195 protein-coding genes and 4 pseudogenes (1 of these 199 running past the window's edge) are annotated in these 230,686 nt (G+C 64.7%); 81 read left to right on the top strand and 118 right to left on the bottom strand.

The features are described from left to right. From hflK to ACPTTF_RS35200, 19 genes are all read right to left on the bottom strand, one after another. Nucleotides 1-248, bottom strand: the 5' portion of a protein-coding gene (gene hflK / locus ACPTTF_RS35290) for a protease modulator HflK (RefSeq protein WP_423372204.1). 796 nt of this gene lie to the left of the window's left edge; 248 of the gene's 1,044 nt are visible here — the first part of the coding sequence; the start codon lies at nt 246-248; its stop codon lies beyond the left edge, outside the window. Next, on the bottom strand, nt 245-1,288 hold the full coding sequence (gene hflC / locus ACPTTF_RS35285) for a protease modulator HflC (protein ID WP_423372203.1): 1,044 nt from the start codon (nt 1,286-1,288) through the stop codon (nt 245-247). Before hflC ends, hflK begins: the two co-directional genes overlap by 4 nt. 93 nt (nt 1,289-1,381) lie before the next feature. Continuing rightward, complete coding sequence (locus tag ACPTTF_RS35280) at nt 1,382-3,277, bottom strand: SPFH domain-containing protein (RefSeq protein ID WP_423372202.1); 1,896 nt, start codon at nt 3,275-3,277, stop codon at nt 1,382-1,384. Nucleotides 3,278-3,480: 203 nt separating this feature from the next. Beyond that, nucleotides 3,481-3,978, bottom strand: a complete 498-nt coding sequence (locus ACPTTF_RS35275; protein ID WP_423372201.1) for a hypothetical protein — start codon at nt 3,976-3,978, stop codon at nt 3,481-3,483. Between the two features lie 416 nt (nt 3,979-4,394). Next, nucleotides 4,395-5,357 (bottom strand): type II secretion system F family protein, encoded by a 963-nt coding sequence (locus ACPTTF_RS35270; protein ID WP_166958194.1) that lies wholly within the window; start codon nt 5,355-5,357, stop codon nt 4,395-4,397. Between the two features lie 36 nt (nt 5,358-5,393). Then, on the bottom strand, nt 5,394-6,371 hold the full coding sequence (locus tag ACPTTF_RS35265; protein ID WP_423372200.1) for a type II secretion system F family protein: 978 nt from the start codon (nt 6,369-6,371) through the stop codon (nt 5,394-5,396). A gap of 33 nt (nt 6,372-6,404) precedes the next feature. After that, entirely contained in the window at nt 6,405-7,772 is a 1,368-nt protein-coding gene (locus ACPTTF_RS35260; RefSeq protein ID WP_166958198.1) for a CpaF family protein, read from the bottom strand. Between the two features lie 19 nt (nt 7,773-7,791). After that, nucleotides 7,792-9,000 (bottom strand): AAA family ATPase, encoded by a 1,209-nt coding sequence (locus ACPTTF_RS35255; RefSeq protein WP_423372199.1) that lies wholly within the window; start codon nt 8,998-9,000, stop codon nt 7,792-7,794. 22 nt (nt 9,001-9,022) lie between these two features. Next, a complete protein-coding gene (locus ACPTTF_RS35250; protein WP_166958202.1) occupies nt 9,023-9,466 on the bottom strand; it encodes a TadE/TadG family type IV pilus assembly protein in 444 nt (147 codons plus the stop codon). Then, entirely contained in the window at nt 9,463-9,996 is a 534-nt protein-coding gene (locus ACPTTF_RS35245) for a TadE/TadG family type IV pilus assembly protein (RefSeq protein WP_166958204.1), read from the bottom strand. Before ACPTTF_RS35245 ends, ACPTTF_RS35250 begins: the two co-directional genes overlap by 4 nt. 23 nt (nt 9,997-10,019) lie before the next feature. Then, nucleotides 10,020-11,291 carry a pilus assembly protein TadG-related protein gene (locus ACPTTF_RS35240; RefSeq protein WP_166958206.1) on the bottom strand — a complete coding sequence of 424 codons (1,272 nt, stop codon included), beginning with the start codon at nt 11,289-11,291 and terminating at the stop codon, nt 10,020-10,022. A 25-nt stretch (nt 11,292-11,316) separates the two neighbouring features. After that, nucleotides 11,317-11,613, bottom strand: coding sequence for a hypothetical protein (locus ACPTTF_RS35235; protein WP_166958208.1), 297 nt, complete (start codon nt 11,611-11,613; stop codon nt 11,317-11,319). Nucleotides 11,614-11,633: 20 nt separating this feature from the next. Beyond that, nucleotides 11,634-13,559, bottom strand: coding sequence for a type II and III secretion system protein family protein (locus ACPTTF_RS35230; RefSeq protein ID WP_423372198.1), 1,926 nt, complete (start codon nt 13,557-13,559; stop codon nt 11,634-11,636). Nucleotides 13,560-13,658: 99 nt separating this feature from the next. After that, nucleotides 13,659-14,498, bottom strand: coding sequence for a Flp pilus assembly protein CpaB (cpaB, locus tag ACPTTF_RS35225; RefSeq protein ID WP_166958212.1), 840 nt, complete (start codon nt 14,496-14,498; stop codon nt 13,659-13,661). 35 nt (nt 14,499-14,533) lie between these two features. Next, nucleotides 14,534-15,934: an ATP-binding protein gene (locus ACPTTF_RS35220; RefSeq protein WP_423372197.1), complete on the bottom strand. Its 1,401-nt coding sequence runs from the start codon at nt 15,932-15,934 to the stop codon at nt 14,534-14,536. Between the two features lie 32 nt (nt 15,935-15,966). Beyond that, nucleotides 15,967-16,506 (bottom strand): A24 family peptidase, encoded by a 540-nt coding sequence (locus ACPTTF_RS35215; RefSeq protein ID WP_423372196.1) that lies wholly within the window; start codon nt 16,504-16,506, stop codon nt 15,967-15,969. 28 nt (nt 16,507-16,534) lie between these two features. Beyond that, nucleotides 16,535-16,741 carry a Flp family type IVb pilin gene (locus tag ACPTTF_RS35210; protein WP_423372195.1) on the bottom strand — a complete coding sequence of 69 codons (207 nt, stop codon included), beginning with the start codon at nt 16,739-16,741 and terminating at the stop codon, nt 16,535-16,537. Between the two features lie 91 nt (nt 16,742-16,832). Further along, nucleotides 16,833-17,015 carry a Flp family type IVb pilin gene (locus ACPTTF_RS35205; RefSeq protein WP_089444318.1) on the bottom strand — a complete coding sequence of 61 codons (183 nt, stop codon included), beginning with the start codon at nt 17,013-17,015 and terminating at the stop codon, nt 16,833-16,835. Nucleotides 17,016-17,155: 140 nt separating this feature from the next. Next, a complete protein-coding gene (locus ACPTTF_RS35200) occupies nt 17,156-17,347 on the bottom strand; it encodes a Flp family type IVb pilin (protein ID WP_166958220.1) in 192 nt (63 codons plus the stop codon). A 662-nt stretch (nt 17,348-18,009) separates the two neighbouring features. Between ACPTTF_RS35200 and ACPTTF_RS35195 the strand changes: the two genes are divergently transcribed. The 7 genes from ACPTTF_RS35195 (at nt 18,010) to ACPTTF_RS35165 (ending at nt 24,261) form a co-directional block, all read left to right on the top strand. Then, nucleotides 18,010-18,297 (top strand): hypothetical protein, encoded by a 288-nt coding sequence (locus tag ACPTTF_RS35195; RefSeq protein ID WP_423372194.1) that lies wholly within the window; start codon nt 18,010-18,012, stop codon nt 18,295-18,297. A gap of 103 nt (nt 18,298-18,400) precedes the next feature. Continuing rightward, nucleotides 18,401-19,642 carry a glycosyltransferase family 87 protein gene (locus ACPTTF_RS35190; protein ID WP_423372192.1) on the top strand — a complete coding sequence of 414 codons (1,242 nt, stop codon included), beginning with the start codon at nt 18,401-18,403 and terminating at the stop codon, nt 19,640-19,642. Then, nucleotides 19,639-21,018, top strand: coding sequence for a glycosyltransferase family 87 protein (locus tag ACPTTF_RS35185; protein ID WP_423372190.1), 1,380 nt, complete (start codon nt 19,639-19,641; stop codon nt 21,016-21,018). Before ACPTTF_RS35190 ends, ACPTTF_RS35185 begins: the two co-directional genes overlap by 4 nt. 24 nt (nt 21,019-21,042) lie before the next feature. Continuing rightward, nucleotides 21,043-22,086: a glycosyltransferase family 2 protein gene (locus ACPTTF_RS35180; protein WP_166958226.1), complete on the top strand. Its 1,044-nt coding sequence runs from the start codon at nt 21,043-21,045 to the stop codon at nt 22,084-22,086. Nucleotides 22,087-22,101: 15 nt separating this feature from the next. Then, nucleotides 22,102-22,485, top strand: coding sequence for a GtrA family protein (locus ACPTTF_RS35175; protein WP_423372616.1), 384 nt, complete (start codon nt 22,102-22,104; stop codon nt 22,483-22,485). A gap of 316 nt (nt 22,486-22,801) precedes the next feature. Then, complete coding sequence (locus ACPTTF_RS35170) at nt 22,802-23,305, top strand: inclusion body family protein (protein WP_027792733.1); 504 nt, start codon at nt 22,802-22,804, stop codon at nt 23,303-23,305. Nucleotides 23,306-23,370: 65 nt separating this feature from the next. Beyond that, nucleotides 23,371-24,261: an AidA/PixA family protein gene (locus ACPTTF_RS35165; protein ID WP_423372189.1), complete on the top strand. Its 891-nt coding sequence runs from the start codon at nt 23,371-23,373 to the stop codon at nt 24,259-24,261. Nucleotides 24,262-24,439: 178 nt separating this feature from the next. Here the strand turns inward: ACPTTF_RS35165 and ACPTTF_RS35160 are convergent, their stop codons facing one another. Then, nucleotides 24,440-25,315: a LysR family transcriptional regulator gene (locus ACPTTF_RS35160; protein WP_423372188.1), complete on the bottom strand. Its 876-nt coding sequence runs from the start codon at nt 25,313-25,315 to the stop codon at nt 24,440-24,442. Nucleotides 25,316-25,483: 168 nt separating this feature from the next. Here ACPTTF_RS35160 and ACPTTF_RS35155 point away from each other — a divergent pair, with 168 nt between their 5' ends. Then, the gene (locus ACPTTF_RS35155) at nt 25,484-26,428 is read left to right on the top strand and encodes a hypothetical protein (protein ID WP_423372187.1); all 945 of its coding nucleotides are present in this window, start codon (nt 25,484-25,486) and stop codon (nt 26,426-26,428) included. A gap of 49 nt (nt 26,429-26,477) precedes the next feature. Next, complete coding sequence (locus tag ACPTTF_RS35150) at nt 26,478-28,181, top strand: hypothetical protein (RefSeq protein ID WP_423372186.1); 1,704 nt, start codon at nt 26,478-26,480, stop codon at nt 28,179-28,181. Nucleotides 28,182-28,389: 208 nt separating this feature from the next. Here the strand turns inward: ACPTTF_RS35150 and ACPTTF_RS35145 are convergent, their stop codons facing one another. Beyond that, nucleotides 28,390-28,914: a GNAT family N-acetyltransferase gene (locus tag ACPTTF_RS35145; RefSeq protein ID WP_423372185.1), complete on the bottom strand. Its 525-nt coding sequence runs from the start codon at nt 28,912-28,914 to the stop codon at nt 28,390-28,392. 544 nt (nt 28,915-29,458) lie between these two features. Here ACPTTF_RS35145 and ACPTTF_RS35140 point away from each other — a divergent pair. Next, nucleotides 29,459-30,661 carry an AAA family ATPase gene (locus ACPTTF_RS35140; protein ID WP_423372184.1) on the top strand — a complete coding sequence of 401 codons (1,203 nt, stop codon included), beginning with the start codon at nt 29,459-29,461 and terminating at the stop codon, nt 30,659-30,661. Nucleotides 30,662-30,665: 4 nt separating this feature from the next. Continuing rightward, nucleotides 30,666-32,369 carry a cobaltochelatase CobT-related protein gene (locus ACPTTF_RS35135; protein WP_423372183.1) on the top strand — a complete coding sequence of 568 codons (1,704 nt, stop codon included), beginning with the start codon at nt 30,666-30,668 and terminating at the stop codon, nt 32,367-32,369. On the opposite strand, the gene ACPTTF_RS35130 is transcribed toward ACPTTF_RS35135, so the two are convergent. The 4 genes from ACPTTF_RS35130 to ACPTTF_RS35115 form a co-directional block, all read right to left on the bottom strand. After that, nucleotides 32,332-34,140: a histidine kinase gene (locus ACPTTF_RS35130; RefSeq protein ID WP_423372182.1), complete on the bottom strand. Its 1,809-nt coding sequence runs from the start codon at nt 34,138-34,140 to the stop codon at nt 32,332-32,334. The two genes, ACPTTF_RS35135 and ACPTTF_RS35130, sit on opposite strands and share 38 nt — an antisense overlap. An 80-nt stretch (nt 34,141-34,220) precedes the next feature. Next, nucleotides 34,221-35,633, bottom strand: a complete 1,413-nt coding sequence (locus tag ACPTTF_RS35125) for an HD domain-containing phosphohydrolase (RefSeq protein WP_423372181.1) — start codon at nt 35,631-35,633, stop codon at nt 34,221-34,223. A gap of 137 nt (nt 35,634-35,770) precedes the next feature. Beyond that, nucleotides 35,771-36,220: a GNAT family N-acetyltransferase gene (locus ACPTTF_RS35120; protein WP_166958250.1), complete on the bottom strand. Its 450-nt coding sequence runs from the start codon at nt 36,218-36,220 to the stop codon at nt 35,771-35,773. Nucleotides 36,221-36,317: 97 nt separating this feature from the next. Next, nucleotides 36,318-36,809 (bottom strand): tetratricopeptide repeat protein, encoded by a 492-nt coding sequence (locus ACPTTF_RS35115; RefSeq protein ID WP_423372180.1) that lies wholly within the window; start codon nt 36,807-36,809, stop codon nt 36,318-36,320. Nucleotides 36,810-37,395: 586 nt separating this feature from the next. Between ACPTTF_RS35115 and ACPTTF_RS35110 the strand changes: the two genes are divergently transcribed. Then, on the top strand, nt 37,396-38,595 hold the full coding sequence (locus ACPTTF_RS35110) for a hypothetical protein (RefSeq protein ID WP_423372179.1): 1,200 nt from the start codon (nt 37,396-37,398) through the stop codon (nt 38,593-38,595). A gap of 11 nt (nt 38,596-38,606) precedes the next feature. Then, nucleotides 38,607-39,230: an ABC transporter ATP-binding protein gene (locus ACPTTF_RS35105; RefSeq protein ID WP_423372178.1), complete on the top strand. Its 624-nt coding sequence runs from the start codon at nt 38,607-38,609 to the stop codon at nt 39,228-39,230. A gap of 449 nt (nt 39,231-39,679) precedes the next feature. On the opposite strand, the gene pntB is transcribed toward ACPTTF_RS35105, so the two are convergent. The 5 genes from pntB to ACPTTF_RS35080 form a co-directional block, all read right to left on the bottom strand. Further along, nucleotides 39,680-41,092 carry a Re/Si-specific NAD(P)(+) transhydrogenase subunit beta gene (gene pntB / locus ACPTTF_RS35100; RefSeq protein ID WP_166958256.1) on the bottom strand — a complete coding sequence of 471 codons (1,413 nt, stop codon included), beginning with the start codon at nt 41,090-41,092 and terminating at the stop codon, nt 39,680-39,682. Nucleotides 41,093-41,105: 13 nt separating this feature from the next. Next, nucleotides 41,106-42,698, bottom strand: a complete 1,593-nt coding sequence (locus ACPTTF_RS35095) for a Re/Si-specific NAD(P)(+) transhydrogenase subunit alpha (RefSeq protein WP_166958258.1) — start codon at nt 42,696-42,698, stop codon at nt 41,106-41,108. Nucleotides 42,699-43,270: 572 nt separating this feature from the next. Beyond that, on the bottom strand, nt 43,271-43,765 hold the full coding sequence (locus ACPTTF_RS35090) for a chloramphenicol phosphotransferase CPT family protein (protein ID WP_423372177.1): 495 nt from the start codon (nt 43,763-43,765) through the stop codon (nt 43,271-43,273). A 61-nt stretch (nt 43,766-43,826) separates the two neighbouring features. After that, on the bottom strand, nt 43,827-44,630 hold the full coding sequence (locus ACPTTF_RS35085) for a lipid II flippase Amj family protein (RefSeq protein ID WP_423372176.1): 804 nt from the start codon (nt 44,628-44,630) through the stop codon (nt 43,827-43,829). Between the two features lie 124 nt (nt 44,631-44,754). Continuing rightward, entirely contained in the window at nt 44,755-45,666 is a 912-nt protein-coding gene (locus ACPTTF_RS35080) for a LysR substrate-binding domain-containing protein (protein ID WP_423372175.1), read from the bottom strand. Between the two features lie 166 nt (nt 45,667-45,832). On the opposite strand from ACPTTF_RS35080, the gene ACPTTF_RS35075 reads away from it, so the two are divergent. From ACPTTF_RS35075 to ACPTTF_RS35065, 3 genes are read left to right on the top strand one after another with little or no spacing between them, the layout of a single operon-like run. Continuing rightward, the gene (locus tag ACPTTF_RS35075) at nt 45,833-46,375 is read left to right on the top strand and encodes a sugar ABC transporter (protein ID WP_423372174.1); all 543 of its coding nucleotides are present in this window, start codon (nt 45,833-45,835) and stop codon (nt 46,373-46,375) included. A gap of 7 nt (nt 46,376-46,382) precedes the next feature. After that, nucleotides 46,383-46,709 (top strand): hypothetical protein, encoded by a 327-nt coding sequence (locus ACPTTF_RS35070; RefSeq protein WP_423372173.1) that lies wholly within the window; start codon nt 46,383-46,385, stop codon nt 46,707-46,709. A gap of 18 nt (nt 46,710-46,727) precedes the next feature. Then, nucleotides 46,728-47,573 carry an MBL fold metallo-hydrolase gene (locus ACPTTF_RS35065; protein ID WP_423372172.1) on the top strand — a complete coding sequence of 282 codons (846 nt, stop codon included), beginning with the start codon at nt 46,728-46,730 and terminating at the stop codon, nt 47,571-47,573. Between the two features lie 99 nt (nt 47,574-47,672). Here ACPTTF_RS35065 and ACPTTF_RS35060 read toward each other — a convergent pair whose 3' ends face one another. Continuing rightward, nucleotides 47,673-48,182 (bottom strand): DUF2867 domain-containing protein, encoded by a 510-nt coding sequence (locus ACPTTF_RS35060; protein WP_423372171.1) that lies wholly within the window; start codon nt 48,180-48,182, stop codon nt 47,673-47,675. A gap of 194 nt (nt 48,183-48,376) precedes the next feature. Between ACPTTF_RS35060 and ACPTTF_RS35055 the strand changes: the two genes are divergently transcribed. Both ACPTTF_RS35055 and ACPTTF_RS35050 read left to right on the top strand, forming a co-directional pair. Next, entirely contained in the window at nt 48,377-48,664 is a 288-nt protein-coding gene (locus tag ACPTTF_RS35055) for a winged helix-turn-helix transcriptional regulator (protein ID WP_423372615.1), read from the top strand. 382 nt (nt 48,665-49,046) lie between these two features. Next, a complete protein-coding gene (locus ACPTTF_RS35050) occupies nt 49,047-49,280 on the top strand; it encodes a hypothetical protein (RefSeq protein WP_423372149.1) in 234 nt (77 codons plus the stop codon). Nucleotides 49,281-49,394: 114 nt separating this feature from the next. Here ACPTTF_RS35050 and ACPTTF_RS35045 read toward each other — a convergent pair whose 3' ends face one another. The 3 genes from ACPTTF_RS35045 to ACPTTF_RS35035 form a co-directional block, all read right to left on the bottom strand. Further along, entirely contained in the window at nt 49,395-51,248 is a 1,854-nt protein-coding gene (locus tag ACPTTF_RS35045) for a hypothetical protein (protein ID WP_423372170.1), read from the bottom strand. A 191-nt stretch (nt 51,249-51,439) separates the two neighbouring features. Beyond that, on the bottom strand, nt 51,440-51,730 hold the full coding sequence (locus ACPTTF_RS35040) for a hypothetical protein (protein WP_423372169.1): 291 nt from the start codon (nt 51,728-51,730) through the stop codon (nt 51,440-51,442). A 145-nt stretch (nt 51,731-51,875) separates the two neighbouring features. Further along, nucleotides 51,876-52,331 carry a hypothetical protein gene (locus ACPTTF_RS35035; RefSeq protein ID WP_423372168.1) on the bottom strand — a complete coding sequence of 152 codons (456 nt, stop codon included), beginning with the start codon at nt 52,329-52,331 and terminating at the stop codon, nt 51,876-51,878. Nucleotides 52,332-53,331: 1,000 nt separating this feature from the next. Between ACPTTF_RS35035 and ACPTTF_RS35030 the strand changes: the two genes are divergently transcribed. From ACPTTF_RS35030 to ACPTTF_RS35020, 3 genes are all read left to right on the top strand, one after another. Then, nucleotides 53,332-54,078 (top strand): SDR family oxidoreductase, encoded by a 747-nt coding sequence (locus ACPTTF_RS35030; protein ID WP_166958808.1) that lies wholly within the window; start codon nt 53,332-53,334, stop codon nt 54,076-54,078. Between the two features lie 149 nt (nt 54,079-54,227). Next, complete coding sequence (locus tag ACPTTF_RS35025; RefSeq protein WP_423372167.1) at nt 54,228-55,082, top strand: DJ-1/PfpI family protein; 855 nt, start codon at nt 54,228-54,230, stop codon at nt 55,080-55,082. A 124-nt stretch (nt 55,083-55,206) separates the two neighbouring features. Beyond that, a complete protein-coding gene (locus tag ACPTTF_RS35020) occupies nt 55,207-55,692 on the top strand; it encodes a YybH family protein (RefSeq protein WP_423372166.1) in 486 nt (161 codons plus the stop codon). A 92-nt stretch (nt 55,693-55,784) separates the two neighbouring features. Here ACPTTF_RS35020 and ACPTTF_RS35015 read toward each other — a convergent pair whose 3' ends face one another. The 4 genes from ACPTTF_RS35015 to ACPTTF_RS35000 form a co-directional block, all read right to left on the bottom strand. Then, entirely contained in the window at nt 55,785-56,732 is a 948-nt protein-coding gene (locus ACPTTF_RS35015; RefSeq protein ID WP_423372165.1) for a GlxA family transcriptional regulator, read from the bottom strand. 362 nt (nt 56,733-57,094) lie between these two features. Then, complete coding sequence (locus ACPTTF_RS35010) at nt 57,095-57,616, bottom strand: SRPBCC family protein (protein WP_423372164.1); 522 nt, start codon at nt 57,614-57,616, stop codon at nt 57,095-57,097. After that, entirely contained in the window at nt 57,609-58,022 is a 414-nt protein-coding gene (locus tag ACPTTF_RS35005) for an ArsR/SmtB family transcription factor (RefSeq protein WP_423372163.1), read from the bottom strand. Before ACPTTF_RS35005 ends, ACPTTF_RS35010 begins: the two co-directional genes overlap by 8 nt. Nucleotides 58,023-58,314: 292 nt before the next feature. Continuing rightward, nucleotides 58,315-58,629: a hypothetical protein gene (locus ACPTTF_RS35000; protein ID WP_423372162.1), complete on the bottom strand. Its 315-nt coding sequence runs from the start codon at nt 58,627-58,629 to the stop codon at nt 58,315-58,317. A 202-nt stretch (nt 58,630-58,831) separates the two neighbouring features. On the opposite strand from ACPTTF_RS35000, the gene ACPTTF_RS34995 reads away from it, so the two are divergent. Then, nucleotides 58,832-59,047 carry a hypothetical protein gene (locus ACPTTF_RS34995; RefSeq protein WP_166958294.1) on the top strand — a complete coding sequence of 72 codons (216 nt, stop codon included), beginning with the start codon at nt 58,832-58,834 and terminating at the stop codon, nt 59,045-59,047. Between the two features lie 413 nt (nt 59,048-59,460). Beyond that, nucleotides 59,461-60,486, top strand: a complete 1,026-nt coding sequence (gene pstS, locus ACPTTF_RS34990) for a phosphate ABC transporter substrate-binding protein PstS (protein ID WP_166958296.1) — start codon at nt 59,461-59,463, stop codon at nt 60,484-60,486. 88 nt (nt 60,487-60,574) lie between these two features. Here the strand turns inward: pstS and ACPTTF_RS34985 are convergent, their stop codons facing one another. Continuing rightward, nucleotides 60,575-61,174: a DJ-1/PfpI family protein gene (locus tag ACPTTF_RS34985; protein WP_423372161.1), complete on the bottom strand. Its 600-nt coding sequence runs from the start codon at nt 61,172-61,174 to the stop codon at nt 60,575-60,577. A gap of 339 nt (nt 61,175-61,513) precedes the next feature. Between ACPTTF_RS34985 and ACPTTF_RS34980 the strand changes: the two genes are divergently transcribed. Both ACPTTF_RS34980 and ACPTTF_RS34975 read left to right on the top strand, forming a co-directional pair. Further along, the gene (locus tag ACPTTF_RS34980) at nt 61,514-62,782 is read left to right on the top strand and encodes an alginate lyase family protein (RefSeq protein ID WP_423372160.1); all 1,269 of its coding nucleotides are present in this window, start codon (nt 61,514-61,516) and stop codon (nt 62,780-62,782) included. A 144-nt stretch (nt 62,783-62,926) separates the two neighbouring features. Next, complete coding sequence (locus tag ACPTTF_RS34975) at nt 62,927-63,412, top strand: transposase (protein ID WP_423372159.1); 486 nt, start codon at nt 62,927-62,929, stop codon at nt 63,410-63,412. 752 nt (nt 63,413-64,164) lie between these two features. Here ACPTTF_RS34975 and ACPTTF_RS34970 read toward each other — a convergent pair. Continuing rightward, the gene (locus ACPTTF_RS34970) at nt 64,165-65,628 is read right to left on the bottom strand and encodes a DEAD/DEAH box helicase (RefSeq protein WP_423372158.1); all 1,464 of its coding nucleotides are present in this window, start codon (nt 65,626-65,628) and stop codon (nt 64,165-64,167) included. Between the two features lie 388 nt (nt 65,629-66,016). Here ACPTTF_RS34970 and ACPTTF_RS34965 point away from each other — a divergent pair, with 388 nt between their 5' ends. Continuing rightward, the gene (locus tag ACPTTF_RS34965) at nt 66,017-66,751 is read left to right on the top strand and encodes an ABC transporter substrate-binding protein (protein ID WP_166958305.1); all 735 of its coding nucleotides are present in this window, start codon (nt 66,017-66,019) and stop codon (nt 66,749-66,751) included. A gap of 220 nt (nt 66,752-66,971) precedes the next feature. Continuing rightward, the gene (locus ACPTTF_RS34960) at nt 66,972-67,805 is read left to right on the top strand and encodes an AraC family transcriptional regulator (protein ID WP_423372157.1); all 834 of its coding nucleotides are present in this window, start codon (nt 66,972-66,974) and stop codon (nt 67,803-67,805) included. 332 nt (nt 67,806-68,137) lie between these two features. On the opposite strand, the gene ACPTTF_RS34955 is transcribed toward ACPTTF_RS34960, so the two are convergent. The 8 genes from ACPTTF_RS34955 to ACPTTF_RS34920 all read right to left on the bottom strand — a co-directional run bounded on the left by ACPTTF_RS34955 (nt 68,138) and on the right by ACPTTF_RS34920 (nt 83,942). Then, the gene (locus ACPTTF_RS34955; protein ID WP_423372156.1) at nt 68,138-70,852 is read right to left on the bottom strand and encodes a TonB-dependent receptor domain-containing protein; all 2,715 of its coding nucleotides are present in this window, start codon (nt 70,850-70,852) and stop codon (nt 68,138-68,140) included. Nucleotides 70,853-71,215: 363 nt separating this feature from the next. Further along, the gene (locus ACPTTF_RS34950; RefSeq protein WP_423372155.1) at nt 71,216-72,574 is read right to left on the bottom strand and encodes an MFS transporter; all 1,359 of its coding nucleotides are present in this window, start codon (nt 72,572-72,574) and stop codon (nt 71,216-71,218) included. Further along, nucleotides 72,567-73,277, bottom strand: coding sequence for a hypothetical protein (locus ACPTTF_RS34945; RefSeq protein WP_166958312.1), 711 nt, complete (start codon nt 73,275-73,277; stop codon nt 72,567-72,569). The genes ACPTTF_RS34950 and ACPTTF_RS34945 overlap by 8 nt, the downstream gene beginning before the upstream one ends. A 2-nt stretch (nt 73,278-73,279) precedes the next feature. Beyond that, entirely contained in the window at nt 73,280-74,053 is a 774-nt protein-coding gene (locus ACPTTF_RS34940) for a 2OG-Fe(II) oxygenase (RefSeq protein ID WP_423372154.1), read from the bottom strand. Between the two features lie 67 nt (nt 74,054-74,120). Next, nucleotides 74,121-76,505, bottom strand: coding sequence for a TonB-dependent receptor plug domain-containing protein (locus tag ACPTTF_RS34935; protein WP_423372153.1), 2,385 nt, complete (start codon nt 76,503-76,505; stop codon nt 74,121-74,123). 567 nt (nt 76,506-77,072) lie between these two features. After that, nucleotides 77,073-77,387 carry a hypothetical protein gene (locus tag ACPTTF_RS34930; protein WP_423372151.1) on the bottom strand — a complete coding sequence of 105 codons (315 nt, stop codon included), beginning with the start codon at nt 77,385-77,387 and terminating at the stop codon, nt 77,073-77,075. A gap of 15 nt (nt 77,388-77,402) precedes the next feature. Continuing rightward, a complete protein-coding gene (uvrA, locus tag ACPTTF_RS34925) occupies nt 77,403-83,297 on the bottom strand; it encodes an excinuclease ABC subunit UvrA (RefSeq protein ID WP_423372150.1) in 5,895 nt (1,964 codons plus the stop codon). A gap of 411 nt (nt 83,298-83,708) precedes the next feature. Then, the gene (locus tag ACPTTF_RS34920) at nt 83,709-83,942 is read right to left on the bottom strand and encodes a hypothetical protein (RefSeq protein ID WP_423372149.1); all 234 of its coding nucleotides are present in this window, start codon (nt 83,940-83,942) and stop codon (nt 83,709-83,711) included. Between the two features lie 378 nt (nt 83,943-84,320). On the opposite strand from ACPTTF_RS34920, the gene ACPTTF_RS34915 reads away from it, so the two are divergent. Further along, nucleotides 84,321-84,749: a hypothetical protein gene (locus ACPTTF_RS34915; RefSeq protein WP_423372148.1), complete on the top strand. Its 429-nt coding sequence runs from the start codon at nt 84,321-84,323 to the stop codon at nt 84,747-84,749. A gap of 242 nt (nt 84,750-84,991) precedes the next feature. Continuing rightward, the gene (locus tag ACPTTF_RS34910; RefSeq protein WP_423372147.1) at nt 84,992-85,375 is read left to right on the top strand and encodes an ATP-dependent protease; all 384 of its coding nucleotides are present in this window, start codon (nt 84,992-84,994) and stop codon (nt 85,373-85,375) included. Between the two features lie 113 nt (nt 85,376-85,488). Here ACPTTF_RS34910 and ACPTTF_RS34905 read toward each other — a convergent pair whose 3' ends face one another. The 9 genes from ACPTTF_RS34905 to ACPTTF_RS34865 all read right to left on the bottom strand — a co-directional run bounded on the left by ACPTTF_RS34905 (nt 85,489) and on the right by ACPTTF_RS34865 (nt 92,333). Then, nucleotides 85,489-85,809, bottom strand: a complete 321-nt coding sequence (locus ACPTTF_RS34905) for a high-potential iron-sulfur protein (protein WP_423372146.1) — start codon at nt 85,807-85,809, stop codon at nt 85,489-85,491. A gap of 139 nt (nt 85,810-85,948) precedes the next feature. Further along, a complete protein-coding gene (locus ACPTTF_RS34900) occupies nt 85,949-86,290 on the bottom strand; it encodes a cytochrome C oxidase subunit IV family protein (protein WP_027792794.1) in 342 nt (113 codons plus the stop codon). 8 nt (nt 86,291-86,298) lie between these two features. Continuing rightward, a complete protein-coding gene (locus ACPTTF_RS34895) occupies nt 86,299-87,033 on the bottom strand; it encodes a heme-copper oxidase subunit III family protein (protein ID WP_423372145.1) in 735 nt (244 codons plus the stop codon). Next, nucleotides 87,030-87,641, bottom strand: coding sequence for a cytochrome c oxidase subunit 3 (locus ACPTTF_RS34890; protein WP_423372144.1), 612 nt, complete (start codon nt 87,639-87,641; stop codon nt 87,030-87,032). The genes ACPTTF_RS34895 and ACPTTF_RS34890 overlap by 4 nt, the downstream gene beginning before the upstream one ends. Further along, nucleotides 87,638-89,392, bottom strand: a complete 1,755-nt coding sequence (gene ctaD / locus ACPTTF_RS34885; RefSeq protein WP_423372143.1) for a cytochrome c oxidase subunit I — start codon at nt 89,390-89,392, stop codon at nt 87,638-87,640. The genes ACPTTF_RS34890 and ctaD overlap by 4 nt, the downstream gene beginning before the upstream one ends. Before the next feature lie 13 nt (nt 89,393-89,405). Continuing rightward, entirely contained in the window at nt 89,406-90,557 is a 1,152-nt protein-coding gene (locus tag ACPTTF_RS34880) for a c-type cytochrome (protein WP_423372142.1), read from the bottom strand. Nucleotides 90,558-90,661: 104 nt separating this feature from the next. Beyond that, on the bottom strand, nt 90,662-91,177 hold the full coding sequence (locus tag ACPTTF_RS34875; protein ID WP_423372141.1) for a hypothetical protein: 516 nt from the start codon (nt 91,175-91,177) through the stop codon (nt 90,662-90,664). A gap of 210 nt (nt 91,178-91,387) precedes the next feature. Next, on the bottom strand, nt 91,388-91,897 hold the full coding sequence (locus ACPTTF_RS34870) for a hypothetical protein (RefSeq protein ID WP_043184322.1): 510 nt from the start codon (nt 91,895-91,897) through the stop codon (nt 91,388-91,390). Between the two features lie 220 nt (nt 91,898-92,117). After that, nucleotides 92,118-92,333 (bottom strand): DUF3820 family protein, encoded by a 216-nt coding sequence (locus ACPTTF_RS34865; protein ID WP_027792801.1) that lies wholly within the window; start codon nt 92,331-92,333, stop codon nt 92,118-92,120. 345 nt (nt 92,334-92,678) lie between these two features. On the opposite strand from ACPTTF_RS34865, the gene ACPTTF_RS34860 reads away from it, so the two are divergent. Next, on the top strand, nt 92,679-92,867 hold the full coding sequence (locus ACPTTF_RS34860) for a hypothetical protein (protein ID WP_423372140.1): 189 nt from the start codon (nt 92,679-92,681) through the stop codon (nt 92,865-92,867). A 233-nt stretch (nt 92,868-93,100) separates the two neighbouring features. Here ACPTTF_RS34860 and ACPTTF_RS34855 read toward each other — a convergent pair whose 3' ends face one another. Further along, the gene (locus ACPTTF_RS34855; RefSeq protein ID WP_423372139.1) at nt 93,101-93,496 is read right to left on the bottom strand and encodes an outer membrane protein assembly factor BamE; all 396 of its coding nucleotides are present in this window, start codon (nt 93,494-93,496) and stop codon (nt 93,101-93,103) included. Nucleotides 93,497-93,540: 44 nt separating this feature from the next. Next, the gene (locus tag ACPTTF_RS34850; RefSeq protein WP_423372138.1) at nt 93,541-98,652 is read right to left on the bottom strand and encodes a YadA-like family protein; all 5,112 of its coding nucleotides are present in this window, start codon (nt 98,650-98,652) and stop codon (nt 93,541-93,543) included. Between the two features lie 1,441 nt (nt 98,653-100,093). Here ACPTTF_RS34850 and ACPTTF_RS34845 point away from each other — a divergent pair. The 3 genes from ACPTTF_RS34845 to ACPTTF_RS34835 all read left to right on the top strand — a co-directional run bounded on the left by ACPTTF_RS34845 (nt 100,094) and on the right by ACPTTF_RS34835 (nt 105,155). After that, nucleotides 100,094-100,927 carry a response regulator transcription factor gene (locus ACPTTF_RS34845; RefSeq protein ID WP_166958814.1) on the top strand — a complete coding sequence of 278 codons (834 nt, stop codon included), beginning with the start codon at nt 100,094-100,096 and terminating at the stop codon, nt 100,925-100,927. Then, nucleotides 100,920-103,268, top strand: a complete 2,349-nt coding sequence (locus ACPTTF_RS34840; protein WP_423372137.1) for a sensor histidine kinase — start codon at nt 100,920-100,922, stop codon at nt 103,266-103,268. Before ACPTTF_RS34845 ends, ACPTTF_RS34840 begins: the two co-directional genes overlap by 8 nt. A 366-nt stretch (nt 103,269-103,634) precedes the next feature. After that, nucleotides 103,635-105,155 (top strand): diguanylate cyclase, encoded by a 1,521-nt coding sequence (locus ACPTTF_RS34835; RefSeq protein WP_423372614.1) that lies wholly within the window; start codon nt 103,635-103,637, stop codon nt 105,153-105,155. Nucleotides 105,156-105,242: 87 nt separating this feature from the next. Here the strand turns inward: ACPTTF_RS34835 and ACPTTF_RS34830 are convergent, their stop codons facing one another. The 6 genes from ACPTTF_RS34830 to xylA all read right to left on the bottom strand — a co-directional run bounded on the left by ACPTTF_RS34830 (nt 105,243) and on the right by xylA (nt 112,420). Continuing rightward, entirely contained in the window at nt 105,243-105,572 is a 330-nt protein-coding gene (locus tag ACPTTF_RS34830) for a hypothetical protein (protein ID WP_423372136.1), read from the bottom strand. 34 nt (nt 105,573-105,606) lie between these two features. Further along, nucleotides 105,607-106,842, bottom strand: a complete 1,236-nt coding sequence (locus ACPTTF_RS34825) for a sugar ABC transporter permease (RefSeq protein WP_423372135.1) — start codon at nt 106,840-106,842, stop codon at nt 105,607-105,609. Continuing rightward, the gene (xylG, locus tag ACPTTF_RS34820) at nt 106,839-108,398 is read right to left on the bottom strand and encodes a D-xylose ABC transporter ATP-binding protein (protein ID WP_423372134.1); all 1,560 of its coding nucleotides are present in this window, start codon (nt 108,396-108,398) and stop codon (nt 106,839-106,841) included. The genes ACPTTF_RS34825 and xylG overlap by 4 nt, the downstream gene beginning before the upstream one ends. Before the next feature lie 61 nt (nt 108,399-108,459). After that, nucleotides 108,460-109,488, bottom strand: a complete 1,029-nt coding sequence (gene xylF / locus ACPTTF_RS34815; RefSeq protein ID WP_166958348.1) for a D-xylose ABC transporter substrate-binding protein — start codon at nt 109,486-109,488, stop codon at nt 108,460-108,462. Between the two features lie 126 nt (nt 109,489-109,614). After that, nucleotides 109,615-111,093, bottom strand: coding sequence for a xylulokinase (gene xylB / locus ACPTTF_RS34810; RefSeq protein WP_423372133.1), 1,479 nt, complete (start codon nt 111,091-111,093; stop codon nt 109,615-109,617). 4 nt (nt 111,094-111,097) lie between these two features. Continuing rightward, nucleotides 111,098-112,420 (bottom strand): xylose isomerase, encoded by a 1,323-nt coding sequence (gene xylA / locus ACPTTF_RS34805; protein ID WP_423372132.1) that lies wholly within the window; start codon nt 112,418-112,420, stop codon nt 111,098-111,100. A gap of 274 nt (nt 112,421-112,694) precedes the next feature. Here xylA and ACPTTF_RS34800 point away from each other — a divergent pair, with 274 nt between their 5' ends. Next, nucleotides 112,695-113,888 (top strand): XylR family transcriptional regulator, encoded by a 1,194-nt coding sequence (locus tag ACPTTF_RS34800; RefSeq protein ID WP_423372131.1) that lies wholly within the window; start codon nt 112,695-112,697, stop codon nt 113,886-113,888. A gap of 27 nt (nt 113,889-113,915) precedes the next feature. Next, nucleotides 113,916-115,004 carry an aldose epimerase family protein gene (locus ACPTTF_RS34795; RefSeq protein WP_423372130.1) on the top strand — a complete coding sequence of 363 codons (1,089 nt, stop codon included), beginning with the start codon at nt 113,916-113,918 and terminating at the stop codon, nt 115,002-115,004. A gap of 107 nt (nt 115,005-115,111) precedes the next feature. Here ACPTTF_RS34795 and yjfF read toward each other — a convergent pair whose 3' ends face one another. The 8 genes from yjfF to ACPTTF_RS34755 all read right to left on the bottom strand — a co-directional run bounded on the left by yjfF (nt 115,112) and on the right by ACPTTF_RS34755 (nt 122,623). Then, entirely contained in the window at nt 115,112-116,200 is a 1,089-nt protein-coding gene (yjfF, locus tag ACPTTF_RS34790; protein ID WP_423372129.1) for a galactofuranose ABC transporter, permease protein YjfF, read from the bottom strand. Continuing rightward, nucleotides 116,197-117,237 (bottom strand): ABC transporter permease, encoded by a 1,041-nt coding sequence (locus ACPTTF_RS34785; protein ID WP_423372128.1) that lies wholly within the window; start codon nt 117,235-117,237, stop codon nt 116,197-116,199. The genes yjfF and ACPTTF_RS34785 overlap by 4 nt, the downstream gene beginning before the upstream one ends. Beyond that, nucleotides 117,234-118,748: a sugar ABC transporter ATP-binding protein gene (locus tag ACPTTF_RS34780; protein WP_423372127.1), complete on the bottom strand. Its 1,515-nt coding sequence runs from the start codon at nt 118,746-118,748 to the stop codon at nt 117,234-117,236. Before ACPTTF_RS34780 ends, ACPTTF_RS34785 begins: the two co-directional genes overlap by 4 nt. 61 nt (nt 118,749-118,809) lie before the next feature. Beyond that, nucleotides 118,810-119,772: an ABC transporter substrate-binding protein gene (locus ACPTTF_RS34775; RefSeq protein ID WP_423372126.1), complete on the bottom strand. Its 963-nt coding sequence runs from the start codon at nt 119,770-119,772 to the stop codon at nt 118,810-118,812. 332 nt (nt 119,773-120,104) lie between these two features. Next, a complete protein-coding gene (locus ACPTTF_RS34770) occupies nt 120,105-120,479 on the bottom strand; it encodes a hypothetical protein (protein WP_423372125.1) in 375 nt (124 codons plus the stop codon). A gap of 44 nt (nt 120,480-120,523) precedes the next feature. Continuing rightward, a complete protein-coding gene (locus ACPTTF_RS34765) occupies nt 120,524-121,375 on the bottom strand; it encodes a pirin family protein (protein WP_423372124.1) in 852 nt (283 codons plus the stop codon). Nucleotides 121,376-121,411: 36 nt separating this feature from the next. After that, nucleotides 121,412-122,017, bottom strand: a complete 606-nt coding sequence (locus tag ACPTTF_RS34760) for an FMN-dependent NADH-azoreductase (protein ID WP_423372123.1) — start codon at nt 122,015-122,017, stop codon at nt 121,412-121,414. A gap of 27 nt (nt 122,018-122,044) precedes the next feature. Beyond that, on the bottom strand, nt 122,045-122,623 hold the full coding sequence (locus ACPTTF_RS34755; RefSeq protein WP_423372122.1) for a YceI family protein: 579 nt from the start codon (nt 122,621-122,623) through the stop codon (nt 122,045-122,047). Nucleotides 122,624-122,741: 118 nt separating this feature from the next. Here ACPTTF_RS34755 and ACPTTF_RS34750 point away from each other — a divergent pair, with 118 nt between their 5' ends. Both ACPTTF_RS34750 and ACPTTF_RS34745 read left to right on the top strand, forming a co-directional pair. After that, nucleotides 122,742-123,665, top strand: a complete 924-nt coding sequence (locus ACPTTF_RS34750; RefSeq protein WP_423372121.1) for a LysR family transcriptional regulator — start codon at nt 122,742-122,744, stop codon at nt 123,663-123,665. A gap of 131 nt (nt 123,666-123,796) precedes the next feature. Continuing rightward, nucleotides 123,797-125,185, top strand: coding sequence for an MFS transporter (locus tag ACPTTF_RS34745; protein ID WP_423372120.1), 1,389 nt, complete (start codon nt 123,797-123,799; stop codon nt 125,183-125,185). Nucleotides 125,186-127,499: 2,314 nt separating this feature from the next. On the opposite strand, the gene ACPTTF_RS34740 is transcribed toward ACPTTF_RS34745, so the two are convergent. Together ACPTTF_RS34740 and ACPTTF_RS34735 are read right to left on the bottom strand one after the other, a co-directional pair. Further along, a complete protein-coding gene (locus ACPTTF_RS34740) occupies nt 127,500-127,727 on the bottom strand; it encodes a hypothetical protein (RefSeq protein WP_423372119.1) in 228 nt (75 codons plus the stop codon). 14 nt (nt 127,728-127,741) lie between these two features. Continuing rightward, on the bottom strand, nt 127,742-128,020 hold the full coding sequence (locus ACPTTF_RS34735; RefSeq protein ID WP_423372118.1) for a DUF4148 domain-containing protein: 279 nt from the start codon (nt 128,018-128,020) through the stop codon (nt 127,742-127,744). A 269-nt stretch (nt 128,021-128,289) separates the two neighbouring features. Here ACPTTF_RS34735 and ACPTTF_RS34730 point away from each other — a divergent pair, with 269 nt between their 5' ends. The 3 genes from ACPTTF_RS34730 to ACPTTF_RS34720 are packed head-to-tail and all read left to right on the top strand — an operon-like array spanning nt 128,290 to nt 134,575. Continuing rightward, nucleotides 128,290-131,517, top strand: a complete 3,228-nt coding sequence (locus tag ACPTTF_RS34730) for an efflux RND transporter permease subunit (protein WP_423372117.1) — start codon at nt 128,290-128,292, stop codon at nt 131,515-131,517. Between the two features lie 58 nt (nt 131,518-131,575). Beyond that, entirely contained in the window at nt 131,576-132,994 is a 1,419-nt protein-coding gene (locus tag ACPTTF_RS34725) for an efflux RND transporter periplasmic adaptor subunit (RefSeq protein WP_423372116.1), read from the top strand. Nucleotides 132,995-133,024: 30 nt separating this feature from the next. Continuing rightward, nucleotides 133,025-134,575 carry an efflux transporter outer membrane subunit gene (locus ACPTTF_RS34720; protein ID WP_423372115.1) on the top strand — a complete coding sequence of 517 codons (1,551 nt, stop codon included), beginning with the start codon at nt 133,025-133,027 and terminating at the stop codon, nt 134,573-134,575. On the opposite strand, the gene ACPTTF_RS34715 is transcribed toward ACPTTF_RS34720, so the two are convergent. Then, on the bottom strand, nt 134,556-136,046 hold the full coding sequence (locus tag ACPTTF_RS34715; protein WP_423372114.1) for a heavy metal sensor histidine kinase: 1,491 nt from the start codon (nt 136,044-136,046) through the stop codon (nt 134,556-134,558). The genes ACPTTF_RS34720 and ACPTTF_RS34715 overlap by 20 nt on opposite strands. After that, a complete protein-coding gene (locus tag ACPTTF_RS34710; RefSeq protein WP_021160488.1) occupies nt 136,043-136,720 on the bottom strand; it encodes a heavy metal response regulator transcription factor in 678 nt (225 codons plus the stop codon). The genes ACPTTF_RS34715 and ACPTTF_RS34710 overlap by 4 nt, the downstream gene beginning before the upstream one ends. A gap of 199 nt (nt 136,721-136,919) precedes the next feature. Here ACPTTF_RS34710 and ACPTTF_RS34705 point away from each other — a divergent pair, with 199 nt between their 5' ends. Then, nucleotides 136,920-137,177 carry a DUF4148 domain-containing protein gene (locus ACPTTF_RS34705; RefSeq protein WP_166958416.1) on the top strand — a complete coding sequence of 86 codons (258 nt, stop codon included), beginning with the start codon at nt 136,920-136,922 and terminating at the stop codon, nt 137,175-137,177. Between the two features lie 410 nt (nt 137,178-137,587). Here the strand turns inward: ACPTTF_RS34705 and ACPTTF_RS34700 are convergent, their stop codons facing one another. Genes ACPTTF_RS34700 through ACPTTF_RS34685 form a run of 4 tightly spaced genes read right to left on the bottom strand, consistent with a single transcriptional unit; the run spans nt 137,588 to nt 143,185 of the window. After that, nucleotides 137,588-138,700 carry a Rieske 2Fe-2S domain-containing protein gene (locus ACPTTF_RS34700; protein ID WP_423372113.1) on the bottom strand — a complete coding sequence of 371 codons (1,113 nt, stop codon included), beginning with the start codon at nt 138,698-138,700 and terminating at the stop codon, nt 137,588-137,590. Nucleotides 138,701-138,724: 24 nt separating this feature from the next. After that, the gene (locus ACPTTF_RS34695; RefSeq protein ID WP_423391202.1) at nt 138,725-140,425 is read right to left on the bottom strand and encodes an NAD(P)/FAD-dependent oxidoreductase; all 1,701 of its coding nucleotides are present in this window, start codon (nt 140,423-140,425) and stop codon (nt 138,725-138,727) included. A 58-nt stretch (nt 140,426-140,483) separates the two neighbouring features. Further along, on the bottom strand, nt 140,484-141,569 hold the full coding sequence (locus ACPTTF_RS34690) for a monodechloroaminopyrrolnitrin synthase PrnB family protein (RefSeq protein ID WP_423372111.1): 1,086 nt from the start codon (nt 141,567-141,569) through the stop codon (nt 140,484-140,486). After that, nucleotides 141,569-143,185, bottom strand: coding sequence for a tryptophan halogenase family protein (locus tag ACPTTF_RS34685; RefSeq protein WP_423372110.1), 1,617 nt, complete (start codon nt 143,183-143,185; stop codon nt 141,569-141,571). The genes ACPTTF_RS34690 and ACPTTF_RS34685 overlap by 1 nt, the downstream gene beginning before the upstream one ends. 554 nt (nt 143,186-143,739) lie before the next feature. On the opposite strand from ACPTTF_RS34685, the gene ACPTTF_RS34680 reads away from it, so the two are divergent. The 10 genes and pseudogenes from ACPTTF_RS34680 (at nt 143,740) to ACPTTF_RS34635 (ending at nt 158,430) form a co-directional block, all read left to right on the top strand. After that, on the top strand, nt 143,740-144,372 hold the full coding sequence (locus ACPTTF_RS34680; RefSeq protein WP_423372109.1) for a transposase: 633 nt from the start codon (nt 143,740-143,742) through the stop codon (nt 144,370-144,372). Nucleotides 144,373-144,499: 127 nt separating this feature from the next. Further along, complete coding sequence (locus ACPTTF_RS34675) at nt 144,500-145,099, top strand: LysE family translocator (protein ID WP_423372108.1); 600 nt, start codon at nt 144,500-144,502, stop codon at nt 145,097-145,099. A 33-nt stretch (nt 145,100-145,132) separates the two neighbouring features. After that, nucleotides 145,133-145,321 (top strand): annotated as a pseudogene (locus tag ACPTTF_RS34670) (DUF4148 domain-containing protein); the annotation flags it as partial. A 299-nt stretch (nt 145,322-145,620) separates the two neighbouring features. Further along, nucleotides 145,621-145,938, top strand: coding sequence for a hypothetical protein (locus tag ACPTTF_RS34665; RefSeq protein WP_166958430.1), 318 nt, complete (start codon nt 145,621-145,623; stop codon nt 145,936-145,938). A 244-nt stretch (nt 145,939-146,182) separates the two neighbouring features. Further along, complete coding sequence (locus tag ACPTTF_RS34660; RefSeq protein ID WP_423372107.1) at nt 146,183-147,427, top strand: efflux RND transporter periplasmic adaptor subunit; 1,245 nt, start codon at nt 146,183-146,185, stop codon at nt 147,425-147,427. Nucleotides 147,428-147,448: 21 nt separating this feature from the next. After that, nucleotides 147,449-150,577: an efflux RND transporter permease subunit gene (locus tag ACPTTF_RS34655; protein ID WP_423372106.1), complete on the top strand. Its 3,129-nt coding sequence runs from the start codon at nt 147,449-147,451 to the stop codon at nt 150,575-150,577. Further along, complete coding sequence (locus tag ACPTTF_RS34650) at nt 150,574-153,906, top strand: efflux RND transporter permease subunit (RefSeq protein ID WP_423372105.1); 3,333 nt, start codon at nt 150,574-150,576, stop codon at nt 153,904-153,906. The genes ACPTTF_RS34655 and ACPTTF_RS34650 overlap by 4 nt, the downstream gene beginning before the upstream one ends. A gap of 3 nt (nt 153,907-153,909) precedes the next feature. After that, nucleotides 153,910-155,367: an efflux transporter outer membrane subunit gene (locus ACPTTF_RS34645; RefSeq protein ID WP_423372104.1), complete on the top strand. Its 1,458-nt coding sequence runs from the start codon at nt 153,910-153,912 to the stop codon at nt 155,365-155,367. Between the two features lie 368 nt (nt 155,368-155,735). Next, nucleotides 155,736-156,596, top strand: a complete 861-nt coding sequence (locus tag ACPTTF_RS34640) for an HNH endonuclease (protein ID WP_423372103.1) — start codon at nt 155,736-155,738, stop codon at nt 156,594-156,596. 478 nt (nt 156,597-157,074) lie between these two features. Beyond that, entirely contained in the window at nt 157,075-158,430 is a 1,356-nt protein-coding gene (locus ACPTTF_RS34635; RefSeq protein ID WP_423372102.1) for a hypothetical protein, read from the top strand. 470 nt (nt 158,431-158,900) lie between these two features. Here ACPTTF_RS34635 and ACPTTF_RS34630 read toward each other — a convergent pair whose 3' ends face one another. Continuing rightward, nucleotides 158,901-159,821 (bottom strand): proline dehydrogenase family protein, encoded by a 921-nt coding sequence (locus tag ACPTTF_RS34630; RefSeq protein ID WP_423372101.1) that lies wholly within the window; start codon nt 159,819-159,821, stop codon nt 158,901-158,903. Between the two features lie 352 nt (nt 159,822-160,173). Here ACPTTF_RS34630 and ACPTTF_RS34625 point away from each other — a divergent pair. Together ACPTTF_RS34625 and ACPTTF_RS34620 are read left to right on the top strand one after the other, a co-directional pair. Beyond that, nucleotides 160,174-160,535, top strand: a pseudogene (locus ACPTTF_RS34625) (transposase); the annotation flags it as partial. Nucleotides 160,536-160,645: 110 nt separating this feature from the next. Next, the gene (locus ACPTTF_RS34620) at nt 160,646-161,515 is read left to right on the top strand and encodes a S66 peptidase family protein (protein ID WP_423372100.1); all 870 of its coding nucleotides are present in this window, start codon (nt 160,646-160,648) and stop codon (nt 161,513-161,515) included. A 213-nt stretch (nt 161,516-161,728) separates the two neighbouring features. On the opposite strand, the pseudogene ACPTTF_RS34615 reads toward ACPTTF_RS34620, so the two are convergent. The 3 genes and pseudogenes from ACPTTF_RS34615 to ACPTTF_RS34605 form a co-directional block, all read right to left on the bottom strand. Further along, nucleotides 161,729-161,929 (bottom strand): annotated as a pseudogene (locus ACPTTF_RS34615) (transposase); the annotation flags it as partial. Nucleotides 161,930-161,947: 18 nt separating this feature from the next. Next, nucleotides 161,948-163,018 (bottom strand): D-cysteine desulfhydrase family protein, encoded by a 1,071-nt coding sequence (locus tag ACPTTF_RS34610; RefSeq protein WP_423372099.1) that lies wholly within the window; start codon nt 163,016-163,018, stop codon nt 161,948-161,950. Continuing rightward, on the bottom strand, nt 163,015-164,043 hold the full coding sequence (locus ACPTTF_RS34605; RefSeq protein ID WP_423372098.1) for a D-alanine--D-alanine ligase family protein: 1,029 nt from the start codon (nt 164,041-164,043) through the stop codon (nt 163,015-163,017). The genes ACPTTF_RS34610 and ACPTTF_RS34605 overlap by 4 nt, the downstream gene beginning before the upstream one ends. 255 nt (nt 164,044-164,298) lie before the next feature. Between ACPTTF_RS34605 and ACPTTF_RS34600 the strand changes: the two genes are divergently transcribed. Together ACPTTF_RS34600 and ACPTTF_RS34595 are read left to right on the top strand one after the other, a co-directional pair. Next, complete coding sequence (locus ACPTTF_RS34600) at nt 164,299-165,201, top strand: LysR family transcriptional regulator (RefSeq protein WP_423372097.1); 903 nt, start codon at nt 164,299-164,301, stop codon at nt 165,199-165,201. A gap of 398 nt (nt 165,202-165,599) precedes the next feature. Beyond that, entirely contained in the window at nt 165,600-166,688 is a 1,089-nt protein-coding gene (locus tag ACPTTF_RS34595) for a porin (protein ID WP_423372613.1), read from the top strand. 129 nt (nt 166,689-166,817) lie between these two features. On the opposite strand, the gene ACPTTF_RS34590 is transcribed toward ACPTTF_RS34595, so the two are convergent. Beyond that, nucleotides 166,818-167,192 carry a hypothetical protein gene (locus tag ACPTTF_RS34590; protein ID WP_423372096.1) on the bottom strand — a complete coding sequence of 125 codons (375 nt, stop codon included), beginning with the start codon at nt 167,190-167,192 and terminating at the stop codon, nt 166,818-166,820. A 497-nt stretch (nt 167,193-167,689) separates the two neighbouring features. Between ACPTTF_RS34590 and ACPTTF_RS34585 the strand changes: the two genes are divergently transcribed. The 5 genes from ACPTTF_RS34585 to ACPTTF_RS34565 all read left to right on the top strand — a co-directional run bounded on the left by ACPTTF_RS34585 (nt 167,690) and on the right by ACPTTF_RS34565 (nt 175,358). Next, nucleotides 167,690-168,598: a LysR family transcriptional regulator gene (locus ACPTTF_RS34585; RefSeq protein WP_166958454.1), complete on the top strand. Its 909-nt coding sequence runs from the start codon at nt 167,690-167,692 to the stop codon at nt 168,596-168,598. A 22-nt stretch (nt 168,599-168,620) separates the two neighbouring features. After that, complete coding sequence (locus ACPTTF_RS34580) at nt 168,621-169,295, top strand: response regulator transcription factor (protein ID WP_166958456.1); 675 nt, start codon at nt 168,621-168,623, stop codon at nt 169,293-169,295. Between the two features lie 154 nt (nt 169,296-169,449). Next, nucleotides 169,450-172,704, top strand: a complete 3,255-nt coding sequence (locus tag ACPTTF_RS34575) for an efflux RND transporter permease subunit (protein WP_166958458.1) — start codon at nt 169,450-169,452, stop codon at nt 172,702-172,704. Next, on the top strand, nt 172,694-173,899 hold the full coding sequence (locus ACPTTF_RS34570) for an efflux RND transporter periplasmic adaptor subunit (protein ID WP_423372095.1): 1,206 nt from the start codon (nt 172,694-172,696) through the stop codon (nt 173,897-173,899). The genes ACPTTF_RS34575 and ACPTTF_RS34570 overlap by 11 nt, the downstream gene beginning before the upstream one ends. Beyond that, on the top strand, nt 173,892-175,358 hold the full coding sequence (locus ACPTTF_RS34565; RefSeq protein ID WP_423372094.1) for an efflux transporter outer membrane subunit: 1,467 nt from the start codon (nt 173,892-173,894) through the stop codon (nt 175,356-175,358). Before ACPTTF_RS34570 ends, ACPTTF_RS34565 begins: the two co-directional genes overlap by 8 nt. A gap of 84 nt (nt 175,359-175,442) precedes the next feature. Here the strand turns inward: ACPTTF_RS34565 and ACPTTF_RS34560 are convergent, their stop codons facing one another. Then, nucleotides 175,443-176,618 (bottom strand): porin, encoded by a 1,176-nt coding sequence (locus ACPTTF_RS34560; RefSeq protein ID WP_423372093.1) that lies wholly within the window; start codon nt 176,616-176,618, stop codon nt 175,443-175,445. A gap of 10 nt (nt 176,619-176,628) precedes the next feature. Next, complete coding sequence (locus ACPTTF_RS34555) at nt 176,629-176,931, bottom strand: hypothetical protein (protein WP_166958466.1); 303 nt, start codon at nt 176,929-176,931, stop codon at nt 176,629-176,631. A 13-nt stretch (nt 176,932-176,944) separates the two neighbouring features. On the opposite strand from ACPTTF_RS34555, the gene ACPTTF_RS34550 reads away from it, so the two are divergent. Beyond that, on the top strand, nt 176,945-177,217 hold the full coding sequence (locus ACPTTF_RS34550; protein ID WP_166958468.1) for a DUF4148 domain-containing protein: 273 nt from the start codon (nt 176,945-176,947) through the stop codon (nt 177,215-177,217). Nucleotides 177,218-177,328: 111 nt separating this feature from the next. Next, the gene (locus tag ACPTTF_RS34545; RefSeq protein ID WP_162923038.1) at nt 177,329-177,484 is read left to right on the top strand and encodes a hypothetical protein; all 156 of its coding nucleotides are present in this window, start codon (nt 177,329-177,331) and stop codon (nt 177,482-177,484) included. A 68-nt stretch (nt 177,485-177,552) separates the two neighbouring features. Here ACPTTF_RS34545 and ACPTTF_RS34540 read toward each other — a convergent pair whose 3' ends face one another. The 4 genes from ACPTTF_RS34540 to ACPTTF_RS34525 form a co-directional block, all read right to left on the bottom strand. Beyond that, nucleotides 177,553-178,236 (bottom strand): response regulator transcription factor, encoded by a 684-nt coding sequence (locus ACPTTF_RS34540; protein ID WP_166958471.1) that lies wholly within the window; start codon nt 178,234-178,236, stop codon nt 177,553-177,555. Between the two features lie 58 nt (nt 178,237-178,294). Beyond that, complete coding sequence (locus ACPTTF_RS34535; RefSeq protein WP_166958822.1) at nt 178,295-179,683, bottom strand: sensor histidine kinase; 1,389 nt, start codon at nt 179,681-179,683, stop codon at nt 178,295-178,297. 22 nt (nt 179,684-179,705) lie between these two features. Beyond that, nucleotides 179,706-180,383 carry a response regulator transcription factor gene (locus ACPTTF_RS34530; RefSeq protein WP_347814773.1) on the bottom strand — a complete coding sequence of 226 codons (678 nt, stop codon included), beginning with the start codon at nt 180,381-180,383 and terminating at the stop codon, nt 179,706-179,708. 320 nt (nt 180,384-180,703) lie between these two features. Continuing rightward, complete coding sequence (locus ACPTTF_RS34525) at nt 180,704-180,913, bottom strand: hypothetical protein (RefSeq protein WP_423372092.1); 210 nt, start codon at nt 180,911-180,913, stop codon at nt 180,704-180,706. A 277-nt stretch (nt 180,914-181,190) separates the two neighbouring features. Between ACPTTF_RS34525 and ACPTTF_RS34520 the strand changes: the two genes are divergently transcribed. Then, nucleotides 181,191-181,496 (top strand): DUF4148 domain-containing protein, encoded by a 306-nt coding sequence (locus ACPTTF_RS34520; RefSeq protein ID WP_166958477.1) that lies wholly within the window; start codon nt 181,191-181,193, stop codon nt 181,494-181,496. Between the two features lie 97 nt (nt 181,497-181,593). Here ACPTTF_RS34520 and ACPTTF_RS34515 read toward each other — a convergent pair whose 3' ends face one another. Beyond that, complete coding sequence (locus ACPTTF_RS34515) at nt 181,594-182,853, bottom strand: hypothetical protein (RefSeq protein ID WP_423372091.1); 1,260 nt, start codon at nt 182,851-182,853, stop codon at nt 181,594-181,596. A 481-nt stretch (nt 182,854-183,334) separates the two neighbouring features. Between ACPTTF_RS34515 and ACPTTF_RS34510 the strand changes: the two genes are divergently transcribed. The 5 genes from ACPTTF_RS34510 (at nt 183,335) to ACPTTF_RS34490 (ending at nt 190,429) form a co-directional block, all read left to right on the top strand. Further along, on the top strand, nt 183,335-184,501 hold the full coding sequence (locus tag ACPTTF_RS34510) for a porin (RefSeq protein ID WP_423372090.1): 1,167 nt from the start codon (nt 183,335-183,337) through the stop codon (nt 184,499-184,501). 385 nt (nt 184,502-184,886) lie between these two features. Continuing rightward, a complete protein-coding gene (locus ACPTTF_RS34505) occupies nt 184,887-185,276 on the top strand; it encodes a hypothetical protein (protein ID WP_423372089.1) in 390 nt (129 codons plus the stop codon). 140 nt (nt 185,277-185,416) lie between these two features. Then, a complete protein-coding gene (locus tag ACPTTF_RS34500; protein ID WP_423372088.1) occupies nt 185,417-185,719 on the top strand; it encodes a hypothetical protein in 303 nt (100 codons plus the stop codon). Between the two features lie 80 nt (nt 185,720-185,799). Next, on the top strand, nt 185,800-188,067 hold the full coding sequence (bamA, locus tag ACPTTF_RS34495) for an outer membrane protein assembly factor BamA (RefSeq protein WP_423372612.1): 2,268 nt from the start codon (nt 185,800-185,802) through the stop codon (nt 188,065-188,067). After that, entirely contained in the window at nt 188,051-190,429 is a 2,379-nt protein-coding gene (locus ACPTTF_RS34490; RefSeq protein WP_423372087.1) for an LPS-assembly protein LptD, read from the top strand. The genes bamA and ACPTTF_RS34490 overlap by 17 nt, the downstream gene beginning before the upstream one ends. On the opposite strand, the gene ACPTTF_RS34485 is transcribed toward ACPTTF_RS34490, so the two are convergent. Genes ACPTTF_RS34485 through ACPTTF_RS34475 form a run of 3 tightly spaced genes read right to left on the bottom strand, consistent with a single transcriptional unit; the run spans nt 190,413 to nt 191,734 of the window. After that, complete coding sequence (locus tag ACPTTF_RS34485; protein ID WP_423391201.1) at nt 190,413-190,598, bottom strand: hypothetical protein; 186 nt, start codon at nt 190,596-190,598, stop codon at nt 190,413-190,415. The genes ACPTTF_RS34490 and ACPTTF_RS34485 overlap by 17 nt on opposite strands. A gap of 46 nt (nt 190,599-190,644) precedes the next feature. Next, nucleotides 190,645-191,010, bottom strand: a complete 366-nt coding sequence (locus ACPTTF_RS34480) for a nuclear transport factor 2 family protein (protein WP_423372085.1) — start codon at nt 191,008-191,010, stop codon at nt 190,645-190,647. Between the two features lie 34 nt (nt 191,011-191,044). Then, entirely contained in the window at nt 191,045-191,734 is a 690-nt protein-coding gene (locus tag ACPTTF_RS34475; RefSeq protein ID WP_423372084.1) for a glutathione S-transferase family protein, read from the bottom strand. A gap of 90 nt (nt 191,735-191,824) precedes the next feature. Here ACPTTF_RS34475 and ACPTTF_RS34470 point away from each other — a divergent pair, with 90 nt between their 5' ends. Next, nucleotides 191,825-192,745, top strand: coding sequence for a LysR substrate-binding domain-containing protein (locus ACPTTF_RS34470; protein WP_423372611.1), 921 nt, complete (start codon nt 191,825-191,827; stop codon nt 192,743-192,745). 354 nt (nt 192,746-193,099) lie between these two features. Next, nucleotides 193,100-194,569: a glycine betaine/L-proline transporter ProP gene (proP, locus tag ACPTTF_RS34465; RefSeq protein WP_423372083.1), complete on the top strand. Its 1,470-nt coding sequence runs from the start codon at nt 193,100-193,102 to the stop codon at nt 194,567-194,569. A gap of 111 nt (nt 194,570-194,680) precedes the next feature. Here the strand turns inward: proP and ACPTTF_RS34460 are convergent, their stop codons facing one another. The 4 genes from ACPTTF_RS34460 to ACPTTF_RS34445 form a co-directional block, all read right to left on the bottom strand. Beyond that, nucleotides 194,681-196,033, bottom strand: coding sequence for a TRAP transporter large permease (locus tag ACPTTF_RS34460; RefSeq protein WP_039347791.1), 1,353 nt, complete (start codon nt 196,031-196,033; stop codon nt 194,681-194,683). Nucleotides 196,034-196,037: 4 nt separating this feature from the next. Further along, the gene (locus tag ACPTTF_RS34455) at nt 196,038-196,610 is read right to left on the bottom strand and encodes a TRAP transporter small permease (RefSeq protein WP_423372082.1); all 573 of its coding nucleotides are present in this window, start codon (nt 196,608-196,610) and stop codon (nt 196,038-196,040) included. After that, entirely contained in the window at nt 196,607-197,593 is a 987-nt protein-coding gene (locus tag ACPTTF_RS34450) for a TRAP transporter substrate-binding protein (protein WP_166958496.1), read from the bottom strand. The genes ACPTTF_RS34455 and ACPTTF_RS34450 overlap by 4 nt, the downstream gene beginning before the upstream one ends. Before the next feature lie 543 nt (nt 197,594-198,136). Further along, nucleotides 198,137-199,228, bottom strand: coding sequence for a helix-turn-helix transcriptional regulator (locus ACPTTF_RS34445; protein ID WP_423372081.1), 1,092 nt, complete (start codon nt 199,226-199,228; stop codon nt 198,137-198,139). 427 nt (nt 199,229-199,655) lie between these two features. Between ACPTTF_RS34445 and ACPTTF_RS34440 the strand changes: the two genes are divergently transcribed. Continuing rightward, nucleotides 199,656-200,768: a histidinol-phosphate transaminase gene (locus ACPTTF_RS34440; RefSeq protein WP_423372080.1), complete on the top strand. Its 1,113-nt coding sequence runs from the start codon at nt 199,656-199,658 to the stop codon at nt 200,766-200,768. A 63-nt stretch (nt 200,769-200,831) separates the two neighbouring features. On the opposite strand, the gene ACPTTF_RS34435 is transcribed toward ACPTTF_RS34440, so the two are convergent. The 3 genes from ACPTTF_RS34435 to ACPTTF_RS34425 form a co-directional block, all read right to left on the bottom strand. Then, complete coding sequence (locus ACPTTF_RS34435) at nt 200,832-201,083, bottom strand: hypothetical protein (RefSeq protein ID WP_166958500.1); 252 nt, start codon at nt 201,081-201,083, stop codon at nt 200,832-200,834. Between the two features lie 903 nt (nt 201,084-201,986). Further along, nucleotides 201,987-203,246: an IS256 family transposase gene (locus ACPTTF_RS34430; RefSeq protein WP_423367867.1), complete on the bottom strand. Its 1,260-nt coding sequence runs from the start codon at nt 203,244-203,246 to the stop codon at nt 201,987-201,989. A gap of 30 nt (nt 203,247-203,276) precedes the next feature. Continuing rightward, entirely contained in the window at nt 203,277-203,714 is a 438-nt protein-coding gene (locus tag ACPTTF_RS34425; protein ID WP_423372079.1) for a RidA family protein, read from the bottom strand. A 281-nt stretch (nt 203,715-203,995) separates the two neighbouring features. Between ACPTTF_RS34425 and ACPTTF_RS34420 the strand changes: the two genes are divergently transcribed. Beyond that, nucleotides 203,996-204,295, top strand: a complete 300-nt coding sequence (locus ACPTTF_RS34420; protein ID WP_166958504.1) for an H-NS family nucleoid-associated regulatory protein — start codon at nt 203,996-203,998, stop codon at nt 204,293-204,295. A 168-nt stretch (nt 204,296-204,463) separates the two neighbouring features. Here ACPTTF_RS34420 and ACPTTF_RS34415 read toward each other — a convergent pair whose 3' ends face one another. From ACPTTF_RS34415 to ACPTTF_RS34405, 3 genes and pseudogenes are all read right to left on the bottom strand, one after another. After that, a complete protein-coding gene (locus tag ACPTTF_RS34415; RefSeq protein WP_166958506.1) occupies nt 204,464-204,796 on the bottom strand; it encodes a cupin domain-containing protein in 333 nt (110 codons plus the stop codon). A 318-nt stretch (nt 204,797-205,114) separates the two neighbouring features. After that, nucleotides 205,115-205,726 (bottom strand): GNAT family N-acetyltransferase, encoded by a 612-nt coding sequence (locus ACPTTF_RS34410; protein WP_423372078.1) that lies wholly within the window; start codon nt 205,724-205,726, stop codon nt 205,115-205,117. A gap of 77 nt (nt 205,727-205,803) precedes the next feature. Further along, nucleotides 205,804-205,992, bottom strand: a pseudogene (locus ACPTTF_RS34405) (integrase core domain-containing protein); the annotation flags it as partial. An 87-nt stretch (nt 205,993-206,079) separates the two neighbouring features. Between ACPTTF_RS34405 and ACPTTF_RS34400 the strand changes: the two are divergent. Both ACPTTF_RS34400 and ACPTTF_RS34395 read left to right on the top strand, forming a co-directional pair. After that, nucleotides 206,080-206,676: a hypothetical protein gene (locus ACPTTF_RS34400; RefSeq protein ID WP_423372077.1), complete on the top strand. Its 597-nt coding sequence runs from the start codon at nt 206,080-206,082 to the stop codon at nt 206,674-206,676. 210 nt (nt 206,677-206,886) lie between these two features. Further along, nucleotides 206,887-207,468 carry a DUF4304 domain-containing protein gene (locus ACPTTF_RS34395; protein ID WP_423372076.1) on the top strand — a complete coding sequence of 194 codons (582 nt, stop codon included), beginning with the start codon at nt 206,887-206,889 and terminating at the stop codon, nt 207,466-207,468. A gap of 125 nt (nt 207,469-207,593) precedes the next feature. On the opposite strand, the gene ACPTTF_RS34390 is transcribed toward ACPTTF_RS34395, so the two are convergent. Then, entirely contained in the window at nt 207,594-209,885 is a 2,292-nt protein-coding gene (locus ACPTTF_RS34390) for an AAA family ATPase (protein ID WP_423372075.1), read from the bottom strand. Nucleotides 209,886-210,329: 444 nt separating this feature from the next. On the opposite strand from ACPTTF_RS34390, the gene ACPTTF_RS34385 reads away from it, so the two are divergent. Continuing rightward, nucleotides 210,330-210,956, top strand: a complete 627-nt coding sequence (locus ACPTTF_RS34385) for a tyrosine-type recombinase/integrase (RefSeq protein WP_423372610.1) — start codon at nt 210,330-210,332, stop codon at nt 210,954-210,956. 214 nt (nt 210,957-211,170) lie between these two features. On the opposite strand, the gene ACPTTF_RS34380 is transcribed toward ACPTTF_RS34385, so the two are convergent. Then, nucleotides 211,171-212,145, bottom strand: coding sequence for a hypothetical protein (locus ACPTTF_RS34380; RefSeq protein WP_423372074.1), 975 nt, complete (start codon nt 212,143-212,145; stop codon nt 211,171-211,173). Nucleotides 212,146-212,470: 325 nt separating this feature from the next. After that, the gene (locus ACPTTF_RS34375; protein WP_423372073.1) at nt 212,471-213,604 is read right to left on the bottom strand and encodes a pentapeptide repeat-containing protein; all 1,134 of its coding nucleotides are present in this window, start codon (nt 213,602-213,604) and stop codon (nt 212,471-212,473) included. A gap of 508 nt (nt 213,605-214,112) precedes the next feature. Between ACPTTF_RS34375 and ACPTTF_RS34370 the strand changes: the two genes are divergently transcribed. After that, nucleotides 214,113-215,165 carry a hypothetical protein gene (locus ACPTTF_RS34370; RefSeq protein ID WP_423372072.1) on the top strand — a complete coding sequence of 351 codons (1,053 nt, stop codon included), beginning with the start codon at nt 214,113-214,115 and terminating at the stop codon, nt 215,163-215,165. A gap of 528 nt (nt 215,166-215,693) precedes the next feature. On the opposite strand, the gene ACPTTF_RS34365 is transcribed toward ACPTTF_RS34370, so the two are convergent. The 3 genes from ACPTTF_RS34365 to ACPTTF_RS34355 form a co-directional block, all read right to left on the bottom strand. Further along, nucleotides 215,694-218,207 carry an EAL domain-containing protein gene (locus ACPTTF_RS34365; RefSeq protein WP_423372071.1) on the bottom strand — a complete coding sequence of 838 codons (2,514 nt, stop codon included), beginning with the start codon at nt 218,205-218,207 and terminating at the stop codon, nt 215,694-215,696. A gap of 655 nt (nt 218,208-218,862) precedes the next feature. Continuing rightward, the gene (locus ACPTTF_RS34360; RefSeq protein ID WP_166958516.1) at nt 218,863-220,029 is read right to left on the bottom strand and encodes a porin; all 1,167 of its coding nucleotides are present in this window, start codon (nt 220,027-220,029) and stop codon (nt 218,863-218,865) included. A gap of 457 nt (nt 220,030-220,486) precedes the next feature. Then, nucleotides 220,487-220,816, bottom strand: a complete 330-nt coding sequence (locus tag ACPTTF_RS34355; RefSeq protein WP_423372070.1) for a hypothetical protein — start codon at nt 220,814-220,816, stop codon at nt 220,487-220,489. 354 nt (nt 220,817-221,170) lie between these two features. On the opposite strand from ACPTTF_RS34355, the gene ACPTTF_RS34350 reads away from it, so the two are divergent. From ACPTTF_RS34350 to ACPTTF_RS34340, 3 genes are all read left to right on the top strand, one after another. Beyond that, nucleotides 221,171-221,680, top strand: a complete 510-nt coding sequence (locus ACPTTF_RS34350; RefSeq protein ID WP_423372069.1) for a GNAT family N-acetyltransferase — start codon at nt 221,171-221,173, stop codon at nt 221,678-221,680. An 856-nt stretch (nt 221,681-222,536) separates the two neighbouring features. Then, entirely contained in the window at nt 222,537-223,604 is a 1,068-nt protein-coding gene (locus ACPTTF_RS34345) for a hypothetical protein (RefSeq protein ID WP_423372609.1), read from the top strand. Nucleotides 223,605-223,912: 308 nt separating this feature from the next. Beyond that, complete coding sequence (locus ACPTTF_RS34340) at nt 223,913-224,386, top strand: cupin domain-containing protein (RefSeq protein ID WP_423372068.1); 474 nt, start codon at nt 223,913-223,915, stop codon at nt 224,384-224,386. 188 nt (nt 224,387-224,574) lie between these two features. Here ACPTTF_RS34340 and ACPTTF_RS34335 read toward each other — a convergent pair whose 3' ends face one another. After that, entirely contained in the window at nt 224,575-224,997 is a 423-nt protein-coding gene (locus ACPTTF_RS34335; protein WP_423372067.1) for a hypothetical protein, read from the bottom strand. Nucleotides 224,998-225,127: 130 nt separating this feature from the next. After that, nucleotides 225,128-225,469, bottom strand: coding sequence for a winged helix-turn-helix transcriptional regulator (locus ACPTTF_RS34330; protein ID WP_166958527.1), 342 nt, complete (start codon nt 225,467-225,469; stop codon nt 225,128-225,130). 143 nt (nt 225,470-225,612) lie between these two features. On the opposite strand from ACPTTF_RS34330, the gene ACPTTF_RS34325 reads away from it, so the two are divergent. Next, a complete protein-coding gene (locus tag ACPTTF_RS34325; RefSeq protein WP_423372066.1) occupies nt 225,613-226,614 on the top strand; it encodes an NADPH:quinone reductase in 1,002 nt (333 codons plus the stop codon). 169 nt (nt 226,615-226,783) lie between these two features. Here the strand turns inward: ACPTTF_RS34325 and ACPTTF_RS34320 are convergent, their stop codons facing one another. The 3 genes from ACPTTF_RS34320 to ACPTTF_RS34310 all read right to left on the bottom strand — a co-directional run bounded on the left by ACPTTF_RS34320 (nt 226,784) and on the right by ACPTTF_RS34310 (nt 228,889). Further along, nucleotides 226,784-227,074 (bottom strand): DUF1330 domain-containing protein, encoded by a 291-nt coding sequence (locus ACPTTF_RS34320; RefSeq protein ID WP_166958531.1) that lies wholly within the window; start codon nt 227,072-227,074, stop codon nt 226,784-226,786. Nucleotides 227,075-227,170: 96 nt separating this feature from the next. Then, nucleotides 227,171-228,226 carry an aldo/keto reductase gene (locus ACPTTF_RS34315; protein ID WP_423372065.1) on the bottom strand — a complete coding sequence of 352 codons (1,056 nt, stop codon included), beginning with the start codon at nt 228,224-228,226 and terminating at the stop codon, nt 227,171-227,173. 72 nt (nt 228,227-228,298) lie between these two features. After that, entirely contained in the window at nt 228,299-228,889 is a 591-nt protein-coding gene (locus ACPTTF_RS34310) for a flavodoxin family protein (protein ID WP_423372064.1), read from the bottom strand. 118 nt (nt 228,890-229,007) lie between these two features. Between ACPTTF_RS34310 and ACPTTF_RS34305 the strand changes: the two genes are divergently transcribed. After that, nucleotides 229,008-229,913 carry a LysR family transcriptional regulator gene (locus ACPTTF_RS34305; RefSeq protein WP_166958537.1) on the top strand — a complete coding sequence of 302 codons (906 nt, stop codon included), beginning with the start codon at nt 229,008-229,010 and terminating at the stop codon, nt 229,911-229,913. A gap of 110 nt (nt 229,914-230,023) precedes the next feature. Here the strand turns inward: ACPTTF_RS34305 and ACPTTF_RS34300 are convergent, their stop codons facing one another. After that, nucleotides 230,024-230,305 (bottom strand): energy transducer TonB, encoded by a 282-nt coding sequence (locus tag ACPTTF_RS34300; RefSeq protein WP_423391200.1) that lies wholly within the window; start codon nt 230,303-230,305, stop codon nt 230,024-230,026. Nucleotides 230,306-230,686: the final 381 nt, after the last annotated feature.

Genomic DNA, 230,686 nt, shown 5'->3' with positions numbered 1-230,686 from the left:
CGCGCGGCGCCCGGCACGAGCAGGACCGACTCGAACGGCTGCGGCCAGGCGATCACGAGCCCCGCGTCCTGGGTGCGCACGAGCGCGCCGAAGCGCATCACGACCGCGCGGCTGTCCGCCGGAATCCGCCGGATGTTCGAGCCGGCCCACGCGCATGCGGCGAGCACCGCGAGCGCGGCGACGAACCAGAACGACAGGCGCACGGCCTGCGCGCCCGGCCCGAGCGGCGGTGCGGACGAATCGCTCATCGCGCGGCCTTGTGCGCCTTGGGCGCCGGCGCGGCCTGCCCCGGCGCGTCGGCCGGGCCCTGCACGAGCACGCGGAACGGCGCGGCGTCGGTGCGCAGGATCAGGTTCGTATTGGTGCCGACCACCGCGTTCAGCGTGTCGAGCGAACGCAGCATCGTGTACAGGTGCGGGTTGCCTGCGTAGCTCTTGCCGTAGATGTCGGCCGCGTCCTTGCGCGATTGCGCTTCGATGCCGGCCGCCTTCACGTTCGCATCGGCCAGCGCGATGCGGGCGTCGCGCTCGGCGTCCGAGCGGATCTGCGCGGCCTCGCGATTGCCGTCCGCGGTACGCTGCGCCGCGACGGTCTCGCGTTCGGCGCTCATCCGGTCGACCGTCGCGGCAAGCGTGACGGCCGGCAGCGTGAGCCGTTCGAGCCCGACCTGGGCGACGCGCACGCCGTACGCCGCATAGAGCTGCGCGTCGATCTGCCGGCGCAGCGCCTCCTCGAATTCGTCGATCTTCACCTGCGCCGGATCGGTGTTCACGAGCGACGCGAGATCGTACCCGGCGGACGTCGTCTGCAGTGCGGACCCGACGAGCGAGCGGATCTGCCGCGCCGCTTCGTCCGGCTCGTTGCCGACCGCCCGCATGAAACGCCCGATGTCGCGCGCATCGGCCGGCACGCGCCACGCGACGTACGCTTCGACGATGATGCGCAGCCCGTCGCGGGTACCGACGTCCTGCAGGCCGCTCGACGTGGTGTGCAGGCGCAGGTCGACGGGCGTTACCGCATCGATCGGCGCAGGCAGGCGCCACGCAAGCCCGGGTTCGAGCAGCACGCGCACGGGCCGCCCGAAGCGCGTGATCACCGAGGCCTCGCCGGCCCGCACCTGCACGAAGCTCGCGACCGCGAGCGCGACGAGCACGCACAGCAGCGCGACGGCGATGCGCAGGCGGAACGCGCCGGGCGGCTGCGGCGCGCCGTGATGCGCGTGATGAGGGTGGTCGTGGCCATGGCCGTGGTGCGCATGGTCATGCGTGTGCGAATGAAACAGACTCACGATATCGCCCCGGGTGCGGCGGCGTCCGCGTGCGGTGCGGCGGCACGGCCTGCCGCCGTGGTGCGCCGCCCGCGTGGAAATCGCCGCGACATGTCAATGGATGCCGGCCAGGTCGCCGGCAGGTGTATTGCGAAGATCGACGGTCGCCCGCGTGCCGTCTGCAAGCCGGTCGTCGATGATCGTCATGCGTGCGTTGCGCAAGCCGCGCTGCAGCCGGTCGAGGTAATACTCGAACGGGAACGCGGGGCCGCCGAGCCGGTACGCGACCAGGTCGGCGTCGAAATCGATCTGCTGCACGCGCGCCGACGACACCGTATCGCCGGCTTGTGCTTCGGCGTGCGCGACCCGTTCGAGCGCCTGCTGCTGCGCGTTGCCGAGCAGTCCGGCCGCGAAGCCGCGCGCCTGCGCGACGCTGCCCTGCGCGCGGATCTGCGCGGCCTGGACGTCGTGGAAGGCAGCAGCCGCACCGGTCGGCGGATGCACGCTCTCGATCACAACCGCGATCACGTCGACGCCGCTTTGCAGCTGGTCGAGCTGCTGCTGGATCGCGCGCTTCAACTGATCGGCCATCGCGGCCTGATTCGTTTCGAGCAGCGATTCGAGCGTATGCGACGCGAGGTAGTGCACGAGTTCGCGATTCGCGCTCGTGCGTACCGTGCTTTCCGGGTCGATCGTGCGATAGAGCGCGGCGCGTGCGTCGGCATCGGTCGGGCCGAGACGGTAGTCGACCCGCACGTCGGCGTTGACGATCTGGAAGTTCTGGCGGTCGCCGTTCGCGCCGGCAATCACCTGGGTGGTTTCCCACGGATGCGGCACATCCCACAGACGGTCGAGGCGTTCGGGTGTCGGGCCATCGGCGGGCACGGCCGGCGTATCGGCGCTGCCGTCGTTCGCGCTGCCCGCGATCGCGACCTGGTGCACCGCGCCGTTGTCGACGATGCGCGCACGCCCGAACGGCCAGGGCAGGCCGACGTGCAGGCCCGGCTGCCAGACCGCGACCGGCGCGCCGAACCGTTCATAGACCGCGCGCTGCTCCGGGTTCAGCACGACGACGGCGGTGAGCAGCCACGCGCAGGCAAAGGTAGCGGCAAGCGCGGCAGGCAGCAGCCGCACGAAGCTGCGCCAGCCCCAGCTCTGCCGCAGGTCGATGCCGTAACGATGGCGCAGTTCGGCACCGAGCGACGCGAACGGCGACGGGCGACGGCTCAGCAGCCCGGCGATCGCGCTGGTCGGCACGACTGCGCCGCGCGGCAGCGCAAACCACGACAGCACGCCGCGCAGGGCGAGCTCGGCGGCAACGGCCGCGTTGAGCAGCGCGACCGCATGCACGAGCCAGTCCGCCGTGCGATGCCGGAACGCGAACCATGCGGCGGCCAGCGCACCCGCGAGCGCGGTGACGAGCGCGACGCGCAGCACCCGCATGAGCGACGCTGAAACGGCCGAACCGCTTGCGGCCGCGGCATGATGGCGTTCGGCGACGAGGGTAAGAAACGCGAGGACGATGCATGCCGCGCCGGCCGCGAGCGTGGGTTCGGGCGCAGCCAGCGCGCGAACCAGCATGACGGGCGACGGCGGCTGCCACGCGAGCGCGGCCAGCACGACGGAGAGCGCACCGCCGGCGGTAACGGCCCACGGCCGCCAGTCGATCGCGGCGGCGATCGCCGGCCACGGGTTGTCGTCGTGCTCCGGTTCCTGCTTGCGGCTGAACGCATTGCGCAGCCAGTCGCCGATCAGTGTGGCGGCCGATCCTTCCGGGGGATGGCGGCGCACGCGTCCGGCGAGCAGCACACCGATCGCGACGACGAGCACGTTGCACCATGCGCTGGCAAGCGGTGCGCACCAGCGCAGGTCGGCGGGCAGGATGTCGACGGCGCCCAGCGTGCCGAGCGCGGCGACCAGCAACGCGGCGGCCCCTGCGACCGGCGCGAGTGCGTCGCGGCCGGCCGCGCTGCCCGGATTGTCGTCGTTGCCTTCCGCCTGTTGCCCCATCGGGGGTTCCTTACGTACGCGTTACAAGGTGCGCAGGAGTCCGTGCGGAATTCTGCGAGCGGCAATGTAGCGCGCCGGATGATGAAACTCAAGGTATCGATGCGATTCGCGCGATGGAAGAAACAGTCGTCGGGATCGAACCTTTCCGCAGCATTACGCGCAACGCGACCGACGGCGCTCTCGCGCGCCGAATCGTCCCGGATTCAGATGCGGTACCGGTACGAATCCGATTCGATCTCCAGCACGCGCCCCGAAACCGGCACGAAGGCAATGCGGATGCGTTCGCCTTTGCGCAGCCGGTCATGCACGGCCTTGTCGATCTGGAACCGTCGACGCGGCACATCGGGACCGTCTTCGACAACGCTCAGATAGAAGCTCGAAATACCGCGGAAATACCGCTCGTCGAGCCGGGCGATCGTGGTGTCGAGCACGAACTTCCGGTTGGCTTTCAGGTCCAGCGATACCTTGTGTTCGCTCCACCGGTAGATCGCGAACACGGTCAGGCACGCTGCCGCGATGATCAGCGCGAGTCCGGCGAGTGTCATGAGCGGGTACTGGAACGAATGCGTGAGGAACGCACAGCCGACCGGGATGGCGGGATACGCAACGAGCAGTGCCACGAGCCAGAGGCCGCCGCCTTTGGTGCCGCGCAGCCGCACCCGCTCGTCGGGCTCCAGCGGTTCGATCGTCAACGTCGGCATGTTTTTCCTGTCGTCTCCCGACCGGGAACGGCGCGCGCCGCGCCGTGATTGCCGACCATGCTATAGCGCGGCGCCCATCCTGTCATCGCCGCGATTGCGTCCGGGATGCCACGGAAACGCCGGCCACGCCCCGCGATCTCCGCTTCATCGCACACAACGTGATGCCGGCAAGCTTCGCCGGCATTCAGGTTAGCAGTAGGGGGCAGCCGCTAAGGCGGTGGACTACGGCTTGTTCCATGGCCGACCATGGGTCCAGGATGCGTTGACGCCGCTATGGTCAACCTGTCTCGCGGCGCCGCCTGGGGAGGGAGCCTCCATGAAGCCTGTTGCCGTGCCGGCCGGCGGGGGGTAGCCGCCCGGCACGCAAACCCTTTATCGACGTTTGCGTCGATCCCGGCATGACGCCGGCTCGCCGCTTACTGCGACATCCCGACGAACGTCGGCAGCAGCACGCGATAGACGTGAATCATCGCCGGCCCGAGCAGCACCAGCATCAGCGACGGAAAGATGCAGAAGATCAGCGGGAACAGCAGCTTCAGTGCAATCTTCGCGGCCCGCTCCTCCGCACGCATCCGGCGCCGCGTGCGCAGCATGTCCGACAGCACGCGCAGCGATTCGCTGATGCTCGTGCCGAAGCGATCGGCCTGGATCAGCATCGCGCAGAACGATTCGATGTCCTCTACGCCGGTGCGCAGCGCGAGGTTGCGCAGCGCCGTCTCCTTCGTGAAGCCGGAGCGCATCTCGAGCAGCAACAGGTCGAGTTCGCTCGAGACCACCTCGCTGCTGAAGCGCAGCTCCTCGCTCACCTTCATCAGCGCCGCGTCGAGCCCCAGCCCCGCTTCGACGCACACCGTCAGCAGGTCGAGCGCGTCCGGGAAATCCTCGAAGATCTTCTGCTGGCGCACCTTGATCCGCTGCGACAGCACGATGTTCGGGATGTAGTAGCCGATCCCGGCAAGCACGACGAGGATGACCGACAGGAGTTCGCGCTGATCCCCGAGCCGGGTCGTGATCAGCACCAGCAGCGCCGCGCACGGCACCGCGAGCGCGAGCATCGTCTTCGCGGTGAAATACAGCGCGGCCGCGCTCTGGTTGCGCCAGCCGGCATTCATGAGCCGGATGCGCAGCGGCGAATTCTCCCAGCCGTCCTTCGGCACCGACAGCCTGGAGATCGGGCTGGACAACTCCACCAGCTTCGCGACCCAGCGCGACGCCATGTCGTCGCCGTCGCCCGCGCCCGCGCCGGCGCCGCCGGCCTGCTGGATCCGGCGCTGGATATTGCGCGGCGCGAACAGCAGCATCCCGATCAGGGCGCCGCCGGCCACGAAGAGGAACAAGCCGCCCAGCATCACGGCGTGGACTACGCTCAGGTTTTGCATGACAGTCTCGCTACGGTTCGTTATTCAGCTCGCGCGTCAGACGCGAATCCGGACAATGCGGCGGATCCACAACAGGCCGAAGAGCATCGTCACCAGCATCCCGCCGACCATCCTGATGCCGGCCGGATCTTCCCAGAGCACCGACAGGAACTCGCGGTTCAGCACCGCGATCGCCCCGGCCGTACCGAACGGCAGCAGCCCGAGAATCCACGCCGACAGCCGCCCTTCCGCCGACAGCACGCGCACCTTGTCGAACAGCTTGAAGCGCTCGCGGATCAGCGCGGAGATGCTGTCGAGCAGCTCGGCCAGGTTGCCGCCGGTCTCGCGCTGGATCAGCACGGCGATCACGAAATAGCGCAGGTCCTGCACCGGCACGCGCGTCGCGAGATTCATCAGCGCGTCGTGCAGCGACACACCGTAGTTGACCTCGTCGAACGTGATCCGGAACTCGCCGCCCATCGGATCGGGAAACTCCTCGCTCACCATCCCGAGCGTGCTCGTGAACGAATGACCGGAACGCAGCGCGCGCGAAATCATGTCGCAGATATCCGGCAACTGCCGTTCGAGCTTGCGCATGCGCCGCCTGCGGGCGCGCATCACGTACATCGTCGGCCAGCATCCGGCGAACAGCGCGATCGGCAGCGCGGCCAGCTGCGGCAACGTGGCGAAGCTCAGCGCCAGCCACGCGATCGCCGGGAACACCGCGCTGAGCACGATCAGCTTCGGCAGCGTCCAGTCGAGGCCCGATTGCTGGATCACGAGATCGAGCGCCTGCACGCGCGGCACCCGCAGCAGCAACTGGTCGAACGGCTTCGACTCGTCGAGCATCCGCTTCTTCAGGATCGACAGCCGTTCCTGCTGCACGTTGCCGCCGGCCGACATCGCGCGAATGCGCGACTCGATCCGGCGCGCGGCGGTGCCGTGCCGCGCATTCCACCATTGATAGGCGCCTTCGATCGTCAGCACGACCGCGACGAACGTGAGAATCACAAAGGCGTAAAAGATCGTGTTCATGAGGCCTCCCCGGCCGCAAGCGGCGCCATGTCGTCAGTTCGTCTCGTAACGCTGCGACGGGTCGTAGAGCGAATCCGGCAGGTTGATGCCGAACGCCTGCAGCCGTTCGACGAACTTCGGCCGCACGCCGGTCGCGCAGAAGTGGCCGCGTACCGAGCCGTCGCGGTCCACGCCCGTGCGCTTGAACGTGAAGATCTCCTGCATGTTGATGATGTCGCCTTCCATCCCGGTGAGTTCCTGAATGCTGACGATCTTGCGCTTGCCGTCCGTCAGTCGCGCCGCCTGCACGACCACCGAGATCGCCGACGCGATCTGCTGGCGCATCGTCTTCGGCGGCAGCGTCAGGCCGGAGACGCTGATCATGTTCTCGAGCCGCGTCAGCGCGTCGCGCGGCGTGTTCGCGTGAATCGTCGCGAGCGAGCCTTCGTGGCCGGTGTTCATCGCGTTGAGCATGTCGAGCGCTTCCGCACCGCGCACTTCGCCGAGGATGATCCGGTCCGGGCGCATCCGCAGCGCGTTGCGCACCAGCGTGCGCTGCGTGATCTCGCCCTTGCCTTCGATGTTCGGCGGGCGCGTTTCGAGCCGCAGCACATGCGGCTGCTGCAGTTGCAGCTCGGCGGCATCCTCGATCGTCACGATCCGCTCGTTGCGCGGAATGAAGCCGGACAGGATGTTGAGCAGCGTCGTCTTGCCGCTGCCGGTGCCGCCCGATACCAGCACGTTCACCTTCGCGCGCGACAGCGCGTCGAGCAGTTCGGCCATCGGCGGCGTGAGGCTGTGGTAGCGCACGAGGTCGTCCATCTTCAGCGGGTTGACCGCGAAACGCCGGATCGACATCAGCGGCCCGTCGATCGCGGACGGCGGGATGATCGCGTTCACACGCGAGCCGTCCGGCAGGCGTGCATCGACCATCGGGCTCGATTCGTCGATGCGGCGCCCGACGCGCGACACGATCTTCTCGATCACCTTCATCAGGTGCGCATCGTCGTAGAACGTCACGTCGGTCAGTTCGAGCTGGCCGCTGCGCTCGACATAGACCTGCCGGTACGTGTTCACGAGGATGTCGGAAATGCCGGGGTCGCGCAGCAGCGCTTCGAGCGGACCGAAACCGAACATCTCGTCGTACACGTCGATCGCGAGCTGCCGCCGCTCGATGTCGTTCGCGGGCATCCGCTCGTCGTCGAGAATGCGCGAGATCAGCGCGGAGATTTCCTGGCGGACCTGCTCCTGCGGCATCCGCGACAGGCGCTCCAGCTCGACGCGCTCGAGCACGGCCAGGTGAATTTCGCGGCGCAGCTTCTGGTACGCGTCGCGTACCGACGAATGCGCCGGGCCGGCCGGTTCGCTGCCCGCCGCCAGCGGCGGGGTCCGGTGCAACGACATCTGTTCGCGCAATGACATGATCGATTCCCCGAAAGAATTACATGGACTTGAGCTTCGGCGTGGCCTTGCGGCCGAAGAACCTGGACATCAGCGGTTCGCTGCGCGCGGCGCCGTGCCCCGCGCGCACCTCCCCTTCGACGAGCTGTTTCGCGTAACCCTGCAGCGCCCGCGCGACCGCCGTGCCGCGTGCGAGCCGCGACACGGGATGGCCCTGGTTGACCGCTTCGAGCACGGTGTCGGTGTCGTCGGGAATCGTGCAAGCGGCGTGCATGCCGAGCACTTCCTCGAGCGCGGTGCGGGTCCGGTCGCTCGCGCGCGTCGCGCGGTTCAGGACGAGCCGCATCTGGTCGGTCGAGTAGCCGAGCGACACGAGGATCTCCAGCAGCCGACGGCCGGCGCGCACGTGTGGCATCGCAGGCTGCATCACGAGCTGGATCTGATCGCTGCGATCGAGCGCGACCATCGACAGCGGATTGATGCCGACGCCGATGTCGAAGATCACGAAGTCGTAGCGCGGCGCGGCGACGCCGAGGATCCATTCGAGCGCGTCCTCGCGCATCTCGGCGGCCTTGACCGGGTCGCCGGCACCCGCGAGCACGTGGAAGTTCTCCGTCACGTGCGCGACGCTTGCGTCGAGGAACGCGCTGTCGAGCCGCTCGATCTGCGCGCACAGCTGAGGCAGCGTCGACGGCGGGGTTTCGTCGCTGACGAGAAACGCGGCGTCGGCGAACTGCTGGTTCAGGTCGATCAGCAGCACGCGGCGCTTGAAGCCTTCCGCGATCTCGAATGCGACGTTGCTGGCCGCGAAGCTCGTGCCCGCCCCGCCCTTGCACGACATGAACGACACGATCCGCGTATCGTCGCTGTCGCGCCGCGTGCTTTGCGCGCCCGCGCGTTCGAGCGCATTGCCGAGCGCCTGCAGGTCGAGCGGCCACTGCAGCACGTCGCGCGCGCCCGCGCGCATCGCGTCGAGCAGCACGTGCGGCGATGCGTCCGCCGTCACGAGGATGCAGGTCAGCCCGGCGTGAACCCGGCAGATCCGCTCGATCGCCGACAGCTCGGACGCGTCGAGCGACGTACCATCGACCAGCAGGATGTCGAACGCGTCGAGCCCGTCGGTGCGGTGTTCGATCTGCGACGGGCGGCCGGTCGCGCGGGTCGCGCGATAGCGTCCGCAGTCGGCCACGAGGCGCGCGATCTGCGTGAGCCGCGCGGTATCGTCGGAAGCTACGAGGATGTTGATCATTTCGTGTGCCTCGCCTGTTCGATCAATTGCAGTTGGCACCGCCGGTCGCGGAAGTCAGGCTTTCGCGCGGCAGCGTCGTCGTGAACGGCGGCATCGTCACCGACACGTTCACGAACGGGATCATCGTCTTGACCGTGACGTTCGTGACGCTGACGGTCACGAAGGTGCACGTGCTCACGGTGCAGTTCGCCGGCGTGTAGCTCACCGACACGTTCGCGCTCGACAGCAGCGGCAGCAGCGCCGTCACGCGCTTCGCGACGCCGGCGGCATTCACGTCGCAGACCACCGCCGTGCGCGCGCCGAGGCGCACGGCCTCGCTCGCGGTATTCCAGTAGAACAGCACGCGGCCGAATTCGAAGATGCCGATCAGCAGCATGACCAGGATCGAGGCGATCAGCCCGAACTCGACGAGCGCCGAGCCGCGCTGGGCGCGCCGGCGTGACTGCGGGACATGGCGCGCGTTCATGACACTTGCCTCATCACGGTGACGATGTTGCCGAACGTGATCGACGTGAGCCCCGGGTACACGGGAATCGGCTGGTACTTGTAGCCCTTGATCTTCACCTCGACGACGTTGATGGCGCCCGACGCCGTACCGCTCGCCGTGTTGTTGTTCGCGTCGTAAGTCGGCAGGTTCGCGAACTGCGACGGGTCGGACGTGTCGCTGCAGCCGGTCGTGTGCTGCGCGTCGCAGATGGTCACCATCGAGGTCGTGAGCCCCGGCACCAGCTCGGTGCCGGACGCGCCGCACGTCGTGTTGCCGTAGACGACGAGGCACTGCGCCGCCGACACCGGGTACGCGGCGTCGGTCGGCAGCCAGATCGACAGGTAGCGCGCCGCGTCGCGCGTCGCCTTGGTCAGCGTCTCGTACTGGTAGATCGCGCGGCCGAACTCGGCCACGCCGGTCGCAAGCAGGATCATCGGCATCAGCACGATCGCGAATTCCACGGCGACGACGCCACGGGTGCGCGAACGGCGAATCAGGCGCTTGTTCATGATCGTCTCTCCGTTATTGAACGCTATTGAACGAGCATCGGAACCTGGGTCCCGGATGCGCTGCCGTCGCCGGGCAGCCCGTGTGTCGCACACGGGTTGTTGCCGGACACCGACGAGCCGAGGTATTCGAGGTGCGCGAGGACCCCGCCCTTGCCGGGGCTGAACGGCACGGGATCGAGCATCAGCACGCAATCCCACTGCGTGACGTGCACCTTGCCGCTGTTCCCGTTCAGCGTCGAACAGTCGCCTTCCGGGGCGAGCGCGACGCGGCGGTCGCCGCCATAGGTCTGGTAATTGCTCGCCGTCGCGGTGCCGTTGGTCGCGATCCCGCTGCCTGCCGGCGGCGTGCCGTCGCCCTGGTAGGACGTGAAGTTCGTGCGGTCGATCACGAACTGCGTGTATGCGTCGCCCTTGATGCCGGCCGTTCCGGGCGGGCCGTAGTTCGGGCCGACATACGCGTAGCCGGTAAAGTCGGGCTGGCCGCTCGAGCCGTTCGCGCCGTTCGTATAGATGCCGAAGCGGGTATTCCAGGCGCGCAGCGACGCCGACTTCAGGCCCGTGGTGCTGAGGTCCGGCGGGCTCGTGATGTTGCAGGTGTTGCCCGACAGCTCGCTGGACAGGGTGCTGTCGCTCGTCGAGCCGTCGAGGGCCGCCCAGCCGAAGTTGCCTGGCCCGTAGGTCGACGACGACCCGGAGGGCGACGTGATCCAGTCGCCGACGTTGTAGGACGGCGACCCGGTCGTGCGGCACACGAACACCGGGATCGCGCAGGTCGTCTGGCCGCCGCCCACCGTCGCGATCGCGCTGGCCGACACGGTCGCCGCATTCGCGAGCTTGGTGCCCGGCAGCACGTTCAGCACTTCCATGAACCAGTGCGAGATGTTGCTCAGCGACGCCGTGCACTGGACGTACTTCATGTTCGCCGGCGTCGTGACCGAGTTCTTCGTCAGGAACGCATCGGTCAGCGAATCGCTGAACGTCACGTTCGTGTTCGTCAGCATCTGCACCGACTTGTTCTGGAAGAACACGAAATTCAGGTGGCCGGCGGCGATGCCGTCGGCCTCGGCCACGGTCAGGCTGATGGCCCCGGTCAGGTCACGCGCAGCCGACAGCGCGCACGCATCGGCGCTGTTCTGCAGTTCGCTGCGCGTGACGTACAGCTTGCCGAGATCCAGCGCGAGACCGACGAACCCGATCATCACCGCCAGTGCGAGACCGACGATGATCGCGACGGCACCGCGCTGGCGATGCAGGCTGCGACGCATGACTTTCGGATAGCGGGCTGCGCTGTTCATGGCTTTCTCCCTGAGCATGCCGTCGTTACTGGGTGGCCTTGCCGATGCCGATCACGAATGCATTGGTGGGCGGATCGATCTGCTTGAACGACTTGTCGTAGTTGTCGAGCGCCGAGGTGGCCGCGCCGCCGTCGACCACCGTCGTCGCTGCCGCGTGATCGGCGGCATGCGGATCGATGATCTGGGCCTGCGTCACGGCGCGGACCGATTCGCCGAAGCGGGTGTCCCACACCGGGGTCGACGACATGCAGCCGGCAAGCGCGAAGGCGAGCGGTGCGGCGAGCGCCGCGCGGCGCACGAATACGAGGTAGGCGGATTTCATGAATGTCCCCTTGGATGGCATCAACGATCGGTGGACTCGGATTCCGAGCGGGCGATCTGCGCGTGGGCAGCCGCCGGGATCCGGTTCGTCGGCCGCGCCGGCGCAGCCGGCTGGGCCGGTGCAGCCGGGCCGGCCGCAGCGAGGCGCGCAGCGGCGGCTTCGATGCGCGCGACGCGGGCCGCGTTGGCCGCGCCCGGTTGCGGCACGGTGGCCGCCACCGGCGCTGGCGTCTTCTGCGGCTCGGCCGGCACCGGCGGCTGCGCATCCGCGCCCTGCGGCACGCGCGGTGCGGGCAGCGCGGCGGCGGCTCCTGCCGGGGCCTCCGATTGCGGCGCCGGTGCGGGCGCTTGAGCCGGTGCCTGCGGGGCAGCTGCCGCGCCGTTCGCCGGTTGTGCGCCGGGCTTGCGGACGCCACCGCGGCCTTCCATGTTGCCCGTCGCATACACGTCGGCTTCGTTCGGCTTCGAGAAGCTGTCGGTCGGCAGCGGCACGTCGGCGGTCTGCAGCGGCTTCACCAGGTGCGGCGTGATCAGGAAGATCAGCTCCGTGCGATCCTGCTGGAACGACGTGCTGCGGAACAGCGCGCCGAGCACCGGCACTTCGCCCACACCGGGGATTGCCTTCAGCGCGCCGGTCACGTTGTCCTTGATCAGCCCGCCGATCGCGAACGATTCGCCGTCGCTCATCTGCACCGTCGTCGATGCGCGCCGCGTCGTGATCAGCGGCAGGATCGACGTGCCGCCGATGTTGGTCGAGCTCAGCGTGACGCCCGTGGCCGACAGTTCGGACACTTCCGGCGCCACCTTCAGGCTGATCCGGCCGTTCGCGAGCACCGTCGGCGTGAACTTCAGCGCGACACCGAATTCCTCTTCCTGCAGCGTGATCGACGACGTGCCGTTGCCGCTGCTCTGCGGGATCGGGATGAAGATCTTGCCGCCGGCGAGGAACGTCGCTTCCTGGCCGCTGATCGTCACGAGATTCGGCTCCGCGAGGATCTTGACCAGGTTGTCGGTGTTCTGCGCGTCGGCCGCGAGGTTGAACGGCTTGTTGTTCGCCTTGCTGAACGCGATGCCGCTGGCAACGCCCGCGAGCAGGTTGCTGACCAGCGCCCCGCTCCACGAACCGAACCCGCCCTGGATGTTGAGCGCGCTGCCCATCTGGTTCATCAGCGTCTTCGACACCTCGGCCACCTTCACCTCCAGCATCACCTGCTGCGGCGACGTGACGGCCAGCATGTTCAGCACGCCGCCACCGCTCGGCTTGCCGCCCGCGGCCGGGTCGCCCGCGCTGTCACCGTACGCATGCGCGATCTGCACGGCCTGCTGCGCGGCCTGCGAGCTCGACACGGTGCCCGACAGCACGATCGTGCCGGCCGCGGTCGTCACGCGGATATCGCGCTCGTTCGGCATCAGTTGCTGCAGCGACGCCTGCAGGCCGCCGGCGTCCGCGCCGACCGCCACGTCGATCACGCGGCACGCACCGCTCCTGCCCTGCACGATCATGTTGGTCGTGCCGACCGACAGCCCGAGGATGTACAGCGTCTGCGGCGACACCATCGTGGCCTGCGCGACGGCCGGATTGCCGATCGTCCGATTGCGGACCGGCTCCGGCATCGGCACCAGCAGCGACTTGCCGAGCGGCACGCTGACGCTGGTCGATTCACGCACCGCGCCGACGCAGTTCGGCCCGCGCAGCGGCCCGGACGACGCGGCCGGTGCGGCGGCCGCCACCGGCGCCATGCTGATCGTCATCTGCACCGGCCCCTTGCCGATGGCGGCCGGCGCGCTGGCGCCGCCCTTCGTCAGCGCGCCGGCTTCGATGCCTTCCTGGGCCAGTGCGCCATAAACGGTCAGCCATCCGGAACAAAGGATTGCGGCCATCATCGTGCCCCGTGCCACGCGTGTACGCAGCGGGCCGGTATCCGTGCATTGCGGTTTGATCTTCATTTCGTCTGATCCCCCGAGAGACCGGCGCTGCGCCGGTTATCGACTTCCAGGGCCACCGCGCGTTGCCGGCGGCCGTTTATGTGACTGTCTTGATCTGTTTCAGAAGCACTCGACGCTGCCCCTCACGCCCGTCAGTACGCCGACGCAATCGCGCCGCACTTCCGGCGCCGCGTGCGATGCGACGTGCACGCGCACCGTGCGCACACGCACGGGTGCCGGCGGCGCTTCCGGTGCGGGCTCCTTGCCGAGCAGCGTCACCTTGGTCGCGCCGTCGGTGTTCAGCGTCTTCTGGTCGACCTGGTTGCGCAGCACGAGCGACAGCGTGCCGACACTGCGCGCGAGGTCGAGCCGTTCGGCCTGGTCGGGCGTGACTTCCAGCGTCACCGCGTTGACCACCTTCGGCGCCGTATCGTCGCGGCTCACCTGCTGTGCGACGGCGAGCACGAGGATGTGCTCGAGCACGATCTTCGAGATGCTCTGCCCGTCGGTCTTGCCCTGCTGCTCCTGCGTGTTGACGATCACGTCGACGTAGTTGCCCGGCAGCGCGAAGCCCGCGACACCGACGACGTCGTTCACGCGCACCGTGATCGCGCGGCTGCCGTCGGCGATCACCGCGGACAGCCCGCCCTTCGTGCCGACCGGCGCGAGCTTCGACTCGATCACCGGCTCGTCGCGCGACAGGCTGGCGCGTACCACACGCCCTTCGAGCGCCTTGGTATCGGTGAACGCGCCGGTCGGCACGCTGCCCGACGGCCAGCTCACGATGCGGATCTGGTTCGGCCCGAGCGGTTCGCCCAGGTTCAGGTCGGTGGCCGCCACCGCAACCGGCGTGACCGAGCTCGTGGATGTCTGCATCAGCCAGTGGGACGCGAACACGACCGCGGCAAGACCCGCGACCATCGCGACGACCAGCATCAGGATCGCTCGACTGTTTTTCATGGCAATGCTCCTCGACGAATCGTGAAAGAAACGGTTCAACCGGTGATGTAGGTGCGCCCGCCGCGCTCGACGGGCGGCGGATGGCCGCCGTCCCGTTCAGGTACCGCACCGAAATAGCTGGCCCAGGCGTCGTACAGCCCGTCGTGCGTCACCTCGGGCGGATCGCCGCGATACCGCGCGCCGGCGGCGACGAGGCGCAGCAGGTCGGCCGGGAAGCAAGCGAGAAACGCCTTGCCGGTCGGCAGATGCAGGTGGTGCAGCAGGTAGTCGAACGCATCGTTTGCCGCGACGAGGCCCTGCGATGCGCAGGCCGCGTCGAACACCGCGCGGTAGTTGTCGATCGACATCGCGCCGACGTGAATCTTCGAGCCGAGGCGGCGCAGGAATGCGTCGTCGCAGAACTGTTCCGGCGCCAGGTTGCTCGAGAACACCGGCCAGACGTCGAACGGCAGCACGAAGCGGTTGCCGGATTCGAGCGTCATGAAATCGACGCCGCGATCGAGCGGGCGCAGCCAGCGATTGAGCAGGTCGCGCGGCTCGACGCGCTGGCGGCCGAGATCGTCGACGACGTACATTCCCATGTTCGCCTTCATGTGCGGCGGCGCCTGGTAGAAGCCCGCGACTTCGTCGCGGCGCAGGTCGAGCTCGTCGAGCGTCAGTTCGCCGCCGGACATCACGACCGGCCGCTCGCACAGGCGCCAGCGGCGATCGACCGACTGGCCGCCCGGTTGCGATGCCGCGTCGACATGCACGAGCGGGTCGTAGATCTGGATCACTTCGCCGGCCGCGCAGATCGCGTGCGGCACCGGCACGTAACCACGCATCAGCGAGCCGAGCCGCTCGGCGAGGAAGGTCTTGCCGCTGCCGGCCGGGCCGTAGATCAGCAGCGGACGGCCCGCGTTGAGCGCCGCGGCCGCCGAGTCGAGCACCGACGTGTCGATCACGATGCCTTCGAATGCGGCCCACACGTCGTTCTGGCCGATCTGCAGCTTGCGCACCGAATGAGCCGCCACGCACTCGAGATACGCGTCGAGCGTCACCGGCGCGGGCCCGCTGTAACCGCTGCGCGCCCGTTCCTCGAGCGCCAGCACGCGGCCCGCGTCGGTCAGGCGGAACGTCACGTCGAGATCGGTCGCGCCGCGATGGGTGAGTTCGACGAGGTGCTCGCGCACCAGGAACGCAAAGACGTCGTCGAGCACCGCGAGCGGCAGGCAATGCCGCTCGACCAGGTCGCCGTACGACGGGCGGCCGAGCATCAGCGTCGACTTCAGCACAAGGCCGGCAACGAAGGTCTTGCTCAATCCCGTTTCGTCGAGCGAGCGCGGTGCCGCCGGCAATTGCGCGCCCAGCTTCGTATGCGCCTCCCGCGACGGCAACGGATCGGGCAGATGAGCCACCTGCGCGTCGCGTCTCGGTTCGGTATGGTTCGTGTTCATGGTCGTTCCATCCTCGTTGCGGGTGCGTCGCGCTAGGTGTGCGACGCGAACAGCATGGCCAGCGTGCCGGCCGCGATCGCTACCCCATACGGCAGCGAGCCCACCGACGCGATTTCCGCGGGGCCGTCGGCGGCCTCCCCACGCGTTCCTCGCGAGTGCCGCGCAAGCAGCGCGCGGACATTCGCCCACATCTGGCGCATCCGGCCGCGCAGCAGCACGACCGCGAGCGCACCGATCCCGCCGGCCAGGAACGTGGCCAGCACGATGTAACACGTCATTTCCGCGCCGACCCACGCGCCGATCGCGAGCATCAGCTTCACGTCGCCGGCCGCCATGCCGCGCAACAGATAGAACGGCAGCAGCAGCGCGAACCCGGTCGCAGCGCCGGCAAGCCAGCCGAGCACGCCTGCCAGGACGCCGTGCAGCAGGCACTGGGCGGCCAGCGCGCCCGCAAGGCCGATCGCGACGAGGCGGTTCGGGATGCGGCGGGCCGCGATGTCCGTGCCGGCCGCGGATACCGCGAGCAGCGTCACGCACAACGGAATCGGGTAAGGCGGCGCAACGGGCAACATGGCGAACCTCGCTGAGCGAAAAGAAGGATCAGGAAACCATTGCCAGCGCAGTGGCCACGGCGGCCGTGACGGCCGTTGCGATCACCGCGTACGTATTGGCAAGCGAGCCTTTCGGCGTGACGATGTTCCCCAGCATCGCGACGACGAACGTCGCCGCGAGGCAGGCAGACCCGATCGACGGCACACGCTGCCCTGCGTCGATCCTGGGGTTTGCGACACGCACCCTGGTTTGCATGATGGTCTCCGGTTCCCGGTCATCAGATGCGTGGGAGCGGCCCGATCGCTGCACCGGCCGAACCGTCCGCACGCTCTGCTTTTCAATGGCCTCACACGGCCGCGGTCAGGTCGGCCGCGATCGTGGTGAACACGGTCTTCAGTTGCGTGCCGACCGCCGTGACTGCCACGATGATGCCGACCGCGATCAGTGCTGCGATCAGGCCGTATTCGATGGCGGTCACGCCGTCTTCGTCGCGAACGAAACGGGCGGCTTGTTGAATGAACTTGGACATGATGATCTCCTTACGTTTTGACTTTCAAAGACCTCGCGTGCCGGCTGGTCGGTTGACCGTGCATCGATACGTCGAGGTAGGGTGTTGATGCCGTGTGGTGGCGACTTGGGATTCGACTGTTCCGTTCGTCGTACCGTCCATCAGAGTGCTGTTACCGCTGAGTCCAGACTCGAGGCGATCGTGCTGAACACGGTCGACAGGTCCGTACCGATCGCCGTCAGCGCGGCGACGATGCCGAGCGCGATCAGCGCGGCGATCAGGCCGTACTCGATGGCCGTCACGCCGTCCTGATCCAAAACGAACCAGGCGATCTTTTCAATGACTCTTGACATAAGTAATCTCCTTTCGGACTACTATTAAATACCCTTCGTCTGTCACGACGTCGGGACGGGCACCACCGGCACTACGCGAAAAATCGGAACGCGACGCTCAGCCGCGGGAACGGGGATGTACACCCCTGTCCACGCGAACGGGTATCAGTGAGGCAGAGTGCGAGAGAGGCGTGTACGGTGCGACCGGCCGGATGAACCGGGCAATCCGATCGACCGGAACGGCACGACTGCCGTTCGACGCGTGGAATCCAGTTGAACGGGAGACAAACTCCCGGATAAGCTGCAATGTTTGTTTAACGCGGTTTGCGAACCGTGATGTGCTGTGGTCTTTCATTTTTATTCCCCATTTGCTGCCATGCCGATTTCTTATTGCCCGGACGATGCCGGGTCTCAAGGGTCATTCGACGAAAGTTCGTGCGGTTAATCGACCTGGAGCTGCGTTTTCCCCGACGCGCTCCGGCCTTCCTTTCCGCAGGTGATTCCGAAGCTGGTTCCGTCTGTCTTTTGCCGGAACCGCCCGGTCGTCACCTCGTCGACTGCCGTGCCAACGCTTACGCAAAGAGCAGGCCACCCGGAGCGAAATCGAGGCGCATCAAGGGTTCCCGCGATGCCCGCGTTGCCCGGCCCGGGGCCCGGCGCCGGAAATGTTTCAAAATTGATATATGTTTTCCCGCAAGCGCTGTAAGCCGGAATGCCTGCCGCCGCGCTGCGCAAAGGATCAAAAATTTTTACTCGGGACTTTCCCGAACACGCGTGGCGACCTGCGTCTCATGCGATCGGCGGGATGCGGAGCCGGTCAAAATGGCCGGATGTTTCAAAGCAGAAACACAAAATCCGGCAACGTCGATTTCTCATACCTGAAAATGCAGTTTTCACGTGTGCCACCCGCCAATCCAAATCCCGGCTTTCAGTGGGCGATTTGCATCACACGATTTTTTCTTCAACAATGAATTCACCGGACAACGCCATTTCAGTGCGAATCGATCCGCAGGCACGACACAACATGAAACGGCTGCGACAGACCAGGCAGCCTCTACACACAGACGGGGAATCATGTACACAGCCAATCGTGGGGCGCGCGTTCGCGCAATACGCTGTGCTCAATGGCTGACAGCCGACCGGATCATTCCGTACAGCTGCATCATGCTGATGCTCTTCGTCGCGTTGGTGGTCGTGTGGGGTGTCGTGACCGATGGCTTTACCTCGAGCGACACCGCCCGTCCGGGTATCGACTTCTCGGTCTTCTGGACCGCATCGCATCTCGTGTTGCAAGGCCATGCCGCATCGGCCTACGACGCTTCGTCATTCCTGCTGGCCGAAACCGCGCACTTCGGTGCGTATCTGCAGCATCGGCCGCTTCCCTGGCTCTATCCGCCGACGATGTTGCTGTTCATCGCGCCGGTTGCCCTTGTGCCTTTCCTGCCCGCATACATCCTCTTTTCCGCGGGCAGTCTTTTATGCTACGCGTTCGCCATCTCGCGGTTGTCGGGATTGCGCGCGCATCTTCCCGTGCCGCGCGCCGCGGCGCTCGTCGTGATCGCGTATTCGGCCGTGTGCATGTCCGCCCTGTTCGGCCAGAACAGCATCCTGACCGCCGGCCTCGCCGCACTCGCGCTGCATCTGCTCGGCAAGCGCCCGATCGCGGCCGGCGTGCTGATCGGGTTGCTCGCGATCAAGCCGCAACTGGCCGTGGTGTTCCCGTTCGCGCTGATCGCGGCGCGCGCGTGGCGCACGTTCGCGGCGGCGGCGATCAGCGCGACGCTGTTCGCGGCGGCCGGGATCGCGCTGACCGGTGTCGGCGCGCTGCATGGGCTGGCGGACGCCGTGTCGACGGTGCGCGAGCAGCACTTCATGCTGCCGTCCTACTGGCTCGCATCGCCGACCCCGTTCGCCGCGCTGCGGCTCGCGGGCATCTCGGTGCCGGTCGCGTTGGCCGCGCAGGCCGCGGTCGCGCTGCTCGCGATCGCGGCGACCGTCGACGTCTGGCGCCGCACGCCCGACATGCGCTTGCGCGGCGCCGTGCTCGCCGTCGCCACCTTGCTGACTACGCCCTATCTGTGGCACTACGAACTGACCTGGCTCGGTATCGCGATCTTCTGCCTGATTGCCCATGGCTTCGATGAAGGCTGGCTGCCCGGCGACCAGGGCGTGATCGTGCTCGCCTGGCTGCTGCCGATCTTCGAAATGCTGAACCGGTTGATGAAGCTGCCGCAGATCGGCCCGATCGTGCTGCTTGCCGTGCTGTTCGTCGTCGTTCGCCGCACCGCACAGCGCTCGCCCCGGAACGCGCGATGAAAACGCCTCTTTCCGTTCGCCACGGCCATCCTGCGATGGATGCGCACCCCGAACTCCCGATCGCCGGCCCACGCCGTTATCCTCACTGGCTCAATCGCGATCGCGTGCGCCTCTATGCCGGCGGCGTGTTGCTGGCCGAGCTGCTGTTCATCGGCATCTACATTGCCCGGATGTACTTGCAGCCCGCCGCCTCGCTGGTCCCGCTGTCGCAGGATTTCTCCGCGATCTGGAGCGCGGCATGGCTCGCCGCGCACGGACGCGCCGCCGACGTCTGGCATTTCAACGCGTTGTTCGCGATCCAGCAACTCGCCGTCCCGGGCATGAATCTCGAGGACGGCGTGCTCCTGTGGCTCTATCCGCCCAGCATGCTGTTGCTGGTCCTGCCGCTCGGCTGGCTGCCGTACACGCTGGCCGTCGTGCTCTGGCTCGGCGTCACGTATGCGCTGTTCGCCGTCGTCATTCACGCGACCGTGCAGCGCGGCAGCGCGTGGCTATGCGCGCTGGCCTTCCCCGCCGCATTCGTTACGCTCGTCGTCGGGCAAACCAGCCTGTTCACCGCGACGATCGGCGGCCTCGGCCTGCTGCTCCTGAATCGCCGCCCCGTCTGGGCCGGGATCTGCTTCGGCATACTGATGATGAAGCCGCAGGTGGCCATCCTGTTCCCGCTCGCGCTGCTGTGTGCCGGCCAGTGGCGTGCGCTGGCCGCGTGGGCCGCGACGATTGCCGCCTGTGTCGCGCTCACCACGCTCGCGTTCGGCACCGATTCGTGGATCGCGTTCGCACACGGGATGCACGATGTCTACCAGGTCGTCAGCGCCGGCCATGCGAAGCTCGCGCGGATGCCGACCCTGTTCGCGCTGGCCGCGATGGCCGGCCTGCCCGCCTACGTCGCCAGCGGTCTTCAGCTGCTGTCGGCGGCGATCGCGGCGATCGCCGTCATCTATGCGTGGCGCGGTACCTGCGCGTACGCACTGCGTGCCGCGACGCTCGCCTGCGCGTGCCTGCTCGTCAGCCCCTATCTGTACGACTACGACCTGACCTGGTACGGCATCGTGATTGCGTGGTACGCACGCTATGCGTGGACGCACGGCTGGCGGCGCTTCGACCGGGAATGGCTGGCGCTGCTGTGGCTGGTGCCGCTCGCGGGCCTCGCGCTCGTGCCGCACCTGTCGTTCCAGTTCATGCCGCTCGTCACACTGGCGTCGCTCGGGCTGCTCGTCAGCCGGATCGCCCGGGAACGACGCGACGTGCCGTCGATGCCGGATGCAAGCGACCACTCGACCGACACCGCGTTCACGCATCCGGCCAGAACGCACCACCGCCCGGCGTACGGAATGCGCCGCACCGGCCGACCGACCATCGGCGTGCATCGGTGAAACGACATCACAAGGGGAATCATCATGCGGGGATCACTCTATACACCGCTCGTATCGCTGGTCGTGCCGTTCTATAACGAAGGCGAGGCCGTCGAGCGCTTCTTCGACGTCGTGATTCCGCTGATGACGTCCATCGACGCGATCCGGTTCGAGATCGTCTGCGTGAACGACGGCAGCCGCGACGACACGCTCGAGCGGCTGATCCGGATCAGCACCGGCGAACGGCGCGTGCGCGTGATCGACCTCACCCGCAACTTCGGCAAGGAAGCGGCGCTCACGGCCGGCCTCGACGAAGCCCTCGGCGACGCGGTGATCCCGCTCGACGCCGACCTGCAGGATCCGCCGAGCCTGATTCCGGTGATGATCGAACACTGGCGCAGCGGTGCGGAAGTGGTCGCCGCGAAGCGCAGCAACCGCGCGTGCGATTCGTTCGCGAAGCGCACGGCGGCCGCGATCTACTATCGCGTGCACAACCTGCTGTCGGACGTGAAGCTGCCGGAAAACGTCGGCGATTTCCGGCTGATGGACCGCAAGGTCGTGAACGCGCTACGCAACCTGCCCGAGCGGCATCGCTTCATGAAGGGGCTGTTCGCGTGGGTCGGCTACCGGACCGTGATCGTCGAATACCAGCGCGATGCGCGCAGCGCCGGGCACTCGAAGTTCTCCGGCTGGAAGCTGTGGAATTTCGCGCTGGAAGGCATCACCAGCTTCAGCACCGTGCCGCTGCGCAGCTGGACCTACATCGGCGTCGGCATCGCCGCGCTCGCGTTCCTGTACGGCGCGTTCATCATCTTGCGTACGCTGCTGTTCGGCAATCCGGTGCTCGGCTACGCGTCGCTGATCTCGGTCACGCTGTTCATCGGCGGCATCGAGCTCATCGGGATCGGTGTCGTCGGCGAATACGTCGGGCGGATCTACGACGAGTCGAAGCAACGGCCCGTCTACCTGATCCGCCGCCGCTACCAGGCGCACGGCAAGGTGATCGAACTTCCGGTTGCACGCGATGCGCGCCGCCAGATCGCACGCCGGCGCGTGCAGCCGACCCGCGCGCGGGTTGGCGAACACTGACGCGCGCCGATGGCCATGATCGGCCTGCTCCATGCCGAGCGCACGCGCCTCGTGCGCTTCGGCGTGTCCGGCCTCTGCTCGACGGCGATCCACACGCTGGTGGCGACCGCGCTGTTCGCGCGGCTCGATGCAACGCTGGTGACGGCGAACGCGCTCGCCTTCCTCTGCGCCACCGCGTTCTCGTATCTCGCGAACACGCTGTGGAGCTTCTCGTCGACGGTGCGCACGCGCAACATGGTGCGCTTTCTCGCGGTCACGCTGGCCGGCTTCGTCGAAACCATGCTGCTCGCGCGTGCGGCCGAAGCGCTCGACGTGTCCCGCGGGATGAGCATCGTCGCGATCGCGCTGCTGGTTCCGCCGACGACGTTCGTGCTGCACCGGCTCTGGACCTATCGGTAAGCGATCCCGCGCCCTCCCGCCGCTCCCGCTCCCGCTCCCGAAAATAATCGGCCATTCAATTAACAGATTCAATGCCGCGATATTTATGTAGCGCATCGAATCGATTGATTCCGATTTTAAAATTACCGCTCTGAAACAACATTAAATACCCTGTTTACTCTTACAGCTTTCAGAATTAACCGAACGGGATAATCTGCTTTCGCCATCTCGCCGGCACGTGCTTCTAACGGCACGAAGCCTTGCAGGACAAGGCGATGGCCGCTGCGCAAAGAAATTCGCGCAACAATAAATCCCATTCCTTCAAACGGGAGCTTCTATGTCACGCGTGACCGATGTGCTCGTCTCTTTCGATACCGAAACCATTCTCAAAAAATATCCAAATCCCAGCAAGAATCCGAATAGCCCGACGTTGATCGACTGGAAGCACGTGTACATGGTCACCAACCAGGACAACGTGGTGTCGGGGCAAGCCGGCGGCGAACTCGACCTGAAGGCGCAGGTCGGCGACCTGATCCGCTGGCGTGAAACGAGCCTGTCGCTGGGCTTCGAGAACCAGGTGGTGTTCTACAAGTTCATCGGCAACGTCGGCAACGAACTGATCTCGACGCCGACGCCGCGGGTCGCGGAAGCCTCGATCCCGGTGCCGAACACCAGCAAGCCGGAAGTGCCGACCTGCCAGAAGGTCGCGAACTACTACTGGTCGTCGGAATGCCTGAAGGTCGGCCGCGTGACCTACCACTTCCAGTTCCAGATCATCGATCGCAACTGCCAGAGCCAGGGCTGCTTCTCCTGGGATCCGTTCATCTCGATCCATAACTGATCGCGGCAGGCGGGCGGCCGCGCGGCGGCTGCCCGCATCATCCACTTGTTGCGGAGGAAGCGTTCATGCCTGGTCTTCGTTGCGATGTGCTCGTGATCGTCGATGCCGTCACGCTGCTGTCGTCCTACCCCGAGGCAAGCCGGGATCCCGACGCGCCGACCGTGATCGACGGCCGGCACCTCTATGTGGTGAGCCCCGGCGACGCCGCGCAGCTCGGCCACAACGACAGCCGGCTCTTTACCGGCCTGTCGCCGGGCGACCAGCTGCACCTGCGCGAAACCGCGCTGGCGCTGCGCGCCGAGGTGAGCGTGCTGTTCGTCCGGTTCGCGTTGAAGGATGCGGGCATCGTCGCGCCGATCGAACCCGAAGTGCGCGATGCGGCCGCGCCGGTGCCGGATGCCGACGACCTGCTGCATCCGCCGTGCCGGCCGATGAAGGACCACTACTGGCGCAGCGATGTGCTGGCCGCGGGCGCCACCACGTGTACGGCCGACTTCGCCGTGCTCGACCGCGACGGTACCGTATCGGGTTATTTCCGCTGGGAAACGTCGATCGAGATCGGTGCCGGCCAGCCGGATACGAAACAGCCCGGTTTCAAGCCGTCGTCGGATCGTAACGGCAACTTCACGCTGCCGCCGAACACCGCGTTCAAGGCGATCTTCTACGCGAATGCCGCCGACCGGCAGGACCTCAAACTCTTCATCGACGATGCGCCGGAACCGGCCGCATCGTTCATCGGCAACAGCGAGGACGGCGTCAGGCTGTTCACGCTGAACTCGAAAGGCGGCAAGATCCGGATCGACGCGTCCGCCAACGGCAGGAAATCCGCGACCGATGCGCGCCTCGCGCCGCTGTCCGCGGGCGACACAGTGTGGCTCGGCTGGCTCGGCGCCGAGGACGGCGCAGATACCGACTACAACGACGGGATCGTGATCCTGCAGTGGCCGATCACCTGAGCGTTGCGGCGATCGGAACGCGGGCAATTCAGGTACGCGGCAACCCCGGCGGGTGGCTTGCGATCGGTCGATCGCTTCGGCGCCCGGATTCCCGCGGCCGTGCAACCCGGGTAGCGGCCGTTCGCGGTCGGCGCATTGATGGCGAACGGCAGCGGATCGGCGCCGCGCTCGCGGCGCGCTAGCGCGCGAGCAGCGCACCCGCCTGCCGGCCGAGCACCGCACGCAATGTGTCGAGCTCGGGCAACGCGGGTGCGTCTTCGGGCGTGACGAGATAGGTCGTCACGCTGTCGAGATCGTCGAAGGCATGCGCGCGCAGCTCCTTGCGCGCCACGTGCTCGGTCGTGATCCGCTTCGGCAGGATCGCAATGCCCATGCCGGCTGCCACGCAGCCGAGGATCGCGCCGAACGTGCCGAACGACACCACCGACTCGATCGCGACGCCGCGCGCCTTCAGCCAGTGCTCGGCGACCGCGCGATACGGGCAGCCGTCGTGAAACGCGAGCAGCCGCACCGGGTTGTCGGCCAGTACCTGCCGCCGCGTGACGGCGGCCGCGCTCACCAGCACCATCTCCTCGGCGAACGCCGGCTCGTAGCGCAACCCGGGCCGCACGACCGCGCGCGCCGTGAGTGCGGCGTCGATCCGGCCGCGCAGCAACGCGTCGGCCAGATCCGGCTCGCTGCCGATCTGCACCGCGAGACCGAGCGCCGGATCGCGCTCCTTCAACGCGGCGGCGAGCGCCGGCAGCCGCGTGGCCGCCGTGCTTTCCATCGACCCGAGCCGGAAGCTGCGCGCGACCGGCGTTTCGCGCACCACCTGCGTCGCTTCGTCGACGAGGCGCAGGATGCGGTCGCAATACGGAATCAGCCGGCGCCCGGCGTCGTTCAGCACCAGCCGCTTGCCGTGCCGGTCGAACAGCGGCGCGCCAAGCGACTCTTCGAGCTGGCGCAGGCGCGCCGTCACGTTCGACTGTGTGCAGCCGAGCCGGTCGGCCGCGCGCAGCGCGCTGCCTTCCTGAACGACAGCCCGGAAAGTTTCGAGCAGAGGAATGTTCATATCACTTTCTCTTGTTACCGATTCAGTTTATATCATTTTACTTCGCCAATCATCCGGATTAGCCTAGCGGATATCCAGTGCCGGCCCCTTTCGAGGAAACCGCATGCCATTCGCTGTCTGCTCCGGCTTCACCCCTACCCCTGTTCATCGCCGGCCCGAGGCGCTCCCGTGCGCGCGCTGATTGCCGCGCTGGTGAAGCGCGGCCCGACCGTGCTCGCGTGCGGCGTCGGCCTCGGGCTGCTGGTACCGCCGCTCGCCGACCTCGCGCGGCCGCTGATGCCCGTCACCGTGTTCCTGTTCGTGCTCGGTACGCTGCTGCGCGTCGAGCCCAGCGCGGTGCGTGCGGTCGCGCGACGGCCGGCCGTGTCGCTGTTGCTGCCCGCCGTGACCATGATCGCGTGCCCGGTCGCGCTCGGCCTCGCCGCGCGGCTCGCCGGCATGCCATATGACTGGGTCGTCGCGCTGGTGATCGCGTACTGCGCGCCGCCGTCGAGCGGCACGTCGACGATCGCGCGGATGCTGTCGCTCGACGCCAGCGTCGCGCTCGTCGCAACCCTCGCGTCGATGGTGTTCGTCCCGCTCACCGCGCCGCTGCTGACGGCCTGGTTCAGCCACGATGCGGCCGTGTCGATCTCGCCGTTGAATCTCGCGCTGCGGCTCGCACTGCTGATCGGCAGCGCCGAAGGGGTTGCGCTGCTCGTGCGGCGGTTCGCGGGTTCCCGGCTCGACCGCCATGCGACGTCGATCGATGCGACCGTCGTCGCCGCGCTGCTGGTGTTCGCGCTCGGCACGATGGCCGGCATGCAGCAATCGATCATCGACGCGCCGCACCGCGCGTTGACCGCGATCGCACTCGCGTTCGCCGTCAATGCGGGCTTCCAGATCATCGCGTACGGGCTCACGCCCGGCGACGTCCGCACGCGGCTCAATGTCGCGCTGATCGTCGCCAATCGCAACGTCGGCCTGATGTGGGCCGCGCTCGGGCTTGCCGCGACGCCGACCATGGCGCTCGTGTTCACGTGCGCGCAGTTACCGATCTACACGCTGCCGCGCGTCGTCCAGCATCTGCTGCCACGCCTCGAAGCGCAGCGCCTGCGCCGGCGTGCACGCTAGCCGGCATGCGCCGCCCCGATTTCCCGTTCCCTACCCGCCTGCACTCACCATGACGACCCTGCTCTCCGCCGTTTATCCGCGCACGCTGCGCACGTTGACCGACCGGTTCACACCCGGCACCGCAACCCGTATCGAGGCCTGGCTCTTCGAGGACGAAGCGGCGCGCCGCGATGCCGAGCGCACGCTGGCCGCCCGCGGTATCGACGCGGTGTTGCGCAGCGCGTACAAGCCGCTGGTGCATTTCTTCCTCGAGGAATTCGAGCCGCCGCGCGCCGGCCGGATCGTGATCCGCACGCCGGCAGGTGCACATCAGCGGTTCCGGCTCGAAGCGTATCCGCTCGCCGGCTGGCTCGCGCCGCTTGAATTCGCGTTCGAGCCCGGCGACGATCCCGCGCACCATGTCGTCGAGGCCGGCGGGGCGACGCACCGCGTCTTCACGCCGAATGACGCGACCGCATCGCCGTGCGGCTGGCTGCGCGTGTGGAACGGCAGCACCCTGATCGAGGACGCGCCGCTCGTCACCGAATTCGAGGCGGCCGCCGCCGCAACGCTGGACGCGCTGCGCGCGCATCCGTGGCCCGATCATGCACCGTTCTTCGACATCCTGAGGATCGCGATCGCCACGTCGGGCATCGAACATACGCTGCCGTACGGCGAGGAACTCGTCAGTACGCTCGACGCGTGGCACGAGGATGCGTACTACGGCGCCGCCGAATTCTTCCATGCGTTCGCGGGCCGCGACGCGTCCGACCGGACGCTGCAATCCGGGCAGATCGTGCCCGAGATCACGCGTACGCAGGGCGATACGACGCTTCGGATCACACTTGAAACGCATGTGCGTGCGGCAACGGCCGACGCCTCGGCCACCCCGGGTGAAGCACTTGCGTCGCCGGACGTGCTCGCGGCGGTTGACCAGCCGCTGTCGCCGCCCGACGTCGCGCGCGCGCTCGGCGCGCTGCCGGGAGACCGGTTCGCCGCCACGTCGCATCAGGGCCGCGGCGTGAACGGCATTCATGTGCGCGGTGCCTTACCCGGGCTCGTCATCACCGCCGGCCAGCATGCCAACGAGACATCGGGCGTCGTTGGCGCGCTGCGGGCCGCCCATGCGCTGAACCGGCGCCCGGACGCGCACTATGCGCTCGTGCCGCTCGAAAATCCGGACGGCGCCGCGCTGCATCATCACCTGCGCGCCACGCACCCGACGCACCTGTCCCATGCCGCGCGCTTTACCGCGCTCGGCGACGACCTCGAAGCCCGCACGCAACCGCCGTTCGGCGAAAAAGCCGCCCGGCTCGACGCGATCGAGCGCACCGGCGCGCGGCTGCACCTGAGCCTGCACGGCTACCCCGCGCACGACTGGACGCGGCCGCGCAGCGGCTACATCCCGCGCGGCAGCGAACTCTGGTCGATTCCGAAGGGCTTCTTCCTGATCCTGCGTCATCATGCGGGCCACGACGGGCGGCCGTTCCTCGACGCATTGACCCGCGCGTTGGCGCAATCGGATGAACTCGTGGCGTTCAACGAGCGGCAAATCCACACGTGGCACGCGCACGCGGGCGATCTGCCGTTTCCGCGTATCAATGGCATTCCGTGCGATGTGGTCGAGGATCACCGGTCGACCGTGCCGTTCACGCTCGTCACCGAGTTTCCCGACGAAACGATCCAGGGTGACGCGTTCCGGCTCGCGCACACGACGCAGGCGCGTGCAGTCGAACTGGCGGCCGAGTTCTACTGGGCCGGCCTGCTCGGTTGAAGCGCACGTACGAGCCTTCATCACACCGGAGACCCGGGGCGGCACAGCGGAATCGGCCCGCCGATCCGCCGAATGCCTCACGGAAATGGGCGAAAACCGCGTGCGGTGCTCGGCCAAGCCACGCCGCCCAACTGTGCCGCGGCCCGTTCACGAACGGCGAGTTGCCCGTCAACTCGTGCTTCGCATGCAAGGTTGCGGCCCGGCACCGTCACACACTGCGCCCGAGCAACTGCCCCGGCCAACCGTCCACGTCGAAGGTCGAAATTCGCTCATACCCGCAGGACTCGTAGAAATGCACCAGCGCGCCAGTCCCGCCGCCATAGCAGTCCACCCGCAAGCGTCCCACCCCGGCAGCCCGGGCACGCTCATCCGCAAAGGCCATCAGACGCCGGCCGACACCACGCGCCCGCGCGTCGCGCGACGCAACCAGCACGCGCACGTAGATTTCCGGCTCGACTGCGGGCGGCACGTAGGGCATGGACTCGCCCAGGATCAATGCGCCCAGAATGCGGCCTTCGGGCGATTCCGCCACCCATGCATCGGGCAGCGCGCAGGCTTCGGTCACGAGCGCAATCCGCTTGGGCTGCGTCGACCAGGGCTCACGGCCCCATTGCCCGTCGTTGCCGATTTCGACGAACCACGCGATCACTTCATCGAAGATTTTCAGCACGGCCGGGGCATCCAGCGCGCTGGCCCGTCGGATCACCCGCTCGTCCGTTCCTGTCACCGTCACGTTCAACACTCCTTCGCCGGATTCAAGGACCGGCGCACGATTGGATATATAGCCGGCCCGCCCAAGGACGCGCGATGGAAGGCCGGCGATCAAGCCTGCTACGGTACTGAAATTCCACCCTGTTGAGCAAGGTGTGACGGCCCGCGATTCGGCAAGGCGTAATGGCCCGCGATTAGACATGACGGGTTGTCGTCGTAAAAAGCGCCGGAGGTCAGCGCCAGACAGGGTGCCGATCGACCTTGACGTGCATGGCCATTGCCGGCCGCCACCCGCGAGCCGCGAGCCGCGAGCCGCGAGCCGCAACGTTACCAGCAAATCGGCGCGGCGATGGCGGCTCAGTGCCGTGGCGAGGGTGTCCGAAGATCATGCTGCAGCGCATGACACATGGCGACCACCTGCCCCGGCAGGCCGACGCGCCGCCTGCTCCGCGCCATCTCGAAGCGAAACGATTCCCGCGCGAATGTCGCCCCTCACCGCAAAAATATACAATCGACGCGATACATCGAAGGCATGAAGCGCCGGCCGCCCACTCTCGCTCGCCACCATGAACGCACCCGCTGACCCCAACCCCTCCGCCCCGTCGGTACTCGGCGTCTATCGGCAAATGGCGGACCCGTCCGCCGGGCAATGGATCGTCAGCCGCTCCGAACGCGCGCACATGTACCGCATCCAGCACCACCGTCCCGACGGCAGCACGTCGGTCGATACGGTCGTCGATGCGGACAACCTCGATGCGAAGCTGCACAAGTGGATCCAGGAAGGCTTCGTCCGCCGCGACACGGGCGACCATCCAGCCCCCGCGCATCGCGACCGGTTCATGCAGGACCTGCGCAGCGCGCACGCGTCGCGACCGGCGGCAGCCGGCGATGCAGCGCACGTCGCGCACGTGGGCGGCGTGCCGATGCCGCGCGGCCCGGGCGGGCCGCTCGTGCCGCCGCGAAACCCGGCCTACCTGTTCACCGCGCGTGCGACGAACGTGCTGGAAGACATCGTCGAGAACCGGCGCATCCTGCTGATCGGCCACACCGGCACCGGCAAGACGAGCCTCATCGAACAGGCCGCCGCGCTGGCCGGCCACGGCGTGCTGCGCTCGAACATGAACGGGCAGACGACGGTCGGCGACTTCGTCGGATTCTGGACCGTCAAGGGCGGCGAGACGATCTGGGTCGACGGCGTGCTGCCGACCGCGATGCGCGAAGGGCTGTGGCTCATCGTCGACGAGATCGACTTCGCGGAGCCGGCCATCCTCGCGGTGCTCACCGCCGTGCTCGAACCGGCCGGGCGCCTGTTGCTGAAGGAGAAAGGCAACGAGATCGTCGTCCCGCATCCGTCGTTCCGGCTGTTCGCGACCGCCAATGCGGTGGGCGCGATGGGGCAGTTCCGCCATCTGTACCAGGGCGCCAACGTGATGAACGAAGCGTTTCTCGACCGCTGGCGCGTGTACCGCCTCGACTATCTGCCGCCGCCCGACGAGGCGCGCGTGCTGCAGCGCACGTTCGGCGCGGCCATGACCGAGGCGATGGCCGACACGCTCGCGGCGATCGCGGCGGACTGCCGCGCCGCGTTCGTCCGCGAGGATCTGGCCGGCGCGTTCTCGACGCGGCGCCTGATCGACTGGGCCGAGCTGATGCTGCGCACCGGCGATCCCGAAGCGGCCGCCGGCCCGACGATCTATGCGAAGGTCAGCACGGAAGACGCCGACCTGATCCGCAGCATCATTCGCCATTACATCGACGTCGAGGCCTGACGCGATGGGCCCGGACGACAATGCGCGCTCGCTCCACCTGACCCGGCTGGCCCGCACGCTCGCGCAACGGCACGGCATCGAGGTACGGTTCGCGCGCCACGTGCCGCTCGCGCAGCGCGACCTGCTGGTGCTGCCCGACACGCTGCTCGCGGGCGACGTCGACGATGATGCGATCGTCGGCCTCGTCGACCTCTACGCGGCACGTGCGCGCTTCGGCGCAATCGATGACATTGCCGCGCTGTCGTCGCCCGCTGTGCGCGCCATCGCGCAGGCGATCGACGACCGGCGCGCGGCCGGTCGCCTCGTTGCGCACTATCCCGGCGCGATGGCGTTCCTGCGGCGGATGCGGGCGGCCGCGGCCACCGACGCACTTCGGAGATGGCCACAGATGGCGTGGCGCGACAGGCTCGTGTGGCGCATCGAGCGTGCGCTGTGGGACGAACCGCCGCCCTCCATCGAGCGCGTGCCGTCGCTCGACGCGACGATGGCTGCATCGGACGATCTCGTCGACGAAGCACGTGCGGCGACATCGACGGCCGACAGCATCCGCGCCGCACACAGGATCGTCGAGCGCGTCCGCGCGCTGGCGTCGGCCGGCGCGAACAACATGATGTTCACGGCCGATCCGGGCAGCACGATCGACAGCGACAGCATCGCCGCCGAATTCGAATCGGACGGACAGGGCGCGCCGGACGACGCACATGCGCCGGTTTCGGCCGAATCGAGCGCCGGTGCGCTCGCCGACACGGAATCGTCGGCGGAAGCACCGACGCCGGGCGATGCGACACCCGGCACGATCCGCCTGTCTGAAGACCATCGGCCGCTGCTGTCGATCCCGCTGACCACCGCATTCGATACGGTGACGGACTTCACCGGCAAGGGTGAGCCGGCGCGCTGGCACCGCCTGCGAAGCGCGGCCCGCGCGCAGACCGAGCCGCTCAAGCTACGGCTCGAACGTGCGTTGAAAGTGGACGAGCAGACGCGCTGGAAGCGCGAACAGGAACGCGGCGAGCTCGACCGGATGGCGCTCGCCCGCCTCGTCACGTCGCCCGGCTACCGCACGCCGTTCCGCGTCCGGCGCGGCGCGCCGGGGCGGGACGCGGCCGTCAGCCTGCTGATCGATTGCAGCGGGTCGATGGCCGGCAGGAAGATCGAGCTCGCCCGACTGTGCGCGGCGGCGCTGTGCGATGCGCTGACGCAGCTCGGCTTCGCGTGCGAAGTCCTCGGCTACAGCTCCGTCGAGGATGCCGCGATGCGCGCGCATTACCAGCGCTGGATCGACGCCGGCCGCGACACGTTCGGCTATAACCGGTTCGTCGAACGGCTCGACCTGCGGGTCTACAAGCGGTTCGATTCCGACCACCCGAGCGGCCTCGCCTGCATCGAATGCGGCCACGAGAATCCCGACGGCGAGGCATTGAGCTGGGCCGCCGAGCGGCTGCTGGCGAAGCGGGCGCGGCGACGGATCCTGATGGTGCTGTCGGATGGCTATCCCGCAACCGGCGACGGCAACCCGGCGATCCTGCGCACCGACCTGCGCGCCCGCGTCGACGCACTGCGCGAGCGGCGCGTCGAACTGATCGGCGTCGGGATTCTCGACGATTCGGTCGAAGCGTTCTATCCGGTCAGCAGCGTGGTCGAGCATCTGCACGAGCTGCCGGGCGCGGCGTTCACTGTACTGAGCGATACGCTGCTGGATCGGCGCTAGCCTCCTCCACGGCCACAGCCGCAGTCGTGCTCGCGTCGTCGCCGGCCCGCCGGATCGGCAGCCGAACGCAGAACGTCGTGCCGCGCCCGGGCTCGCTCGTCACGTCGATGGTGCCGCGATGGCGCTTGACGATACCGTGCGATACCGACAAGCCCAGCCCCGTGCCCTGCCCGACCGGCTTCGTCGTGAAGAACGGATCGAAGATCCGCCGGACGACGTCGGGCGTCATGCCCGTCCCGGTGTCGCTGATCGCGATCGACACCTGTTCACCGTCGCTCGACGTGCGGATCGTGATCACGCCGCGCTCGGGAATCGCGTGCGCCGCGTTCACCAGCAGGTTCATGAAGACCTGGTTCAACTGCGACGGCAGGCACTCGACCTGCGGCACGTCGCCGTAATCGCGCACGATCTCGGCCTTGTACTTGAGTTCGTTGTGGACGACGTTGAGCGTGCTTTCCAGTCCCGCACGAAGATCGACCACGCGCCACTCGTCGCTGGCCGGGCGCGAGAAATCGCGCAAATCCTGCACGATGCGCCGCACGCGCAGCGCGCCGTCGATCGACTCGTCGATCAGCGTCGCGATCTCGCCGCGTACGTAGTCGAGATCCGCCGCCCGGCCCTTCGCCGTCAGCGCATCGCGTGCGGCCGGGTCGAGCTGCGGCAGCGCGGCTTCATGCGCCGCGATCACGTCAAGCAGGCTGCGCACCCACGTCTTCAGCGTATTGAGGTTCGCGCTGACGAACCCGATCGGATTGTTGATCTCGTGCGCGACACCGGCCGCGAGCTGACCGATCGACGCGAGCTTTTCCGACTGCAGCAACTGCACGTGGGTTTCCTCGAGCGCATGCAACAGGCGCCGCTGCTCCTCCTTCTCCTGTTCGAGCCGCGCCTGTGCGGCCTTGCGTTCGTCGATCTCGGTCGCCATGTTCTCGCGCGTACGTTGCAGCGTCGCCGTCGTCTGTTCGTAGCGGTGCAACGCGCGTTCCAGTTCGACGGTGCGCAAGCGCACGAGCCGCTCGAGCGTATCGGTCATCCCGCGCAGGAAGGTTGTGCGCGCATCGAATCGGCTCAGCAGCAGCGTGACGACCAGGGTCCCTGTCGTAAACAGCGCGACGGTCGTCGCGAGCCACGGCGTGTCGACCCCGTTCGCGGCCCCGCATCGTGCGTCCAGCGCGAAATGCGCGGCCGCCATCGCCGTGTAGTGCATGCCGGTAATGCCGATGCCCATGACGAAGGCCGCGCCGACCCGCTGGGCGGTCGCGTGGCGCGCCTGCTGCACACGCAGCGCCTGCGCAATCCACAACGCGGCAGTCGATGCGAGCACCGCGACGCCGATCGACGCCACGAACAGCGCGGCATCGTAGCGAATGCCGGGCTGCATGCGCATCGCGGCCATCCCCGCGTAGTGCATGCCGGCGATCCCGCTGCCCATCAGCGCGCCGCCCAGGAGGAGCCGCCACCAGCCCAGCCGCGCGCGCGTGACGACAACCAGCGCGAAGTACGACACGAGCACGGCAATCGCCAGCGACGCGCCCGTATCCGGCAACGCGTAGCCGAGCGGAATCGGCAGGGAAAACGCGAGCATGCCGACGAAATGCATCGACCAGATCCCCGTCCCCATCGCCGCCGCGCCGCCGCCCAGCCACGCACGCCTGAGCTTCGGGTTGTCGAGCAGCGAAATGAAGGCGGCCAGGTCGAGTGTCGTATAGGAGGCCAGCGTCGCGATCGCGAGCGACAGCAGGACGAGCGGAAGATTGTAGGTGCCGTGCATGTTCGAGCGCCCGGATCAAGGTGAGTGCGTTGCCGCGGTGCGTGGTCGTGCACCGCGGCCATCAGGCCGCGCGTCCGGGCTCAGGCAGGCGCCGCGCCTGCGTTCGGCGCCGGCTTCGCCGCAGCCTGGCCGGCCAGCACGAGGATGTCGAACGACGTCCCCTCGCGCGTCTCGAAACGGCGCACGAGGTCGATCTGGTGCGCCGACATCACGCTGCCCTTGGTCATCAGCAGCACGCCGCGATGCGTGCGCAGATCGTCGGCGAGCTGCATCCCTTCGCGCAGCTGCGCGGACTTGATCTCCGCGACGGACGCCGCGATGCCGAGACTCGCCGGGTCCCGCATCAGTTCGACCAGGCCGTCGACGATGCGCGGGTCGTAACGCACACCGGCCTGCGAGCGCAGCGCGTCGATCGCCTGCTCGACCGAATGCGGCGCACCGATGTCGCCATTGCGCAGCCCTTCGAAATCGCGCGCGATCGCGACGATCCGCGAGCCGGGCGGAATCGAGTCGCCTGCCAGCCCGTCCGGCGTGCCGCGTCCGTTGAAGCGTTCGTACTGGTGCAGCACGATCGACGCAACCTTGTGCAATTGCGCGACCGGCGTCAGCACCATCTGCGCGCGCAGCGGATGCTGCAGGAACAGCCCGTGCTCTTCCGCCGTCATCCGCGCGAGCGGCTTGTGCAGCAAATTGTCCGGCAGCGACAACTTGCCGATGCCGTGCAGCAGCCCCGCGTAATAGACGTCCTGCGCATGCAGCTCGCTCATCCCGGAGGCCAGCGCGAGCCGCCGCGCAATCTCGCCGACCCGCATCGCATGACCGCTGGCGGACCCGCAGCGCATCTCGATCATGCTCGCGCAGACCTGGACCATCGCGGTGAAACTGCTTTTCAGGTCGCGTTGCGCGGCTTCGAGGAACATTACGGTCTGGCCGAGCTCCTCGGTGCGCGCGCGAACCTGCGTTTCGAGTTCCGTGTTGAAACGGCGCAGCGCTTCGTTCTGCGCTTCCGTCAGCGCGGCCAGCCGGGCCGCTTCGCGCCGCAAGCGCCGCTGCTCCAGCGCCTGTTCGATGGTCAGCAGCAGGTCGTGATCGTCCCACGGCTTGTTCAGGTAGCGATAGACGCCACCGTCGTTGACGGCCTGCACGACCGACGCGATCTCCGCATAACCGGTCAGCAGGATACGCATCGTGTCCGGGTAGAGCACCCGTGCACGGGCCAGGAACTCCGCGCCGCTCATGCCCGGCATCCGCATGTCGGACACGATCAGGTCGACTTCGGTCGACGCGAGGACCTCGAGGGCCGCCTCGCCGCTTTCCGTGGTCAGGATCTCGTAGCCGGCGGGCCGGAACACGCGCCTGAGCGCCGACAGCACGCTCGGCTCGTCGTCGACCAGCAGGATCGACGGTACGCTACCCGCATCGTCGAATGTCGCTGCCGCCCCGGTCGTTTCAGGCGATACCGCATTCGGTCCGTTTGTTGCAGATGTCGTCATGATTGGCCTCGGATCATGTCTTTATATTCTCTCTGCATCATCGGCATACGCCGCGCATTCCACATCCGGGAAAACGCTGATGCGCTCGCCCGGATCACACCGCGCCTGCGTCGCGTCGGCGCGTGGCCGCATGCGATCTACACCGTCGCAGAACCCGGTTCGCGCATGTAGTAGATGTCCCACTCCGCTTCGTCTGCCTGCACGAAGCCGTGCCGCGCATAGAAGCGGTTCGAGTCGCTGCCGCGCAGCGCGCCGACACGTACGGGCACGCGCTGCGCATCGGCCTCGGCAAAGATCCGGTGCAGCACGGCCGCGCCGATGCCCTGTCCCTGGTGCCCGGGCACGATGTACAGATGGTCGAGCAACCAGTGGTCTTCCTGCTGCCGAACCACGAAGAAACCCGCGTTCACACCGTCGGCTTCGATGAAACGGCATAGCGCCGGGTCGAACGACGCGAGAAAGCGCTCGCGCGCACGCCGGGGATCGAAGCGGCCGATGCGCTCGAGGCTGTCGCGCATCGCGGCGATGCGGATCGCAACCAGCGTTTCGGCGTCGGACTGGGTGGCAAGGGGAAAGGTCAGGTTCATGGGCAAGTAGCGCTTACGTGGAGAAAACGCCCGGCATTGCATCGCTGCGCGGCCGTCGAAGCCGTCTGGCGACGCCGGCCGGCGCGCGCGGCGTGCATCAGGGCGTCTCGATGCCTTCCGCCCGCGTGCCAAGGAATCGCAGGTACTTGCCGTCCTCGTCCTCGAACAGCTCCGGTCCGCCAGCCATGTACGCGCGCATCAGCTCGTCGGCCGCGCGGTCGAGATTGCCCAGTTCGAACTGGCACTGACCGAGCCTCAGGTGCAGGAACGGGTTGCCGATCGCGTTGGGGAAATGCATCGCCTGGGCAAGATTGTCGCGTCCGGCCGCGTAGTCCTCTTGAAGGAAATTCGCGTCGCTGATCGCGGCCATCAACCAGGTTCCGGCCTCCCAATTGGTCTTGGGTTCGGGAAGCAGGTCGAATCCCGCCCAGAATTTCGCCAGCGCGCCTTCGTAGTCCCCGTCTTCCATCAATGCATCGCCCGCGTCGCTCAGCGCGCCGATCCGCTCATACAGCACGTTGTCCAGTTCTGCCATGTCGAGTCCCTGTTCAGGAGTTGAATTCGGCCCGGTGCGGCCGGTGGTTGCCATGCGATCGCGGTGTGGCGCGCGGTGTTGCCGTCCTGGTCGTTCACCCGCCCGGCATTCGTCCAGCATACCCGAGCCGTATGACGCGCGCGTCTCGACTTTCACCGCATCTGTGCGGCGTCTGTCGAATGATCCGTGCCAGCGTCGTGCGCGTGAATCCGGCGCGGCGCGAATCCGGATGCTACGCTGACGGATGCCTCGCGCAGCGGTGATCTGCACGTTTGCGCGTTTGCGCGTTTGCACGTTTGCGCGTTTGCGCGTTTGCACGTTTGCGCGTTTGCGCGTTTGCGCGTTTGCGCGTTTGCGCGTTTGCGCGTTTGCGCGTTTGCGCGTTTGCGCGTTTGCGCGTTTGCGCGTTTGCGCGTTTGCGCGTTTGCGCGTTTGCGCGTTTGCGCGTTTGCGCGTTTGCGCGTTTGCGCGTTTGCGCGTTTGCGCGTTTGCGCGTTTGCGCGGCCAAGCGGCGATGCGCGATAACCGCTTCTCATACGACGCGGTGATCTCATGCCTGTCACTCCGCCCCCGGTTGTGCCGCGGCGACCGCCGTGGCAGCATGCCCGGTTCGTGTGCTCAGTGAAAGGGAGCTGGAAGCATGTTGTCTTGCCGACTGAGGTGGTACGCGCTCGCGACGTCCAACCTGCTGCGCAGGCATTGGCAGGCACTGCTCCTGCTGGCCATGCTGTTGCTGCCGGCAATGCCGGTTTTTTCGCAGACGCGCATTCTGGGTGCGCCGGTACTCGCGGCGCTGGCACCGTCGCATGGCATCGAATGGCGGTTCGCGTGGGTGCACCTGCTCGAAGCCGTGGGCATCCTGTGGGTTCTGGCGCAGCGTAGCGCCATCACCGGGGGGCCGTTCGTCACCTTCCTGGCGTCCTTGCCCGTCTCCAACGGCCGCCGTCGCGTCGTCGACACGATCGTCGTGATCATCGCAAGCACCCCGCTGCTGCTGCCCGTCCTTGCCGCCGCCATCGCGCTCGCGTTTCTGCCGCAGAAGGCGATCAACTATCTGTTCGTCCTCGACCTGTTCCTGATTACGCTGGGATGGCAGTTGACCGCGCTGTCGCGCAACATGCGCAACGCAATCGCGTTGATTGTTGCGAATCTCTTCCTCGTCGGCGGCTTTCACGCCGAGGGGGCGTTACGTCCCGCGTTGCTGACCGTGCCGTTGTTGATCGCCGCGTTCACGATTGCGCATGCCGCCCCTGCGGCGGCCGCGCGTTCGGCAACGGCAGGCGCGTTCTCGCGTCGCGTCGCTGATGCCATCCGCGCCCGCGTGCGGGACGGGCTTTCGCCCTTCGCGAGGCTGCAGATCGGTATCCTGCGGGAGCGCACCGCGAGCACCCTCGGCCGCTGCCTGGTGATGGGTGGGGTCGCCGCCTCGACATGCTTCCTGCTGGCGCTCTGGGGTTTCGACAAGCGCGCCGTTCCCCTGACCCTGATCACCCAAGCCGCCATTGCGCTGATCGCGGCGACGACCTATCGCGATTTGCGCGCGGCTCACCTGCGTGCGTCGCACTTCATGCAATCGTTGCCGCTGTCGGCCTTCGCGAAGCGCCGGGCCGACTGGCTGACCGTTGCCGCGCTGGCGCTGCCGTTCGCCGCCGTCGCGCCGCTGTTGCTGGTGATGCACGGCGTGCTGTCGTCGCAGACGGCGGCGGCGCTCGTGTGCTCGGGCGCACCGCTTCTCGCATTACACTATCTGCCGCAACGCTACACGCCCCGACAATCCGTGTTGCTGGGCATCCTGCTGACCGTGGTCTGGGTCACGCTCACCTGGCACGTTTTCGTTTGAACACCCGATCCATGCTCCGCTTCGACAATCTCGGCAAGCGCTTCGACAAGCGCGTCATCTTCCAAGGGCTCAACTTCGCATCCGGCGCCGGGTGCGTCGCGCTGTGCGACGAAAACGGCAGCGGCAAATCGACGTTGCTCGGCATTCTCGCCGGCACGATCGACGCGGATGAAGGCGAGGTATGGCTCGGCGGCCATTCGCTGCGCACCGCGCCGCTCGATGCGAAAGCCGCGCTGGCGTATGTGCCCGACGATTGCCTCGCGTATCCGTTCCAGACCGGACGCGCGTTTCTCGACTTCGTGGCGGACGCCAAGAAGACCGCCGTCGACGCCCGCACGCTCGAGCTGGCCGATCGATTCGGGCTCGCCCCGCATATGGACAAGCGTTTCGAGCAGATGTCGCTCGGCACGCGCAAGAAACTGTTCCTGACGGCGACGACGCTCGGCGCGCCCACCGTCGTGATCGCCGACGAACCGGGCAACGGGCTCGATGCCGCGTCGCGTGCGGTGCTCGTCGATCTGTTCAAGACGTTGGCTGCGGATCGTACCGTCTTTTTTTCGAGTCACGATCTGGCGCTGGCGCGCGCGTGCGACGCACTGATCACCAGTTTCGCGGCGCTCGGCGCAACGGAATAGGCGCTATCGTCGCGCGCAATCGCGTGGAAGGAACCGATTTGGCTGCGTGACGCAGGAAGGAGAGGCACCGATACCATTCGCGGCAAGCGCGGTATCGGCGGCAGGCAAGGACCCGGTGTCCGTTGCGGGTTCATGCGGATGGGTGCGACCACACCTTCAGGCAGGACAGCGGCCAACCAGCGCCATTCCGGCAACTGACGAAGCACCTGCGTTCGCCGCGCCGATGATCGGGCAGCCCGGCATCATTTGCGTGGTTCGTCGATCTGCGCACCGACGATCGATCGCCGCTTTTGCCGGAAGTGCGAAACATCCCGTCCCGTCTCGCACTTCCGTGATCTTGCCGATGCGCATGTCGGGCGTGCCGGGCGTGCCGGGCTCCGATCAACCGGCTGCCCGACGCCATGGCCGGCTACCGTTCGACCCGTGCACACGCACGCCCCTGCTTCCCGTCAGGCCTTCAACGCCCCGAAGACTTCGTCCAGCATCTTTTTCGCGTCGCCGAACAGCATCCGGTTGTTGTCCTTGTAGAACAGCGGATTGTCGACGCCCGCATAGCCGGACGCCATGCTGCGCTTCATCACGATCGAGGTCTTGGCCTTCCACACCTCGAGCACCGGCATGCCGGCGATGGGGCTGGCCGGATCTTCCTGCGCCGCCGGGTTCACGATGTCGTTCGCGCCGATCACCATCGACACGTCGGCTTCAGGGAAATCGCCGTTGATCTCGTCCATCTCCATCACGATGTCGTAAGGCACCTTCGCCTCGGCGAGCAGCACGTTCATGTGCCCCGGCATGCGGCCGGCCACCGGATGGATCGCGAAGCGCACGTCGACGCCCTTCTCGCGCAGCACCTTCGTGAGTTCATGCACCGTGTGCTGGGCTTGCGCCACCGCCATCCCGTAGCCGGGCACGATGATCACGCTCTTGGCCTCGCGCAGCATCTCGGCCGTTTCGAGCGCGCTCACCGCCACCACTTCGCCGGCCGGCTGCGAACCGGCGCCCGACGCTGCAGGCGCACCGCTGCCGGTACCGAAGCCGCCGGCAATCACGCTGATGAAGTTGCGGTTCATCGCGCGGCACATGATGTACGACAGGATCGCACCCGACGAGCCCACCAGCGCACCGATCACGATCAGCAGGTCGTTGCCGAGCATGAAGCCGGTGGCCGCCGCCGCCCAGCCCGAGTAGCTGTTGAGCATCGACACCACGACGGGCATGTCCGCGCCGCCGATCGCCATCACCATGTGCACGCCGAACAGCAGCGACATCACCGTCATCACGATGAGCGGCGTCATGCCGTCCTGGATCGTCTCCGCATGCAGGAACGCGCGACCGTACACGATCACCACCACCAGCGCGGCCAGGTTGAGCCAGTGCCGTGCCGGCAGCAGCAGCGGCTTGCCGCCGATCTTGCCGGAGAGCTTGCCGAACGCGATGACCGAGCCCGCGAAGGTCACCCCACCGATCAGGATGCCTACATAGATCTCCACTTCGTGGATGGCCTTCTCTGCACCGGCGAACTGCACCGACGTATCGATGTAGCTGGCGAAGCCCACCAGGCAGGCCGCCAGACCGACCAGGCTGTGCATCAGCGCAACCAGTTCGGGCATCTGCGTCATCTGCACCTTCTTCGCGGCGTAGAGGCCGACCGCGCCGCCGACGACCAGCGCGGCCACGACATACGGAATGCCTTCGGCCGACACGCGCGGGCCGAGTACCGTGGCGAGCACGGCGATCAGCATGCCGATCATGCCGAGCAGGTTGCCGCGACGCGCGGTCTCGGGATTGGCCAGCCCGCCGAGGCTGAGGATGAAGAGGATGGCCGCGCCGATATAGGAGACGGTAGTCAGGTTGGAAGTCATTGTTGTCGTCTCCTTACTTGCGGAACATCGCCAGCATGCGGCGCGTCACGGCGAAGCCACCGAACATGTTGACGGCCGTGAGCGTCAGTGCGCCCACCGCCAGGCCCAGGATCAGCCCCGACGGCCGGTCGCCTGCCGCGGCCGCGCCCAGGGGCGGCGCGACCTGCACCAGCGCGCCGATCGCGATGATCGACGAGATTGCATTGGTGACGCTCATCAGCGGCGTATGCAGCGACGGCGTGACGTTCCAGATCACCATGTAGCCGATGAAGCAGGCCAGCACGAACACCGTGAAGTGCGACAGGAACGTGGCCGGCGCAAACTGGCCGACCAGCAGGAATGCCAGTGCGCCGACCGCGAACACGATCGCGAGCGACTTGGCCGACATCGGTGCGCCGCTGCCGTGACCGTGGCCCTTGGACGCGGCTGCCGCGACCGGCGCCGCAGCGGGTTTCGGTGCCGCGACCGGCTGCTGGATCGGCGGCGGCGGCCAGGTCACGTTGCCTTCCTTGATGACCGTGAGGCCGCGGATCGCGTCGTCGTCGAAGTCGACGTTGATCGTGCCGTCCTTCGCCTTGCACAGCTCCTCGATCACGCGCAGCAGGTTGGTCGCATACAGCGTCGACGACTGTCGCGCCAGGCGCGATGCGAGATCCGTGTAGCCGACGATGGTCACGCCGTGGCGGACCACGGCCTGGCCCGGCACCGTCAGCTCGCAGTTGCCGCCTTGCTCGCCGGCCATGTCGACGATCACGCTGCCCGGCTTCATCGACTGCACCATCTCGGCCGTGATGAGCTTCGGCGCCGGCTTGCCGGGAATCAGCGCTGTGGTGATGATGATGTCCGCGTCCTTGGCCTGCTGCGCGTACATCGCGCGCTGCGCCTGCTGGAAGCCTTCGCTCATCACCTTCGCGTAACCGCCGCCGCCCGAACCCTCTTCCTCGTAGTCGACCTTGACGAATTCGCCGCCGAGCGACTTGACCTGGTCGGCCACTTCCGCGCGCGTGTCGTTGGCGCGCACGATCGCGCCCAGGCCCGCGGCCGTGCCGATGGCCGCGAGGCCGGCGACGCCCGCGCCGGCGATGAACACCTTGGCCGGCGGCACCTTGCCCGCAGCCGTGATCTGCCCGTTGAAGTAACGGCCGAACGCGTGGGCCGCCTCGATGACGGCACGGTAGCCGCTCACGCCGGCCATCGACGTGAGTGCATCCATCTTCTGCGCGCGCGACAGCGTGCGCGGCAGCGAATCGATGGCCAGCACCGTGGCCCGCTTCGCGGCCAGCTGCTGCATCAGTTCGGGGTTCTGCGCCGGCCAGACGAAACCGACCAGCGTGCCGCCGTCACGCATCAGCGCGACTTCCTCGCTGCTCGGCGGGCGCACCTTGAGGACGATATCGCTGCGGCCCCATAGATCGGCGGCCGACGCCACGACTTCGGCGCCGGCGGTACGGTAGTCGTCGTCGCTGAAGTTCGCGCCGGTGCCGGCACCGCTTTGCACGGCCACCGAGAACCCGAGCTTGATCAGCTTTTCGACCACGTCGGGAACAGTCGCTACGCGCCGCTCCTCGTTGGCCGTCTCCAGAGGGACCCCAATCAGTAATGTCATATCCTGAACTGTCAGTAGTGGCCGTCGCAAGGAGTTACGGCCCGCGTTTCAAGTCACCCAACTCAATCCGTGTACGACGTTGCTCCGCGCGCAGCTTCGCACTGCCGCGCCGATTTCACAAACTGTCCGTCCTCTAGATAATCGTCTTGTCAGATCAAGCCGGTTCATGCCCTTGCCTGATCCTCCTGACGAATATCCGGCGCATGTTCGAATCGGATAAGAACTGCGAAGCATATCCCGTGCCAGAGTCTTTCCAAAATTTATATTTTGAATCGGCGCGCATTCAATCCATGAATCCCCTGTCTGGACACGACGGGCCGGCAACCGCCCGCGCTGCTGCCAGAACGGGCCCGCTCGGCCTGTCGGCGCGTCAATCCGTTTGAAATCCGTTTGAAACGTGGAAAAACAGCGATCGGCACAAAAGCTTGGGAATCGGTTTCATCGCGAATCCCCCGCTTGTCGGCACAATACGATTTGTCGCGCGCCAACGACATAATCCGTGCGGCCGATGACATTCGGTGCCGGCGAGTTTAAAGGAGAACGCAGCCTGTCCGGATCAAACCCGTCGACGATCATTCACGCTGCGCGTCGACGTGGGCACGGATGCGGCGCGCGCCCTCTTCCGGCGTGCATGTCGATGTGTCGATGCATAGCGCGTAGGGTCGCGAATAGGCCGGATGCCCGAACTGGGAGCGGGCCATGCCTTCGCCGCGATCCGGCCTCGCGCGTTCGCGCTGTTCGAGGATATCCAGCGGGCACGTAACGCCTATGACGAAGGTCTGACGAGGCGACAGCGCCGCAATGCATTCGTCGAGCGCGGACAGATCCCGAAGCACGAGATCCAGCACGATCTCGAAATGGCTGGCGGCGATCCGCGCGAGCGTCGACTGCAGGTTGAGCTGGTGAAGTCTCAGCGCCTGATTCAACTCCTCGTCCGAGCGCATGTCACGCCGGCGCGACATTTCGACGAACGCGTCGAGCGATACGTGAAACGTCGGCACGTCAGATGCCTGCTGAAGCGCCCTGGCCAGGCTGCTCTTCCCCGCACTGGTCGGGCCGTGCAACACGACAGCAACGGGTTTCATGGCGATGGGCGATAGACGATGGGCGAGGATGCCGGTTGCCGCGCTAGATCAGCTCGGCGACGCGCACGATGACGAGCGCGGCAGGAACGAGCACCGCTTGCGCACACAACGTGCCGAGCACGCGCGCGCCCGCGAGTGTCGTGATGGCCCGACGAAAGCTGTTTTCCGAGATCCGCCCTTCGATGACGTCATCGGTCATCACGGAAACCTGCGGATCGATGACGACCGCCAGCACGACGGTCGCGAAACCGTTGATGACGGACGACAGATTCGCGCATGTCACTCTCAGATCGGGTTTCAGGTAGCCCGCATACAGCGATGCGAACACGCCGACCGTCCATATCGCCATCGCGGCAACGTTCAGCGCGATGACGCGCCAGGACACGCCCGTGCTCGCGGTCAGTTGCGTGACGTTCTGGCTCGACGGCAGTCGTGCGCCGATGCGCAGATAGTTGATCCCCGCACGACTGCATGCGTGCAGCAGCAGGCGGGGAATCGAGCGGTTCACCTGAAAGTGTTCGACGGCGCGACTGAAATAACGCTGGAACGTCGGGATCAGGAACGACCCGGCAATGGTCGCCACGGTGGCGGACAGCAGGAACCAACGGAAGTCGGTCAGCAACCCGCTCCCCATCCGATGCGCGATGTCCATTTCAACCCGCTTCGCGATGAACGGCCCCTGAAAGGAATTGGCCGTTCGGGACACCAGCGCGATGATCCCGAACAACGAGAACGACAACGCGATGCGACGGGTGCGAACGCCGGCGATCCGCACGGCATACGCCAGTGTCGCGATCACATGGATGACGAAGGTAAGCCCGCAGATGATCCAAAGCTGACTGTCCATGCTGTTGCCGCGTGCGTGACGGGACATCGAGTGTACCCGAGCACGGCCTGCGCCCAGTCAGCGAATCAGCCTGGCGGGGACACGCTGCCGTGATGGCTGCTTCACGATGCGCATCACGCGCTGATCACGCGCTGCCGTGCGGTGCCGATCCCCGGGCTTCATTCAGCATCCACGCCGCGAAGGCCTGCAACGGCCCCGCGGCCAGTTCGATCGGCTCGGGCAGGACGAGGCAGAAATTTTTCGTGACCGCCTTGCCCGCCGGCCAGGGTGCGACCAGCCGGCCCTGCTCGAGCTCCGCGTCGATGTAAAGGCGCGGCACCAGCGCGACACCCAGGCCGGCCAGCGCCGCTTCGATCAGCATCGAATGGAGATCGTAGCGCGCGCCAACCGCCGAGTTGGTCAGCACGATGCCGGACTCCTGCGCATAAGCCTGCCACGCGTCCGGGTTTTGCCGCCGGTGAAGACGGGGCAGCGCATCCAGCTCCAGCGACGGGCTCGCCCCGGCGCCTGCCAGCAACGCCGGGCTGCACACGGGCACCAGCACTTCCTCCAGCAGCGGATGCAGGTGCATCCCCGCCCATCCCGGATGCTCGAAATGGATCGCTGCGTCGAAGCCGCTCCCGGCCAGCAGGAACGGCTCCATCCGTTCGGCGATATGCACCGTGATGTTCGGATGCTGGTCCTGAAAGCGTTTCAGCCGGGGGATCAGCCAGCGCGTCGCGAAGGTCGGAATGGCGGCGATATCGATGCTCGCGCCTTCGATGGGCTGCCCCATCAGGTACAAGCTGTCCCGTTCCAGCCGATCCAGAATCTCGCGAACCTGCAGCGCGTACCGCGCACCGTTCGGTGCCAGCCGTACCCGATTGCCGATTCGCTCGAACAGGGTGACGCCCAGGAACGCCTCCAGCCGGCCGATCTGACGGCTGACGGCGCCCTCGGTCCGTGCGAGCTCCTCAGCGGCTCGGGCAAAGCTGCCGTGTCGGGCCGCGGCTTCGAACGCCTGCAGCGCGGAATTGCTTGGGATCTTGCGGGGCATGGGCGTCTCGCCGGTCAGGGTGGGTTCGACGTCAGCTTGATCAAATGTCACTGAAGGCTGACTTTATTTCGTTTTATGGGGTGCAAATGCGAGCTTAGCATTACGTTACTGCACTGACCATCAAGCGCTCGCTGAGGGATGTGCACCCTGTTCAAAGGACGATCCGATGATCTACACCGTGGAATGCAGCTTCGCCGACCTCGAAAGCGAAGCCGAATGGAACGACTTCTACAGCCTTGAAAAGCTGCCCGCCCTGATCTCGGTGACGGGGTTTCACACGTCGCAGCGGTTCAAGGCGTTAAGCGGCGGTTGCCCTGTCTATCTGGCGATCCACACGATCGACGGCCTCGATGTCCTGACCGGCGACGAATATCGCCGGAAAGGCGGCGGCAACTTTGCGAAGTGGCAGCAACACATCACCGACTGGCATCGGAATCTCTACAGCGATATCGGTTTGGCCCCGGCGGTGAAGGAAGGTGAACACCTCGCGCTGAGTGCCGACGGCCCCGATCCGCTGATTCGGTTGGGCCTCGAACCGCTGGCCATGCAAGCCGTCGCGCTGGAGCAGTTTCCGGCACGACGCTGGCTCGCCGTCGTGCCGCGGAACAGCTTGCAGCTTGTCGAGGAACACCTGGAAGGCATTCACCTTTACGCGCCGATGACGGAGCAGCTGACAAGCGCGCGCTCCCTTTCGGCGGCCCACGAGTAGGCCCGCGATGCCAAACGTCACTTTCTCGATCGATGCGAAGCGGATGCCCGCTGATGAAAATCTTGCCGATCTGTCGCGCGACGCGGTTCAGCTCTGTACGCAGGTGCTCGAGGCGGCGCTCGAGAACGTCCACGTCATTTTTCAGGGGGTTCGTCATGGGCACGGACATCCTGTCTTCGCGGACATTCGATATCGCGTCGCGACATCTCGCACGCCGGCGGTCATGAACCGGTTCATGGAAGCGCTGGATCGTGCGATCGTTCACCGCACCGGTCTCACGGCGCGCATTCGGTGTTTTGGTTACACCGCGTCGAACATTCACGCCCGCAATTAGCCGATTCGGAGCAACACGATGGCCACTCTTACCTTTCCCGGTCAGCAAGTCGGGGATTTCACGATTACCGCCATCAGCGATGGCTACCTCACCGCGAGTCTCGACTTTCTGTCGAACATCGATTCGGACGAGGCATCAAAAATGCAGCGTGACGCCGGGCAGAAAGAGCCGGCGGCCGTGCATATCAATTGCTACGTCGTACGCGGCGCGGGCCGCACCGTTCTTATTGATGGTGGGGCGGGCGGATTCAGGCAATGGGGCGGCCAACTCAGGACGAACCTGGTGCTTGCCGGTATCGAGCCCGCTGCGATCGACACCATCCTGCTGACCCACGCGCATCCCGATCATGTCGGGGGGCTCGTCAATGATGCAGGACAGGTCGCGTTTCCGAATGCGGAGCTGGTCGCGCATCAACGAGAGGTCCGGTTCTGGCAGGACGACGGCAATCTGAGTCGCGCCAGCGAGCGGGCACGCGGAAATTTCGGGGTGGCGCGTCGGGTGTTCGATGCTTATGGCGACAGGCTTCGCATGGTCGACGAAGGACAAGTGCTCCCCGGCATCAGCGCACTGCCGATTCCGGGGCACACCGATGGACACACGGGATATGTGCTTGAATCCCGCGACCAGGGCCTGCTTGTATGGGGGGATGTGGTTCATTTCCCGCATATCCAGGTTCAGCGGCCGGAGGTGTCGATCGCGTTCGATCATGATGCGTCGCTGGCAGTTGCGACGCGGTCACGGCTTCTGGATCAGATCAGTTCGGAGGGGCTTTTGATCGCCGGCATGCATCTGGGGGAACTCGGGTTCGCACGCATCGAGCGACTGAGCGGGGGATACCGTTTGCGCTACGAGAACGAGGAATGAAGTTGCGTGCTCGGCATTGAAAGAGATCAGCCGCCAGCAACCGTGGCGTTCTGCATCGTGCTCGGTCATGTTTCCGACCGTCCTACTGCCAACGCATATTCAAGTCCTCATTTCCCTTACTGCTCGTTCCAAATTCGCCTGCACAATCACGCGATGAAACGGCGCAATGGTCGCAAGATAGATACGTCCCAGTCTGTTATGGCAATGCACCACTGTGCCCGCAAGCAGCTCGCGCCCATTTTTCGCATCGGCGAGAAGTTGGATGGTGACGCGAAAGTCCAGATGCCGGTCATCCGCGCCAACGATCAACTCCGTCGCGCTCTTTGACAGCACCGGTAAGTAGCCGATAACCGGTCCACGCGCCGCTCCGGCAAGACCAACGGCGCGAGACGATTTGACGCCGACTGTCGCCATCACCACATCGCGGATACACGTGAGCGCACGAATCCATCCCGCCTGGTGCTCGAACGCGATACGTGCCAGCACCTCGAGATTGTCGCCAGCTTCGGCCGGCAATTGAATTGCAAAGGCATCCAGCAGGTCCGCACCCGCGTAGAGCGGCACAAGCACACTGTCGCTAGGCATGGGAACGGCGCGCGCTTTGGTCATGAGTTCAGGTACCGGATGCTGGGGAGGGGCGTAGCCACTACTTCGGCACGTGCTACACTTTTCATAGCAATGAGAATGTAGCTAATTTTCCTGACATGCGCTACTGATTTGATAGCATCTTTGGAGCAAAAGACGTGACCGACACACCTCTCCCGGGCAATCCGGTTCGTGGCTCCCGCACAGGCCAGCCCGTTATGGCGCTGTTCGATCTTCTCGGGCGCAACTGGACCATGAGAATATTGTGGGAGTTGTGCCACGCCGGACCCTGCACGTTTCGAGAATTGCAAGGTCAGTGTGAGTCCGTTTCTCCTGGCGTCCTCAACTCGCGTCTCAAGGAACTCCGCGAGTCGAAACTCGTCGAGCTTGGTGCCGAGGGCTACCAGCCGACGCCCATGGGAAGGAGCTTGTTTGAAGTACTCCTTCCGTTGGATCGGTGGTCGAAACGCTGGGCGACTTCGTTGGCGCGCGATCAGTTGCCATGAACCTGGAAACTGCCGTTGGACGCGCCCGAGCGGGCTGCCATGCGGTGCGTGGGTAAGGAGGAGCAACGCTACCCGCGCCCTTCTCCAATGCTCGAACGGCGCCTCATGGCCGGCAACTGCAGGTCGTGAACGGCGGAAACCGACCCTGAATGGCCCTTCAGATTCATCCAAAGCGGCCAATCGTTGTGACCTGCGGCGGGATTTTGTAGCCACGCTCGATGAGTATCTTGGCCTCGGCGCGACTGCGGAATCATTCCCGATTAAATCGCTTCTCGCGCAGCGTGCCGTTGGAACCTTCAACGGAGTCATTCTGCCAAGGGCGGCAAGAACGGACACAGCGTGTACGATCTTGTCTTCAAGAAAACCATCCAAGGAGAGTGGAATGAATCCGGAACAGGCCCGAGCCGAAGAAACCCAGGCGATGGAGCGCATGGTGGCCGCCACGCTGCGCGTGCAGAGTACGTTCGCCTCGATGCAGAAGCAATTTCCGCCGCAAGGCAGCGGCGAGCCTTCGCCGCTCGCGCTGCAAACCTTTGATGCCGCCCTGCAGGAACTTGAAGACGCACAGGCCGCGTTCGATGCGCTGCTGAACGATCTGATCGACGGTAACCGCTAAAGGCTACGCCCTTATCTGCACCGATTGTCGACGATCTAAAAAGCTGTGTCGAACGGCCGTTTGTGGCCGGCAACTGCCGGCCGTGAGCAACAGAAACCACCCCCAAGCGGACACTCATTCATCATTGAGGTTCTTCAATTTACCGTTCAATGCTTCCCGCTCATGGTCAGACAGAATGGGCAACTCCAACCAGCCTTGATATAGCGGCCCAAGCCAGCAGCAGTATCCGGAATCCGGCCGCCAAGCCTCCAACCGCTCGAAGTGCCGGTGAATATCCAGCGCGTTGGCTCGTTGCGTGACGGATACCCAGGCAAGCGCCTTGATTGCCGCTATCGTCGCCCAATCGCTGGGCCCGAGCAAAGCGCTATATAGCAGGCTCCGGCGAAGCGAGCCCTCCCAATCGGTGCCATGCTGCGCGATGATCTGCAAGGCAACCATCTGCACCCGCGTCAACCACGTAAGCGCCGAGATTGATTGTGCGCGGCCCTCCGGTATGGCCGGTGGATGCACGATACACGCGAATACCTGAAGGACTTCGTCCTCGTTGAGCGCAACAGCAACATGACTCGCTTGCGCCCAGTTTCTCGGTGGTGAAAACGGTTCGAGGGCCAGCGCCGATACCGTCTCCAGGATGCGCAAGGAGGGCGACGGCAATGCGGGCGTCGCTTGATCACCTTCGTAGCGCCAAAGCGGATACCCGACAGGCGCAACCGGTTGGCGCGGGTCGGGAGACGGAATGCCCTCCGCAACGATGTGGACGTTACATGCCTCACGGCCATGGGATGCCAACTCCAGACGCAACGCCAAAGCATTGCTAGGCGCTTCCAGAGACGAGACCTTTAGACTGATGTCCCCGCCCGGATCGACAGGGTGACCTGTTTGAATGAATCGATCACGGAGTTGTCGGAGAATGTTCGCGCAAGCGTCCTGCGGTTCAGGCAGTGCGCCGCGTGCTCGAAACCACAAGCTATTGGCACGCTCGTTGCCCTCGCGGGCCAGACCGACAACTTGCTCCAACCAGGTGTCGTCCGCGGTCTCCTTCCACTGGCAATAGAAGCGTGACGGCTGCGCCCACGCATGTCCCGGCTCTTGTCGCAATACATCTTCATACCAACCCCGCGCGGCGGACCACCCTTCGCACTCCAACCACGTATCGGCGGCTTCGAGATACGCACTGATATCGTCAGGGCGGATCTCGATGGCTTTGCGAAAAGCGTGCTCGGCATCATCCGGGCAACGCATTTGTCGCAGAACCAGACCACGTGCAACGGCGGTGAACCAATCTTGAATCTCGGCCAGCGAGCCAGCCAATCGTAGTGCCTCGTCGAATTCCCCGGCGCGGCGCAATATTCCAAGGCGCAGCATCGGCCACTGTTGGCGAAGCGCTTCCGACGGCACGACCCGCGCTGACAGGGCGGCCCATCGTCGCGCATCGTGCAACTGACGCGCGCCGGATATCGAGGCTTCGGGGGTACGTGAAATGACGTTGCCGAACAAGCGCATCTGCAGGTTTGCGGGGAGGGATTCCAGCGCGCCGGCTGGTTCAAGCCATTCGAGTGCCCACGTGTTCAAGTAGTCCGTCGACTGGAGGGCGGCCTGTGCCTGCAACAGGCGATCGACCGCCTCCGGCAGTCGTCCTTGCCACGCCCAGAACAACGCCCGAAGCGCTTCGGTCGACGCGTAGTGGTGCTCGGTGTCCGGCAGCAAGACTTCATCCGCTCGACCACCCGCGCGTTCTGCATAGCGTCTCGCCAGATTCAGCCACTCCGGGCGCGCAGGTGCATAGGTGAGCAGATTGGCCAAGTGTTCGGCACCGTGCGTGAGCTTCTCGCCCGATTCGATTTCGGCGAAAGCGATAAATGCTTCGAACTCGGCAGTACCTGTGCGAAGTTCAAGCGCGTCACCTGACGCGGTTGCTGGCGCCGGGGCTTCAGATCCATTTCGTAAAAAACGCTTCCACCAGGACATCGCTTAGTTTTCCAATCTTATAAAGGTGACTTGCAGTCTGCGAATAGACGGACCTTCACGCCATCGTTCGACCTCGGGCGCTGGACGACTGCTCTTGGCAGGCTCCGCGCGTGGCGGTCGGTTGAAGTCGCCCCGGAGCGGTCTTTCAAGCATTCTCGGCGCGGTCATTTGATTTCCATGCGGACCTCACGTCACTTTCGCCGCAAGTAGGCGATCTGACGTTCACATACATCGGGTGAATAAGGTTGATAGTCGACGTCGTTCTGCACGACATAGACTCCGTAGCCAACGAATTCATAGTAAACGCGCATCGTCTCGGCATGCGAATGCGCCCAAAACGTCCAGACCCATTCACTTGCCGGCTCGTTGAGCGCGCGGGCGGCATCACCGTCCGGCCCGCTGGGAATGCATGCTGGAAGCAGGTTGCCGTGCTCGTCAGGACACAGCCAAACCTCATGCAGATAGCCCAACAGGGTTCTCATCCAGGTATCTCCCTGACTAGTGATCGCGTCATCAGCCACCCAAGCACTCAGCCACTGATTTGCGGAGCGAGGCATTGTCAACCATTGGCGGGATCGAGTCGAGTATCTCCAATTGGCCGAGCCGAGACAGACGAACTCGCTTCGGCTAGGATTTGTGTTGTATATCGCCGAGAGGCGCTGACGCCTCCAACTCGCGGCGAACTTTCCGCAGAAAGCGGATGTTCCGAATGCCCCACCCGAATACGGCTATCATAAACACCGCGATTACCGACATAGTCAGTGACCGGTCCCAAAAGCCGCGCACTGTCATGCAAAAAGCCAGAATGCTCCACACGCAAAGGAAAATTTCCCCACCTTCCGGCTCGCACACGATCTCACCGTTCTCATGGTCGCGCCACCCGATCAACGTCTGCCAGTTTCCGGCCTCTTTGAGATAAGCGGTAATCGTCATTCCTGATTCGATACGGGGCTTGCCGGGTGCAGCTACCGAGTACTCCTTGCGACTTGCACTTTCGAAGCCGAATAGCGTGACCTGCTTACGGTTCTGCGACGTCTGTACGACACTAAAAACGCGATCGAGTCGCACCGTTTCAAGCGGCATGGCAGTTTTCCCTGTCTTGAGCCTTTCTGCACTGCGCAAGCTGCGTTGGCACGCGAGAAAGAAGATCATTCGCCGACGTGACTGTGTGTTCCTATTGCAGCCAAGATGGAACGGAACCCCTCGCGCTCACCCAAGAAATCGGTCCACCGCGGATCTACCGACTATCCGGCTACCCGGTTCCTCGTGAATCGTACATGTAGTGCAAACGCACGGTGCCGCAGACTCTGAGGAAAACGTCGGTTCTGGGAAATTTCCCGCAGTATGTCGCCTATCTCATCGTCAACGGCTAGACCTTGTTCCAACCAACCGATCGCAAGGTCACACCAATATGGAGTAGGCCATCGTAGCCCAGCCAAGACAACTTCGCGAGCGGAATTGATGCTCGACGAGAATGCATCCAAAGGGTGTTCAAGCGGCTTGACTAACGAGGGCGATTTCATTTGAGACGTTGCTCAACCTGGTTGGGGAGATCACGTACAAGGCGAGTCTGATCGATTGTCACCAATGCAGGCGTCCATGTCGACTGACCGCTGCTGGCCGAACCGAGCCGGACGCGATCTGACATCGTCTGTCCAATCAAGTCCAAATTTTTACATATGAGCAGGCATCTGGACATACGTTGTCCGGCCAATGCGTGACATTGCGTTCACGCCACCCGCCGGTCGATTTACGCCGAAGCCGCACTGCTCGCCGCCATCGCTCGGATAACTGTATCGCGACCGCTGCGCGCCCGATCGCCGCGCAAGCCGCCGCACACACGTTCCTCCCGCCAGCGAGGCCGCACGTGAATCGCACAAACGCACGATACCCCCGCCAAACGCCGAGCCGCGTTATTCACCCGTTTGAATTGAGTGGCGCGTTTTGAGGGTTATACGACCTTTGCGCCATACTCCTCGCATTCCATACTGCACGTGGAAGGTCAAGCCGGAAAAGGCACACAAGCGCGACTGCGTTTCGCGCCCTCGGCCTGATCAATCACGACGTAAAAATGGAGCGGAAGATGAGGCTTAAAAACAAGTCGGCGTTAATCACGGGCGGTACCAGCGGCATCGGTCTTGCAACCGCAAAGCTGTTCATTGCGGAAGGCGCCCGGGTAGCGGTTACAGGCCGCGACGATGCGGTGTTCGAGCGGGTGAAGGCCGAGCTTGGCGAGAATGCGCTCGTTCTCAAGGGCGACGTCCGTTCGCTCGAGGACATGCGGGCGATTGCCGCCGAGGTAAAGGAGAAGTTCGGCGGCCTGGATGTCGTGTTCGCGAACGCGGGCTGGGCTTTCCCGTCCGCAGTCAACGACATCGACGACGCACTCTACGACAAGATCATGGACGTCAACGTCAAGGGCGTGGTGGTCACGCTTCAGGCGGTGCTGCCGGACCTGCGAGCGGGCGCGTCGGTCATTCTCAATACATCGTTCGTCGCGCAGACCGGCCAGCATGGCATCTCGTTGACTGCGGCAGCGAAGGCCGCCGTCCGATCGCTCGCCCGCAGCTGGTCCTACGAGTTTCTCGACCGGAAGATCCGCTTCAACGCGATCGCTCCCGGCGCAATCGACACGCCCCTGCTCTCCAAGTGGGGCATGCCCGACGAATGGGTTCGCGATCGCAAGGCCGAGTTCGCCAAAGCCATTCCGGTGGGCCGCATGGGCCAGGCCGAGGACATCGCCTACGCGGCGCTTTATCTCGCCAGCGACGAATCCGCGTATGTCGTCGGCACCGAACTGGTCGTCGATGGCGGCGCCTCGCAGCTTTAAGCCGGCGGTGCCCGATTCCTGAGCCCTGCACGTCTTCCCGGCTCATCCACATCCTCATCTCATGTCCGCCACGGTGTTCGTCGCGGCCATTCAATCCGGTCCTGCCTGGTTGCGCTCGCAGCGGGGCCGAAGTGCAAGGAGAAACGATCTTGACCGACAGTAACGAAAACAATACTTCCGGAACGCCGCTCACGAGAGCAGGCCGTTCGCGCCGCGATGCGCTCAAGTTTGGCGGCGTCGCCACCCTCGGCGCCGTCCTGGGCGGAGGCGCATTGCTTGGGCACGTACCCCCTGCTCTTGCGCAGGCTGGCGGCGATGGCGCACTTGCCCCGAATGAACCGCTCAATATCCTGATCGTCAACTACGACGGCGGGACGCTTCTCGACTTCGCCGGCCCCAGCGAGATCTTCCATCGACTGCCGAATACGAACGTGCGCTACGCGAGCCTCAACGGCGGCAACGTGACGCTCGAATTCGGCGTCGTGTACGGCAAGACCGAGCGGCTGGCCGATATCGAGAAGGCCGACGTGCTCCTGGTCCCTGGCGGGTCCGATCTGTCGGCACCGATGCAACCCGCGTATCAAGCGCAGATCCGGCGCCTCGCGGAAAGCGCCAAGCACGTTACGTCGGTTTGCAACGGCTCGCTCGTGCTCGCCGCAACGGGCGTTCTCAAGGGCAAGCGAAGCGCCTGCCATTGGGCCTTCGTCAACAAGCTGGCCGAATATGGCGCCATTCCCGTTCCCGATCGTTTCGTGGAAGACGACAACGGCCGGTTCATGAGCGGCGGCGGCGTGACGGCGGGCATCGACTTCGCGCTTCGCGTTGCGGAGAAACTGCGCGGTCGACAGGCTGCCGAATTCACGCAACTCGTGATCGAATATGACCCCGCGCCGCCGTTCCACTCCGGCCATCCGAGAGACGCGCGGCCGGAAGTCATCGCGATGGTCGACAAGGAATTGCCTGGCGCATCCAAGGGGCTCGCACGCATTCCAGGCGTTCGGTGAAACATGCGCAGGCAATGTGTAAGGGCCCTCTTCAGGCCTCGATGATCACCGACTCCGACATTGCCTGCTCGCCGCGACAATTTTCGTAGTCCTCTCAATTCAAGCCATGACCGGAATTCACTCGATGCAACAGAATCGTATCTTCGCTACTGCACTTGCAGCAGCCTGCGTCACCTTTTTCGCGTTTGCAACGCCGGCGATTGCCGGTGGTTCGCAACGTCCGCCCGAAGCAGCCATCAAAGCCGAGAATGCACGATGGGCGGATGCCTTTGCGCGAGGAGACTACGAGGCAATCGGTCGCCTCTATACCCGCGACGGCACACTCTTGCCGCCCGGCGGCGACAAGATTACGGGGAGCAGCGCGATCACCGAGTACTTCACCAAGGGGTATGCCGGATCGAAGCCTGCCACCGTATCGTTCAGCAATTACGAGTTCTACGGTAACGACCGGATCGTGACGGAGGTTTCGGATGCGGAGGTCCGTGACCACGATGGAAAGCTCAAATACCGCGGCAAGCAGACGCTCGTCTTTCTGAAGCAGGGCGGCGCCTGGAAGCTGCATCGCGACATGTGGAACGACTATGGTCCGCTGACAGCGAATGACCATTGAGCATCGTGCGAAACAGGTCATGACCTGCTCAAAGCGCCACTAGTCCGTTAAACGGACATTCAGAGGCAGCGCGCCGATCGGCCTGGAGTCGATCAGCGCGCGCCGTTCGATCGGCTCTCGCGTCGAATCGCTTGCGGCGGGTGCCCATGCAGTTTGATGAAGGCCCGCCGCATCCGCTCCGGATCGGTGAATCCTACCGCCAGCGCAATCTGTTCGATCGGTTCGCTACCGCCCTGCAGGCGCAGCCGCGCCGCCTCGACGCGTAAGCGCTCGACCGCCCTGGCAGGTGTTTCACCGGTTTCCCGGCGAAATGCCCGGCCGAACTGTCGCAAACTCAGGTTTGCGGCATCGGCGAGCCGTTCGACAGGCAACGCTTCAGCCAGATGCTCCCTCGCAAAATTCAGCGCGATGCGGATACGATCCGACTCCGGCTCCATCTGCGACATCGCGGAGAATTGGGACTGGCCGCCCGGTCGACGATACGGAACCACCAGAAGCCTGGAGACAGCGCGCGCAACCTCCGCGCCCATATCCCTTTCAATCATGCCGAGCGCCAGGTCGATTCCGGAGGCGATGCCCGCCGACGTCCAGATCCGGCCCTCCTCGATATAGATACAGTCGCCCTCGACCCGGGTGCGCGGGAAACGCGACTGCAATTGCGCCGCGTATAGCCAGTGCGTCGTGGCTCTCAAGCCGTCCAGCAAGCCGGTTTCCGCCAGCAGAAACGCCGCCGTACACACGCTTGCCACCCGCGAGGCCCGGGCGCCCAGTTTCCTGGCGGCGGCGATGTTCTCCGGTGCCTGCATCGGCTCGATATCCCCGCCCACGAAAATGACGGTGTCGAACGTACGCCGTCCGATCGGTTTCGTTTCGATCGAGAGGCCCGAGTTGCCGGGAACCGGCCCGCCGGACTGCGAGATGACATGGAGATCATAGGGCGTATGGCCCGCCGCCATGGCCACCTGATTGAAGGCCGACAGTGGCCCACCCAGATCGAGCACATCGTAGCCACGGCAAACGAAGAATCCGATTCGATGCATGACGAAGTCGTTATATGAAAATCCCGGAAAGTCGTATTTTACGGAGAACCCTCGAATAGCGCCATCAAGCCTGAAATGAGGGAAAAATGTCGTTTACGTCGTGATCAATTGTCCGTATGCCTAACGGCTGACATCAGCCCGGCTCGGCCAGGACAGGCGCAGGCCCACCCCACTCCGTATTCACCGTCCGGCACAGCATCGGAGACATCTCATACCGTTCTCGCAATGCGCGGCTGTAACGATTCCCCTTCCCGTTTGAACGTCTCGCCGTAAAGCATCATGAAAAACACCCCAAGGGCTGGATTTGCATCCAGCTTTTGGGGTGTCGTTCATGAAGCGTGTTTCCTTTCTTGCCGCTCGACTCAGTGCCCGGCTTGCTGCTGCGTGAGGTATTTGTCGAGCGCGTCCATTGTTCCGCCCCAGCCTTGCGACATGCTGGCGTGCGACGCGTCGAAGATGGCTTCCTCGGCTTCGCTGGCATCCAGCGCGCGCCACTCGAGGCGCATCAATGTGCCGCTCTCGATTTCGCTCAGCGTGGTTGTCGAGAGCGTATAGAGCGGCCATTGCTCCGCCATCGGATGTCGCGTCACACCACCTTCTGCATCACTGAATTGCACGACGACGACGATACGTTCAGGCGGCGTCAATTCGCGGAATGTCCATTTTCCCCACATCGCCGGGGCGTCGGGCGCACTCTTCGGCTTCATCGCGTAGTGAAAGACGCCGCCCACACGCGCGTCCACCGTACAGTGGGGCATTTCCATACCGGGCGGGCTCATCCACTTGCTCAAGTGCTCGGCTTCGGTCAACGCGGCATAGACGAGTTCGCGTGGCGCAGCGAAGCGGCGCTCGATGACGAAGGGAGCGGACAGTTTGTCAGTCATGGCGGCGAATCTTCCTGGTTCGGGTTGAGGTCACTTTGGACGTGGTTTTCGGTGCAACTTTCCCGTCCAGGTCCTGGACAGGCTTCTGTTGCAATTGCTGCAGGTAACGATCGAGCTGGTCGAGACGCTGCTCCCACAGAGCGCGATATTGCATTGCCCAGTCGGCTGCCTCCTTGAGCGGCGCGGGCACGATACGACACGGGCGAAACTGGCGGTCGCGCCCTTGCGTGATGAGGCCGGCCTTCGCAAGGACGCGCAGGTGCTTGCTGATGGCCGGCGCACTCATATCGAATGGGCCGGCCAGATCGCCAACCGTGGCCTCGCCTTGCGCCAGTCGCGCGAGGATCGCGCGTCGCGTAGGGTCAGCAAGCGCAGCAAATGTGACGCTGAGGTGGTCCGCTTCCAATTATTTTTCCAATTGGTTAATTAGCCGATTGGTTAATCATGATGCAGATCGAACCTGCTCGTCAAGGTGTCCGCGCAAGTGATCTCCGCGCAGGCACGTTCAGGCCGCTGGCGAACTCACGCAGCCCACGGGTGACACGACCATGCATCCCGCCAACCTACCTGCAAACGCCCCCAACGCTGCAGCAGTACCTTCGCCCTACCCGACAACGTCCAACGCGGACAGTTGCGCCAAGCCCCATGCCCGCCCATTCCGGGACCTGACACGCCGCCCTCTCATCCCTCTACGATGCTCATCGCATCCCCGCCGAAGCGGCCTGCCCGACACGCGCGTTACCCGGTCGAACAAAATCGGAAACATTCAGCGAAACCGTATCGGCTTTCGCACTCGAACGCGTCTTCCGGGCGACCGCCAGGATCGGGGCCAAGTGCTCGTAAAAGCATTCGAGCTGTCGCGCGTCGGATGCCAGTCGCTCAAGGTCGCACGCCTTCTCGAGAATCAACCGGGAAATATGAAAACGCTGAAGCCCGCGGCCGACCCGAATCTGAAACACGACGCCATCGCTGCTATGCGGCACCCCCGCCCACACAAGCGAACTGCGGTCCATGAAGCCTCCGAAAAATCATAATCGTCACATCAATATGCCAGTCATCCCCGACGCTGCATATTTGTATTTCAAAATTGTGGCGCTCGACACATCGTCATGTTCCCGGGAATTGAATATTGCGCCGCAGCAAAAGTGTCCGTAGACTGGGTTCGCACGTCCGATGTAGTTGCCCTGCAGTCGCCCCATGACGGGAGAGCACGCCATGACGACTTCTTCGTCCGCACTGAGCCAGGCCCCCCCGGCCCTCCACGTGTTCCAGCAAGACGGTGGCTGGCACTGGGGCATCACGGTTCCTCGTTCCCCGGGGGGCGGCTTCAAACTGATCGCATTCAGTCACCACATCTTTTCCACTGAAGACACCGCCCAACACGACGGCGCTCGAGCGTTGGCGTCCATCGTCGCAAATGACGTGCATTGAGGCTCGCGGCTCAGACAATTGCACCGTCCTTGAGTTTTCACAGTCAGATGCAATACTCCTATCACCCTTCGATGCGAGGTCACGTACCGCGCGCGATGACGGGCTCCGCCACTCGTCTGACCTGCCCGATCGTCGGTGACGAACCAGGCCGACCGGTTTCCGCCTGCGACCCCGTTTAGGGGTGCGTTGCAATCAAGCTCACGGCGAACATCACTCGAGAAAGGTGCAACGCAAAGACTGCTACATCCACGCAATTGCTCACCGTGTTTGAAAGCCATCGAGAGAAGATCACTGCCACGGTCAACCGACCGACATTGCCGAAAGACGGCCGGCAGATCCAACTCGACCAGTCAGACTTCTAAACCGAAGCCAGCTTGCGGGCCGGCATGCCGACAGCAGACAGGAGGCGTTACATGAACATCCGGATCGTGGTTCCCTGCACCCTCGTTCTTGTTGCCCTCAGCGCTCACGCTGCCGACATCACCGGCGCAGGCAGCACGTTCGCAGCACCGATTTACGCGAAATGGGCCGATGCGTACAAGAAGGCGGGCGGTGGCAAGGTCAACTATCAAGGCATCGGCTCGTCGGGCGGCCTGAAGCAAATCAACGCGAAAACGGTCGATTTTGCCGGCTCGGACGCGCCGCTGAAGGATGACGAGCTCGCGAAGGCAGGCCTGTTCCAGTTTCCGACAGTGGTGGGCGGCGTGGTGCCGGTCGTCAACGTGCCGGGCGTGAAGGCTGGCGAACTGACGCTGTCGGGCCCGGTGCTCGGCGACATCTACCTCGGCAAGATCACGAAGTGGAACGACCCCGCCATCACCGCGTTGAACCCGAAGGTCAAGCTATCGGACACGGACATCGCCGTGGTTCGCCGGGCTGACGGTTCGGGCACGAGCTTCATCTGGACGAACTATCTGTCGAAGGTCAGCGGCGCATGGAAGGCGAAGGTCGGCGAAGGCACGACGGTCAACTGGCCGACGGGCACGGGCGGCAAGGGCAACGACGGCGTCGCCGCGTTCGTGCAGCGCCTGCCGGGCGCAATCGGCTACGTCGAATGGGCGTACGCGAAGAAGAACAACATGGTCTACACCGCGCTGAAGAACTCGACGGGCACGGTGGTCGCGCCGAAGACGGAAACGTTCAAGGCCGCTGCGGCAGGCGCGAACTGGTCGAAGTCGTTCTACCAGATCCTGACGGACGAGCCGGGCAAGGACGCATGGCCGGTGGTCGGCGCGACGTTCGTGCTGCTGCACGCAAAGCAGGACAAGCCGGCACAAGGTGCGGAAACGCTCAAGTTCTTCGACTGGGCATTCCACAACGGCAACCAGGCCGCCACGGATCTGGACTACATCTCGCTTCCCGATTCGGTGGTGTCCGAAATCCGCAAGCAGTGGAAAACGAAAATCACGGATGCCGCCGGCAAGGCGATTGCAAACTGAGGGCTCCTGAGAAGCCGCGATCGGGGACACCACATTACCGCTGAAACCGACTCACTTTTCGATGAAGGTAGCGCGATTTTTTATCGCGCTACGGCAGATAAGGCGCGATGTTCGTCAGTGCACGATCAACGTACGCTTCCTTCTCCCCGACCGGTGCAACGTAGTGAAGTGCGCTCCGCGCGGCTTCCTCACCCTCCAAGCGTGCAATGATCCACGCGGCGAGATATTGCGAAGCAAAACAGCCACCGGCCGTTGCGACGTTACCTTGAGCGTAGAACGGCTGATTGAGGACTTCGACGCCGGCCTCGACTACCCACGGTTTGGTCGTGAGATCCGTGCAGGCCGGGATGTTGTCGAGGAAGCCGAGCTTTGCCAGCACCAGCGTGCCCGAACACTGGGCACCAATCAATTGCCGGGCCGGATCGAGATTCAACTGCTCCATCAGCGTCGCGTCGTTGACGACATCCCGGGTTCGAATGCCGCTCCCGACGATGACGGCATCTGCCGTGCATGCGTCCGCCAACGTCGACTGCGCCTGCACGGTCACACCATTCGTCGATGTGACGAAATGCTCCGGGCATGAAAGCGTGACCCGCCAGTCGGGCTTCTTGATGCGATTGAGCACGCCGAGTGCGATGAGGGAGTCGAGTTCGTTGAAGCCCTGAAAGGTCAGAATAGCGATATGCATGGGGTGCCCTGTCTGGAGTCAGTCGATGCATCTTGCCAGAACGCCGCCATGAACGGCTTTGCCTTACGTCGGATTCACCCAGTCGATGCAACACGCTCGAGGCGTATGCGGTCCGCAAGCAACGCCTGTTGGATCGGTATGCGCGGAGTCGGATTGAGTCTTCCCGCGATGACGGACGATTCTTTACGGCATGCTTACTGTCAACCGTAGCGCCGCGAGGATCGTTCATACGTTGCAAAGCGGCTTTCTCCCGGCGGCCCGTTCATCGCACGCCAGTCCCTGTTCGAATCCATGCTGGTTCCCTCTCGGCAAGACCGGCGCAACCGTTATCGGAGCCCTATGACATTTCGTCTGTTCGCACGTGCAGCAGCCACGATTCCCGTGCTTTGCATTGTGATGCTTGGCGGGTGCATCGCCGCGGCGCAGCCCCCTGCCGACGTGACCGGTTCATATCAGTCGCACACCGACGCGTATCTGAAGCCTGCGCCCGGCGCCCGCACGGCCGGCGCACCTTTTGTTCACCCCGGCCTGCTGCATACGGAGCGCGATTTCACGCGCATGCGCGAGAGCGTCGCCGCGCGACGGCAGCCGTGGTTCGACAGCTGGCAACGCCTGGTTGCCAACCGGCATGCGTCGCTCGACTGGAAGCCGAATCCGCAACCGGCCATCTATCGCGGACGCAACCCCGACCACGCAGAGAACTACGCCACGCTCTTCAACGATGCCGCTGCGGCCTACGCGCTTGCACTTCGGTGGAAGATCACCGGCGACGACGCCTACGCGCAACACGCCATAGAAGTCCTGAATGCGTGGTCGCGCATGCTGACGACGATCGACGGCAGTTCCGACAAATTCCTGGCTTCCGGCATTTACGGCTACGAGCTGGCGAACGCCGGCGAAATCCTCCGCACGTCCGCACTGTGGCACCCCGACGATCTCCGACGCTTCCAGTCGATGATGCTCGGCGTGTTCTATCCGATGAACCACGATTTCCTGACGCGGCACAACGGCGCAAAGATCGACCACTACTGGGCCAACTGGGATCTCGCCAACATGGCATCGATGCTGGCGATCGGGGTTCTGACCGACCGTCACGACATCTATGCCGAGGCAGTCGACTACTTCAAGCATGGCGCGGGCAACGGTTCAATCGAACATGTGGTGTGGAAGCTGTATCCGGATGGGCTGGGGCAGGTGCAGGAAAGTGGCCGCGACCAGGGACACACCATGCTCGACATCGCGCTACTCGGGGCGTTCTGTCAGATGGCCTGGAGCCAGGGGGACGATCTTTACGGATACGACGACAACCGATTCCTGCGCGGGGCGGAGTACGCCGCCCGATACAACCTCGGGAAGGACGTGCCTTACACGCAATACACGAACAGCGACGTCACTCAGCCTGTCATCTCGCCGAATTCGCGCGGTGACGGGCGTCCGATCTGGGCACTCGTCTACAACCATTACGTTGTGCTCAAAGGGCTCTCCGCGCCGGACGTCGAGGCTTATGCCCGCAAGGTCGCGCCGGAAGGCGGCGGTGGCGACTACGGTCCCAACAGCGGCGGCTTCGATCAACTGGGATATGGGACGTTGACATATACGCTCAAATGACCGCCTGCGTCTCGGGAAGATCATCCGGAGCGGCGTGGCTGGCGTAACAGGAGGCGTGATTTTCGATCAGCGGAGATCGGCCGGCATGTTCCAGGGGAACAGCGCGTCGTAGTCGTCGGCGGTCTTCGCCCGTGATGAGCGCGTATGACTGAGAACCGAAACTTGCGTAGCCGGCTGGTGATTGGTCGGAAACGAGATGGCCGTCGTGAGTACGACGATGCTGCGCGGGACGAACCGGTTCGGCTATGCCTGCAGCCCGGCGTTTCGATTGCCCGAACAGCAATGGAGCATGACCTCGATCCCGAACTGCTGTGCAGTTGGGTCGCACGTCATCAGAAAATCCAGGCTCGATTCGAGCATGAGCGAGTAGCTCGCATGCCGGTGGTTGCTGATGGCGTTTCCGTCGAGCTTGATCTACACGACGTCGTCCAGTGCCTTGACCGCTGCGATTCGTGGCTCGGTGATCCAGAGCGCATCGATAATCTGAAACACCAACGGGGCCAGCGGCGTACCGATGACCTGCTCTCGGGCAAGCGCGAGTTCAAACAAGGCGGAAATATCGACACGCCGTTCCGCGGCGTTCACGACGGAGACAGGACCGCCGCCCTTGCGCGGCATATAGATCAATGAAACCAGGACGCGGTCGGCAGGCCCGGCGCTTTCCCCCCAGTCCCCCAACACAAGGTCAATGATCGGTGGATGGTCCGGCCTTCCGACCGCCCATTGGACAAAGTAGACACCAACAACTGAATCGCCCTGGTGCAGTTCGCCCGTGATTCTCCTCGTCTCGTGACCACAGCACGTGCAATTGAAAGTGGATTCTTCCCCTGGGCACGCGTGTATCGATTCGTCGGTTGACATTGGGCGGAGTCCCCAAAATAGTTGAAGGTTGAAAGCGGCGGATCCCGCGGGCATCCGGGAAAATCGGGTTTCCAGGACCAAGCTCCCGGACAGGAGAACCGCCGAAACGAAGCCTACCGAGAAACCGGGCCACCGCCCCCAAAGCGCACCACCCAATTACGCTGAAGAACGTCGTTCGTGGATCGCAACCCTTCGACATCCGCTTGCGGAGCAGGTTGGCGTTGGTCGCGTGCTCCTGCGCCACGCGAGCCACCGACACGCCCGGGGGTCACGCCGCTTCGACCAATGCGCACTTGCCCTTCTCGTCGTAGCGGCGCGGGCCGTCGCTGCCTCGACGAACTACGCTCAACTCAAAGCCTTGTCAGCCATAGGTGCCCACCATTCCGAATGGGTGGACACCGGTGCGCCTCGCTCAGAGCGCCGTTGGGTAGACGCCGATAATGGATCGCTTACCTTGAAACCGCAGGCGAGCCCCGAACGGCCAGCCCTGTTCCACGACTGGCACGACTCACACCACCGCATCAAGGCTGGCGCTTGCCACGGCCTCCAGCGGGTTTGCCGGCCGGCTTGCTTGCTCCCCCAGCCGGCTTGCCCGCCGGCTTGCCCGCCGGTTTGCTGCGCGGCTTTTGCGCGCTGAACGGGCTGCCGATGGTGTAATCCGGTCCGTTGCCGCCCGGCTTCGCGTGCGGCGCCGCAGGCTTGCGCTTACCTTCTCCGCCTTGCGCTTGCGGGCGCGGCTTTTTACCGGCCACCTGCTTGGCAACCGGCGCCGCTTGCGGCACTTTGGGCTTCTTCGGCTTTTTGGGTTTCTTGATGATCTCGCCCGTCGCGCTGGTTTCCGGCACACGGTGTTCGGCCTCGAAACCCGGCTCTTCTTCACGGCGCAGCGTTTGCCGGATCAGCGCTTCGATCGCGGCCAGTTGCGGCGCTTCGTCGGCGCACACCAGCGACACCGCCACACCGCTGGCGCCCGCGCGGCCGGTACGGCCGATTCGGTGCACATAGTCTTGCGCCACGATCGGCAGATCAACGTTGATCACCAGCGGCAGGTCGTCGATATCCAGCCCGCGCGCCGCCACGTCGGTGGCGACCAGCATCTGTACTTCACCCGTCTTGAAGCGCTCCAGCGCACGCAGGCGCGCGGGTTGCGGCTTGTCGCCGTGGATGGTGTCGACCGCATAGCCTGCTTCGTCGAGCATGGCCGCCAGATAATCCACGCCGTTGCGCGTCTTGACGAACACCAGCGCATGCTCCCACTTGTTCTCGGCCACGAGGTGCATGAAGAGGTCGGGCTTGTTCCGCTTGTCCACCGGCACCACCCACTGCTTGATCTTGCTGGCCGTGGCATTGGGCGGGCTGACGCTGATGTTGACCGGGCCGCGCAGAATGCTCGCCGCCATCGCGCGGATGTCGTCGGTAAACGTGGCCGAGAACAGCAGGGTCTGGCGCTGCGCGGGCAATGCGGCAAAAACGGCGTTCAGTTCGCGCGCGAAACCGAGATCCAGCATGCGGTCGGCTTCGTCGAGCACCAGTGTTTGCACCTGATCGAACTGCACCGCGTTCTGGCGATTGAGATCCAGCAACCGGCCCGGCGTGGCAACGAGCACATCCACGCCCTTGCGCAACTTCATCATCTGCGGGTTGATACTCACGCCGCCGTAGGCGGCCAGGAATCGCAGGTCGAGCCCCTTGCCGTACGCGATGAAGCTTTGCAGCAATTGTTCAGCCAGTTCACGCGTGGGCACCAGCACCAGCACACGTGCGCGGTTGCTGGACACCGCCGGGCCGTGCTGCACCAGCCGCTGCAACAGCGGCAGCGCGAAACCCGCCGTCTTGCCGGTGCCGGTCTGGGCCCCGGCCATCACGTCCTTGCCGTCGAGCACGGCGGGAATCGCCTTGGCCTGCACCGGCGTGGGGGCCTGGTAATTGAGGTCCTGCAGATTACGCAGCAAGGGATCGATCAGGCCGAGCGAGGCAAAAGACATGGACGTATTCCGGGCTAAAACCGCAATTCTAGCGGTTGCCGGGCAGATCAAGGCCCGCCGCTCCCGGCGGGAAGCCGCCGACGGGGAACGACACGGCCAAACCGGAAGCCGCGACTGGCGCAAAGCAAACGAATCCAGCCCCTTTTCCCGCATCAACGCGCACTCGCAGCCGCTCGGCGCTTTACCTGTCCATCACTTCATGGCTTGTGGTTCCGGCAATGAGGTGACCGGAAGACTGACGTATCGCATCTTCGGGTTGCCGACGAAGGCGGGCTCGCGCCGCTCGACGCTGCTCTTTTGCGAAAGCCAGGTGATAAGCTCGATGCCGGCGCACTGTCGCGCATCGACGCGCCCCGAACCCTGCCCCCACGACCGCAACGAGCCTCCCATGCCCCTCGCCCCGTCCGTTCTCTCCGCGTTCACGCCAACCGGCAAGCTGCGCGCGTCGATCAATCTCGGCAACCCGATCCTCGCGAACCGCGACCCGGAAACCGGCGAACCGTTCGGCGTGTCGATCGACCTCGCGCGCGCGTTCGCCGAACGCCTGTCGGCCGAGCTGGAGCTCGTGGTGTTCGACGCCGCCGGCAAATCGGTGCAGGCACTGACCGACGAGCGTGCCGATTTCGGTTTCTTCGCGGTCGATCCGCTGCGCGGCGAAACGGTCGCGTTCACGGCACCGTACGTGCTGATCGAGGGGTTCTATCTCGTGCGCGACGCTTCGCCGATCCGCACGAACGCGGACGTCGACCAGCCCGACAACCGCGTGACCGTCGGCAAGGGCAGCGCGTACGACCTGTTCCTCACGCGCGAGCTGAAGGCCGCGCAGATCGTCCGTGCGCCGACGTCGCAAGCCGTCGTGCAGACCTTCGTCGAACAGCAACTGGAAGTGGCCGCTGGCGTGAAGCAGCAGCTCGAGGCCGACGCGGCGAAAACGCCCGGCCTGCGCCTGCTCGACGAGCGCTTCATGGTGATCCGGCAGGCAATGGGCGTGCCGAAGAGTCGCGGCGAAGCCGCCGCAGCGGCGCTGAATGCGTTCGTCGAGGAAATGAAGGCGTCGGGCTTCGTCGCGGATGCGCTGCGGCGGCATGGCATCACCGGCGCATCCGTCGCGCCGCCGGGCTGATCGAAAACGGCGCGGAGCCGCATGACCGGCGGCAGGACGACGCCGCGCTGCGCGTGATCGTCGACGCCCTGCCGTTCAACGGCAACGGCCCGCTCATGCGGCCGGAATTGCCGGTGCGGCTGTTGCGCGCGAAGCCGTGCCGGCGCGGCGTCCCCTGCTCCGAAAAACCGCAAAATCTGCAAACCCGCCGACCCTACATTGCTCCTCCAGGAGCCCGCAATTGAAACCCCGAACCCTGACCCAATACGCCCGGCGCATGGACCCCGTCCTGCGCTGGCTGGCAAGCCACCCCGACGCCAACCCGGATCTGTATCTGCTGGCCGACCTCGCGTGCTTGTCGCCGTATCACTTTCACCGCGTCTACCGCGCGATGATCGGCGAGACGGTGAACGCCACCGTGCAGCGCATCCGCATGCACCGCGCGGCGGTCGCGTTGGGCGGGACCGGGGCGCCATTGCGCGACGTTGCGCAGCGTGCCGGCTATGCGTCGGATGCTGCCTTCAACCGTGCGTTCGGCGCGACCTTCGGCGTATCGCCGGGGCGCTACCGCGCGGCCCGCTCCGTTCCGTTCAATCCACAGGAGCTCGGCATGTATCCCGTTACCATCGAAACCTTCCCCGGCGCCGTGCTGGCCGCCTTGCCGCATCGCGGCAGCTATCAGGAAATCGGCCCGGTGTTCACCCGGGCGTTCATGCTGGCCGCCGCCCGCGGCCTGGCGCGCCCCGAGGCGATCGGCATCGGCGTGTATTTCGACGATCCCGAGCAGGTGCCGGCCGACCGGTTGCGCTCGATGGCGGGCATGTCCGTCGCGCCCGACGCCGAGCTGGGCGACGAACTCGAACGCTTCGAGATCCCCGCGGGCCGCTGCGCGATCCTGACCTACACGGGGCCGTATAACGAGATGGACCAGCCGTATAACTGGATGTTCTCCGAATGGCTGCCCGCCAGCGGCATGGTGCCCGCCGATTTCCCGATGTTCGAGCAGTACCTGAACGACCCGCGCAGCACTCCGCCGGCGCAGTTGCAGACGCGCATCTGCATGCCGTTGAAGTAAGCGCCGCAGGCCCCGGCGGATAACCGCCGGGGCCTGCCGGCGATGCTCCCCCGGCCGGGCACGCCCCGCCGAGGGGAGGTCGCGGCCACCCTGGCGCCTGTTCGCGCAGCGTCTCGGCGGCCAACAAGGCATCGCGCCGCCGCGACGCCGAGCGGCTCGGCCGCATCGTGAACCCGCGCAAACGGGAGCCGGAGAACAACGCGCTCGCGCGTTTGCCGGCCGAATCGATACTCGACCACACGGTGCTACATGGCGCTACGCGACTTGCCGACTCGCACGCCGCAAGCGCCCGTGCCCCGTCCACTACAGCGCACGAACATCGTCAACGGTTCTCAGAACCGATACGTCGCCCCCACCTGCGCAAACCGCCCGACGTACGAATAGAGCGATGTATCGTAGCCGCTTGGCCCCGCCATCCAAACCGGATCGAACGGCGGCTTTCGATTGAAGAGGTTGTCGATCCCCGCGTACAGCGTCCAGTGCTTGAATCCCGTATAGCCGACCATCAGATTGAACTGGCTGTACGACGCAACGCCATCCGCCATGCCGGGGTACGTGCCCGGCGCAAGAATGGCCTGCGCGTACGGGCCGACATAGAGCCAGCTCAGGGTCGCATTCCACCGGTGATAGTTCCAGCTCAGGTCGGTGTTCCCTTTCCAGCGCGGAGAACTACCGCCGAACGGCTGGTGAAGTGCGCCGTTGTTGCCGGCGTAATCCCTTTCCACGCCGCCAACCGGCATCTTGAAATGCCACATGTACGCCCAGTCGCCGGACAACGTGAAGGTGCCGATGGTCGTCGCAACCGTCTGGCGGAACGTGGCCTCGAAGCCGTCGGTGTCCAGCGACGAAAGATTGCGATAGGGCAGCGTGACATAGGCGATGCTGCCGTTGGCATTGCGAACCACCTGCGACGGATCGTTCTGATTGACCACGACCTGCACGTCGTCCGTGCCGATCACGTTGTCGATGTGAATCTTGTACCAGTCGAAACCGATATCGGTCGTGCGTGTCGGCGAAAACTGGAAGCCGATGTTGTAGTTTTTCGTGCGCTCGGGCTGCAGGCCACGATTGCCCGCGCGAATTTCCTCGACGATATTGTATGAACCCGGATTGTTCGGATCTCGCGCATCCAGCACGCCTTGCGAGCCGAAAGTGCGCGACGACGTGTTCTCGATCAGCGTCGGCGCACGGAAGCCGCGATTGTACGAACCGTACAACGTGAATTCCCGCACCGGCTGAAAGCGCAGCGCGAACCGCGGCGAAAACGCGCCGCCGAAGTCGCTGTAGTGATCGTAGCGGCCCGACTGGCTGAACGTCAGTGTCTTCAACAGCGGAATATCGAACTGGTAGTAGACGGCCGCGACGTTGCGCTCGCCGTTGACGGACTGGATCGACGGCGACGTCAGCTGGCCGCTCGCCCAGCCCGCACCCGTGCCGATGTACTGGCTCTGATGCATGAACTGCGCGCCTAGCCCGAGGCCCACGTTGCCAGTCGGCAGCCTGACCAGGTTCGGGCTCGACAGCGTCGCATCCAGCACGTCGAGCTTCGTGATCGCCTGATTCGACGTGCTCTGGTAAAGGCCGTTCAGCCCGTTCGGCGTCGCGGACGGATTGGAGAAATCGAAGGTGCCGTTCTGAATGATGTTCGTCAGCGCGCTGGCGTTCATCTGGTTCGAATAGTTTTGCGAGACCGTGTCCTGCGAATGGGCATACGACGCGCTCCAGTCCCAGTCGCCCACGGACGGCATCGCGAACGTTCCCTTCACGCCCGTCGCGGCACGCCAGTAATTCGAACTGACATGCAATGACTGCGACGCCGGAAACGCATAACGCAACTGCGTCGGCACGCCGAACGGGTTGTACGGATTACTGCCCGGCACGACGTTCGATACCAGCGAAACGCTGCCCGTCGCCGGATCGTAGGTCTGCGTACTGGTCGTCAGGCGGCCGACGCCCCGGTTCGCGACCGTCGTGTTGTTGCTCTCCCACAGATCGGCGAACGCCTGCGTCGCATCGTCGATCTTGAACTCGCCATGCACTTTTGCGCTCAGGCGCTCGGTCCACGGCGAGAGCGACGTCGCGCCTGCCGTGTTGCGCTGGCAGACCGTGCCGCCTGCCCCGAACGACTGCGAATTCGTGTTGCCGGGTACGACCTTGCCGCCATACGCACAGGGATCGAGCGGCACGTTGCCGCTCGCCCTCGCCCAGTACGACGTCGACTGGTTGGACAGGCCGCCCGGGTAGTTCGAGAAATTCTGGTTCTCCGTCATGTCTCGGTCGGAAGCGAGCACGCCGTTGTTCTTGTAGTAGCTGAGCGCCGCCGTCACGTTGAAGCGATTCGCGTTGAGGTCGCCGAAGCCGCCCAGCAAGCCGAACCGGGTCGTGCCCGCGCCTCCGCCACCGTTCGTCGCTCCGCCATAGCTTCCGGTAAGCTCCAGGCCCTGGAAGTTCTTCTTCGTAATGATGTTCACGACACCGGCCACGGCGTCGGAGCCGTACTGCGACACCGCACCCGTCTTGACGATCTCGATCCTGTCGATGATGTTGAGCGGCAGCGTGTTGAGGTCGAAGAACTGATCGGTGCCGTTGGCCGCGTAGGCATACGGTGCGACGCGCTGGCCATCGATGAGCACGAGCGTGTATTTTTCGCTCAACCCGCGCAACGCGAGCCCTGCTCCGCCGACCGCGAAGTTGGCCGTGGTCGAGCCGTCACCCCAGCTGCTCGATGAATTGGCCGCCACGCTGCGCAAATAGTCCGCGACCGTCGTATAGCCGCTGTTCTCGATATCCTTCGCCGTGATCGTCTGGACCTGGTTGAAGCCGACCTTGTCGGCGCTGCGGATCAACGACCCCGTCACTTCGAAACGCTTGACCGTCAGCGCGTCGTGCGCGCCCGATGCCGGCAACGCCGGTGCCGCAGGCGCAGCCACGGACGACGCCGGCGCGTCGGGCGCCGGCAGTTGCTGCGCCCATGCGGACGCTCCCGATCCCGCAGTGAACGCGCAGAGCAACCCTGCGGCCGTCACCATCACCACGCTTCGTTTCATCTTTTTTCCCGCCCACATTCGCCGGCATTGCCGACGTGTATTTTTAAAACGGCATCTGATTAGATATCCGAATTTATATTCGAGATGCAGATCTTGCCTGCTCGACAATTCGTCGGCCGCGTTCGGGCACCGTGCCCGACTTCACGTAGTCCGGGTTACATGCACGCTGCACGGCGAGCGCCCGCGGCGTCAGGTCGACGCTATCCGGAAAGACCGCATGCGCGGACGGCGCCCTAGCTCGATCCAGGCCGCACGCCCGTCGAGCAAGGCGACGGGTGCCCGGCCACCGCCCGGGCACTCGCCTGCCATTGCGTTTGAGCCGCTCGCGCAATCATCCGCGAGCGATGGGTATTCGCTGGGCGGTCAGTCGATGGCCACCGCCACCGACTCGCGCGACAGGATGTGGTACAGCACGCCGGCCGCGAGGATGATGGCCGCGAGCGCCAGCATCAGTGTCTGGTAACCATGCCGGAAATCGTCGACCTGCCGCATCAGGAAAATGGCGAACGCAATGCCGCTCGCGCCGCCCACGTTGTGCACCGTCCACGACGTGCCCATCGCCACGGCCGCCTTGTCGCGAGGCAACGCGCCCAGCGCCACCAGCGTCGAGGGCCCGAGTATCGCGCCCCAGCCGATGCCGAACAGCAGCAGCGGCACGACGAACCAGCCTGCGTCGAGCTGGCCTGCCGCGACCGACAGCAGGATCGACGCGACGACGAACAGCAACAAGCCGGCCGCGATCACCCGCGACGGGCCGAGCCGTTCACTGCGCCCGCCGATCCAGGACGACGCGATCGAAAACGTGATGGTCGCCGGCAGCAGGTACAGCCCGATGGTGATGTCGCTCTTGTGGAGCTGGGTCGAAAAGAAGATCGGCAGGGTGAGCAGCACGATGCAGTAGAAGAACGCGAGAAAGAACGTCGCGAGCAGCGCGGACACGAACTTCGGTTCGCGGAAGAAATGAAACTCGACGATCGGGTCGCGCGTACGCAACTCATGCCAGACGAACAGCGCCAGCGCGACGAGCGACACCGGCAGCAACCAGAGATTGAGCCGGCTCCCGTCGACGGACAGATAGCTGACGAGCGTGGTCAGGCCGACGACCAGCAGCAGGCATCCCGTCACGTCGAGGCGCTTGCGCGCCTGCGCCTTGAACTCCGGTATCGCCCATGCGCAGAGCGCCAGGCTGATCACGATGAACGGAATGTTGATCAGGAACGCGTCGTGCCAATCGAGCGCACCGGCGAACAGGCCGCCGATGATCGGGCCGAGCGCCAGCCCGACGCCGTTGGCGCCGAACAGGATCCCCAGCGCCTTGCCCTGTTCGTTCTCGTCGAACGTATAGCTGACGATCGCGCCCGATACCGTGTACAGGATCGCGCAACCGATGCCCTGCAAGAGGCGGAACGCCACCAGCAGCCAGAACTGATGCGCAATCCCCGCGAACAACGAAGCCGCGCCGAAGATCACGAGGCCGATGATCAGCAATTTCTTGCGGCCCAGGTTGTCCGCCAGCGTGGCAACCGGCACCATGAACGCGGACAGCGCGACCATGAAGATGGACGTGATCCACTGCGTCGTCTGGATCGGGATCGAAAAATCGCGGCCGATCGCCGGAAGAATCGTGTTGACGACCGTGAGATCGATACATCCCAGGAAGCTCGCGATACAGATGCCGGTCAGCCCGACGTACTTCCGAACCTTGCTCGATGAATTAGTCATGCGCCAGCGCCTCGGTTTCTTCGTCTGCGTGCGACTGCGATTTTTTCTTGAACTTGACCGCCAGCCAGTTGGCGCGGGCATCGCTCCCGTTCTGCACGAAAATCTCGCGCGTCTTGCTCATCGCGGCGGTCATCTGCTTCGGGTAAATGATGAAATCGATGCCGTCCTGCGCCCACATCGGCATGATGATCGGGCATTCCTCGAGAATGTAGAAGAGCGAGCGATAGAACGCGTCCTCGTGTTCGCGGGTGCCTTGCACGAGCCCGTTGCGCTCGGCGAACACGCCGATGGTGTCGTTGATCGCATAACGGTATTCGGGATTCGAGTAGTACTCGTTCGTGATCAGGTGGTAATACTGCGAGTAGTCGTCGCGGCGCAGCAGGTCGTCCCATCGCAGGATCTCGCGTCGCATCGACAGTTTCGCGAGGGTGTCCGCGTGGTCCCGCAGCCATGCGTCGCCGCGGTCGCGGCTTTTCTGATAGTTGCTATGCGCGGAGCCGGTCGCATAGTTGTGGCGCTGCAGCGTATCGGCCACGCCGATCACGCATTGCCCGAACCCCGCCACGTTGATCTTGTCGACCGTCGCCGCGAGTTTTTCGCCTTCGTGATATTCCTTGCCGACGCTGATCAGCAGCAGTGCGGTCTTGCCGAGGTACTCGTGTGCCTGAAATTTTCCTTGTGCCTGCAATGAAACCTTGTACATGGTCAGCTCCAGTAAACTAAGGGTTCGGTAACGGATCGGATCCCGACAAAGGCACTCAACGTGACCCGGTCGGCGCCCCGGACAGGGCGAACCGCGTGGATGAAACGCGGATTCAGGAAGATCAGGTCGCCCACCTCCGGCTTGATCACCAGGTCGGGCGCGCCCACCTGCTCGCGGCCGATCCCGTAGTGGCGATCGCCCTTGAGCGCTTCGTATTCGCGCGCATCGGGTGCGACGCGCCAGAGCTCCAGCTCGCCGCCGTGCGGAGGCACCTGCAGATAGAGGTTGGCCGACAGCTGATACTGCAGCGCCCAGCCGGTGCCGGCCGGCAGCGTCCATTCCAGGTTGTCGATGTGCGGCTCGAGATCCACGCCTGGCGTCAGGTAGCGGCACACGCCGACGAAGCACTTGTGCCCGCCCACGCTCAGCAGCCGCGCCCCTTCGGGCCACGCGTCGTCGAGCAGGGTGCGGAACCGGTCGACCGGCGACGCGAGCTCGCCGAACAGCGTGCGAACGCGTTCGATATTGGCGCGCGCATGCCGGTGATAGGCCTGCCGGACCTCTTCGGATCGCACCTCCGCGTACGCGATGCCGAGCCGGGTGAATTCGACGGCGTGGCCCAGCGCGCCGCGGTCGGGATGGGCGAACAGTTGCTCCTCCGCGCGCCGGATGACTGCCGGCGGCGTGAACGCACGAATGCGTATCGCGAGCGCATTGCCTTTGCACAAATCGAGAATGTGATCGGCGCACAGCGACGTTTCGTCGACGTCGATCACTGCATGGTCAACCTCTGCCGGTCGGTTCATGGCGTGATGGAATGAAGGGGTGAAGGAGCCGCGCGCATCAGAGCAGGTAACGGGCGCGCAGGTAATAGAAGCCGCCGTTGATGCCGATCGGCGACGACACGATGTCGTACTGCGTGCCGAGGAACTGGTTCTCGGCCGGCAGCTTGCTCGGGTACACGTTGAACAGGTTGTTCGCGCCCACCGCGATTTCGAACTTGCGCGTCATCGCATAGCGCAGCTCGACGTCGGTGACGTATCTCGCCGCGTTCGTGAAATGCGCGAAGCGCGTCGTCGAAAATGCATTCGGGCCGCTCCAGTAGCTCAATTCGCCGGAGGTCGTGCCGTAACGCGTCTCGTGCAGGCTGAGCGCCCATTTGTCACGGTGCCACGTGCCGCCGACGATGATCTTGTTCTTCGGCGTCGACGACGTGATGTAGCCGACCTGCTGCGCGTTCAACAGCGTATTGCCGTTGGTGTCGCGGCCCACGCTCGTCATGCTCGTCGTGTTGAAGTTGATGCCGAGATCCCAGTCGACGCTCCCCCACCTCGCGAAGTTGCTGTGATACGTGCCCAGGATGTCGAGGCCGCGCGTGCGCGTATTGACGCCGTTCGTGAAGTAGTTCGCCGTCACCGACGGCAACCCCGCCGGCAACGTGATGCCGGCCTGCGTCAGTGCATCGATCGCGGTCTGTCCGCTATAGGTGCCGCCCTGCACGATCCGGTCGCGGATGTTGATCTGGTACGCATCGATCGTCACGTTCAGGTTCGGCAGCGGGTTGAGCACGAGCCCGATATCGAAGTTCGTCGACTTCTCGGGCTTGAGCGGCGTCGCGCCGAGGTTGCGTGCGGCCTGCGAGTTCGGGGCCAGTTGCCCGTACGCGGAAAGCGGCGAGATGTTCAGGTTCGTGAAGTACTGTTGCGCGAGCGACGGTGCGCGAAAGCCGGTGCCGACGCTACCGCGAACCGCGACGCGCGGCGTAATGTCGTAGCGCGTCGAGACCTTGCCGTTGGTCGTGCTGCCGACGTCGTTGTAATGCTCGAAGCGCCCCGCGAGATCCACCTGCCAGTTCGGCGCAAGCCGGGTGGCGAGATCGATGTAGGTGCCGAGCACCTCGCGCGATTTCGACAGCGCACTGAGCGGCGACAGGCCCGGCAACGCCTGGCTGCCCGCACCGTAGGTCGACGCGGGATCGCCCGCGCCGATCGTGTAGCTTTCGTGGCGATGCTCGGCGCCGACCGACACATTGAGCGGCGCGGGCAGCAGCGGCACGCTGAATGCGCGCGACAGGTCGAGGTTGTTGGTCCACTGCGTGTTCGTGAAGGTCGACAGGCGGAAGCTGGTCGGCGTCGAGCCGGTCGCGTCGAACAGGCTCGTGTTCGCCGAATTGACCATGCCGATGCCGATGTTGTCGCGGCCGTAGGTCGAACTGATATCCCATGCCCAGCCGAGCAGCCGGTCGCCTTTCACGCCCGCGGTCAGCGAAAAGTCGTTTTCGTTGATCGTTTCCTGCGGCGTGAAGCCGTTCGGGTAGAGCGTCGGCAGGACCGACGGCAACCGGTAATTCTGGTAGCTGCCGCCGCTCCGGTGTGCATACGTGCCGAAGCCGTACAGCTTCGCGCCGCCTTCGAGCAGGTAGCCCGCGTTGAAGGCGATCGCTTCCCGCGTGCTGGACGGCGACCCGAGAATCAGGTTGTCGTTCTGGCCGGTTCGCGGATCGGCGCCGGTTCGCACCGTATGGTTCTGCCGGTTGTATTCGGCGCTCAGGTCGACATAACCTGCATCGCCGAGCCTTAGCCCGATGGTGGCCGCGTTGTTCTGCGCGAGGCCGTCGCCTTGATAGGTCTGGCCGGTCGTATTCGACACCTCGCCACCCTGGTAATTCGACTTGAGGATGACGTTGATCACGCCGGCAATCGCATCCGAGCCGTATTGCGCGGATGCGCCGTCACGGAGAATCTCGACGTGATCGATCGCCGTGACCGGGATCAGGTCGACGTCGACACCGGTCGATCCTTGCTGCGGCCCGCGATTCAGCGAGACGTTCGCGGTCGAATGGCGACGCTTGCCGTTCACGAGCACGAGCACGTAATCAGGGCTCAGCCCGTGCAGCGTCAGTGCGCTGGTCAGGTTGCCCGCATCGCCGCGCATCGCCTGGCGCGCGATCGACGGCGAGAGCTGGACGAGTGCGTCGCGCAGATTGCCCTGCCCGGTGCGCCGCAGTGCGTCGCCGCTGATCACTTCCACCGGGGCAGCAGCATCGCGCACTTTCCGCGCGCTTTCACGCGTGCCGGTCGTGACGATGACGTCCTGAACGGTGACGACCACATCCGGGGCAGCGCCGGCGGGCGCCGGGTTGGGTTTCGTGTCCTGCGCCCACGCGCCGCCACCGGCGGTAATCCAGCATGCAGCCAGCGCCAGCGAGCGGCAACGGGGGTACCTCACGCGCGCAGTGTCGTTTCTCTGATAAACCACTTCAAGGCCCTCATTTCAGCGAGCCGCGAAGTGTTGTCTCATTCTCGCGTCACGCTTCTCGTTTGTTTTGATATCAGTGCGTGACGCATCATCCTCCTGGTGAAATATTTTGTTAAATAACAAATACGCATTTTCATTTATCAATTCAAATGACCATTACCGATCCTGCGTACGATTACGCAATCACGCAGAAATTGTTGCGATTGCATGGCGAATGGAAATGACGGCAGTTGAGTGAACTGACATCAGCGATGTGCGATTTGAACAATTGATTGGAGTATGCGCATATCGGTGAAATATCGATTTCTCTCGATAAGCGGCGCATTGCATGTTCGAACCACTGCGCCGGAAAGTATCGTGACAATATCGACATCATTGCGATGGCGGAATGATCGCGGGCCTTGCTCCGCTTCGAATAGTTTCTGCTAATAGCGTGGCGGACCTCGAAGAAACGCATCGGTCTCTCGATGCTGATGGACAGCCGGTTGCCCGGTGTACCTGCTGCGCGTGTCGAAGCGCCGGGCCTTGCCTGTCCGTTCAAAGGCGAGCCGTTCCAGTTGACCGATCCGTCCGTGAGTGGACCGCCGGAATACCGTCCTGCGGAAAACCCGGCTCGCCGTCGAACAGCGACACGACCGATTCGGGGAGCACGATGTCCTCGTGCGGGTTGCGCACGTCGTTCACGCCGGGAGCGTTCGCGACCATCAAAAGAAAACACCCCAAAGGTCGGATCAAAATCCAACTTTTGGGGTGCAGTTCACGAAGAGGGATGCACGCGCCGGATCGCGGTGCTCTCCCCAGCCAATTGTCTGTTAGCCAGGGGAAATCACCGCCCGACACCGGGGCCGTCATTACGAAGTGTCGCGCTCACCCTACCCGCGCTTCTCCCTCGCGCTCGGCTTCCCCTTCGTCCGTGCCCGTTCTCGCGAGCACGGGCCTGAGCGCCTGCCCGGTATGGCTCGCGCTCACCTGCACGAGCGCTTCCGGCGGCGCCGCCGCGACGATCGTGCCGCCGCCCACGCCGCCTTCCGGCCCGAGATCGATGATCCAGTCGGCTTCCGCGATCACGTCGAGGTCATGCTCGATCACGACCACGCTGTGCCCCGCATCGACGAGCCGGTGCAGCACGCGGATCAGCTTCGCGACGTCCGCCATGTGCAGGCCGACCGTCGGTTCGTCGAGCACGTACAGCGTGTGCGGCGCCTTCTGCCCGCGCCGCGTGATGTCGTCGCGCACCTTCGTCAGCTCGGTGACGAGCTTGATGCGCTGCGCCTCGCCGCCCGACAACGTCGGCGACGGCTGGCCGAGCGTCAGGTAGCCGAGGCCGACGTCCTTCATCAGCTGCAGCGGATGCGCGATGTTCGAGATCGGCGCAAAAAACTCCACTGCCTCGTCGATCTCCATCGTCAGCACGTCGCCGATGTTCCGGCCGCGCCACGTGACGGCGAGCGTCTCCGGGTTGAAACGCTGCCCGTGGCACACGTCGCACGGCACCTTCACGTCGGGCAGGAAGCTCATCCCGATCGTGCGCACGCCTTGCCCTTCGCATGCGGGGCAGCGCCCGTCGCCCGTATTGAACGAGAAGCGCGACGCCGTGTAGCCGCGCGCACGCGCTTCCAGCGTATCGGCGAACAGCTTGCGGATCGTGTCCCACACGCCGATATAGGTGGCCGGGCACGAGCGCGGCGTCTTGCCGATCGGCGTCTGGTCGACTTCGAGCACGCGATCGATCTGTTCCCAGCCGCTCAGCGATTCGCAGCCCTGCCATGCATGCGTGACGTTCAGCGACGGCCGCGGCGCACTGCGCGCGAGCACGCTCGAGCGACGGTTGGTAGCCGGCGTGTCCTGCTGCGCGGCCTTGCGTGCGCGGCGCGTGGCCGGCGACGACAGCACCGAGCGCCCGACCGCGTCGAGCAGGTTCGTCATCAGCACGTCGCGCGCGAGCGTCGACTTGCCCGAGCCGCTCACGCCCGTGACCGCGACGAGCCGCGCGAGCGGAATGCCGACCGTGACATCGCGCAGGTTGTGCAGCCGTGCGCCATGCACGGTCAGCCAGGCGTCCGGCACCGCGGCGCCGCCCTTCTTGCCCGGCAGGCTCACGCCACGGCGCGGCTGCAGCGGGTGCGTCATCGGCTGCGCGAGCAAGCGCCCGGTGACCGAATCGGCCTGCGCGGCCAGATCCGCGACCGCGCCCTGCGCGACCAGCGTGCCGCCGCGCTTGCCCGCGCCCGGGCCGACGTCGATGATGTGATCGGCGCGGCGAATCGTGTCCTCGTCATGCTCGACGACGACGAGCGTATTGCCCTTGTCGCCAAGCTTGCGCAGTGCATCGAGCAGGATCTGGTTGTCGCGCGGATGCAGGCCGATCGTCGGTTCGTCGAGCACGTAGCAGACACCTTGCAGGTTGCTGCCCAGCTGCGCGGCGAGCCGGATGCGCTGCGCTTCGCCGCCCGACAGGCTGGGCGCCGCGCGATCGAGGCTCAGGTAACCGAGCCCGACTTCCTCGAGAAACGCGAGGCGGCTGCCGATCTCGCTGACGATGTCGCGCGCGATCTGCGCGTCGCGCCCCGTCAGTTCCAGCCCGTCGATCCAGCGGCGCGTGTCCGACACCGTCCATTGCGCGACCTCGACGATCGGATGCGCGTCGAACGTCACCGCGCGCGCGGACGGGTTCAGCCGCGTGCCGTTGCAATCCGGGCACGGCTCGTTGCCGACGCCCTCCGGTTCCTGTTCGTCCGACGGCAGCGTCTGCTCGCGGCCGCGATCGTCCCCGGCGAGCACCGTGTCGTCGTACGCGGCGCGCTGTTCACGCGTGAGCGTGACGCCGGTGCCGACGCAGGTCGTGCACCAGCCATGCTTGCTGTTGTACGAGAACATCCGCGGGTCCAGCTCCGGGTAGCTCGTACCGCACACCGGGCACGCGCGCTTGACCGACAGCACCTTGACCGTGCCGACGCGCGCGGTCGAATGATCGTTCTGCATCGCATCGTGCAACCCGTCGAGCGGCGCGAGCAGATGCATCACGCCCTTGCCGAGTTCGAGCGTCTCGTCGAGCACGCGCCGCAGTTCGGCCTCGTTGTCCGGCGACACGACGATATCGGCGACCGGCAACTCGATCGTATGCTCGCGGAAGCGGTCGAGTTTCGGCCACGGATCGACCGGCACGAACTCGCCGTCGACACGCAGATGCGTGCTGCCGCGCGCCTTCGCCCACTTCGCGAGATCCGTATACACGCCCTTGCGGTTCACGACGAGCGGCGCGAGCAGCCCGACGTGTTGGCCGCGATGGTCGCGCAGCAACTGCGCGGCGATCGATTCGACGGATTGCGACGTGACCGGCGTGCCGTCGTGGATGCAATGCTGCAGGCCGAGCTTCACGTACAGCAGCCGCAGGAAGTGCCAGACCTCGGACGTGGTCGCGACCGTACTCTTGCGCCCGCCGCGCGACAACCGCTGCTCGATCGCGACGGTCGGCGGGATGCCGTACACCGCGTCGACTTCGGGACGGCCGGCCGGCTGCACGATCGAGCGCGCATACGCGTTCAGCGATTCGAGGTAGCGGCGCTGGCCTTCATGGAACAGGATGTCGAACGCGAGCGTCGACTTGCCCGAACCCGACACGCCGGTAATCACGTTGAACTTGCCGTGCGGGATGTCGACGTCGAGCGATTTCAGGTTGTGCTCGCGCGCATTGACGATCCGCACGACGTCCTCGCCTTCGATCGCACGCCGCTCGCGCGCCGCGTTCAGCACGGCCTGCAGCGGCTTGCCTTCGTCGGCGAGCGCCAGGTCGGCATCCATCGCGCGGTCGTACTGCAGCAGCGCCACGCCCGTGTGCGATTCGGCGCAGGCTTTCACGTCGTCGGGCGTGCCCGCGCACAGCACGAGGCCGCCGCCGTCGCCGCCCTCCGGGCCGAGATCGATCAGCCAGTCGGCCGCGCGGATCACGTCGAGGTTGTGCTCGATCACGATCAGCGAATGGCCGGCCGCGAGCAGCTTGCCGAACGCTTGCATCAGCTTCGCGATGTCGTCGAAGTGCAGCCCGGTGGTCGGCTCGTCGAACATGAACAGCTTCGCGCGTGCGATGCGCGCCTCTTCCGTCGCAACCCGGCGCCCGTTGGCCGCCGCCGCCGATTCGGCGAGGAAGCCGGCGAGCTTCAGGCGCTGCGCCTCTCCGCCCGACAGCGTCGGCACCGGCTGGCCGAGCTTCACGTATTCGAGGCCGACGTCGACGATCGGCTGCAGCACGCGCAGCACCTCGGCGTCGGTCGCGAAGAACGCGGCCGCTTCGCTGACGGTGAGATCGAGCACGTCGGCGATGTTCAGTGCGCGGCCGTTGCGCTCGATGCGCACTTCGAGAATCTCCGCGCGGTAGCGGCTGCCGTCGCAGTCCGGGCAGCGCAGGTAGACGTCGCTCAGGAACTGCATCTCGATGTGCTCGAAGCCTGAGCCGCCGCAGGTCGGGCAACGGCCGTCGCCCGAGTTGAAGCTGAACGTGCCGGCACTGTAGCCGCGCTGCAGCGCGAGCGGCGCCTTCGCGAACAGCTTGCGGATCTCGTCGAACGCGCCGACGTAGCTCGCCGGGTTCGAACGCGTGGTCTTGCCGATCGGCGACTGGTCGACGAACACGACGTCGCCCACCTGGTCGGCGCCCGTGAGGCTGCGGTACGCGCCCGGCGACTCGGTCGCCTTGCCGTGGTGCCGCGCCATCGCCGGATAGAGCACGTCCTGCAGCAGCGTGGATTTGCCGGAACCGGACACGCCCGTCACGCAGACGAGCCGCTGCAGCGGAATCTCGACCGTCACGTCGCGCAGGTTATGTTCGCTCGCGCCTTCGAGCACGATGCGCGGCGTATTCGCGTCGACCACGCGGCGCGCCCAGTTCGACGCATGCGCAACATGCTTGCGGCCGCCGAGATACTCGCCCGTCAGCGTGTGCGCCGAGCGGATGTCGCCCGGCGTGCCGTCGTAGACGATCGTGCCGCCCCGCTCGCCCGGGCCGGGCCCCATGTCGATCAGGCGATCAGCCGCGAGCATCACCGATGGATCGTGTTCGACCACGACCAGCGTATTGCCCGCGTCGCGCAGCCGCTGCATCGCCTCGACGATCCGCGTGAGATCGCGCGGATGCAGCCCGATGCTCGGTTCGTCGAGCACGAACAGGGTTTTCGTGAGCGACGTGCCGAGCGCGGTGGTCAGGTTGATCCGCTGCACCTCGCCGCCCGACAGCGTGCGGCTCTGCCGGTCGAGCGTCAGGTAGCCGAGCCCGACGTCGCACAGGTATTTCAGGCGCGTGCGCACCTCGGCGAGCAGCAGCTTCAGCGCATCGTCGAGCAGCGCGCTCGGCAGGCTGATGCCGTCGAAGAAGCGGCGGATGCGCTCGATCGGCAACAGCATCAGGTCGTGCACGGTCAGGCCCGGCAGCGCCTCCAGCTGCTCGCGGCTCCAGTCGACGCCGCGCGGCAAAAAGCGGCCGGCCGGCGCGAGCACGCCGTCGGCGTTCTCTTTCGAGCCGAGCCGCCACTGCAGCGATTCCGTCTTCAGGCGCGCGCCGCCGCACACGTCGCACGGCGTGTAGCTGCGGTATTTCGACAGCAGCACGCGGATATGCATCTTGTACGCTTTCGATTCGAGATAGCCGAAGAAGCGCTTCACGCCGTACCACTGGCTCTGCCACTTGCCGTTCCAGTCCGGCGAGCCGTTGACCACCCAGTCGCGCTCGGCGTCCGACAGCTCGGCCCACGGCGTGTAGCGCGGGATGCCGGCTTTCGCCGCGTAGCGCATCAGGTCGTCCTGGCACTCCTTCCAGGCGGGCGTCTGCATCGGCTTGATCGCGCCGCCGCGCAGCGTCTTGCGCGCGTCGGGGATCACGAGGCCGAGATCGACGCCGATCACGCGGCCGAAGCCGCGGCAGGTTTCGCACGCGCCGTAGGCCGAATTGAACGAGAACAGCGCCGCCTGCGGCTCCGCGTAGCGCAGGTCGCTGTCGGGATCGTGAAGCCCGGTGGAGAAACGCCACACCTGCGGCTCGGCGGCCGCGTTTTCGGCTTCCGGTGCAAGCACGTATACGTTCACGCGCCCGCCGCCGCGCTTCAGCGATGCCTCGATCGCCTCGACCACGCGCACCTTGTCGGCCTGCTGCACACGGAAGCGGTCGGCTACCACGTCGAGCACCTTGCGCGGCCCGGTGGGCGACGCGACCTCGCGCTGCGCCTGCACGCGCGTGTAACCGCTCGCGGACAGCCACTGCGCGACCTCATCGTCGGAGGCCGTTTCAGGCAGCTCGACCGGGAACGTGACGACGACGCGCGGATCGTCCGCCTGCGTGCGCGCGACGAGTTCCGCGTAGATCGTCTCCGGCGTGTCGTGCCGCACCAGCCGCGCGGTCTTGCGGTCGAACAGCTCGGCCGCGCGCGCGTACAGCAGCTTCAGGTGATCATTCAGCTCGGTCATCGTGCCGACGGTCGAGCGCGAACTGCGCACCGGGTTGGTCTGGTCGATCGCGATCGCGGGCGGCACGCCGTCGACCCGCTCGACCTGCGGGCGGTCCATCCGGTCGAGGAACTGGCGCGCGTACGCGCTGAAGGTCTCGACGTAGCGCCGCTGCCCTTCCGCGTACAGCGTGTCGAACACGAGACTCGACTTGCCGGAGCCCGACGGGCCGGTGACGACCGTCATCTCGCCGGTGCGCAGGTCGAGATCGAGGTTCTTGAGGTTGTGCTGACGCGCTCCGCGAATGCGGATCAGATTGCTGGATGACAATTTGCCTGCCCGTCTGAATGAGTTAGCCAGAGTGCCCGGTGCCGGAACGCTGCGGTGGATGCCCGCAGGTGTGGCTTACGTGCTGCAAGGGTTGCAAGGGTTGCGCCCGTGCGGCTCGAGTTCGACGGGTACTATACTGTATATTCATACAGTTTTCCATGACGACCCTGGGGGCGGTATGGGATGGGGGTTGGGGGGCGGGGTTCAGGTCACGGTGAGCTCGGGGCGGCGCACAGTGGCGGGTGAAAGTCATTGGGCGCAGGCGCTGCTACCGATGTCGTCAGGCATGGGGCTGGGCCTGCCATAGGGAGCGATGCGGACGTCGGGTCGTCTGACTCGGTTCGGCCACAAACGGCCGTTCGACACAGCTTTTTAGATCGTCGACAATCGGTGCAGATAAGGGCGTAGCCTTTAGCGGTTACCGTCGATCAGATCGTTCAGCAGCGCATCGAACGCGGCCTGTGCGTCTTCAAGTTCCTGCAGGGCGGCATCAAAGGTTTGCAGCGCGAGCGGCGAAGGCTCGCCGCTGCCTTGCGGCGGAAATTGCTTCTGCATCGAGGCGAACGTACTCTGCACGCGCAGCGTGGCGGCCACCATGCGCTCCATCGCCTGGGTTTCTTCGGCTCGGGCCTGTTCCGGATTCATTCCACTCTCCTTGGATGGTTTTCTTGAAGACAAGATCGTACACGCTGTGTCCGTTCTTGCCGCCCTTGGCAGAATGACTCCGTTGAAGGTTCCAACGGCACGCTGCGCGAGAAGCGATTTAATCGGGAATGATTCCGCAGTCGCGCCGAGGCCAAGATACTCATCGAGCGTGGCTACAAAATCCCGCCGCAGGTCACAACGATTGGCCGCTTTGGATGAATCTGAAGGGCCATTCAGGGTCGATTTCGGGCAACTGCGCTAGGCCAAGTGCAAGCAACCCCGGAAGGCAGCAGCCGGCCAGTTGTCGGCGCTGGTAAGTGGCGGCTATCTTATCGACAATCCCAAGCGCACCCTTCGAACGCCCAACTTTGATTAAATATGAGTGAACTCCAGCAAGAAGTGCAACGCCTCGCGGCACAAGCGCTGGCCGATTTCAACGACCGCGCTGAGGGGAAGCTAGATTTTTCGGAAGCAAGCCTACAGGTTGTTGAGGAGCTGCTTGCAGAGGCTTCGATGTACCGAAATGACCTGCCATCTGAGACGGTTGATGGGATCGTGACGCGATTCGGTTGTTACATTCTAGAGGTCGGTCGCCAGCAGTTCGGCGGCACGTATTCCTGGCTCGAAGAGCGAAATCAGCCCGTGCTTGTTGTTGGTAGTCCACAAAATCACACTGCTCTTGGAACTTGGGACAGGGTGCGTGGCCGCTTGTCCGGGGACACCGGCGACAACGTTCCTTTTTTCTTTGAAGGCTTTGCGGAACGAGTGCGAACGTCGCCCGGTGAGGGGCGAGCTCTTTACATTTGAAGCCACCGTGGGAATGTCCGCTCGGAGTGACGTGAAGGACCGCTCCGGGTCGATTTCGGGCAACTGCACTAGTGGAGCAGCTCCGATGAGTGGCGCACTCTAAAGCATCAACCTTCCGATCATGGTGCCTTTGCACAGGCGCAAACGTCAGTACCCAGGGGCGCGTTGCACCATCCAGATTCGACACACCTGCCCGGGCACACCCCATGCGATGATTCGCCATGACTAACATGAGAGATGTAATGACGACTACATTCGACGAGGCGACAACGGCGGCGATCGCCGCGTTTGCCCAATTGGATTTCCACACGGCTGTGCAAGCGATGCGCGCCGAGGCCGATTACGACCACGAACGAGACCAGTGGATCTCGCGCTACATCGACGAGCACGGCGGCGGCGCGGACGACGCAGAATACGATGCCTTGCACGCGCAGGCCCAGGCAACCCCGGAATACGCGCAGTTCATCGATGCGGCTCGCCGGGAAATCCTGGAATACTTCGGCGTGACCGACGAGCAACTGGACTGCATGGTCCTGCTGCGCGATGACGACAGCGATGAGCTTTGGGCAGAAGTCAACCGGCAGCGGAGCGCGCTGGGAACCGGTGAAGTGCGCGGAGATCTCTGACCATTGCTTGCCATCGGAGTCTCGAGTCGTGCAGGGTTCGGGGCTAGAGTCAGGTCAGTCACGTGGTACGCCGCGCATCACGTATCCCGGCGGCCAGGTTATCGCCTGCCCTGCTACGCCTTTTTCGCATAAGCGCTGCACCAGCCTTTCGCATTGACCTGCTTGCCGCCGAAGATGGCGCACGGCGCCATCGCGGCACCCGTCTTGCCCTGGAAGAACTGGCAATTCGCGCAGGCCTCGCCCGCCTGAAATTTCGGGAACTTCGCATGGTCGACCCGGCTTGCATCCGTCTTGTAGCCGAGGGCCTGGGCGTTTGCATCGGTTTCCTGCACGGCACCGGCCCCGGCATCTGCCGCCGCGGCTCGGCGTCCAAGGGCCAGCGCGGATGCCAGAACGGTGGTGGCTGCAATAAAACGTCGGCGTGAAAACTTCATCTTGCCCTCCTCCATGTTTGCGTGACCGGATGACCGGCTCCTTCGATGCCGCGACGCCGCCCGGCGCACAACTGCGGCTCACCACCCTGCCCATCGCGCTGCGACACGTTCATCGCCCATAAACCACCCGGCGCAGAAATCACCGAAAGAACAACTCCCGCATCCCAAACGTGTGATGCGCCTCAGCCGCCATCAACACCATGAGCACGAGCAGACACAGCGGCGGCACCAGAATCGCGTACACCAGCGCCAGCCGCTCCCACATCATGTGCATGAAGATCGACACGATCAGCCCGGCCTTGGCGATCATCAGCACGACGATCAGCACCCAGCGCAGCAAACCCTGCACATTGAAATAGTCGACCAGGTACGACAACGTGCTCAGCACGAACAGCAGGCCCCAGATCTTCAGGTAGAGCCCAATCGGATGCTGCTGGCCGTGTGCGGCGTCGGGTCGATCGGCGGGATCGGTGTGGTCCATGGCCTGCCTCACCACAAATAGAACAGTGCAAAGATGAACACCCACACCAGGTCGACGAAGTGCCAGTACAGGCCGGCGATCTCGACGATCTGGAAGTTGCCGTGTTCGGTGAACCCCGGCTGCAGGATCTTGCGCGCGATCAGCAGCAGGTAGATCACGCCGCAGGTCACGTGAAAGCCGTGGAACCCGGTAATCGTGAAGAAGCACGCGCCGAACTGCGCCGCGCCCAACGGGTTGCCCCACGGGCGGATGCCTTCACGAATGATCAGGTTGCTCCATTCGAACGCCTGCAGCGACACGAAGGTGGCGCCCAGCAGCGCAGTCGCCAGCAACAGCGCGGCGGCAGGCTTGGCGTTGCGTCGGTAGCCGAAGTTGACGGCCATCGCCATGGTGCCGCTGCTGCTGATCAGCGTGAACGTCATGATGGCAATCAGCAGCAACGGCACTTCCACGCCGCCCACGTTGAGCCCGAACACTTTCGCGGTATCGGGCCACGGCGCCGTGGTCGACATGCGCACCGTCATGTAGCCGATCAGGAAACTGCTGAAGACGAAGGTGTCCGACAGCAGGAAGATCCACATCATCGCCTTGCCCCACGGCACCTTGAAGGCTTCGCGATCGGCCGACCAGTCGGTGACGATGCCGCGCCAGCCGTCGGGCCGGGCATCGGCAGATGAAGCATCGGCGGGCAGAGCCGCAGGCGAATCGGCCGCGGATTCGGTGGGTGCCGTGGGCGCGGTCATGGCGCGGCTCCATACAAGGGCCCGCAGACGGCGGCGACGATCCCGGGGGTCAGCCACCACATCGCCGCCAGCAACACGAGCCAAACCGCGAGCAGGAAATGCCAGTAGAGCGCGCACAGCGCGATGGCACGCCGGGCCCGGAACGGGTCCGCGCGCCGGAGCTGCACGATCGTCACCACCCACGCCACCAGCCCGCCCAGCACGTGCACTCCGTGCAGGCCGGTGAGCAGGTAGAGGAAGCTGTTGGACGGATTGACGGCGACAGTCTGCCCGGCCGCCGACAGCATGTGCCAGGCGGTCAATTGCCCGCTCACGAACACGGCCGCCAGCACGCCGCCGCCCACCAGCCACGCCGCGCGGTGCAAGGTCAATTGCCGGGCACGCTGCATGGCGATGCTGGCCAGCGCCAGCGCGCCAGTGTTCCACCACAGCAGCGCCGGATGCGGAATCGGCTGCCAGTCGGGCTCACGCATGCGCATCGCATAGGCGAGCAGCAGCAGCGAAAACAACGTCGTCGCGACCGCCATGAAAACGACCAGACCGGTACGGCCCGCATTCGGCAAGCCGGGTGGCGCGTCGTGAACGAAGGGGCGCGGCAGCGTGGTCATTCGTGGGCCTCGCCAGGGTGAAGCGCCGGGTGGGCCGGTTCAGGCACCGTCGCGGGCGGCTGGTTTTGCGGCACGAAATCTTCCTCTTGCCCCGGCGGACTGTATTCGTATGCCCAGCGGTAGACGACCGGAAGCGCCGCGCCCCAGTTGCCGTGCACGGGCGGCGTTTGCGGCGTCTGCCATTCGAGCGTGGTGGCCCGCCACGGGTTGCCGTCGGCACGCTTGCCGCGCACGAGGCTCCACGCCAGGTTGAACAGGAACAGCAACTGCGCTGCCGCGACGATCAGCGCGACGACGGTGATGAACGTGTTGAGCGTCTGCGCCGAATGCGGAATGAAGCTGTAGCCCTGATACGCGTAATACCGCCGCGGCATGCCGAGGATGCCGAGATAGTGCATCGGGAAGTAGATCGCATAGGTGCCGACGAAGGTGATCCAGAAGTGCGCGCGCCCGAGCGTGTCGTCGAGCATGCGGCCCGTCACCTTCGGGTACCAGTGGTAGAGGCCGCCGAACACCACCAGGATCGGCGACACGGCCATCACCATATGGAAGTGCGCGACCACGAAATACGTATTCGACAGCGGGATATCCACGCTCACGTTGCCGAGATATAGCCCGGTCAGCCCGCCCAGCACGAAGGTGCTGATGAAGCCGATGGCGAACAGCATCGGCACGGTCAGGTGGATGTCGCCGCGCCACAGCGTCAGCACCCAGTTGTAGACCTTGAGGGCGGTCGGCACGGCGATGATGAGCGTGGTGGTCGCGAAGAAGAAGCCGAAGTACGGATTCATGCCGGCGATGAACATGTGGTGCGCCCAGACCACGAAGCTCAGCGCGCCGATGATGACGATGGCCCACACCATCATCCGGTAGCCGAAGATGCTCTTGCGCGCGTGGGTGCTGATCAGGTCCGACGCGATGCCGAAGGCCGGCAGCGCGACGATGTAGACCTCCGGATGCCCGAAGAACCAGAACAGGTGCTGGAACAGCAGCGGGCTGCCGCCGGCATGCTTGAGCGTCTGCCCCATCGACACCACGGCCGGTATGAAAAAACTGGTGCCGAGCGTCCGGTCGAACAGCATCATCACCGCCGACACGAACAGCGCCGGAAACGCCAGCAGCGCCATGATGGTCGCGATGAAGATGCCCCACACCGTGAGCGGCATGCGCATGAGCGTCATGCCGCGCGTGCGTGCCTGCAGCGTGGTGGTCACGTAGTTCAGGCCGCCCATCGTCGCCGCGACGATGAAGATCGCCAGCGACACGAGCATCAGCACGATGCCCCATTCCACGCCCGGCGTGCCCGGCAGGATGGCCTGCGGCGGATACAGCGTCCAGCCCGCGCCGGTCGGCCCGCCCGGCACGAAGAAGCTCGCCACCAGCACCAGCACGGCCACCAGGTAAACCCAGTAGCTCAGCATGTTGAGAAACGGGAACACCATGTCGCGCGCGCCCAGCATCAGCGGGATCAGGTAGTTACCGAAGCCGCCCAGGAACAGCGCCGTCAGCAGGTAGATCACCATGATCATCCCGTGCATCGTGACGAACTGGTAGTAGTGGTTCGCGTCGATGAAAGCGAACTTGCCCGGAAAACCAAGCTGCAGCCGCATCAGGTCGGACAACACGAGGCCGACCAGGCCGATGGAGATGGCCGTCAGCGCGTACTGCACGGCGATGACCTTGTGGTCCTGGCTCCAGACATACCGGGTCCAGAAACTGCGCGGGGCGTGGTCGGTGTGCGCATAAGTCATGGTTTCTGCTCCGCTATTGCTTGGCCGCAGTACTGGCGGCGGGCGGCGCGCCTTGCGCCTCGATATACGCCACCAGCGCGGACAGCTCCTGGTCGCTCAGGTCGAAGTGCGGCATGATCGGCGAGAAGCCCTTCACGACCCGCGCCGTCGGATTGCGGATGAACGCGCGCAGATAGGCTTCGTCCACCTTCTCGGTGCTGCCGTCAGCCATCGTTTCGGTCTTGCCGTACAGGCCTTTCCAGGTCGGGCCCACGAGCGGGCTGCCGTCCACGGTATGGCAGGCGACGCAGCCCTTGGCCGCCGCGAGCGTCTTGCCCAGTTCGGCCAGCGCCTTCGCGCTGCCGCCGGCAGCGGCCGGTGCGGCCTGCACGTGGGCGAGTTGCTGCTGCGCGAAGGTGGTCTGCTGCGCGAGCCAGCGCGAGAACGCGGCTTCGTCTTCCACGACCACCACGCCGCGCATCCCGGAGTGCCCGATCCCGCAGAGCTGCGCGCACAGGATGTCGTAGCGCCCTGCCTTGGTCGGCGTGAACCAGAAGGTGGTCACCATGCCCGGCACCATGTTCATCCGCGCCCGGAACGGCGGAACGTAGAAGTCGTGCAGCACGTCGCGCGAACGCGTCAGGACCTGGATCGGCCGGTTCAGCGGCAGGTGTACCTCGGGCGTTTCGATCAGGTAATTGTCGCGGCCGTTGGGGTCGGCGGGGTTCAGGCCGAACGGGTTGTCGTTGCTGATGTAGCGCACGTCGGTCGTGCCCAGCTTGCCGCCGGGGCCGGCGAAGCGGAAACGCCATTGCCATTGCTGGCCGAGCACTTCCATCTGCAGCACGTTGCGCGGCGGCCGGATGTAGTCCGCGTAGACGAACAGCCCCGGCGCCAGCAACGCCGCCACGCCGACGGCGGTCAGGCCGATCAGCCACCATTCCAGCTTCCGGTTGTGCGGCTCGTAGGCCGCGCGATGCCCGCTGCGGTGGCGATAGCGCACCAGTGCGACGACGATGAACAGGTTGATGGCGATGAAGAGTGCACCGGTGATGACGAGCGTGATCGTCAGCATGTCGTCCATGCGCACCCAGTTCGACGCGATCGGCGTGATCCACCACGGACTGGCAAAGTGAAACCCCACCGCCAATACGATGATCAGGACCAGGGCAATCGCAAGGGCCATAGGCCGCCTCGCTGCGTGTCACTCGCCGGAGCCGCCGACACCGGGTTCCGTGTCTCCCGCGAACGCTGCGTGGTCAAGCTCGGCGCGGCGGGAAACGCAATGTGTCAGTCGTCCACGTTCTGCTTGCGCAATCGCTCCAGCCTGCCGTAGGTGATGGCCGCAACCACGCCGAACAACAGGTTGGCCAACAAGGGCCCGGAACCCCGCTCGGAGACGAACCACGGGAACACGGCCGTCATGACGTAGAAGTTCCACCCATACGCGACGATCCCGAACGCCAGCCCGATGGCGGCTTCCATGGCCACGCTCGAATCGAGGCGGAAAGGCGCCATGATCGCGGCGAGCATCATCCCCATGATCGCGCCGAGCACGTAGTGCAGCAGCAGCGCCATCGCCACGATTTCAAGGTTGAATTGCGTCATCAGGCCGAGTGCGCTGCGGCCCATCACCATCGCCGCGATCTTGTGTGTCGGTTGCCACGGGCTTGAGCCGAGCACGAGTGTCGACCAGACGAATTCCAGCGCGATCACCAGCGCACCGCCTGCGAGACCGGCCACGGCGGCGGCGACCCAGTCCGGCGTACGACGCTCCCAATGGTGCGATTGAATGTGCAGTTCCATACGACCTCCTTGCCGGCGGTTCGACGTCGGCGCTTCGGTTCCGAGGGCGTCACGCGCGTCGGGCCTGCGTCTCTTGCGCGATTCGGAAGCGCGGACCGGGTTGCCTGCGCAACATGCGAACGCCCCTCTCCGCGCTCCGCCCGCGGCCGTGCGCTCGACGAAATGCGTCGATGAACCCGGGTATCGGGCAGGCAGGCTTGCTGTCGCGCGTCAGGGGAAGATCGGTGTCGTAGGCTCGGCGCCTTCCAGGTCCGCCTTCGGAAAATGCTGGGCGACCATCTCTTCGATTTCCTGCTCTCGCAATGCCGGCACGTCGGCCATGATCAGGATCTGGCCTTCCTGTATGGCCTCGCGAAATCGCTGGAGTCGCGCGTTCGGCTCGGCGATGCCGATCATCGCGGCGGTCCACGCCCCGAAACCCGCTCCGGCCAACGTCAACCCGACGACGGCGCCGCCTGCGATCACGAGCTCCGCCGGGGGAAATACCAGCGCGACGAGGCCGATCAGCGCACCCGCCGCGCCGCCAAGCGCGACGCCGCGCTCGAGCGCATGCACGACATCGCTGCTTTGCAGCAACGATGCTTCGGGTAACTGATCGAGTGTGACGCTGTGATCGGCGAGAACGTGGATATGGCGCCAGATAATGCGTGCGCGCAATAGATCGTCGACGATGGCCTTCGCCATCTGCGTATCGGGTACGAGGAAATAAAGGCGTCTCATGTCGGCACCCCTTTTCTTGCAATCAAGTCGTCCTCAAGGGACTGTTTTATATTCTATGTCAGCATCGGCGACGCGCTAGGTGCGCGTGGGCCAGCGCCGGGGCCGCACGCGTGCATTCGGCACGCGCGGCAGGTGTGGCTGAAGAGGGGTGAGTTGTCGTCGATCACGGTCGATCGATGCAGGGCGACGCGGCACGCGCGGCATTCGCCCCTGATTGGCGTTATCCGCGTTTTCGCAACGGCTCCAGCAAGTCCCGCAGGCCGTTGTGATCGATCTCGTGCATCAGCGCGAGCTGCCGACCGATTTCGCCGCGCGGGAACCCTTCGCGGGCCAGCCAGTTGAGGTATGGCCCAGGCAGGTCGGCAATGAGTCGGCCCTTGTACTTTCCAAAGGGCATGGTGACGGTGACGAGGTGTTCGAGGTCTGGGGTCTGCATGCGGGTATTGTGCACGGCTTTCCGCTCCTGCCGCGTGCCGGGCTGTCCAGGCCGACCGAAGGTCGTGAAACCTGCCCCTCACGGGAAGCCGAATCGGGAAACCGCGCCGGGTTGACGGCCGTCGATCATGTCCGGCGCGCAGCAGCCGATTGTTGCGCGTTGCGCAGCGTGAACCCGTCGGATCGAACTCCGGCGAATACGGATGAGCCGGCCGGCATGACGCACGAACCGGCGAGGCGGCAAACCCTCCGACAACGACCTCGCGCAAAGAACACAGCGAACCGCCTGCGCCCCTTTTCTGGCCTGCTAGACTGGAATTCCCCCCTGCAAACGATGGAGGGAATCATGTTGTCCGTCTACGTCGTGAAGACCGGCGAGCAGTTCCTCTGCACCGCCGAGGATGGCGATATCGGCATGGCACCGGCGGTCGAAGATGCCACGTCGTTTCGTTCGTATGAGGAAGCGGAAAAGGCGGCGCACGTGCATGCCGACCCCGGATACGAAATCGTGGCCGTTTGCGTGCTCAAACACTGACGTGGCGCCCGCTGCCGGGCGCCCGGCTCGTCCACACTCGCGTCAGGCGGCCGCCTCTCCATTGCGATCCTGCCCATCCGGTCGCGGCCTCACGCGCTCCGTCTCCGTCTCCATCAAGCGGCGGCGCGCGGCTGCGGTAACAACACCCGCCTGGTAACGCAATTCGGTAGCGGGCGCCGATGAACCCACGTCATCGACGCCCGCGCACCGGCCCGCAGGCCGGTCATACGGCCTCAGCCTTCGCTGCCGGCCGCCCCCTTCCCGCCGAACGCCTCGCACTCCGGCTTGTCCCACCGCGTCTTCACCACGCGGTTATCCGAATCGAACCGGATCTGGTACTGGCAGGTCGCGACCTTGCCGGCCTCGCGGAACTGGAACAGGTAGTTCCACGTCCGCACGTGGAAGATCCACTCGTGAAAATGCGGCGGGCCGAGCAGCTCGTACAGCTGGTTCTTCGTCACCCCCGGCTGGACCTGCGCCAGATTGGCGAGATTCGGGTACGTCCCCTCGGGCAGCGTGGCCGTATCGGCGGACGGGAACGGCGGATCGCCCTGCTGCGTGGCGCATCCGGTCAGGCCGGCCGCAGCGAGCAGTGCCGCGGCCGCGAACTTTGCAAGATTTGCGTTCATGTTTGGCATCGTTTGAATGGAAGGGAAACGGCGCGGGCCGCGGCTCACCACTGGTACCCGGCACCGACCACCGCGCCATACGTGCCGCGCGTGTTGGTCGAGACGGCCGCCTTGTAGACCCAGTGGTTGTTCTCCGAGATCGTCGAAATACCGAGCGCCTGCCCCGACTGGCCGCGATACACGCTGCCGGCCAGCGCGACCATGCTCTTGCCCGGCCCCGACGGTTGCGGCAGGCCGGCCACGGCCATCGCCGTCGCCGTGCCGCCGTCCGCGTCGCGGCGGTAGCTGTCGAGGCTGTTGCGCAGGCCGGCGACCTGGCCGTCCGTGTAGCTGTTCGCCTGCGACAGCGTGTTGCCCACGCTGGCGTTCAGCTGGTTCACGTTGACCGCGTCGGTGCCCTGCGTGCCGGCCGCGACGTTGACGACCTGGCGCGCCGAATCCGCGGAGCCCACGGCGACGACGTTCGAGCGGCCGCCATCGTTGCTGCCCGTGCCGATCGCGGCCGAATTGCTGCCCGCCGCGGTCGACCCGACGCCGATCGCGGTCGACCCGTTGCCGGACGCCACCGATCCGTTGCCGACCGCCGTGCTGTTCGAGCCCGAAGCGATCGCGCCCGACCCGCCCGCCGACGAATTCGATCCCGTCGAGCCCGGCGGCACGTTCGTGCCGGTCGGGTTCGTCGTGTACGACCCGCCGAGATTCGACGTGCGCTGGGTGATCAACGTCGTCAACTGGTTGGCGACCGAGTCGAGCTGCGACACGTTCACCGCATCGGTGCCGTTCTTGCCGGCCGCGAGGCCGGTGATCTGCCGGTTGCCGACGTTCACTTCGCCGGCCGACGACTGCGGGCTGCTCAGGCCATACGCGATGTAGTTCGTCTGCGCGCCGACAGTGGTCAGCGAACCCGCGCCGAGCGCGACGCTGTTCGCGAACGTCGCCGTCGCGCCGGCGCCGAGCGCGAGCGCATCGGTCGCGGTGCTGCGTGCGCCGGAACCTACCGCGACGCTGCCGACGCTCACCGCGACCGCGTTGGCGCCCTGCGCCACCGACTGCGCGCCGGTGGCCGTCGCGCCGCTGCCGAGCGCCATCGCGTCGGCCTGCGCGGCGCTCGCCGCCTGGCCGATCGCCACGCCGCCCGGCGCGGTCGCGTCGACGATCGCACCGTTGCCGATACCCACGCCGTTGTCGCCGTTGACCACCGTCGTCGGGCCGACCGCGACCGACTCCGCACCGACCGCGAGCGAATCCACGGCCGTCGAGTTCGCGTGGAAGTACTTCGTGGTCGTGACCGCGAACGACTGCAGCGCGCCGGCCAGCTGCCGCACGGTCACCGCGTCCTGCTGGCCGGTGCCGTCCGCGACGTTGGTGATCTGGCGATACGTCTTGCTCGTCGCGTCGCCGACCGATACCGCACCCAGCAGCGTCTGGTCGGTCGTGTTGAACGGAATCGACGCGCTGCCGTTGCGGAGGATCCCCGAAGCCGGCGCCGTCGCGCGATCGGACACCGAACCGGCGCCAAGCGCGATGCTGCCGTCCACCTTCGCGATCGCGTTCGGGCCGATCGCGACGCTGTCGAGCCCGAGCGCCTGGCTGTCCGGCGCGGTCGAGTTCGCGTGGAAATACTTGATGCCGTGCGCGTTGATGTTGTCGATCGCCGAGCCGACGTTGTTGTTGACCGTCGTCGAGCCGTCGCTGTTGTACGTCACGTACGACGGCGCGGAGATCGTGCCGGTCGTCGGGTTGTAGGTCGCCCCGCCGCCGAGCCCGCCGGCCGTGCTGTTGCCGAGATTGGTGTTGTTCGACGCGATCGAGCTGAGGCCCGTCGACAGCGAACCGATGCCGGTCGACGTCGCGGTGGACAGCGACGTCAGGTTGCTGTTCGTGCTCGACAGGCCAGTGGACAGCGAGCCGACGGTCGTCGAGGTCGACGTCGACAGCGATGAAATCGAGCTGGTCGTCGAACTGAGGCCGGTGGACAGCGAACCGATACTCGTCGACGTGGCGGTCGACAGCGATGTCACGCTGCTGTTCGTCGTGCTCAGGCCGGTCGACAGCGACGCGACGCCGGTGGACAGCGAACCGACGATCGTCGAGGTCGAGGTCGACAGGGACGTGATGGAGCTGTTGGTCGACGACAGGCCGGTGGACAGTGAGCCGACCGCCGTCGACGTGGAGGTCGACAGCGACGTGATCGTGCTGTTCGTCGAGCTCAGGCCGGTGGACAACGAGCCGACGGCCGTCGAGGTCGACGTCGACAACGACGTTACCGCGCTGTTGGTCGAACTCAGGCCGGTGGACAGCGAACCGACGATCGTCGACGTGGATGTCGACAGCGACGTGACCGCGCTGTTGGTGGAACTCAGGCCGGTGGACAACGAGCTGATGCCGGTCGATGTCGAAGTCGACAACGAAGCGACCGAGCTGTTGGTTGAACTCAGGCCGGTCGAAGCCGACGTGGACAGCGACGTGATCGCGCTGTTGGTCGACGACAGGCCGGTCGACGTGGACGTCGACAATGACGTCACTGCGCTGTTGGTGGAACTCAGGCCCGTCGACAACGAAGTGATGCCCGTCGACGTCGACGTGGACAGCGACGTGATCGCGCTATTGGCCGACGACAGGCCGGTCGACGTGGACGTCGACAATGACGTTACCGAGCTGTTGGTCGAACTCAGGCCCGTCGACAACGAGGTGATGCCGGTCGACGTCGATGTGGAGAGCGACGCGATTGAGCTGTTGGCCGACGACAACCCGGTCGACGTGGACGTCGACAATGACGTCACTGCGCTGTTGGTCGAACTCAGGCCCGTCGACAACGAAGTGATGCCGGTCGACGTCGACGTGGACAACGACGTGATCGCGCTGTTGGCCGACGACAGGCCGGTCGACGTGGACGTCGACAATGACGTTACCGAGCTGTTGGTCGAACTCAGGCCCGTCGACAACGAAGTGATGCCCGTCGACGTCGACGTGGACAACGACGTGATCGAGCTGTTGGCCGACGACAACCCGGTCGACGTGGAGGTCGACAACGACGTTACCGAGCTGTTGGTCGAACTTAGGCCCGTCGACAACGAAGTGATGCCCGTCGACGTCGACGTGGACAACGACGTTACCGAGCTGTTGGTCGAACTCAATCCCGTCGACAGCGAACTGATACCCGTCGACGTCGACGTGGACAGCGACGTGATCGCGCTATTTGCCGACGACAACCCAGTCGACGTGGAGGTCGACAACGAAGTCACCGAGCTATTGGTCGAACTCAATCCCGTCGACAGCGAGCTGATGCCCGTCGACGTCGATGTGGAAAGCGACGTGATCGCGCTGTTAGCCGATGACAACCCGGTAGACGCAGAGGTCGACAACGACGTTACCGAACTGTTGGTCGAACTCACCCCTGTCGACAACGAGCTGATCCCCGTCGAAGTCGACGTGGAAAGCGACGTGATCGCACTGTTGGCCGACGACAACCCGGTCGACAACGAACTGACGCTCGACGCAGTCGAAGTCGACAGCGAATTCACCGCCTGATTCGTCGCATCGAGCTGCGACCCGTTGATCGCATCCGTGCTCGCCGAACTGATGCGCCCGGCCGCGACATTGGTGATCTGGCGCTCGGTGCCCGCCGCCCCGACGCTGACGACACTGGTCGGCGACGTGCCGTTGAAGTTGTACGTAACGCCGCCAATCACAGCGCTTGCCGTCGGATTCGGCGCGGCTGTCGTTGAGCCCGAGCCGAGCGCGACGTCGTTTGCATTGTTCGCCACGGCCGACGCACCGAACGCCACCGCACCCGCCGCCGCGGCCGTCGACGTATTGCCGAGCGCGAGCGAACCGTTGCCCTGCGCAATGTTGGAATTGCCGATTGCGACCGCACCGTTGCCGTTCGCCGTGTTGTTCGCCCCGGCCGTGACCGCGCCGGTGCCGATCGCGGTGCTCGGATCGCCGATCGCCACCGCACCGTTGCCGCTGACGGTCTGGCCCAGGCCGAGCGCGACGGCGCCGGCGCCGCTCAGCACCTTCGAGCTGTTGCCGCCGGCGATCGAGCCCGCGCCTGCCGCGGCGGCGACAGAATTGCTGTCGCCGATCGCCACCGTGGACGCCGCCGCCGCGGTGCTGTTGACGCCGATGGCCGTCGCATTCGTGGCCGACGCCGTCGCACCCGAACCCAGGGCCGTCGCCGAGACGCCGCTGCCGAGCGCGAGATTACCGAGCGCGACCGCGAACTGCTGGGTCGCGGTCGACTGCACGCCTGCCGCGATCGAAGTGACGCCCGACGCATTCGCGTTCAGGCCGAATGCCATCGCCTGATCGGCGCCGGCCGTCGTGGCCGAGCCGAGCGCGATCGAACTGGTGCCGAGCGACTGCGTGCCCGAGCCCGCTACGCCGGCTATCCCGCCCCAGCCGATCGCGATCGACGTCGCGCCCTTCGCGCCGCTGTTGACGCCCATCGCGATCGAGGAATTGCCGGTCGTCAGCGCACCGCTGCCCACCGCCACGCCGGCCGCGCCGGAACTCGTCGACTGGTTGCCGAGCGCAATCGCGCCCTGGTTGGTCGCCTGTGACGAATAACCGAGCGCAATGCTGCTGATGCCCGACGAAGTCGAGCCGGCCCCAAACGCAACCGCATACTGACCGGAGGCCGTTGCATTGCTCCCGAGTCCGACGGCGGACGCGCCGGTCGCGATCGCGGCACTGCCGATCGCCACCGCTCCGGACTGCGTCGCCTGCGCATTGATGCCGACCGCCGTCGACGCATCGGCCATCGCATGCGCGCCCGGGCCCAGCGCCGTGGCCGACACGCCTTGCGCCGTCGACAGGTTGCCCAGCGCGGTGGAGTTCTGCTGCGCGGCACTCGACCCGACGCCGATCGAGATCGACGTCACGCCGCCGGTAGCCGAGCCGCCATCCGGCGCGTACTGCGCGTGCGCACCCGCATGGAACAACGCAAGATACGCGGACGCCATCAGCACGGCCAATCGTCGCGGCGACGGCATCGAGGGCGTGCCCGCGCGGCGCGCAACGCCCTCGCTCGCGGCATGCCCGGACGTGCCGCACGCCGACGCGACACGCTTGCCGCGCGCACGGTCAAGCTCGGAAGCCGCAACCCAGGCCCCCAGTGCTTCGTTCCAGATCGACTTGAACGACTTGTTCATCTTGTGTTCCCTCGGTTCTCATGTGCTGGATCACGCAGCAGCGAACGCGACGGCAGGCGATGACGCATCGGTCTGCCCCCTCGCCCGTGTCGCGATGCTCCGCGCTTCACTTTGGATAGCTAACTAAACGATCGAACAACGCTGCTCGGCAATCGCGATCGCCATGGCGATCGCACGACTGCACGCCGCACGTGCGTGACGGCACGTTGAGCGGCGGCACTCGCCGGTAATCGGGACATGGAGGTCGACGGCACGGGAAAAACGGCGACGCGCTGCCCCGCGCACCGCGAATCCGCGTGCGTGTGCCGTCGCGCCGAACCGGCGGCGACCTCGAATTTCATGGGAAGGCGTCGTTCAGACGCCGGATGGACGGATGCCGGCCCGAACCCCGGGACGGCCCGTCATGATTCATTCAGGAGGAGGATGACGCCGTGTAATCCCCGGGTGTGACGCATGCGCATCCGGTTCGCTCGAACCGGTGCGTTGACCTGTGATGCCTGTCGCGCTCATGTTTTTCGTGCCCGCCTGATTCGAGAACGCACTGCGCGATCGCGCCCGGACGGATCAGACCGCCGGGCGGCCCACGCGCAGCCGCTCACCCTCTCCGCCGGCAAGTCAAACGCTTTTCCGGGTTCCCGGAAAAAGCGCCTGACTTGCCGAACGACCCCCGCATCGATTAATCGGTCGAATTTCCTTGACGATTTTTCTTGTCGATGCGTCACACCCGAACCAGTCTCACAATTTTTCCGTTTCTCTTGTATACGAACCCATTCGGAAAATTATGAAACCTGTATTACCCTCGTGCCAATTTTTTTGTCCGTCATCGCATTCCCATACTCTGAGAATTGCCATCATTCGATGTCACATTGAATATCACGTCATCCGAATATGGCAGCGGCAAGGAATCCACGAACAGCCGTTCCCCTCGAAGAACCGATTCCAGCCGCGCCGGGGCTAGTGTGCCGGCATCCATTCAAACAAACCTTTTCCGGAGCGGAAAAATACTTTTCCCGAGCGGATGATATTTACATTCATACATTCCGGCTCGGAATCCGGCTTTCCATCAAAATAAATATTGACCGAAAATTCATAAAGCATTAATCAGGCGACCGCCGATTCGACGCATTTATTTCACATTGAAAGGAATCGCCTCTCGACACAACCCACCCGAATTCATCATGCGGGCCAATTCGATTTGATAATCGATAGAACCCGGAAATTAAGACCGATATTAAAAAGCACTTCGGCATGTTTTTCCACTCCCATTCCGTTCGGTCGCGCGTCGGTGCCGAAATCGCGCGGCGCCCCACCCCACAAGCCCCCACGAACCGCACGGAATCCTCACAGCCCGCAGGGTTGTCGACATATAATTTTTCGCAACAATCGAGCAGAAAGCGATGCTCTCAAGCTGACCGGCCACCCTTCCACCGCCTTCGCCACCATGTCATCCCGCTCGTCCAGTTCGGCGTCGCCTCGTCCCACGCCGGATCTCGCTGACGCACATATTCTTGTCGTCGACGATCGCCCGAACGACCTGCGGCTCCTGACTGAAATCCTGCGTGCCGCGCGGTGCCGGATCAGCGTCGCGTTCGACGGGCTGCAGGCCTATCACCGCGCCCAGGCGATCGCGCCCGACCTGATCCTGATGGATGTCCGCATGCCGCGCATGGACGGCTTCGCCGCGTGCCGGCTGCTGGCGTCGACCCCTTCGACACAAACGATCCCGGTCATCATCCTGACGGCCGCGGGCGATCTCGAGGATCGCATCGCGGGGCTCGAAACCGGTGCGATCGACTACATCGTCAAACCGTTCGAGCCGGCTGAAGTGCTGGCCCGGATCCGCAATCACCTGAAGCGCGCACGGCGCAGCCAGCCGTTCGCGCACCTGCCCGAACTGCCCGACAACCCGGATGCGGCCCTCGTGCGCGCGGCGACCGAGGTCCTGCTGCGCGACCTGCGCCATCCGCCGGCGCTCGAGGAGCTCGCCCGGCAGGTCGGCACGCACGAAAAGCGCCTGTCCCGCGTGTTCCGCGACCAGCTCGGCCAGACCGTGTTCGAGTACCTGCGCGATACGCGCCTGCGCGCCGCGATGCATTTCCTCGCGGAAACGTCGATGGGGATCGGCGACATCGCCGAGGAAATCGGCTTCTCCACGCCCGGCAATTTCGCGACGGCGTTCCGCGAGCGCTTCGGCATCACGCCGTCCGACTGGCGGCGCCAGCGCCACGCGGTCAACGCGCCGCCCGCGCCCGGCGGGCATCATCCCGATGCGTAGCCGCGACGCGGCGTGGGCAGCCGGATGGCGCGCGGTGCTGCTGCTCCTGGTCGCACTGGCCGTCACCTGCGCGACGGCCCGCGCGGCATCGACACCGAACCCCGCGCAGCTGGATGCCGTGTCGGTGTTCGAAGACACAAGCACGACGATGACCGCCGACCAGGTCGCCGCTCGTCTTGCCGACCGGTCGCACGATGCATCGACGACAACCGCGCGCTCGTTCAATATCGCGTTCTCGCGGTCGGCATGGTGGGTTCGCGCGACGCTGACCAACCGTGACAGCGCCGCACGTTCGCTGGTGCTGGTGATTCGCGACGCACGCGTCGACCGGGCCGACTTCTATGTCGGCCAGAACGGCCGGTGGACGCTCGACAACCGCTTCCCGGCCGCCAACGCCGGTGGTGGTAATGCCGGGCCGCCATCGCGCTACCCGGCACTCGACGTCACGCTGCCCGCCGGCGCAAGCGTCCCCGTGCTGATCCGCGTCACGTCGCGCAAGGAAATGCGGCTCGCACCGGCCGCATTCACTCACGCAGCATGGGATGCGCTGGAACGGCGCGCGACGATGTGGGACTTCGGTTTCTTCGGCGGGCTGCTCGCGCTCGTGTGGTGCGCGCTGCTGATCGGGTTCTTTTCGCGCAGCGGCGTGTTCTACGTCCTGGCCGGGCTTGCGCTGGGCACGACGCTGTTCGAGGCGGCCTACCGGGGCTATACGGCGATGGCGCTGCCGCCCGCGCTGCGCGAGTGGTCGGCGCGCGGCGAAATCATCTCCGTGTACCTGGCGATCGCCTGCTTCATCGTCTTCATCCTGACGGTCGCCCGGCGCGAACAGGCCAGGCTGCCGCTGCGCGCGGTCTACATGGTTTTCCTCGCGCTCGAGTTCATCGGCATGGCGGGCGCCGCAAGCGGCGACCTGCTGACCTTCACGTGGTTCTGCCTGCGGCTGAACGCGGTGCTGGGGATCGTCAACATCAGCCTCGCACTGTTGCTCGCCGTCCGCCGGACCCCCACCGGCCGCGTGATGCTGATCGCGATCGCGTTCGCCACCTTCAACATGCTGATCCGCGTGCTCGACGGCATGGACGCGCTGCCGCCGGTGCTGTCCTGGCTCAAGTCCGACATCTATCCGAACCCCGTCATCGCGGTCATCGGGCTCGCCACGCACCTGCTGGTGCTGGCCGCGTGGATCCACCACGTGGGCCGTCAGCGCACCGAGGCACGCAAGCGGCTCGAACACTGGCAGCTCACCGAACAGGATCGCCTGCGCGACGAAGTCGCACGCCGCACGCTCGCGCTCAACGACGCGCTGCAGCAGGTCACCACCCACATGCAGCAGAAGATCGAGACGCTCGGCTATGTCAGCCACGACCTGCGCGCGCCGCTGTCCACGATCAACGGCTACGCGAAGCTGCTGCTGCAAGGCGCGACGCACGGCCAGGCGCGGCTGATCCGCTCGATCGACCGCAGCATCCGCTACCAGCTCACGCTGATCGACGAACTGCTCGCGTTCACGAAGGCCGAGCTGCAGCCGCTCGGCGTGTCGCCGGACGCGACCGACCTGCCCGGCCTGCTCGACGACATCGGCCACTATGCCCTCGCGCTGTGCACGCAGCAGGACAACCGGTTCGTGTACCGGCCGGCCACGCCGCTGCCGCGCACGATGTCGATCGACGGGATGCGGCTGCAGCAGGTGCTGCTGAACCTGCTGTCCAACGCATCGAAGTTCACGCGCGACGGCACGGTCACGCTGTCGGTGCATGCGTCGCGCGAAGGCGACGCATGGCGCCTGCTGTTCGAGGTCGCCGATACGGGCATCGGCATCGACATCAGCGGCACCCGCGACATCTTTCGCGCGTACCAGCAGGTGCAGGCCGTCAACGGCGGAACCGGGCTCGGCCTGTTCATCGCGCAGCGCATCGTCGGCGCGATGGGCGGCGAGCTGGCCGTCGCCAGCCAGCCGGGCGTCGGCACGGCGTTCTCGTTCGCGATCGTTGCGCCGGCCGTCGGGCATGCACTCGTGCCGGCATCGGAACTCGTGCGGCGGTTTCATCCGGCGGACGATGTCGCGCCGGGCGGCGCCGCGCCCGCGATGGGCTGCCCGCCCGACGATGCGCTCGACGAGCTGATCCTGTTTGCCGGCAACGGGCAGCTCACCGATATCGAGGAATGGCTCGGGCAGTATGCGGACGAGCAGGACTACGCGGCCTTCGTGCAGGCGGTGCGCGAGCATCTCGATACGCTGGACCTGCACGCGATCGGGAAGCTGGCCGGCGCGCTGAAACGTGCGCGCGACGCGGCTGCAACGGATGACGCGGAGACAGACGCGGCCGGGCCGGCCTGATCGCGACCGGGCGCGCAGCTTCGGAGCGAATCCGCTTACCTGAACGCGCGGTGAAAGCGCGCAGAAAGAAACCAGTCACGCGGCGCTCCCGCGCCGGTACCCATCGCCGTTCACGCCGTCTTGCTCGAAATGGCGGCGGGATCGGACGCACACGAGCGGCGTGCCGTTCCATCGAGAATGTGCGAGCCAGCAATCGTTCGACTGACGAACCGGCTTCGACAGCCCCGTCCGTCCGCACACGTTTGCGCCGCTTCCGCACCGATTCGTTTCCCGTGCAGACCTCGATTTCGTTGCCGACCTGCCGTTAACCCGGCTTTCAGCACAGCCCGGTTCATCGCGCCGGTCTTCCCCCAACGAGCGCGTAGCATGCCCGCATCTACCTCCATCGAGAAAATCGCCGACTGGGCGGGACGAAACCATCTTGTCGTCGGCGCGCTCGGCACGCTGATGTCGCTTGCGGCGCTGGGCCTCAGCGCGATGACGCTCTGGGCCGCGAGAAGCGAAGTCGTCGAGCACGCGCACGAAACCTCGCGCAACGTCGCCGCCGTGCTGGTCAGCGAGATCGCGCGAACCGTCGAGACGTCCAACAACGCGCTGATCGCGCTCGCCGCCGATCTCGGCAAGCCGGCGGTGCGGCGCATGGACGCCGGGCTGCGGCACGACCTGCTGTTCCAGCGCGCCGCCGCGCAATACGTGACCGGGATGGGCGTGACAGACCAGGGCGGCCAGCTGATCGACGCGTGCTGCGGCCCGTCCCACCACTGGAACTTCGGCGATCGCGACTATTTCAAGGTCCATCGCGACTCGCCGAATGTCGGCCTTTACGTTTCCGAGGCCTATCGCGCACGCTCGCGCGGCGGCACGGCATCCATCGCGCTGTCCCGGCGCATCGAACGGCCCGACCACACGTTCAGCGGGATCGCGGTGGTCGCGATCGACCTCACGTATTTCGATCAGCTGCTGTCACGGCTGAACGTCGGGCAGCACGGCATCAGCGCGATCCTGCGCGCGGACGGCACCATCCTCGCCCGCAACCCGCCGGTGAGCGATCACCAGATGATCCGCCTGACTCGGTCGAACACCTTCGATCGCATGCTGAACCAGGATGCGGGATTCTATGCGGCCTACTCGCGCATCGACGGGACCTTGCGGCTCTATACGTTCCAGCGGGTGCCCGGTACGCCGCTGATCGCGGTCGTCGCCCCTGCCGAACGCGACGTGCTGGCCGATTTCATCCGCATGTCATGGTCGGTCGGCATATCGGCGTCGATCATCTGCGCGCTCTTCTGCACGGTCGTCTGGCTGCTCGCCTTCGCGTTGCGGGACAACCTTCGCAAGCAGACGCTGCTGACCGGCCTCACCCGCACCGATCCGCTGACCGGCCTGCACAACCGCCGCGCGCTCGACGCCGCGCTGGCCGACGAATGGGCGCGGCTCCAGCGCGGCCACGACGGCAGCCTGTCCGTGCTGTTCATCGATGCCGACCACTTCAAGCAGTACAACGACCGATACGGGCATGCGCAAGGCGACATCGCGCTCCGGTTCCTGGCCGAATGCATCCGTGCGCACACGCAGCGGCGCGGCGATCTCGCCGTGCGTTACGGCGGCGAAGAGTTCGTCGCGGTGTTGCCGGATACCGACGAAAACGGCGCCTCGCAAGTGGCGGAGGCCATTCGCCGGGACGTGGAAAGCAACCGGCTCGACGGATTTGCCGAGCCGGTTCCCCCTTTTACGGTGAGCATCGGCTGTGCGACTGCCCGCCCTGCGTACCCGTCTTCCATCGACGCGCTGTCGCGTCAGGCGGACGTCGCGCTGTACACCGCCAAGCGCCATGGACGCAACCGGGTCTGCCAGGCACCGGCGGAGCTGCACGAGCATGCGGCCTGAAAGCGCGTATCGATGCGTGATTTGACGCCGCGCATCCGGCGCGCGCGCTGAATCGCTAGGCGCCCGGGGGGAACACCGGCTGGTGCGTCAGCGCGCACCTGTACGGACAGTCTCGTTCATCGCGTCGGCAGATCGCTCCGCTCGCTCGACGAGGCGTGTCAGCCGCATGATGTCGGACAGCGCGAATTCGCTCGCGTCGGGCCTCGGCCGGCCGAGCTCGTCCGCCATGCGCGTCGCGAACGCAAGCGCTTCGGCGCGCTCGCGCAGCAGCGCGCGCAGCGCATCCGCGACAACGCGGCGGTCGCGCGGATCCCCGAGACCGAGTATCGGCCCGTGATCCTGTCCTGCGTCCGGCGTCGCGAGCGGCACGGCCGCCGCCTTCACGATGCGTGGCACGGGAACCGTGTTCCGTTTCATCCCTTCCCCCCGTTGATCGGCGACCGGCATCGCGTCACCGCCGGTTCGACCGCGACACCACGTCGATCCACACCGCCAGCACCAGTACCGCGCCCTTGACGATCATCTGCCAGTACGCGTCGACGTCCAGCATCGACATGCCGTTGTCGAGGCTCGCCATCACGAGCGCGCCGATCAGCGCGCCGTACACGGTGCCCGAGCCGCCGCGCATCGACGTGCCGCCGATGAAGCACGCGGCGATCGCGTCGAGTTCGCCCATCGTGCCCGCGGACGGCGAGCCGGCCGCGAGCCGCGCGGTGTTCACGATGCCGGCGAACGCGCACATCAGCCCCATCAGCGCGAAGATCGCGAGCTTCACGCGGTCGGTATCGACGCCCGACAGCCGCGTCGCCTCGAGATTCGAGCCGACCGCGTAGATGCGCCGCCCGAACACGGTCTGCGTCGCGATCCACGAAAAGATGCCGAGCAGCGCGAGCAGCAACAGCACCGGCACCGGAATGCCGCCGTAGCGGTCGAGCGTCGCGACGAACGCGAACAGCACCGCACCCGCGCCCGCGATCTTGACGGCGTCCTGCCACGGCGGAGCAACCGCGAGCCGGTAGCGGCGCCGCGTGCCGCGCTGGCGCACGACCAGCAGCGCGACGAGCGCGAACAGCAGCAGCGCGAGGCCGTCCCCCGCCACGCGCGGCAGGTAGCCCTGCCCGAGGAACACGAAGCCGTCGGACACCGGTGCGATCGTCGAGCCACCCGTCACGCCGAGCAGGATCCCGCGAAACGCGAGCATCCCGCCCAACCCGACGATGAACGACGGCACGCGCCGGTAGGTCGACCACCAGCCGTTGAAGAGCCCGACCAGCACGCCGAGCACGAGCACCGCCGGCACCGTCGCAGCCACCGGCCAGTGGCGGTTCACGTCGAGGATCGCCGCGACGCCGCCGAGCAGCCCGAGCAGCGAGCCGACCGACAGGTCGATCTCGCCCGCGATGATCACGAACACCATCCCGCACGCGAGCATGCCGGTGATCGACATCTGCCGCAGCAGGTTCGACACGTTGCGCGGCGTGACGAACGCGCCGTCGGTCAGCACCGAGAAGAATGCCCAGATCGCCGCGACCGCAAGCAGCAGCGCGAGGATCTTGTAGCGCACGAAGGCCTGGCGAAGCTGACTGCCGGTTGAGCGACCCGCCGGGCGCCCCGCTTCGTGATCGCCTGAACGGCGCGCGTCCGCGTCCTGCGTCGCCGGGGTAGAAGAGGAAAGTTCGGAATTCATGTGGCGCCTGTTGCGGTGGGTTCGGTTGGCCGCCGGCCGGATTTCAGCGCGGCGCCGAGGATCTGTTCCTGCGTGAGGCCGTCGTTGACGAAGTCGCCGCGCAGCTCGCCCTCGCCGATCACCAGCACACGATCGGCAAGCCCGAGCACTTCCGGCATTTCCGACGACACGACGATCAGCGCGACACCGCGCTTCGCGAGCGCGAACACGAGGCGGTAGATCTCGGCTTTCGCGCCGACGTCGACGCCGCGCGTCGGCTCGTCGAGAATCAGCACCTGCGGCTCGGCCAGCAGCATCTTCGCGAGCACGGCCTTCTGCTGGTTGCCGCCGGACAGGCTCGCGATCGGCAGGAACGGATGCGCGGCGCGCACCGACAGCCGCTGCATCTCGGTGCGGATCGCGTCCAGCTCGGCGGCCGCGTCGATCCGGCCACGCGCCGCGAAGCGGCGCAGCACCGCCAGCGTGATGTTGTGGCCGACACCGAGCTGCGGCACGATGCCGTGACGCTTGCGATCCTCGGGCACCATCGCGATACCGGCGCGGATCGCATCGGCGGGCGTACGAATCGACAGCGGCCGGCCGTTCATCAGCACGGTCGCCGTGCATGCGCCCGGATACGCGCCGAAGATCGCCTGCATCAGCTCGGTACGGCCCGCGCCGACGAGCCCCGCGACACCGAGGATCTCGCCGCGCCGCACGCTGAACGACACGTCGTCCACCCGTTTGCGATGCACGTTCGTCACGTCGCGACAGGTCACGTGGCGCGCTTCCAGCACGACGTCACCGATCTCGTGCGGCTCGCGCGGATACAGGTCGCGGATCTCGCGGCCGACCATCATCGCGATGATCCGGTCGGTCGTGAGCGCGCGCATCGGCTCGGTCGCGACATGGCGGCCGTCGCGGATCACCGTCACCGTGTCGCACACCGCCTCGACCTCGTCGAGCTTGTGCGAGATGTACACGCACGCAACGCCGCGACGCTTCAGGTCGCGCACGATGTCGAGCAGGATGCGTGTTTCGGACGCGCTCAGCGACGACGAAGGCTCGTCGAGGATCAGCAGCTTCGCGCGCTTGTTCAGCGCCTTCGCGATCTCGATCAGCTGCTGGTGGCCGCCGCCGTAGTTCATCACCGGCTGCGCGACGTTGATCGAGTCGATCCGCAATTCGTGCAGCAGCGCCTCGGCGCGCTGCACCATCGCCGCGTAGTTCATGCGCCCGCCCGGCAGCGTGATCTCGTTGCCGAGGAAAATGTTCTCGGCCACCGACAGCTCGGGTACGAGCATCAGTTCCTGGTGGATGATCACGATGCCCGCGCGCTCGGTGTCGCGCACGCCGGACGCGACGAGCGGCGCGCCCTCCCAGCGGATCTCGCCATCCCACGTGCCGTGCGGATACACGCCCGACAGCACCTTCATCAGCGTCGATTTGCCCGCGCCGTTCTCGCCGCACAGCCCCACGCACTCGCCTGGCCGCACCATCAGGTCGATGCCGTCGAGTGCCTTCACGCCGTCGAATTCCTTGACGATGCCGCGCATCGTCAGCAAGGGTTCCGTCATACCTTCATGCCCCGCGATATGCGCACGGCCGCACCGGCGGCCGGCCGCGCGCGTTGCGCCGTTACTGGCTCGCCAGTTGCGCCTGGGTGTAGAAGCCGTCCTTCACGACGACGTCGACGTTGCGTTTGGTCAACAGCGTCGGCTGCAGCAGTACCGTGTCGACCTTCTTCTTCCCGTTGTCGTATTGCGCGTTGAACGCCGGCTTCGTGCCCTTCGCGAGATCCACCGCGAGCTTCGCCGCTTCGCTCGCGATCAGCTTGAGCGGCTTGTAGACGGTCATCGTCTGCGTGCCGGCGATCACGCGCTTGACCGCGGCGAGATCCGCGTCCTGCCCGGACACCGGCACCTTGCCGGCCAGGTGCTGCGCGGCGAGCGCCTGGATCGCGCCGCCTGCGGTGCCGTCGTTCGATGCGACGATCGCATCGATCTTGTTGTTGTTCGCGGTCAGCGCATCCTCGACGATCCGCAGCGCGGTCGACGCGCTCCACTCCGGCACCCACTGCTGGCCGACGACCTTGATGTCGCCGCGATCGATCGCCGGCTTCAGCACCTTCAGTTGCCCTTCGCGCAGCATCTTCGCGTTGTTGTCGGTCGGCGCGCCGCCGAGCAGGAAATAGTTGCCCTTGGGCTTCGCGTCGTAGACGCCCTGCGCCTGCAGTTCGCCAACCTTCTGGTTGTCGAACGAGATGTACGCATCGACGTCGGCGTCGAGGATCAGCCGGTCGTACGACACGATCTTGATGCCCGCCTTGCGTGCTTCGGCGACGACGTTGCCGAGCGTCTTCGAATTGAACGGCACGATCACGATCACGTCCACGCCGCGCGAGATCAGGTTCTCGATCTGCGAGATCTGCCGCTCCTCGCTCGCATCCGCGGACTGCACGGACACTTTCGCGCCGAGCTTCGTCGCGGCGGCGACGAAATAGTCGCGGTCGCGCGACCAGCGCTCGACGCGCAGGTCGTCGATGCAGAAGCCGATTTCCGGCTTGTCCTTGCTCGCATGCGCGAGCGGTGCGCCCAGCGCGAGGATCGCCAGCGCGGCGGCGCCGGCAAGCGAGCTCAATACGGTACGACGCGTCACGGATTTCATGTCTCCAACTCCTTGTTATTGGACAACCTCACGAACGCCGGGCTGGCGCCGGAATGCGCCGCCCGCATCGAGTCACTGCAACGTACGGCGCCGTTCAGGCGAGCCGCCGTTCAGGCGAGCCGCCGTTCAAGCGCCCTGTGCAAACACCGGTTCGAGCGCCCGATACAGCGCGCGAAACGTCGGCCGCCGCGCGTCGCGATACCACGCGTGGCGCGCCATGTCGGGCTCCCGTACCGCGACGACGGGCGGCTGCGGGCACACGGCGTCGAGCGGCGCATCCGGTTCGAGTGCGAGATGCGCGAGCCGCGCAGCACCGAGCGCCGGGCCGACTTCGCCGCCCGCGCGCAAGGTCAGCGCGCGGCCGCTCAGGTCGGCCAGCATCTGCGTCCAGTACGCGCTGCGCGAGCCGCCGCCGATCACCGTGATGCCGTCGGGCGTGAGCCCGGCCGCATGCAGCGCGTCGATCCCGTCGAGCAGCGCGAAGCCGACACCTTCGAGCGTCGCGTTCGCGAGATCCGCCCGCCGCGTGTCGGGCGTCAGCCCGTAGAACACGCCCTTCGCATTCACGTCGTTGTGCGGCGTGCGCTCGCCGCTCAGGTAAGGCAGGAACCACGGGCGATCCGCGCGCGCGTTTGCTTCCGCGTCGGCGAGCAGCGCGGCAACGCCGTCGTAGCCGGCCAGTTGCGCGGTGAAATCGACGCATCCGGCCGCATTCAGCATCACTGACATCAGGTGCCACGTGCGCGGCAACGCATGACAGAAACTGTGAACCGCCGATTCGGGATTCGCGCGAAAACCGTCCGACACCGCGAAATAAACGCCCGACGTGCCGAGCGACAGCAGCGCATCGCCGGGCCGCACGATGCCCACGCCCACCGCGCCGGCCGCGTTGTCGCCCCCGCCCGCGACGACCGGGATTTCGCGCAACCCGAGCGCGCGAGCGACGGCCGGCAGCAGCGTGCCGGTGATGCGGTTGCCTTCGAATACGGCCGGCACCTGCGCACGCGAAAGCCCGCATGCGGCCAGCAGCGTGTCGTCGTAATCGCGCTTCGCGACATCGAGCCACAGCGTGCCCGCCGCATCCGATGGGTCGGTCGCGAACGCGCCGGTCAACCGATAGCGCAGATAATCCTTCGGCAACAGTACGTGGGCGATCCGCGCGAATACGTCCGGCTCGTGCCGCCGCACCCACAGCAGCTTCGGCGCGGTGAAACCCGGCATCGCGAGATTGCCGGCGACGGCGCGCAGCGTGGGCGCGCGCCGCTCGAGTTCCGCGCACTCTGCATCCGCGCGGCCGTCATTCCACAGGATCGCGGGGCGCAGCACGTCGCCACGCGCATCGAGCAGCGTCGCACCGTGCATCTGCCCGGTCAGGCCGAGCGCATCGATATCGCGCGGATCGATGCCGGCCGCGCGCGCATCGGCGACGAGCGCCGCCAGCGTGCCGCACGCCGCGTCCCACCAGTCGCGCGGTGCCTGTTCGGACCAGCGCGGCCGAGGCCGGCTCACTGCCAGCGGCCTGCTTGCGCTGGCCCGCACCGCGCCGTCGCGGTCGAGCAGCACGGCCTTCACGCCCGACGTGCCGAGGTCGACTCCGATGTACATGGCGTCAGCGCAGCCCGTAGATGGCCTGGTTCACGATGTTCTCGAGCCGCTCCTGCCCGCCGCTCGCATGCTGCGGGTTCACGCCGCGCGCGAGTGCGTCGGCGGCAAGCGACTCCAGCGTGTAGCCGCCCGACAGGATCTCGCGGCCGAATGCGCTGTCCCACTGCGCGTAGCGCTGCCGGCGCAGCGCGTCGAGCCGGTCGCTTTCGACCAGCACGGCCGCGCGCTCGACGGCCAGCGCGAGCACGTCGATCGCGCCCACATGGCCGTAGAACAGGTCTTCCGGATCGACGCTCTGGCGCCGCACCTTCGCGTCGAAGTTCATGCCGCCGGTGGTGAAGCCACCGTGGCGCAGGATCTCGTAGAACGCGAGGGTCAGCTCCTCGACACTGTTCGGGAACTGGTCGGTATCCCAGCCGTTCTGCGGATCGCCGCGATTCGCATCGACGCTGCCGAACACGCCGAGCGCGAACGCGTTCGCGATCTCGTGATGGAACGAATGGCCGGCGAGCGTCGCGTGGTTCGCTTCGATGTTCACGCGGATTTCATTTTGCAATCCATATTGTGTGAGGAAACCGTGTACGGTCGCGACATCGTAGTCGTACTGGTGCTTCGTCGGTTCCTGCGGCTTCGGCTCGATCAGCAGCGCACCCTTGAAGCCGATCCGGTGCTTGTGCTCGACGACCATCGACAGGAAGCGGGCGAACTGCTCGCGCTCGCGCACCAGATCGGTATTGAGCAGCGTCTCGTACCCTTCGCGGCCGCCCCACAGCACGTAGTTCTCACCGCCGAGCCGATGCGTCGCGTCGAGCGCGTGGCGCACCTGGGTGGCCGCCCAGGCGAATACATCGGGATTCGGGTTGGTCGCCGCGCCCGCCGCAAAGCGTGGATGCGAGAACAGGTTCGCGGTGCCCCACAGCAGCCGCACGCCCGTCGCCTGCTGACGCTCGCCCAGGTAATCGGTCATCCGCGCGAAGTTCTCGACATACTCGCGCAGGCTGTCGCCCTCGGGCGCAACGTCGGTGTCGTGGAACGTATAGAACGGCGTGCCGAGCTTCGTGAAGAACTCGAATGCCGCATCGGCCTTCTGTCGCGCGCGCTCGAGCGGGTCGCCCGGCTGCTGCCATGGCCGCCGGAATGCCCCCTGGCCGAAGATGTCGTGGCCCGGCCACACGAACGTGTGCCAGTAGCACACCGCGATCCGCAGGTGCTCCTCGAGCGTCTTGCCGAGCACCCGCTTCGTGCGGTCGTAATAGCGGTAGGCAAGCGGGTTGTCCGACTGCGGACCTTCGTAGCGAATCGCGGGAATCTGTTCGAAATACGACATGGCGTCTCCGTCCGGTTTCTTGTTGCAGTGCGGCGTGCATCGCGGTGGCGTGCGGCGCCGAATTCGGTCTGGCTGGATCGTGCCCGCGCGCCCCCTCGCCCGCAATTGCGAAATTGCGCAGTACGCTTAACGTTTCTTGCCAGCGCGCTGCGCAGGGCATGCGTTCCGTCCTACAATCGCCGGACACCAGACAAACCCGACAGCCGCGCGGCACCGCCCGCGCCCCCGGAGACAACGGCGCGACGCCCCGGACGGCACGCGCCTCGAGACCGAGATGACCCGCGCCCCTTCCAGCCAGACGCCGCACCGCATCGCGCTGCTGTTCAACGCCAACAAGGTCTACGACCGCGAGATCATCAGCGGCATCGGCCAGTACCTGCGCTCGACGCGCGTGGTGTGGGACCTGTTCCTCGAAGACGACTTCCGCTGCCGGCTTGCCGGCATCGAGCATTTCGACGGCGACGGCATCATTGCCGACTTCGACGATCCGGCCGTCGCCGACGCGCTCGCCGGCTCGCCGCTGCCGGTCGTCGCGCTCGGCTCGTCTTACGAGGATCCGGCGCAATATCCGGACGGCGTGCCGTATATCGCGACCGACAACGCAAAGCTCGTGTCGCTCGCGTACACGCACCTGATCGGCGCCGGGCTCGCGCACTTCGCGATGTACAGCCTGCCCGTCGCGCAGCAGAACCGCTGGGCGCAGCAGCGCGAGCTGGCGTTCGACCGGCTCGCTCGCGCGGACGGGCTCGACGCGCCGATCTACCGCGGGCTGTCGACCAGCGCATCGGCATGGAACCACGCGATCGAGCAGCTGATCGGCTGGCTGCACGCGCTACCCAAGCCCGTCGGCATCATCGCGGTAACCGACGCGCGCGCGCGGCACCTGCTGCAGGCATGCCTGATCGCCGGCCTCGCGGTGCCGGAACAGGTCGCGATCATCGGCATCGACAACGATCCGCTCACCCGCACGCTCACGCGCATCCCGCTGTCGTCCGTGATCCAGGGCACCGAGGAAATGGGCCGGACCGCCGCGCACCTGCTGCACCAGATGCTGCGCGGCGCGCGTTTTCCCGACCGGCGGATTCTCGTGCCGCCGGTCGGGATCAACGTACTCGAATCGACACGCCACCAGCCGCTCACGAGCCCGTACGTGATGCGCGCACGCCATTTCATTCGCCAGTACGCGTGCCAGGGCATCAAGACCGATCAGGTCGCCGACTATGTCGGCGTATCGCGATCGCTGCTGGAGGAACACTTCCGGCGCGAACTGCAGCGCACCGTGCACCAGGAGATCCTGCGTCACAAGCTCGAAGCGGCGCAGGCGCTGCTCGCCGGCCGGCAGGCATCGAGCGCCGAAGTCGCGATCCGTTGCGGGTTCACGTCGATCCAGTACATGTACGCGGTATTCCGGCGCGAGCTGGGCTGTACGCCGCGCGAATACCAGGAACGCGCGGTCGCCGCGCCCTGAAGCCCGCCTTTCTCATCGAATCCACCCATGCACATCGATACCGACTCACCCCGTCTGACGCCCGGCGTCGCACGCGTGCCTTCCGAACCGTGGGGCACGCTGCCCGACGGCGACCCGGTGCGGCGCTATACGCTGCGCAACGCGCACGGGATGCGCGTCGTCGTCAGCGATCTCGGCGCGACCGTCGTGTCGTGGCTCGCGCCCGACCGTACCGGACGCTTCGCCGATATCGTGCTCGCGCACGACACGCCCGCCGAATACGTCGAATCGGGCGTCTACCTCGGCGCGACGATTGGCCGGTGGGCGAACCGGATCGCCGGCGCGCGCTTCACGCTCGACGGCGTCGACTACCGGCTCGATCGCAACGAGCGCGGCAATCTGCTGCACGGCGGCGCAAACGGCTTTCATCGCCAGCGCTGGGCCGTCGTCGACGACTGCGGCGGGCTGACGCTGCAGCTCGACTCGCCGGAAGGCGACGCGGGTTTTCCGGGCAACGTGAGCGTGCAGGTTCGCTATGCGCTCGACGACGACGGCACGCTGACGATCGACTACACCGGCGTCACCGACGCGCCCACGCCGCTCAACCTGACGAATCACAGCTATTTCAACCTCAGCGGCCGCGCGGGCGGCGACGTGCGCGGCCACGTGCTGAGCATCGACGCCGACGCGTTCCTCGAAGTCGACGACGCACTGATCCCGACCGGCACCGCCGACGTGACCGGCACGGCGTTCGACTTCCGGCAGAGCGCGCCGCTCGGCGCGCGCCTCGACTGGCCGCATGCACAACTCGCAAGGGCGCGCGGCTTCGATCACTGCTTCGTGCTGCGCGACGGCGCGCACGCGCTCAGGCCCGTCGCAAGCATCTACGATCCGGAAAGCGGCCGCGAGCTGGTCGTGTCGACGGATCAGCGCGGCCTGCAACTCTATACGGGCAACTACCTCGACGGCGTGCGTGTGAGCGGCGGCACGCGCTGCGCGCGACACGCCGCGCTGTGCGTCGAAGCCGGCGGCTTTCCGGATCAGGTCAACATGGCCGACCTGCGCGACGACGTCATCGTTCATCCGGGCGCCGTCTATCGGCAGACCACGCAGTATCGCGTGGGCGTTCGCGCATGACGCGGTGCGCGCCGCCAGGGACACGCACCGGCGGTGCGGTGCGGCGCGGCCACACCGCGCAGCCGCTGCCCTGTTGATCCACTGCGCCGCACGCGTCGCGCAATCCGCTACACGCGCCGCATCGTCGATACGAGCGCCGCGTCCTCGCCCGTCCCTGCCAGCCGTGCCGATGCAGCGTCGGCTGGTCGCGGCCGCTCCCCCAGCCCCGTGCCACCGGTGCGCCGCCGCGCGGCATGCCGCTCGATCACCCGCTGCAGCACGCAGAACACGCACAGCAGCGCGCCGATCACGATCCGCGTCCACCACGAGCTCAACGTACCGTCGAACGTGATCAGCACCTGGATCGTGCCGAGGATGCCGACGCCGAATACCGAACCGATCACATAGCCCACGCCGCCCGTGAGCAGCGTGCCGCCGATCACGGTCGCGGCGATCGCGTCGAGTTCCATCCCCTGCGCCTGCAGCCCGTAGCCCGACAGCACGTACAGCGTGAACACCACGCCGCCGAGCGCCGAACAGAAGCCGCTGAGCGCATAGACGCCGATCTTCGTGCGCGCGACCGGCAAGCCCATCAGCAGCGCCGAGCGCTCGTTGCCGCCGATCGCATACACGTTGCGGCCGAAGCGCGTGAAGTGCGCGACGTAAATCGCGGCAGCCAGCGTCGCGAGCGCGATCAGCGCGCCCGCACTCAGCGTGCCGCCGCCGAGCGGCACGCCGATGCCCGCGATCGCATGAAACGTCGGCTCGTTGATCGTGATCGACTGCGTCGTGATCAGGAAACACGCGCCGCGCGCGAGAAACATCCCGGCGAGCGTGACGATGAACGGCTGCAACCGGAAATAATGGATCAGCGCGCCCATCGCTGCACCGTACAGCGCGCCGAATGCAAGCACGAGCGGCACGATGATCCACACCGGCCAGTGCAGCCGCTCGGCGCCGACCGCACATAAGATCGTTGTCAGCGCAACCACCGAGCCGACCGACAGGTCGATCCCGCCCGACACGATCACGAACGTCATCCCGATCGCGACGATCAGCAGGAACGCGTTGTCGACGAGCAGCCCGGTCAGCACCTGCATCGAGAAAAAGCCCGTGTACATCACGGACCCGAAACCGAACAGCGCAACGAACAGCAGGATCGTCACGACGATCGGCAGCGTGCGCGGGTCGGCGAGCCGGCCAAGGAATCGGGTCATCGGGGCGTCGCTCCGGTGGTGGCGCGCGAACGCGCGGAAGGCAGCAGCCGCGACGCATGCCGGACGACGAGCGCGCGCGCCGCCTCCGACTGGATCAGCGTCACGACGATCACGACGATCGCCTTGACGACGAGCGTCGCCTCCGGCGGCACACCGATCGAATAGGTCGTATAGGTGAGCGTCTGGATGATCAGCGCGCCGAGCACGGAACCGGCGAGGCTGAAGCGGCCGCCGAGCAGCGACGTGCCGCCGAGCGTCACCGCGAGGATCGCGTCGAGTTCGAGCAGCAGCCCCGCGTTGTTGCCGTCGGCGCTGCGCACGTTCGAACTCAAGAGGACGCCGGCAAGCGCCGCCATCACGCCCGAACACAGATACACGCCGAACACCACCGCGCCCGAGCGCAGCCCGACGAGGCGCGTCGCGACCGGGTTCACGCCGATCGCGCGGATGAACAGACCGAGCGCCGTGCGGTTCACGAGCAGCGCGGTCGCGGCGATCGTCGCGATCGCGATCCACACCGCGCACGGCACGGTCGCGAGATAACCGCCGCCAAGCGCGAGGTAGCCGGGCGCGCCGATCGGGATGATCTGGCCGCCCGTCAACAATTGCGCGACGCCGCGGCCGGCCACCATCAGGATCAGCGTCGCGATGATCGGCTGCATCCCGACGAACGCAACGAGCAGCCCGTTCCATGCGCCCGCGAGCAGCCCGACGCCGAGCGCGGCGGCCAGCGCCGCGCCGACGCGCGACGGGTCCGCATCGAGCACGATCGCCGCGGCCGCACCGGCAATCGCGACGATCGCGCCGACCGAGATGTCGATCCCGCGCGTCGCGATCACGAGCGTCATCCCGAGCGACACGATCACGAGCGGCGCCGCACGATTCAGGATGTCGATCGGTGCGCCGAACAGGTGGCCGTCGAGCAGCGCGATCGACAGGAAGCCCGGACGATGCGCGACATCGAGCGCGAACAGCAACGCGAGCGTCAGCACCGGCCACACCAGCGTATGACGGAACAGCGTACGCAGCGGCGTCATGACTGGCCTCCCGCGATCAGCCGATACACCTGTTCCTCGGATGCATCGGCGCCGGTCAGCTCGGCGACCTTGCGCCGGTCGCGCAGCACCGCGATCCGGTGGCTCACGCGCACGACCTCGCCGATCTCCGACGAGATGAACAGGATCGCGAGCCCGGTCTTGCACAGCGCGAGCACGCGCTCCATGATGTCGAACTTCGCGGCGACGTCGATCCCGCGTGTCGGTTCGTCGAGAATCAGCAGCTTCGGGTCCGTCGCGAGCCAGCGCGCGAGCAGCACCTTCTGCTGGTTGCCGCCCGACAGCAGGCCGATCGGCTGCTCCGCGTCGCGCGCCTTGATGCCGAGCCGGGCGATGTACGTATCGGCGATCTCGCGCTGGCGTGCGCGCCCGATCAGCCGCCACCAGCCGCGCCGCGCCTGCAGCGCGAGGACGATGTTCTCGCGGATCGACAGCGCGGCGACGATGCCCTCCTTCTTGCGGTCCTCCGGGCAATACGCGATGCCGTGCCGCACCGCGTCGTGCGGCGACGCGAGCCGCGTGCGCGCGCCGTCGATCTCGATCGCGCCGGTATCCGGGCGTTCCGCGGCGAATGCGAGCTGCGCGGTTTCGGTGCGCCCCGAGCCGAGCAGCCCGGCCAGCCCGACGATCTCGCCCGGACGCACGTCGAGGTCGAGCGCGCTCATCATCCCGCGCCGGCCGACCTGCCGCATCGACAGGAACGGCGCGGCGTCGCCGGCGGTGCGCCCGACGGCCGTGGCGCCCGCCTGCAGTGTGTCCGACATCCGCTCGCGGCCGGTCATCTTCGCGACCAGCGCGTCGACCGGCAGGTCGCGCGCCAGGTACTCGCCTTCGCGCTCGCCGTTGCGCATCACGGTGATCCGGTCGGACACCGCATAGGTCTGTTCCAGGAAGTGCGTGACGAACAGGATCGTGATGCCCGATGCCTTCAGCCGGCGCAGCACGTCGAACAGCCGCGCGACCTCGCCGTCGTCGAGGCTCGACGTCGGCTCGTCGAGGATCAGCACGCGCGCGTCGACGGAAACGGCGCGCGCGATCGCGACCATCTGCTGCACGGCGATCGGATACGCGTCGAGCGAGCGCGTGACGTCGAGCGACAGGTCGAGTTCGGCCAGTGCCGCGCGCGAGCGCGCATGGATCGCGTTCCAGTCGATCGCGCCGCGCCGCATCGGCTGCCGGCCCGCGAAGATGTTCTCGGCGACCGACAGGTTCGTGCACAGATTCACTTCCTGGTAGAGCGTCTGGATCCCGGCCGCCTCGGCTTCGCGCGGCGCGGCGAAGCGCACGGGCCGGCCGCCGACGCGAATCTCGCCCGCGTCGTGCGCATGCACGCCGGTGAGCACGTTGATCAGCGTCGACTTGCCCGCGCCGTTCTGGCCCATCAGCGCATGGATCTCGCCCGGATACAGCCGGAAGTCCACGCGCCGCAGCGCACTGACACCCGGGAATGCCTTGTCGATGCCGGTCATCTCGACCACCGGCGTATGCGTCATGACCCCTCCGTCGAAACGGTTGCGATGCGGGCGGCGGCCACACCGCCGCCCGTGCGGGACATCAGTACTTGCGGTTCGGCAGCACCTGCGCCGCGACGCTCATCGGGAACACCGTCTCGTTCGTGACGATCCGCTTGGGCAGTTGCTTGCCGGCGACGACGTCCTTCACCGCGCTCATCAGTTGCGGGCCCAGCAGCGGGCTGCATTCGACGTCGACGTTGATCTTGCCGGCGATCATCGCCTGGAAGCCGCCCTTCGTCGCATCGAACGACACGACGCTCACGTCCTTGCCGGGCTTGATCCCCGCTTCCTCCATCGCCTGGATCGCGCCGAGCGCCATGTCGTCGTTGTGCGCATACACGACGTTGATCTGCTTGCCGTAGGTCTTCGCAAACGCCTCCATCACCTGCTTGCCGCCGGCGAGCGTGAAGTCGCCGCTCTGCGACGCGATCACCTTGAATTTCGGATTGTTCTTGATGACTTCCAGCAGCCCCGCGCGGCGATCGTTGGCCGGCGCCGAGCCGACCGTGCCCTGCAACTCGACGATGTTGATCGGGCCCGCGTCGTTCTTGTAGTGCTCTTCCATCCAGTGGCCCGCGCGCCGCCCTTCCTCGAGGAAGTCCGAGCCGATCATCGTCACGTACAGCGACGGGTCCTTCACGTCGACCGCACGATCGGTCAGGATCACCGGGATGTGCGCTGCCTTCGCTTCGGTCAGCACCGGTTCCCAGCCCGATTCGACGACCGGCGAGAACGCGATCACGTCGACCTTCTGCGCGATGAACGAACGGATCGCGCGGATCTGGTTCTCCTGCTTCTGCTGCGCGTCCGAAAATTTCAGGTTGATGCCGGCGTCCTTCGCCGCGCCCTTCACCGACACGGTGTTCGCGGTGCGCCACGCGCTTTCCGCGCCCACCTGCGAAAACCCGAGCGTGATCGGCTTCTGCTGCGCGAACGCGCCGGGCGCGAACACCGTCGCCGCGGCGACGAGCGCGCCGGCCGTCAGCTTCCTGATGAATGTCATGGTCCGTCTCCGATGATGTCGTTGTATGCCGCTGCGCTGTTCTCGTTCTGCGTGGCGCGGATGCGGGGAGGGGCTGCGGCCAGCCGGCGCGTGCGGCCGGCCCGGTCTGCATGCCCCGCATCAGTCTAGAAACAAGTCCGATAACCTTCCAATGAAATATTGGATTGGGGAGATATCGGAATCGGCATACGTATAAACACCTAAACGTGCCGGGTAGCCGGCGCGGCTGCCAGGCGCGGCCTGGCGGTGACGAATGCGTAAAGGCCGGCGCATTCGTGAATGCGCCGGCCAGACCGCGATGCCGTAATGGAAGAGAAAGCTGCAGACCCGTTTCAGATCGCGACCAGCAGGCCGGACGACAGCGTCGCGCGAATCCCGAACCGCATCACCCGCTTCGGCGACAAGCCCCGCGAAAACCCCGCCATCACGACGCTGGCCGGCAGGAACGCGAGCCCGGTCTGCATCGCGCCGTAGTGCAGCACTCGCTGCAGGTGCAGCGCGGAAATGAACGACCGCGCGAACAGGCGCAGCGGCATCAGCGGTTGCGGCACGCGCGACTCGACGACGACGACGAACGCGATCGCGAGCACGAGCGCAACACCGAGCGCGACACCGAGCTGGACGAGCGTCTGCGCCGATGTCCAGCCTGCTGCATTGCCGTGCACGATCGCGTAGACGGCCAGCATCAGCGACGCGGTAACGGTCACCGCGCCCGCCAGATCCAGCGGAGCGCGCTCGGCCGGCGGGCCGCTCAGCGCATCACGCCCTTCGCGCGCAATTCGTGGCCGATGCGCACGATTTCGCGTTCGCCTTCCGCCAGCGCGGCCGCGCTCGTATGCACCGAGTAGTAGCCCAGATGGAGCTCGTGCGGATGCGGAATCGCGGTGCCGACCACGAAGCGCGCATCGGTCACGGCCTCGAATTCGATCGCTGCGTCGGACGCGTCGAACACGACCAGTTCACCCTGGCCGACCGCATCCGGCGTACGCAGGCTGCCGTCCATCACGGCCGTCCAGCCGACCCGGTGGCCCTGCGGCGGCCGGCAGGTCCAGCGCTCGCCGGCCTTCAGTTGCACGACCAGGTAGTTGATGCCCGCCAGCGCATCGATCGGGCTGACCGCGTCGCCGTGGCGGCCGAGCAGCACGCGCGCCGGGCCGTCGGTCGGGATGTCGTCGATCGACAAATGCTGGCTGTACGCCGGCGCCAGCTCGCGCCCCGGCGGCAGCGCGACCCACAGCTGGAACGCCTTGACCGGCGGCACGACCGAACCCGTATGCCAGACGCCGCGCCCCGCGCTCATCCATTCGATGTCGCCGGGCGCCATCGTGCCCTCGTGGCCGGTGGATTCGGCGTAGGTGCCGCGTCCATCGATCGCGAGCGTCAGCGTCGCAATGCCCGAATGCGGGTGCCAGCCGAAGGCTTGCGCCCCGATCGGCGCCTGCGTATCGACCAGGTCGAGAAAGACGAACGGCTTGATCATCTCGCCGACGTCGGACGGGCTCACCATCCGCACGACCGGGCCATGCGCGTGGCCGTGCGTGCGGAACACGACGTGACGACCGGCGACGGTGGCCTGCGAAACGGGTTCGAGGGCATTCAACATGGTGGTTCTCCTGTGGCCGGCATCCGGCCCGTTGCGTCAGGCCGCGAGTGCCGCCGCCGCTTCCTTCGCCGATGCAATGGCGCCGCTGCGCTTGTCCGGCCCCATCGCGACGCCTTCCGCGCGAATGAACGTGATGTCCGTGATGCCGAGGAAGCCGAACGCGTCCTTCAGATAGGTTTCCTGATGATCGAACGAGGCCACCGGCGAGCCTGCGCTGTACACGCCGCCGCGCGACGATGCGATGACCAGCTTCTTGCCGCCGGACAGGCCCTCCGGCCCGTTCTCGGTATAGCGGAAAGTCTTGCCGGCCACCGAGATGCGGTCGATCCACGCCTTCAGTTGCGACGCGATGCCGAAGTTGTACATCGGTGCGCCGATGACCACGATGTCGGCCGCGAGGAATTCGTCGAGCGCGCGCTGGCCGATCTCGACGTCCGCCTTCAGCGCGTCGTCGACGGGCGCGCCCTGCGCAGCGGCCAGGTGCAGGCCGGTCAGATGGCCGATTGGCGTCGCGGCGAGATCGAGGCGCGTGACCGTGAGGCCGGGATCGCGGGCGCGGAAGGTCGCGACGACCTCCGCCGACAGTTCGCGGCTGACCGAGCCTTGACCGAGGATGCTGGAATCGATGTGCAGCAGTTTCATGAGGGTTCTCCGAACGGGATGACGGGATTACTGCTTGATGGCTTCGGCCGTGATGAGCAGGCGGGTCTTCATGCTGAAGCCGTACGCCTTGCCGAAATCGACGCCGAAGTCGCTGCGGTCGAACTCGCCCACCGCGTCGACGCCGCACACTTCGCGCTTGAGCATTGGATGCGGCATGCACTTGAACGAATCGATCTTCAGCGTGAGCGGACGCGTCACGCCGTGCATCGTGAGATTGCCGACCACCGTCGCCGGCCTGTCGCCGTCGAACGTGATCGCACCCTTGTAAGTCGCTTGCGGGAATTTCGACGCGTCGAAGAACTGGTTCGACTGCAGGTCCTGGTCGAGCTTCGTGCTGCCGGTATGCACCGATGCAATCGCGGTGGTCACGTCGACAGTGCCGGTCTTCGCCGCGCGGTCGAGCGTCACCGTGCCGCCCGATTTGTCGAACTTGCCGCGCCAGACCGACAGGCCGCCGATATGATCGGCCTCGAAGCTCGGGTACGTATGGTCCGGATCGAACTGGTACGTCGACGCGGCGGCGAATGCGGAAAACGACAGCGAGGCGGCGAGCAGGCCAGCCGCGAACGTCAGGGGCTTGTTCAATTCAATCTCCGTGGGACATCAGGGGTTCGTCTGTAGCGTGAAACCAGTATGGACACTGAAGCCGCTTTACACTAGACGGATAAATAGGATTTGATTAATCCATTTTTGGAGGAATCCGATGCTCGATCTGAATGATCTCGCGCTGTTCGTCCAGGTGGTCCGGGCCGGCAGCTTCTCGGAGGCCGCGCGGCGCCTGCGCATGCCGGCCAACACGCTGAGCCGGCGCATCGACCAGCTCGAGGGGCAGATCGGCACACGCCTGCTGCACCGCTCGACCCGCAAGCTCGCGCCGAGCACCGAAGGCCAGGCGCTGTTCGAACGCTATGCGCCGGCGCTCGACCGGATCTTCGAGATCGAGCGGCAGCATGCGGACGGGCAGGAACCGTCCGGCACCGTGCGCGTGGCGGCAATGGCCGGCCTGTTCGAATTCTTCAAGCTGGAATGGCTCGCCGAGTTCTATGCGCGCTATCCGCAGATCAGCATCGACTTCCTGCTCGACGACACGCCGTCCGACCTGATTGCGGAGCGCATCGACCTCGCGCTGCGCATCGGCATCGAGACGGGCGGCAGCTTCCGCGTGCGCCGGATCGCGCCGGGCACGATGATCCTCGCCGCCAGCCCCGCCTATCTCGAACGACGCGGCGCGCCACGCACGCCGCGCGACCTGGCCGACCACGATTGCCTCACCGTGTCGAGCCGCCAGGGGCGCAGCATGTGGCGCCTGCAGGGGCCGCGCGGCACGCAGGAAATCTCGATCGCCGGCCGCTTCTCGGTCAACGACATGCGCGTGGTCGTACAAGCCTGCATCGCCGGGCTGGGCATCGCGCTGGTGCCGCAGTTGCTCGTCGAGCCTGCGATCGAGCAAGGCAAGCTGGTGCGCGTGCTGCCGTCCTATCGACGCTCGAGCACGGGCCTCGGGCTGCAGCTCGTCTATACGAGCCGCCCGCCGCTGCCGCCCGCGGTCACGCTCGTCGCCGAATTTCTGCTGGAAAAGCTGGGGCAAGGGATACCGGGGTACCCGGAGCAAACGGCCGACCGATAAGGTTTCGTTGTCGCGGCAAACGGAATTTCTTGTTGGACGCGGAATTTCGGCACACGAACACTGCGGGGCATCGCGTCGGGGACCACCCGACGCCCATGCAAGGGCCCGGGGCCCCATCGCAGGAGACAGCCATGCCGGCATCAGGAAGCGCCATCAACGTCCGGGAATTCATCGACGAACGCCCCGTCAGCCCGTTTCAGTGGCTGGTGGGATTGCTGACGTTCGTCGTGATCTCGCTGGACGGCTGGGATACCGTCATCATCGGTTTCGTCGTGCCGGAGCTCATCAAGGAATGGGGCGTCACCAAAAGCGCGCTGGCGCCGGTACTCAGCGCCGCGCTGTTCGGGCTGGCGGCCGGCGCGCTGTCGGGCGGGCCGATCGCCGACCGGTTCGGCCGCAAGCGCGTGCTGGTCACGAGCGTGCTGATCATCGGTATCGGGACGCTCGCCACCGCACACGCGACGTCGCTCGCGACGATGCTGCCGATCCGCTTCGTCACCGGGCTCGGCCTCGGCGCCGTGATGCCGAACGTCGTGACGCTGTGGTCCGAGTACGTGCCGGAACGCCGGCGCTCGTTCCTCGTGACGCTCGTGTACAGCGGGTTCACGGTCGGCGCCGCGCTGTGCGGGTTCATCGCGGCATGGATCATCCCGAGCTACGGGTGGCGGGCGATGCTGACGGTGGGTGGTGTGCTTGCGGTGGTCTGCGTCCCGATCCTGATGCGCTGGCTGCCCGAATCGGTCGCATTCCTGACGGTTCAGAACAAGCGTCCCGAACTGATTGCGAAGATCCTTGCCGCGATCGGCCGCACGCGCGTGGCGGCTGATACGACATTCTTCCTGCCCGCGCAGCCGAAGGTGAAAGGCGGCGCAATCGGCACGATCCTGTCGACGCGCTATATCGCGGGCACGGTCCTGATCTGGCTGTGCTATTTCGTCGGGCTGTTCGTCCTTTACCTGCTGTACAACTGGCTGCCGACGATGGCGAAAGACGCCGGCTATACGAGCGCACAAGGCGCGATCATGGTCGGCTTCCTGAACTGGGGCGGCACGCTGGGCTCGGTCGCGATCGGCTGGCTGATGGATCGCTTCGACCGCTACCGGGTGATCGCCGCGAGCTTTTGCCTGGCGGCACTGTCGCTCTGGGCCGTGCACGGGATGCAGTCGACGTTCTGGGTCCTGCAGGTGCTCGCCTTTGCGTGGGGATGGTTCATTCCCGGCACGAATACCGGCATGAACGCGCTGACCGCGCGCTTCTACCCGACCGTCGCGCGTTCGACCGGATTGAGCTGGATGCACGCGTTCGGACGGCTGGGCGCGATCGGCAGCGCATTTGCCGGCGCGGCGCTACTGAGCGCGGGGCTGGGGCTCGGCCAGATTCTCCCGATCATGGCCGTCGCGCCGCTGACCGGTGCGGTGGCCGTGCTCGTGATCGCGGGGCTCGTGAAGCGCTGGGCGCTGGCCGATGAGTCGGTGGGGGTGGCCGGGACTGCGGTAACGGAGGTTTCGGCGAATACGTGACGGGGCGCTCATCCCAAGGGGCCCGAAGCTCAAGACCATCTACCTTTCAGCACCTGAAAGCCATGTCTGAACGACGTCTTGCGTATTGCCCTGCGCCAACCATTGGTGAGTTCCAGATGCAATGCAAACGAACCCTGATGCGTGGCACATAGTTGGAAAGCCGCACTCTACAACTCGAATTCAAGTCTTCACGTCACGGATCCCATGCCGCCGCCGCTTACTTCAGTACGTTTTCCTCATCCACGAGTCCAGCCGCGAGAGTGGGCGACCAAAGCGTTGACGCTAGTGTTTTTGTCAACGAATCATCGACCATCGGCGGTGCCCTAAATCGAATCCTTGCACCTCTCCCAAATCCGCCGAGCTCATGCAAGCCGGGATCATGCTCAAAGTAGTCAAGGCTTACCGGCGTCACTAACAATAGGTATCAACGGCTTCGAACCAAGCGAACCCATGAATTGACCTATGCGTTCTCCGTATACGCGACGCAGACACTCCAAATCCTTATTGCACATCTGACGCGTGACCAACCAGTCAGCTTCCGACTTTTCAAGGGCCTGCGGATCTGAAATCGTCTTCAATGCGGAATCGTACAACCGCTCAAGCTGTCGGTCCATTGCGGCTAATCCGGGATCGCCACATATCGCCATCTCGTCATCGTTAAGCGCGTGCGCACAATCAAAGCTCGTCGGGAAAGTCTTTGTTGGCACGTGGTCCCCCAGAGAGGTTTGCGATGCAGCAGTGACAGACCCATCGCCCGCATCAGATCGTGAGGCTCCACCAACATCTGCAACAGATGTCAGCCCCGCCGCATCCGACGCCCTGCTGGAATCGCCCGCCGTAGCTATCGCATCACTTGCGATATCAGATGCGGCGGTTGCATCGGCAGCGCTCGCCACGACAGCAGGCAATGCTGAAGAATCAGCCTGTGGCGACGAGCCTCGTGAGTGACTACCAAACCAACCGATGACGAAAATGACACAGATGATCCCGACTACTATCGGTGCACATCCTGAACGAGACGACGATGAGCGAACGATGCCAACATTGCGACTTCCACAGGTCGGGCAACGTGATGACAAGTCCTTGCCCCGAGGATGCCAAGTAGATTCGCAATTTTCGCATTGATTTAGCGGGCGAAATGTCATATCTGGTTCTAAAAGATTCTATCGCTTTCTGCCAGCACTGAAGATCGACACGTCGTTATCGACGCATCAAGGGTTGCACATTCAGACGCCGAACATTTAAGCGGCAACCATCTAATGGTGTTTGAATACGTCCGAACCTTCCTCCGTCGAGGGGCGCTGCGAGCCTTGCTGAGTCTCGGTGTTCGAATCGCCTTGAATCGGCGAAGCGTCTTTCATGCCATCGTCCTCACCTTGGGACGACGTCGCAACCTCGTTCACCGGGTTTTGAGGCTGAACTCGCACACTACTCGCGTAGTCTCGCGATGCGTCGCCCGTGCTCGCGTTTGCGCTCGCCTCTGGAGGTGACGTCTCGGTTGCTGCGTTCGTCTCGAAGGCCGCAGAAACCGGACTTGTATCGATCGCCGAACTTTTATTTTCGGCTGGCTTGCTAGGATGACCAGTAAGTATCGCTATCAAAACAAAACTACCAATCGTCCCTAATATTCCCAACCCTGCAATCTTTGTCTTACTGCTGCCGCAGCTTGGGCATCGACTCGACACATTACTACCCCGGGGATACCAAGTCTTGCCACAGCTGGCACATTTATTTAGCGGTCGTTTTGTCTTCTTCGTTGTGACTGCCACCTCCGCCTCCGTGCGAAAGATTATCCCTAACCGTTTACGGCACCGAATCGGAAATCTTTAGCGATCTCCCCAACTTCGATACCGAGAAGCCCACAAGAGCGGAAGATGTCAGGTGGACGCCCGTGGCCTGGGCGCGATTGCAATTCGATTGGTGCGAATCAGACCAACATCCAATAAGTTGTTTTCGGAGGAGGCTTTCAGTCCCACAAGCGATAGCATCCGTCCCAAAATTATCGAAGACGCGCCATGGGAATCCCCGTCAAACCAACCGTGGACGTATTCGCACGAGGACCGTCCGAACATGACACGCAGATACTCTCTGCATACTTTTCGAGGCAACACTGGTCGCTGCTAAAAATACAGGCGCCGCCGGCTCCAAAACTCGTCGCGGCAGGCGGTCACGGAAGCGGCGCGCACTGTCCGGCCATTGACGACGAACCGGCCGCCTGCACGATCTCGCGCTTGCACGAATTCCAGGCCCGCGCCTCCCAGTCGCCCGCGAAACCGGGCAGCATGACGGCAGTCGCGGTAGCGCTCGACGACGCTCAGGTCCGGCAAGTCGCTGCCTTCCTGTCGGTCTCGCCACGCTGATTCGACACGGCGCCCGCCGCGTGGGGCCGTGCGTCGCCGGCCACGCGTGTCGGGTTCAGCTCACGCAACACGCTGGCGCGGCTGCCGTCGTCATTGGGCAATTGCGGCATCCCGCGTGCAAACGCGGGCGCGACCGCCGCCGCGAGCAGCGCAGCGATCGCCAGTCGGGAAAGGCGCTTCATCGCCTGTCTCCCGGTTACTGCGCGCTGACGGCCGGCACCGGCGCCGACGCCGTCGCGGTGGCCTGCTCGCCGTGCGCGATCGCATAGAGCTCGCGATTGCGCGCGATCGTCTGCGTGCTCGGCGGATAGTCCCAGTTCGACGTGGGCACGGTGCCGTCGCGCTGCGCCTGAACGAGATCGGCGATCACGTCGGCACGCGTCGGGCCCGACGATGACGTCTGCGCGAAAGCGGCAACCGGCGTGCCGATGGCGAGGGCGAGCAGCGCGGTCGCTGCGATCAGTCTGCGATTCATGATGAAACTCCCCAGAACGGTTCGATGAGGACGCATCGTCGATGCGCCGCCGGCGGTGCCGCGGATGCGGTTCGCCGCCCGACACCTTCATTCTGGTGACCGCGGCCGGCACGACGCTGACCGCCACATGACAATCCTGAAATCTGCGGCGCAACCCGCAGATAACAGCTTCGTAATCTTCGAGTCAGGGCCGGGTCAACGCGGCATCGGCAGACTGCACGCTCGTCGCATCCATTGCGGCGCCCGTGCCCTGCTTCGAGGAAAACATCATGTGGATCGTCCGGCTGGCGTTGCGCAGGCCCTATACGTTCGTCGTGCTCGCGCTGCTGATCTTCATCGCGGGCACGCTCGCGATCCTGCGCACGCCGACCGACATCTTTCCGAACATCGACATCCCGGTCGTCAGCATCGTCTGGTCGTACAACGGCTTTTCCGCCGAGGACATGGCCAGGCGCATCACGACCAACTACGAGCGCGCGCTCACGTCCGACGTCGACGACATCGAGCACATCGAATCGCAATCGCTGAACGGCGTGTCGGTCGTGAAGATCTTCTTCCACCCCGGCGCGGACATCAATCGCGCGATCGCCGAAGCGTCGAGCAACTCCGCGTCGATCCTGCGGATCCTGCCGCCCGGCACGCTGCCGCCGAACATCATCACGTACAACGCGTCGACGGTGCCGATCCTGCAGCTCGGGCTGTCGAGCAGCACGCTCGCCGAGCAGCAGCTGTACGACCTCGGCAACAGCTTCATCCGCACGCAGCTCGCGACTGTCCAGGGCGCGGCCGTGCCGCTGCCGTTCGGCGGCAAGGTGCCCGAGATCGTCGTCGACCTGAACATGCGCGCGCTGCAGGCCAAGGGGCTCGCACCGATCGACGTGGTCAACGCGATCAACGCGCAGAACCTGATCCTGCCCGGCGGCACCGCGAAGATCGGCGCGCGCGAATACAGCGTACAGATGAACGGCAGCACGCAGACCGTCGCCGCGCTGAACGACCTGCCGGTGAAGACCATCGGCGGCAACGTCGTCTACGTGCGCGACGTGGCCCACGTGCGCAACGGCTACGCGCCGCAGACCAACATCGTGCGCAGCGACGGCAAGCGCGCGGCGCTGCTGACGGTCGAGAAGACCGGCAGCGCATCGACGCTGACGATCATCGGCCAGGTGAAGGCGATGCTGCCGAAGATCGCGGCCGGCCTGCCGAAGGCGCTGCACATCACGCCGCTCGGCGACCAGTCGGTGTTCGTGAAATCGGCGATCCAGGGCGTCGCGCGCGAAGCGCTGATCGCCGCGTGCCTGACGGCGCTGATGATCCTGCTGTTCCTCGGCAGCTGGCGCGCGACGCTGATCATCGCGGTGACGATCCCGCTCGCGGTGCTGACGTCGCTGTGCGCGCTGGCCGCGCTCGGCGAGACGATCAACATCATGACGCTCGGCGGGCTCGCGCTCGCGGTCGGGATTCTCGTCGACGATGCGACCGTCGCGATCGAGAACATCACGCACCACCTCGAACGCGGCGCGCCGCTCGAGGAGGCGATCCTGACCGGCGCGGGCGAGATCGCCGTGCCGACCTTCGTGTCGACGCTGTCGATCTGCATCGTGTTCGCGCCGATGTTCCTGCTGACGGGCGTCGCGCGCTACCTGTTCGTGCCGATGGCCGAAGCAGTGATCTTCGCGATGATCGCGTCGTACTTCTTCTCGCGCACGCTGATCCCGACGCTTGCGATGGTGCTGATGCGCGCAAAGGGGCACGGCAGGCCGCCGCGCCGCATCTTCGCTCGCTTCGCGCGCTTCCAGGCCGCCTTCGAGCATCGTTTCGAGGCGGTCCGCGCGCGTTATCGCGCGCTGCTGTCGGCCGCGATCGCGAACCGCCGCCGCTTCACGGCCGCGTTCCTGCTCGCCTGTGTGGCTTCCACGAGCCTGTTCGCCGTCGCCGGGCAGGATTTCTTCCCGTCGGTCGATACCGGCGAGATCCGGCTGCACCTGCGCGCGCCGACCGGCACGCGGATCGAGGAGACCGCGCGCCTGACCGACGAGGTCGAGGCGCGGATCCGCTCGGTGATCCCGGCGAACGAACTGGCCGGCGTGCTCGACAATATCGGCGTGCCGGTCAGCGGGATCAACCTGACCTACGACTCGTCCGATCCGGTCGGCGCCGGCGATGCCGACATCATGATCACGCTGAAGCCGAACCACCGGCCGACCACGCAGTACGTGACGAAGCTGCGCAACCTGCTGAACCAGGCGTTCCCGGGCGTGACCTTCGCGTTCCTGCCAGCCGACATCGTCAGCCAGATCCTCAACTTCGGGTTGCCCGCGCCGATCGACATCCAGATCGTCGGCAACCGGCTCGATGCGAACCGCGTGGTCGCGAACCGGTTGCTCGCGCAACTGCGCGGCGTGCGCGGCCTCGTCGACGCGCGCATCCAGCAGCCTGGCGACGCACCCGCGATCAACGTCGACGTCGATCGCACCAAGGCGATCCAGGCCGGGCTCCAGCAGCGCGACGTGTCGCAGAACCTGCTGATCGCGCTGTCCGGCAGCTCGCAGACCACGCCGAACTTCTGGCTGAACCCGGCCAACGGCGTCAGTTACCCGGTGTTGGTGCAGACGCCGCAGTACGACGTCAATTCGCTGCAGTCGCTCGCGAACATCGCAATGCCGACCGCCGCGCAATCGCCGCAGACGCCCGCGGGCGGCCCCGCGGCCGGCGCGGGTGCGCAGAACCTGCTCGGCACGCTGGGCACTTTCTCGCGCGCCGAGCAGCAGGCCGTCGTGTCGCACTACAACGTGCAGCCGGTGCTCGACATCTTCGCGTCGGTGCAGGACCGCGATCTCGGCGGCGTGACGGCCGACGTGACGAAGCTCGTCGACGCCGCACGCGCGCAACTGCCGCCCGGCTCGTCGATCGTGCTGCGCGGCCAGGTGCAGGCGATGCACCAGTCGTTCGCGGGGCTGCTGAGCGGCCTCGTGCTCGCGATCGCGCTGGTCTACCTGCTGATGGTCGTGAATTTCCAGTCGTGGCTCGACCCGCTCGTGATCGTCAGCGGCCTGCCCGCATCGCTCGCGGGCATCGCGTGGATGCTGTTCGTCACGAACACGACGCTGTCGGTGCCCGCGCTGACCGGCACGATCCTGTGCATCGGCATCGCGACCGCGAACAGCATTCTCGTCGTCAACGCGGCGCGCGAGCTGAGCGCCGGCGGCACGCCGCCGTGGCAGGCCGCGCTCGACGCGGGTTTCAGCCGGTTCCGCCCGGTCGTGATGACCGCGCTCGCGATGCTGATCGGCATGCTGCCGATGGCGCTCGGCCTCGGCGACGGCGGCGAACAGAACGCGCCGCTCGGCCGCGCGGTGATCGGCGGCCTGGCGTTCGGCACGGTGTCGACGCTGCTGTTCGTGCCCGTCGTGTTCGGCTTCGTCCATGCGTGGCTCGAACGGCGCCGCGATGCGGCCGCCGCACGCCGCGTGCCGGACACGCCGGCACTGCCCTGAGCACGGTTGCCCGGAATACCCGCCGATTTCCTCCGACTCGCCCGACTTCGAACCCATCATGAACGACTCGACCGAACCGCTCGCCCCGCTTTCCGCCGAAACGGCGGCGGTGCCGCCTGCCGCGCGCGACACCGCGCCCGACGCGCCGCTGCCTCGTCGCGGCTACAGGCTCGCCGTCCCGCTGGCCGCGCTCGCACTCGCCGCCGCGCTGCTGGCCGCCGGCATCGTGCCGCGTATCGACGCACGTGCCGCGCAGCGCGTGCAGGTGGCCGCGCAGCGGGCGCTGCCGGTGTCCGTGATCCGGCCCGGCGCCGCGCCGGCCGTCCAGACGCTCACACTGCCCGGTGCGGTGATGCCGTACGCGGAGGCGTCGATCTACGCCCGCACGAGCGGCTACATCGCGCACTGGAGCGCGGACATCGGCACGCACGTGAAAGCCGGGCAGACGCTCGCGCAGATCACGGCGCCCGACCTCGACGCGCAGTTGCGCCAGGCGCACGCCGACACATCGACCGCGCAGGCGAACTACGACTATGCGAAATCGACCGCGCAGCGCTGGCAGGACATGCTGAAGACGCAGTCGGTATCGCAGCAGGACACCGACACGAAGGTCGCCGACATGAACGCGAAGCGCGCGATGCTCGCCTCCGCGCAGGCGAATGCCGCCCATCTGAACGAACTCGTGTCGTACGAATCGGTGACGGCGCCGTTCGACGGCGTGATCACCGCGCGCAACGTCGACGTCGGCACGCTGGTCACGGCGGGCGGCACACCGGGCAGCCCGGGGCTGTCGGGCGAGCTGTTCCACCTCGAGCAGACCGACACGCTGCGCGTGTTCGTCGACGTTCCGCAGGATAGCGCGGCCGGCGTGTCGGCCGGCACGCCCGTGTACCTGACCACGCAGCAGTATCCGGGCCGGCACTTCGCCGCGCGCGTGGCGCGCAGCGCGGGCGCGATCGATCCCGTGACGCGCACGCTGCGGGTCGAGATCGACGTCGACAACCGCGACCGCGCGCTGATGCCGGGCGCGTATGCGCAGGCGCACCTGCTCGTCGCGAGCGCGGCGCCCGCGTTCGAGCTGCCGGTCAGCGCGCTGCTGTTCCGGCCGAACGGCGTGACGGTCGCGACCGTCGCCGCGAACGGCACCACCGCGCTGAAGACCGTGCAGATCGGCCGCGATTTCGGTACGCACGTCGAGATCGTCGCGGGGCTGGCCGCGACCGATCAGGTGATCGACAACCCGGGCGATTCGATCGCCGGCGGCGAGGCCGTGAAGATCGTGGCGGTCGAGCCGGGTGCGGCGCAGGCGGCTGTGCGGGCCGGCTCGGCAACCGGTGTGCCGGCGGCGCCGCGCGCGGGAGCGGGAGCGGGAGCGGGAGCGGGAGCGGGAGCGGGAGCGGGAGAACCTGCCGCACCTGCCGCCGTCGCGACGCCCGCGTCGACGCCGGTTGCGACGTCGACGCACGCCCGCGGCTGACCGTTCATGACAACCCGCGAGATCGCCACCATGTGCCTCCTTCATCCGCTCCCGTTCGCGCGCCGCGTCGTCGCGCTCGGCATCGCCGCCGCGTTGACCGCGTGTTCGACGCTACCCGCCTATTCGCCGCCCGCCATCGCGGTGCCGGCGCACTATGCGGGCGTACCGGCTACGGGCATACCGGCTACGGGCGTACCGGCTACGGGCATACCGGCTTCGAGCCCCCCCGCCTCCCCATCCGGCTGGAACGTCGCCACACCAGCCGATGCCGCGTCGCGCGGCCCCTGGTGGACCGTCTTCGACGACGCAACGCTGAACGCGCTCGAAGCGCGTGTCGACATCTCGAACCAGACCGTGAAGAAAGCCGTCGCCGATCTCCAGCAGGCGCGCGCGATGGTCGACTACCAGCATGCGGGGTTCCTGCCGACCGTCACGGCCGGCGTCGCGCAAAGCCGCTCGCGCGTGTCGCAGAACAAGCTCGGCTCGTCGCTCGCCGGCAAGACGACGCCCGACTACCAGGCCGGCGTAGCCGCGAGCTGGGAACCCGACCTGTTCGGCCGCGTGCGCGACGCCGTGACGGGCGCACAGGCGAATGCCGAGGCGAGCGCAGCCGACCTGCAGGCCGTGAGGCTGTCCGTCACGGCCGAACTCGCGACCGACTATTTCGCGCTGCGCTCGCTCGACACACAGAAGCAACTGCTCGACGAGACGGTGCGCGCGTATGCCGATGCACTGAAGCTGCTGAAGCAGCAACTCGCGGCCGGCGCGATCGACGCGTCGGCCGTCGCGCAGGCCGAGACGCAGCTCGAATCGACGCAAACGCAGGACACCGACATCGACGCATCGCGCGCGCAGCTTCAGCATGCGCTCGCGACGCTCGTCGGCGAAAGCGCGTCGACCTTCACACTGCCGCCGCGCGTACAGGCATTCGACGTGCCGGCGATCCCGGCCGGCGTGCCGTCGCAACTGCTCGAACGGCGGCCCGACATCGCGGCGGCCGAGCGGCGCGTGGCGGCCGCGAACGCGCAGATCGGCGAGGCGCGCGCCGCGTTCTTTCCCGATCTGGTGCTGTCGGCGAGCGCAGGGCTCGAAAGCGGGTTCTTCGCGCCGTGGCTCACCGCGCCGAGCCTGTTCTGGTCGCTCGGCTCGCAGCTCGCCGGCACGCTGTTCGACGGCGGGCGCCGCAGCGCGTCGCTGCACGCCGCGCATGCGCAGTACGACGGCGTGGTCGCCGATTACCGGCAGACCGTGCTGGCCGCGTTCCAGCAGGTCGAGGATCAACTGTCCGCGCTCGATGCGCTCGCGTCGGAAGCGAACAGCCAGCAGCGCGCGACCGACGCGGCCGACCTGTCGCTGAAGCTGACGACCAACCGCTTCAACGCAGGTGCGGTCAGCTATCTCGACGTCGTGACCGCGCAGACGATCGCGCTGTCGAACCGGCGCCTGGCCGACCAGATCGCCGCGCGCCGGATGGAGGCCGCGGTCGCGCTGCTGACGGCGCTCGGCGGCGGCTGGAACAAGGATACGGATGCGAATGCCACGGCCGCCGCGCACGCGGCCGCTACGCCGCCTGCGTCCTGACGAACGTGAGGATGAAGCGCGTGCCGGCCGCGTCGCTTTCGACGCGTGCGGTGCCGCCGTGCAATTCCATCACCGAGCGCACGATCGCGAGGCCGAGCCCGGCCGTGCCGCCCGGCACGCCGCCGCTGCGTGCGGGGTCGCCGCGCACGAAGCGCTCGAAGATGCGCGGCAGGAGCGCGGGATCGATCGGCTCACCCGGGTTCGCGACGACGACGCGCACCGCATCCGGCGTTTCGTCGACGCTCATCACGATCGCGCCGCCCGCCGGCGTATAGCGCAGCGCGTTGGCCAGCAGGTTGCTGACCGCGCGGCGGAACAGTTCGAGATCGGCGGTCAGTTGCCCGTGCCCGTCGACGCGCAGCGTCGATCCGGCTTCGTCGGCCAGACCTTCGAAATAGCCGGCGATACGCTCCAGTTCGTCATGCACGTCGAACGCACGCTGCCGCGTGACGAAGCCCGGATGCTCGGCGCGCGCGAGAAACAGCACGTTCTCGATCATCCGCGCGAGACGGTCGTATTCCTCGAGATTCGATTCGAGCAGCGCCTGGTACTCGTCGGGCGAGCGCGGCCGCGCGAGCGCCACCTCGGTCGCGCCGCGCATGTTGTTCAGCGGCGTGCGCAGGTCGTGCGCGAGATCCGCGCTGAATTGCGACAGGTGTCCGAACGCCTGCTGCAGGCGGCCGAGCATCGCGTTCTGCGCGTCGACGAGTGCCGTCAACTCGCGCGGCGCGCGCGACGCGTCGAGCCGCGTATCGAGCTTGTCGACGGTGATCCGGCCCGTGTTCGCGACGATTTCGCGCAGCGGTGCGAGCGATGTACGGATCAGCCAGTAGCTGAGCAGCATCGCGAACAGCGCACCCAGGCCGCCGGCGATCTTCAGCCGGTCGCGGTAGCCGTCGAGCATCGCGGCGCGATCGCTCATGTTGCGCGCGATCGCGATCCGGATCGTCGAGTGGTCGCGCAACCGCGCATCGGCGACGACGCCGCGCACGGACACGCCGCCGTCGGCCGTCCAGGTCGCGATCCGGTCGGTGGTGATCCGTTCGTTCGCGGGCACCGGCGTCGCGTGCGGCGGGAACAGCTCGGCGTCGGACAAGACCGGCTGCGCGGGCGATGCGGGCGTCGATGCGGTTGCCGCCGGCTCGGGCAAGTCCTCGAACTCGGTGCGCTCGACGTTGTGGCGCGCGAGCACGTTGCCCTGCCCGTCGACGACGGCGATCGACAGCGCCGCGTTGCCGAGCACCTGGCTCGTCAGCCGGTCCGCATGCGTGCGCACCGCGTCGAGCGAATCGAGCTCGCCCGCCAGCCGGCGCGTGTGCCGCGCGGCGAGCACGATGTCGAGGTCGTCCTGCGTGCTCACCTGCCGCTCGAGGCCCGTGTACACATAGGTGCCGACCAGCGCGAAGACGGCGAGCGTGGTCGCGCCGAACGCGAGCGCGAGCGTCGCGCCGAGCGAACGCCCCAGCGTCATGCGGCGTCCTTCGGTTCGAGCACGTAACCGACACCGCGCACCGTATGGATCAGCTTGACCGCGAAATCGTCGTCGATCTTCGCGCGTAGCCGCCGGATCGCGACTTCGACCACGTTGGTATCGCTGTCGAAATTCATGTCCCACACGTACGACGCGATCTGCGTGCGGCTCAGCACCTCGCCCTGCCTGCGTGCGAGCAGCTGAAGCAGCGAGAATTCGCGCGGCGTCAGGTCGATCCGCACGGTGCCGCGCTTCACGCGGCGACGCACGACGTCGATCTCCAGGTCACCCACCGCGATGCGTTCCGTCTCGCGCGGCGGCCCGCGCCGTGCGAGCGTGCGGATGCGCGCAAGCAGCTCGACGAATGCGAACGGCTTCACGAGGTAGTCGTCGGCGCCGAGTTCGAGGCCGTGCACGCGGTCCTGCACGTCGTCGCGCGCGGTCAGGAACAGCACGGGCGTCGCATGCGTGTCGCGCAGCCGCTTGAGCACACTCCAGCCGTCGAGCACGGGCAGCATCACGTCGAGCACGATCACGTCGTAGCTTTCTTCCTGCGCGAGCGTCAGGCCCTCGCCGCCATCCTTCGCGAGATCGACGCTGAAGCCGGATTCCTCGAGCCCCTTCTTCAGGTACGCACCGGTCTTCGGTTCGTCTTCGACTATCAGGATGCGCATGATCGGCTCCGTCGCATTCGGTGGTGACATGCGCCGATGTTACCGGGAAACGCCGCGCGCGAGCCGCGTCGCGCCGGTGCGGGACGGGCGGATTACAAAACTGTCATCTGCGGGTCAGCATCGTGACTGCCGCGGAAACCAGAATGGGATACGTGGGGCCGCCCCACTCGCCCGTTCGTTCAACCGCCAAGGAATCGCCATGAAACTCTTCACTGCCTTTGTCGTCGCCGCGCTGAGCCTGCCGTTCGGCACCCAGGCCTTCGCCCAGTCCACGCAGGCACCGCTCACGCGCGCCGAAGTCCGCCAGCAACTGATCGATGCCGAAGCCGACGGCCTGCTGCCGACGAACCGGAACGACTATCCGCCGTCGCACGCGCAGATCGCGCGCAATCGCCAGCTTTACGCGCTCGCGCATCCCGATGCGGCGCCGGTCGCGACGGCATCGGCCGGCAATTGATCTCCGCCGGTGACCGACAGCTCGCTGACAGCCGGATGGTGTGCCGGCCCGGCGCCTGTCGGCGGATTCCGCGGCGCCCGCAGCCGGGCCCGCGAAATCCTTGTCGATCAAACGCTTGAGCGCGCCGGCCCGACGGCCGCCCTCCTGTCCGACGATTGCACCGCCCGCGTGAGCGCCGCCGTGAAACGCCGCCTGCCCGGCCCCGCCATTTCTACGAAATCCGGCGTTACCCGCGTGTCATTCCCATTCATCGCACCTTCGACTGGATTGAAGGCACTCCCCGCCCAACGAGGTGAAACGATGAACGCGAAACAATGGGCCGTGCTCGGCTCGGGCGTGCCGGCCGCATGCCTTTCCAGCGCGATCCTGCTCATGGGCCGGTTCGGGGGCCGCCGCTCACGCATCGCCGCTCATTCGCGGCTGCGCGGTCGAGCGGTCGCCTCGGCGACGCGGTCGACCCAGCCACGGTAGAACGCGCGGTACTTCAGCACGAGCTTGTCGTACCTGCTGTACGCGCCGCCGCCGTCCGGCTTCATCCCGTTCCAGATCTTGACGTCGTACCCCGCGGCCTGTCGGGTCTGCAACCCGAACAGCACATAGTCGATCGCGCGGCGCACGGGGCCGCCCACCTTCTTGATCGAGATGAGCATGTGCATGACGTTTTTGCCGTCGCTCACCGGCGTCACGCACTGGAGCAGCTTGTACTTGAAGTCTCCGTCCAGCGCGACCGTCATGACGCATCCGCCGGGGTAGCCGTCGAAGTGCAGGTTCATCTGCGACATGTTCAGGCCGAGCGCACGCGACAGCATGCCGAGGGGCCCGAAGTACCGATTCACGGTGAAGTCGATCCCGGCACCGAACCACGCACCCGCCCGGGCCAGCGACTCGACCTCCGGCCAGGGGCGCCAATCGTCGAAGAGCTTGAGCTCGAAGGCCGAGATCGGAAGCGCGTGCACGGGAGTCGCGTGCTGCGCGTCGTAGAAGTTCTCGACGATCCGCAAGACCGCCGTCGTCGTCTCGAACGCGAAATGCAGGTGCATGAAATCGCCGTTGTCGACGTCGGCCGCGGCGATGTCGGGCAGCGGGTGCAGCGGCTGCGGAGAACCGTACCAGACCCACACGTAGCCGTATCGCTCGGCGGTGACCAAGGTCGGCTGGCGCGCCCCGCGCGGGACGGGCTCCAGCTGGCGCACCGCCTGGCTGTGACCGGGGATGTGAACGCACTGGCCCTGCTCGTCGTACCGCCAGTGGTGAAACGGGCACTGGATGCACCCGTCCTCGACCCGCCCGTCGGCCAGGTTTGCGCCGAGGTGCGAGCAGTGACGGTCCATCACCACGGCCCGCCCCGTCGCGCCGCGCCACGCCACGCACGGACGGCCGAAGAGCGTCAACTCGGTCGGCTTGTCCTTGAGGTGGTCCGAGCGCATCGCGACGTACCAGCTCGCGGCCACGCGCGTGGTCGCGTCGTACGCCCCCGGGGGAGGCGCGTTGGCGACCGCTTGATCCAATTGAACGTCGTCCATCGTTGTCCTGACGGTGTCGGCCGACTACTTCAGCGCCAGGCCGATGCGGGTCGTGATGTACGCCCTGAGCAGCGCGAACATCGGGTTGTAGTCGAAGTACTTTTTCACCTCGGCCGGCGCGCTGGTTTGCGTCCAGTGCATCAGCTTCATTGCCGGTACCAGGCTGTACTTCGAGTTGTTGAGCTGCGGCCTGGCCCCGGTGATGCAGTACCCGAAGCCGAACATCGGCCTGGCGAAATCCCGTTCGTCGATGAGGGCGTGAATCCGCGCCGCGGCCTCCTCGGCCGGCTTGCGCCCGGCGCTCACGGCCTCGACCTCGGCCTTGGCGTCGTTGAACAACTGGTAGTACCCCTCCATGTCCGCGCACAGGTACCCGAGGTACGGGGGGTCGTTGTCGAGGTGATCGAGGTCGCCCTCGTCACGCGACGCACGGAACCTCGCGTGGGCTTGCACCAGCCGGAACTGCCCGAGGATCGTGCCGACCGCCCACAGCCGGTGAAACGCGTCCCACAGGCGGAAGTCCGAGAACGCCGTGTAGCAGCAGCTGACGAAGTCGTCGTTGTGGTCCAGCAGCTTCTGCTGCAGGCGCTCGATGTACTCGAAGCGCTCGGGGGAGAAGTCGTCGTCGCGCAGCGCCTTGATGAGGCGCGCCGCGAGCGCGTGGATCGTCACCGCGGTGTTCTCGAGCCCCCGGGAGAAGAGCGGATCGATGAACCCGTTCGCGTGCAGCATCAGGCAGTAGCGGTCGCCGACGCAGGCGCTCGACGAGAATTGCAGGCGGTCGGTCTTGACCCAGTCGCGCACCGGCACGGCGTCCCGGAACTGCGCCGCGATGCTCGGGAATCGCGCGAGGAACGCGTCGAATTCCTGCTGGGCGGGGATGTCCGTTTTCGGGTAGACACGCGGGTCGAGCTGCAGGCCGACGCTCACCAGGTTGTTGGTCGACCGCGGGTGGTTGTTGAACGGAATCACCCAGAGCCAGCCGCCCTCGAACATGTGGTGCAAGGTGCCCTCGTGCCAGCGCCAGCGCTGCCCCTTGACCTTGAAGATGTCGTCGAACGGCTTGACCCCGAGCATGTGCGTGTAGAGGCTGCGCGAGTGTGTCTTGAAGCGGCACGGCTCTTCGCGGAGGTTGAACTTGGTCGCGAGCGGCGCGCGCGGTCCGCCGCAGTCGATCATGTACCGGCCGGTGAACCGTTCGCCCTGGGCGGTGGTCACCGCGACGCCGTCCTTGTCCGCGTGGTATTCGGTCAGGGTCGTCTTCTGGCGCACCGTGCAGCCGTACTTGATCGCGGCTTGCAACAGGTAGGCATCGACGTCTTGCCGGTAATAATGGCTCTCCGGACCCCACGGCAGCTCGGGAATGACGCACTGCGTGAATTCCTTCGGGTCGTGCTCCTGGCCGGGCTTGTGGAACACGAAGCCGAAGTTGCGCTTGATGCCCGTGCTCGACGCGACATAACGCTGCGTCGCGTAGAACGACGTGATGCGGTCGAGCTCCGGAATGCCGTAGCGATCGGCGATGATGCGATTCATGAGCGACGTCTCGGGGATCGACGATTCGCCGATCGTGAACCTCGGGTGCGACGACTCCTCGATGATCAGCACGCGAAACTGCTGGTTGGCCAGGATGGCTCCCATCTGGGTGCCGGACATGCCCGAACCGAGGATGATCACGTCGAAGTGGTTGCTGTCGCGCCCGTTCGCGGGGCTCTGCTGAGTCATGGGGGCACACTCTCCTGGTGAGATGGAACACATGGTCGAACGCGTCAGGCGTCAGGTGTCAGGGCGCGTCGAGCGCGGCGCGGACGCGGGACCGCGCGGCACGCGTGAGCGCGAGTAAATCGACGAGCGCGCTGGGCGCATACCCCCCGCTGCCGATCGCGGGGCCGCTTTGCCCGGCTTCGTACGCCCGCTCCGCCAATTTGATGTGAGGCGCGCGGAAGCGCAGCAGGACCTCGAAGACCCGGTCGAGGGCCGCCAGCCCGGCCCCGACGGGCTCGCCTCGCGCGCCAGGCGCTCGCGCCTCGCCGAGCACGCGGTCGACGAGCGCCGGCTCCCCGGCGAACCGGGCGTAGACCGCCCTGAACGCGGGAAGCACGTAGGGCAGGTACGTCTCCTTGAATTCTCGATAACCTTCGTGATCCGATTGCGAGCCCCACAGCACGTGCTCCAACACGAAGAGCGGCATTTCCACGGCACCGGGGCCGAGGTAGCTCCGGCCCCCGACTCGAATCGGTTCGTAGTACGGGCGGAGCTCGTCGTAGAAGACCTGCACCGAGATGAAGCGGTAGGCGTAGACGATCGATTCGACCATTTTGTGGAGATAGTCCGCCAGTTCGTCGCACCCTTCGGCGAACGCCGGCGACCGCAGGGGCACGTCGTACAGCTCGACGGTCAACGCGATGGCCGCCTCGAGCGCCGCCATCGAGATGCGCACGCTCTCGAGCAGGTGCGATTCGTCGCGCAGCCCGGTGTAGCTCCGCTGCGCGTCGGCTGCCGCGGGGTTCCAGACCGTCACATGCAGGAGCGTCTCGCGCGGCGGCAGGTCGGTCGCGCGCGCCAGGTCGAGCAGCACCGGCTCGAGCCCGGGCACCGCCTCCGCGGGCTCGTGTCCGTGCCGCTTGAGCGACCCCAGGAAGAACCCGATGTCCCGCATCGCCGCGGCGGCTTCGACGAAGCCCCAGCCGGACGGCACGCCGCGCGCCGGGAGAAACTCGCGCAACAGGCCGACGATGCCGGGCACGTCCTTTTTACGGTTCAGGCCCGGCAGTTGCAGAACGAGCGAGCGCGCCTGCAGCGGATCGCAGGCCGCCACCGCAGCGTGCGTGGCCGCCGATGCGCATACCCGGTCGAGGGTACGCTCCACTACAGGATTTCCGGTGCCGCGAGCGTCGGCCCGGGCTGGCTGCGAGACCGCCCCGCGTCACCCTCACGCAGCGACCGCAGGTAGTCGTAGTTGGTCGGCAGGCTCGTCCGCAGACGCTCGGCCTCGCGTCGGATGCGGGCGAACATCGCCTCGGCCTTGTCGATCGACTCCGGCCGGTGCCGCAAGAGCGGCAGCGACCGGTCGGGCAGCATGCCCAGGCCGGCAAAGATGCAGTAGTAGTTTCCGTTCAACCAGAAGTTCCTGAATTCGTAGTCGAACGTTTCGTAGTACGTGGAATCGTCGAACGACGTGGTGGTCAGCGGCAGCCCCGCCTTGTAGCGCTCGACCTTTTCCTTGATGGCGTCCGAGAGCCGCAGCTCGTGCCGGTTCGCGAGCCAGAACGGCGTATCGTCGCGCGACGTGGTGAAGTAATGCGCCTGGACGAAATCCCGGCAGTCGTCGAACATGTGGACGATCTCGGCGTTGAATGCGTCGGTCAACCGCGGGTCGAACGAGGTATCGGGGAAGTGCTTCACGAGCTGATAAAGCGCCGCGTAGATGAAGTAGATTCCCGTCGATTCCAGGGGCTCCAGAAAGCACGACGACAGCCCGATGGCGACGCAGTTGTTGACCCACGCCCGCCCGTTGCGCCCGACCCGGAACTTGATCTGGTTGAGCGGCTGCTTGTCCGAGAGGCCCCAGAGGTTGAGGAAGTCGGCGGTGGCCTGGTCGCGCGAGGTGAACTTGCTCGAGAAGACGTAGCCGCTGCCGAACCGGCCCAGCATCGGAATCTTCCAGGTCCACCCCGAATTCATGGCGATCGCGGAGGTGTACGGCTCGACTCCCACGCGCGCGTCGGCGTTGGGCACGGCGCTGGCGACCGCGCTGTCGCACAGCAGGTAGTCGGACATGTCGATGAAGGGCTCCTTCAGCGCCTGGTTGATCAGGAGCCCCCGCATGCCGGAGCAATCGATGAACAGGTCCGCCTCCAGCGTCCGCCCTTCCTTGGTGGACAGGCTGGAGATGTAGCCGCGGTCGTTCAGGTGAACCTCCACGACCTCGTCGACCACCCGCTTCACCCCGCGTTCGACGGCCCAGCGCTTCAGGAAATCGGCCACCAGGTGGGCGTCGAAGTGCCACGCGTGAGACATCTGGCGGGTGCCGTCGGACAGGCACGGTGCCAGCTTGCCGTCGAGCGCCCCGGGCTGCGGGTAGCAGGCGTACTCCATCGGCTGCTGGAAGCCCTGTTCGCGCTTGCGCAGCCAGTAGTGGGTCAGCGGCACGCCGTCGCAGTTCGGCACGTTGCCGAACAAATGGTAGAAGTGATCGTCGCGCGAGCGGTCAGGGGACTTCCTCCAGTTCACGAACTTGATGGCGGCCTTGAACGCGCCGTTCACCTGGGGCATCCACTCCCGCTCCGGTATCCCGAGGAAGTCGAAGAACACCTTCTGCAAGCTCGGGATGGTCGCCTCGCCCACGCCGATCCGGGGGATCGCCTCAGACTCGACGAGCGTAATGTTCGTATGCTGCTGGAGCGCCCGGACCAGATACGACGCGGCCATCCAGCCCGCGGTGCCGCCGCCCACGATGACGATATTCTTGATCGGGTTGCTCATGACCCTCTTCTCATAGGATATGAAACCTGAATGGATAGTGCCGCCTTGTCGAGCCGAACTCGGAACCCTTCCGGTAAGGCGTCCTAACATATAGGAGACCATCACGAACGGATCGACTTGCCGATTCCGCAATCGCCATTAGCGCATCGAGATGCTCACACAACGTCAGCTCCCCGAGTCTTGCCATGCCAAGCAGCCAATCTCTGCGGCACACCTTAGCAGTGTTAACGATGCCGCATATCTCAAAAATTCATATCAACTTCAATTGATCCAGAGGAATATTTAATCCAGTAAAGTACCGGCGAGATACTTTCCACAAAACCATTTACCTTTCTAAACGATACATTCACTTTTTCATTCGGATCTCGCGCACCGGTGAATTTATTGTATAAAAATTCGAAATAACAGACTGGATTCACATGAAGCAAAAAAGTCATCATCATTTCCGAAACAAAGATGTCAACCTTTGCGCATTTCGGCGGTCTTGACCGGCTCCCCGTGTTTAGCAGGTGTGGTGAACATGGACTTTTCCGCTGACAAGACAAGACGTCGGGATGAACGCCCGCAAGCCTTACCCGTGCGATGCAAGCGACGAAGAACGGTCGTTCGTTGTGCCGTTTCTGGCGCTGGTGCGAGAAGACAGCGAACAACGCCGCCACGCGCTTCGCGAGGCCCTCAATGCGCTGCGCTGGATGCGAGCGGGCCGTTTCGGGGCCATCGTGCATGATCGGCGAGAGCTGTTGCGTGCGTGTGATGGACGCAAAGCGCAACCCGTTGCCATGATCATGGACAGCCGCACATTGCAATCGACCCCGGAATCCGGTGCGCGCACCGGCTACGACCGCGCGAAGCGCCTCACGGGTTCGAAAATGCATCTGGCGGTCGATACGCCGGGCCAGTTGCGGGCACTGCATGTGACACCGGCCAATGAGCGAGATCTAATTAAACGATTCAGAACGCGACTGAACCGACCACGCGGCAAGTTCCGCTTTACTTTGCGGCGCGAAAATAGGTGTGATCATGTAACAGTGTTTGCGTCTATTTTTAATCGTGATCAGGAACTTCCATTCCCGGGATTATTCGGGTCGACAACGTACAATTTACTGCGCAATGGCAAATCTGTAAAAAATGCGTCACCTCCAGGAAATCCATCAAAAATCAGGCGGTTTTCGCTTGATCACCGTTAGCATGGTGACTGAGCACCGCTAGCGCTTATTGTGACCACCAACAGCTTCCCGAATTCTGAATGACTGACAACGAATACGACAGTCCGCCCCGACGCGTGGCGACCGTCATCGACACCAAGGAAGCAAGATGCCGACATTCCAGGTGATGTTGAAGATGGCACTCTACGTTTCGCTGGTCCTGGCCACGCCAGGTCCGACGAATACCCTGCTTCTGTCATCGGGAATCAAGGTCGGCTTCCGGCAATCGTCACCGCTCCTGGTTGCAGAGGCATCGGGCTATGGCTTCGCGATATCACTGTGGGGTTTCTTCCTGGCGACATTCGCGGCCACCCGGCCGTGGCTTTACGATGTGCTGAAGCTGGGGAGCTCGGCCTATATTTTCTATCTCGCCCTGCAGCTATGGAAAAGCCCACGCCTTGAAGACATCCGGTCGGGTACCATCGGCTTTCGCGACATGTTCGTCGCGACGACCATGAACCCGAAGGCGTTATTGTTCGCCACCGCGATCTTTCCCCCGCAGGCTTTCGTATCGGTTCCGTTCTATCTCTGCTCGATCGCGGTCTTCACGGCGCTCGCCGTGACGATCGGTTCGATGTGGCTTGTCATCGGCGGCGTCCTGACGGCGCGCCGGTCTCTGGCCACCCATACCGGAACGCTGCTTCGCGGTGCGTCGGTCGTGCTGTTGATGTTCGCGGGCACGCTGGCGTTTTCCGTACTCAATCGCTAGGGCCAGCCGTTCGGCACACCGGCCTTTGCACAGTGCACGCAAGCGCCGCTCACGCGCGCCGAAATCCACCAGCAACCGATCGAGGCGGACGCGGACGGCCTGCCGCCGACGAACCGGAACGACTATCCGCCGTCGCACGCGCCGATCGCGCGCAACCGCCGGCTTGACGCGCTCGCACATCCCGATGCGGCCCCGGTCGCGACGGCTTCTGTCGGCAATTGATCTCCGCATATTACCGACAGCCAGCTGACAACCGGATGGCGTGCCGGCCCGGCACCGGTCGGCGGATTCCGCGGCGCCCGCAGCCGGGCCCGCGAAATCCTTGTCAATCAAGCGCTTGAGCGCACCGGCCCGACGGCCGTCATCCCGTGCGGCGATCGCGCCGCCCGCGTGAACGCCGCCGTGAATCGCCGCTTCCCCGGCCCCGCTATTTTTCGAAATCCGACGTTACCCGCGTGTAATTCTCATTCATCGGACCTTCCACTAGATTGAAGGCATTCCCAGCCCAACGAGGTGAAGTGATGAACGCGAAACAATGGGCCGTGCTCGGTTCGGGCGTGCTGGCCGCATGCCTTTCCATCCAGCCGGCGATGGCCGGCATTTCGATCGGTCTCGGCATCGCCGCGCCCGCTCCCGTTTATGTCGCACCGGCACCTGTATACGTCGCGCCGCCGCCGGTCGTCTATGCGCCGCCCCCCGTGGCGTACGCGCCGCCCGTCGTGGCCGCGCCCGTGATGGTGCCGACGGTCGGCATCTCGCTCGGCTGGCACAACGGCCGCTACTGGGACGGCCGCCGCTGGTGGGGCCGGCAGGAATGGGCAGCCCATCGTCGCTGGTAAGCCGCTCCCGATATCGGGCCGCACGCGGGCGCCCGCCGCCCTTCCGGCCGCACCCGCCCCTTCGTCCGTCCACGGTTTCGCCAGCAAGCGCCGCACCGCGTGCACCGTCACGCGGCGCCGGCCGGTTGGCGGTACACGGTTGCACCGCAGCGGCCGTCTATTTCCGTTCGATCGCTATCCCCATTCTCAGGAGTCCTTTCATGTCATGCAGTAGCGCGATGCGTCGTCCATGCGGGAGCCAGGCATGAGCGAACCCCAGGCCGCCCCGCCGGCGCGGCGCCGGGCCCGCCGCTGGATCGTCATCGTCGTGCTGGCCGTGCCGGTCGCGCTGATCGCCTTTCACCTGCTGCGCCAGACGAAGCCGATCCGCGCGACACCGGCCCAGATCGTCAGCGTCGCGACCGCCGCGACGGGCGACATGCCGGTCGTGCTGAACGAACTCGGCACGGTGACGCCGGTCGCGACCGTGACCGTGCTGCCGCAACTGAGCGGGTACCTGACCGAGGTGGGCTATCACGAGGGCCAGGAGGTCGCCAAAGGCCAGTTCCTCGCGCAAATCGATCCGCGTCAGTACCAGATCAGCAAGCAGCAGGCACAGGCCCAGCTCGCGAAGGACGCGGCGAGCCTCGCGCAGGCGCGCGCCGATCTCGCCCGCTACGCGCAGCTCGCCGAACACCAGTCGATTGCTGCGCAGACTTACCAGGACGCGCAGTTCACCGTGCAGCAGGACGAAGCCGCCACCCAGGCCGACCGCGCGAACATCGCGCAATACGATCTCGATCTCGCCTATTGCCACATCACCGCACCGGTGGCGGGCCGTGTCGGGCTGCGGCTCGTCGACCCGGGCAACTACGTGACGTCGTCGAGCACGACGGGCATCGTCGTGATCACGCAGATGAAACCGATGACCGTTCAGTTCACGGTGCCGCAGAACGCGCTGTCGGCCGTGATCCGGCGCGTCGGCGCGGGCGCGCAACTGCCGGTGACCGTCTATTCGAGCGACGACGACAAGCAGGTCGCGACCGGCACGCTGTACGCGATCGGCAACCAGATGGCGACCGCCACCGGCACCGTCACGCTGCGCGCGACGTTCGCGAACGACGACGAGGCGCTGTTCCCGAACGAATTCGTCAACGTGCGGCTCCACGTCGACACGCTGCACGACGCGGTGCTCGTGCCGACCGCCGCGGTGCAGAACGGCGCGCCGGGCGACTACGTATATCTCGTCAATGCAAACCGGACGGTATCGGTGCACAAGGTCACGCTCGGGCCGAGCAACGGCCGCTCGACCGCGATCGTCGCGGGGCTCGCGGCCGGGCAGCAGGTGGTCACGGACGGCGTCGACCGGCTCAGCGACGGCGCGGCGATCCGTATCGCATCGAACCGGGCCGGCGCCGCGCTGCCGGCTTCCGGCGCTTCGGCGGGCGACGCATCACGCCATGCCGGCCATCGCGCTGCCGTGGCCAGCGCGGCATCCGGCGCGGCCTGACGAGCGACGCGCCCCGACACGATGAACATTTCCCGCCTTTTCATCCTGCGGCCGGTCGCGACGCTGCTGCTGACGATCGCGCTCGTGCTGGCCGGCGCGGTCGCGGTGCGCTTCCTGCCGGTATCGTCGCTGCCCGACGTCGACTACCCGACGATCCAGGTGCAGACTTTCTACCCCGGCGCGAGCCCCGACGTGATGGCGACGACCGTCACCGCGCCGCTCGAGGTCCAGCTCGGCGAGATTCCCGGGCTGCAGCAGATGATCTCGTACAGCTCGGAAGGCGCGTCGGTCATCACGCTGCAGTTCGACCTGTCGGTCAGCCTCGACGTCGCCGAGCAGAACGTCCAGCAGGCGATCAACGCGGCGAACAGCTACCTGCCGAGCGGCCTGCCCGCGCCGCCGACCTACGCGAAGGTGAACCCGGCCGACCAGCCCGTGCTCACGCTCGCGGTCACGTCGAATTCGATGTCGCTTACGCAGTTGCAGGACACCGCGAACAACCGGCTCGCGACGAAAATCTCCGAAGTGCCGGGCGTCGGCCTCGTCACGACGGCCGGCGGCCACGTGCCGGCCGTGCGCGTCGAAGCCGATCCGCACAAGCTCGCCGCGTACGGGCTGAACATCGACGATCTGCGCACGCTGCTCGCGAACGTGAACGTCAGCCAGCCGAAAGGCAACTTCGACGGCCCCGATCTCGACTACACGATCAACGCCAACGACCAGATCACCGATCCGAACGCATACCTGCGCACGGTGATCGCATACCAGAACGGCGCGCCGGTGTTCCTCGGCGACGTCGCGCGGGTATCGCAGGCACCGCAGGACGTCGAGCGCGGCGCGTGGCTGAACCGCACGCCGGCAATCGTGCTGAACGTGCAGCGCCAGCCGGGTGCCAACGTGATCGCGACCGTCGACCAGATCAAGCGGCAGCTCCCCGCGCTCGAAGCGACGCTGCCGGCCGGCATGCATGTGCAGATCGTCGGCGACGGCACCGGCGTGATCCGTGCGTCCGTGTTCGACGCCGCGACCGAGCTCGTGCTGGCCGTCGCGCTCGTCGTGCTGGTGATCTTCGTATTCCTGCGCAACCTGCCGGCGACGCTGATCCCGAGCATCGCGGTGCCCGTGTCGCTGATCGGCACCGTGGCCGCGATGCTCGAACTGCACTACTCGATCGACAACCTGTCGCTGATGGCGCTGATCATCGCGACCGGGTTCGTCGTCGACGATTCGATCGTGATGATCGAGAACATCGTGCGCTACATCGAGCAGGGCATGCGGCCGCTCGACGCCGCGCTGAAAGGCGCGGGGCAGATCGGCTTCACGATCCTGTCGCTGACGGTCTCGCTGATCGCGGTGCTGATCCCGCTGCTGTTCATGGGCGGCGTGATCGGGCGGCTCTTCAGCGAGTTCGCGGTCACGCTCGCGGTGACGATCCTGATCTCCGCGGTCGTGTCGCTGACCGTCGTGCCGATGCTGTGCGCACGCATCCTGCGGGCCCAGTCGGAATCGCAGCCGGGCCGCTTCGAGCGTTTCAGCGAACGGATCTTCGAGCGCACGCTCGCGGCCTACGAACGCGCGCTGAAGTGGGTGCTGCGCCACCAGCCGCTGACGCTCGCCGTCGCGCTGGTGACGCTCGCGCTGACGCTGATCCTCTACGTCGCGATCCCGAAGGGGCTGTTCCCCATGCAGGACGTCGGCACGATCCAGGGCATCAGCGTGGCCGACACGTCGGTGTCGTACGCGGCGATGGTCGAGCGTCAGGCGCAGCTCGCCGATGGACTGCTCAAGGATCCGGATGTCGCGTCGCTCACGTCGTACGTCGGGATCGACGGCGTCAATGCGACGCTGAACAACGGCCGCTTCCTGATCAACCTGCGCGCACACGGCGACCGCTCGGCCAGCGCCGGAACGATCGCGCGGCGGCTCCAGCAGGAAAGCGCCGGCGTGCCGGGCGTGCGGCTCTACCTGCAGCCGGTGCAGGACCTGACGCTCGACACGACGCTGTCGCCGAACCAGTACCGCTTCGTGCTGCGCGGCCCGAGCCGGCAGGCGCTGCAGCAGGTGGTGCCCGCGCTGGTCGCGAAGCTGAAGCAATTGCACTCGATTACCGACGTGCAGAGCGATCTCGACGTCGACGGGCTCGGCGTGCAGGTCGACGTCGACCGCCAGGCGGCCGCGCGCTACGGCATCACGCCGGCGACGATCGACAACGCGCTGTACGATTCGCTCGGCCAGCGCATCGTATCGACGATCTTCGAGCAGTCGAACCAGTACCGCGTGATCCTCGTCGCGAAGCCCGAGACGATGCCGAACGTCGCGTCGCTCGGCAACCTGTACCTGCCGAGCCAGACGAGCAGCAGCGGCCAGGTGCCGCTCAGCCAGATCGCGACCGTGCGGCTCGTGAAGACGCCGCTCGCGATCCGCCATCTCGCACAGTTCCCGGCCGTGACCGTGTCGTTCAATCTCGCGAGCGGCGCATCGCTGAGCGCGGCCGTCGCCGACGTGCGGCGGGTCGAGCGCGACGCCGCGCTGCCGCCGTCGATCCAGTCGTCGTTCCAGGGCGCGGCGGCCGCGTTCGAGGATTCGCTGTCGAGCGAGGTCTACCTGCTGATCGCCGCACTCGTCGCGGTCTACATCGTGCTCGGCGTGCTGTACGAGAGCTTCATCCACCCGGTCACGATCCTGTCGACGCTGCCGTCCGCCGGGATCGGCGCGCTGCTCGCGCTGATGATCGCGGGCGCCGATCTCGACGTGATCGGGATCATCGGCATCGTGCTGCTGATCGGCATCGTGAAGAAGAACGCGATCATGATCGTCGACTTCGCGCTCGAAGCGGAACGCGTGCACGGCAAGACCCCGGCCGACGCGATCTTCGAGGCATCGCTGCTGCGTTTCCGGCCGATCCTGATGACGACCTTCGCGGCGATGCTCGGCGCGCTGCCGATGCTGGTCGGCACCGGCACGGGCTCGGAGCTGCGCCGCCCGCTCGGCCTCGCAATCATCGGCGGGCTCGCGCTGAGCCAGCTCCTCACGCTGTTCACGACACCGGTGGTCTACCTGCTGTTCGACCGGCTGGCCGCGCGCCTGCGGCGGCGCCGTGACGCGGCCGCGTCCGGCAACGCCGCACCGGACGGCGGGAGCGCGTCGTGAACCCGGCCGCGCTGTTCATCAACCGGCCGGTCGCCACGACGTTGCTGGCGATCGCGATCCTGCTGTCCGGCGCGCTCGCGTACTTCCGGATGCCGGTCGCGCCGCTGCCGAACGTCGCGTATCCGGTGATCGTCGTGCAGGCGAACATGGCCGGCGCCAGCCCGGACGTGATGGCGTCGACGGTCGCCGAACCGCTCGAACGGCGGCTCGAAACGATCGCGGACGTGCAGGAACTCACGTCGATGAGCTATGTGGGCTCGTCGATGATCGTGATCGAGTTCGGCCTCGACCGCGACATCAACGGCGCCGCGCGCGACGTGCAGGCCGCGATCCAGGCCGCGCGCGCGGACCTGCCGACCACGCTGCGCGCGAACCCGACCTACCGCCAGTACAACCCGGCCGACGCGCCGGTGATGGTGCTCGCGCTCACGTCCGACACGCTGACGTCCGCGCAGCTCTACGATTCCGCGGATTCCGTGATCCAGCAGCAGCTGTCGCAGATCAAGGGTGTCGGGCAGATCACGCTCGGCGGCGGCGCGCTGCCGTCGGTGCGTGTCGAGCTGAATCCATCGAAGCTGAACAGCTATGGCATCGGCCTCGAAGACGTGCGCGCATCGCTCGGCGCGGCGAACGCGGACAGCCCGAAGGGCCATCTCGACCAGGGCGGCCATCGCTACGAGATTCTGTCGAACGACCAGATCGGCACCGCCGCGCCGTATCGCAACCTCGTCGTCGCGTACCGCAACGGCGCGGCCGTGCAGTTGCGCGACGTCGCGCAGGTGCTCGATTCGAACGAGAACGTGCGCAACGCGGGGCTCTACAACGGCAAGCAGGCCGTGCTCGTGATCGTGTTTCCGGAGCCCGGCAGCAATGTCGTCAACACGGTGCGGCAGATTCGCGAGCGCCTGCCGGTGATCGAGGCCGCGTTGCCGGGCTCGGTGCGCGTGGGCGTCGCGGTCGACCATTCGCAGTCGATCAACGCGTCGGTCGCCGACACCGAGCGCACGCTCGGCATCGCGGTGCTGCTCGTCGTCGGCGTCGTGTTCGTGTTCCTGCTGTCGCCGCGCGCGACGCTGATTCCGGCCGTTGCGCTGCCGCTGTCGATCGTCGGCACGTTCGGGCCGATGTTTCTGCTCGGCTACAGCATCGACAACCTGTCGCTGATGGCGCTGACGATCGGCACCGGCTTCGTCGTCGACGACGCGGTGGTCGTGCTCGAGAACGTCACGCGCTTTCTCGAGGCCGGCTACGCGCCGAAGGAGGCGGCGCTGCGCGGTAGCGCGGAGGTCGCGTTCACGGTCGTGTCGATGAGCCTGTCGCTGATCGCCGTGTTCCTGCCGATCCTGCTGATGCCCGGCATCGTCGGCCTGCTGTTCCACGAGTTCGCGGTTACGCTGTCGATCGCGATCCTGCTGTCGATGGCGATCTCGCTGACCGTCACGCCGATGATGTGCGCGTACGTGCTAAGCCGGCAACATGCGCATGCGACGCCGTCGCGCGCCGGGCAGCGCATCGCGGCCATGCTCGACCGGCTGCGCGATGCATACGCGCGCTCGCTCGACGCGGTGCTCGATCGCGCGTCGCTCGTCGGCGTCGTGCTGATCGCGCTGATCGTCGGCAACCTGTTGCTGTTCCGGCTGCTGCCCGCCACCTTCTTCCCCGAGCAGGACAACGGCACGCTGATGGGGCAGATCATCGCGGACCAGAGCATCTCGTTCGGCGCGATGCGGCAGAAGCTCGCGCAGCTCCAGTCGATCGTCCAGCAGGATCCGGCCGTCGCCGCGGTGGCCGGCTTCACCGGCGGGCGCGCGCTGAACACGGCCAACGTGTTCGTCGCGTTGAAGCCGCTCGCGCAGCGTCACGCGTCGGCCACCGAAGTCGTCAACCGGCTGCGGCCAAAGCTCGCGGCCGTCTCGGGTGCGCGCCTGTTCCTGCAGGCGCAGCAGGACCTGCGCATCGGCGGCCGGCAGTCGGCCGCCGAATACCAGTACACGCTGACGAGCGACGATCCGCAGGCGCTCTATGCGTGGACGCCGCGGCTCGTCGACGCATTGAACCAGCGGCGCGGCCAGCTGGTCGACGTGAACTCCGATCTGCAGCAGCACGGGTTGCAGACGATGGTGACGGTCGACCGCGCGACCGCGAAACGCTACGGCTTCGACCCGAACCAGATCGACAACGTGCTGTACGACGCCTTCGGCCAGCGCACCGTCTCGACGATCTACAACCAGCTGAACCAGTACTTCGTCGTGATGGAAGTCGCGCCGCAGTACTGGCAGTACCCGTCGTCGCTCGGCCGGATCTTCGCGAGCACGGCCGCCGGCAACGCGAACGGCACCGCGCAGACGCAGTATTCGTCGGCCACCGTGCCGAATGCCGCCACGACGCTCGCGACCGGTGCAGCGGTCGGTGTCGCGACGTCGGGCGCAGGCACAAACGGCACGACCAATGCGCAGAATGCGAATGCGCAAGCGAATGCATCGACCAACAGCATCTCGAACAGCAAGGGCGGCAGTTCGACCGGCAGCGCGGACAGCACGTCGGCGGAAACGATGGTGCCGCTCACCGCACTCGCGCTGTTCTCGAACAGCCATACCGCGACGCAGGTGAACCACCAGGGCGGCCTCGTCGCGGCGACGATCTCGTTCAACCTGCCGCCGAACGGCTCGCTGAGCGATGCGGCCGCCGCGATCGCCGACGCCGAACGGTCGATCGGCATGCCTGCGTCGGTACACGGCGCGTTCGCCGGTGCCGCGCAGGCGTTCACGCGCTCGATGGACGCGGTGCCGCTCCTGATCGTCGCGGCGCTCGCGGTCGTCTACCTCGTGCTCGGCGTGCTGTACGAGAACACGATCCACCCGCTGACGATCCTGTCGACGCTGCCGTCGGCCGGCATCGGCGCGACGCTCGCGCTGCTCGTATTCGGCGTGCCGTTCTCGGTGATCTCGATGATCGGCTTCATCCTGCTCATCGGCATCGTGAAGAAGAACGGGATCATGATGGTCGACGTCGCGATCCAGCTGCAGCGCGACGAGGGTATCGACGCGCGCCGCGCGATCCACGAGGCGGCCGTGCGACGCCTGCGGCCGATCATGATGACGACCGCCGCGGCCGTGCTCGGCGCGCTGCCGCTCGCGCTCGCGATCGGCCAGGGTGCATCGCTGCGCCAGCCGCTCGGCGTGACGGTCATGGGCGGGCTGCTGATCAGCCAGGTCTTCACGCTCTACACGACGCCCGTGATCTATCTGACTCTCGACCGGCTGCGCGAGCGACTCCCGCGCGGGTCGTGGCTGTGGCCGCGCGAACGGCGGCCCGAATCGAGGCACTGACCAATGACACTCCCCCGCTCCTTTTCCGGGCACGCACCCTCCGCGTGGCGGCTGCGCACCTGCGCGCTCGGTGCGGCGATCACGCTGGCGCTGGCCGGCTGCGCGGTCGGCCCCGACTACCACCGCCCTGCGGTCGCAACGCCCGCGACCTATCGCGAGCTGCCCGGCTGGACGCAGGCAAAACCCAACGCCGACGGCCCCAAAGGCGACTGGTGGACGACTTTCCACGATCCGCTGCTGAACGAACTGGAGCCGCTCGTCACCGTGTCGAACCAGACGGTCAGGCAGGATTACTACAACTACCAGCAAGCGCTCGCACTGGTACGCGAAGCGCGTTCGGGGCTGTTTCCGACGATCTCCGCGACGAGTTCCGCCACGCGGCAGCGCACGGCCGGTACGGGTGCCGTGTCGGTGGCCAACTCGGGCGCGCTCGAAGGCAACGTGAGCTGGTCGCCGGATCTGTGGGGCGAAGTGCGGCGCACGGTCGAGGAGCGCAAGGCGAGCGCGCAGGCCAGCGCCGCGACCTACGCAAATGCGGCGCTGTCGGAGCAGGTGACGCTCGCGACGACGGTGATCGACCTGCGCGTGACCGACGCGAACATCGACCTGCTCGATGCGACCGTCAAGGCCGACGAAGCGTACCTGCGCGTGATCGCCGACCAGGACAAGGCCGGCACGATCCCGCCGTCGGATCTCGTCACCGCGCAGACGCAGCTCGAAAGCGCGCAGTCGAGCCTGATTGCACTCGGCGTGTCGCGGGCGAAGTACGTGCATGCGATCGCAGTGCTCGTCGGCCGCAATCCGGAAGCGCTCGACGTGCCGCATGACGCGACGTTGCCGGTGCTGCCCGACGTGCCTGTCGGCGTGCCGTCGACGCTGCTGCAGCGGCGGCCCGACATCGCGGTGGCCGAGCGACAGATGGCGTCGGAGAACGCGGCGATCGGCGTCGCGATCGCCGCGTACTATCCGACTATCTCGCTGTCGGCGGTGGTTGGGTTTTCGGCGTCGCCGCTGGCTGGGTTGCTGAACGTGTCGCACTATGTGTGGTCGCTCGGGGCGAGTGCGTCGGAAACGCTGTTCGACGGCGGCGAGCGCAGCGGTGAGGTGGCGGGCGCGAAGGCGGCGTATGACGCGGCGGTCGCGAACTATCGCGGAACGGTGCTCGGGGCGCTGCAGAATGTCGAGGACGACCTCGCCAGCGTGCGGGTGCTGGCGGATCAGGCGGCCGTGCTGGAGCGCGCGGTGGCTAACGCGAAGCGCGGTGCGGATATTGCGTTCAATGAGTATCAGGCAGGGACCGTCGACTATACGACGGTCGCTACCGCGCAGACCACGTTGCTCGGGTTGCAGGAAAACGCGTTGACCGTGCAGCAGGAGCGGCTGGTGGCTACGGCGACGTTGTTTGGTGATCTGGGGGGTGGGTGGTCGGATGCGCGGCTGGATGTGGGGCAGCTGGGGTGATGATCATTGCGGGGCGGGTGTGGATCGCTGCCTTTCCTTTTATGACTCTTCGTAGATTGTCGAGGTCATCTGTCGGCTCACGACCCTCAACTGCCATCTGGACTCCTGACGCCCTCATGACTGCTTTCGCGCTACAACGGACGCTCGCCCCGATAAGTAGCTCGGCAAATTATCAGCCTGACCGGTCATTGGCTGTCTACTAGGCCGATGTCCACTTAGCCTTTTCCCGGCGCTGATCGCGCCTGGCGCGCAAATTTCGGTGCTAAAGCAAACTCCCCGCGATGCCGAAATACAGGATCCTGCAAAACCGTGCGGCAGACCCTGAGCTGCAGCGTCTTGCCCGAACCAGCGATAGGAGGCGCCAACCGATGATGAAAAGCAAAAAGTCCGGATGGGAAAAGGTGTACGAGGCGGTTTGTGTCATCGGCCGTCCGTGCACCCTTACGGAGGTTGAAGGACAACTTCGCAGCATGTATCCCGATTACAACATCGGCAACGCGCAATACGATATCAGCAAAATCACTGTCAATGCGCTCTCGCGTGGGCACTACCAGACGAGCGCTGCGCCACGGCGGACTGACAGCGGGCACCAGTGGGACCTGCTCTACAAGCGACGCTCCAGCAATGGTCTCATCGAGTATGAGCTATACAGGCCCGAAAATCATCCCATATGGGAGCTATACCGGGACGAAGGGCTCCAAACAAAGGGGAAGGTGCGCGCGAGGCCGGTAGCCGTCGGCCCGTGGGTTGACGATTTGAATCAGGCGCAGCGCGAAGCCGATGACGCAGGATCATTCGATCCGTCGAACGAAGCCGACGACAGGAAACGCGTGATGTGCTCGATCGTCTCGCGGCGCGGCCAGCAACGGTTCCGCGCGGCGCTGCTGGAGGCCTATGACGGCGCCTGCGCCATGACGGGATCGACTGCTGTAGATGTTCTCGAAGCTGCGCACATCCTTCCATATAAGGGTGACCACACCAATGCGACGCAGAACGGGCTGCTGCTCCGCTCAGACGTTCACACGCTTTTCGATCTTGGGCATCTCTGGATCGAAGCCGGCAAGATCTGCGTTGCCGCCCATCTGTCCGCAACTGAGTATCAGAGCCTTGCCGGCCAGCCACTGCGCAAACCCTTAGACGCCAAATCTGCGCCGTCAATCACCGCCCTTGAGCAGCATGCGAAACTTGCAACAGGTGGCCGGTCGGCCAGAGTCATCGGGCCGAACTGACGTTGCTGGTTTCCCTCACCAGCGGGCTTGTATTCATTTGCAGCGTTGCGGGTCTTCGAGATCTCGAACGTCCGGTCCTGCGCTTAAATACGTTGAAACTAGTGCCATCGAGAATTAGTGTTGCGGGGGAATGCTCAAGGTATACAAGGACTATGGCGTTCGCCCATCCCTGTTTGCGCCGATAGCGGCTCTCTCGGTAGGTAAAAAATGGGATATAACAACGGTTCTTTTGCTGGCTCGGGAATCATTCTGCTCAGGGCCAAGGAATCAAAGTCGAACCTGTCGTCCACTGCTAGTCCTCACCGATCGCGATAGCAATTCAAGATTGCTCCACACCGGCAACGCTAACTAATATTTCCGCTAGCGACGAACTCTGGAAAGGCCAACCCGAGACAATTTACAGGATAGTATTGGATAATTATTAAATCTTATTCTCAGAGTGCAGTTATAAAGTAAAATTCAAAAACGCGAGAACCAAATGAAAAGCGCAGAATATGAAGCACGAATTGCCCGCCGAGATCAGCTCTCCGCAGTAGATGTGCTGGGGTCTTTTGACTTCTCCACAACACTCATTCACTTGAAATCTCTTGTCACCGCAGACATAGAAAGGGCGAGAGCGGTTTCTATGGAGTACAAGCCAAATTGGAACGGCGGAAATCCTGATTTATTGACCGGGGACCAATACTCCGCGCTGACAAAGGCTAATCCATTGATTATCCATGAGTATACCCATTTCATCGACGCTACATCGACGCTTTGGGGATTGCGGCATTTGAAACTGATGGGCCAGGCGTATGCTGCACGGTTTCTTGGCGAGAACGAATACTACAAATCGAAGATTTTTTTTGATCATGTGCGCAGCATCAGGCTTCCCGACTATTACACGGTGAAGAATGACTCTGCTGATGAAGACATGCCATGGCGATATAACATCACAATCGGTCGTCTATTTGGATCAAGAGGGGAGATTACAAATCGCCCAGTTTTATTTTCTAGGTTTCGAAATTCGGGAGGAGAGGTCATCGTACGATCACCCATATCGACAGTATCAATACTCGAGGCGTCAGCTATGGCGCAAGAAATTATTTCACGGTCGTATCTGCTGAAGTTAACAAATCAAGAATATAGGTTAATCGAGGATCGCGAAGTCCAACGCAAGACATTGAAATTTCTATATTCCCGCGATCTTACCGAGTATTCGGTTTGTGTTCATGTGCTCGCGAACAAGCTTGGGTGCAAGGATGTGCTTGTGGCGTTTGGGATTTGTGCACGGCTGACGCGCCTGGTGCTGAATTTCCCGGAAGCGATTTTCGACAAGCTAGTTGAAACGTGTCCGATCGAGCAGGTCCTGGATATTCCTGCGGGGCACGCATTCGGGCTCGCAGTTCGGGATGGGCTGCGCGGACGGGATTTAGGCACTCTCTATTATCTCTTGTGTAATGCTCTCCCCGAAAACGTAATCCAAAGCGAACAGAATCTCGAGGCTGGCATCTCGGTGGCTCTGAACGCTCTCGGTGTCCAAGATGAAGTGCTACACGGGGCGGCTGAAGCCGAAGCGAATGATTTAGCAGCATTGCTCAACACGTCACCAATTGCGAGCATAAAGACCCTCGCTGCCGCTGGGTATGACAATTTCAAAACCATCGGCTTGCAATGTAGAGAACTACGTCTTGATAAGCTGAATCTCCCGCCCGCTATTTTGGGCGACGATACTGCTCTGAATCCCTTTGCGCGCGATGGCAATTCGTTGACTGATTTCGATATCGAGAGTTGCTTTAGTGAGCTTGACGATGGCTCTTCATGGGTCGCCCGATTCTCTGAGGGATGTGTTTAGTCGAAAGTGCTGGCACAGATTGACGCGTCCTCCGCACCCGCGAATGCCGCCAAGTTAGTTGTTAGCGGTACCGGGAGCGTCGATCGCCAGGCTCTCGGATCGATGCGCGGTCATGTTGTCGAGATTTGGCAGTCGGCCGCTCAACCTCGCAATACTATCTGGCCCTAGTAGGCGGCTTGGGCCTTCTGACCGTGACACCAGAGTCAGTTGGCGAACCTTAGGGGCCTTAGGGGTTGGCGTATATATCGCCGACGCGCATCGGTCAGCTTTCCGAGATAAATCAGTCGGTCGAATGACAGCTTCGTGCGTCACGCAAACGGCTGTTCGTGGCCGAACCCGGCCGGCGACCCCTCCGACAAACCGCGACTGGCTCAACCCAACGGTGGATTCAACCGGCCTCCTCGAAAGCAGCCGTTCGAATCGGGGCCAACGAACTGGTCGGCCCCGATCTTCGGGGCGTGCTGTAACGGCTACCGAGTCCGATCGCGACGTATCATCGCCGACAGGATATATCCGGCGATTCGTGGATTCTCCTTGATTCGCCGAGTGCTGTAGCCATACCAGTCATGCCCGTACGGCACATAGACGCGCACATGGAATCCTTGCGCAAGCAAAGCGTCACGCAGCGGTTCGCACACCCCCAGTAACATCTGGAACTCGAATCGTGACCTGTCGATTTGCTCGCGTTGCAGCCAGTTGATCAGCGCATCGATCAATTGTGCATCGTGCGTTGCAATGCCGACGAATGATCCTGCCTGAATAGCAGTCAGGACGTGCCGAATGAAGTGGGAATTGATCGCGGCCCGATCCATCGATGCGCCCTCGACAAGATGCTCCTTTGCCTCTGCATAAATCCCCTTGCAAATACGCATGCGACTCTTGCGCGCCTGCAGCGGAACGATGTCATCGTGTGTGCGCGTCAAATACGCTTGTAGTGCGATTCCGACTGGATACCCGTCGGAATCGAGCTTCAAGAACGCGTCGAGCGTTTTCTGGGTGCAACTGGTGTCTTCCATGTCGATGCACGCGCTGATCCCCTGCGATGCAGCCGCTCGCAGAATCACCGAGACTCGCGCCATGCAAGCGTCTTCGTCGAGATGCAACCCCAGCGCGGTCAACTTTATCGACAGCTCGGTGGGCTCATTTTGCGCGTCGAACGCCTGGATCAGATTGAGATAATCGCGAGTCATCGACTCGGCCTGATCCGACGACGACGCCGTCTCGCCCAACACATCGACGGTTGTTCTGAAGCCTGCTGCGTGGAGCGCGTGGATGCGCGTACGGGCATCGCCAAGCGTTTCGCCGGCAATATAGCGGCGGGAGATCTTGCGGATCAGTGAACGGGGAACGAGCGGGATGGCGTGAGCTGCCATCGTATTAAAAATACGCATGCTGTGGTCTCATGAAAACGCAGTCGCACGAATCTGGAGGTGATAAACCGATTCGAGCGACATCTCCGGACTGTTGTCGACAACAGTCCGGGACGAATGCCATGGCGGATGCAATCATTGCATCGGCGCAGGCTTTCAGTGCGTTTTCGAGGGAGGCCAGGCAGCTGCGTACATTGTTCGAGTGGACTCAGTACAAGGTCGGGTGGAGCCTGCTTTCGCTACGTCAGTCAGGCACCGCGAATCGTAGCATGAACGTGCCGTGGTCATAAGAGCGGCTAACACCTGGATATGATGCTGCGGGCGTCGTATCGTCTACGGCATGGCAAGACGCAAAATCAGTAACGAATGATGGGTGGCGCTGGAGCCGCTGATTCCGGAGTTCACGCCATCGCCCAGGGGTGGTCTGCGGCGCACAGTCGATGATCGCGCAGCGCTGAACGGTATCTTGTATGTATTGCAGACGGGCATTCCGTGGGAAGACCTTCCGCAGGAGTTGGGCTTCGGCAGTGGCATGACATGCTGGCGACGTCTGCGAGACTGGCAAGCGGCCGGCGTATGGCATCGACTGCGAGAGCACGACCAGATCGATCGGGAGCGTTCGAACCTAGATGGAGCCGGCGTCTCCAGCCCCCGGGGGGCCAAGAAACCGGCCCCAACCCGACGGACCGAGGCAAGCTCGGATCGAAACGACACATAACGCAGCGGTTTCGCGGACGCCGGCAATCGTCATCCCCGCGCGCACGACGCTGCGTTACAAGGCTGAGCCGTTAGCAAGCGGTGTCGGATATATTCAGCAGGTTCTCGATCATCAAGGTAGCCATTCAATGGAATCACGACGCAAGACAGTGGGCGTGGTCGCGCCTGCGGGTGTGCCCGATCCGGAAGGCATCGCGCGTGGCATTGCGCTCGTCGAAAGTTGGGGCTTCGAGGTCAGGGCGGGCGCGCATCTCGGCAGCCGGTACCGCTATTTCGCCGGTACCGCCGAGGAGCGCGCGGACGACCTGCGGCGCACCCTGATGGATCCGTCGATCGAGATCGTGTGGCTCGCGCGGGGGGGATTCGGTTGCGCGCATTTGCTTGAGCACTTGCCCGACGAGATCGCAACGCCAAAGTCGATCATCGGCTTTTCCGACGCGACGTCACTGTTCTGCGCACTCGCGGATCGGCCCGGCGTGCGTTTGCTGCATGGCCCGACATTTCACAGTCTGGCGACCAAGGTCGACGACGCGACGCGCGCCGACATTCGCGCTGTGCTGACCGGCGACGAACGCCCCGCGCTGAGTCTGCGGCATTTGTCCGGCGCCCCTGGTGCAGTGCGGGGACGTCTGTGCGGCGGCAACGTGACGGTACTCGCGAGCGTCGCGGGTACGCGCTGGTCGCTTCGCTCACACGACGCGATCGTACTGCTGGAGGACGTGACGGAGTTCGGCTACCGGCTCGACCGCAGCCTGACGCAACTGCGTCTGAGCGGCGCGTTCGACGGAGCCCGTGCGTTCGTGCTCGGGCAATTCACGCGCTGCCCGATCCCGGACGGCGCGGATTTCACGCTCGAGCAGATGCTTGTCGACGTGCTGGGCGGCTTCGGCCTGCCGATCTACTCGGGTCTGCCGATCGGACATGAACACCGCAACATCACTTGGCAATACGGCAACCAGGCTGCCATCGAGAACAGCGCGATCCGGTTCGTCGCGTAGCGTCGAATCTAGAAGGACAGGAACGCGTATTCAAAGCCGGCTGTCCCGGGCACAGGCACAAGGGCCGGTGCCCGGTCGAATACCGGAAGCGTCTCGGAATTGCGGCATATACCCGTCCAAGATTTTTGCCGTCCCGCGCCCCGCGCGGTCAAGATTCGTTGAACGCCAACACCTTGATTTCATCTGTTCCCGCAGCCTTCCATGTATGCCAGCTTAGAGTCGCCAACACAAGTCATCCACGAATCTAGAGCAGATGACGGCGGCAGCCAGAGCGAGCAAAGCGGCATGAATATCGAGGCGGCGCTCGAAGCGAATCCGGAGCTTGCCGAAACCATCAAACCAGGCATGTGTGCGCTCGACGACCCAACGATGACGCCCGAGCCGCTCACTGCTTTCGATACCACGGCATCCTATCTCGCTCACCGACTCCTCTCAGGCAGCCTGAAATTCGTTTCGGTAGGCGAATAAACCAGGTAATCCCCCGGTCATGATGAAGAGGATGTTTTTATCAGATGCGTAACGACCTGATGTGATGCCTTCAATCAGCCCCGCAAACGCCTTGCCGCTATAAACAGGATCGAGCAAGAGCCCTTCTTGCGAGGCCAGCAACCGGACGGCCCGGCGCATGGAGTCCGTCGGCATCCCGTAGCCCGGGCCGAGTTGCGAGGAGTCGACGCGAACGGCATCGGGCGAGATATCCCTGTCGCATTGGAGGATACGCGCCGTCTGCCGCACCTTGTCGAGCGTGGTGCGATGAGCGTCGGCGGCTGGGGCATAGACGGTGTAGGCGTCGACTTCGATCATGCCGCTCCCGAGCGCCGCGAGCCCGGCAACCAGCCCGGCATGTGTGCCGCCACTTCCGTTGGGTACGACGATGCGATCGAAGAGCAGGCCGTGTGCCTGGGACTGCTGCACGATTTCGGCTGCGCACGCGGCATAGGCGACGCAGCCAGTCGGACTCGATCCACCGAAGGGACAGACATAGACCCGGTGGCCTGCGGCACGCAATTCGCCCGCACGCGCAACAGCGTATGCCATCGCATCGGCCGAAGCCGATAAATCGTGCACATGCGCGTTGAACAGGCTATCGAGCAGGACGTTGCCGCTTTCGATGTAGTCGGCGTCGTCGCGCGGCACGGATCGTGTGAGAACGACCTCACATCGCATGCCCGCGCGGGCTGCCGCAGCCGCGGTCAGTCGCGCGTGATTCGATTGCCTCGCCCCCACCGTAATGACCGTGTCTGCGCCGCCCTGCAATGCCTCGCCAATCAGGAGTTCCAGCTTCCGCAACTTGTTGCCGCCGCCGCCCACGCCCGCCACATCTTCCCGCTTGACATAAATGTTCGCCCCGCCGAGATGCATGCTCAAGCGCGGCAGAGCGTGAATCGGTGTCGGGCCGTCGAGCAGACGGTAACGCGGTACCCGGATCGAATCGAAGCCGAACAGTCCCTCGAGATGCGCTCGCGCAAGGCGCGCGGATGCGGCTGACGTGTCGAAAGTCATGCGGGCACCTTGTGGCGATTCATGCCTGCAAGACAGATCTGCTCGCACAGTTGCGGGAACGCAATACCGGATGCAGCCGCGGACTGCGGGAGCAGGCTCGTGACGGTCATGCCTGGCAGCGTATTCACCTCGAGACACCAAAGATTTCCCTGCGCGTCGAGCCTGAGGTCAGTCCGGCTGTAGCCGTCGAGTTCCAGCAGCGCATGAGCGCGCAAGGCGATTCGTTGCGCCGTTTCGAGCGTAGCCGCCGGCAAGCTCGCCGGAAATTGTTCGAGTACATCGCCGGCCTGATACTTCGACCGGTAATCGAAAACTTCATCCGCCTCGACGAAGATTTCACCGACACTCAACGCCTGCGTGCCCAGCACGCCGACCGTGAGTTCTCGGCCCGCAATGAACTGCTCCACCATCACCTGCGTGTCGAACCGGCGAGCGAGGCGCACCGCGTCTCCCAGCGCTTCGGGAGCATGCACCAGCGACAGGCCGACCGTCGAGCCCTGCCGATTCGGTTTGACGATGAGCGGATAGCCGACGCGCCGGGTTATCTCATCGGAGTCGCATGGCAGCATCAACCAGCGCGGCGTGCGGATGCCGCCCGCAGTAAACAGGCTCTTTGCCACGTTCTTGTTCATGGCAATCGCACTACCCATTTGCCCGCTGCCCGTATAAGGCAGGCCCGCCATGTCGAGCATCGCCTGAATGGTGCCGTCTTCCCCTGCTCCGCCGTGCAGTGCGAGAAATACGACATCGGCATCGGTCAGTTCGCGAAAACGGAGCAGGTCGAAAACAGCCGACGGCAATTGATCCAATACGTCGGGCTGCGGCGGGGAGTCGGTCACTCGGAATGTCAGCATGCGCGCCTCTTCTTCTACCGGGAGCGGGCCGCGTGCGGTGTCTATTGCTACCACGCTGTGACCCACGCTGCGCAGCGCCTTGACCACTTGAGCGGCACTGGAAATCGAGACGTCGCGCTCTTCGCTGGCGCCGCCGAAAAGTACCGCGATCTTGAGTTTGGAATCACGCATTGCTCTGTTCACGCGACAAAAAATAGTGGAAAACGCCCCGAGCAGGCGTCCTCCCGGGCCCATTGGCGGAGTGAGCATTCAGGGCCGGGGATTTCGTCAGTCATTGCGTTGCTGATGCGGAATGCGGCGGCGGCAAATCCGTCTTTTCCGTCACCGCCGGCTGGCAACTGTAGGGGGCAATTTCATCCACGTATACTTATCGTTTTTTGTGCAATACATTAGCCGTTTTAATCATTGATCGAGTGGAGGCAAGCGTTGGAAGTCGGGCGACTGAAAGCACTTCTCGAACTGGCGAGATCAGGGACGATGGCGGCAGCCGCTGAAGCCTTGCACCTGACGCCATCGGCCGTTTCGCAGCAGATCGCGCAACTGGAGGAGGATGCGGGCATCCAGCTTACGGAGCGAATCGGCCGTGGCGTCAGGCTGACGCCGGCAGGTCGCGCATTGGTAGTTCATGCCGAACGGGTGATGGTTGTACTGGACGAGGCACGCTCGGAACTGGTTCAACTGCGGCGCGAGATAGTCGGGGAACTACGCGTTGCCGCGTTTCCTTCGATTGCTTCTCTTGTCCTTCCTGATACGGTCAAAAGGCTAGAGCTCGCGCATCCGCGGCTGGAAATCGGACTTGAGGAGCTGGAGCCCATCGACGCAGTCGCGGCACTGCGGGCGTGGCGAACCGACATCGCGCTGATCGACGATCTTTCGATCGAAGCGGGCAAGGACCGGGAGAACATCGAGCTTGTACCGCTTACGGAAGATGTGCTTTACGTGGCGGTGGCGACGGATCATCCGTTGAGCAAAAGGCGATCGCTTGGTGTTGCCGATCTCCGGCACGAAGCCTGGGCGATGGAATCCACGTGGAGCACCTTCGGCGATTTCGTCATCGACTTGTGCCGCCGCGCCGGCTTCGAGCCTCGCATCAACGCCAAATGCCGCGGCTCCGAAATGGTCGAAGCGATGGTGGCCTCCGGCTGTTCGGTGTCGGTTGCCCCCAGTCTGCGGGTACTGAAGGCGCCGGCCGGCGTGACGTGGATCAAGTTGAAGCCAGAGGTGCGGCGCAAGATCTATGTCGCGTATCGCCGCAGCGAGCGTAAACATCCAATGATCAAGGTGTTCGTTGAGGAAATCGTCAGAGCGGTATCGAGCGTTCCCCGCTAGATGAATCGACGACGGATGCCCGCCAGCGCCCTTACCAGCCGCGGCGGCGCATCAAACGTCATGACCTGTATCCGTATCGGTGCGGCCTGCCTTCGGGCCGGCCGCGACGATCGCGCTCGCGAATGCCCGCCTGCCGGAAGCGCGGACAAGTCACGACGCCCCCAAGCACCCTACCCCCTGTCCCCGAAGCAAACACCCCCCATCCCCCAACACCCCCGTTGTCGACCACCCCCATACACAAAACCAACGCAAAAACTGAAAGACTGAATTGCCGATCCGCGCGTGATTGACGCAGCTATATTCTCGACGACCAGCCCTTTAAACAAGGACTGCGAACAATATCCGTCAACCTACGTTCGAGACATTCATCCATGAATAAAACGACACGGCTGCTGCGCATGACGTGCGCACTCGCCTGCTGCGGCCTGTTCTCCCACGCGCATGCGCAAAGCAGCGTCACGCTGTACGGCATCATCGACACCGGGATCGACTTCGCGTCGAACGTCGACGGCCAGCACCTGTGGCAGATGGCGAGCGGCGTCAGTGCCGGTAGCCGCTGGGGGCTGCGCGGCAAGGAAGATCTCGGTGGCGGGCTCGCCGCTATCTTCGATCTCGAAAGCGGCTTCAATTCCACCAACGGCGGGCTCGGCAGCGGCCTCGCGTTCTCGCGCAACGCCTACGTCGGGCTGTCCGACCCGCGCATGGGCACGCTGACGCTCGGCCGCCAGTGGGATCCGGTCGTCGACCTGATCGAGCCGTATTCGCTGAACGACTATTACGGGGGCTGGTATTTCTCGCACCCGAACGACATGGACAACCTCGACAACGGCTTCGCGATCAGCAATGCCGTGAAATACACGAGCCCGACGATTGCCGGCTTCACCGCCGAGGCGCTCTACTCGTTCGGCGGCCAGCCCGGCCGCTTCTCCGACAACGCCGCGTACAGCGCAGCCGTCGCCTACACGAACGGGCCGTTCTCGGCCGGCGTCGGCTATCTGCGCGTCAACGATCCGGAGCAGGCCGTGCAGAGCTACCAGAACGGCAGCGGATACACGGACGCTGTATACGGCAACGCGCTCGAAAACGCGCGCAGCCAGAACATCGTCGCGGCCGGCGCCTCGTACCAGCTCGGCAACGTCAAGCTGATGGGCAACTTCACCGACGTCGATTTCCAGCAAGGCGACGACGAGCAGGACGTGAAGTTCCAGAACTACGAGATCGCGGGCACACTCGCCGCCACGAGCCAGCTCAATTTCGGCCTCGGCTATACGTACACGACCGGCCGCGATCACGCGACCGGCCAGGAACCCAAGTACCGGCAACTGAACGCGAGCGCCGAATACGAACTGACGAAGCGCACGGCAATCTACGCGCTCGCGGCACTGCAGATGGCGTCGGGCGGCGCCGTCGCGCAGGTCGCGGGCTTCGATCCGTCGTCGAGCGGCCGGCAGGCGGTCGGCCGTATCGGGCTGCGCCACACGTTCTAGGCGATCGTGCGAAGGGGCCGGCTTCCCCTGTACAGGAAGCCGGCCCCGGCATGACATCGATCGATACGCGATCAAGCGGCGACGCATTGCCCGCCGGCCAAGGCCAGCGCGATCGACACACGCGTCGAATCAGTTCGGCAGGCTGATCGCCTGCTGCTCGTCCTCGAGCAGTTGCGACAGCGACCCGTGCAGACGCTCGAGGCTCTGCGGCGGCAGCGCAAAGCTCGTCCAGCCGAGCCCGGTGTGCCGCAACAACAGTACCGCGCCGCCGTACAGCGGATGGCGCTCCGCGTACCAGCACGGATCCATCTCCGTCACGAACTGCTGCGCGCGCGGCGGCATCTCGGGCACCGCCGGCTGCATCGACGCGCGCAACAGGCTCAGATACTGGATGACCGCATCGACGTCCTCCGGATCGAGCACCGCGGCACCCCGTTCGATCGACACCAGCACCACCGGCTTGCCGTGCTCCTGGATCATCTTGATACTCAGCGGCTGCGTCATGTCTGCGTTCCTTGTGGCTACTCATGTCGGCCTATTATCGGCAGCCGCGCCACGTGCGCACCTGAAGATTTGGTGCAGCTTCATGAATTTATTTTTAGATTGCTTGCCGTTGCGACGAACGAATCGTCGCTGTCACGGTGCCCGTCGGACCGACGCACGATGACCTTGACGGTGCGATAGACGCCTTCGACGATGCGAGTGTTCAGTGGATCGTGGAGACGAGCGAGAACACCGTGCCGCTCACGCTGCAAATACTCGGCAAGCGGATGTCGCGCCGCAAACCGAGCCTCGCTTTCCCGCACTTGCGTGCCCCATACCCCGCCTCGTCCGCCGCTTACTTAAACGAAATTTCATCCATCCCGCGTCGTTTTTTAAGCGTCCGACGCCGGCCCGCATCCCATAATCGGCTCGCTACCTTGCCGGTCACGCATAGCGGCACGCATCGAGCGATGCGTCTGCGGTGCATGCGACCGGTCAATTCTTTCCTTCCGCGGACCATGAACCAACTGCAAGCGATGCGCGTCTTCACGCGCGTAGTCGAGTTGTCGAGTTTCAATCTCGCCGCGCGTCAGCTCGGGATGTCGGCAGCCGCGGTCACGCGCAGCGTCGGCATGCTCGAAGCGCACCTGAACATGCGCCTGCTGAACCGGACAACCCGCAGCCTGTCCCTCACCGAGACCGGCCGCGAATATCTCGACGGTTGCCGCACGATCATCGAGAAGCTCGACGAAATCGAGTCGAACCTCGTGCAGGTCACGCGCGACCCGCGCGGCACGCTGCGGATCGCCGCGTCGGCGACCTCCGTCGCGACTGGCCTCGGCGTCCTGCTGTCGACGTATCGCGACGGGCATCCGCGCGTCCGGTTCGACGTGACGACGTTCGACACGCACGTCGACATGGTCGAGGGCGGCTACGACGTGTGCTTCTGCGACGATCGCCGCCTCGTCAACGCGACCTTTGTGTCGCGGATGCTGACGAGCGTGCGCGACGTGGTCGTCGCGTCGCCCGAGTACCTCGCGCGCCACGGCACGCCGAACGACCCCGTCGAACTGAACGAACACAGTCTGCTGACCGTATCGAACGGCGCGGCGCGCAGCTGGGAGTTCTCGGATGTCGACGGCTCCTACCGCGTCTACACCGGCAATGCACTGGCATCGACCGGCAGCATGATGGTACGGATCGCGGCGCTCAATCACATGGGCATCACGCAATTGCCGCATCCGCTCGTCGCCGACGATCTCGCACGCGGCACGCTGGTGCCGCTGCTCGAACGCTACGAAGTGAACGGCGGTGCGCGCTGCATCTCGATGCTTTATCCGAGCCGCCATCATCTGTCGACCAAGGTCCGCAGCTTCATCGACTACGTGGTCGAACACTATCGCGCGCCCGAGCGCGCCGCCGCCTGATTCCGCCCAGGCCGCTCCGTCCATGTCCCACATCCTGACGATCGAAGACGATCCGCTGATCGCGGATCACATTACGCAGACGCTGCGCGCCGCCGGCCACGAGGTCGACGTCGCGCGCACCGGCCGCGACGGCATGGCCAAGGCGATGCGTGCCGACTACGACGTTGTGACGCTCGACCGCATGCTGCCGGATCTCGACGGGCTCACGATACTCGCGACGATGCGCGGCGTCGGCCTCGACACGCCGGTGCTCGTGATGAGCGCGATGTCGGACGTCGACCAGCGCATCCAGGGGCTGCGCGCGGGCGGCGACGACTATCTCGTCAAGCCGTTCTCGCTCGACGAGATGTGCGCGCGCATCGACGTGCTGATTCGCCGCCGGCCGCGCGGCCCGCAGGTCGAGACGCTCCTGCGCGCGGGCGAGCTCGCATTCGACCTGGTGCGGCGCCGTGTCACGCTCGGCGCGCGCGAGCTCGCGCTGCTGCCGACCGAACTGCGCGTGCTCGAATTCATGATGCGCCACGCCGGGCGGGTGCTCACCCGCACGATGATCTTCGAGGCGGTGTGGGGCTGCCGCTTCGATCCGGGCACGAACCTGATCGACGTCCACGTCGGCCGCCTGCGCAAGAAGGTGAACCGGCCGGGCACGGCACCGTTGATCCGCACGATCCGCGGCTCGGGCTACATGCTCGGCTGAATCCGGCCGCCACCTAAAACTTGTTTCATCTTTTTAGCGACCGGCTGTTAGGGGCCGCTGCGCAGAATGCGGTCATCGGCTGCGCATCGGTGTTTTCCCGAAGCCGCGCGCATCCGGCTCTTCTTCACGACGCTTTTGAACGGAGCAGCACCTCATGCTGAAAATTGTCCGGCTCGCGCTCACCCGGCCCTATACGTTCGTCGTGCTGGCGCTGCTGATCCTGATCGCAGGTCCGCTCGCGGCACTCCGCACGCCCATCGACATCTTCCCGGATATCCGCATTCCGGTGATCAGCGTCGTCTGGAACTACTCCGGCCTGCAGCCGGACGATATGTCCGGCCGCATCGTCACGTACTACGAGCGCACGCTCGGCACGACGGTCAACGACATCCAGCACATCGAATCGCAGTCGTTCCGCAGCTTCGGCATCGTCAAGATCTTCTTCCAGCCGACCGTCGACATCCGCACGGCCACCGCGCAGGTCACGTCGATCTCGCAGACGGTGCTCAAGCAGATGCCGCCCGGCACCACGCCGCCGCAGATCCTCAACTACAACGCGTCGACCGTGCCGGTGCTGCAGATCGCGCTGAGCAGCAACACGCTCGACGAGCAGAAGCTGGAAGACTATGCGGAGAACTTCATCCGCCCGCAGCTGCTGTCGGTGCCCGGCGTCGCGATTCCGACGCCGTACGGCGGCAAGGCGCGCGAAGTGCAGATCGACCTCGACCCGCAGGCGCTGCAATCGAAGGGGCTGTCGGCGCAGGACGTCGCGCACGCGCTTGCCCAGCAGAACCAGATCATCCCGGCCGGCACGCAGAAGATCGGCCGCTTCGAATACAACATCAAGCTCAACAACAGCCCGCTCGCGCTCGACGCGCTGAACGACCTGCCGATCAAGTCGGTCGACGGCACGACGATCACCATTCGCGATGTCGCGCACGTGCGCGACGGCTTCCCGCCGCAATCCAACATCGTGCGCGTGGACGGCCACCGCGCCGTGCTGATGAGCATCCTGAAGAACGGCTCGGCGTCGACGCTCGACATCATCGCGGGCGTGAAGGCGAAGCTGCCGCTGATCGAGCAGACGCTGCCGCCTGGCCTGAAGCTCGTCACGATGGGCGACCAGTCGACCTTCGTGAAGGGCGCCGTCAGCGGCGTCGCGCGCGAAGGCATCATCGCCGCCGCGCTGACGTCGCTGATGATCCTGCTGTTCCTCGGCTCGTGGCGCTCGACGCTGATCATCGCCGCGTCGATCCCGCTGGCCGTGCTCTCGGCGATCGCGCTGCTCGCGGCCACCGGCGAGACGCTCAACGTGATGACGCTCGGCGGCCTCGCGCTCGCGGTCGGGATCCTGGTAGACGATGCGACGGTGACGATCGAGAACGTGAACTGGCACCTCGAACAGGGCAAGGACACGCGCACGGCGATCGTCGACGGCGCGAAGCAGATCGTGATGCCGGCGCTCGTCTCGCTGCTGTGCATCTGCATCGTGTTCGTGCCGATGCTGATGCTCGACGGCATCTCGCGCTTCCTGTTCGTGCCGATGGCCAAGGCCGTGATCTTCTCGATGGTGTCGTCGTTCGTGCTGTCGCGCACCTTCGTGCCGATGCTCGCGCAGTACCTGCTCAAGCCGCACGCGTCGGCCGGCCACGCATCGGGCGAGCTGGCCGCGATCATGGATTCGCACGCGGGTCACGCCGGCGCGCACGACGTGCCGCCGTCGCGCAATCCGCTGGTGCGCTTCCAGCGCGCATTCGAGCGCCGCTTCGAGGCCGTGCGCGCGTCGTACCGGATCCTGCTAGGCCTTGCGCTCACACGCCGCAAGCCGTTCGTCGTCGCGTTCCTGTGCGTGGTGGCCGCGTCGTTCCTGCTCGTACCGTGGCTCGGCCGAAACTTCTTTCCGACCATCGACTCCGGCGAGATCTCGCTGCACGTGCGCGCACCGGTCGGCACACGTGTCGAGGAAACCGCGGCCGAATTCGACCGGATCGAGAACACGATCCGCAGCGTGATTCCGCCCGCGCAGTTGCGCGAGGTGGTCGACAACATCGGCCTGCCGAAGAGCGGGATCAACCTGACCTACAACAACAGCGGCACGCTGGGGCCGCAGGACGGCGACATCCTGATCTCGCTGTCGAAGGATCACGCGCCGACCGCCGACTACGTGCGCACGCTGCGCGAACGGCTGCCGCGCGCGTATCCGGGCACCACGTTCTCGTTCCTGCCGGCCGACATCGTCAGCCAGATCCTCAACTTCGGCGCACCCGCGCCGGTCGACCTGCAGGTGGCCGGCCCGAACCAGCCGGCCAACCTCGCGTATGCGCAGGAGCTGTACCGCAAGCTGCGCCTGATCGCCGGCGTTGCCGACCCGCGCATCCAGCAGGCCAGCACCTATCCGCAGTTCACGGTGGCGGTCGACCGGACCCGCGCCGACCAGCTCGGCATCACCGAGCAGGACGTGACGAACTCGGTGGTCGCGACACTCGCGGGCACCAGCCAGGTCGACCCGACCTACTGGCTCAATCCGCGCAACGGCGTGTCCTATCCGATCGTCGCGCAGACGCCGCAGTACCGGATGACCACGCTGTCGGCACTGCAGAACCTGCCGGTCACCGGCGCGAACGGCCAGTCGCAACTGCTCGGCGGTCTCGCGACGATCACGCGCGGCGTGGGCAACGCGGTGGTGTCGCACTACAACATCGAGCCGCTGTTCGACATCTACGCGACGACGCAAGGGCGCGACCTCGGCGCGGTCGCTGCCGATATCGGCAGCATCGTCAAGGCCACCGCGAAGGATCTGCCCAAGGGCTCGACCGTCACGCTGCGCGGCCAGGTGCAGACCATGAACGGCGCGTTCACCGGCCTGCTGCTCGGCCTCGTCGGTGCGATCGCGCTGATCTACCTGCTGATCGTCGTGAACTTCCACTCGTGGGCCGATGCATTCGTGATCGTCTCCGCGCTGCCGGCGGCGCTGGCCGGCATCGTCTGGATGCTGTTCACCACGCACACGCCGCTGTCGGTGCCCGCGCTGACCGGCGCGATCCTGTGCATGGGCGTGGCCACCGCGAACGCGATCCTCGTCGTCAGCTTCGCGCGCGAGCGCCTCGCCGAAACCGGCAACGCGCTCGCATCGGCGCTCGAAGCCGGCTTCACGCGCTTTCGCCCCGTGCTGATGACCGCGCTCGCGATGATCATCGGCATGGCGCCGATGGCGCTCGGCCTCGGCGACGGCGGCGAGCAGAACGCGCCGCTCGGCCGGGCCGTGATCGGCGGCCTCGCGTGCGCGACGATCGCAACACTGTTCTTCGTTCCCGTCGTGTTCAGCCTCGTGCATCGGCGCGATGCACTGAAACACGACGCACCCCGCGCTTCCTCCCCTTCCGCGTCCGGAGCTTCCCATGTCCACTGAGATCGAAATCAAGTCGCCGAAACGGCTGCCCAACCTCAAGCTCGTCGCCACGATCACCGCGCTGGTCGCGGTCGGCATCGTGACGAACGGCATCGTCGGCCGCGCGCACGCGAAGCAGGAAATGACGACGTGGTCCGCCGAACAGGCGGTGCCGACCGTGGTCGCGTACACGCCGACGACCGGCGCCGACGGCGCCACGCTGGTGCTGCCGGGCCACCTGTCCGCGTTCGAGAGCGCGCCGATTCACGCGCAGGTGTCGGGCTACCTGCATGCGTGGTACACCGATATCGGCGCGCACGTGAAGTCGGGCCAGCTGCTCGGCCTGATCGACACGCCCGAGCTCGACCAGCAGCTTCAGCAGGCACGTGCGGACCTGCAAAGCTCGCTCGCCAACGAGAAGCTGGCCGCGTCCACGGCCGCGCGCTGGACCAAGATGCTCGCGCAGGATTCGGTGTCGCAGCAGGAAACCGACGAGAAGACCAGCGACCTCGCCGCCAAGCAGGCGATCGTCGCGGCCAACGAGGCCAACGTGCGGCGCCTCGACGCGCTGGAGGCATTCAAGCGCATCGTCGCGCCGTTCGACGGCGTCGTCACCGCGCGCAAGACCGACATCGGCCAGCTGATCTCGGCCGGCGGCGGCACCGGCCCCGAACTGTTCGCCGTGTCCGACGTGCACCAGATGCGCGTGTACGTGAGCGTGCCGCAGAACGAGGCCGCCGCGATCCGCCCCGGCATGCGCGCGACGCTGACCGTGCCCGAGCACCCGGGCGAGACTTTCCATGCGACGCTCGCCGACACCGACGATTCGATCGCCGATTCGACCGGCACGCTGCTCGTACAGCTGATGGTCGACAACCGCGACGGCAAGCTGATTCCGGGCGAATACACCGAGGTGCATTTCGCGCTGCCGGCCGACAGCAGCCACGCGTTGACGATTCCGGCCAGCTCGCTGATCTTCCGCCAGGCCGGCCTGCAGGTCGCCGTGGTCGGCAAGGACGATCGCGCGGTGTTCAAGCCCGTCACGATCGCGACCGACCTCGGCACGCACGTGCAGATCGCGACCGGCCTCGCGCCCGACGATCGCGTGATCGACAACCCGCCCGACTCGCTGTCCGCGGGCGACCGGGTCCGGCTCGCGGCGCCGGCCGGCACCGTTGCTTCGGCCGCGCGCCACACGGAGCGTGCGAATGGCTAACCCGCGTCGGCTCTGCGCGATGCTCGCCAGCGTCGCGTTCCTCTCCGCCTGCTCGTTCGCGCCCGTCTACCATGCGCCGCAGACCGCATTGCCGGCCCGCTTCAAGGAAGCGGGCGGCTGGCAGCCCGCGCAGCCGGCCGACCGCATCGCGCGCGAGGGCTGGTGGAAGGCATTCCGCGATCCGGTGCTCGACCGGCTCGAAGTGCAGGTAGCAGCAGCCAACCCCGACGTGGCCGCCGCGGTGGCCCGCCATGACGAAGCCGGCGCGCTGTTCGATCAGGCGCGCTCGGGGCTGTTCCCGACCATCGGCCTCGGCGCGCAGATCTCGAGCAACCGGCAATCGGCCACGCGCCCGCTGCGCGGCTCGAACCAGCCGAACGTGTACGGCTCGAACACGCTCGACGCCGGCTTCGACTACGACCTCGACCTGTGGGGCAAGGTCCGCAACGAGGTCGCGGCCGGGCGCGCGAACGCACAGGCCAGCGCCGACGATCTCGCGTCGGTGCAGTTGAGCCTGCAGGCCAGCCTCGCGAACGCCTATTTCAACCTGCGCGGGCTCGACCAGCAGCAGCAGTTGCTGTCCGACACGATCGACACGTACCAGCGTGCGCTGAAACTCACGATGAGCCGGCACGCAGGCGGCATCGCATCCGATCTCGACGTCTCGCGCGCGCAGACGCAGCTCGACTCGGCACGCGCGTCGGCCGAGGACGTGCGGGCAAGGCGCGCGCTCTACGAGCACGCGATCGCGACGCTCACGGGTGTGCCGGCGTCGTCGTTCTCGCTGACGCCGGACCTGGGCGTGGCGTATCTGCCCGCGATCCCGGCCGGCATTCCAGCCACGCTGCTGCAGCGGCGCCCCGACATTGCCGCCGCGGAGCGCCGCATGGCAGCCGCCAACGCGAAGATCGGCGTGATGCGCGCGGCGTTCTTCCCCGACATCACGCTCGGGCTGATCGGCGGGTACCAGAGCTCGGGGCTCGGCCATTGGCTCAGCGCGCCGAACGAGATCTGGTCGATCGGGCCCAGCCTCGCGCTCACGCTGTTCGACGGCGGCCGCCGCCAGGCGCTCACGGACCAGGCGCACGCGCAGCTGGCCGAAAACGGCGCGCAGTATCGCGCGGTGGTGCTCGCGGCGTGCCAGCAGGTGGAAGACAACCTCGCGCTCACGCATCATCTCGGCGACGAAGCCGATCGCGAGCAGGAAGCGCTCGACGCGGCCGAACGCACGTTGCAGTTGTCGATGTCGCGCTATCGGGACGGCGTCGTCAGCTATCTCGACGTGGTGACCGCCCAGACCACCGAGCTCAATACGAAGGTTGCGATGCTGGAACTGGATACTCGCCGGCAACTGGCGGCGGTCGGGTTGATCGCGGCACTGGGCGGAGGGTGGTCGGCCGACGACGCAGCGCCCGGTGCGAAAGTGCCGGCCGCGACGCCGACGCGTTCGACGACCTGAACCCGTTGCGGCACGTGGGGAGCGTGTCGCGTTTCGATGCACCCGTCATCGCGACGGGTGCTTTTTTTACGTGGTCCCCGCCAATCAGAACTTGTGACGGATGCCGGCCGCGACCACCGCCTGGCGATCGTTGCCCGATGCGGCAAGATTGAAGATCCCCGCGTTGCCGAGCACCGCGACACCCTCCGCGCCCGTCACGCGCTGGTACACGCCTTCGAGATAGAGATCGGTGCGGCGCGACAGCGCATAGTCGGCCTGCAGCATGAACTGGTTCCATTTCGGCGCGATGCTGCGGCCCGCATCGTCGAAGCGGCCCTGCGTGAACGTATACGAGCCGCCCAGCGAGAACGCCGGCGTCAGGAAGTAGCGCCCGTTCAGTTCGTAGTTGCTGAAGGTCAGCAACTGGCCGTTCACGGCGCCGTACGCGCCGCCCTGCGACAGTTCGCGCGGGTCGTTCAGGATCGTTCTCGTATAGACGAAGCCGATCGTCGCATGATCGAACGCATAGTGCGCGCCGGCGCCGAACGTGCGCCAGCGGCCGCCCACGAGCATCGCATCGCCGTCCGAACTGCTCAGCGATCCGCCGGTGTTCTGCGGCGCATTCACGCCGCCTGGCTGGTTCGACTGCAGGTAGGCGACGGCCAGATCTACCGGACCGTTCGCATACTGCGCGCCGACGCTGTACGCGCTGTTATTGCTGAACCCGCCGCCCTGATTGCTGAAGCCGTACGCGCCGCCGAACGTGAAGCCGCCATAGTCTGCACTGCGGAATTTCACCGCGTTGTTCATCCGCGTGTCGTTGGCGAGGTTGTCGTTGTCGTAAGGGTGATCGGCGATGTTGCCGCCGAATCCCGAGCCCGTCGCCGACAGCGGCGCGACGAAGTCGACCAGGAAATCGTACTGCCGGCCGAGCGTTACCGTGCCCCATTGGCGGCTCGCGAGGCCGACCCAGGCCTGACGGCCGAACTCGTCGCCGCCGTTGCCGAGCTTGCCGTTCGCGACGTTGAAGCCGTTCTCCAGGGTGAACACGGCAGCCAGGCCGCCGCCGAGATCCTCGTTGCCGCGCAGCCCCCAGCGCGACGTGCTGACGTTGCCGCTCTGCACACCGTAGGCGGGCCCCGCGCCGGCCGCCGATTTCTGGTTGCTGATGTAGTCCAGGCCCGCGTCGATCGTGCCATACAGCGTGACGCTGCTCTGCGCATGTGCCGCGCCTGCAAGCAGGCACGCAACCGCTGCCGGGATTGCCAGATGTTTCTTCATGATGGTTTCGCTAGAGTGGATCGGTCTTCTCGCATCGCCGGCCGGTGTGGAGCGGCCGATCTGTCCGCGATGCGATGGCGCACAATTTAGGCAGCGGGCATGACAGCGCCGTTATCAAAACGGCCCGATTAATGAAACCTTCTTCATCTTCGCGATACGCCCGTTTCATGTCCTCGCAGATCGCGCGCCGGCGCATGAATTTCTTTTCACGTTGCGTATGCCGATCCGATAGCGCCCCTCCCCTATGCTTGTCCTCAACCCGATGCGCGACATCGACAAGCCGCGCCGGTGGATGACCCCAGTCAATCATCATGAGGACTCCAAACATGAAAACCGCCAAGATCGCCGCTTCCGCTCTACTCGCCGCGTGCGCCGCGCTGTCCGTTCCCGCGTTCGCTCAAACCAGTACCCAGGCGATGCAGATGACGCCTGCCGCCACCAAGGATGGCGTGCCCGGCGCGCAGGCCGCCGGCCAGTGGGTGCCGCCGTACGGACAGCCGATCCACGAGAAGACGCGTGCCGAGGTCTACGCGGAACTCGTGCACGCCGAACAGGACGGGCAGCTCAAGTACCTGGACTCCACGCTCTATTCGCATTGATGCACACCGCCGTGCGGCCGGGCGCGCTGCCCGGCGCACGCCGTCCGCGCCGCCCGTGGCCTCCGTGGCGTCCGTGGCGACGCCTCCCGCTCATCGCATCACTCGTCATCCATGAAGCTTCGTCCCCTGCTCGTTCGTTCCGCCCGTGTTGCGCTCGTCGCGATCGCGGCCGGCGTGATGCTGTCCGGCTGTGCCGGCGCGCAACCCGACGGCCCCGGCGATTGTGTCGGCCCGCCCGATTTCTGTGTGCCGTTCTTCGGCTCGTAAACGCACGACGGGCGCGCTGCCATCGGCAACGCGCCCGTTCGTACAGGGCACCGGCCCGCGCCGCGCGACTACGCGTCCGGCAGCGTCACCTGGTAGCCGTAGCGGCTCACCGTATCGATCCGGACATCGGGCAGATGCCGCGCGAGCTTGCGGCGCAGCCGCGACACCACGAGATTGACGCTCGACGGATCGACATCGTCCTTGTCCTGCCACACATACCGGATCAACTGGTCGCGCGGCACCGGCGCGTTCGGATGGCGCATCAGGCATTCGAGCAGCAGGCATTCGCGGCGCGTCACGGCGAGGCGCAACTTGCCGTCCTTGAGTTCGCGCGCGAGCGTCTCCAGCATGGACACCACCGCGACCGGGCCGTCCACGTCGCGCGGCCCGGCCAGCCGCTGCAACGCCTGCAGGCGCTCATGCAGCTCGATGAACGAATACGGCGCGCCGAAACACGCATCGGCGCCTGCGCGCAGCACGCGGATGCGCTCGCGCGCCGACGCCTGGCCGATCAGCACCACCAGGGCCGCGCCGCCGCCGTCGGCAACGAAACGCGGCAGCGTCGCGATCAGCGCGGCATCGCTGCCCGGCTCGAACGCGGTCGCGACAATCGCGTCGAAGGTCTCCTGCGACGCGAGGAACAGCCCGTCGCGCAGATCGTCCGCGCGCTGCAGGCTGTGCCCGCTTTCCTGCAGCGCCTTGTGCAGCCACGACGCTTCCGGGTGCGGCGAAGTCACGAGCAGCACGCGCATCGTCAGCGGGCCTCGCGGCGGGAACCGGCGCGCACATACGGTTGCATGCGAACCCCCGTCATCCCAGCGACCTCGGCCAGCATTCGATCGTCACGCGCGTGCCCGGCTCGGCATTGCCGATGCGCAGCGTGAAGTCGTGCACGTTGACGACCGTCGACACGATGCTCAGGCCGAGCCCGGCCCCGGCGAGGTGCCCGGTGCGGCGGCTGCGGTAACGATGCTGCAGCACGGCCTCGCGCTCGTTCGCCGCGATGCCCGGGCCGTTGTCGACCACGTCGATGCGCGGACCGGACGGCGTATCGTGGAGCTCCAGGCGCACGGTGTCGCCCGAGGTCGTGTACTTGAGCGCGTTGTCGAGCAGGTTCGTGAGTGCCTCGAACAGCAGCGCGCGATCGCCGTGAATCCGCGCGACGGGTTCGACAAGCACGACGAAATGGATGGCACGGCTGTCGGCGAGCGGCTCGAACAGTTGCCCGACGTCGGTGACGAGATCTTCCAGTGCAAGCTCGGCGAACCCGCCGCGCCGCTGCAGCGATCCGATTTCGGCGATGCGCAGCATCGCGCGAAACCGGCTGAGCAGCACGTCGGTCTCGTTGCGGGCGCGGGCGACGAGCGTCGCCAGCGCGGCATCGTCGAGCCCGTCCGCGCGCTCCGCCGCATGCGCCAGCAGCGTATGCACGTGCGCGAGCGGCGTACGCAGGTCGTGCGCGATCCCGTCGCAGACGCCCTTCACCTCGTTCATCAGGCGCTCGATTTCCTCGAGCATGTGATTGACCAGATGCGACAGCAGGTCGATCTCGTCGTGCCCGCCGATCGGCAGCCGCTGCCCGAGGTCGCCCTGTGCGATGCGCTGCGTGATGCGCCGGACCTCCTTCAGGCGCCGCATCTGCCGCACGCTGAGGATCAGGCCGCCGACGACCCCCGCCCCGAGGCAGAGCAGCCCGCCGCCGACCAGCGCCTGGATGATCGCCGCGCGAATCCGCAGGATGTGCGTCAGGTCGCGCCCGAGCACCAGCACGTCGCCGTTGGCGCGCCGCTCCGCCATCGTGCGGACGACCGGCGGCACCTGGTCGCCCGCGATCGTCATCGTGTGATCGAGCGTCACGCCGTTGCGATCCGGCCGGATGCCGTCGGGCATGGCCAGCACGTCGCCGGCGATATGCCTGCCGTCGGCCGTGAAGAGCCCGAAGTAGTTGGTGTGCATCCGTTCGTGCTCGATCCGGTGCTGGATGGCCGCGGCAAGCTGGCTGTCCTGGAGCGAATCGAAGTAGATCATCTGCCAGTCGATCACCACGTCGGTTTCGCGCTCCATGTCGTGCGTGATGACCGATGCGATGAAGCCGAGCAGCAGCATCACCGAAACGGAAAACGTCAGCGCATAGACCGAGACGAGCCGGAACGTGCTGGAGTACCAGCGGCGCTTCGGCGCCGGCTGGACGTGATGCATCGAGGACGTCAAGGTAGCGGACTCAGCCAAGGATGTAGCCTGCGCCGCGTACCGTCTGGATCATCTGCTTCACATCGGGCGGATCGATCTTCTTGCGCAGCCGGCCCATGTGCACTTCGATCAGGTTGGTGCCGGGATCGAAGTGATAGCCCCATACGGCCTCGAACAGCATCGTCCGCGTGATGGTCTGTCCGGCATTGCGCATCATGTATTCGAGCACGCGGTATTCGGTCGGCAGCAGCGCGATTTCATCGCCGTCGCGAAACACCTTGCGCGAGATCAGGTCGAGCTTGAGCGGGCCGACGGTCAGCGTCGTGGCGAACGGCGCCGGCGAGCTCTGGCTCCGGCGCAGCAGGACTTCCAGGCGCGCCGCCATTTCCTCGGGATCGAACGGTTTGGTCAGGTAGTCGTCGCCGCCCGCGCGCAGGCCGCGCACGCGTTCGTCGACATCGCCGAGCGCGCTCAGCATCAGCACCGGGGTGCGCACACCGACGCTGCGCATCGTGGTCAGGATCGTGAGACCGTCGACGACCGGCAGCATGCGGTCGAGCGTGATCACGTCGAACTCGTTGCCGAGCGCACGCGCCATGCCGTCACGGCCGTTCGCCACCCATTCGACCGTAAAGCCACGGCCTTTCAGCTCTCTGACGATTTCGTTCGCGGTGATTTCGTCGTCTTCGATCGTCAGTACGTGCGCGATGGCCGCACTGTTTTCGACCAGCCTGTCAGGCAGGGCCGGCGTGTTACCGGGGGAAACTGATAATGCCATATACGATTCTCGTCTTCAGCGAAGGGACGCCACGCTTCGACACCCGAAGGGCGATCGCGTTCGGATGCAGACTACACGCACGCGCGTAAATCGTGCGCGTCGACTTCATGAAGAAAGTTTCATATACGGCGGCAACGCCGGCCGGCGTTACCGGCCCGCGCCGTTGCGACAGGATGCCGCACGGCCCTCCGCCGTCGGGCGCGGGCGGTTGCAACCGCCCGCGCCGAAAGGTATCGGTAAAGAATCGTGCATCAGCTTCGGTGCGGCGCCACACCCGGCTGGTCGACGCGATGCGAAGCGACACGATGCGCTGCGTCCTCCACGCGCTGCATGCGTTCGGTCTTCTCATGCGCGAGCGTCGCGTCGGCAATCGCGAGCCCCGTTCCCTGCACCTTCGCGAACGACAGCACCGGTGAGCACACCAGCACGATGAGTGCGGCCATCCTGACGGTCTTTTTCATTGCATTACCCCGATGCGGGCCGCGCCGTGCGCAGCGTCGATTGATCACGTGTTCGACGATACGCCCGCGCGTCTAACCGTTCGGTCGCACGTGCATGAAGGATTCTTTAAGGTTCGATGCGTACAGAGAAGAACGCAGCGGCCGGGGTCGACCGGTATAAAACTTGTTTCATCTTCGCGCGGCCGTTTCGATAGTCCGCGGTGCCTAACCTTGGTCGTGAGGTCGACGTTGGCATCCCACCGTACGGCCAGTTCCCAACGCTTCCCAGGAGTCGAAGATGAAACATCCCGCCCGTTACCTCGCCTGTTCCGCGCTGCTCGTGCTGAGCTTCGCTGCGCATGCCGCGCCAAAGCTCACGGCGGCGCAATGCAACGACTATCCGTTCGTGCATACGCAAGGCCCGGTTTCCCATCGGCAACTGATCAACGAGCTGAACGAGCTGGAATCTGTCGGCTACAACCCGTCGTCGGGTGACGAGAGTAGCTATCCGGACGATATCGATTCGGCGCAGGCGCGCCTGATGAAGGAGTATCAGAAGGATTGTGCCGGCGCAGCCAACACCGTCGCGTCGAACGGCAACTGATTCGCCAGCTGCAAACGATCTCCGAGCTTGCGCGCGTGCCTTGCGGCCGCGCGTTTTTTTGTTGATGAAACCCCGCGACGATTCCGGTTGATTCCCCCTACAGCCGCGTCGCCCAAAAATTCCGCGCCGTACTCGTCAACCTCGACCAGGGCCCCGGCCGCCGCTCGCTCTCCTGCTCGGCCAACCCGCCCAACGCCGCCTTCATCATCGCGAGTTCGCTCGCGAGCACCGCATCGCAACCGAAACTGCCGGCCGCCGCAAGATCGACGATCCGGAGCGCCTGATCCACGCACATCTTCCCGTACGCATCCGTCGCATCGGCATCCGCGCGCGTGCCCAGCGTCGCCTCGGCGAGCTTGCTTGCCCACAGCGCAAGCGCGTCGACCGGCGCGCTGCCGTCGCGCACCAGCAACTTGCCGACCTCCATTGCGACGAGATGGGCATCCTCGTTATCCGCGGACGACAGGTTCCGGCCACGCAGCGCGCGGTTCCGGTGCGCGGCACGCAGCGACGGCGTCAATCCGGTCAGGCTCGCGATCCACGCTTCGGCGGCACTCAGGTACGCGTGCGACCGGATCGCCAGGTCGCAGTCGAAAACCGCATCCGCATGGGTCGTCGCATGGCGCATCGCGAGCAGCCAGCAACCGAGAAAGGCGCGATACGAAGCCGCCGGCCCCACGTACGCCGCATGGGCCTTGAAGAATTCGATGCACTGATCGGGCTGCTGCTCGCCGACCGACGGAAAACTGTCCGGCAGGTCGATGCGCAGGCCGACGACCACCCGCTCGACCGCCGCCACGCTGCGGCCGCACGCCAGCGCCAGGAACGGCATCGCGATGCTGAACGTGTCGCGATGCGCGACGAGCCGGTCGCAGCACGCTTGCCACTGCGCGAGCGGATTGCGCGCGACGACGATATGGACGACATCGGGGAACGCGCGACGCATCCATGCGAGGCGCCCGAGCGATTCGCCGAACCGGAACACCGGTATGCGGCCGCGATCGAACGCCTGGGTCATCAGCGTGCGCAGGAAATATTCGATGTCGCCCGCGTATTCGGGCGTCGCTTCTTCGAACTGGTTCGCCAGGAAGGCCATTTCGACGCGCGACAGGCCGGGCGTGTCCAGCCTGAGCGCGTCGGCCACGTCCGCCGCCGGTCGCTCGCCGGGGCACGGCATCGCGGCCGGCGGGCCGTCGGAGCCGGTGCTCACGTATTGCGCGTAATCGACCGATTCGACCATCGCGCGCAGCGGTTCGTCGTATGCCATGACACCGTCGAGATCGCGAAGGCACGACCACAGCCAGCCGTCGGTCGCCCCATATCCGGAATGCAGAAACACCGCTTGTGTCGAGTCCATGGCGGCCCTTGTCTCGTTGCGTTGAAGTTCGTCCATCCGATCGACCCAGTGTAGATTGCGGTGGAATTACCCGGTTTACGGGCCGCGTTACCGCGATTTACCGGCCTCACGCAGTCGCCAAGCAAGCGGGTTACGTGCCCGCCTGATCGCCCCCTCCTTTTTCCGCCTGTTTTCATTACGGCATTTGACGCGCGAATGTGCGATTCCCTGGCGCTTCGCACCAACGCATGGGTGCTCGCCGCCGATGCCGCCCATTGCTACGCGGATTGCGTCGTGAGTGCGCGCGCTCCGTCATGTCGATCAAATAGGTTGCGTACACAACCATCAAATTACATAAATGCCGAGCGGAAATCTGCGGTAAACCCGTCGTTGTGGAATCCCAACGGATCGAAAATTGTGTCGTGACCTAATGGCGGCTCCTGACGAAGGCCCGTCGCTTCGGCAGGAAGGAAAGCAGTTCCGTTACATGCCAGGAGAGTTCATGATGAAAGGTATCTTGAGGAAATCGCTGTTGTCGCTCGCGTTGCTGGCCGGCGTTTCCGCCGCGCACGCACAGAGCACGGTGACGCTGTACGGCGTCATCGACGAGTCGATCCAGTTCACGCACAACGCCACGCCTACCGGCAGCAACCAGCTCGGCCTCTACTCGGGCAACCTGTCCGGTAGCCGCTGGGGCCTGATGGGCAGCGAGGATCTCGGCGGCGGGCTGAAGGCGATCTTCCAGCTCGAGAACGGCTTCGACGTCAACAACGGCAAGATGGGTACGTACAACGGCACGACCTCGCTGTTCGGCCGCCAGGCGTACGTCGGGCTGCAAAGCGCCCAGTACGGCACGCTCACGCTCGGCCGCCAGTACGATCCGCTCGTCGACCAGGTTCAGGGGCTGACCGAAGACAACTACTTCGGCAGCACGTTCGCCACCGCCGGCGATGTCGACAACTACGACAACAGCTCGCGCACCAACAACGCGATCAAGTACCTGTCACCGAGCTACGGCGGGTTGCAGGTCGAGACGATGTACGCACTCGGCGGCGTCGCGGGGCAAACCGGATCGGGGCAGACGTGGTCGGTCGCGGCGGCGTACAACAACGGCCCGTTCTCGCTGGCCGCCGGCTACTACGTGGCCGACAACGCGAATTCGACGATCGCGCGCACCGGCTGGTCGTCGACTTCCGACGGCACCTTCGACGGCCCGGTGAACTCGGGCTACGCGACGGCGAAGTCGATCAATATCGCGCGGGTCGCCGCACGCTACGTCGCCGGGCCGTATACGGTCGGCCTCTCGTACAGCAATGCAGCGTACAAGGCGGACGCACTGTCGGCGTTCGCATCGACCGAGAAGTTCAACACCGGCCAGGCGTACTTCAACTACCAGGCCACGCCGGCGCTGCTGCTCGGCCTCGGCTACAGCTACACGCATGCGAGCGGCGACACCGACGCGTCCTACAACCAGGTATCGCTCGGCGCCGACTACAGCCTGTCGAAGCGAACCGACGTGTATCTCGTCGGCGCGTGGCAAAAGGCGACCGGTTCGCAGCTGAACGCGGACGGGTCGGTATCGAGCGCCGAAGCATCGATCGGTTCGTACGGCGTCGCCGGCACCGACAGCCAGGAGATGGTCAGCCTCGGCATCCGCCACCGGTTCTGATCGCAGCAGATGCCGGCCGTCACTCGCGACGGCCGGCGCACGACACGCTCGCCCCTCTCGGCAATCGTTTGAAATATTGCAGCCTCGATACGCGCTGAAATGCGCATTTCCCCGCGAAATTCCGTCATCTGAGAGTCTGCACGCTTCGTGATGCAGCATCGATTACCGATCCGGACCATCGCCCGCTGTCACCCTCGCCACATATCTCAATAATTACGGGCCACTCTTGCGCGAAGTCCAATTCATTCCGCTTACAACGCGTCCGTACCGGAGTCCTGAATATGACGAAACAATCTTGAAATTTATTTGACGATAGCGTGACCTATGCTTCCGTCACACCGCGTACCGGCCACGCCGATGGCGGCAGTGTTCCCCGATAGCGACAGTGAAAGGCCCGATCATGTATCACACGATGCGCATGGAAGTCTCCACCGAATCCGGGTATCCAGTGATCAGGTTCACGATCGACGGCCAGACCGCCGTACTCGGCGTCAACGATATCGACCAGATGATCCTGCAGCTCGCGACCGCACGCGCGGCGATGCAGCCTACGCATCCGGTCGAACCGCCGGAAGGCCAGTATCCGCTGCAGATCGACCCGTGCTGGCGGGTCGACCGGCTCGCCGATTACGACGGCGCCGTCCTGTCGATTCGTCACGTCGGGATGGGCTGGATCGCATTCGCGCTGCCCGCCGTCAACCTGACCAACCTCGCCGAAGCACTCGCGTCGCCGCCCGAAATGACCGCACCGGTCAATCACGCGATGCTGAACTGATGCGCGACCGGCGCTGACCGGCCCCGCCTTCCATTGGCGAATCCGGCCAATTTCAATTCGCAATCCGAATTACATGACGATCCGAGCCGACACGGCCCGAATCGTGTCTTTCCGTTCCTTTCTGACAGGACATGCTCATCATGCGAATCCCTTCTTCGACCGCCGCACTCGCCCGGCAACCCTTCGCCTACGCGCTGTCGGATTTCGACGCCGGCAGCTGGTACCTGCTGCCGGTCGACGCACGCACGATCTTCCGCTGTCGGCTCACCGGCCGTTACGCGACGGGACTGTCGCTGAGCGCCGTGTGCGGCAACGGCTACGCGGCCGTGCACCAGCTGGCCGAATCGCATGTCGACACGGTGTCACGCCTGCTCGCGCGCGATGCGCAGAACGACGCGGAACATCGCGTTCATGCGTTCGACGACGGGATCGACTGGCAGTGAAAACGCGTTCGATCAGGTTCGGCTGGCTTGCCCGGCTGTGGTGGCTCACGCCGGCTGCTTTGCCGGTTCACGCGCAGCCGGTGCCGGCTGCGCAAGCGGCACCCGACACACCCGCGTCGAGCGGTTTCACGATCCAGGACATCCGCGTCGAGGGCCTGACGCGCATCGAGCCCGGCACGGTGTTCTCGTATCTGCCGTTCAAGATCGGCACCCCCTTCACCGACGACAAGGCTTCGGCCGCGATCCGCGCACTCTACGCAACCGGGTTCTTCAACGACGTGCGGATCGCGACGGAAGGCAACGTCGTGATCGTGAACGTCGCGGAACGCTCGGTGATCGGCACGATCGATTTCACCGGGCTCCACGAGTTCGACCGGGACGCGATCGAAAAGGCGATGAAGGCGGTCGGCCTGGTGTCCGGTCACGCATACGACCCGTCGCTCGTCAGCAAGGCCGAGCAGGAGTTGAAGCGCCAGTACCTGACGCGCGGCTACTACGCGGCCGAAGTGACGACCACCGTGAGCCCGATCGACCGCAACCGCGTGGGCCTGCTGTTCTCCGTCGTCGAAGGGCCGAGCGCGAAGATCCGGCAGGTTGCGTTCATCGGCAATCACGTGTTCAGCGACGCGACGCTGCGCGACGAAATGCAGCTGTCGACGCCGAACTGGTTCTCCTGGTACACGAAGGACGACCTGTATTCGAAGGACAAGCTCGCGACCGATCTCGACGCCGTCCGCGCGTACTACCTCGATCGCGGTTATCTGGAGTTCAACATCGAGTCGACCCAGGTGTCGCTGTCGCCGGACCGCAAGGACATGGACCTGACCATCGCGCTGCACGAAGGCAAGCCGTACACGATCTCGGGCATCCGGCTCGCCGGCGACCTGCTCGGGCGCGAGGCCGAGCTGAACCGGATCATCGCGATCCGTGCCGGCGAGCGCTTCTCCGCGGCGAAACTCAAGGACACGACGCAGGCATTGATCGACAAGCTCGGCGAATACGGCTACGCGTTCGCGACGATCAATACCGTGCCGCAGATCGACCAGCAGCATCACACCGTCGATCTCACGCTGCAGGTCACGCCCGGGCGCCGCGTCTACGTGCGGCACATCGACATTTCCGGCAACACGCGCACGCGCGACGAGGTAATCCGCCGCGAGATGCGCCAGATGGAAGACGCGTGGTTCGATTCGTCGCGGCTCAAGCTGTCGAAGGAACGCATCAACCGGCTCGGCTATTTCACCGACGTGGACGTCACGACGGTGCCGGTCGAAGGCACCGCCGACCAGGTCGACGTGCAGGTGAAGGTGACCGAGAAGCCCACCGGCACGATCTCGCTCGGCCTCGGCTACGGTTCCGGCGAAGGGCCGATCATCTCGGCGGGCGTATCGCAGGACAACGTGTTCGGCAGCGGCCAGACGATCGCCGTCAACGCGAACACCGCGACGACGATGCGCACGCTGAGCGTGTCGCAAACCGATCCGTACTTCACGATCGACGGCGTGAAGCGCATCACCGACGTGTACTACCGGACGACGCAGCCGCTCTACTATTCGAGCACGAACGACACGAGCTTCCGGATCATTTCGTACGGGGTGGACACGAAGTTCGGCATCCCGTTCTCCGAAAGCGACATGGTGTATTTCGGGCTCGGGCTCGAACAGGATCGGCTCGACGTCGATTCGACGACGCCGCAGAGCTATATCGATTACGTGAACACGTTCGGGCGCGTGTCGAACGTCGCGCCGTTCACGATCGGCTGGTCGCGCGACATGCGCGACAGCGCGCTGATCCCCGGGCACGGCTACTTCCTGCAGGCGAACGCGGAGTACGGCACGCCGATCGGCACCGTGTCGTACTACAAGACCGACGTGCAGGCGCAGTACTACCACTCGTTCGCGCGCGGCCTCGTGCTCGGGTTCAATGTCCAGGCCGGCTACGGCAACGGGCTCGGCAGCCAGCCGTACCCGATCTTCAAGAACTACTTCGCGGGCGGCATCGGCTCCGTGCGCGGCTACGAGCCCGGCTCGCTCGGCCCGCGCGACGCGACGACGGGCGACCCGATCGGCGGCTCGAGGATGGTGGTCGGCAACGTCGAGATGACCGTGCCGCTGCCCGGCACCGGCTACGACCGCACGCTGCGCGTGTTCACGTTCGTCGACGGCGGCAACGTCTGGGGCACCGAAGGCAACAGCGTCGGCGCGAACGGGTTGCGGTACAGCTACGGCGTCGGGCTCGAATGGATCTCGCCGATCGGCCCGCTGAAGATCGACTATGCGCTGCCGATCGTCCATCACACCGGCGACCAGTACCAGAAGTTCCAGTTCCAGATTGGCACGTCGTTCTGATTCCGCTCCCGGCCCGCGCCACGCCGCGCGCGGCGGCCTCGTCACCCGCCTGCGCGCCTGGGTGCTCACGGTGCTCGTCGAGGTCGCGCTGTCAGTCGCATTCGGCGCGCCCCGCGATGCCGATGCGCAACTGCAGAGCGCCGCGGCCGACCCGTACCGGATCGGCGACGCATGGGGGTTGCGCATCGCGTCGCAGCTCGTCGAGCATCCGCTCGCACCCGGCCAGGCCGCAACGACGTTCGGGATCGGCGCCGCCGCGACCGGTACCGTCGACCAGGACCTGTCGCTACGCGGGCATGCCGAATTGCGGCGCGACACGTCGGTCGTGAAGGCCGACGCGATCCACTACGACGCGGATACCGACATGATCGACGCATACGGTCATGTGCAGGTCACACACGACGGCAACACGTTCGCCGGCCCCGACGCGCATCTGCAGCTCGACAGCGTCGCGGGCACGATGAGCGCGCCGCACTACCGCTTCAACCTGACGGGCGGCTCGGGCTCCGGCACGCGCGCCGACCTGCTCGACGATGCGCGCGAGGTCGTGTACGACGGCACGTACACGACCTGCCATTGCGCGAACGATCCGGCGTGGTATCTCCGCGCGTCGCGGCTCGATCTCGACAATGCGGCGGGCGTCGGCATCGCGCACGACGGCGTGCTCTACTTCGCAGGCGTGCCGCTGTTCGCGTCGCCGTGGATGTCGTTTCCGCTGAACGATCAACGCAAGACCGGGATCCTGCCGCCCACGTTCGCGATCAGCTCGACGAGCGGCTACGACCTCGCGGTGCCGATCTATTTCAATCTCGCGCCCAACTACGACCTGACCGTCACGCCACGCCTGATGACCAAGCGCGGCGCGATGCTGACGACCGACTACCGCTACCTGGGCGCGACTGACTCCGGCTCGCTGTCGGCCAGCGTGCTGCCCGACGACGCGACGACGCACACCAACCGCTACTCGATCGCGTTCCAGCACCGCGAGAACCTCGGCAACGGCTTCGCCGCGTATGCGAACTACAACCGCGTGTCCGACGCATCGGTGCCGTCGGATTTCTCGAGCGCGAACTCGCTCGTCGTCGGCTCGCAGACGCTGTTCCAGCAGGAAGCGGGCGTCACCTACAACCACGGCCCGTGGTCCGTGCTCGCGCGCGTGCAGAACTGGCAGTCGTTCACGACCACGCCGCCGTACAACCGCGAGCCGGAGCTCGATGCGAAATACACGCGCTACAACGTCGGCGGCTTCGACTTCGGCGCCGACGTGAACGCGACGCGCTTCACGATCCCGACCGCCGATTCGACCGAAGGCAACCGGCTCACGTTCGACACCTTCATCAGCTACCCGATCGTCGCACCGGGCTGGTACGTCACGCCCAAGCTCCAGTGGCACGCCGCGTCATACGACCTCACGTCGATCGGCAGCGACGCGTCGGCCGGCCAGCCGAAGAACTTCACCGTCAACGTGCCGACCGCGAGCCTCGACATGGGCGCGACGTTCGAGCGCGCGGTGCGGCTGTTCGGCATCGATATGATCCAGACGCTCGAGCCGAGGCTGTACTACGTCTATACGCCGTACCGCAACCAGACCTTCGCGCCGGCGTTCGACACCGCGCCGCTCGATTTCGGGCTCGCGGAGATCTTCACGAGCAACCGCTTCGTCGGCGGCGACCGCGTGAGCGACATGAACCGGTTGACGGCCGGCGTCACCACGCGCTTCGTCGATGCGGGCAGCGGCACCGAGCTCGCGCGTTTCGTGCTCGCGCAGGAGTATTACTTTCGCGCATCGCAGGTCACGATGCCGGGCGACACGCCGCCGACGGTCGGCCCGTCCGACGTGATCGCCGGCGCCGCGTTTCATGTCGGCACCGGCCTCGAATGGCAGCAGGCGGTCGAATACAACCAGTCGAGCAACGAGCTGACGCAGGCCACGGCCGGCGTCGACTGGAAGCCGGCCGATGGCAAGGTGATCAATCTCGCCTACCTGTATGCGCGTGCGAACGCGACGCTCGACGACGAGCCGGAGAACCAGGTGTTGCTGTCCGCGCAGTGGCCGCTCACGCATGCGCTGTCGGGCGTCGGCTCGGTCGACTACGATCTCGCCGCGCACCGGCTGGTGAGCGGGCTGCTCGGGTTCCAGTACGCGGCCGACTGCTGGGCCGTGAGCTTCGCGCTGCAGAAGTACACGAACTACAACGGCACGACGTCGCCGACCACCGGCACGCGCGTGCTGGTGCAGTTGCAGCTCAACGGGCTGAGCCGCATCGACAACGGGCTGCTGCAGCAATTCCGCGCGAACGTGCCCGGTTACTCGACGCCGACGCTGCCGGCGCCGACGTCGCGGTTCAGCGACTATCCGTGAGCTGCTTGCTCAGCGCCCACAAGCGCTCGGCTGCGGCGGCGATCGCCCACGGCAATACGCCGTCCAGCGGACGGTAATCGGCCGGCACGGCTTGCACAATGTCGACGTCCTCGCCGCCCATGCCTTGCCGCCGTTGATCCACCTGCGCGCCGCCGACCTCGCTGCGCACACGCTGTCGCACGTGCTGGCGCTGCTGCGGATCGAAGCCGGCGCGCCTACGACGGCTCCGTGTCGAGGAACACATAGAGCGCGGCGATCTTCCCGTCGCGCACGATGATCACGTCGACACCCGTGTATTCGGGTGCTTCGCCGCGCGGGCCGGAGCCCCACGACACGCGGCCGGCGTTGTGCAGCGCCTGCGGCCGGCCATGCGCGGTATAGACGAAATACGGATGCGTCGCACGCAAGTCGCCGGCGAACCTGTCGAGCGCGTCGTGCCCGACGAACGTGCCGGGCGGCACGTAGAGCACGCAGTCGTCGGTATAAAGCGCTTCGATCGCGGCGCGGCGGCGCGCCGCGTCACCTTCGCCGAACACCTCCTGCAGATTGCGTTCGAGCAGTTCGTGGATACGGTCGTTCATCATCGTTCTCCTAATCAAATAGCTTGTGGTCGGATTACCGCGCGAGTGCCAGTGTCTTTTCGACGGCGGTGACGACCGCCGGGCGCGCGGCAATGTCGTCGTACCAGCGCGTCACCGACGGAAAGTGGTCGAGCGTCGCGCCGATCGCCTGATGGCGCCACAGCCAGCCGAAGTGTGCGATGTCCGCGATGCTGTATGCATCGCCCGCTACGTACCGGCCGCGTTCGAGCACGCGATCGAGACCGCCCAGCACCCGCTCCACTTCCTCCAGCGCGCGCGCTTTCGCATCGGGTTCCGGTGCCGCGCCGATCGCTGCCCTGAACGCCTGCAGGAAGGCCGGACTCAATGCGGACGCGTGAAAGAAAAGTTGCTCGAACACCTTGCCGCGCGACAAGCCATCCTGCGGCAGCAATTGCCCGGTTTTCTCGGCGAGGTACACCAGGATCGCCGCCGACTCGCTCAACACGACGTCGCCATCGGCGTGCGCCGCGCGGTCGACGAGCACCGGCACCTTGGCGTCGGGATTCATTGCGCGGAACGCGTCAGTCTTCTGTTCACCGCGGCGCAAGTCGACCGCCACGAGCCGATAGTCGACGCCCATCTCTTCCAGCGCGATCGGCACCTTCACGCTGTTGGGCGTCGCGAATGCGAACACGTCCAGCGTGGCCGTACCGGGATGGCGGCCCGCCGCGACCGCCCGGTTTCCTGCGAATTGGGGTTCCATGATTCATCTCCGTTGAGGTGAGACAAATGTAGGGCGCCGTGCTATTTTTCGAAACAAAAACGATTGCAAACCATCATTGCAAAAATGTCGATATCCCGCCTGCCGGATTTTGAAGGTTTCGCGATGTTCGCGAAGGTCGCCGAAGAAGGCTCGTTCGCTGCCGCGGCAGCAGCGATGGGCGTCTCGGTCGCGACGGTTTCGCGTGCCGTGACGCGCCTCGAGGAACGGCTGGGCGGGCGCCTGTTCAACCGCACATCGCGGCGGCTCGCGCTCACCGACTACGGCCACACGCTGATCGAGCGCGCGGCGAAACTCTATGCCGATGCGGAAGACACCGAGGATTTCGCGCGCGAGACATCGAGCCGGCCGCGCGGCCTCGTCAAGCTGGCCGCACCGCTGTCGTTCGGCGCGCGCTGGGTGGCTCCGCTGCTGCCCGAGTTCTTCGACCTCTATCCGGACATCGCGGTCGACCTGCACCTCACCGATGCGCAATCCGACCTGATCGGCGACGGCTTCGATGCCGCGCTGCGCATCGCGATCCTGGAAGATTCGTCGCTCGTCGCGCGGCTCATTGCACCGGTCCGGCGCTTCGTCGTCGCGTCGCCGGCCTATCTGTCGCGCCGCGGGCGGCCGCGTCATCCGCAGGATCTCGGTGCCCATCCCTGCCTGACGTACGCGAATCGAAGCCAGCGCGACGTGTGGCGCTTCACCCATGCGCGCGGTGACACTTGCGCGGTCACGCCCGGCGGAATGTTGCGCGGCACCAGCGTCGAGGCGCTGTTGCCGACGGTGCTCGCGGGCCTCGCGATTACCGAGCTGCCCGAATTCATCGTGACGCAGTACTTCGCTGGCGGGCAGCTCGAACCGATCCTGACGGACTGGCGCCTGCCCGAAGGCGGCCTGTACTTCGTCACTCCGTCCGCGCGCGCACGGCCGGCCAAGGTCAGCGCGCTGGCCGATTTCTTCGTCGCGAAGCTGACCGCGGCCGACTGGCGTTTGCCGGCAGCGTAAGCGCGCGCATGCGCGTTCTCGCGTACCTGCCTCGCGTCATTCGCGATCGACGCATGGCCGCTGCCGCCGTGCGGTGTCCCCGCGCACGGCAAGCTCACACGTCCCTGATTCGGCACGACAGCCGCCATTCCTTCCGTGTCGTTTACAACCGGGTTCCAGGCGCATGACCGATAGCCGGCTGCGCCCGTTTCTCTAAACTGGCTCTCACAACAATCTTGCCCGGTGTCGCCCGCAGCGCGCGTCACTTCACCGACATCGAGGCCCCCGAGACATCCGCCTTCGCTGACCATCGGCCCGCACGACTCCACTGCATTCCAGCCCGGCCGGCTGCCAAGGCAATTCCAGGAGAGTTCATTGAGCCCGTCGCAAGCGCACCCCGCGAAAGCCCGGTCTTCGCGCCAGTCCGTGAAGCTGGATGACATCACGATCGTCGACCCCGCCGTCCTCAAGCGCGCGGTCGGCGCAATGGCGTTCGGCAACGCGATGGAATGGTTCGACTTCGGCGTCTACAGCTACATCGCCGTCACGCTCGGCAAGGTGTTCTTCCCGTCCAGCAGCCCGTCCGCGCAGTTGCTCGCCACCTTCGGCACGTTCGCGGCCGCGTTCCTCGTGCGCCCGCTCGGCGGCATGGTGTTCGGCCCGCTCGGCGACCGCATCGGCCGCCAGCGCGTGCTCGCCGCGACGATGATCATGATGGCCGTCGGCACCTTCGCGATCGGCCTGATTCCTAGCTACGCGTCGATCGGCATCATGGCGCCCGTGCTGCTGCTCGTCGCCCGCCTCGTGCAGGGCTTCTCGACCGGCGGCGAGTACGGCGGCGCCGCCACCTTCATCGCCGAATTCTCGACCGACAGGCGCCGCGGCTTCATGGGCAGCTTCCTCGAATTCGGCACGTTGATCGGCTATACGCTCGGCGCGGCCACCGTCGCACTGCTCACGGCGACGCTGTCGCAGGAAGCACTGCTGTCGTGGGGCTGGCGCGTGCCGTTCTTCATCGCCGGCCCGCTCGGCCTCGTGGGCCTCTATATCCGCCTGAAACTCGAGGAAACGCCCGCCTTCAAGAAGGAGGCCGAAACACGCGAAGCGGATGAACGCGCGCGGCCGAAGCAACGCTTCGCGACGCTGCTCGTCGAACAATGGAAGCCGCTGCTGCAATGCGTCGGCCTCGTGCTGATCTTCAACGTGACCGACTACATGGCGCTGTCGTACCTGCCGAGCTACCTGTCGGCGACGCTGCACTTCCGCGAATCGCACGGCCTGTTCCTGGTGCTGCTCGTGATGGTGCTGATGATGCCGATGACGCTCTACGCCGGGCATCTGTCGGACAAGGTCGGCCGCAAGCCGGTGATGATGGCCGGCTGCGTGGGCCTGCTCGTGCTGGCGGTGCCGGCGCTGATGCTGATCCGCACCGGCGGCATGCTGCCCGTGTTCGGCGGGATGCTGATCTACGGCACATTGCTGTCGACCTTCACCGGCGTGATGCCGTCTGCGCTGCCCGCGCTGTTTCCCACGCGCATTCGCTACGGCGCGCTCGCGATCGGCTTCAACGTGTCGGTGTCGCTGTTCGGCGGCACGACGCCGCTCGTCACCGCGTGGCTGGTCGATCGCACCGGCGACCTGATGATGCCCGCGTACTACCTGATGGGCGCATCGTTCATCGGCATCGTGTCGGTACTCGCGCTGCGCGAAACGGCACGCCAGCCGCTACCCGGCTCCGCGCCGTGCGTGGCGAGCCGCGCGGAGGCGCTGAGCCTCGTGCGTGGCGGTACCGACGAAGCCCGTGTACCGGGCAGGAAGTTCACGCCGGTCGGCGAGCGCGCCTGACGCGATCCGGCATGACGCGACGCCGCGCGGCCCGCGCCGGTGTCGCCGCCCACTCGTTCGTCAGTTCGGCGACAGCTGCCGCGCGTCGAACCCGTCGAGCAGCGCACGCGCTCAGAACACCGCGTGCCCGCTGATCACGCTCGGCAGCCACGTCGAGAAGAACGGCAGGTAAGTGACGATGTTGATCGCACTGAAGATCGCGAGGTAATACGGCCACGCCATCTTCGTGGTCTCGCCGATCGACACGTTGCCGATCGCGCAGCCGACGAACTGCACCGAGCCGATCGGCGGATGCACGAGGCCGAGCGAGCAGTTCAGCAGCAGCATGATCCCGAACTGCACCGGCCCGACGCCGCACGCCATCGCGATCGGCAGGAACAGCGGCGTCGTGATCAGGATGTGCGCGGCCATGTCGACGAACGTGCCGAGGAACACCTGGATGATGTTGATGTACAGCAGCATCAGCCAGGGCGCTGCGGTCGACTGCTTCAGCAGCCCTTCGATCGCATCCGGAATCTCCAGATACGACATCTGGAAGCGCAGCATGTTGGACACCGCGATCAGCAGCAGCACGACACCTGTCGTACGCGCCGCATGCGACAGCGCGCGGCGCAGCTTCTCGGCCGTCAGCGTCCGGTAGACCACCGCGGTCAGCACGAGCGAGTACACGACGGCGATCGCGGCGGCTTCGGTCGCGGTCGCAATCCCCTTCGCGACGCACACGAGGATGATCGCGATCACCATCAGGCCCGGCACCGCGCCGACGAAGCTGCGCAGCACCGCATACCAGCCGGGGAACGCGGGCAGCGCGGACGAACCGTCTTCACGGCGCGGATAGCCGTGGCGCACTGCCTGCCAGTACGCGGCGGCGAGCACGAAGCCCATCACCCACAACACCGGCAGCAGCCCCGAGAACAGCAGGTCGCCGATCGACACGCCGCTCACCGGCTGGCCGTGCAGCATCCCGGTGATGCCCTGCGCGGCGAACGCGTAGATGATCATGTTGGTCGACGTCGGCATCAGCGCGCCGGCGAGCGACGCATGCGTCGTCACGTTGACCGCGTACGCGGCGCTGTAGCCTTCGCGCTTCATCAGCGGAATCACCACGCCGCCCATCGCCGACGTATCGGCGGTCGGCGAGCCCGACACGCCGCCGAACAGCGTACACGCGACGACGTTCGCCATCCCGAGGCCACCGCGGAAGTGGCCGACGGTCGCCTGCGCGAAGCGCAGGATCCGGTCCGCGATGCCGCCGTGCAGCATCAGTTCGCCGGAGAAGATGAAGAACGGCACCGCGAGGAACGAGAACGCATTCATCCCCGAGATCATGGCCTGCATCGCGGTCGCGATCGGCAAGCCTTCGACCATATAGGTCAGCACGCAGGCGATGCCGAGCGCGAACGACACGGGCACGCCCAGCACGAGGAAAATCAGAAAACTGACGGACAGGATCGCGAGTTCCATGGCGTTATTGTCCCGGCGAAGAACGACGAAGCGCGAGCAGGTGCTCGAGCGAGAAGAGAATGATGGCGACCGCCGCGGGCATCGCGATCAGGTAGCGCACGCCTTCGGGCAGCCCGATGATCGGAATGCGGTCGCCCATCGTCTCGGCGGCCATGCTGCCGCAGCCGGCCATGATCATGATCGCGAACGCGATCAGGCTCAGGTGCTGGATTGCGATCACCACCGTGCGCGATTTCGGCGGCAGCCGGCGGACGAGCGAGTCGAGGCCGATATGGCCGCCGTCGCGCACCTTCATCGCCGCGCCGAACATCGCGATCACGATCACGAGCAGCAGCGCGATCGGCTCGACGAAATCCGGTGCATTCTCGAACACGTAGCGCATCACGACCGCGTAGAACACCAGCACCGTGAGCACCGCGAGACACGCCGACGCGATCACGGCCAGCACGCGGAACAACACGTCGTTCACGCAGCGCAGGAACGGCGCGGCATGCGGCCGCGCCGGCGCCGCGCCGTCCGGGGCGGCGGCCGACGAACCCGCGGCCGCCGCGCTGTTCAGGGAAGTGCGACGCGTCACTTGGTGGCCTCGATCTCGTCGACGATCTGCTTCATCTGCGGCGTCTTTTCATACTTGGTCCACAGCGGCTGCATCGCCTTCACGAACGCCGCGCGGTCGATCTGCGCGGCCGGCAGGATCTTCGCGCCGCCCTTCGTCACCATCTGCTGCGCGGATGCCTCGCGCGCGGTCCACAGCTTCTGGTAGTACGGCACCGAATCGGCCGCGGCCTTCCTGATCGCGGCCTGCTCCTGCGGCGACAGCGTGTCCCAGATCTTCTTCGAGAACACCAGCACTTCCGGCGTCATCGCGTGCTGCGTCTCCGAGTAGTCGGGCGCCACTTCGTAGTGCTTGGTTTCCTCGTACGAAGGCATGTTGTTTTCCGCCGCGTCGACGAGGCCCGTCTTCAGGCCCGTGTACACCTCGGCGAACGGCATCGGCGTCGGCGTGCCGCCCATCGCCTTGATCTCGTCGACCATCAGGTCCGACGGTTGCACGCGTACCTTCAGCCCCTTCATGTCGGCCGGCGAGCGCACCGGGCGCTTCGCGTAGATCGAGCGCGCGCCGCTCTCGTAGAACGTCAGCGCGATCATCCCCTTCGCGGTGAACGCGTCGAGGATCTTCTGGCCGGCCGGGCCGTACATCGCCTTGCGGAAATGATCGACGTCGCGGAACAGGAACGGAAACGACGGGATCAGCGATTCCGGCACGATCTCGTTGAACGACGCGCCGTTCACGCGCGCCATGTCGATCGCGCCGATCCGCACCTGGTCGACCGTGTCCTTCTCCGAGCCGAGCGCGCTGTTGCCGAACACCTTGATCGAATCCTTGCCGCCCGTCTGCTTCGACAGTTCGTCGCCCATGAACTTCACGGCCATGTTGGTCGGGAAGTTGTCGCCATGCACGTCCGCCGAGCGGAACACGCGCGCCTGGGCGGACATCGCGAAGCCGGCCAGCAGCGCGACGGCCAGAACGGTACGGGAGCCGGTGAATCGGTGCTTCATGGTGAGTCTCCTTGATGGTCGATCGTTGTTGTGTGGCGATCCGTCGGCAGGCACATGCGTCGGCGAGACGCTCCGCTGAATCGCAGAGTCATACGTCGTATGACGTGTTGACGCGAATGTACGTCGGTTAATCGTTTAACTCACTTGGTGCATACCCGTAGAGCCGCTGTCACGAAGGGTTTTGAGCAAATTTCGGGGAATCGTGTTCTCTGTTTAGGCGAATTTATGCGAAACGTTTTCCGGAAACGGGTTCGCATTCAAGCCGGGTAGCCGCTCGCCCGCCTCCGCCGATACTGGGAATCAATCTTTCGCGTCGCTTTCGCATGTTGTAGGATGACCGACTTCCGTGGCAGCACGGCAGCACGGCAGCACGGCAGCACGGCAGCACGGCAGCACGGCAGCACGGTGGCACGGTGGCGCGGTGGCACGGAGGCGCGATGCCACGAGCACGCGCCGGCCGCGCACCGCGTTCGGCGCCAACCAGGAAGGAACAACAGGGAATTCGTGCAACGGCAGGCGCAGGCACCGGCGCCTGCCGCGCCGTCACGTCTGCATGACCAGCGACGTCAGTTGCGCCGCACGCGCCACGGCCGTTTTCGCATAGATCGATTTGATCTGCGTGCGGATCGTGCCGATCGACACGCCGCGCAACCCGGCGCATTCCTGCGGCGACAGCCCGTCGCAGCACAGCAGCACGGCGAGATCGGCCTCGGCCGATGACAGCCCGTAGAACACCCGCAGCCGTTGCGCGCGGGCCGACGGCGAACGCAGGTCGGCGGCCGTCATCAGCGTCGCGACGCCCGGCCGCTCGCGCATCAGGCGCGACTGCTCGGGCACCGGCATCAGCGCCAGCGGCAACGGTTCACCCGTTGCGCGCCGCAACAACAGCCCGCCGCGCGCATACGCGTGCCGCCATTGCGCATCGTCGACGCAGCCTTCCGGCGCGAAACGCCCGTTCACGACCCGCAACGCCGGCTCCGCCGCGATCAGTTGATCGGCCGCGCGGTTCGTATAGCGCAGTTCGCGCTGCGCGCCGAGCAGGAAGACCGGCACCGGAATCGCATCGAGCGCCGATTCGGCGGCGGCCACGCGCGCTTCGAGCTCGCCGATACGCGCCTGGATCTGCAGCGCGCGGCTGATATGCATCCCCATGGTTTCGATCGCGTGGCGCTGATCGTCGGAAAGCCCCTGCGATTCAGGCCCGCTCTGCACGCTAAGGAATGCGCCGGAGCCCTCGCTGCGATGAATGTACAGGCCCGAGATGCTGCCGAGCCCGTAAGGGTGAAGGAACTCCTGATAGAACTCGCTGTGTGCGCGCTGGTGCGCGGACAGGTGCTTGACGTCCTCGAACCAGCGGCCCGCCGGCCAGTTGCCGGCGACCGGCACGACCGGGTCGTACAGATAGAACTCCGTGTTGTACGTGTGATAACACGCAGCGACCCATGACGCGTCGTCGCCCGCCGCCTGCTCGATCGCCGGCACCCGCGCGGCGGCGTCGAACGACAGCAGCGTGACCATGCGCACGCCGACCCACGATCGCAGCCCGTCCAGCACCGTTTCCCACCGTTGATCGCCCAGTGCCGCAGCGTAGACGTCATCGATCCATGCCGATGGAATCAACCCGTTCATTTGCATCTGGCCACCCCGCGCCGTGCGTTTTTGTCGAACGTCTTCTGCGCATCTTAGTCAATCGGCGCCATCGTTTGAATCACTCGTTTGCGTTTGATCGAAATACGACGTTTGTTACCGCTTATCGTCAGACGTAATGGCCGTTTTTCCGGTTTTGCAGCCCAATTGAATCCGGCGCGCACAGTGCGGCCCGCTTTTCATCCGGATCGCGGTATGCCATGATGCGGCGCATGACGATTCGAAACACCACGCCCTCGCTGCACCATCACCACGGTCGCCCTCCATTGCGCCGTGGCTCGTTTCGTATCTAGCAATTGCATCGGGTAAATGCCCGATCAAGACGACAACCAAGGCGCCCCCGGCGCCTTTTTTGTTTTTTGCCGCCTTAAAAACCTGCTGCGCCTATCAATCGATACCGTAAGGAGTGTTTTCAATGCAACAGCCCTGGAAAGAAGTCGCCTTGTCGGATTTACCGCTGCGCGAGGACCTCAAGTCGCAGCACGCGTACGGGGCGCCGCAGCTCGACGTGCCCGTCTGCCTGAACGTCAACGAGAATCCCTATCCGCCGTCGCCCGCGCTCGTCGAGCGCATCGCGACCGCGGTGGCCGACGCCGCGCGCACGGCGAACCGCTATCCCGATCGCGACTTTGCCGAGCTGCGATCGCATCTGGCTGCATATCTGACGCACGACACCGGCGTGACGGTCGACGCATCGAGCGTCTGGGCGGCCAATGGCTCGAATGAAGTGATCCAGCAGATCCTGCAGGCATTCGGCGGCCCGGGGCGATCGGCGCTGGCCTTTACGCCCGCCTATCCCATGTATGACGAATACTGCCGCACGACTTTCACGCGCCTGCATACGTTGCCCCGCACCGAGGATTTCGCGCTGGATCTCGATCAGGCGCTCGACAGTATCCGCACGCACCAGCCGAGCGTGGTGCTGCTGACGTCGCCGAACAACCCGACCGGAACCGCGCTGCCGGTCGGCGATATCCGCGCCATCCTCGACGTCGCGCCGGGCGTGGTCGTCGTCGACGAAGCCTATGCCGAGTTCCGGCGCCACGGCGTCCCCAGCGCGGTGGCGCTGCTGCCGGACCATCCTCGGCTCATCGTGACCCGCACGTTGAGCAAGGCGTTCAAGTTCGCGGGCGGCCGCGTCGGATATTGCGCGTGCGCGCCCGCGATCGTGCAAGCGCTGAAGCTGGTTCGATTGCCCTACCACCTGTCCGCCTTTACCCAGGCGGCGGCCTGCGCGGCGCTGGTGGCGCGTGACGAGATGCTGTCGCAAGTCGAGGCGATCAAGGCCGAGCGCGATGCGACCGTCGGCTGGCTGCGTGGCCTGGGCCTCACGGTGGCCGATTCCGATGCCAATTTCGTGATGTTCGGCGAGTTTGCGGACCGGCACCGGATCTGGAGCGGCCTCCTGCGCCATGGCGTCCTGATTCGCGAATCAGGCCCGCCGGCGTATCTTCGCGTGTCCATCGGTACCGCCGCGGAGATGGCAGCATTCCGTGCGGCCCTGCTTGACGTGATGGCGCTCGCATGAGCGACCGGCCATCCGGTCGACGACGCGATGGAGCACGCGCCTGCGCCGTATCCGACGATGCACTTACTTCATCGTCGCGAATCGCAGCTCCATCTCGTCGATTTTCGCGAGCACCGCTTCGCTGAGCTTTCTGATGTGGCGCGGCACATCGGGCGCCGACAGCAGCTCCTCGATTCGCCCGCGCCAGTAGCTCGGATGCCGCACACGCCCCGCGCCCGACATCGACACATCGTCAGCGTTCTGCTCGCTGTCCAGGAGAGCGACCATTCTCTGGATGTGAGAGAGCTCTCGTTCCACATAGTCTCGTGCCAGCATATTGATTGAAATTCCCCGAAATACGACAGCAGGCCTTCCGTCATCAACGCGCCATCGTGTTGCGATGAAAACCGCTCACCGCACACGTCGAGCGCCATCGTACGCAGAAGCTGTGTCAGTAAACCGCGTGGGCATGTGTTGATTTCGACACGGCATGGCGGGGCTGCCCGTTTGTTCTGATGCCATCCGGCCCCGGATGCCCTGTGGCCAATCGTAGGCTTACCGTCGGGCAATGGCATCTCCCAAAGTGGGGATGCCGGTTGATATTGTCGGAGTATTGGTTTCCGGAGATTGCGGGGGAGTCGGGAGTCGCGCGGTACGCATGCGGTTGCCGGCTGGAGACGAATTCGCGATCGGCTTACTACTTGAATGGCATTCAGCCGGTGCACTGCCGCCGGGAAGGCAGGAGGCGGGGATTGGCGGCGCGAACGGGTTTAGTCCGAGGTTCGTGCTCACGACGATTGCGGACGGGAACGTGCGGCGCCGTACGCTTCGGCCTCGGCAACGTCGGCGCCCTGCTCTACTGGCCAGCGCGCAAGATCGTCCGGACACGGGGCGAGCGACGGCGTAGCCCACTTGCCCGCCCGCCGCGCGCATTCACATCGCCGGTATCGAATACCGCCTGAAGCTTCGCGAGGCCCTCTTCGTCAAGCAACCCTTCCTCGGCGGCAGTCTTTTTTTGGGCATTGCAGGCGCTTGTCGTCACTGGCTCGCGCGTCATGCGCGGATATCCGAATGTTTCGCGGAACTACACACCCGCGAGATGCGACCCGTCGGAATCAGATACCGGCATTGCCCTGCTTCAACCCGAAAATGAAATCCGCTTCCACCGATGCGCCTTTGGGCAATTGCAGCACGCCGACCGAAGGTATCCGGAATTTCGTGTGTGAGGCGGGTTGAGATTCAGACTCCAATGTTGAATCGTTCCGGGTAAAGCAGTGCAAACTGCGTCATCGCGCTCTTCCAATCGTGTCGGGAGCCGGTCCATTTGGCAACGACGTTGCGCAGCGCCAGCCAGATCAACTTCAGCGCGGCCTCGTCCGACGGGAAGTGACCGCGCGCCTTGATGATCTTCCGAAGCTGCATGTGCAGCGACTCGATCGCGTTGGTCGTATATACAATTTTCCGGATGTCAGGCGCGAAGGCATAGAACGGAATCACCTGATCCCAGGCCCGGCGCCAGAGTGCAGCAATCGGGGGGTATTTCGTGCCCCACGGGCTCGTATCGAACGCCTCTAGCGCCACGGCGGCGGCTTCAGCCGACGGTGCCCGGTAGATCTCCTTGAGCGCCGCCGCGACCGATTTCCTGTCTTTCCAGCTGGCGAAGTCCAGCGAGTTTCGGATCAGATGCACGATGCAGGTCTGGACCGTCGTTTCCGGGAACACCGTGTTGATCGCTTCCGGGAAGCCCTTCAAGCCGTCGACCACGGCGATCAAGATGTCCTGCACGCCGCGCAGCTTCAGGTCGTTCACCACCCGCAACCAGAACTTGGCCCCCTCGGTCTGCTCGATCCAAAGGCCGAGCACGTCGCGCGTGCCATCGCGGCGTACGCCCAGCGCCAGATAGATCGCCTTGTTGCGCACGACGCCTTCGTCGCGGATCTTGACTCGCAAGGCATCGAAGAACACGACCGGGTACATCGGCTCAAGCGGCCGCTGCTGCCATTCGCGCACTTCGTCGATCACGGCATCGGTCACCGTGCTGATGAAGTCCGGCGACACCTCGATGCCGTACATCTCCAGCAGGAAACCCTGAATCTCCCGCACGCTCATGCCGCGTGCGTACATCGCGATGATCTTGCCGTCGAAGCCGGTGAAGCGTCGCTCGCCCTTGGCGATCAGCACCGGATCAAAGGTGCCTTCACGGTCGCGCGGAATCTCGACGTCGAGTAGGTCATCGTCGGTCGCGATGCGCTTGCGGCTGGTGCCGTTGCGATGGTTCGTGCGGTCTACCGGCTTGGCTTCGCCCTTCTCGTAGCCCAGGTGGTGGGTCAGTTCGCCGCCCAGCGCGCGCTCGAAGATCGCCTTCTTGAGCGCGGCGAGCTGCTCGTTGATCGTCGCCCGATCCAGCGTTCCGGGTACCAGTTGCTTGATCAGTTCCGGGTCCAGGTTCAAGCCCTTGCCCGGTTCAATCGTCACTTCTTCCTTGCGTTTGCGTGGCATAAAGTGGCTCCTTGGCCGTCAGTTTATGCCTCACACACAAAGATTCGGATAGGCTCCGCCGACCGACGTACGCGTATGAATACCGGCGTCACCGAGCACCGCATACAAAATGTCGGATGCGCCGTCGGCCACTTCGCTTTGCATCGTGAAGCCGGGTGCACTTCGCACATACACGGTAATGCGTGGCACCGTCACTATCGCGTCGAGCGTGCCACAGCGCTTTCGGATCAACGAGAGCGCACGCAGCGCCGATACGCCGGCAGCCCGGCGACCTTCGTCGAGCGAAACGGACTCCCCCACTATGCCGACGAAATGCACCACTTCGCCGATTCGCGGAATCTGGCCGGCAATGTAGGCCGTGTTCCCGTCGACCAGAACGGGGGTGTACTTTCCGCCGATCCGGATTTCCTCGTCCGGATTGAAGCCGAATTCGGCGGCGACCTCGATCAACTTATCGTCCCTGTTCATTAGTGAATTCCCCGATACTTCAGAAAAATGTAAAGAGTGGTTAAATCTCTGCTGCTTGTCTCCTGGAAGAAAACCCGCCGCGCACGGTCAACGTGACGTGCCGCTTCCGTTAAAGATGCACGGGCAATCCTCCAGGTCTTCTTCAATGTGACACACTTCTCAGGTGTTCGAAGCAGTCTTGCATCGCCTTATCGATGACAAAAAACGTAGTCGACGAGAATTTCCTAAAAATTTGCCGGTGAAACCGCTATCATGTGTGTACCTAACCCGAAGAGCGATACATGGCAACGTACAAGGAACTGAAAGCCCAAATGGATGCTTTGGCCGAGAAAGCCGAAGCAGCACGTGCCGCGGAATTCCAGGCGATCGTCGACGACATCCGCACCAAGGTTGCGGAATTCGGCATTACCGAAAAGGATATTTTCGGTAGCCGTCGCGGCCGTCCGGCCAAGCAAGCGGCCGCCCCCGTGCAGGCAAAGTATCGCGACCCGAAGTCCGGGGCAACCTGGTCGGGCCGTGGTCGCGCGCCCGCATGGATCAAGGACGCGAAGAATCGCAATCGATTCCTGATCCAGGAATAAGGTTCTCGACGTGCACCGGCGCGCGGTTTTGCGCGCCGTCCTGCTATTTGGGCATCGATACCGGCGGTATTCAACAACCGCACCGGGTTGATGAAGCTTTGTCTCATTCGGCGCGTGGCGGTTTGCTACGCGCCGAATCGCATTCAGCCCCGCCCGATATTTCCTGATTCAACGTTCGTAATAGATCGCAAGCCAGACGGATTGCGCTTCTTCGTGCGTCCAAGCGACGCGATGGCGGCAATGCGGCTCGATCAGCACGTAGTCGCCAGGATGCATTTCATGGCGCGCCGGGCCTTCTTCGAATTCGAGCACCGCCGCACCCGACAGCAGCACGACCCATTCGGCGCGTGAGTCGTCATACCAAAAGCCGTCGGGGCTCGTGTGGCCCATCGAGATGATTCGCTCGACGTTCAGACGCTGGCCCGTGACGAGGAGGTCGATTTGTTCATCGTCGCCACGATTGCCTTCGGCGGTGAACAGGTTGCCGGTTTGAAGTTGCATGGGTTGGCCTCGTGGGTGGGGTTTGGGGAGATGGGCGCCAGGGTTGAAGGTGGCGGGGAATGTTCACTGTAGTCCAATGGACGCTGTGGGAACGGGCTCGTTTCGTTGGGAAGGGTATGGTGGCGTGTAGGTTTGCGCGCCGGGTCTTGTCAGAGGAGACGCAGGCACTGCCGCATCCCGGGAGTCACGTTTGCAGGTGCTGCCGTGCGTTGAGTGCTCATCGGACAAGGAAAAGTCGCCTTGTCCGCCCGAGTTTATCGGCGGCCTGGACATGCGAGCGCGACGCTCGCTTTCCATTCCAGGCCAGCGGAGGCGCGGCTAGCTGATCGACAGGTGATATTGCATAAGTCCCGTATGTTCGATGCGTTCCGTGACAGCAAATCCATGGCGTTCATAGAACGGAATATTGCGCGGCTCCGCGGTTTCCAACGAAATCGTCCCGGATGGTTCGATCTCACGAAGATGCGCCAATGTCGCATTCAGGAGCGTCGACCCGATCCCTTCGCCTTGCCGCATCGGGGATACCCCGATGAACTCAATCCAGCTTGTATTCGCATCAGTGGAGTTCGAGGCGGAACGCTCACGAAGCAGATCGATTCTTCCCAACGACAGTGCACCACAACCACTTGCAATCTGACGTCCCAGTTCGGCGAGGTTGCCTGGCGATTCGGCGCACGATGCCGGTGTGAAGTAGCTCACGGCAACGAGGTCACCGTTACGCCACGCACCCAAAGCAGGCATGAGAACATCGTGGTGATATCTCAAATAGCTTCTTAGATAATTTGTCCGGCGCTCATCGAATCCGCGGTTTTCAGCGAACAGGCACCAGGCAAGTGTAGGGTCTTGTTTGAACGCTGAATCCAGCAAAACCAACGCCGATTCAGAAAACTGATGTGGTAACGGTGCTACCGATAGTTTTGTGCCGTGCATGTTCGGTTCGGGCAGCAGGCGATCGTTGAGTGAGTAAGAGAAACGTGTCGTGACCTGCGGCGGAATATTGCAGCCAATCAGGCAGTGAGTCTAGCGTCGATATTATCGGAATCCAGCCAGGCTCGACGGACCATGGCGGGAGGTTGATAGCGATGCGCGCTATGGGGCCGGCGCTCGTTATAGAATTGCCGCCATCATTCGATGAGCACCTTGGCCTCGGCCCGGCTGCAGAACCGTTCCCGGTTCAGGGACCTGTCCGTCGTTTTGTGGGCGGCCCACCAGCGGGGCGAGCTTTGACCCAGTTCGGCCACGACCGGCCCGCGCTTCCATCACTCAACTGATTCAAACCCTATATGTGGCCCTTCCAAAAGCGCGCGGCGGCCTCGCCAGCACACCCCGCCTCGCCCTCAGAAAAGGTCGTAGAGGCTGCGACCGCTCCAGGCGATCAGGCTTACTGCTGCGTTGAATTCGAATCGAATGGCGAGAAGGCTTTACAGCGGCTGACGGAATTCTTTGACCTCGTGAAGGCAGCGAAAGATAGCGATGTGCCCGCCGACGAGTCGCAACTATCGGCTTATCTGACCGATGGTGAGCGTTCCTACTTTTCGAACCTGACCGCGGAAGAAATGGCCGAATGGAACGAATATTGGTTCTCCACTCCGCTTCCGAAGCGACATTCCCCTGAGATGCCGACGCCGCAGTGGGGCTTCGCTTCCATGCTTGACGCATTCTGGAATGGGGACTACGACCTCATCGCAATCCGGCCGCGAGCAACACGGCATGCGTTGGAGTTCAACCCGCATGGGTACCCATTTGGCGGCACCGGCAGTCTTGTTGCGCTGGTTGAGTGTTTCGGCCATCAAGTCGTCGGCGTTGATGACGGAACGGGATATGAGAAATACGTGCCACGTACGAACATCTGGAAGCCGCGTGCCGGCCGTGTTGTCTGACCTCGCATTGCGGCCGCACCGGATGACTGCTTCGGGGCAAGACCGATGACCGCGTGGGGTCGGTTAGCATGGGCTCGAGACCGGCCATTGGAACATGTGCCTACCATGGAGGATTTGCTGCGGGAATCGATAGATTTGGCCCTTCAGGCGATTCAACCAATGGCCGCTCATGCTTCGCCCGGAATCGGACGTTAGTTCAATGGAGGTGTTGTGAAAGAGGTCTTAAAGAAGATTGCGCCGAGCCTTCGTACACTCGGCTTCCGGGGCTCCGGCCAGAACTTTCGGAAGCAGGAGGGGGATTTCGTTTTCCTCGTCAACTTTCAGGGCAGCAGGTGCAGAGATAAGTTCTACGTCAACCTCGGGGCGCAAGCCGTTTTCATTCCGGCCGAGGGAAACGCAGACTTATCGAAGTTGAAGGAGTACGAGTGCATGCTCCGACGGAGGGTTGGCGATGATTGGCCTTGGCAAATGCCTGATGAACAGTTTGTGCAACTAGAGGCAAAGATTCGCTCGGTGCAGGCCGAGTTCTTCGGAAATGCACAGACCTTGAGGGGGGCACTAGCGATCGACGGCCCTGATGACTTGCTACGGAAGTTCGACTCGGGAACAACAAGAGCACGCGCGGCCCTTCATCTTGCGCGCGGAGCCGCAACTCTCGGGTACTTTTTGACGGCCCGCAATCTCGTCAACCGCGGCGTGGAATTGGCTGGGGCCCGGGCGAACGGCCTTAGAGACGAACTTGGCCGCGTTCTCGACGAATGTTCCGCGATTCCGCACAACCCGGCGTCGTAGCTGACGGGCCTGCGGTCAGTTGTCGCCGATTGTCGGCGGTAACCCCCGGCCAATTTCGGCCATACGTAGAAATTCAGCAGCGGCCCACTGCTGGACGGACATGAGACGCTCGGCGACGAGGCCTTTCATGCAAGCGCCTTGCCTGTATGCACTATGTGCAGCGCCCGTTCCACGTAAGTTTTCAACTCTGAGGCCACGACGGTTACCGTATCGGCCCCGGGGTTTGTGTCATGGTGGAACTGGCCCGCGTACTCATTGACGTCGTTAAGTTCGGCGACTAAGTTCTGTGCATGGAATAAAGGGTTCGGAGCGACGGCATCGCGAATTAGGACAACAATCTGCCCAAACATCAGCGACTTCGAAACGAGTCCAGGAAATCGTCGATGTAGATAACCTTCCAGCATTGGCCGAATCGCCTTCGCTACGGACCTAGGATCATGAGTCGCTCCCGCGACACATTCGTTCAGCAAGCGATGGTGCTGAAAGTAGGCTGACTCACATTCCCTATCTACCTCGAAGGGTGCGAAACTCGTGTAGTCTCCGGGAGCAAGGACGAGTTGGAGAAGTGAAATGGGCGCGGATGGATCTTCCTTCCGTAGCGCATCCCGCAGATCACGAATGAAGTACGGATCATGCGCGAGCACGATTATCTGCTCAGCCTTCGCGTGAAGCTTTTTGAGGATCGACCTGGTGTAGTGCCTGCGATTCAGATCTAGGCTACACATTGGATCGTCAATGACGACAATTCGCATTGCGAGCTTCGGATCAGCGAGGGTGCTGGCGACAAAAAATGCGAAGGCCAGCGTGCGTTTGTCTCCTTCGCTCAGCGCAGTCGCGAAAGATGGCGTCCCGCCCTCCAAGACCACATCCTTCCCGCGCAACAATAGGCCGTATTCACTACGCGGCGAAGTGCCCCTAAAGTTGGCCCCCATCCCTTTAATGCTGAATGAAGCTCCGAAATTCTTTAAGAGTCCGTTAATTGACGCTTCGTATTGTGTCAACGTCGAAGTCATCAATTTATCCAGCGTTTCTCGTTGAGCCTTCTTCTCCTTCTCGGCTTTCGCGGCAGCCGACTGGGCCGTGTTTAGCTTGCTGAATAAGGCAATGACAGAGCCGTCGAATCGGCGCTTGGCAGCTTGGATCTGCTGGAGTTGTAACTGTAGTTCGGCAGTTTTAGCGGCGGCAAGCTTACTTTTATATTCGACGATAAGCTTATGAGCGCTGTTGATTGTCGAGTTAGCGGTCTGCATGTGAACAACAGTTCTCTGCCACAGTAAATTAGCCTGTTCGACGTCTTGTTCGGTGCTAATGGCCTCGGCGGGCGACACCTGCTTACGGTCCGACAAGCTGATGAGGAACGCTTGAAGTTCTGCCAACGCAATGCGGGCCGATTTTGCATCAAATTCGATCGGGTCTGTTAGCACGTGCTCTGACCATGCTGCCGCTTGCGCGGCGGTTGCGGCAACAGCATGGTGGAAGGCGTCGATATGGTTAGCAGCGGTTGCGCTCAGTACGCTTTGTGGGAGCGTCGCGACCTTCGCTTTCAACTGCGCATACGCTGCGTTGAAATGAGTCTGATAGGCTTTGATGAGATCGTTATTCGTTATGTCTTGGTCACAGTATGGGCACGTCTTTCCGTCGCCGTATTGGCGACCTTGGCTCAGCCATCCTTCCGCTGACTTGCTCCCGAGCTTTGCAACGTGCTGTTTCACCGCCTGTTCGGCGTGGGCGTGTACGTCTTGAAGCGAGGTGCGAAGGGTGTCGAAGATTCCCGATGCATCGAATGTCGGAACGGCTATCGGATTGGGTACTGGTTTGGCGAGAATTGCCGCCGTGTTGCTCGCGGCGTTGATTTGCTTTTCAAGATTAGCAAGCTGGACATCTGCGTCTGGAATGGGCGATAGCTTCTCGAACTGCGATAAGGTCATGCCGGGGTGATGACTGGCGATCTGGGCGGTGAGCGCCTGTACTTCGTCAGCAGCTTTCTTTGCCTCATTCGTTGCCTCATTAACCGCTGTACGTGCGGTTACGGCATGCTCGCCGAGAGCAAATTCGAGAAGGTTCTTCCGGTGGTTCGTACTGACGGCACCTCCCGAATGCACATTCCTCTCGACAAAGTCGGCATCGAATACGAGTACTTCGGGGCGTCGCTCCGACCATGCGCCTGAGTCGAAGGTCACTTTGTGCCCACTTCCAAACTGAAGAACAACCTTGGGAGGCAATTTTCCGTCGAGGGTCTTGCGATTGGTGATAAGCGATCCGTCTCCGATCGACAGTGATCTGAGCACGGTAGCCAAGGTTGATTTGCCGCGACCGTTGTCTCCATATACAAGGGTAGCCTTTTGGCACGTGTGCGGCTTACCGTTTGCGTCGTGCAGTAACCCGATTCCTTGAATTTCCGAGATTCTCTCAAGCATTTCTGTCCCCGATTTTCTAAGTTTTTGGGCAGCTTTTTTGCTGTTCCTTGCCTCTGATTAGATTCGTCCACACACTGAAATTTACAACGATTTTCGACAACGAGGGCCCATTGCCTCGGGCAAAGCGCGCCATCAGACCCGCCAACGTCGCAGTTCCGTTAATCGGGTCGTTGCCGCCCAGCATAAGGCCAAGCTTGGCGATTGCGGCGAAAACCCGGCTAGAATCGCGCTTTTTAACATGGAAACCAGATAAGACTTTGATTTTATTGTGGAACTAGCGACCTACCTCGATCCGGCGACCTACATGTTGATGTTTTGGGGATGGCTGCTCCATCATTGAAAGCGGCCGTTGCGGTCGGTTTCGACAACCGACGGCAATGGGTCGGGTTGCGACCACCCGAGACGGTGCACACTCAATCTCCAATTGACTGAAAGGAGATTGAAATTAAAGCCAAGAATGTCGCCGTTGCCCACCGCGTGCCGTGGAATAAGGGCAAGCTCACCGGGCAGAAGCCGCCGTTAAAGCTCTGTGAAATCTGGGCGATCCGGACAAGACTGCAGATGGCGTCGAACGTTCGTGAACTCGCGATGTTCAATCTCGCGATTGATAGCAAGCTGCGGACGTGCGACCTTACGCGGCTGCAGGTCCAGGATATCCGTCACGGGAGCCGTGTGGCGTCCAGAGCGACAGTCATGCAGAGGAAAACGCAGCGCCCGGTGCAATTTGAGATCACGGAACAAACCCGTGAGAGTCTCGAAGCCTGGATCGAAGCGCGGGGACTGAAGGCGGCGGATTTTCTGTTCCCGAGCCGGATTCATACGTCACCGCACCTATCGACCCGGCAATATGCCCGGATGGTGCACCGCTGGGTCGCCTCGATTGGTCTCGACGAAACCGCATACAGCACCCACACGATGCGCCGCACAAAAGCTTCGCTGATCTACCCGCGGACGAAAAACCTTCGGGCGGTGCAGTTGCTGCTCGGACATACGAAGCTGGAAAGCACCGTTCGCTATCTCGGCATTGAGGTCGACGTTGCCCTCGAGATGGCGGAACAGACCGAGGTTTGATGGCACGGGCCGGCGAGCGGTCGCTTGCCGGCCAACTCCGGACAGTCGACACGGCCAGGTACATCGTCAACAATCGACGCCTGTTCGCGTCCTGCTCGGGTGAAATAAGTATCCCCCGTTACACCGTTGAAGTGGTCTTTCGACCTGCTAGGTTTGGGGCCCCCGCTTGACAAGCCCATCCGCCTTGTCATCGCTCCCCTTCAGGATCGACGCTTCACTCCTCGTTTTTCCATGACGACCAAAATCTGGCAGACGCCCGTGAAAGATCATGCGTTTTTAATACTGCAGCGAGCAAGGGAAAATCGGCATGAGTTGTCTCGATGCATGCAATCAGCGTCAAAACGAGAATCAGATGTGAACTGGTCTCCTGCCTGGAGACTGAAACTGCCATCGTCCCATGCGCGATCGCGTTCCTCAACCCGGTGAGCTGATCAAATTCCTTGATAGTCGACGTGTAGATCTGGTGTTTTGCTAGGTCACTGCCGGGAAAGGTCGCAGCGATCAGTCTTTTAAGTTTTTCAGACAGTCGCTGCTCATCCGATTGGGAGTGGAGTTTGTAGTTGATGTAAGACTCAAGCGCGCAGTAAAACATAAATGATGCTAGCTTGTAGTCCTTCCTGAGCATCATTGCCAGCCCTTCTGCGAGGATTCCAAGGTGCGTGTGGTCTTCCACGGCCCGCGCATTTATGCCCAACACATCACAGACTGCATAGATGCTCCATCCTTCTGGCTGAATACCAGAGTATGTGGTTTTGTATCCACCGAAAAACGTGATCGTCTTTCCCGTATTGTCTACGAGCGGTTGTTCAATACCGTGCAGTTCGAACCCATCAATACGATCGACCGAAAAATCAATTTCACCATTTCCAGCCAGAACCTGTGACAGGATTTCTTCACCGCCCTTGATGTTGCCATCGATATCCCACTCCGCTCGATAGTCTTTCAGTTCATCATCGGCGATGATGGTTTCCCCCTCTTTGTCGACATGAATAACGAAGCTCACGTTATGGGGAAAAGTGTGTGAATCAGAGAAAAAATACGTCTCCATATTGTGGCGGTCGTAATGTGAGATGCCGTAGTTCGGATAATTATCAATTTTGAACGCGAGTCTCTGTTGAGAAATAATTTCAATCGTCGAAAGAAGTTTCAGTTCGACCTCGGGCAATTTAGCGAATTTCTTGTAGTTCATGGTCGGAGAAAAATTTACAGTTTTCGTGGCGAACTGATGTATGCCTATAAGGAACAGCGGTGCAGGACGTTGTCCGTCCGGTGCGAGGTACGAAAAGCATATCGTACCTTCTGACGTGGGTCGCAACTAGATCGACCACTTTGATTTTGTCACAAGCGGAACCGCGAGGCCTACCTGCTGCAAAGGTACTCGACGTCCGCTTTCGGCAATACCGATAGTCCCCTTGGGGTCGATTTATGCCCCTCGCATGAGATGCCGTGTGCACGGTTATCGGCGCGCTCTGTCGTCGAGTCCTGGCCGGCCAATAGCTGCCACCCCACACGTACTAAACCTGGGGAGCCTCATCCGCAGGTAGAGTTCTTTCAGTATTGGAAATATGAAACCTGATTCGGGCGCCCACTTTAATTGGATGTTTTATCAGCCCCTCTGGAGGGCCGTCAGAATTAAATAGATTCGACAATACAGTGAGTAATGCCCCCAGTATGATGTAACCAAACAAGACATGGGTTATTACTAGTACCTGCGATATCCAGCTTGACTTGTTGGCAGCAATGTCACCGTACCCCAGAGTTGTCATGGTGACGACGGAAAAATACAAACTCTGAACTGGAGTTAGGTACTTCTCTGATGTTGATCCGGGTATTAACCAGTAAAGGAGCGTGTAGACCAAGCATACGATCAGGAATGATTTTATTACCTGCCGAGGAGATCTGCCGTAATCCGATGTCATCCAGAATAATTCAACTAAAAGGCTTTTTATTTTTCCGTTTTTTTCATACCATGCAATCCAGTTATGTCTGCGATTGCAATACTGAAGAGTTTGGCGAAGTCCGGGGGAATAGCAGGCGCTCTCAAAGCTTACTGTTCTAAAATCCGTTTTTCGTGAAACATTTGCTAGGTGGAAATGAGTTTCACTTGTAAATTTTGCATTTGAAAAGATTGTTCCGCATAGATTGAATCTCAACTCTTTTCCCAAGAGGGGGTTTTCCCCGGCACCTCGAAATTGTGCACCTGAGAGATCTGCTGCGTAGAATATGCAGTCTTGAAAGCTTGAGCCAAAGAACTTCGCGGAAGTTAAATTGCCTCCTTGAAAACTTGCCTCGCCAAAATCACAAAGCTCAAAGTAGGCATTGGCTAGCCGTGCTCGATCTAATATGCAGCCATGAAATATAGATCCGGCCACCTTAATGTCGGACATGTCGGCATTCAAGAAAAGGCAATCGGACATATCTACACCTTCCAACGTTGCGCCTCTCAGGTTTGCGTTGCAGAAATTTGCACCTTTACCATCAATGTTTGTAAATTTTGCGCCAATAATTTTAATTCCTACCAGGTTTGACTCTCGTAAATTTATAATATCTTTTGTTTTTTCTGTGTAATCATTCCATTCAGAAAAGTCTTCCTTTTCTGAACACTCCATTAACAAATTATATTGTTCTGAGTTGAAGATTTTATTCATGGTTGATGTGTCGGATTCCGCGTTGGTTTTGTTAATTAATTTTGTTTGAGTGTAATTTTTGAGTGAATGTGGCCCATATTGTCTTGTCGAACAGCCAGTTCAAATATATCGCCTCGCCGAGGTAGACGCGACAGCAGAGCCAGTTCAATTAGTGGGCGGGGGTGACGATCCTGCCGCCGCAGTATGAACCCCATCATGTTGCGAGTGCGAGATAAAATCACTGATGTCATTACGATGGCGTAATTCAAGAAAGCACGTCAAATAGGCATTCATCTTCGGCATGGACATGCGTGCATTTTTCACTGCTCGTTCGCAGGCGTCAATGAACGTCCGCTTCGGGTCGAGGCTGTGTGAAAACGCTGGCGAATGCTCCATTCGAAAAATTCGGCCCTTCAGATCGCACTGTATTGGCTTGGTAGCAACCTGGGAGGGGTGAGGCGGCCCCCCCGAAACCGGCTGGTTTTGCGTTTTCACACAGCCACGGCCGACTACGGTCGACCAGGAACAATTGCTCGACGCCACGTGCTCGTCTGTTGATAATCACGACATGATCCGCCGACGCAAGGTGTCAGTGGTTACTCAAACAATCGCGATCGATACGTCTTTTGCGCATTTCTTGTTGGAGTTCTTTGTGTACATTGACGTAACCCGCGGTTTCGTGTTCTTTGACCAAACTGACGCTTTCCTTCCCAAGCCGGCGATAGTGCAATACGACCGGGATTCGGGAGCGATTACATCGGTCGCCGGCGCGCAGACGGACGACACAGTGTGTGATGTATCGCGCGATGGCCGCCGCCTTGCACTAGCATCGGCGTCGTGGATAATCGCACGCAATACCAACCGTAGCCGCTTGAGTTTCGTTGCCGATGGTGCCGTACTGCATCAGACCGACAAGTTTCTTTCGTTCTGGACGCGTCTGGATCCTTCGGGGCGCTATGCACTGATAAGCGCCTTCAAGAGCAATGACAAAGGCCGTCCAGTTGTGATCGATCTGGACACCGGTGAGTATGGCGATCCTGTCGCGCGTGATTTGGATGCACGTTTCGGCGACGTGGATCCGGTCGAGGGACTCCTGTGGGCTCCAGACGAACGAGCCAAGAATTCGGTGCTGACTGTGAATTGCCGCAGCGGCGAAATCAACAAGATCAATCTCCCGGTGGGCGGCAAGGTCAAGCGCCTGCGCTTTGCGCGAGATGGGTCAGTCGTGTTCGTCGCGGGCGATAACAATCAATTGCTGTGTTGTGACCGGGATGGCTCAGCGGTATGGTCGCGCGATATTGGTGAATTTGGCGAGATTCGCTCGGCCAACATGCTGTTTAATGAGAGTGGCAGCCATTTGTGCTTACCCTTGTCGGAAACGGCACGCTGCAATTGGGGCGAGGATCTGGTGATCGACTCGCATACCGGTGCGGTCGAACATGCCATTCAACGTCACCGTGCACCGCCGGCGCGACTGGCAGCAGATTGGTTCGGCGACCGGTTGCTGACGCATGGCGGTGAAATCGTCGATTTTTATACCGGCAAGGTGATGGACATGTTGCCGTTCAAAAGCGCGCAGTAGCGCGATCGCGGGGAACCTCGGCTGCCGACATCTGCAATGTCCGGGTATGCGCCGCGTCATCGCGATCGCTTGGCGGCGCTTGTCACGTACGACTGCTTACGTCGTGTTCTTCGCATACGGCGCCGTTCCGGCGAAGGTTCGTGACCGCATTCTTTCGAACCCCGACGTCCTCACATGGATGCACCGGGGCTTTTCTGCCGCGTTCGTCGAGGTTGGATTCAAGCTCGCCCTGCCGCGCCCCCCCTATCTCGGCAATACGTGGACGTTTGGACGCCATCGCGTAATGACACCCGCTCGCTTCAGGAAAGCTCACGGTAAATCGCCTTCTGATTCAATCTAAAGCGCGCCCTATTCAATGCCGCTCTTCACAGCAATTGAATGACCGAACTGCGTCGGTTTATGCCTGTTGCATCAATCTCTCCGCCAGATCGAGCGACAACGCGTCCGCAACAGACCGATCGCAACGTCCCGCGCGGCAGCCACCTCGCACCACATACGTCAACCAACGCGACACGCCCCACTACCACCTCACTCGGTCAGCAATTCAACACCACGACGCGACGAGATCCCGACCAGCTGCTCGGCCGGCTGCGGCCGCGCGAACAGAAACCCCTGCACCTGGTGGCAGCCGATTTCCTGCAGGAAAGCCAGCTGCTTCTCCGTCTCCACGCCCTCCATCACGACATCGAGCCCCAGCGCGCGCCCCATCGCAACGATCGCGCGCACGATCGCGTCGTCCGTGCTGCCCGAACCGCAGCCTGCAAGAAACGACCGATCGATCTTCAGCGTATCGACGGGCAGATCCTTCAGATACACCAGCGACGAATAGCCCGTACCGAAATCGTCGATCGCCAGGCTGATCCCCCGCGTCGCCAGTTCGCGCAGCAGGATGCCGATTTCCTCGCGGGTGTTCATCGCCATGCTTTCGAGCAACTCGAGCTGCAGGCATTCGGCCGGCAACGCGGTTTCGCTGAGGATGGTCGTCAGGTCGCTGAGGAAATGGTCGGTAAAGCACTGCCGCGCCGACACGTTCACCGACACGCGCCCGAACTCGAAACCCTCGTCGAGCCAGCGACGCGCCTGCCGGCAGGCTTCGCGCAGCACCCACCGGCCGATCGGGACGATCAGCGCGGATCGCTCCGCCAGCCCGATGAAGTCGCCCGGCGGCACCAGGCCCTTGCGCGGATGCAGCCAGCGCAGCAGCGCCTCCACGCCGACGATCCGGCCGCTGGCCAGATCGTATTGCGGCTGGTAGAACAGCCGGAATTCGTCCTGCTCGAGCGCGCGGTGCAGCTCGCCGAGCGTCTCCAACTGCTCCATCGCCGACGACGTCATCTTGCTCTCGAAGAACTGGAACACATTCCTGCCGCGGCTCTTCGCGCCGTACATCGCCTGGTCCGCGAGCAGGATCAAATGCTCCGCCTCGGTGCCGTCGTCCGGATAGATGCTGATGCCGACGCTCGGCGTCACGAAGAGCTCGCGACCGCCGATATCGATCGCCCGCCCCACTTCGTCCAGCAGCTTGCGTGCCACTCGCCCGACGTCGCGGACATCGTCGAACTCCTCGAGCACGAGTGCGAATTCGTCGCCGCCCATGCGCGCCACCGTGTCGTTCGCGCGCACTGTCGCGACGATACGCTCCGCGACCCGCTTCAGCACCTCGTCGCCGGCGTTGTGGCCGAGCGTGTCGTTGACCAGCTTGAAGCGGTCGAGATCGAGGTACATCACCGCGACCTTGCGACCGAGCCGCTTCGCGTGAGCGATCGCGTGCGCGAGCCGCTCCTCGAACAGCGCGCGGTTCGCGAGATCGGTGAGCACGTCGTGCGTGGCGAGATAGCCCAGCCGCTCCTCCGCCTGACGCCGCTGCGTGATGTCGGAGAAGATCGCCGCATAGTGCGAGATCTCGCCTTCGTTGTCGCGAATGCTGGTGATCGTCAGGTATTCCAGAAACAGCTCGCCGGTCTTGCGGCGATTCCAGATTTCGCCCTGCCAGTGGCCATCGGTCGTCAGCGAATGCCACAGCTGCTTGTAGAAGTCCGGCGTCTGGCGCCCGGAACTGAGCAGGCCCGGGTTGCGCCCGATCACTTCGTCCTCGGTATATCCGGTCAGGCGCGTGAAAGCCTGGTTGACGCGCTCGATCTTCGCGTGCCGGTCGGTCACCATGATGCCTTCGAGCGCCGATTCGAACACCCGGTCCGCCATGCGCAGGTTGAAGCGCGCCAGACCCAGTGCTTCGTCGCGCTCGCGCAACGCGCTGCGCAGCTCGTTCGCGTATTCGTGCTCGATGCTTTGCAGCACGTCCGCGAAACAGAGCAGCCCGGTCAGCCTGCCCGCCTCGTCCCGGATGCCGACGTGCCGCATATTGTGCTCGGTCATGAAGCGCTGCGCCGCATACAGGCTCTGCTTCGCGGTCAGCATCTGCAGCGGCTTGCTCGCGTAGACTCCAACCGCGCCTTGGGCCCCGCCGTCCGCCAGGAGCCGGACGATGTCCCGTTCGGTCAGGATGCCGTGCTCACCGTTGTCGTAGCCGACGAGGATCGCATCGAGTCGTTGCGCGCGCATCCGTGCGATGACCTCGTGCAGCGCGACCTGCTCGGGCACCACAACGGGCGGATGGACGCGGATCGATTCGATCGGCTTCAGGTGCAGGAAGAATTCCGGCCCCTGGTTCACGACGATGTCGGTCTGCGTCAGCACGCCGATCGCGGCGCCATCGCGGACCACCACGAAGTGCCGCACGCCCGACTGCTTGAACTTCATCGCGGCCTCACCGAGCGGCGTATTGGCCTCGAGCGTCAGCACCGGCCGGCTCATCACCTCGCTGACCGGCCGGTCGAGCTCGTGCGGATCGTTGCCGGCCGACAGTGCATCATGCTCGGTCCAGATCCCGACGACCTGTTCATCCTCCATCACGACGATCGAACTGCAACGCTCGGTGAACATGCGTCGCGCGACTTCCCGCACCGGCGTGGCGGGCGCGCAGGACAGGATCTGACGCGCGACGAGGCGCGCAATCGGAATATCGTAGCTGCTCGGATACATTCTCTAACCAAGACGAAAAAACCTCGCCGGCGCACTTCGATCCGGCAACCTGCGGGCTCGCCCGCGGCGACAAGCACGGTGCGATCGCACTTGCCTCGAATGGTTGCGTACTCATCGAACTCGCAAACGGGGATTTGGCCCATCGCTTGATGCGTCGCGGCGGCGAGCGCGGCACATTGGCCCCGACACCGCATTTGACGATCCCTTGTCCAGCGGGTTGACACGCCGGAGCGCCGCCCTCTCGGAGGCAGTCGCCCTGAGTTAACGACAGATTCGGACAAGAGTTGAGTGCCGTGACGAAATCCGGGCTGCGCGCCGGCAAGTCGAGCGGCTGTGGGAGGGGGGGACGCGTCGATGCTCCCGCGACACCGCCAGCTTCATCAGGCCTTGGTGCTTCACGCGGGCGGCGAGATGTCGCATGCCCCGGCGATCCCGCTCATGATGAGATGGACACCGGCCGCGACTGCCGTGAAGCCTGGGCGATCCGGAGGATCGCGACTTTAGATCGGGCGGACGGTTGCGCCCCGGCCGCTTTCTGCCGTCCGCCGCGAACACGCGAATCGTTGACGATCCGATCCACGTGGTCACGCGGAACCGGCAGAATGCTTCCAACCCGGAGTAATGCGTCCACTACTCCGGGCTTCCGGGCCTGCGATCAGAAGCTATGGTGCATGCCGATGTTGACTTGAACCTGGTTACCGCCCGATGCGGTGTTGCCAAAGTCAGCAGCCGAAGCCTGGGCGCCTTGAGCATGGACGTAGGCACCCACGGCGTAAACCGACGTGCGCTTCGACAGCGCGTACATGGCACCCAGCGACGCCTGGTTGATCGAAGCCATCGTGCGGCCTTCGGCAGCCTGGTTGGGCGTGGCGGCGGAACCGTAGACATACGTGTACCCGGTGGCCAGCGACAACGCCGGGGTGACCTGGTACTGCAGGAGCGCACCCAGCACGTTGAAGTGGATCGACGGCTGACCATTGTTGCCTTGGTACTGAGCGTTCGAGTACCGCAAGCCAGCCGTGTACGGACCGATCTGGTATTGAGCAGCGGCTTGAGCGATGCCCGCGCTCTTGAACGCATTGCCACCGTTGTAACCCGAGCTCGGATAGCCCAGCGCGGTACCGAAACCCGGTTGTGCCGTTGCGTTCAACCACCCGTTCTCGCCCTGGTTTGCCGCGCGGAAGTAGCCGCCGGCGACCGTCAGGCCACCTTGAGCGTAGTTCGCCGCCACCGACCACGATTGCCCCGAACCCATCGCCCCGGCAACACCGCCGAACGAGTACGCGCCTTCAGCCTGGAAGCCGTTGATGACCGGCGAAATGTACTTCACGGCGCTGTTTTGGTTCGTCGTGTTGTCGTTGTTGTCGACGTCGCCCGGGGTCGAGAATGTCGATGCCGAAATGGCGTCGCCCGTCAGGCCCTGCACCATTTCCGTCACGGCGTCGAGCTGGCGCCCCATGCGCAGGGTACCGTACCGATCGGACGTGATGCCGACGTAGGCCTGGCGGTTGAACAGCGAACGCGTGGCACCAATGGGCCCTTGGCCGTTGATGCCGCCGGTACCAATGTTGAAACCGTTTTCGAGCTTGAATACCGCCTTGAGGCCGCCGCCGAGGTCTTCCTCACCCTTGAGGCCCCACTTGTTCGAACCTACGGCACCGCCATCGAGGCCAAACCGCTTGTGGCCATTGATGTTCGAGGTGTAGCCGATACCCGAATCGAGCATGCCATACAGGGTGACGGACGACTGCGCCATTGCCGCCGAAGATGCTGCAAAAGCGGCAACAGCGATAACGCTGACGTTGATGTTTTTGTTTTTCATCTGTATTTCACTGTCAGGAGTGGTTTTGGGATTGTTTGAAACAGGTTGTGTTGTCTTCGAATGCAGATGACGGCGCACGGCTCGCACGTCATCTCAGCCGCAACGGCCGGCGTCATGTTCGAAAAATCGGCATATTGAGTTCGATAATTTCGTCATCCTCATAATTCCATGTGGAGAGGTACCTCACGTCTCGACCTGTCCGGCGCTCATCCGGTTAGAACAATCGCGGCGCCCCTACCGGACGAAAACCGCCGCCTTGCTTCCGTTGTCGCTCCAGTTTCGGCAAAACTTCACCGTCGATCACGTAAAGGAACTCGCCCCCCGCGTGGTGACTTCCGAGCGCGTCTTGTCCACGAGCGTGCGCAAGCGGATCCATTCGAACTGACGTTCTCCCGCCGTATTCGTGATCCGGGTGAACAGATAGGCCGAATCCGCGAAGCCGAAAAACTCGAGTGGATCACCGCGCTTGGCCGAACGTTCCTCCGATGGCATTTCGAAGAAGTACTGCAACATCACGCTCAACGCTCGCGCGATACCCGCACGCGCGGTCGGCGATGACGAAACCGGACCACGCTCCACCTGAGACAAAGGACGGCCTGGAAACACCGGCCGCCCTTGCAGGCTGATTGAGCGCCCGGTTCAGCCGCTGGCGAAGTGCGCAAAGCGCTTCGCCAAACACCCACAGAACCGGACCGCGCTTTGCAGGCGTAAAGACCATATCAGGAACATAAATAGTCGTCAAAATTTGTTTGATATAAGTTAATCTGGTTTGATAACCTTTCGCCATGCCGGAATTACCCTTACAGGAGCTGGCACGAGGACACAGCGATAGCAATATCCGCGCCGCCACTCCGTGCACAATCAGACAAAAATCCGGGGGCGAACAGGAGCGCCTATGCCGCGACTGCAGGCGATCTCTCCCTGACGCCGCGCCGCACCTGAAATGGCTGAGAGAAGCAGGTATCCTCGCTGGCATCGCGGGGAACCAACCCGTTGAAACCGAAGATGCGCTCTACTCGCTCGAAGTGTTCGCAGATATCGAGGCTTCCGCCACTTCCGGATCTGTTACCCGGACTTTGATGCTTTCGCGACCGCGTGTGACTGCTTTCGGGAAAAGCGCCTGGCTGCTTCCGGTACCAGAATGAATTCATGCCCCATTCGTCTCCGCGAACACGTACCGTCCGACATCGATCGATTTTGCGAATTGCAGATGAGTTCGCAAGTGGCCCGCTATGTGTCGTGGCTCCCGCGAACGAGAGTCCAATGTGAGCATGCGTTGGCAGACGCGATCACACAGCAACGTTGCGCGGAGCGGATACGCTTCTTCTATGCCGTTGAATGCCGGCATGCGAAGGGGATGATCGGGAGTGTCGGGTATACGATCCGCGACTCGGCTTCGGCTGATTGTGGCTGGTTTTTGTTGCCTGACTTCTGGGGAAAGGGTTACGCGGCTCACGCGATTCGCGCGCTGCTCGTTCTCGCGTTTGGGTCAGGCAGGATTGTGCGCTTGACGGCGTCATGTTCGATCGAGAATCGAGCCTCTCTTCGCGTAGCCGAAAAATGCGGGTTTCGCCTGATTACCAGGCGCGGCGACCGATACAGTTTCGAAATCCGCAAGGAAGAGGTCGATCTCCACGGCGTGAAGATGTGACCCTGCTGACGGTTCGAATGGTTGAGCGTTGGCGAGGATCCGGCGGCCGTCGACACGGCAGAATCTTCTTCGTAGGACCGCATTCAGCCAGTTTCGATCACTCAGCCCCGGTATCTAGATCGTCCGGAATCGATATATAAAAAGTTACAGAGTTCGTCTGTCGACTTTAATTGCAGACGCAAACGGATACGATCACAGTGGTTAGGGTGGACGAAGACGCCACGCCGGAAATTTCCCACTGGCAACGCGATGGCAGCTCGGCTCAACCATCATCGAACTAGCTATTTCCTGCCAACTGGAGATGGGGCAAACTCCTAACGGCGCATCAGCAGTATTGCTGATGCGCCGCATCAACCTAAATCAACCACCTCTGCGATTCCCGAGGCGGTTCACAAATCTGTAGCCACACTCAAAATGAAAGGAAGATGAAATATGACGACTATAAATCCCGGTCCGAAACCCAAACGAGAGGATGGCAAAGATGACCGGAGGCATCATGTAAATCCTCCAACCAAACCCAAACATCCCACCCTCCCCATTCACGATCCAAAGAAAAAGTGAATACGTGAGCGATCTTGATGAGGGTAGCTCACTTCTGGTCTGTTCACTAAGCCACCTTTCGGTGGCTTCTTTGTTTTCGATCTCCACGATTCCGTCACCGCAACAGTAAGCTCGTGTGGAACAGCCATTCGGTGCGCCACCTGCTCGGGTTATATTCGCCGGTCAATACACTTGAATGTCTGCTGTTCGGCAACATGATCGACCGCGTCGGGCGGCAGCCGACCAGAAAGAGACCATCGACGCTTGTACCAAGATTGACGACCATCCAAACCATCCCAACCAAGGCAAAACAATGATGACTTCCGGCGACGGCCTGACCAGTCCAGCGCGGCTCCTGCGACTCGCCTCATGGGTGATTGCGATCATCTTCGCCGTCTTCCTGAACATGCTCGGCAGTCTCGTGATCCGCGACATGGCGTTCGCCCCGAGGGGCGGTCCGCCCGTGATCGAGCAATTCGCTGATGCGCAGGCGAAAGCGCGACTGGACGCGGCGCGGCGCAATCTGCAGGCGCAGCACGACGCGCTTGCCGAGAAGGCCGACACGATGGAGGTCGCGCGCGGCCGCGCCGCGAAGGAGTACACGGCCGAGAAGGAAAGTTTCCGCAACTGGCTGGCAACCCGCTCGGTGACAGGAGACAGTTCGAGAGACCCGGACATTCTGGCGAGAACCCGCAAGCTGGATACGCTCCAGGCAGTGGTGGTCGACTGGCAGCATCAGATCGATGCGATCAACGACCAGCAACGGGCACTGGCATCGCAGCAGACTCAAGTGGACACGCAAATCGCCGAAGCGGACGCAGCCGCCGAACGGCGCTTCGACGAGGCGACACGGCATTACGAGTTGCAAGTGTTCGGACTGCGGCTTGCGCTCACGCTACCGATACTGCTGGTTGCGATCTGGCTGTTCATACGCTACCGCAAGATGCGCTACTGGCCTTTCGTATACGGTTTTGGCCTGTTTGCACTGAGCGCGTTTTTCATTGAACTGGTCCCGTACTTGCCGAATTTCGGCGGCTATGTCCGGGTCCTGGTCGGCATCGCGCTCACGGTATTCGCCGGCCTTTACATGATGAAGGCCTTCCAGCGGTATGCCGAACGCAAACGGCTCGAATTGCAGCAGGATCAGGGAGAACGCGCGCGCACGATCGGATACGAAAAAGCCGTTCGCTCGCTCGAAAAAAAGCGCTGCCCGTCGTGCGACAAACAATGGAATCTCGGCGGCGACGACTCCACGTTCTGCGTCCATTGCGGATTGAAGCTCTTCAATGTATGCGAATGCGGCGGCCGGAATTTCTTCTTCTTCCCGCATTGCCATCAATGCGGTACTGCGCAGGGAAATGAGTTGCCGGCGTCATCCGACTGACGGTCTGCATGTTTGCAACACGCACTGGCGCCAGCGTACGAAGGCTTTGGCTGGGTGTCGATATCCTTTGCGGGTCAGGTTGGATCAGTCGCGGATTGTCGAAGCGGGCAGCGACCGGGTCCGGCCAGGAAGGGACACCCGGCCTGACGCGAGAATCGTCGGCAATCGCAGGGGAAACCATACTCGCTCAAAGCAACCGCGGTACACGGCCAGTCAGAAGATAGGTTGATTGTTCGAATCAAGATTGACGTTTCCCTCGCGAATTTACACAATTTCCTCTGGCCATTTTGACGGAACGAGGAACGCGAATGGATCAACTCAAAGCTTGCATGGTCGCCGCCGACGCCGCACCGCGCACCAAACCCTCAAATTACCCGGAGCCGTTTGCGTCTCGCATGACGGGACGAGAGAAGAAACCTCTTGGCGATCCGTTCGGTTTGAGTCAGTTCGGTGTGAACTTGACGACATTGAGCCCCGGCGCGGTGTCTGCGCTACACCATCAGCACTCGAAACAGGACGAGTGGGTGTATGTCCTCAGCGGTGAGGTCACCCTCTACGTCGGTGAGGAAAACTATCTAATGCGCGCTGGAATGTGTGCGGGGTTTCGCGCGAATGGCACGCCGCACCATCTACAAAACAACTCGACAGGCGATGCCACGATCATCGAGGTCGGCAGCAGGGTATCCGACGACGCAGTGAGCTATGCAACGGACGATCTCGTTGCTGTCATGGGTTCAAACGGACAGTGGGCTTTCGAGCACAAGAACGGTGACCCGTATTGATCTCGATGTCTGCTTTAGAGCGAGCTGAACGTCCCCGCTGGTTCGACTACGGCCGACCAGCGTAGCGCAAAGCGAAGATATCGACTCGAGGTGCCCGTCGCTCGTGACGGGCTTAATCCGCAGCCCTCTGCGGACGGACGCGAGCTGATGCTGTCACGCGAACGTTCGACCGACAGCTTCGCCCCGCTTTACTGCCATTCACCGGGATGACAGATCACCCAACCCGGATGGTAGCTATCCATGTCCGTATGACCCCAGCACCAGCCGTGCTGGCGAATGGTCTTCATCGCCAGTTCGCGTTCTGCGCAGGCACTTCCCGGAGCATATTGCCCGTTAGGCAATAGTTTCGGTGCCGCGCCGTTCCTGCATTTGTCATCGACCGCTTCCTCCTGACGCATCAATGCCTGAACATCGGGTGGAATGGTGCGGGCCAACGTAGCCTTGTATTCGATGCACGCTGCTGCCTTGGGATCGTTGGACTTGCTGGCACATCTGGACTGGAGCTTGTCGATGTTTCTCGACACTTCCGGCGGGTACGTCTCGGCGTGCGCCGCAGTCATACTTCCAGCCAGCAACAGGCAGGCGGCGGCAAGAGATCGGATCAAAATCATTTCGCGAAGGACACGATGCGTCGGGTAGCCCAGGAACGGGCGAATTATGGCATGTGCGCGTTTTCAACGCCCCGCGCTGCAGTGGTGTCGGACAACCGCCGGCGCCGCAACGGGACGCTCATGAACTCGGTCAGCGACACGCGGATTGCTCCAGTCGCTCGATGTAAGCGTCACCCCATTGTTTCATCGCCTCGAGCACAGGGGCGAGCGTTCTTCCGAATTCGGTCAACGAGTATTCGACGCGGGGCGGAACCTCGGCGAAAACCGCGCGGGTCACGATGCCATCCGACTCGAGCTCGCGAAGCTGAAGCGTCAACGAGCGCTGTGTCACCGTTCCGATCAAGCGGCGCAATTCGCCGAACCGTTTGGTGCCGCCCAGCAGATAGTGCACGATCAACGGCTTCCATTTCCCCCCAGCGACATCGACCGTCGCTGCGACCGAGCACGGATACGTGCTAACCGAAGATGTCATGCCGGCTCCCAATAGGATAATTTCTTTCCCTATATATCAAAGACGTGCCTTCTTGTGCAAAAACGGTCGACCACCGATAGTCCCCGCTGCGTTGCACCGGCCGCCGATAACCGGCGATCGGAATCACTCAAGGGATCAGATCGATGAAGGCCGCCTATTACGAACGACAGGGCAAAGCTTCGGAAGTGTTGAGGCTCGGAGAGTTTCCGGTTCCGCAACCGGGTCCGGGCGAAGTCCGGGTGCGAATCCACGCGTCTGGCCTGAATCCCAGCGACATCAAGGCGCGTACCGGCTTCTCCGGCCCTTCCGCATTCCCCGTGGTCATTCCGCATCAAGACGGTGCCGGCGTGATCGACGCGGTCGGTGCCGGCGTTGCGCCGACACGGACAGGCGAACGGGTATGGCTGTTCGAAGCGCAGTATCGCCGCCCCTTCGGCACGGCTGCAGAATATGCGGTCGTTCCGGAAGCACAGGCCGTTCCTTTACCCGACAACGTTTCGTTCGAGGTCGGCGCCTGCCTGGGCGTTCCGGCACTCACGGCCCATCGCTGCCTCTTCTCGGACGGCGATATCAAGGGCCGCGCGATACTCGTCCAGGGCGGCGCGGGCGCAGTCGGAACCGCGGCAATCCTGCTCGCAAAATGGGCCGGCGCGTGGGTCGCGACGACTGTTTCAACGCCCGGTCACGCAGACGCTGCGCAGCGAGCAGGTGCCGACCTCGTGATCAATCGACGGCTGCAGGATGTGGCCGCGATCGTGAAGTCGGTAACACGGCAGCGGGGAGTCGATCGTATCGTGGAAGTCAGTCTGCAAGACAACCTAGAAATCGACATGCGTTGCCTGGCTAATGGCGGAATCATCAGTTCCTATGCCGTGGGATCCGCGGCCGATCACTTGTCGCTTCCCCTGCTCGAGGCCATGATCGCAGGCTGCACATTCCGGTTCGTCTACATTTACACCGTCCCGGCGGCCGCCAAGTCCGCAGCCGTTTCAGCAATCGGCCGATGCCTCGAGGACGGTGCCTATGTGCCGACCATAGGCATGCAAGTCACACTCGACGCCATCGTTGAAGCCCATCAGGCTCAAGAAACCGGCCAGGTCATCGGCAAGATCATCGTCAAGCCGTCGCTCGTACGGTCGCATTGACCGGTGGACGTTCAGCCGAATAGTTGAGCACCGCAAGGACGTGTCGACAAACCCACGTCCCCGCTTTCGCAAGCTGCGTCGCCTCCGGCGAGGGACGGCCGGGATTCGCGAGGCCCCCGGCGCGAGATCGAACCGACGTGCCTCACGTTCGAGCGCGTCGCGGTCAGCGTCAAGAAGCCCCTTCGAGAATGACAAAGGTCCCGGTCGCAGCCCCGGCGCGGAGCGCCTTGGCGGTCTGGTATTCGGGGCTCTCATAGAAACGCTTCGCCTCGGTGAACGAATCAAATTCGAGGACCACATGCCGCTCGTGGGCCTCGCCTTCGAGGTTTTCATACTGCCCCCAGGCCGCAATGACCTTCGGGCCGAAAGTCTTGATTGCATCACCCGCGGCTTCTGCATAGGCAGCATAGGCGGCTGGGTCTGAAACGCTGACATGGGCGACCAGATAACCCTTTGGCATGTCGAACTCTCCTTTGTAGCGGGAACACGCAATTCAATGTGGCGCGGAAATTTTTCAACGACCTTCCTCGACAGGATTGAAGTGCGATAGCCGGTTCTATTCCGACACGACGCGCCGGAAAGGTTGGGGGCGCCTGCCGGCCTCCTGACGCTCGATCATCCAGCCGGGATAGCAGGCCGGCAAAGCACTCACGGTATCAAGGCGCGCAAGCTCGTTCTCGGTCAGGACGACATCGACCGCGCCGAGGTTGTCTTCGAGCTGTTCGACCCGTTTGGCGCCGACAATGACGCTCGTGACGTGCGGCTTGGCGAGTAACCAGGCGAGCGCGATCCGGGCAACCGAGACATCGTGCGCATCGGCAATGGTGCGCATCTCTGCAATGCACGGCCAGGCTCGATCAAGATCGACCGGCGGAAAATCGAAATGGCTGCGCCGCGAACCGCTGTCGGTCGACGTACCGGGACCAAACTTCCCCGACAGCAACCCGCCGGCGAGCGGCGACCAGACGAGCAGCCCCATCTGCTCCTCGACGACGAGCGGCACCAGTTCGCGCTCGACGTCACGTCCGGCGATTGAATAGTAGGCCTGGAGCGTTTCGAAGCGTGTGGCGTGAAGCGCGGCACTCAGCCCGAGCGCCTTGCCGATCGTGCCTGCGCGCCAATTCGACACGCCGACATAACGGACCAGCCCCTGCCGCGTGAGATCGTCGAGGGCGCGCAGCGTTTCTTCGATCGGCGTGACAGGATCGCTGGCGTGAATCTGGTACAGATCGATATGGTCGACCTGGAGCCGTTCCAGGCTGCGCTGCACGGAATCCATGATGTGCCCGCGCGACGCCCCCTGCTCGTTGGGTTTCTGGCCCATCACGCCGGCCGTCTTGGTCGCCAGCACAATCTCGCTACGCGGTACGCCGATATCTCGGAGCGCCTGCCCGACGACACGTTCAGACTGGCCAAAGGAGTAAATATCGGCGGTATCGATGAAATTGATTCCGTCGGCAAGCGCGCGGGCGATCAGCTGGTTCGCCTCGTCCTGACCGACCGCGCCGATCGCCTTCCACATGCCGGCGTCGGCATTGCCGCCGAGCGTCATCGTGCCGAGGCACAACTCGGAAACGTACAGGCCAGTGCGGCCAAGTTGCTTGTATCTCATCACCATTTCCTTCAAGCGTGGCTGGATAACATGGGGCGGCGTCCGTTCTGTCGCGTCGCGCCCGCCAGGATTTCAGTTGCCTCGAGAGGTTCCGGACCGAAACTGTCCGGCGATCATCGCGACACGCATGCCATAGCGGCGCGCCGTCTCGAGGTCCCCCGGCGACATTTCTTCAGGCGACGCATCGGCAGGCGTTTGTGCCATCGGCGCGATATAGGAGCCCATCCGATTCAGGTCGTCGCGCATCGAGGCTTTCACGTTTGCCGGCTTGATGTCCATGTTGACCCAGATGCCGCCGTGCTGCCCGGCGAGCAGGAAGAAGTATTCGAGCGTGTTGAGCTTGTCGCCGTTGATACTTGCGCTGTTGGTGAAGCCGCCAAAGACCTTGTTCCGCCATCCGCCTTCGAACCAGACCTTCGAGGATGCATCCGCAAACTTCTTGAACTGCCAGCTCGGGCCGCCCATGTAGGTCGGCGAGCCGAGCAGGATCGCATCCGCGCCGGCGAGCGTATCCCAGGCATCCGCTGCAATGTTTCCCTCGGTGTCGATTGCGACGAGTGCGGCGTCGGCACCTTCGGCGACAGCGCTTGCCATACGTTTGGTGTGCCCATAGCCGGAGTGGTAGACGACGACCGTGTTGATCGGAGAGGCGTGTGGTGTCATGGGTGTTCCCTTTCGTTCGGATTGTCCGCAGTGGACGACATGGGAAGCCACTCTACCGAGCCACAACTGAGTTATAAATGATGACAAATTGAACGTTCTGTTACTCCCTGGGTGAACAATGCAAAACCTCGACGCGCTTTTGATCTTTGCCCGTGTCGCCGAAATGACAAGCTTCACGCGCGCGGCCGAAAGCCTCGGTATTCAGAAAGGACGTGTGTCGATGGTGATCCGAGAACTCGAGCGGGATGTGGGTGTTGCGCTCCTGCACCGCACCACGAGGCGTGTGCAGCTGACTGAAGACGGACGCGCCTTTTATTCACGCGCACGCGACCTGCTGGCCGAAGTCCAGGAACTGCAATCGATGTTCTCGGGTAACGGCACATCACTGCGGGGAAGGTTGCGCGTCGACATGCCCACCGAATTGGCACGCAGCGTCGTGATTCCTGCACTCCCGCAGCTGATGGCGGCGCACCCGGAACTGGAACTGGAACTTTCCAGCACCGATCGGCGTGTCGATCTCGTCCAGGAAGGATTCGATTGCGTGATCCGTCTGGGGCCGATCGTCGACGAGACGCTGATTGCCCGGCCGCTGGGAAAACTGCGCATGACAAATGCGGCGAGCCCGAGCTATCTGGCACGGTACGGCATACCGCACACGCTCGATGATCTGCGCACACAAGGACACCGGATGGTCCACTACACGCTGACGCTTGGCGCCAGGCATACCGGATGGGAGTACCCGGATGGCGACAGCTATGCGTCGCTTTCGTTGCCAAGCGCGATGCAGGTCAACAGTGTTCAGACCTATCACGCAGCCGGGCTTGCGGGCATTGGATTGATTCAGGCGGGATACTCGGCGCTCGCGCATTACATTGAAAGCGGCGCGCTGGTAGAGGTTCTGCCCGACTTGCGTCCCGAGCCGCTAAACGCGTCGCTTGTCGTGGCCCATCGGCGCAATCTGTCGCCTCGCGTCCGGGCTTTCATGGATTGGATCGAGGGGGTGTTGGAGCCCTATCTTGATTGAGCGGCAGGTGTGCCGGCTCATATCGAACGCAGGCCATCCAGCCGTTCGGCGAAACCTTCGCCGCTCAAGATTTGAATCGCGCTGGCACTTGTACGTTCGTCGAAGGTCGCTTACTGGAACGTAAGTCGAATGGTCGTGGCAACTCGCACCGGCTTGCCGTCCGCATCGTGGTCTGGGGTGCATCGGGTGGCGAGTAACGCCGCCTTCGCACTGTCGTCCAGGCGCGAGTACCCTGTCGATTCGACAACGGTCACATTTTCAACCTGACCGGTGACGCTGATTTCGATACGCAGCTCTACCGTCCCGCTTTCGTTTGCCTGTCGCGCCGCGCTCGGGTAGTCCGGCCTGACAATGTTGCAGATCACCTTGTGAGCGACATCAGGTGCGGCCACGGATGGCACGGGTGCTTCAGGCGCCACTGCAAAGGCCGATAATGCGAAACAACCTAGGCATGCCGCTGCGCCGTGTCGCAGAATCGGAAGAAGTTTCATTTTCCGCATGAGGTATGAGTGGTCGGCGCCGATCGGTTGTTGAAGCAGTTGCAAAGCGTTGGATCAAAATCCATAGGTCAGGCGATCATAGCTGAACGGTCGCTTGATGTCGGCAGGCAGCGCGATGAATGTCCGATTTGGCCTGCGGATTCAACCCGTCGATGCAACGGATTGATGCAATCGCTCAGCCGGTGTATCGAAGGCTGATGTTTTTCGCGGGTGCTCATTGAGCCGCCTGGCTGCAGCATTGAGCTTGGCCGGCGAATAGGCCGGGTGGTCGCC

The organism is Burkholderia crassaminum (assembly GCF_964265005.1).
In the GTDB taxonomy this organism is placed as follows: domain Bacteria; phylum Pseudomonadota; class Gammaproteobacteria; order Burkholderiales; family Burkholderiaceae; genus Burkholderia.
Note: the sequence above shows the minus strand (reverse complement) of the source record. Positions and strands in the feature narration are given on the sequence as shown.

Excerpts from the sequence above, each read along its gene's own strand:
- ACPTTF_RS34915 (WP_423372148.1), top strand. The coding sequence starts at position 84,321 with ATGAGTGAACTCCAGCAAGAAGTGCAACGCCTCGCGGCACAAGCGCTG.
- ACPTTF_RS34865 (WP_027792801.1), bottom strand. The coding sequence starts at position 92,333 with ATGCAGACCCCAGACCTCGAACACCTCGTCACCGTCACCATGCCCTTT.
- ACPTTF_RS35240 (WP_166958206.1), bottom strand. The coding sequence starts at position 11,291 with ATGAACAGCGCAGCCCGCTATCCGAAAGTCATGCGTCGCAGCCTGCAT.
- ACPTTF_RS34930 (WP_423372151.1), bottom strand. The coding sequence starts at position 77,387 with ATGACGGCCCCGGTGTCGGGCGGTGATTTCCCCTGGCTAACAGACAAT.
- ACPTTF_RS35000 (WP_423372162.1), bottom strand. The coding sequence starts at position 58,629 with ATGGACCGCAGTTCGCTTGTGTGGGCGGGGGTGCCGCATAGCAGCGAT.
- ACPTTF_RS35170 (WP_027792733.1), top strand. The coding sequence starts at position 22,802 with ATGTCACGCGTGACCGATGTGCTCGTCTCTTTCGATACCGAAACCATT.
- ACPTTF_RS34525 (WP_423372092.1), bottom strand. The coding sequence starts at position 180,913 with ATGAAAAAGACCGTCAGGATGGCCGCACTCATCGTGCTGGTGTGCTCA.
- ACPTTF_RS34705 (WP_166958416.1), top strand. The coding sequence starts at position 136,920 with ATGAAACTCTTCACTGCCTTTGTCGTCGCCGCGCTGAGCCTGCCGTTC.
- ACPTTF_RS35150 (WP_423372186.1), top strand. The coding sequence starts at position 26,478 with ATGACGACCCTGCTCTCCGCCGTTTATCCGCGCACGCTGCGCACGTTG.
- ACPTTF_RS34740 (WP_423372119.1), bottom strand. The coding sequence starts at position 127,727 with ATGAAGCGCCTTTCCCGACTGGCGATCGCTGCGCTGCTCGCGGCGGCG.
- ACPTTF_RS34400 (WP_423372077.1), top strand. The coding sequence starts at position 206,080 with ATGTGGCCCTTCCAAAAGCGCGCGGCGGCCTCGCCAGCACACCCCGCC.
- ACPTTF_RS34580 (WP_166958456.1), top strand. The coding sequence starts at position 168,621 with ATGTCCCACATCCTGACGATCGAAGACGATCCGCTGATCGCGGATCAC.
- ACPTTF_RS34555 (WP_166958466.1), bottom strand. The coding sequence starts at position 176,931 with ATGATGATTGACTGGGGTCATCCACCGGCGCGGCTTGTCGATGTCGCG.
- ACPTTF_RS34410 (WP_423372078.1), bottom strand. The coding sequence starts at position 205,726 with ATGCACGGCACAAAACTATCGGTAGCACCGTTACCACATCAGTTTTCT.
- ACPTTF_RS34575 (WP_166958458.1), top strand. The coding sequence starts at position 169,450 with ATGCTGAAAATTGTCCGGCTCGCGCTCACCCGGCCCTATACGTTCGTC.
- ACPTTF_RS35040 (WP_423372169.1), bottom strand. The coding sequence starts at position 51,730 with ATGAGAACCCTGTTGGGCTATCTGCATGAGGTTTGGCTGTGTCCTGAC.
- ctaD (WP_423372143.1), bottom strand. The coding sequence starts at position 89,392 with ATGACTTATGCGCACACCGACCACGCCCCGCGCAGTTTCTGGACCCGG.
- ACPTTF_RS34970 (WP_423372158.1), bottom strand. The coding sequence starts at position 65,628 with ATGTCTTTTGCCTCGCTCGGCCTGATCGATCCCTTGCTGCGTAATCTG.
- ACPTTF_RS35230 (WP_423372198.1), bottom strand. The coding sequence starts at position 13,559 with ATGAAGATCAAACCGCAATGCACGGATACCGGCCCGCTGCGTACACGC.
- ACPTTF_RS34750 (WP_423372121.1), top strand. The coding sequence starts at position 122,742 with ATGCTCGATCTGAATGATCTCGCGCTGTTCGTCCAGGTGGTCCGGGCC.
- ACPTTF_RS34675 (WP_423372108.1), top strand. The coding sequence starts at position 144,500 with ATGCCGACATTCCAGGTGATGTTGAAGATGGCACTCTACGTTTCGCTG.
- ACPTTF_RS34645 (WP_423372104.1), top strand. The coding sequence starts at position 153,910 with ATGACACTCCCCCGCTCCTTTTCCGGGCACGCACCCTCCGCGTGGCGG.
- ACPTTF_RS35075 (WP_423372174.1), top strand. The coding sequence starts at position 45,833 with ATGATCTACACCGTGGAATGCAGCTTCGCCGACCTCGAAAGCGAAGCC.
- ACPTTF_RS34685 (WP_423372110.1), bottom strand. The coding sequence starts at position 143,185 with ATGAGCAACCCGATCAAGAATATCGTCATCGTGGGCGGCGGCACCGCG.
- ACPTTF_RS34325 (WP_423372066.1), top strand. The coding sequence starts at position 225,613 with ATGAAGGCCGCCTATTACGAACGACAGGGCAAAGCTTCGGAAGTGTTG.
- ACPTTF_RS34440 (WP_423372080.1), top strand. The coding sequence starts at position 199,656 with ATGCAACAGCCCTGGAAAGAAGTCGCCTTGTCGGATTTACCGCTGCGC.
- ACPTTF_RS34390 (WP_423372075.1), bottom strand. The coding sequence starts at position 209,885 with ATGCTTGAGAGAATCTCGGAAATTCAAGGAATCGGGTTACTGCACGAC.
- ACPTTF_RS35080 (WP_423372175.1), bottom strand. The coding sequence starts at position 45,666 with ATGCCCCGCAAGATCCCAAGCAATTCCGCGCTGCAGGCGTTCGAAGCC.
- xylG (WP_423372134.1), bottom strand. The coding sequence starts at position 108,398 with ATGACGGAACCCTTGCTGACGATGCGCGGCATCGTCAAGGAATTCGAC.
- ACPTTF_RS35095 (WP_166958258.1), bottom strand. The coding sequence starts at position 42,698 with ATGACATTACTGATTGGGGTCCCTCTGGAGACGGCCAACGAGGAGCGG.
- ACPTTF_RS34800 (WP_423372131.1), top strand. The coding sequence starts at position 112,695 with ATGACCCGCGCCCCTTCCAGCCAGACGCCGCACCGCATCGCGCTGCTG.
- ACPTTF_RS35140 (WP_423372184.1), top strand. The coding sequence starts at position 29,459 with ATGAACGCACCCGCTGACCCCAACCCCTCCGCCCCGTCGGTACTCGGC.
- ACPTTF_RS34730 (WP_423372117.1), top strand. The coding sequence starts at position 128,290 with ATGTGGATCGTCCGGCTGGCGTTGCGCAGGCCCTATACGTTCGTCGTG.
- ACPTTF_RS34570 (WP_423372095.1), top strand. The coding sequence starts at position 172,694 with ATGTCCACTGAGATCGAAATCAAGTCGCCGAAACGGCTGCCCAACCTC.
- ACPTTF_RS34720 (WP_423372115.1), top strand. The coding sequence starts at position 133,025 with ATGTGCCTCCTTCATCCGCTCCCGTTCGCGCGCCGCGTCGTCGCGCTC.
- ACPTTF_RS34845 (WP_166958814.1), top strand. The coding sequence starts at position 100,094 with ATGTCATCCCGCTCGTCCAGTTCGGCGTCGCCTCGTCCCACGCCGGAT.
- ACPTTF_RS34320 (WP_166958531.1), bottom strand. The coding sequence starts at position 227,074 with ATGCCAAAGGGTTATCTGGTCGCCCATGTCAGCGTTTCAGACCCAGCC.
- ACPTTF_RS34715 (WP_423372114.1), bottom strand. The coding sequence starts at position 136,046 with ATGACGCTGGGGCGTTCGCTCGGCGCGACGCTCGCGCTCGCGTTCGGC.
- ACPTTF_RS34535 (WP_166958822.1), bottom strand. The coding sequence starts at position 179,683 with ATGCATCACGTCCAGCCGGCGCCGAAGCGCCGCTGGTACTCCAGCACG.
- ACPTTF_RS34965 (WP_166958305.1), top strand. The coding sequence starts at position 66,017 with ATGCCCCTCGCCCCGTCCGTTCTCTCCGCGTTCACGCCAACCGGCAAG.
- ACPTTF_RS35210 (WP_423372195.1), bottom strand. The coding sequence starts at position 16,741 with ATGCAAACCAGGGTGCGTGTCGCAAACCCCAGGATCGACGCAGGGCAG.
- ACPTTF_RS34350 (WP_423372069.1), top strand. The coding sequence starts at position 221,171 with ATGAATTCATGCCCCATTCGTCTCCGCGAACACGTACCGTCCGACATC.
- ACPTTF_RS35270 (WP_166958194.1), bottom strand. The coding sequence starts at position 5,357 with ATGCAAAACCTGAGCGTAGTCCACGCCGTGATGCTGGGCGGCTTGTTC.
- ACPTTF_RS34775 (WP_423372126.1), bottom strand. The coding sequence starts at position 119,772 with ATGACATTCATCAGGAAGCTGACGGCCGGCGCGCTCGTCGCCGCGGCG.
- ACPTTF_RS35260 (WP_166958198.1), bottom strand. The coding sequence starts at position 7,772 with ATGTCATTGCGCGAACAGATGTCGTTGCACCGGACCCCGCCGCTGGCG.
- ACPTTF_RS34710 (WP_021160488.1), bottom strand. The coding sequence starts at position 136,720 with ATGCGCATCCTGATAGTCGAAGACGAACCGAAGACCGGTGCGTACCTG.
- ACPTTF_RS34955 (WP_423372156.1), bottom strand. The coding sequence starts at position 70,852 with ATGAAACGAAGCGTGGTGATGGTGACGGCCGCAGGGTTGCTCTGCGCG.
- ACPTTF_RS34895 (WP_423372145.1), bottom strand. The coding sequence starts at position 87,033 with ATGACCGCGCCCACGGCACCCACCGAATCCGCGGCCGATTCGCCTGCG.
- ACPTTF_RS34745 (WP_423372120.1), top strand. The coding sequence starts at position 123,797 with ATGCCGGCATCAGGAAGCGCCATCAACGTCCGGGAATTCATCGACGAA.
- yjfF (WP_423372129.1), bottom strand. The coding sequence starts at position 116,200 with ATGACCCGATTCCTTGGCCGGCTCGCCGACCCGCGCACGCTGCCGATC.
- ACPTTF_RS34515 (WP_423372091.1), bottom strand. The coding sequence starts at position 182,853 with ATGGACTCGACACAAGCGGTGTTTCTGCATTCCGGATATGGGGCGACC.
- ACPTTF_RS35220 (WP_423372197.1), bottom strand. The coding sequence starts at position 15,934 with ATGAACACGAACCATACCGAACCGAGACGCGACGCGCAGGTGGCTCAT.
- ACPTTF_RS34345 (WP_423372609.1), top strand. The coding sequence starts at position 222,537 with ATGACTTCCGGCGACGGCCTGACCAGTCCAGCGCGGCTCCTGCGACTC.
- ACPTTF_RS35070 (WP_423372173.1), top strand. The coding sequence starts at position 46,383 with ATGCCAAACGTCACTTTCTCGATCGATGCGAAGCGGATGCCCGCTGAT.
- ACPTTF_RS34450 (WP_166958496.1), bottom strand. The coding sequence starts at position 197,593 with ATGAAGCACCGATTCACCGGCTCCCGTACCGTTCTGGCCGTCGCGCTG.
- ACPTTF_RS34510 (WP_423372090.1), top strand. The coding sequence starts at position 183,335 with ATGATGAAAGGTATCTTGAGGAAATCGCTGTTGTCGCTCGCGTTGCTG.
- ACPTTF_RS34950 (WP_423372155.1), bottom strand. The coding sequence starts at position 72,574 with ATGACTAATTCATCGAGCAAGGTTCGGAAGTACGTCGGGCTGACCGGC.
- ACPTTF_RS35115 (WP_423372180.1), bottom strand. The coding sequence starts at position 36,809 with ATGGCAACCACCGGCCGCACCGGGCCGAATTCAACTCCTGAACAGGGA.
- ACPTTF_RS34500 (WP_423372088.1), top strand. The coding sequence starts at position 185,417 with ATGCGAATCCCTTCTTCGACCGCCGCACTCGCCCGGCAACCCTTCGCC.
- ACPTTF_RS34840 (WP_423372137.1), top strand. The coding sequence starts at position 100,920 with ATGCGTAGCCGCGACGCGGCGTGGGCAGCCGGATGGCGCGCGGTGCTG.
- ACPTTF_RS34860 (WP_423372140.1), top strand. The coding sequence starts at position 92,679 with ATGTTGTCCGTCTACGTCGTGAAGACCGGCGAGCAGTTCCTCTGCACC.
- ACPTTF_RS34985 (WP_423372161.1), bottom strand. The coding sequence starts at position 61,174 with ATGCATATCGCTATTCTGACCTTTCAGGGCTTCAACGAACTCGACTCC.
- ACPTTF_RS35180 (WP_166958226.1), top strand. The coding sequence starts at position 21,043 with ATGCGGGGATCACTCTATACACCGCTCGTATCGCTGGTCGTGCCGTTC.
- ACPTTF_RS35195 (WP_423372194.1), top strand. The coding sequence starts at position 18,010 with ATGTTTTCCCGCAAGCGCTGTAAGCCGGAATGCCTGCCGCCGCGCTGC.
- ACPTTF_RS34545 (WP_162923038.1), top strand. The coding sequence starts at position 177,329 with ATGAAGCTTCGTCCCCTGCTCGTTCGTTCCGCCCGTGTTGCGCTCGTC.
- ACPTTF_RS35030 (WP_166958808.1), top strand. The coding sequence starts at position 53,332 with ATGAGGCTTAAAAACAAGTCGGCGTTAATCACGGGCGGTACCAGCGGC.
- ACPTTF_RS35020 (WP_423372166.1), top strand. The coding sequence starts at position 55,207 with ATGCAACAGAATCGTATCTTCGCTACTGCACTTGCAGCAGCCTGCGTC.
- ACPTTF_RS35045 (WP_423372170.1), bottom strand. The coding sequence starts at position 51,248 with ATGTCCTGGTGGAAGCGTTTTTTACGAAATGGATCTGAAGCCCCGGCG.
- ACPTTF_RS35265 (WP_423372200.1), bottom strand. The coding sequence starts at position 6,371 with ATGAACACGATCTTTTACGCCTTTGTGATTCTCACGTTCGTCGCGGTC.
- ACPTTF_RS34430 (WP_423367867.1), bottom strand. The coding sequence starts at position 203,246 with ATGCCACGCAAACGCAAGGAAGAAGTGACGATTGAACCGGGCAAGGGC.
- ACPTTF_RS34460 (WP_039347791.1), bottom strand. The coding sequence starts at position 196,033 with ATGGAACTCGCGATCCTGTCCGTCAGTTTTCTGATTTTCCTCGTGCTG.
- ACPTTF_RS34700 (WP_423372113.1), bottom strand. The coding sequence starts at position 138,700 with ATGGACGACGTTCAATTGGATCAAGCGGTCGCCAACGCGCCTCCCCCG.
- ACPTTF_RS34635 (WP_423372102.1), top strand. The coding sequence starts at position 157,075 with ATGAAAAGCGCAGAATATGAAGCACGAATTGCCCGCCGAGATCAGCTC.
- ACPTTF_RS34660 (WP_423372107.1), top strand. The coding sequence starts at position 146,183 with ATGAGCGAACCCCAGGCCGCCCCGCCGGCGCGGCGCCGGGCCCGCCGC.
- ACPTTF_RS35175 (WP_423372616.1), top strand. The coding sequence starts at position 22,102 with ATGATCGGCCTGCTCCATGCCGAGCGCACGCGCCTCGTGCGCTTCGGC.
- ACPTTF_RS34375 (WP_423372073.1), bottom strand. The coding sequence starts at position 213,604 with ATGAATAAAATCTTCAACTCAGAACAATATAATTTGTTAATGGAGTGT.
- ACPTTF_RS34355 (WP_423372070.1), bottom strand. The coding sequence starts at position 220,816 with ATGGCGAAAGGTTATCAAACCAGATTAACTTATATCAAACAAATTTTG.
- ACPTTF_RS34520 (WP_166958477.1), top strand. The coding sequence starts at position 181,191 with ATGAAACATCCCGCCCGTTACCTCGCCTGTTCCGCGCTGCTCGTGCTG.
- ACPTTF_RS34835 (WP_423372614.1), top strand. The coding sequence starts at position 103,635 with ATGCCCGCATCTACCTCCATCGAGAAAATCGCCGACTGGGCGGGACGA.
- ACPTTF_RS35200 (WP_166958220.1), bottom strand. The coding sequence starts at position 17,347 with ATGTCAAGAGTCATTGAAAAGATCGCCTGGTTCGTTTTGGATCAGGAC.
- ACPTTF_RS34975 (WP_423372159.1), top strand. The coding sequence starts at position 62,927 with ATGACTGAGAACCGAAACTTGCGTAGCCGGCTGGTGATTGGTCGGAAA.
- ACPTTF_RS35015 (WP_423372165.1), bottom strand. The coding sequence starts at position 56,732 with ATGCATCGAATCGGATTCTTCGTTTGCCGTGGCTACGATGTGCTCGAT.
- ACPTTF_RS35085 (WP_423372176.1), bottom strand. The coding sequence starts at position 44,630 with ATGGACAGTCAGCTTTGGATCATCTGCGGGCTTACCTTCGTCATCCAT.
- ACPTTF_RS35275 (WP_423372201.1), bottom strand. The coding sequence starts at position 3,978 with ATGCCGACGTTGACGATCGAACCGCTGGAGCCCGACGAGCGGGTGCGG.
- ACPTTF_RS34560 (WP_423372093.1), bottom strand. The coding sequence starts at position 176,618 with ATGAAGAAACATCTGGCAATCCCGGCAGCGGTTGCGTGCCTGCTTGCA.
- ACPTTF_RS35050 (WP_423372149.1), top strand. The coding sequence starts at position 49,047 with ATGAATCCGGAACAGGCCCGAGCCGAAGAAACCCAGGCGATGGAGCGC.
- ACPTTF_RS34630 (WP_423372101.1), bottom strand. The coding sequence starts at position 159,821 with ATGCGTATTTTTAATACGATGGCAGCTCACGCCATCCCGCTCGTTCCC.
- ACPTTF_RS34330 (WP_166958527.1), bottom strand. The coding sequence starts at position 225,469 with ATGACATCTTCGGTTAGCACGTATCCGTGCTCGGTCGCAGCGACGGTC.
- ACPTTF_RS34585 (WP_166958454.1), top strand. The coding sequence starts at position 167,690 with ATGAACCAACTGCAAGCGATGCGCGTCTTCACGCGCGTAGTCGAGTTG.
- ACPTTF_RS34540 (WP_166958471.1), bottom strand. The coding sequence starts at position 178,236 with ATGCGCGTGCTGCTCGTGACTTCGCCGCACCCGGAAGCGTCGTGGCTG.
- ACPTTF_RS34890 (WP_423372144.1), bottom strand. The coding sequence starts at position 87,641 with ATGACCACGCTGCCGCGCCCCTTCGTTCACGACGCGCCACCCGGCTTG.
- ACPTTF_RS34785 (WP_423372128.1), bottom strand. The coding sequence starts at position 117,237 with ATGACGCCGCTGCGTACGCTGTTCCGTCATACGCTGGTGTGGCCGGTG.
- ACPTTF_RS34825 (WP_423372135.1), bottom strand. The coding sequence starts at position 106,842 with ATGAATTCCGAACTTTCCTCTTCTACCCCGGCGACGCAGGACGCGGAC.
- ACPTTF_RS34920 (WP_423372149.1), bottom strand. The coding sequence starts at position 83,942 with ATGAATCCGGAACAGGCCCGAGCCGAAGAAACCCAGGCGATGGAGCGC.
- ACPTTF_RS34310 (WP_423372064.1), bottom strand. The coding sequence starts at position 228,889 with ATGACACCACACGCCTCTCCGATCAACACGGTCGTCGTCTACCACTCC.
- ACPTTF_RS35185 (WP_423372190.1), top strand. The coding sequence starts at position 19,639 with ATGAAAACGCCTCTTTCCGTTCGCCACGGCCATCCTGCGATGGATGCG.
- ACPTTF_RS34340 (WP_423372068.1), top strand. The coding sequence starts at position 223,913 with ATGGATCAACTCAAAGCTTGCATGGTCGCCGCCGACGCCGCACCGCGC.
- ACPTTF_RS35130 (WP_423372182.1), bottom strand. The coding sequence starts at position 34,140 with ATGCACGGCACCTACAATCTTCCGCTCGTCCTGCTGTCGCTCGCGATC.
- ACPTTF_RS34880 (WP_423372142.1), bottom strand. The coding sequence starts at position 90,557 with ATGGCCCTTGCGATTGCCCTGGTCCTGATCATCGTATTGGCGGTGGGG.
- ACPTTF_RS34590 (WP_423372096.1), bottom strand. The coding sequence starts at position 167,192 with ATGACGCAGCCGCTGAGTATCAAGATGATCCAGGAGCACGGCAAGCCG.
- ACPTTF_RS34875 (WP_423372141.1), bottom strand. The coding sequence starts at position 91,177 with ATGGAACTGCACATTCAATCGCACCATTGGGAGCGTCGTACGCCGGAC.
- ACPTTF_RS35055 (WP_423372615.1), top strand. The coding sequence starts at position 48,377 with ATGGCGCTGTTCGATCTTCTCGGGCGCAACTGGACCATGAGAATATTG.
- ACPTTF_RS35280 (WP_423372202.1), bottom strand. The coding sequence starts at position 3,277 with ATGGGGCAACAGGCGGAAGGCAACGACGACAATCCGGGCAGCGCGGCC.
- ACPTTF_RS35250 (WP_166958202.1), bottom strand. The coding sequence starts at position 9,466 with ATGAACGCGCGCCATGTCCCGCAGTCACGCCGGCGCGCCCAGCGCGGC.
- ACPTTF_RS34620 (WP_423372100.1), top strand. The coding sequence starts at position 160,646 with ATGGAATCACGACGCAAGACAGTGGGCGTGGTCGCGCCTGCGGGTGTG.
- ACPTTF_RS35125 (WP_423372181.1), bottom strand. The coding sequence starts at position 35,633 with ATGACGACATCTGCAACAAACGGACCGAATGCGGTATCGCCTGAAACG.
- ACPTTF_RS34425 (WP_423372079.1), bottom strand. The coding sequence starts at position 203,714 with ATGAACAGGGACGATAAGTTGATCGAGGTCGCCGCCGAATTCGGCTTC.
- ACPTTF_RS34665 (WP_166958430.1), top strand. The coding sequence starts at position 145,621 with ATGAACGCGAAACAATGGGCCGTGCTCGGTTCGGGCGTGCTGGCCGCA.
- ACPTTF_RS34420 (WP_166958504.1), top strand. The coding sequence starts at position 203,996 with ATGGCAACGTACAAGGAACTGAAAGCCCAAATGGATGCTTTGGCCGAG.
- ACPTTF_RS35110 (WP_423372179.1), top strand. The coding sequence starts at position 37,396 with ATGTTGTCTTGCCGACTGAGGTGGTACGCGCTCGCGACGTCCAACCTG.
- ACPTTF_RS34735 (WP_423372118.1), bottom strand. The coding sequence starts at position 128,020 with ATGAATCGCAGACTGATCGCAGCGACCGCGCTGCTCGCCCTCGCCATC.
- ACPTTF_RS34780 (WP_423372127.1), bottom strand. The coding sequence starts at position 118,748 with ATGACGCATACGCCGGTGGTCGAGATGACCGGCATCGACAAGGCATTC.
- xylF (WP_166958348.1), bottom strand. The coding sequence starts at position 109,488 with ATGAAATCCGTGACGCGTCGTACCGTATTGAGCTCGCTTGCCGGCGCC.
- ACPTTF_RS34380 (WP_423372074.1), bottom strand. The coding sequence starts at position 212,145 with ATGAACTACAAGAAATTCGCTAAATTGCCCGAGGTCGAACTGAAACTT.
- pstS (WP_166958296.1), top strand. The coding sequence starts at position 59,461 with ATGAACATCCGGATCGTGGTTCCCTGCACCCTCGTTCTTGTTGCCCTC.
- ACPTTF_RS35245 (WP_166958204.1), bottom strand. The coding sequence starts at position 9,996 with ATGAACAAGCGCCTGATTCGCCGTTCGCGCACCCGTGGCGTCGTCGCC.
- xylA (WP_423372132.1), bottom strand. The coding sequence starts at position 112,420 with ATGTCGTATTTCGAACAGATTCCCGCGATTCGCTACGAAGGTCCGCAG.
- ACPTTF_RS34945 (WP_166958312.1), bottom strand. The coding sequence starts at position 73,277 with ATGTACAAGGTTTCATTGCAGGCACAAGGAAAATTTCAGGCACACGAG.
- ACPTTF_RS35120 (WP_166958250.1), bottom strand. The coding sequence starts at position 36,220 with ATGAACCTGACCTTTCCCCTTGCCACCCAGTCCGACGCCGAAACGCTG.
- ACPTTF_RS34335 (WP_423372067.1), bottom strand. The coding sequence starts at position 224,997 with ATGATTTTGATCCGATCTCTTGCCGCCGCCTGCCTGTTGCTGGCTGGA.
- ACPTTF_RS34870 (WP_043184322.1), bottom strand. The coding sequence starts at position 91,897 with ATGAGACGCCTTTATTTCCTCGTACCCGATACGCAGATGGCGAAGGCC.
- ACPTTF_RS35215 (WP_423372196.1), bottom strand. The coding sequence starts at position 16,506 with ATGTTGCCCGTTGCGCCGCCTTACCCGATTCCGTTGTGCGTGACGCTG.
- ACPTTF_RS34680 (WP_423372109.1), top strand. The coding sequence starts at position 143,740 with ATGAACGCCCGCAAGCCTTACCCGTGCGATGCAAGCGACGAAGAACGG.
- ACPTTF_RS34900 (WP_027792794.1), bottom strand. The coding sequence starts at position 86,290 with ATGGACCACACCGATCCCGCCGATCGACCCGACGCCGCACACGGCCAG.
- ACPTTF_RS34910 (WP_423372147.1), top strand. The coding sequence starts at position 84,992 with ATGACGACTACATTCGACGAGGCGACAACGGCGGCGATCGCCGCGTTT.
- ACPTTF_RS34415 (WP_166958506.1), bottom strand. The coding sequence starts at position 204,796 with ATGCAACTTCAAACCGGCAACCTGTTCACCGCCGAAGGCAATCGTGGC.
- ACPTTF_RS34855 (WP_423372139.1), bottom strand. The coding sequence starts at position 93,496 with ATGAACGCAAATCTTGCAAAGTTCGCGGCCGCGGCACTGCTCGCTGCG.
- ACPTTF_RS35010 (WP_423372164.1), bottom strand. The coding sequence starts at position 57,616 with ATGACTGACAAACTGTCCGCTCCCTTCGTCATCGAGCGCCGCTTCGCT.
- ACPTTF_RS34760 (WP_423372123.1), bottom strand. The coding sequence starts at position 122,017 with ATGAAACTGCTGCACATCGATTCCAGCATCCTCGGTCAAGGCTCGGTC.
- ACPTTF_RS35135 (WP_423372183.1), top strand. The coding sequence starts at position 30,666 with ATGGGCCCGGACGACAATGCGCGCTCGCTCCACCTGACCCGGCTGGCC.
- ACPTTF_RS35190 (WP_423372192.1), top strand. The coding sequence starts at position 18,401 with ATGTACACAGCCAATCGTGGGGCGCGCGTTCGCGCAATACGCTGTGCT.
- ACPTTF_RS34480 (WP_423372085.1), bottom strand. The coding sequence starts at position 191,010 with ATGAACGACCGTATCCACGAACTGCTCGAACGCAATCTGCAGGAGGTG.
- pntB (WP_166958256.1), bottom strand. The coding sequence starts at position 41,092 with ATGACTTCCAACCTGACTACCGTCTCCTATATCGGCGCGGCCATCCTC.
- ACPTTF_RS35235 (WP_166958208.1), bottom strand. The coding sequence starts at position 11,613 with ATGAAATCCGCCTACCTCGTATTCGTGCGCCGCGCGGCGCTCGCCGCA.
- ACPTTF_RS34475 (WP_423372084.1), bottom strand. The coding sequence starts at position 191,734 with ATGGAACCCCAATTCGCAGGAAACCGGGCGGTCGCGGCGGGCCGCCAT.
- ACPTTF_RS35205 (WP_089444318.1), bottom strand. The coding sequence starts at position 17,015 with ATGTCCAAGTTCATTCAACAAGCCGCCCGTTTCGTTCGCGACGAAGAC.
- ACPTTF_RS34365 (WP_423372071.1), bottom strand. The coding sequence starts at position 218,207 with ATGTATCCGAGCAGCTACGATATTCCGATTGCGCGCCTCGTCGCGCGT.
- ACPTTF_RS34905 (WP_423372146.1), bottom strand. The coding sequence starts at position 85,809 with ATGAAGTTTTCACGCCGACGTTTTATTGCAGCCACCACCGTTCTGGCA.
- ACPTTF_RS34595 (WP_423372613.1), top strand. The coding sequence starts at position 165,600 with ATGACGTGCGCACTCGCCTGCTGCGGCCTGTTCTCCCACGCGCATGCG.
- ACPTTF_RS34655 (WP_423372106.1), top strand. The coding sequence starts at position 147,449 with ATGAACATTTCCCGCCTTTTCATCCTGCGGCCGGTCGCGACGCTGCTG.
- ACPTTF_RS34850 (WP_423372138.1), bottom strand. The coding sequence starts at position 98,652 with ATGAACAAGTCGTTCAAGTCGATCTGGAACGAAGCACTGGGGGCCTGG.
- ACPTTF_RS35035 (WP_423372168.1), bottom strand. The coding sequence starts at position 52,331 with ATGCCGCTTGAAACGGTGCGACTCGATCGCGTTTTTAGTGTCGTACAG.
- cpaB (WP_166958212.1), bottom strand. The coding sequence starts at position 14,498 with ATGAAAAACAGTCGAGCGATCCTGATGCTGGTCGTCGCGATGGTCGCG.
- ACPTTF_RS34360 (WP_166958516.1), bottom strand. The coding sequence starts at position 220,029 with ATGAAAAACAAAAACATCAACGTCAGCGTTATCGCTGTTGCCGCTTTT.
- ACPTTF_RS34795 (WP_423372130.1), top strand. The coding sequence starts at position 113,916 with ATGCACATCGATACCGACTCACCCCGTCTGACGCCCGGCGTCGCACGC.
- ACPTTF_RS34995 (WP_166958294.1), top strand. The coding sequence starts at position 58,832 with ATGACGACTTCTTCGTCCGCACTGAGCCAGGCCCCCCCGGCCCTCCAC.
- ACPTTF_RS34725 (WP_423372116.1), top strand. The coding sequence starts at position 131,576 with ATGAACGACTCGACCGAACCGCTCGCCCCGCTTTCCGCCGAAACGGCG.
- xylB (WP_423372133.1), bottom strand. The coding sequence starts at position 111,093 with ATGTACATCGGAGTCGACCTCGGCACGTCGGGCGTGAAGGCCGTGCTG.
- ACPTTF_RS35065 (WP_423372172.1), top strand. The coding sequence starts at position 46,728 with ATGGCCACTCTTACCTTTCCCGGTCAGCAAGTCGGGGATTTCACGATT.
- ACPTTF_RS35255 (WP_423372199.1), bottom strand. The coding sequence starts at position 9,000 with ATGATCAACATCCTCGTAGCTTCCGACGATACCGCGCGGCTCACGCAG.
- ACPTTF_RS34765 (WP_423372124.1), bottom strand. The coding sequence starts at position 121,375 with ATGTTGAATGCCCTCGAACCCGTTTCGCAGGCCACCGTCGCCGGTCGT.
- ACPTTF_RS34980 (WP_423372160.1), top strand. The coding sequence starts at position 61,514 with ATGACATTTCGTCTGTTCGCACGTGCAGCAGCCACGATTCCCGTGCTT.
- ACPTTF_RS34610 (WP_423372099.1), bottom strand. The coding sequence starts at position 163,018 with ATGACTTTCGACACGTCAGCCGCATCCGCGCGCCTTGCGCGAGCGCAT.
- ACPTTF_RS34315 (WP_423372065.1), bottom strand. The coding sequence starts at position 228,226 with ATGAGATACAAGCAACTTGGCCGCACTGGCCTGTACGTTTCCGAGTTG.
- ACPTTF_RS34305 (WP_166958537.1), top strand. The coding sequence starts at position 229,008 with ATGCAAAACCTCGACGCGCTTTTGATCTTTGCCCGTGTCGCCGAAATG.
- ACPTTF_RS34550 (WP_166958468.1), top strand. The coding sequence starts at position 176,945 with ATGAAAACCGCCAAGATCGCCGCTTCCGCTCTACTCGCCGCGTGCGCC.
- ACPTTF_RS35165 (WP_423372189.1), top strand. The coding sequence starts at position 23,371 with ATGCCTGGTCTTCGTTGCGATGTGCTCGTGATCGTCGATGCCGTCACG.
- ACPTTF_RS34830 (WP_423372136.1), bottom strand. The coding sequence starts at position 105,572 with ATGAAACGGAACACGGTTCCCGTGCCACGCATCGTGAAGGCGGCGGCC.
- ACPTTF_RS34695 (WP_423391202.1), bottom strand. The coding sequence starts at position 140,425 with ATGACTCAGCAGAGCCCCGCGAACGGGCGCGACAGCAACCACTTCGAC.
- ACPTTF_RS34565 (WP_423372094.1), top strand. The coding sequence starts at position 173,892 with ATGGCTAACCCGCGTCGGCTCTGCGCGATGCTCGCCAGCGTCGCGTTC.
- ACPTTF_RS34640 (WP_423372103.1), top strand. The coding sequence starts at position 155,736 with ATGATGAAAAGCAAAAAGTCCGGATGGGAAAAGGTGTACGAGGCGGTT.
- ACPTTF_RS35060 (WP_423372171.1), bottom strand. The coding sequence starts at position 48,182 with ATGACCAAAGCGCGCGCCGTTCCCATGCCTAGCGACAGTGTGCTTGTG.
- ACPTTF_RS34435 (WP_166958500.1), bottom strand. The coding sequence starts at position 201,083 with ATGCTGGCACGAGACTATGTGGAACGAGAGCTCTCTCACATCCAGAGA.
- ACPTTF_RS34605 (WP_423372098.1), bottom strand. The coding sequence starts at position 164,043 with ATGCGTGATTCCAAACTCAAGATCGCGGTACTTTTCGGCGGCGCCAGC.
- ACPTTF_RS35160 (WP_423372188.1), bottom strand. The coding sequence starts at position 25,315 with ATGAACATTCCTCTGCTCGAAACTTTCCGGGCTGTCGTTCAGGAAGGC.
- ACPTTF_RS34445 (WP_423372081.1), bottom strand. The coding sequence starts at position 199,228 with ATGCAAATGAACGGGTTGATTCCATCGGCATGGATCGATGACGTCTAC.
- ACPTTF_RS35105 (WP_423372178.1), top strand. The coding sequence starts at position 38,607 with ATGCTCCGCTTCGACAATCTCGGCAAGCGCTTCGACAAGCGCGTCATC.